221 protein-coding genes, 2 pseudogenes and 1 riboswitch (2 of these 224 only partly in view) are annotated in these 224217 nt (G+C 69.8%); of the genes and pseudogenes, 114 read left to right on the top strand and 109 right to left on the bottom strand.

Features of this window, described 5'->3' with window-relative positions; all coding sequences use genetic code 11:
• A protein-coding gene (locus tag ORI60_RS03585) for a response regulator (RefSeq protein ID WP_266034111.1) crosses the window boundary here: on the top strand, positions 1-553 show its 3' portion. Its footprint begins 53 nt before the window's first position; the window shows 553 of its 606 coding nt (coding positions 54-606); its start codon lies off the left edge, out of view; its stop codon occupies positions 551-553.
• Here the strand turns inward: ORI60_RS03585 and ORI60_RS03590 are convergent.
• Positions 550-1110 (bottom strand): ester cyclase, encoded by a 561-nt coding sequence (locus ORI60_RS03590; protein ID WP_266034114.1) that lies wholly within the window; start codon positions 1108-1110, stop codon positions 550-552. The two genes, ORI60_RS03585 and ORI60_RS03590, sit on opposite strands and share 4 nt — an antisense overlap.
• 9 nt (positions 1111-1119) lie before the next feature.
• The gene (locus tag ORI60_RS03595; protein WP_266034117.1) at positions 1120-2136 is read right to left on the bottom strand and encodes a hypothetical protein; all 1017 of its coding nucleotides are present in this window, start codon (positions 2134-2136) and stop codon (positions 1120-1122) included.
• A gap of 80 nt (positions 2137-2216) precedes the next feature.
• Between ORI60_RS03595 and ORI60_RS03600 the strand changes: the two genes are divergently transcribed.
• The 3 genes from ORI60_RS03600 to bla all read left to right on the top strand — a co-directional run bounded on the left by ORI60_RS03600 (position 2217) and on the right by bla (position 4677).
• Positions 2217-2876: a TetR/AcrR family transcriptional regulator gene (locus ORI60_RS03600; protein WP_266034120.1), complete on the top strand. Its 660-nt coding sequence runs from the start codon at positions 2217-2219 to the stop codon at positions 2874-2876.
• A gap of 25 nt (positions 2877-2901) precedes the next feature.
• Positions 2902-3732 (top strand): phosphatase PAP2 family protein, encoded by an 831-nt coding sequence (locus ORI60_RS03605; protein ID WP_266034122.1) that lies wholly within the window; start codon positions 2902-2904, stop codon positions 3730-3732.
• A gap of 63 nt (positions 3733-3795) precedes the next feature.
• Positions 3796-4677 (top strand): class A beta-lactamase, encoded by an 882-nt coding sequence (gene bla, locus ORI60_RS03610; RefSeq protein ID WP_266034124.1) that lies wholly within the window; start codon positions 3796-3798, stop codon positions 4675-4677.
• On the opposite strand, the gene ORI60_RS03615 is transcribed toward bla, so the two are convergent.
• Positions 4670-4819: a hypothetical protein gene (locus ORI60_RS03615; RefSeq protein WP_266034127.1), complete on the bottom strand. Its 150-nt coding sequence runs from the start codon at positions 4817-4819 to the stop codon at positions 4670-4672. The two genes, bla and ORI60_RS03615, sit on opposite strands and share 8 nt — an antisense overlap.
• 19 nt (positions 4820-4838) lie before the next feature.
• Between ORI60_RS03615 and ORI60_RS03620 the strand changes: the two genes are divergently transcribed.
• The 3 genes from ORI60_RS03620 to ORI60_RS03630 are packed head-to-tail and all read left to right on the top strand — an operon-like array spanning position 4839 to position 8817.
• On the top strand, positions 4839-6536 hold the full coding sequence (locus ORI60_RS03620) for a cellulase family glycosylhydrolase (RefSeq protein ID WP_266034130.1): 1698 nt from the start codon (positions 4839-4841) through the stop codon (positions 6534-6536).
• 1 nt (position 6537) lies between these two features.
• Positions 6538-7407 carry an NAD-dependent protein deacetylase gene (locus tag ORI60_RS03625; protein WP_266034132.1) on the top strand — a complete coding sequence of 290 codons (870 nt, stop codon included), beginning with the start codon at positions 6538-6540 and terminating at the stop codon, positions 7405-7407.
• A 3-nt stretch (positions 7408-7410) separates the two neighbouring features.
• The gene (locus tag ORI60_RS03630; RefSeq protein WP_266034134.1) at positions 7411-8817 is read left to right on the top strand and encodes a DUF4419 domain-containing protein; all 1407 of its coding nucleotides are present in this window, start codon (positions 7411-7413) and stop codon (positions 8815-8817) included.
• On the opposite strand, the gene ORI60_RS03635 is transcribed toward ORI60_RS03630, so the two are convergent.
• A complete protein-coding gene (locus tag ORI60_RS03635; RefSeq protein ID WP_266034136.1) occupies positions 8803-9162 on the bottom strand; it encodes an RNA-binding S4 domain-containing protein in 360 nt (119 codons plus the stop codon). The two genes, ORI60_RS03630 and ORI60_RS03635, sit on opposite strands and share 15 nt — an antisense overlap.
• 9 nt (positions 9163-9171) lie before the next feature.
• Between ORI60_RS03635 and ORI60_RS03640 the strand changes: the two genes are divergently transcribed.
• Positions 9172-9723, top strand: coding sequence for a chorismate mutase (locus tag ORI60_RS03640; protein WP_266034139.1), 552 nt, complete (start codon positions 9172-9174; stop codon positions 9721-9723).
• Here ORI60_RS03640 and ORI60_RS03645 read toward each other — a convergent pair.
• Entirely contained in the window at positions 9720-10043 is a 324-nt protein-coding gene (locus tag ORI60_RS03645; protein ID WP_266034142.1) for an STAS domain-containing protein, read from the bottom strand. The genes ORI60_RS03640 and ORI60_RS03645 overlap by 4 nt on opposite strands.
• A gap of 63 nt (positions 10044-10106) precedes the next feature.
• On the opposite strand from ORI60_RS03645, the gene ORI60_RS03650 reads away from it, so the two are divergent.
• The 5 genes from ORI60_RS03650 (at position 10107) to ORI60_RS03670 (ending at position 16243) form a co-directional block, all read left to right on the top strand.
• Complete coding sequence (locus ORI60_RS03650; protein ID WP_266034143.1) at positions 10107-11135, top strand: glycosyltransferase; 1029 nt, start codon at positions 10107-10109, stop codon at positions 11133-11135.
• 120 nt (positions 11136-11255) lie between these two features.
• Positions 11256-12926 carry a peroxidase family protein gene (locus ORI60_RS03655; protein ID WP_266034147.1) on the top strand — a complete coding sequence of 557 codons (1671 nt, stop codon included), beginning with the start codon at positions 11256-11258 and terminating at the stop codon, positions 12924-12926.
• Between the two features lie 58 nt (positions 12927-12984).
• Positions 12985-13446: a DoxX family protein gene (locus tag ORI60_RS03660; protein WP_266034149.1), complete on the top strand. Its 462-nt coding sequence runs from the start codon at positions 12985-12987 to the stop codon at positions 13444-13446.
• A 77-nt stretch (positions 13447-13523) separates the two neighbouring features.
• Positions 13524-14732 carry an MFS transporter gene (locus ORI60_RS03665; protein WP_266034152.1) on the top strand — a complete coding sequence of 403 codons (1209 nt, stop codon included), beginning with the start codon at positions 13524-13526 and terminating at the stop codon, positions 14730-14732.
• A gap of 131 nt (positions 14733-14863) precedes the next feature.
• Positions 14864-16243, top strand: coding sequence for a serine hydrolase (locus ORI60_RS03670; RefSeq protein ID WP_266034155.1), 1380 nt, complete (start codon positions 14864-14866; stop codon positions 16241-16243).
• Positions 16244-16267: 24 nt separating this feature from the next.
• Here the strand turns inward: ORI60_RS03670 and ORI60_RS03675 are convergent, their stop codons facing one another.
• From ORI60_RS03675 to ORI60_RS03685, 4 genes are read right to left on the bottom strand one after another with little or no spacing between them, the layout of a single operon-like run.
• Entirely contained in the window at positions 16268-16858 is a 591-nt protein-coding gene (locus ORI60_RS03675) for a nitrile hydratase subunit alpha (protein ID WP_266034157.1), read from the bottom strand.
• Complete coding sequence (locus ORI60_RS44570; protein WP_323055871.1) at positions 16851-17117, bottom strand: SH3-like domain-containing protein; 267 nt, start codon at positions 17115-17117, stop codon at positions 16851-16853. Before ORI60_RS44570 ends, ORI60_RS03675 begins: the two co-directional genes overlap by 8 nt.
• The gene (locus ORI60_RS44575; RefSeq protein ID WP_323055872.1) at positions 17110-17361 is read right to left on the bottom strand and encodes a hypothetical protein; all 252 of its coding nucleotides are present in this window, start codon (positions 17359-17361) and stop codon (positions 17110-17112) included. Before ORI60_RS44575 ends, ORI60_RS44570 begins: the two co-directional genes overlap by 8 nt.
• 1 nt (position 17362) lies before the next feature.
• Complete coding sequence (locus ORI60_RS03685; RefSeq protein ID WP_266034159.1) at positions 17363-18283, bottom strand: TIGR01777 family oxidoreductase; 921 nt, start codon at positions 18281-18283, stop codon at positions 17363-17365.
• A 98-nt stretch (positions 18284-18381) separates the two neighbouring features.
• Between ORI60_RS03685 and ORI60_RS03690 the strand changes: the two genes are divergently transcribed.
• From ORI60_RS03690 to ORI60_RS03720, 7 genes are read left to right on the top strand one after another with little or no spacing between them, the layout of a single operon-like run.
• Complete coding sequence (locus ORI60_RS03690) at positions 18382-19410, top strand: substrate-binding domain-containing protein (RefSeq protein ID WP_266034162.1); 1029 nt, start codon at positions 18382-18384, stop codon at positions 19408-19410.
• A 33-nt stretch (positions 19411-19443) separates the two neighbouring features.
• A complete protein-coding gene (locus ORI60_RS03695) occupies positions 19444-20742 on the top strand; it encodes an ABC transporter substrate-binding protein (protein WP_266034165.1) in 1299 nt (432 codons plus the stop codon).
• A complete protein-coding gene (locus ORI60_RS03700; protein ID WP_266034167.1) occupies positions 20739-21614 on the top strand; it encodes a carbohydrate ABC transporter permease in 876 nt (291 codons plus the stop codon). The genes ORI60_RS03695 and ORI60_RS03700 overlap by 4 nt, the downstream gene beginning before the upstream one ends.
• Positions 21614-22441, top strand: coding sequence for a carbohydrate ABC transporter permease (locus tag ORI60_RS03705; RefSeq protein ID WP_266034170.1), 828 nt, complete (start codon positions 21614-21616; stop codon positions 22439-22441). Before ORI60_RS03700 ends, ORI60_RS03705 begins: the two co-directional genes overlap by 1 nt.
• Entirely contained in the window at positions 22438-23388 is a 951-nt protein-coding gene (locus tag ORI60_RS03710; protein ID WP_266034172.1) for a hydroxyacid dehydrogenase, read from the top strand. The genes ORI60_RS03705 and ORI60_RS03710 overlap by 4 nt, the downstream gene beginning before the upstream one ends.
• Positions 23385-25097: a DUF2264 domain-containing protein gene (locus tag ORI60_RS03715; protein WP_266034174.1), complete on the top strand. Its 1713-nt coding sequence runs from the start codon at positions 23385-23387 to the stop codon at positions 25095-25097. Before ORI60_RS03710 ends, ORI60_RS03715 begins: the two co-directional genes overlap by 4 nt.
• Positions 25098-25134: 37 nt before the next feature.
• Positions 25135-25617: a hypothetical protein gene (locus ORI60_RS03720; protein WP_266034177.1), complete on the top strand. Its 483-nt coding sequence runs from the start codon at positions 25135-25137 to the stop codon at positions 25615-25617.
• On the opposite strand, the gene ORI60_RS03725 is transcribed toward ORI60_RS03720, so the two are convergent.
• From ORI60_RS03725 to ORI60_RS03735, 3 genes are all read right to left on the bottom strand, one after another.
• On the bottom strand, positions 25614-25994 hold the full coding sequence (locus ORI60_RS03725) for a class I SAM-dependent methyltransferase (RefSeq protein WP_266034180.1): 381 nt from the start codon (positions 25992-25994) through the stop codon (positions 25614-25616). The two genes, ORI60_RS03720 and ORI60_RS03725, sit on opposite strands and share 4 nt — an antisense overlap.
• Positions 25995-26052: 58 nt before the next feature.
• Entirely contained in the window at positions 26053-26460 is a 408-nt protein-coding gene (locus tag ORI60_RS03730; protein WP_266034182.1) for a VOC family protein, read from the bottom strand.
• A gap of 68 nt (positions 26461-26528) precedes the next feature.
• Positions 26529-27674: an acyl-CoA dehydrogenase family protein gene (locus ORI60_RS03735; protein WP_266034185.1), complete on the bottom strand. Its 1146-nt coding sequence runs from the start codon at positions 27672-27674 to the stop codon at positions 26529-26531.
• A gap of 94 nt (positions 27675-27768) precedes the next feature.
• Between ORI60_RS03735 and ORI60_RS03740 the strand changes: the two genes are divergently transcribed.
• Both ORI60_RS03740 and ORI60_RS03745 read left to right on the top strand, forming a co-directional pair.
• Entirely contained in the window at positions 27769-28428 is a 660-nt protein-coding gene (locus ORI60_RS03740; protein WP_266034187.1) for a winged helix-turn-helix transcriptional regulator, read from the top strand.
• Positions 28429-28535: 107 nt separating this feature from the next.
• Positions 28536-28973 carry a hypothetical protein gene (locus ORI60_RS03745; RefSeq protein ID WP_266034189.1) on the top strand — a complete coding sequence of 146 codons (438 nt, stop codon included), beginning with the start codon at positions 28536-28538 and terminating at the stop codon, positions 28971-28973.
• 312 nt (positions 28974-29285) lie between these two features.
• Here ORI60_RS03745 and ORI60_RS03750 read toward each other — a convergent pair whose 3' ends face one another.
• Positions 29286-29663 (bottom strand): PH domain-containing protein, encoded by a 378-nt coding sequence (locus ORI60_RS03750; RefSeq protein ID WP_266034192.1) that lies wholly within the window; start codon positions 29661-29663, stop codon positions 29286-29288.
• Between the two features lie 122 nt (positions 29664-29785).
• Between ORI60_RS03750 and ORI60_RS03755 the strand changes: the two genes are divergently transcribed.
• Positions 29786-30274, top strand: coding sequence for an SgcJ/EcaC family oxidoreductase (locus ORI60_RS03755; RefSeq protein ID WP_266034194.1), 489 nt, complete (start codon positions 29786-29788; stop codon positions 30272-30274).
• Here the strand turns inward: ORI60_RS03755 and ORI60_RS03760 are convergent.
• Genes ORI60_RS03760 through ORI60_RS03770 form a run of 3 tightly spaced genes read right to left on the bottom strand, consistent with a single transcriptional unit; the run spans position 30231 to position 32641 of the window.
• Positions 30231-31499, bottom strand: coding sequence for a sensor histidine kinase (locus tag ORI60_RS03760; RefSeq protein ID WP_266034197.1), 1269 nt, complete (start codon positions 31497-31499; stop codon positions 30231-30233). The genes ORI60_RS03755 and ORI60_RS03760 overlap by 44 nt on opposite strands.
• Positions 31496-32146, bottom strand: a complete 651-nt coding sequence (locus ORI60_RS03765; RefSeq protein WP_266034200.1) for a response regulator transcription factor — start codon at positions 32144-32146, stop codon at positions 31496-31498. The genes ORI60_RS03760 and ORI60_RS03765 overlap by 4 nt, the downstream gene beginning before the upstream one ends.
• A gap of 9 nt (positions 32147-32155) precedes the next feature.
• Positions 32156-32641 (bottom strand): DUF6886 family protein, encoded by a 486-nt coding sequence (locus ORI60_RS03770; RefSeq protein WP_266034203.1) that lies wholly within the window; start codon positions 32639-32641, stop codon positions 32156-32158.
• Positions 32642-32659: 18 nt separating this feature from the next.
• Between ORI60_RS03770 and ORI60_RS03775 the strand changes: the two genes are divergently transcribed.
• From ORI60_RS03775 to ORI60_RS03805, 7 genes are all read left to right on the top strand, one after another.
• Positions 32660-33682: a hypothetical protein gene (locus tag ORI60_RS03775; RefSeq protein ID WP_266034206.1), complete on the top strand. Its 1023-nt coding sequence runs from the start codon at positions 32660-32662 to the stop codon at positions 33680-33682.
• Positions 33683-34247: 565 nt separating this feature from the next.
• Entirely contained in the window at positions 34248-35225 is a 978-nt protein-coding gene (locus ORI60_RS03780) for an ABC transporter permease (RefSeq protein ID WP_090068720.1), read from the top strand.
• 16 nt (positions 35226-35241) lie between these two features.
• Positions 35242-36219, top strand: a complete 978-nt coding sequence (locus ORI60_RS03785; protein ID WP_266034214.1) for an ABC transporter permease — start codon at positions 35242-35244, stop codon at positions 36217-36219.
• Positions 36219-38342 carry an ABC transporter ATP-binding protein gene (locus tag ORI60_RS03790; protein WP_266034217.1) on the top strand — a complete coding sequence of 708 codons (2124 nt, stop codon included), beginning with the start codon at positions 36219-36221 and terminating at the stop codon, positions 38340-38342. The genes ORI60_RS03785 and ORI60_RS03790 overlap by 1 nt, the downstream gene beginning before the upstream one ends.
• 86 nt (positions 38343-38428) lie before the next feature.
• The gene (locus tag ORI60_RS03795; RefSeq protein WP_266034219.1) at positions 38429-40123 is read left to right on the top strand and encodes an ABC transporter family substrate-binding protein; all 1695 of its coding nucleotides are present in this window, start codon (positions 38429-38431) and stop codon (positions 40121-40123) included.
• Between the two features lie 70 nt (positions 40124-40193).
• Positions 40194-41069 (top strand): hypothetical protein, encoded by an 876-nt coding sequence (locus ORI60_RS03800; RefSeq protein ID WP_266034222.1) that lies wholly within the window; start codon positions 40194-40196, stop codon positions 41067-41069.
• A gap of 43 nt (positions 41070-41112) precedes the next feature.
• On the top strand, positions 41113-43410 hold the full coding sequence (locus ORI60_RS03805; protein WP_266034224.1) for a caspase family protein: 2298 nt from the start codon (positions 41113-41115) through the stop codon (positions 43408-43410).
• Here ORI60_RS03805 and ORI60_RS03810 read toward each other — a convergent pair.
• Positions 43389-44321 (bottom strand): DNA polymerase domain-containing protein, encoded by a 933-nt coding sequence (locus tag ORI60_RS03810; protein ID WP_266034225.1) that lies wholly within the window; start codon positions 44319-44321, stop codon positions 43389-43391. The genes ORI60_RS03805 and ORI60_RS03810 overlap by 22 nt on opposite strands.
• A complete protein-coding gene (gene ligD / locus ORI60_RS03815) occupies positions 44311-45255 on the bottom strand; it encodes a non-homologous end-joining DNA ligase (protein ID WP_266034227.1) in 945 nt (314 codons plus the stop codon). The genes ORI60_RS03810 and ligD overlap by 11 nt, the downstream gene beginning before the upstream one ends.
• Positions 45256-45305: 50 nt before the next feature.
• Here ligD and ORI60_RS03820 point away from each other — a divergent pair, with 50 nt between their 5' ends.
• Positions 45306-45947, top strand: coding sequence for a maleylpyruvate isomerase N-terminal domain-containing protein (locus ORI60_RS03820; protein WP_266034229.1), 642 nt, complete (start codon positions 45306-45308; stop codon positions 45945-45947).
• Positions 45948-45950: 3 nt separating this feature from the next.
• Here the strand turns inward: ORI60_RS03820 and ORI60_RS03825 are convergent, their stop codons facing one another.
• Positions 45951-46316: a DUF5997 family protein gene (locus tag ORI60_RS03825; protein ID WP_266035425.1), complete on the bottom strand. Its 366-nt coding sequence runs from the start codon at positions 46314-46316 to the stop codon at positions 45951-45953.
• Positions 46317-46372: 56 nt separating this feature from the next.
• Between ORI60_RS03825 and ORI60_RS03830 the strand changes: the two genes are divergently transcribed.
• On the top strand, positions 46373-47089 hold the full coding sequence (locus ORI60_RS03830; RefSeq protein WP_266034230.1) for a LysR family transcriptional regulator substrate-binding protein: 717 nt from the start codon (positions 46373-46375) through the stop codon (positions 47087-47089).
• A 52-nt stretch (positions 47090-47141) separates the two neighbouring features.
• Here the strand turns inward: ORI60_RS03830 and ORI60_RS03835 are convergent, their stop codons facing one another.
• Positions 47142-47564, bottom strand: coding sequence for a YciI family protein (locus tag ORI60_RS03835; protein WP_266034232.1), 423 nt, complete (start codon positions 47562-47564; stop codon positions 47142-47144).
• Positions 47565-47681: 117 nt separating this feature from the next.
• On the opposite strand from ORI60_RS03835, the gene ORI60_RS03840 reads away from it, so the two are divergent.
• The 7 genes from ORI60_RS03840 (at position 47682) to ORI60_RS03870 (ending at position 51555) form a co-directional block, all read left to right on the top strand.
• Positions 47682-48074 (top strand): CoA-binding protein, encoded by a 393-nt coding sequence (locus tag ORI60_RS03840; RefSeq protein WP_266034234.1) that lies wholly within the window; start codon positions 47682-47684, stop codon positions 48072-48074.
• A gap of 79 nt (positions 48075-48153) precedes the next feature.
• A complete protein-coding gene (locus ORI60_RS03845; RefSeq protein WP_266034237.1) occupies positions 48154-49050 on the top strand; it encodes a ParB/RepB/Spo0J family partition protein in 897 nt (298 codons plus the stop codon).
• A gap of 118 nt (positions 49051-49168) precedes the next feature.
• A complete protein-coding gene (locus ORI60_RS03850) occupies positions 49169-49732 on the top strand; it encodes a YbaB/EbfC family nucleoid-associated protein (RefSeq protein ID WP_266034240.1) in 564 nt (187 codons plus the stop codon).
• Positions 49729-50025 (top strand): hypothetical protein, encoded by a 297-nt coding sequence (locus ORI60_RS03855; RefSeq protein ID WP_266034244.1) that lies wholly within the window; start codon positions 49729-49731, stop codon positions 50023-50025. Before ORI60_RS03850 ends, ORI60_RS03855 begins: the two co-directional genes overlap by 4 nt.
• Entirely contained in the window at positions 50025-50825 is an 801-nt protein-coding gene (locus ORI60_RS03860; protein ID WP_266034247.1) for a hypothetical protein, read from the top strand. Before ORI60_RS03855 ends, ORI60_RS03860 begins: the two co-directional genes overlap by 1 nt.
• Positions 50822-51076, top strand: coding sequence for a hypothetical protein (locus ORI60_RS03865; RefSeq protein WP_266034249.1), 255 nt, complete (start codon positions 50822-50824; stop codon positions 51074-51076). The genes ORI60_RS03860 and ORI60_RS03865 overlap by 4 nt, the downstream gene beginning before the upstream one ends.
• On the top strand, positions 51073-51555 hold the full coding sequence (locus ORI60_RS03870; protein ID WP_266034252.1) for a DUF6346 domain-containing protein: 483 nt from the start codon (positions 51073-51075) through the stop codon (positions 51553-51555). Before ORI60_RS03865 ends, ORI60_RS03870 begins: the two co-directional genes overlap by 4 nt.
• Before the next feature lie 16 nt (positions 51556-51571).
• Here ORI60_RS03870 and ORI60_RS03875 read toward each other — a convergent pair whose 3' ends face one another.
• Positions 51572-52675, bottom strand: coding sequence for a helix-turn-helix domain-containing protein (locus ORI60_RS03875; protein WP_266034255.1), 1104 nt, complete (start codon positions 52673-52675; stop codon positions 51572-51574).
• 122 nt (positions 52676-52797) lie between these two features.
• On the opposite strand from ORI60_RS03875, the gene ORI60_RS03880 reads away from it, so the two are divergent.
• A complete protein-coding gene (locus tag ORI60_RS03880) occupies positions 52798-53379 on the top strand; it encodes an NUDIX domain-containing protein (RefSeq protein WP_266034258.1) in 582 nt (193 codons plus the stop codon).
• Between the two features lie 106 nt (positions 53380-53485).
• Here ORI60_RS03880 and ORI60_RS03885 read toward each other — a convergent pair whose 3' ends face one another.
• Positions 53486-53644: a hypothetical protein gene (locus tag ORI60_RS03885; RefSeq protein ID WP_266034261.1), complete on the bottom strand. Its 159-nt coding sequence runs from the start codon at positions 53642-53644 to the stop codon at positions 53486-53488.
• A 61-nt stretch (positions 53645-53705) separates the two neighbouring features.
• Entirely contained in the window at positions 53706-54665 is a 960-nt protein-coding gene (locus ORI60_RS03890) for a hypothetical protein (RefSeq protein ID WP_266034264.1), read from the bottom strand.
• Positions 54666-54905: 240 nt separating this feature from the next.
• On the opposite strand from ORI60_RS03890, the gene ORI60_RS03895 reads away from it, so the two are divergent.
• Entirely contained in the window at positions 54906-56729 is a 1824-nt protein-coding gene (locus ORI60_RS03895) for a S8 family serine peptidase (RefSeq protein WP_266034265.1), read from the top strand.
• A gap of 3 nt (positions 56730-56732) precedes the next feature.
• Here ORI60_RS03895 and ORI60_RS03900 read toward each other — a convergent pair whose 3' ends face one another.
• The gene (locus ORI60_RS03900) at positions 56733-57353 is read right to left on the bottom strand and encodes an L-threonylcarbamoyladenylate synthase (protein ID WP_266034267.1); all 621 of its coding nucleotides are present in this window, start codon (positions 57351-57353) and stop codon (positions 56733-56735) included.
• Between the two features lie 100 nt (positions 57354-57453).
• Between ORI60_RS03900 and ORI60_RS03905 the strand changes: the two genes are divergently transcribed.
• From ORI60_RS03905 to ORI60_RS03915, 3 genes are all read left to right on the top strand, one after another.
• Complete coding sequence (locus ORI60_RS03905; RefSeq protein WP_266034270.1) at positions 57454-59100, top strand: glutamate--tRNA ligase; 1647 nt, start codon at positions 57454-57456, stop codon at positions 59098-59100.
• 105 nt (positions 59101-59205) lie between these two features.
• Positions 59206-59778: a hypothetical protein gene (locus tag ORI60_RS03910; RefSeq protein ID WP_266034272.1), complete on the top strand. Its 573-nt coding sequence runs from the start codon at positions 59206-59208 to the stop codon at positions 59776-59778.
• A 107-nt stretch (positions 59779-59885) separates the two neighbouring features.
• Complete coding sequence (locus ORI60_RS03915; protein WP_266034274.1) at positions 59886-62489, top strand: glycoside hydrolase family 3 protein; 2604 nt, start codon at positions 59886-59888, stop codon at positions 62487-62489.
• Between the two features lie 63 nt (positions 62490-62552).
• On the opposite strand, the gene ORI60_RS03920 is transcribed toward ORI60_RS03915, so the two are convergent.
• The gene (locus ORI60_RS03920) at positions 62553-63107 is read right to left on the bottom strand and encodes a TetR/AcrR family transcriptional regulator (RefSeq protein ID WP_266034277.1); all 555 of its coding nucleotides are present in this window, start codon (positions 63105-63107) and stop codon (positions 62553-62555) included.
• Between the two features lie 49 nt (positions 63108-63156).
• On the opposite strand from ORI60_RS03920, the gene ORI60_RS03925 reads away from it, so the two are divergent.
• Positions 63157-63978, top strand: a complete 822-nt coding sequence (locus tag ORI60_RS03925; RefSeq protein WP_266034280.1) for an alpha/beta hydrolase — start codon at positions 63157-63159, stop codon at positions 63976-63978.
• Here the strand turns inward: ORI60_RS03925 and ORI60_RS03930 are convergent.
• Genes ORI60_RS03930 through ORI60_RS03950 form a run of 5 tightly spaced genes read right to left on the bottom strand, consistent with a single transcriptional unit; the run spans position 63975 to position 67717 of the window.
• Complete coding sequence (locus ORI60_RS03930) at positions 63975-64574, bottom strand: YigZ family protein (RefSeq protein ID WP_266034281.1); 600 nt, start codon at positions 64572-64574, stop codon at positions 63975-63977. The genes ORI60_RS03925 and ORI60_RS03930 overlap by 4 nt on opposite strands.
• Positions 64571-65638, bottom strand: coding sequence for an ATP-dependent DNA ligase (locus ORI60_RS03935; protein WP_266034283.1), 1068 nt, complete (start codon positions 65636-65638; stop codon positions 64571-64573). Before ORI60_RS03935 ends, ORI60_RS03930 begins: the two co-directional genes overlap by 4 nt.
• Before the next feature lie 15 nt (positions 65639-65653).
• Positions 65654-66763, bottom strand: coding sequence for an MAB_1171c family putative transporter (locus ORI60_RS03940; RefSeq protein WP_266034286.1), 1110 nt, complete (start codon positions 66761-66763; stop codon positions 65654-65656).
• Complete coding sequence (locus ORI60_RS03945; RefSeq protein ID WP_266034288.1) at positions 66764-67276, bottom strand: ImmA/IrrE family metallo-endopeptidase; 513 nt, start codon at positions 67274-67276, stop codon at positions 66764-66766. It lies immediately after the preceding gene.
• A 3-nt stretch (positions 67277-67279) separates the two neighbouring features.
• Positions 67280-67717, bottom strand: a complete 438-nt coding sequence (locus tag ORI60_RS03950; RefSeq protein WP_258950518.1) for a helix-turn-helix domain-containing protein — start codon at positions 67715-67717, stop codon at positions 67280-67282.
• A gap of 182 nt (positions 67718-67899) precedes the next feature.
• On the opposite strand from ORI60_RS03950, the gene ORI60_RS03955 reads away from it, so the two are divergent.
• A complete protein-coding gene (locus ORI60_RS03955; RefSeq protein WP_266034296.1) occupies positions 67900-68250 on the top strand; it encodes a hypothetical protein in 351 nt (116 codons plus the stop codon).
• A gap of 6 nt (positions 68251-68256) precedes the next feature.
• Here ORI60_RS03955 and ORI60_RS03960 read toward each other — a convergent pair whose 3' ends face one another.
• Together ORI60_RS03960 and ORI60_RS03965 are read right to left on the bottom strand one after the other, a co-directional pair.
• Entirely contained in the window at positions 68257-69498 is a 1242-nt protein-coding gene (locus tag ORI60_RS03960; RefSeq protein WP_266034299.1) for a ThuA domain-containing protein, read from the bottom strand.
• An 83-nt stretch (positions 69499-69581) separates the two neighbouring features.
• A complete protein-coding gene (locus ORI60_RS03965) occupies positions 69582-70403 on the bottom strand; it encodes a lytic polysaccharide monooxygenase (RefSeq protein ID WP_323055873.1) in 822 nt (273 codons plus the stop codon).
• A gap of 101 nt (positions 70404-70504) precedes the next feature.
• Here ORI60_RS03965 and ilvA point away from each other — a divergent pair, with 101 nt between their 5' ends.
• Positions 70505-71740, top strand: coding sequence for a threonine ammonia-lyase IlvA (gene ilvA / locus ORI60_RS03970; protein ID WP_266034302.1), 1236 nt, complete (start codon positions 70505-70507; stop codon positions 71738-71740).
• Positions 71741-71899: 159 nt separating this feature from the next.
• Here the strand turns inward: ilvA and ORI60_RS03975 are convergent, their stop codons facing one another.
• The 3 genes from ORI60_RS03975 to ORI60_RS03985 form a co-directional block, all read right to left on the bottom strand.
• Positions 71900-73123 (bottom strand): hypothetical protein, encoded by a 1224-nt coding sequence (locus tag ORI60_RS03975; RefSeq protein ID WP_266034304.1) that lies wholly within the window; start codon positions 73121-73123, stop codon positions 71900-71902.
• A 90-nt stretch (positions 73124-73213) separates the two neighbouring features.
• Positions 73214-73855, bottom strand: coding sequence for a DUF4360 domain-containing protein (locus ORI60_RS03980; RefSeq protein WP_266034307.1), 642 nt, complete (start codon positions 73853-73855; stop codon positions 73214-73216).
• A gap of 61 nt (positions 73856-73916) precedes the next feature.
• Complete coding sequence (locus tag ORI60_RS03985; protein ID WP_266034310.1) at positions 73917-74540, bottom strand: DUF4360 domain-containing protein; 624 nt, start codon at positions 74538-74540, stop codon at positions 73917-73919.
• A gap of 326 nt (positions 74541-74866) precedes the next feature.
• Here ORI60_RS03985 and ORI60_RS03990 point away from each other — a divergent pair, with 326 nt between their 5' ends.
• Positions 74867-75112 (top strand): mycoredoxin, encoded by a 246-nt coding sequence (locus ORI60_RS03990; RefSeq protein ID WP_266034313.1) that lies wholly within the window; start codon positions 74867-74869, stop codon positions 75110-75112.
• Here ORI60_RS03990 and ORI60_RS03995 read toward each other — a convergent pair.
• The 3 genes from ORI60_RS03995 to ORI60_RS04005 all read right to left on the bottom strand — a co-directional run bounded on the left by ORI60_RS03995 (position 75109) and on the right by ORI60_RS04005 (position 77380).
• Positions 75109-75612, bottom strand: coding sequence for a DinB family protein (locus tag ORI60_RS03995; RefSeq protein ID WP_266034316.1), 504 nt, complete (start codon positions 75610-75612; stop codon positions 75109-75111). The two genes, ORI60_RS03990 and ORI60_RS03995, sit on opposite strands and share 4 nt — an antisense overlap.
• Positions 75613-75665: 53 nt before the next feature.
• Positions 75666-76745: a glycoside hydrolase family 19 protein gene (locus ORI60_RS04000; RefSeq protein ID WP_266035429.1), complete on the bottom strand. Its 1080-nt coding sequence runs from the start codon at positions 76743-76745 to the stop codon at positions 75666-75668.
• 251 nt (positions 76746-76996) lie between these two features.
• On the bottom strand, positions 76997-77380 hold the full coding sequence (locus tag ORI60_RS04005; protein WP_266034318.1) for a VOC family protein: 384 nt from the start codon (positions 77378-77380) through the stop codon (positions 76997-76999).
• Between the two features lie 59 nt (positions 77381-77439).
• Between ORI60_RS04005 and ORI60_RS04010 the strand changes: the two genes are divergently transcribed.
• Positions 77440-77874: a hypothetical protein gene (locus ORI60_RS04010; RefSeq protein ID WP_266034320.1), complete on the top strand. Its 435-nt coding sequence runs from the start codon at positions 77440-77442 to the stop codon at positions 77872-77874.
• A 96-nt stretch (positions 77875-77970) separates the two neighbouring features.
• Entirely contained in the window at positions 77971-81174 is a 3204-nt protein-coding gene (locus ORI60_RS04015; RefSeq protein ID WP_266035431.1) for a GH92 family glycosyl hydrolase, read from the top strand.
• On the opposite strand, the gene ORI60_RS04020 is transcribed toward ORI60_RS04015, so the two are convergent.
• The gene (locus tag ORI60_RS04020; protein ID WP_323055874.1) at positions 81122-82141 is read right to left on the bottom strand and encodes an acyltransferase; all 1020 of its coding nucleotides are present in this window, start codon (positions 82139-82141) and stop codon (positions 81122-81124) included. The two genes, ORI60_RS04015 and ORI60_RS04020, sit on opposite strands and share 53 nt — an antisense overlap.
• 155 nt (positions 82142-82296) lie before the next feature.
• Between ORI60_RS04020 and ORI60_RS04025 the strand changes: the two genes are divergently transcribed.
• Entirely contained in the window at positions 82297-83190 is an 894-nt protein-coding gene (locus ORI60_RS04025; protein ID WP_266034324.1) for a phosphotransferase, read from the top strand.
• Here ORI60_RS04025 and ORI60_RS04030 read toward each other — a convergent pair.
• Complete coding sequence (locus tag ORI60_RS04030) at positions 83185-84093, bottom strand: RluA family pseudouridine synthase (protein ID WP_266034326.1); 909 nt, start codon at positions 84091-84093, stop codon at positions 83185-83187. The genes ORI60_RS04025 and ORI60_RS04030 overlap by 6 nt on opposite strands.
• A gap of 93 nt (positions 84094-84186) precedes the next feature.
• On the opposite strand from ORI60_RS04030, the gene ORI60_RS04035 reads away from it, so the two are divergent.
• Positions 84187-85050 carry an EamA family transporter gene (locus ORI60_RS04035; protein WP_266034328.1) on the top strand — a complete coding sequence of 288 codons (864 nt, stop codon included), beginning with the start codon at positions 84187-84189 and terminating at the stop codon, positions 85048-85050.
• Here ORI60_RS04035 and ORI60_RS04040 read toward each other — a convergent pair.
• The gene (locus ORI60_RS04040) at positions 84953-85840 is read right to left on the bottom strand and encodes a LysR family transcriptional regulator (protein WP_266034330.1); all 888 of its coding nucleotides are present in this window, start codon (positions 85838-85840) and stop codon (positions 84953-84955) included. The two genes, ORI60_RS04035 and ORI60_RS04040, sit on opposite strands and share 98 nt — an antisense overlap.
• Positions 85841-85920: 80 nt before the next feature.
• Between ORI60_RS04040 and ORI60_RS04045 the strand changes: the two genes are divergently transcribed.
• Together ORI60_RS04045 and ORI60_RS04050 are read left to right on the top strand one after the other, a co-directional pair.
• Positions 85921-86523: a hypothetical protein gene (locus ORI60_RS04045; protein ID WP_266034332.1), complete on the top strand. Its 603-nt coding sequence runs from the start codon at positions 85921-85923 to the stop codon at positions 86521-86523.
• Between the two features lie 25 nt (positions 86524-86548).
• Positions 86549-87208 (top strand): fibronectin type III domain-containing protein, encoded by a 660-nt coding sequence (locus ORI60_RS04050; RefSeq protein WP_266034334.1) that lies wholly within the window; start codon positions 86549-86551, stop codon positions 87206-87208.
• Positions 87209-87386: 178 nt separating this feature from the next.
• Here the strand turns inward: ORI60_RS04050 and ORI60_RS04055 are convergent, their stop codons facing one another.
• Complete coding sequence (locus tag ORI60_RS04055) at positions 87387-88031, bottom strand: hypothetical protein (protein ID WP_266034337.1); 645 nt, start codon at positions 88029-88031, stop codon at positions 87387-87389.
• Between the two features lie 187 nt (positions 88032-88218).
• On the opposite strand from ORI60_RS04055, the gene ORI60_RS04060 reads away from it, so the two are divergent.
• The 4 genes from ORI60_RS04060 to ORI60_RS04075 are packed head-to-tail and all read left to right on the top strand — an operon-like array spanning position 88219 to position 94455.
• A complete protein-coding gene (locus tag ORI60_RS04060; RefSeq protein WP_266034340.1) occupies positions 88219-90381 on the top strand; it encodes a hypothetical protein in 2163 nt (720 codons plus the stop codon).
• Positions 90378-91343 (top strand): AAA family ATPase, encoded by a 966-nt coding sequence (locus tag ORI60_RS04065; RefSeq protein WP_266034342.1) that lies wholly within the window; start codon positions 90378-90380, stop codon positions 91341-91343. Before ORI60_RS04060 ends, ORI60_RS04065 begins: the two co-directional genes overlap by 4 nt.
• A gap of 8 nt (positions 91344-91351) precedes the next feature.
• On the top strand, positions 91352-92446 hold the full coding sequence (locus tag ORI60_RS04070) for a DUF58 domain-containing protein (protein ID WP_266034344.1): 1095 nt from the start codon (positions 91352-91354) through the stop codon (positions 92444-92446).
• Positions 92443-94455 (top strand): transglutaminase-like domain-containing protein, encoded by a 2013-nt coding sequence (locus ORI60_RS04075; RefSeq protein WP_266034346.1) that lies wholly within the window; start codon positions 92443-92445, stop codon positions 94453-94455. Before ORI60_RS04070 ends, ORI60_RS04075 begins: the two co-directional genes overlap by 4 nt.
• 4 nt (positions 94456-94459) lie before the next feature.
• Here the strand turns inward: ORI60_RS04075 and ORI60_RS04080 are convergent, their stop codons facing one another.
• The 3 genes from ORI60_RS04080 to ORI60_RS04090 form a co-directional block, all read right to left on the bottom strand.
• Positions 94460-94915, bottom strand: coding sequence for a hypothetical protein (locus tag ORI60_RS04080; RefSeq protein WP_266034348.1), 456 nt, complete (start codon positions 94913-94915; stop codon positions 94460-94462).
• 115 nt (positions 94916-95030) lie between these two features.
• Positions 95031-96632: a serine/threonine-protein kinase gene (locus tag ORI60_RS04085; protein ID WP_266034350.1), complete on the bottom strand. Its 1602-nt coding sequence runs from the start codon at positions 96630-96632 to the stop codon at positions 95031-95033.
• 70 nt (positions 96633-96702) lie between these two features.
• Positions 96703-97296, bottom strand: coding sequence for a DUF4230 domain-containing protein (locus ORI60_RS04090; protein ID WP_266034352.1), 594 nt, complete (start codon positions 97294-97296; stop codon positions 96703-96705).
• A 128-nt stretch (positions 97297-97424) separates the two neighbouring features.
• Here ORI60_RS04090 and ORI60_RS04095 point away from each other — a divergent pair, with 128 nt between their 5' ends.
• Genes ORI60_RS04095 through ORI60_RS04110 form a run of 4 tightly spaced genes read left to right on the top strand, consistent with a single transcriptional unit; the run spans position 97425 to position 99669 of the window.
• On the top strand, positions 97425-98330 hold the full coding sequence (locus ORI60_RS04095) for a proteasome assembly chaperone family protein (protein ID WP_266034357.1): 906 nt from the start codon (positions 97425-97427) through the stop codon (positions 98328-98330).
• 9 nt (positions 98331-98339) lie between these two features.
• Entirely contained in the window at positions 98340-98699 is a 360-nt protein-coding gene (locus tag ORI60_RS04100; RefSeq protein ID WP_030475545.1) for an MmcQ/YjbR family DNA-binding protein, read from the top strand.
• The gene (locus ORI60_RS04105) at positions 98672-99100 is read left to right on the top strand and encodes a hypothetical protein (RefSeq protein ID WP_266034364.1); all 429 of its coding nucleotides are present in this window, start codon (positions 98672-98674) and stop codon (positions 99098-99100) included. The genes ORI60_RS04100 and ORI60_RS04105 overlap by 28 nt, the downstream gene beginning before the upstream one ends.
• A gap of 38 nt (positions 99101-99138) precedes the next feature.
• Positions 99139-99669: a YciI family protein gene (locus tag ORI60_RS04110; RefSeq protein ID WP_266034366.1), complete on the top strand. Its 531-nt coding sequence runs from the start codon at positions 99139-99141 to the stop codon at positions 99667-99669.
• Between the two features lie 3 nt (positions 99670-99672).
• Here ORI60_RS04110 and ORI60_RS04115 read toward each other — a convergent pair whose 3' ends face one another.
• The 6 genes from ORI60_RS04115 to ORI60_RS04140 are packed head-to-tail and all read right to left on the bottom strand — an operon-like array spanning position 99673 to position 103512.
• Positions 99673-100086, bottom strand: a complete 414-nt coding sequence (locus ORI60_RS04115; protein WP_266034368.1) for a hypothetical protein — start codon at positions 100084-100086, stop codon at positions 99673-99675.
• A 13-nt stretch (positions 100087-100099) separates the two neighbouring features.
• A complete protein-coding gene (locus ORI60_RS04120; RefSeq protein ID WP_266034370.1) occupies positions 100100-100555 on the bottom strand; it encodes a dihydrofolate reductase in 456 nt (151 codons plus the stop codon).
• Positions 100552-101349: a thymidylate synthase gene (locus tag ORI60_RS04125; RefSeq protein ID WP_266034372.1), complete on the bottom strand. Its 798-nt coding sequence runs from the start codon at positions 101347-101349 to the stop codon at positions 100552-100554. Before ORI60_RS04125 ends, ORI60_RS04120 begins: the two co-directional genes overlap by 4 nt.
• Before the next feature lie 9 nt (positions 101350-101358).
• Complete coding sequence (locus ORI60_RS04130; RefSeq protein WP_266034375.1) at positions 101359-101961, bottom strand: nitroreductase family protein; 603 nt, start codon at positions 101959-101961, stop codon at positions 101359-101361.
• Entirely contained in the window at positions 101961-103052 is a 1092-nt protein-coding gene (locus ORI60_RS04135; RefSeq protein WP_266034376.1) for an acyl-CoA dehydrogenase family protein, read from the bottom strand. The genes ORI60_RS04130 and ORI60_RS04135 overlap by 1 nt, the downstream gene beginning before the upstream one ends.
• A 22-nt stretch (positions 103053-103074) precedes the next feature.
• Positions 103075-103512, bottom strand: a complete 438-nt coding sequence (locus tag ORI60_RS04140; protein WP_266034381.1) for a MarR family winged helix-turn-helix transcriptional regulator — start codon at positions 103510-103512, stop codon at positions 103075-103077.
• An 83-nt stretch (positions 103513-103595) separates the two neighbouring features.
• Between ORI60_RS04140 and ORI60_RS04145 the strand changes: the two genes are divergently transcribed.
• Complete coding sequence (locus ORI60_RS04145) at positions 103596-104360, top strand: SDR family NAD(P)-dependent oxidoreductase (protein WP_266034384.1); 765 nt, start codon at positions 103596-103598, stop codon at positions 104358-104360.
• Positions 104361-104415: 55 nt separating this feature from the next.
• A complete protein-coding gene (locus ORI60_RS04150) occupies positions 104416-105201 on the top strand; it encodes an aldo/keto reductase (protein WP_266035433.1) in 786 nt (261 codons plus the stop codon).
• 89 nt (positions 105202-105290) lie between these two features.
• Here ORI60_RS04150 and ORI60_RS04155 read toward each other — a convergent pair whose 3' ends face one another.
• The 6 genes from ORI60_RS04155 to ORI60_RS04180 form a co-directional block, all read right to left on the bottom strand.
• Positions 105291-106619, bottom strand: a complete 1329-nt coding sequence (locus tag ORI60_RS04155; protein WP_266034387.1) for an ABC transporter permease — start codon at positions 106617-106619, stop codon at positions 105291-105293.
• Positions 106619-107329 (bottom strand): ABC transporter ATP-binding protein, encoded by a 711-nt coding sequence (locus tag ORI60_RS04160; RefSeq protein ID WP_266034390.1) that lies wholly within the window; start codon positions 107327-107329, stop codon positions 106619-106621. Before ORI60_RS04160 ends, ORI60_RS04155 begins: the two co-directional genes overlap by 1 nt.
• On the bottom strand, positions 107329-108318 hold the full coding sequence (locus ORI60_RS04165) for an efflux RND transporter periplasmic adaptor subunit (RefSeq protein WP_266034393.1): 990 nt from the start codon (positions 108316-108318) through the stop codon (positions 107329-107331). Before ORI60_RS04165 ends, ORI60_RS04160 begins: the two co-directional genes overlap by 1 nt.
• Positions 108319-108438: 120 nt before the next feature.
• Positions 108439-111315, bottom strand: coding sequence for a helix-turn-helix transcriptional regulator (locus ORI60_RS04170; protein WP_266034396.1), 2877 nt, complete (start codon positions 111313-111315; stop codon positions 108439-108441).
• 69 nt (positions 111316-111384) lie between these two features.
• Positions 111385-111573 (bottom strand): hypothetical protein, encoded by a 189-nt coding sequence (locus ORI60_RS04175; protein ID WP_189156918.1) that lies wholly within the window; start codon positions 111571-111573, stop codon positions 111385-111387.
• On the bottom strand, positions 111570-114182 hold the full coding sequence (locus tag ORI60_RS04180) for a type 2 lanthipeptide synthetase LanM family protein (protein ID WP_266034405.1): 2613 nt from the start codon (positions 114180-114182) through the stop codon (positions 111570-111572). The genes ORI60_RS04175 and ORI60_RS04180 overlap by 4 nt, the downstream gene beginning before the upstream one ends.
• Before the next feature lie 140 nt (positions 114183-114322).
• Here ORI60_RS04180 and ORI60_RS04185 point away from each other — a divergent pair, with 140 nt between their 5' ends.
• On the top strand, positions 114323-115411 hold the full coding sequence (locus ORI60_RS04185) for a helix-turn-helix domain-containing protein (protein WP_266034408.1): 1089 nt from the start codon (positions 114323-114325) through the stop codon (positions 115409-115411).
• Here the strand turns inward: ORI60_RS04185 and ORI60_RS04190 are convergent.
• Both ORI60_RS04190 and ORI60_RS04195 read right to left on the bottom strand, forming a co-directional pair.
• On the bottom strand, positions 115408-115998 hold the full coding sequence (locus ORI60_RS04190; RefSeq protein WP_266034411.1) for a superoxide dismutase family protein: 591 nt from the start codon (positions 115996-115998) through the stop codon (positions 115408-115410). The genes ORI60_RS04185 and ORI60_RS04190 overlap by 4 nt on opposite strands.
• 13 nt (positions 115999-116011) lie before the next feature.
• Complete coding sequence (locus tag ORI60_RS04195; RefSeq protein ID WP_266034414.1) at positions 116012-118402, bottom strand: hypothetical protein; 2391 nt, start codon at positions 118400-118402, stop codon at positions 116012-116014.
• A 119-nt stretch (positions 118403-118521) separates the two neighbouring features.
• Between ORI60_RS04195 and ORI60_RS04200 the strand changes: the two genes are divergently transcribed.
• On the top strand, positions 118522-120399 hold the full coding sequence (locus ORI60_RS04200) for a S41 family peptidase (protein WP_266034417.1): 1878 nt from the start codon (positions 118522-118524) through the stop codon (positions 120397-120399).
• Between the two features lie 55 nt (positions 120400-120454).
• On the opposite strand, the gene ORI60_RS04205 is transcribed toward ORI60_RS04200, so the two are convergent.
• Positions 120455-121036: a hypothetical protein gene (locus tag ORI60_RS04205; RefSeq protein ID WP_266034420.1), complete on the bottom strand. Its 582-nt coding sequence runs from the start codon at positions 121034-121036 to the stop codon at positions 120455-120457.
• A 72-nt stretch (positions 121037-121108) separates the two neighbouring features.
• Positions 121109-122035, bottom strand: a complete 927-nt coding sequence (locus tag ORI60_RS04210) for a LuxR C-terminal-related transcriptional regulator (RefSeq protein WP_266034422.1) — start codon at positions 122033-122035, stop codon at positions 121109-121111.
• A 182-nt stretch (positions 122036-122217) separates the two neighbouring features.
• Between ORI60_RS04210 and ORI60_RS04215 the strand changes: the two genes are divergently transcribed.
• Entirely contained in the window at positions 122218-124014 is a 1797-nt protein-coding gene (locus ORI60_RS04215) for a S8 family serine peptidase (protein ID WP_266034424.1), read from the top strand.
• A gap of 102 nt (positions 124015-124116) precedes the next feature.
• Complete coding sequence (locus ORI60_RS04220) at positions 124117-124866, top strand: PIG-L family deacetylase (protein ID WP_266034425.1); 750 nt, start codon at positions 124117-124119, stop codon at positions 124864-124866.
• A 55-nt stretch (positions 124867-124921) separates the two neighbouring features.
• Here the strand turns inward: ORI60_RS04220 and ORI60_RS04225 are convergent, their stop codons facing one another.
• The 4 genes from ORI60_RS04225 to ORI60_RS04240 all read right to left on the bottom strand — a co-directional run bounded on the left by ORI60_RS04225 (position 124922) and on the right by ORI60_RS04240 (position 131016).
• Entirely contained in the window at positions 124922-125542 is a 621-nt protein-coding gene (locus ORI60_RS04225; protein WP_266034426.1) for an LPXTG cell wall anchor domain-containing protein, read from the bottom strand.
• Positions 125543-125677: 135 nt separating this feature from the next.
• Positions 125678-128548, bottom strand: coding sequence for an AAA domain-containing protein (locus ORI60_RS04230; protein ID WP_266034428.1), 2871 nt, complete (start codon positions 128546-128548; stop codon positions 125678-125680).
• Between the two features lie 301 nt (positions 128549-128849).
• Positions 128850-129512, bottom strand: coding sequence for a Ku protein (locus ORI60_RS04235; protein WP_266034430.1), 663 nt, complete (start codon positions 129510-129512; stop codon positions 128850-128852).
• 118 nt (positions 129513-129630) lie between these two features.
• On the bottom strand, positions 129631-131016 hold the full coding sequence (locus ORI60_RS04240) for an SDR family oxidoreductase (protein ID WP_266034431.1): 1386 nt from the start codon (positions 131014-131016) through the stop codon (positions 129631-129633).
• A 36-nt stretch (positions 131017-131052) separates the two neighbouring features.
• Here ORI60_RS04240 and ORI60_RS04245 point away from each other — a divergent pair, with 36 nt between their 5' ends.
• Genes ORI60_RS04245 through ORI60_RS04260 form a run of 4 tightly spaced genes read left to right on the top strand, consistent with a single transcriptional unit; the run spans position 131053 to position 133586 of the window.
• Positions 131053-131772 carry an HAD family hydrolase gene (locus ORI60_RS04245; RefSeq protein WP_266034432.1) on the top strand — a complete coding sequence of 240 codons (720 nt, stop codon included), beginning with the start codon at positions 131053-131055 and terminating at the stop codon, positions 131770-131772.
• Positions 131769-131927, top strand: coding sequence for a hypothetical protein (locus tag ORI60_RS04250; RefSeq protein WP_266034435.1), 159 nt, complete (start codon positions 131769-131771; stop codon positions 131925-131927). The genes ORI60_RS04245 and ORI60_RS04250 overlap by 4 nt, the downstream gene beginning before the upstream one ends.
• A gap of 43 nt (positions 131928-131970) precedes the next feature.
• On the top strand, positions 131971-133173 hold the full coding sequence (locus ORI60_RS04255) for a DUF4231 domain-containing protein (RefSeq protein ID WP_266034438.1): 1203 nt from the start codon (positions 131971-131973) through the stop codon (positions 133171-133173).
• Positions 133170-133586, top strand: coding sequence for an SLATT domain-containing protein (locus ORI60_RS04260; protein WP_266034441.1), 417 nt, complete (start codon positions 133170-133172; stop codon positions 133584-133586). The genes ORI60_RS04255 and ORI60_RS04260 overlap by 4 nt, the downstream gene beginning before the upstream one ends.
• A 282-nt stretch (positions 133587-133868) precedes the next feature.
• On the opposite strand, the gene ORI60_RS04265 is transcribed toward ORI60_RS04260, so the two are convergent.
• Positions 133869-134552 (bottom strand): DUF2306 domain-containing protein, encoded by a 684-nt coding sequence (locus ORI60_RS04265; protein WP_266034445.1) that lies wholly within the window; start codon positions 134550-134552, stop codon positions 133869-133871.
• A gap of 90 nt (positions 134553-134642) precedes the next feature.
• Between ORI60_RS04265 and ORI60_RS04270 the strand changes: the two genes are divergently transcribed.
• The 10 genes from ORI60_RS04270 (at position 134643) to ORI60_RS04315 (ending at position 148349) form a co-directional block, all read left to right on the top strand.
• Positions 134643-134858, top strand: a complete 216-nt coding sequence (locus ORI60_RS04270) for an RNA-binding S4 domain-containing protein (RefSeq protein WP_266034447.1) — start codon at positions 134643-134645, stop codon at positions 134856-134858.
• A gap of 376 nt (positions 134859-135234) precedes the next feature.
• A complete protein-coding gene (locus tag ORI60_RS04275) occupies positions 135235-136728 on the top strand; it encodes a sugar transferase (RefSeq protein ID WP_266034449.1) in 1494 nt (497 codons plus the stop codon).
• Positions 136729-136742: 14 nt separating this feature from the next.
• Positions 136743-137765: a Gfo/Idh/MocA family protein gene (locus tag ORI60_RS04280; RefSeq protein ID WP_266034451.1), complete on the top strand. Its 1023-nt coding sequence runs from the start codon at positions 136743-136745 to the stop codon at positions 137763-137765.
• The gene (locus ORI60_RS04285; protein ID WP_266034453.1) at positions 137765-138784 is read left to right on the top strand and encodes an NAD-dependent epimerase/dehydratase family protein; all 1020 of its coding nucleotides are present in this window, start codon (positions 137765-137767) and stop codon (positions 138782-138784) included. The genes ORI60_RS04280 and ORI60_RS04285 overlap by 1 nt, the downstream gene beginning before the upstream one ends.
• 244 nt (positions 138785-139028) lie before the next feature.
• The gene (locus tag ORI60_RS04290) at positions 139029-140156 is read left to right on the top strand and encodes a DegT/DnrJ/EryC1/StrS family aminotransferase (protein ID WP_266034456.1); all 1128 of its coding nucleotides are present in this window, start codon (positions 139029-139031) and stop codon (positions 140154-140156) included.
• A 148-nt stretch (positions 140157-140304) separates the two neighbouring features.
• Positions 140305-145080: a DUF4082 domain-containing protein gene (locus ORI60_RS04295; RefSeq protein ID WP_266034458.1), complete on the top strand. Its 4776-nt coding sequence runs from the start codon at positions 140305-140307 to the stop codon at positions 145078-145080.
• A 7-nt stretch (positions 145081-145087) separates the two neighbouring features.
• On the top strand, positions 145088-145735 hold the full coding sequence (locus tag ORI60_RS04300) for an acetyltransferase (RefSeq protein ID WP_266034460.1): 648 nt from the start codon (positions 145088-145090) through the stop codon (positions 145733-145735).
• Positions 145732-146811 carry a DegT/DnrJ/EryC1/StrS family aminotransferase gene (locus ORI60_RS04305; RefSeq protein ID WP_266034463.1) on the top strand — a complete coding sequence of 360 codons (1080 nt, stop codon included), beginning with the start codon at positions 145732-145734 and terminating at the stop codon, positions 146809-146811. Before ORI60_RS04300 ends, ORI60_RS04305 begins: the two co-directional genes overlap by 4 nt.
• On the top strand, positions 146811-147371 hold the full coding sequence (locus ORI60_RS04310; RefSeq protein ID WP_266034466.1) for an acyltransferase: 561 nt from the start codon (positions 146811-146813) through the stop codon (positions 147369-147371). Before ORI60_RS04305 ends, ORI60_RS04310 begins: the two co-directional genes overlap by 1 nt.
• 90 nt (positions 147372-147461) lie before the next feature.
• Positions 147462-148349: a hypothetical protein gene (locus ORI60_RS04315; protein WP_266034469.1), complete on the top strand. Its 888-nt coding sequence runs from the start codon at positions 147462-147464 to the stop codon at positions 148347-148349.
• A 5-nt stretch (positions 148350-148354) separates the two neighbouring features.
• On the opposite strand, the gene ORI60_RS04320 is transcribed toward ORI60_RS04315, so the two are convergent.
• Positions 148355-149137 carry a maleylpyruvate isomerase family mycothiol-dependent enzyme gene (locus ORI60_RS04320; protein WP_266034471.1) on the bottom strand — a complete coding sequence of 261 codons (783 nt, stop codon included), beginning with the start codon at positions 149135-149137 and terminating at the stop codon, positions 148355-148357.
• Positions 149138-149211: 74 nt separating this feature from the next.
• Here ORI60_RS04320 and ORI60_RS04325 point away from each other — a divergent pair, with 74 nt between their 5' ends.
• Positions 149212-150063: a helix-turn-helix domain-containing protein gene (locus tag ORI60_RS04325; protein ID WP_266034472.1), complete on the top strand. Its 852-nt coding sequence runs from the start codon at positions 149212-149214 to the stop codon at positions 150061-150063.
• Entirely contained in the window at positions 150038-150214 is a 177-nt protein-coding gene (locus ORI60_RS04330) for a DUF397 domain-containing protein (protein ID WP_266034475.1), read from the top strand. The genes ORI60_RS04325 and ORI60_RS04330 overlap by 26 nt, the downstream gene beginning before the upstream one ends.
• Here the strand turns inward: ORI60_RS04330 and ORI60_RS04335 are convergent.
• Positions 150198-151526 carry an O-antigen ligase family protein gene (locus ORI60_RS04335; RefSeq protein ID WP_266034478.1) on the bottom strand — a complete coding sequence of 443 codons (1329 nt, stop codon included), beginning with the start codon at positions 151524-151526 and terminating at the stop codon, positions 150198-150200. The genes ORI60_RS04330 and ORI60_RS04335 overlap by 17 nt on opposite strands.
• Positions 151505-152356, bottom strand: a complete 852-nt coding sequence (locus tag ORI60_RS04340; protein ID WP_266034481.1) for a hypothetical protein — start codon at positions 152354-152356, stop codon at positions 151505-151507. The genes ORI60_RS04335 and ORI60_RS04340 overlap by 22 nt, the downstream gene beginning before the upstream one ends.
• Before the next feature lie 137 nt (positions 152357-152493).
• On the opposite strand from ORI60_RS04340, the gene ORI60_RS04345 reads away from it, so the two are divergent.
• The gene (locus ORI60_RS04345) at positions 152494-153459 is read left to right on the top strand and encodes a TolB family protein (RefSeq protein WP_266034484.1); all 966 of its coding nucleotides are present in this window, start codon (positions 152494-152496) and stop codon (positions 153457-153459) included.
• A 16-nt stretch (positions 153460-153475) separates the two neighbouring features.
• Here the strand turns inward: ORI60_RS04345 and ORI60_RS04350 are convergent, their stop codons facing one another.
• Genes ORI60_RS04350 through ORI60_RS04360 form a run of 3 tightly spaced genes read right to left on the bottom strand, consistent with a single transcriptional unit; the run spans position 153476 to position 157136 of the window.
• A complete protein-coding gene (locus tag ORI60_RS04350) occupies positions 153476-154669 on the bottom strand; it encodes a glycosyltransferase family 1 protein (protein WP_266034486.1) in 1194 nt (397 codons plus the stop codon).
• Positions 154666-156114 (bottom strand): lipopolysaccharide biosynthesis protein, encoded by a 1449-nt coding sequence (locus ORI60_RS04355; RefSeq protein ID WP_266034488.1) that lies wholly within the window; start codon positions 156112-156114, stop codon positions 154666-154668. Before ORI60_RS04355 ends, ORI60_RS04350 begins: the two co-directional genes overlap by 4 nt.
• Positions 156111-157136 carry a glycosyltransferase gene (locus tag ORI60_RS04360; protein WP_266034490.1) on the bottom strand — a complete coding sequence of 342 codons (1026 nt, stop codon included), beginning with the start codon at positions 157134-157136 and terminating at the stop codon, positions 156111-156113. The genes ORI60_RS04355 and ORI60_RS04360 overlap by 4 nt, the downstream gene beginning before the upstream one ends.
• A 110-nt stretch (positions 157137-157246) precedes the next feature.
• Between ORI60_RS04360 and ORI60_RS04365 the strand changes: the two genes are divergently transcribed.
• Entirely contained in the window at positions 157247-158092 is an 846-nt protein-coding gene (locus ORI60_RS04365; RefSeq protein WP_266035435.1) for a glycosyltransferase, read from the top strand.
• On the opposite strand, the gene ORI60_RS04370 is transcribed toward ORI60_RS04365, so the two are convergent.
• Genes ORI60_RS04370 through ORI60_RS04380 form a run of 3 tightly spaced genes read right to left on the bottom strand, consistent with a single transcriptional unit; the run spans position 158064 to position 163164 of the window.
• A complete protein-coding gene (locus tag ORI60_RS04370) occupies positions 158064-159290 on the bottom strand; it encodes an MFS transporter (RefSeq protein ID WP_266034493.1) in 1227 nt (408 codons plus the stop codon). The genes ORI60_RS04365 and ORI60_RS04370 overlap by 29 nt on opposite strands.
• A gap of 47 nt (positions 159291-159337) precedes the next feature.
• On the bottom strand, positions 159338-161161 hold the full coding sequence (asnB, locus tag ORI60_RS04375; RefSeq protein WP_266034496.1) for an asparagine synthase (glutamine-hydrolyzing): 1824 nt from the start codon (positions 161159-161161) through the stop codon (positions 159338-159340).
• 2 nt (positions 161162-161163) lie between these two features.
• The gene (locus ORI60_RS04380) at positions 161164-163164 is read right to left on the bottom strand and encodes a glycosyltransferase (RefSeq protein ID WP_266034499.1); all 2001 of its coding nucleotides are present in this window, start codon (positions 163162-163164) and stop codon (positions 161164-161166) included.
• A gap of 277 nt (positions 163165-163441) precedes the next feature.
• On the opposite strand from ORI60_RS04380, the gene ORI60_RS04385 reads away from it, so the two are divergent.
• Positions 163442-164773: a glycosyltransferase family 4 protein gene (locus ORI60_RS04385; protein WP_266034502.1), complete on the top strand. Its 1332-nt coding sequence runs from the start codon at positions 163442-163444 to the stop codon at positions 164771-164773.
• Complete coding sequence (locus ORI60_RS04390) at positions 164773-166068, top strand: UDP-glucose dehydrogenase family protein (protein ID WP_266034506.1); 1296 nt, start codon at positions 164773-164775, stop codon at positions 166066-166068. The genes ORI60_RS04385 and ORI60_RS04390 overlap by 1 nt, the downstream gene beginning before the upstream one ends.
• 368 nt (positions 166069-166436) lie before the next feature.
• Here the strand turns inward: ORI60_RS04390 and ORI60_RS04395 are convergent, their stop codons facing one another.
• Positions 166437-167165, bottom strand: a complete 729-nt coding sequence (locus tag ORI60_RS04395; protein ID WP_266034509.1) for a PIG-L deacetylase family protein — start codon at positions 167163-167165, stop codon at positions 166437-166439.
• A 34-nt stretch (positions 167166-167199) separates the two neighbouring features.
• Here ORI60_RS04395 and ORI60_RS04400 point away from each other — a divergent pair, with 34 nt between their 5' ends.
• On the top strand, positions 167200-167655 hold the full coding sequence (locus ORI60_RS04400; protein ID WP_266034511.1) for an SLATT domain-containing protein: 456 nt from the start codon (positions 167200-167202) through the stop codon (positions 167653-167655).
• A 76-nt stretch (positions 167656-167731) separates the two neighbouring features.
• Complete coding sequence (locus ORI60_RS04405) at positions 167732-168034, top strand: hypothetical protein (protein WP_266034513.1); 303 nt, start codon at positions 167732-167734, stop codon at positions 168032-168034.
• Positions 168035-168092: 58 nt separating this feature from the next.
• Here ORI60_RS04405 and ORI60_RS04410 read toward each other — a convergent pair whose 3' ends face one another.
• Entirely contained in the window at positions 168093-168992 is a 900-nt protein-coding gene (locus ORI60_RS04410) for a hypothetical protein (RefSeq protein ID WP_266034516.1), read from the bottom strand.
• A gap of 10 nt (positions 168993-169002) precedes the next feature.
• On the opposite strand from ORI60_RS04410, the gene ORI60_RS04415 reads away from it, so the two are divergent.
• The gene (locus ORI60_RS04415) at positions 169003-169239 is read left to right on the top strand and encodes a hypothetical protein (protein WP_266034518.1); all 237 of its coding nucleotides are present in this window, start codon (positions 169003-169005) and stop codon (positions 169237-169239) included.
• Positions 169240-169465: 226 nt separating this feature from the next.
• On the opposite strand, the gene ORI60_RS04420 is transcribed toward ORI60_RS04415, so the two are convergent.
• Together ORI60_RS04420 and ORI60_RS04425 are read right to left on the bottom strand one after the other, a co-directional pair.
• Positions 169466-170233 carry an enoyl-CoA hydratase/isomerase family protein gene (locus ORI60_RS04420; RefSeq protein ID WP_266034520.1) on the bottom strand — a complete coding sequence of 256 codons (768 nt, stop codon included), beginning with the start codon at positions 170231-170233 and terminating at the stop codon, positions 169466-169468.
• A 7-nt stretch (positions 170234-170240) separates the two neighbouring features.
• Positions 170241-171197 (bottom strand): magnesium transporter CorA family protein, encoded by a 957-nt coding sequence (locus tag ORI60_RS04425; RefSeq protein ID WP_266034523.1) that lies wholly within the window; start codon positions 171195-171197, stop codon positions 170241-170243.
• A gap of 75 nt (positions 171198-171272) precedes the next feature.
• Here ORI60_RS04425 and ORI60_RS04430 point away from each other — a divergent pair, with 75 nt between their 5' ends.
• The gene (locus ORI60_RS04430; protein WP_266035437.1) at positions 171273-172592 is read left to right on the top strand and encodes a serine/threonine-protein kinase; all 1320 of its coding nucleotides are present in this window, start codon (positions 171273-171275) and stop codon (positions 172590-172592) included.
• On the opposite strand, the gene ORI60_RS04435 is transcribed toward ORI60_RS04430, so the two are convergent.
• Both ORI60_RS04435 and ORI60_RS04440 read right to left on the bottom strand, forming a co-directional pair.
• The gene (locus ORI60_RS04435; RefSeq protein WP_266034527.1) at positions 172577-173431 is read right to left on the bottom strand and encodes a hypothetical protein; all 855 of its coding nucleotides are present in this window, start codon (positions 173429-173431) and stop codon (positions 172577-172579) included. The genes ORI60_RS04430 and ORI60_RS04435 overlap by 16 nt on opposite strands.
• Complete coding sequence (locus ORI60_RS04440) at positions 173424-173915, bottom strand: RNA polymerase sigma factor (RefSeq protein WP_266034530.1); 492 nt, start codon at positions 173913-173915, stop codon at positions 173424-173426. The genes ORI60_RS04435 and ORI60_RS04440 overlap by 8 nt, the downstream gene beginning before the upstream one ends.
• 79 nt (positions 173916-173994) lie before the next feature.
• Here ORI60_RS04440 and ORI60_RS04445 point away from each other — a divergent pair, with 79 nt between their 5' ends.
• Both ORI60_RS04445 and ORI60_RS04450 read left to right on the top strand, forming a co-directional pair.
• A complete protein-coding gene (locus ORI60_RS04445; protein WP_266034533.1) occupies positions 173995-174480 on the top strand; it encodes a GNAT family N-acetyltransferase in 486 nt (161 codons plus the stop codon).
• Between the two features lie 34 nt (positions 174481-174514).
• Positions 174515-175807: a beta-propeller fold lactonase family protein gene (locus tag ORI60_RS04450; protein WP_266034536.1), complete on the top strand. Its 1293-nt coding sequence runs from the start codon at positions 174515-174517 to the stop codon at positions 175805-175807.
• 192 nt (positions 175808-175999) lie between these two features.
• Here ORI60_RS04450 and ORI60_RS04455 read toward each other — a convergent pair whose 3' ends face one another.
• Complete coding sequence (locus ORI60_RS04455; protein ID WP_266034539.1) at positions 176000-176188, bottom strand: MbtH family protein; 189 nt, start codon at positions 176186-176188, stop codon at positions 176000-176002.
• A gap of 111 nt (positions 176189-176299) precedes the next feature.
• On the opposite strand from ORI60_RS04455, the gene idi reads away from it, so the two are divergent.
• On the top strand, positions 176300-176887 hold the full coding sequence (gene idi, locus ORI60_RS04460; protein WP_266035438.1) for an isopentenyl-diphosphate Delta-isomerase: 588 nt from the start codon (positions 176300-176302) through the stop codon (positions 176885-176887).
• Here the strand turns inward: idi and ORI60_RS04465 are convergent.
• From ORI60_RS04465 to ORI60_RS04475, 3 genes are all read right to left on the bottom strand, one after another.
• Complete coding sequence (locus tag ORI60_RS04465) at positions 176873-177859, bottom strand: ribonucleotide-diphosphate reductase subunit beta (RefSeq protein ID WP_266035439.1); 987 nt, start codon at positions 177857-177859, stop codon at positions 176873-176875. The two genes, idi and ORI60_RS04465, sit on opposite strands and share 15 nt — an antisense overlap.
• Before the next feature lie 53 nt (positions 177860-177912).
• The gene (locus tag ORI60_RS04470; protein ID WP_266034542.1) at positions 177913-180285 is read right to left on the bottom strand and encodes a ribonucleoside-diphosphate reductase subunit alpha; all 2373 of its coding nucleotides are present in this window, start codon (positions 180283-180285) and stop codon (positions 177913-177915) included.
• 106 nt (positions 180286-180391) lie between these two features.
• A riboswitch (cobalamin riboswitch) is annotated at positions 180392-180604 on the bottom strand.
• Positions 180605-180801: 197 nt separating this feature from the next.
• Positions 180802-181350 carry a LysE/ArgO family amino acid transporter gene (locus tag ORI60_RS04475; RefSeq protein WP_266035440.1) on the bottom strand — a complete coding sequence of 183 codons (549 nt, stop codon included), beginning with the start codon at positions 181348-181350 and terminating at the stop codon, positions 180802-180804.
• Positions 181351-181449: 99 nt separating this feature from the next.
• Here ORI60_RS04475 and ORI60_RS04480 point away from each other — a divergent pair, with 99 nt between their 5' ends.
• The 6 genes from ORI60_RS04480 to ORI60_RS04505 all read left to right on the top strand — a co-directional run bounded on the left by ORI60_RS04480 (position 181450) and on the right by ORI60_RS04505 (position 185272).
• Positions 181450-182307: a LysR family transcriptional regulator ArgP gene (locus ORI60_RS04480; RefSeq protein ID WP_266035441.1), complete on the top strand. Its 858-nt coding sequence runs from the start codon at positions 181450-181452 to the stop codon at positions 182305-182307.
• 197 nt (positions 182308-182504) lie between these two features.
• Positions 182505-183233 (top strand): SDR family NAD(P)-dependent oxidoreductase, encoded by a 729-nt coding sequence (locus ORI60_RS04485; protein ID WP_266035442.1) that lies wholly within the window; start codon positions 182505-182507, stop codon positions 183231-183233.
• An 80-nt stretch (positions 183234-183313) separates the two neighbouring features.
• Positions 183314-184021 (top strand): DUF998 domain-containing protein, encoded by a 708-nt coding sequence (locus ORI60_RS04490; protein ID WP_266034545.1) that lies wholly within the window; start codon positions 183314-183316, stop codon positions 184019-184021.
• Positions 183946-184356: a hypothetical protein gene (locus ORI60_RS04495; RefSeq protein ID WP_266034548.1), complete on the top strand. Its 411-nt coding sequence runs from the start codon at positions 183946-183948 to the stop codon at positions 184354-184356. The genes ORI60_RS04490 and ORI60_RS04495 overlap by 76 nt, the downstream gene beginning before the upstream one ends.
• A complete protein-coding gene (locus ORI60_RS04500) occupies positions 184356-184922 on the top strand; it encodes a TIGR03086 family metal-binding protein (protein ID WP_266034550.1) in 567 nt (188 codons plus the stop codon). The genes ORI60_RS04495 and ORI60_RS04500 overlap by 1 nt, the downstream gene beginning before the upstream one ends.
• Positions 184923-184933: 11 nt before the next feature.
• Positions 184934-185272: a hypothetical protein gene (locus ORI60_RS04505; RefSeq protein ID WP_266034553.1), complete on the top strand. Its 339-nt coding sequence runs from the start codon at positions 184934-184936 to the stop codon at positions 185270-185272.
• On the opposite strand, the gene ORI60_RS04510 is transcribed toward ORI60_RS04505, so the two are convergent.
• From ORI60_RS04510 to ORI60_RS04525, 4 genes are read right to left on the bottom strand one after another with little or no spacing between them, the layout of a single operon-like run.
• Positions 185265-185963: a class I SAM-dependent DNA methyltransferase gene (locus ORI60_RS04510; protein ID WP_266034556.1), complete on the bottom strand. Its 699-nt coding sequence runs from the start codon at positions 185961-185963 to the stop codon at positions 185265-185267. The genes ORI60_RS04505 and ORI60_RS04510 overlap by 8 nt on opposite strands.
• Positions 185956-186624 carry a DUF3800 domain-containing protein gene (locus ORI60_RS04515; protein WP_266034559.1) on the bottom strand — a complete coding sequence of 223 codons (669 nt, stop codon included), beginning with the start codon at positions 186622-186624 and terminating at the stop codon, positions 185956-185958. Before ORI60_RS04515 ends, ORI60_RS04510 begins: the two co-directional genes overlap by 8 nt.
• Positions 186624-188237 carry a DUF2201 family putative metallopeptidase gene (locus tag ORI60_RS04520; RefSeq protein WP_266034562.1) on the bottom strand — a complete coding sequence of 538 codons (1614 nt, stop codon included), beginning with the start codon at positions 188235-188237 and terminating at the stop codon, positions 186624-186626. The genes ORI60_RS04515 and ORI60_RS04520 overlap by 1 nt, the downstream gene beginning before the upstream one ends.
• On the bottom strand, positions 188234-189295 hold the full coding sequence (locus ORI60_RS04525) for an ATP-binding protein (protein ID WP_266034565.1): 1062 nt from the start codon (positions 189293-189295) through the stop codon (positions 188234-188236). Before ORI60_RS04525 ends, ORI60_RS04520 begins: the two co-directional genes overlap by 4 nt.
• 158 nt (positions 189296-189453) lie before the next feature.
• On the opposite strand from ORI60_RS04525, the gene ORI60_RS04530 reads away from it, so the two are divergent.
• Positions 189454-191139 (top strand): cellulase family glycosylhydrolase, encoded by a 1686-nt coding sequence (locus tag ORI60_RS04530; protein WP_266034568.1) that lies wholly within the window; start codon positions 189454-189456, stop codon positions 191137-191139.
• Between the two features lie 152 nt (positions 191140-191291).
• Here ORI60_RS04530 and ORI60_RS04535 read toward each other — a convergent pair whose 3' ends face one another.
• The 3 genes from ORI60_RS04535 to ORI60_RS04545 form a co-directional block, all read right to left on the bottom strand.
• Positions 191292-192770 (bottom strand): glutamate--cysteine ligase, encoded by a 1479-nt coding sequence (locus ORI60_RS04535; protein ID WP_266034571.1) that lies wholly within the window; start codon positions 192768-192770, stop codon positions 191292-191294.
• A 100-nt stretch (positions 192771-192870) separates the two neighbouring features.
• Positions 192871-193515 carry a 4'-phosphopantetheinyl transferase family protein gene (locus ORI60_RS04540; protein ID WP_266034574.1) on the bottom strand — a complete coding sequence of 215 codons (645 nt, stop codon included), beginning with the start codon at positions 193513-193515 and terminating at the stop codon, positions 192871-192873.
• Positions 193516-194334, bottom strand: coding sequence for a metallophosphoesterase family protein (locus ORI60_RS04545; protein ID WP_266034577.1), 819 nt, complete (start codon positions 194332-194334; stop codon positions 193516-193518).
• 619 nt (positions 194335-194953) lie between these two features.
• Between ORI60_RS04545 and ORI60_RS04550 the strand changes: the two are divergent.
• Positions 194954-195358: pseudogene (locus ORI60_RS04550) on the top strand (transposase); the annotation flags it as partial.
• A gap of 1445 nt (positions 195359-196803) precedes the next feature.
• On the opposite strand, the gene ORI60_RS04555 reads toward ORI60_RS04550, so the two are convergent.
• The 7 genes from ORI60_RS04555 to ORI60_RS04585 all read right to left on the bottom strand — a co-directional run bounded on the left by ORI60_RS04555 (position 196804) and on the right by ORI60_RS04585 (position 205956).
• The gene (locus ORI60_RS04555; RefSeq protein ID WP_266034580.1) at positions 196804-197979 is read right to left on the bottom strand and encodes a sensor histidine kinase; all 1176 of its coding nucleotides are present in this window, start codon (positions 197977-197979) and stop codon (positions 196804-196806) included.
• 33 nt (positions 197980-198012) lie between these two features.
• Positions 198013-199758: a cation acetate symporter gene (locus tag ORI60_RS04560; RefSeq protein WP_266034583.1), complete on the bottom strand. Its 1746-nt coding sequence runs from the start codon at positions 199756-199758 to the stop codon at positions 198013-198015.
• Positions 199755-200129 carry a hypothetical protein gene (locus ORI60_RS04565; protein WP_266034585.1) on the bottom strand — a complete coding sequence of 125 codons (375 nt, stop codon included), beginning with the start codon at positions 200127-200129 and terminating at the stop codon, positions 199755-199757. Before ORI60_RS04565 ends, ORI60_RS04560 begins: the two co-directional genes overlap by 4 nt.
• Before the next feature lie 23 nt (positions 200130-200152).
• Entirely contained in the window at positions 200153-201058 is a 906-nt protein-coding gene (locus ORI60_RS04570) for a LytR/AlgR family response regulator transcription factor (protein WP_266034588.1), read from the bottom strand.
• 360 nt (positions 201059-201418) lie between these two features.
• Positions 201419-201706, bottom strand: coding sequence for a hypothetical protein (locus tag ORI60_RS04575; RefSeq protein WP_266034591.1), 288 nt, complete (start codon positions 201704-201706; stop codon positions 201419-201421).
• 418 nt (positions 201707-202124) lie between these two features.
• Positions 202125-204611 (bottom strand): DEAD/DEAH box helicase, encoded by a 2487-nt coding sequence (locus ORI60_RS04580; protein WP_266034594.1) that lies wholly within the window; start codon positions 204609-204611, stop codon positions 202125-202127.
• A 10-nt stretch (positions 204612-204621) separates the two neighbouring features.
• Complete coding sequence (locus ORI60_RS04585; protein WP_266034597.1) at positions 204622-205956, bottom strand: glutamine synthetase family protein; 1335 nt, start codon at positions 205954-205956, stop codon at positions 204622-204624.
• A 377-nt stretch (positions 205957-206333) separates the two neighbouring features.
• On the opposite strand from ORI60_RS04585, the gene ORI60_RS04590 reads away from it, so the two are divergent.
• Positions 206334-206849, top strand: coding sequence for a MarR family winged helix-turn-helix transcriptional regulator (locus ORI60_RS04590; protein WP_237047954.1), 516 nt, complete (start codon positions 206334-206336; stop codon positions 206847-206849).
• Between the two features lie 97 nt (positions 206850-206946).
• Here the strand turns inward: ORI60_RS04590 and ORI60_RS04595 are convergent, their stop codons facing one another.
• Both ORI60_RS04595 and ORI60_RS04600 read right to left on the bottom strand, forming a co-directional pair.
• The gene (locus ORI60_RS04595) at positions 206947-208296 is read right to left on the bottom strand and encodes a pyridoxal phosphate-dependent decarboxylase family protein (RefSeq protein ID WP_266034603.1); all 1350 of its coding nucleotides are present in this window, start codon (positions 208294-208296) and stop codon (positions 206947-206949) included.
• Positions 208297-208347: 51 nt separating this feature from the next.
• Positions 208348-210474: a glycosyl hydrolase family 95 catalytic domain-containing protein gene (locus ORI60_RS04600; RefSeq protein ID WP_416234359.1), complete on the bottom strand. Its 2127-nt coding sequence runs from the start codon at positions 210472-210474 to the stop codon at positions 208348-208350.
• A 269-nt stretch (positions 210475-210743) separates the two neighbouring features.
• On the opposite strand from ORI60_RS04600, the gene ORI60_RS04605 reads away from it, so the two are divergent.
• The 4 genes and pseudogenes from ORI60_RS04605 to ORI60_RS04620 all read left to right on the top strand — a co-directional run bounded on the left by ORI60_RS04605 (position 210744) and on the right by ORI60_RS04620 (position 213123).
• Positions 210744-211430 carry an energy-coupling factor ABC transporter permease gene (locus tag ORI60_RS04605; RefSeq protein WP_266034604.1) on the top strand — a complete coding sequence of 229 codons (687 nt, stop codon included), beginning with the start codon at positions 210744-210746 and terminating at the stop codon, positions 211428-211430.
• Complete coding sequence (locus ORI60_RS04610) at positions 211427-211708, top strand: PDGLE domain-containing protein (RefSeq protein WP_266034606.1); 282 nt, start codon at positions 211427-211429, stop codon at positions 211706-211708. Before ORI60_RS04605 ends, ORI60_RS04610 begins: the two co-directional genes overlap by 4 nt.
• A 44-nt stretch (positions 211709-211752) precedes the next feature.
• Positions 211753-212346: pseudogene (gene cbiQ, locus ORI60_RS04615) on the top strand (cobalt ECF transporter T component CbiQ); the annotation flags it as partial.
• Complete coding sequence (locus ORI60_RS04620) at positions 212335-213123, top strand: energy-coupling factor ABC transporter ATP-binding protein (RefSeq protein ID WP_266035444.1); 789 nt, start codon at positions 212335-212337, stop codon at positions 213121-213123. The pseudogene cbiQ and the gene ORI60_RS04620, both read left to right, overlap by 12 nt.
• Here ORI60_RS04620 and ORI60_RS04625 read toward each other — a convergent pair.
• A complete protein-coding gene (locus ORI60_RS04625) occupies positions 213102-213614 on the bottom strand; it encodes a TetR/AcrR family transcriptional regulator (RefSeq protein ID WP_266034607.1) in 513 nt (170 codons plus the stop codon). The two genes, ORI60_RS04620 and ORI60_RS04625, sit on opposite strands and share 22 nt — an antisense overlap.
• Positions 213615-213687: 73 nt before the next feature.
• On the opposite strand from ORI60_RS04625, the gene ORI60_RS04630 reads away from it, so the two are divergent.
• Both ORI60_RS04630 and ORI60_RS04635 read left to right on the top strand, forming a co-directional pair.
• On the top strand, positions 213688-214104 hold the full coding sequence (locus tag ORI60_RS04630; protein ID WP_266034608.1) for a nuclear transport factor 2 family protein: 417 nt from the start codon (positions 213688-213690) through the stop codon (positions 214102-214104).
• Positions 214101-215006 carry a phosphotransferase gene (locus tag ORI60_RS04635; protein WP_266034609.1) on the top strand — a complete coding sequence of 302 codons (906 nt, stop codon included), beginning with the start codon at positions 214101-214103 and terminating at the stop codon, positions 215004-215006. Before ORI60_RS04630 ends, ORI60_RS04635 begins: the two co-directional genes overlap by 4 nt.
• Here ORI60_RS04635 and ORI60_RS04640 read toward each other — a convergent pair.
• Positions 215003-215734: an RDD family protein gene (locus ORI60_RS04640; RefSeq protein ID WP_266034612.1), complete on the bottom strand. Its 732-nt coding sequence runs from the start codon at positions 215732-215734 to the stop codon at positions 215003-215005. The two genes, ORI60_RS04635 and ORI60_RS04640, sit on opposite strands and share 4 nt — an antisense overlap.
• A gap of 19 nt (positions 215735-215753) precedes the next feature.
• Between ORI60_RS04640 and ORI60_RS04645 the strand changes: the two genes are divergently transcribed.
• Positions 215754-216761: a stage II sporulation protein M gene (locus ORI60_RS04645; RefSeq protein WP_266034615.1), complete on the top strand. Its 1008-nt coding sequence runs from the start codon at positions 215754-215756 to the stop codon at positions 216759-216761.
• Between the two features lie 7 nt (positions 216762-216768).
• On the opposite strand, the gene ORI60_RS04650 is transcribed toward ORI60_RS04645, so the two are convergent.
• From ORI60_RS04650 to ORI60_RS04675, 6 genes are all read right to left on the bottom strand, one after another.
• Positions 216769-218058 carry a DUF58 domain-containing protein gene (locus ORI60_RS04650; protein ID WP_266034618.1) on the bottom strand — a complete coding sequence of 430 codons (1290 nt, stop codon included), beginning with the start codon at positions 218056-218058 and terminating at the stop codon, positions 216769-216771.
• Position 218059: 1 nt separating this feature from the next.
• Complete coding sequence (locus ORI60_RS04655) at positions 218060-219022, bottom strand: AAA family ATPase (protein WP_266034619.1); 963 nt, start codon at positions 219020-219022, stop codon at positions 218060-218062.
• Positions 219019-220050 carry a DUF4350 domain-containing protein gene (locus ORI60_RS04660; RefSeq protein WP_266034622.1) on the bottom strand — a complete coding sequence of 344 codons (1032 nt, stop codon included), beginning with the start codon at positions 220048-220050 and terminating at the stop codon, positions 219019-219021. Before ORI60_RS04660 ends, ORI60_RS04655 begins: the two co-directional genes overlap by 4 nt.
• A complete protein-coding gene (locus ORI60_RS04665; RefSeq protein WP_266034625.1) occupies positions 220047-220646 on the bottom strand; it encodes a DUF4129 domain-containing protein in 600 nt (199 codons plus the stop codon). The genes ORI60_RS04660 and ORI60_RS04665 overlap by 4 nt, the downstream gene beginning before the upstream one ends.
• A complete protein-coding gene (locus ORI60_RS04670) occupies positions 220633-221673 on the bottom strand; it encodes a glycerophosphoryl diester phosphodiesterase membrane domain-containing protein (protein ID WP_266034628.1) in 1041 nt (346 codons plus the stop codon). Before ORI60_RS04670 ends, ORI60_RS04665 begins: the two co-directional genes overlap by 14 nt.
• Before the next feature lie 70 nt (positions 221674-221743).
• The gene (locus ORI60_RS04675; protein ID WP_266034630.1) at positions 221744-222322 is read right to left on the bottom strand and encodes a uridine kinase family protein; all 579 of its coding nucleotides are present in this window, start codon (positions 222320-222322) and stop codon (positions 221744-221746) included.
• 37 nt (positions 222323-222359) lie between these two features.
• Between ORI60_RS04675 and ORI60_RS04680 the strand changes: the two genes are divergently transcribed.
• The 3 genes in view from ORI60_RS04680 to ORI60_RS04690 are tightly spaced (at most 30 nt apart) and all read left to right on the top strand, a layout consistent with a single transcriptional unit that may run on beyond the window.
• Positions 222360-223709 carry a replication-associated recombination protein A gene (locus tag ORI60_RS04680; RefSeq protein WP_266034633.1) on the top strand — a complete coding sequence of 450 codons (1350 nt, stop codon included), beginning with the start codon at positions 222360-222362 and terminating at the stop codon, positions 223707-223709.
• Positions 223710-223739: 30 nt separating this feature from the next.
• Positions 223740-223877 (top strand): hypothetical protein, encoded by a 138-nt coding sequence (locus ORI60_RS04685; RefSeq protein WP_266034636.1) that lies wholly within the window; start codon positions 223740-223742, stop codon positions 223875-223877.
• 26 nt (positions 223878-223903) lie between these two features.
• Positions 223904-224217, top strand: the 5' end (the start) of a protein-coding gene (locus tag ORI60_RS04690) for a maleylpyruvate isomerase N-terminal domain-containing protein (RefSeq protein WP_266034639.1). 322 nt of this gene lie beyond the right edge of the window; only the first 314 of its 636 coding nucleotides appear in the window; it begins with the start codon at positions 223904-223906; the stop codon falls past the right edge of the window.

Consider the following 224217-nt stretch of genomic DNA (forward strand, 5'->3'; position numbering starts at 1 on the left):
CCTGCTGTCGCGCGACTTCGAGGTGATCGAGGCCGCGACCGGTGAGGAGTCGGTGACCAGGGCGTCCACTGTGGACGTCGTGCTGATGGATCTCCAGCTGGGCAAGGGCATCGACGGCGTGGAGGCCACGCGCAGGATCCGCGCGCTGGAGAACCCGCCGCAGGTCGTCGTGCTGACGACCTACGACTCCGACGCCGACATCGTGCGCGCCGTCGAGGCGGGCGCGATCGGCTACCTGCTCAAGGACTGCGCTCCGGAGGACCTGGCCGAGGCCGTGCGCACGGCCTCGACGGGCCAGACCGTGCTCTCGCCGGACATCGCGCAACGGCTGCTGCGCCAGGTCCGCGGCCCCGCGCCGAAGCTCAGCAAGCGCGAGGTGCAGATCCTGGAGCACCTCGCCCGCGGCCTGTCGAACCGGGAGATCGCGAAGGAGCTGTTCATCAGCGAGGCCACCGTGAAGACGCACCTGGTGCGGATCTTCGTGAAGCTGGGCGTGGAGACCAGGACGGCGGCCGTGACGACCGCCGTCGAACGCAAGCTGATCCGGCTCTAGTCCATCTCCGGAGGCGTTGTCCTCGTGAGCCGCTCGTCCGGCCGGCCGCCCGACATCGCGAGCATCCCGCGCAGCACCTGCAGCAGCTTGCGCAGCCCGCTCGGCTTCTTCCGGTCGATCCCGCTGATCACCTGCTTCAGCACGGTCAGCTGGTCGAAGTAGATCCGCTCGGTGACGAGGTTCTCGTTCTCGTCGAAGATGAAGTAGGCGTTCATGCGCGTGCGGTGCCCGCCGCCGGTCGCCGGGATCCTGCCCAGCGGCCCGAGGTGCGTGCCGATCAGCCAGAACTCCACGATCACGGCGTCGACGCTGTGCCGGAACGAGATCAGTTCGTGGTGCTGGTCGGGGAACGCCACGCGCGTGTCGGTGTAGTACTGCCGGACGGCGCTGTCGCCGTCGTGGACCACCATCTGGGCGATGATCTCGTAGTGCGGGTGCGGGAACGTCGAGAGCGTGGCGTCCCAGTCGTGCGCCACCTCGTCGCGGAAGTGGTCGAGCACGAGCTTTTCGCGGGCCCGCAGGACCTCCTCGGCCGGCAGGACGAAACGGGAAGGCATCGGCACTCCTCAGTGGACGATCTGGCCGTGGCTGAACGTGGGGGTGGTGCCGGGGTTCGTCCAGGCGCCGGTGAGCTCGCTGGAGGGGAAGAACTGCAGGAACCGCGGGTCGCGCTGGCTGCGGTCGGCGAGCGTCTTCTCCAGGATGATCGAGTTGTACTGGTCGGCGGTGGTCTCGACGGTGTTCGCGTTGAGCACGACCTCCTGCTGCCACCGGCGCGTCCACGACGCGAGGCCGGGCAGCTTCGAGTGCTCGGGCGTCAGCGCCTCGGCGGCGATCACGTTCTCGCTGCTCACCCAGATGCCGGTCGAGGTGTTGACCACGAGGCTCTGGTTGCCGAAGACGTGCCCCGGTGTCTTGACCACCGCGACGCCGGGTCCCAGCACGACCGAGCCGTCGATCGGCAGGAACGCCTCCGCCGGCAGGTCGCGATAGGTCGCCGGCTGGTACCAGGGCTTCTGCAACGGGTGCAGGTCGCTCAGGGCCGCCAGCTCGTCGCGTTGCACGATCACCTTGGCGTTCGGGAAGTACGGCGTGGCGCCGATCCAGCGCCGCAGGTCCTGGGTGTGCAGGTGGTCGAACATCAGGTAGTCGACGTCCTCGGGCGCGATGCCGAGCCGTTCGAGGTGGCCGGGCACGGTGCCGTGGACCTTGACCACGCGCCGTTCGACCACGTTCGGGGTCCGGGCGGACAGGTCCTCGAAGTACGGCGTGTACCGGCCGTACTCGTGGTCGCTCGGCTCGAACAGCAGGATGCGCTCGCGGCCGTCGTCGTGCCAGCGGACCACCAGCATCCGGTTGGTGATCGACAGGAACGGCGCGATCGCCCGTGAGGCCCTGAACAGGCCGAACCGCGTCGGGTACGGCAACGTCACCAGGTCACGCGTGACGATGCTGTCCGGGGTGCCGGTCGTGGCGAACTCCCGCCGGAACGCCTCGCCCCGCGCACGGGCGACGCGCAGCCGCGCGCCGGGCCCGCCCTCGACGTCCATGTTGTCCAGCGTGTCGATCCGGGTGAAGCTCATCATCCCCTCCAATACCCACGCTGTGGGTTAATTCGGAGGTTAAACCCACACCGTGGACATCCGCAAGGCACAATGGCCGCGTGACCGCACCGCGCCGAGGCCGTCCCCGCACGCCGCTGCTGTCCCGCGACTCGATCGTCGCGGCGACGCTGCGGGTCATCGACACCGAAGGCGTGGCGGGCGTGGGCATGCGGTCGGTCGCGCGGGCGCTCGGGGTCGACGCCAAGAGCCTCTACAACCACGTGGACGGCAAGGACGGCCTGCTCGACGCCGTGGCCGAGCACCTGCTGGGCGGCCTGGTACTGCCGGAGCCCACCGGTGACGCGCACCGCGACCTGCGCGCGATCGCTCAGGCGTTCCGAGCCCGCGCACTGGCCCATCCGGGCGCCGCGCCGCTCGTGCTCACCCGCCAGCTGTCCTCACTGGAGGGCCTCGCCCCGGTGGACGCGGTGCTGAAGGTCCTGCTCGCCGCGGGCGCCGGTGCCGAGGAGGCCGTGCACCTGCTGCGGATGCTGCTCGCCACGCTGATCGGCACGCTGCTGCGCGAGGTGTCCGCGGCACCGGCGTTCGGCGGCGACGACGGCGAACGCCGTGAAGCGCTCCAGGCCTCGGGATTGCCCGCGGTGGTGCGGACGGCGCCGCACCTGGCGGAGTTCGACCGCGACGCCGAGTTCGAGTACGCGGTGGACCTGGCGGTCACGGCCGTGCTGGCGCGGATCGATCTTCAGGCTGCGCGCTAGTCCGAACGGCGGCAGACTTCCTCGCGTGAACTGTCGACGGTGGCCCGTGGTCGCGGCGGCGGGGTTCGTCTTCGCGGCGGTCGTGTACGTCCTCGCGGTGCTGACGAGGACCGGCCAGACGATCGAGAACGCGGCCCTGCGCGGCGCCGACCAGGACGACGTCTCCGAGTCGGACGCCGCCTGGGCCGCGCTCGGCCAGATCACCGTCTACTCGCTGGCCGCGGCGGTGGTGGCGGTCGCCCTGATCGGTGTGCTGAGGAAGCGCTGGGACCTCACCGTCGCGGCGGTCGGTGTGATCGTCGCGGGTCAGGTCGTCGTGCAGGCGCTCAAGCGGTTCGTCCTGCCGCGTCCGGCGCTCGTCGAGGTCACCGGCGACTACGCGCACAACAGCCTCCCCAGTGGACACACGACGATCGCGATGACCGTGCTGTTCGCGGCGATCATCGTGGTGCCCTGGAAGTGGCGTGGCGTCATGCTGTTCTTCGTGCTGCCGTGGGCCACCGCGATCGGCCAGTACACGCTGACCGCGAAGTGGCACCGCCTCAGCGACACCCTCGCCGCCGACGGCATCGCGCTCGCCGTCGCGGCCCTCGCCGCGTGGTGGTTGCAGCGCAAGGGTTCTCTGCGGCCCCACACCGGACCTCGCCGGGTCGGGCGGGTGGTCCTGGTGGTGTTCTGGTCGGTCGTCGCCGCGGTGACGCTCGCCCTGGGCGGGATCCTGTGGGGACTCCCGCTGGCCCGCGAGGGCCTGAACGCCGACGAGTGGGTGATCTACCTGGGTGCCGGCTCGTTCGCGTCGGCCGGGTCGCTGATCGCCGCGCTCACCTACCTCGCGTGCTGGCGCCGGATCGAGTGACAACCAGTTGATCTCCCGCGCGTCCTGTTCGGTGGAGAGGTTTCCGGAGAAGGGGACAGGACGTTGAGTTTCAACCGACGTGCCGTGCTGGCACTGGGCGCCGGAGCGGCGCTGGCCGTGGCCGTGCCCGCCGCTGCGCAGGCCTCGACGGTCACCGGCAGGCTGCGTGAACTGGAGAAGCTGCACAACGCCCGGCTGGGCGTGTTCGCCGCGGACACCGGCACCGGTCGCACCGTGCTGCACCGCGCGGACGAGCTCTTCCCGATGTGCTCGACCTTCAAGACCATCGCGGCCGCGGCGGTCCTGCGCAAGGACCGCGACGGAACGCTGCTGGGCAAGGTGATCACGTACACGCAGTCCGATGTGGACAAGTCGGGGTACGGCCCGGTCACCGGCCGGCCCGAGAACCTCGCGAACGGGATGACCGTCTCGGCCCTGTGCGAGGCGACCATCACCTACAGCGACAACTGCGCGGCCAACCTGCTGCTCAAGGAACTCGGCGGCCCCACGGCGATCAGCCGCTTCAGCCGGTCGATCGGCGACCCGGTCACGCGCCTCGACCGCTGGGAGCCGGAGCTGAACTCGGCGGAACCCGGCCGCGTCACCGACACGACGTCGCCGCGCGCCATCGGCCAGAGCTACGCGCGCCTGACGCTGGGCCACGCCCTCAACTCGAACGACTCCGACCAGCTCACGAAGTGGCTGCTGGCCAACACGACCGGCGGCAACCGCATCCGCGCCGGACTGCCGTCGGCGTGGCGCTGGGGCGACAAGACCGGCACCGGCAGCTACGGCACGACCAACGACGTCGGCATCGCGTTCCCGCCCGGCCGCGCGCCGATCGTGATCGCCGTCCTGTCGACCAGGAAGGACGAGCCGACCGGCGCGGCCGACGAACCGCTGCTCGCCAGGACGGCGGAGCTCGTCGCGGCGACGTTCAGCTGACCTGAAGCCCGCCCCACGAGCGGCCTGGAGCGGTTCCCGTGAGCCGCCCCAGGCCGATTTCGTCGAACGACGAGGGCTGATCGTCGAAACGCTGGTCGAACGCGCGGGCACCCGCTACCGTCGCAATGCGAATCTCGTTCACGTTCCCAAAGGCGGCGGCGATGCGGCGAGCGGTTCTGCTGGTGGTCCTGTTCCTCTTCACCCTGGTGGTCACACCCGTGCGGGCGGAGTCGTTCGACGGCTCCGAGCTCCGGGTGTCCGGCGGCGTCTTCCGCGACGAGCACGGCCGCGAGGTGGTGTTGCGCGGCTTCAACGTCTCCGGCACGGCGAAACTCGCGGAGCACCGCGGGCTTCCGTTCGCGAACACGGCGGACGCGCGCAGGTCGGCGCTGGCCATGAAGCAGCTGACCGGCGCGAACGCCGTGCGGTTCCTGCTGACCTGGGCGTGGATCGAACCGCAGCGCGGCCAGATCGACCACGCCTACCTCGACGGCGTGACGGCGCAGCTCCGCGCCTTCACCGGTCTCGGCATCCGCGTCTACCTCGACTTCCACCAGGACCTCTACTCGCGCCACCTGTTCAACAAGGACAGCTGGTACACCGGCGACGGCGCACCGGCGTGGGCGGCGAGCGGGTACCCCAAGGAGTCGTGCGGCCTCTGCTTCCACTGGGGCCAGAACATGAAGAACAACAACGCCGTCACCGCGGCCACCTACGACTTCTGGCACAACCGCGACGGTGTGCGGGAGTCGTTCGTCAACGCGGCCGGCGAGGCCCTCAAGCACGTCAAGGGGGCGTTGCCCGCCACCGAGTTCAAGCTCGTCGTCGGCGTCGACCCGTTGAACGAGCCGTACGCCGGCAGGTACGACACGGGCCAGACCTCGCAGACGTGGGAGCGCGACCTCCTGATGCCGTTCTACCACCGGTTCCGCGCGGAGATGGACGAGGCGGGCTGGGCAGCGAAGCCCGCGTTCGTGGAGCCGCTGGTGTTCTGGAACCAGAACGTGGACTTCTTCGCCGAACCCGGCGGCCTCGCTCTCGTGCCGTCGCTGGGCGAGAGGTTCGTGTTCAACGCGCACTTCTACGACGGCAAGGCGCAGTCGGGCGTCCTCATGCCGGGCAAGGCGGCGGACGGCCAGTACACCTGGGCGTTCGGCACGATCCGCGACCGCGCGAGGGCGCTCGGCACCACCGCGATCGTCTCCGAGTTCGGCCACCCCGTCTCGGGCTTCACCTCCGACAAGACGCCGTCCGTGCTCAAGGCGATCTACCAGGGCCTCGACTCGGCGGCGCCGGGCGCGCGCTGGTGGTCGGCGCCGCGCGGCAGCGTGATCTCGGGCAGCCAGTGGCACTGGGACACCAACTACGGCCGCCACCGCGAGCTGATGAACGACAACCCCGGCAAGGTCAAGACCGACGGCGACGCCATGAACGACGAGCACTTCTCGGCGGTCAGGCTCGACGAGACCGGCGCCGCGGTGCTCAACGTCGATCGGGCCGTCGTCGACCGCGTCTACCCGCAGGCCGTCGCGGGCACCACGCTCGCCTTCACCTACGAGGACCGCGCCTACGAGACCTGGCAGCAGATCCCGTTGCCCGCCGTCCGCGCGCTCGTCGGCTCCGCGCCGTTCGCCGTGCTCGTCTGGGACTCGAACGGGGGCTCCGCGCCGACCGAGCTCCACCTGCCCGAGTCGCTGCGCTCGCCGTTGGTGGTCAGCTCGGCCTCCTCGGCGGTCGAGGGCGGGAAGCTCCTGCTGCGCGGCGGCCAGGGAAGGCAGTTCGCGCTGGTCACAGCCCCGTCGCCAGGCAACGTCGCGGCGGCGGAGGCCGAGGTTCGACAGTGGTACGTAAGCTGGTGAAGTGCGAACTAGGCCCACTCTGAGCTGGTCGAACCCGGGCCCCGCGCTGCCGCGCACCACCACCCTCACCGACGTCGTGCCGATCGTCGCGGAGGGCGGGGTGCTGGTGCTCAGCGGCGCGGGCCTCTCCACCGAGTCCGGCATCCCCGACTACCGAGGCGAGGGCGGGTCCCTGCGCAAGCACACCCCGATGACCTACGAGGAGTTCACCACCAGCCAGGCGGGCCGGCAGCGCTACTGGGCGCGCAGCCACGTCGGCTGGCGCACCATCGCCCGCGCGCGGCCGAACGCGGGCCACCACGCCGTCTCCAGGCTCGCGGGCAAGCTCTGCGGCGTCATCACCCAGAACGTCGACGGCCTGCACCAGGCCGCGGGCTCGCAGAACGTCGTGGAACTGCACGGCGGCCTCGACCGCGTGATCTGCCTGGGCTGCGGGCTGCTCTCCCCGCGCATCGACCTCGACCGCCGCCTGCGCGAGGCGAACCCCGACTTCCACGCGACGACCGACGAGATCAACCCGGACGGCGACGTCTTCCTGCCCGAGGAGCAGGTGAAGGACTTCGTCGTCGTCCCGTGCGAGAACTGCGGCGGCGTTTTGAAGCCCGACGTCGTGTTCTTCGGCGAGAACGTGCCGCGTCCCCGCGTCGAACAGTGCTACTCGCTCGTCGACGGTGCACGGTCCCTGCTCGTCCTCGGCTCCTCGCTGACGGTCATGTCCGGGCTGAGGTTCGTGCGGCGGGCCGCCACCGCCGGGATCCCGGTCGTGATCATCAACCGCGGCGAGACGCGGGGTGATCCGCACGCGTCGCTGAGGGTCGACCTGCCGCTCGGGAAATCACTCACGGAGCTGGCTGAAGTCGTTGTAGGGTAAGGGATGCAGACCTTCTCGGTCGACGACGTCACGCCGGTGACCGACGCGCTGCCCACCCGCCCGATCGCCGAGCTGTTCCCGGACGCGCTCGTCGTCGCCGGCGATCGGGCCGTGCTCGAACCGGACGGAGTGCACCCGCTGCTGAGCGCGGTGGCGAAGGCGTTCGCGCAGCACCGGCCGCTCGTCCTCACCCCGGACGCGGTGTGGCTGACGATCGCACGCGGAATCGCGCAGCACGTCAAGCTGCACGCCGAGGAACTGCGGCCGCTGCTGGTCAGCCACGAGGGCAAGAAGCGCCTGACGGTGCTGATCGACGGTCCGATGCCGGTGGACGCCGAATCGTGGGCGCACGTCGTGGAGCTGTTCGGCAAGCAGATCGGCGACACGACGTTCGAGTGCGACTTCAGCACCAGCACGGAGATCGAGCGAATGGCGGGCCGCGTCGCGATGATGGACGCGTACTCGCCGTACTACGCCTACTGGGCGGTGTGCGTCTGCGGAATTCCGTCGGTCACGCTCACCGGTACGGCCGACGACTGGCGCAAGATCCGCGCCCGCGTCGACGACCTGGGCGTGCTCGGTCTCGGCCAGTGGGTGCGGTCGCTCGCACCGATCATGGATGAGTTCGTGCGGGCCGCATCGGGCGACGCGCGCACTGAGTTCTGGAAGCGCATCTACAACCCGGCGGACGCCTACGGCGGCGAGGTGGTCACCGGCTGGATCTCGCGGTTCTACCCGTACCTCGCGCTGCAAGGCACGAACGGTGCGCCGAACCCCATGCTGGGCCTGCGCCTCGGCGAACCGCGCGGCGAACGAGGTCCGGGCATCAGGACGGACACCGTGCCCGCCACCCTGTGCCGCGCGACGGTCAACGTCAGCGACCTCGACACGCATCGCGTCGTGGCGCTCGAAGCGGGACTGATCGGTGTCGTGCAGGATCCGGACGGCGCGCTCCGGCCGGTCGCGGGCTGGGCGCTGGTCGACGCGCCCACGGACATCGAGACGGTGACCGACCGGCTGATCGCGGAACACGAGACGACGCCCCCCATCGAGCACCCCCACGGCCCGTCCGGCGCTGGTGAGGTGATCGCGCTGTACAAGCGCGTCGGGACCGCTTCGCTGTTCGGCGGCACCTGGCGACTCCGCCCGCACGACGCCACGACTTTTCTGGACTGCGGGCCGCACACGATCTACGGCCGGTTCGCGCTCGCGGACGGGAGGTACGTCGGCGAGGTCCAGGTGTGGAGCGACGCCGAACCGCACTGGGCGGTGCTGCGCGACGGCGACGACCCGGCGGAGGTGCCGTTGCTCGGCACCTCGCTCGCTCATCTCCTGGACGCCGCCATGGACGCGGACGGCGACATCGCGCACCTCGAAACCGGGAAGCTCGCCGATCTAGAACTGCTGTGACCGGAACTGGTCCAGCACGCGCCGCTCCCGCTTCGTCGGACGTCCCGCACCCCGGTCGCGCCGCGCGATCGGGGCCTCCACCGGTGGCGGGGGAGTGCGGTCGATGAAGCACGTGGCCGCGTCCGCCGCGCCCACCCGTTTCTGGATCACCCGCACCACCTCGACGATGCGGGTCTTGTCGCCCACACGGGCCCTGACCTGGTCGCCGGGCACCACCGTCGCCGAGGCCTTCGCGGGCTTGTCGTTGATGCGCACGTGGCCGCCCTTGCACGCCTGTGAGGCGTCAGGGCGGGTCTTCGTCAGCCTGACCGCCCACAGCCAGCGGTCGATGCGCGTGGACTCCACCCCGCCATCATGGCACTCTCGGAGATCATGAGGCTCCTGGCGGTCGCACTGACCCTCGCCGCGTCGCTCACCCCCGCCGGACCGCTCGGTGAGCTCACGGGTCTCGCCGTGCAGCGCGTCCAGGTCGCGGACCTGGTGGCGGCGGCCAAGTTCGGGACGGCACAACCGATCGACGACCCCGCGCGGGAACAGCAGGTGCTCGACGGTGTGCGGGCCAGGGCCGTGGAGCTGCGGGTCGACCCCGAGAACGCGGCACGGTTCTTCCGCGCCCAGATCGAAGCGAACAAGCTCGTGCAGCGCGGCCTCCACGCGCGCTGGACCGAGCATCCGGAGGAGGTCCCGCAGCACAGGCCCGGTCTCGCCACCGAGGTGCGGCCGGTCCTCGACCGGCTGACGACCGGCATCCTGGCCGAGCTCAAGGACACCGAGCAGCTCCGCCGCCCGACGCTGAAGTGCGAGATCCACGCCACGGTCGCCGAAAGGTCGGCGGTGGTGCTGCACCGCCTCGACCGGTTGCACGAGAACGCGCTGGCCGAGGCGATGCGCACCGTCTGCGCCTAAGCCTCCACTGTGGACTGAAGGCCGAGCATCCGCGCGAGCCCCGAGAGTTCGAGGATGCGCGTCACCTGCTCGGACGCGGCGGAGAGCTTGAGCCCGCCCGCCGCGGCCGAGGCGCGCGCGTGTCCGCGCACGAGAGCACTGACCCCGCTGGAGTCGCAGAACGTGACGGCCGTCAGGTCCAGCACGACGTAGCGGTGGCCGTTGTCGAGCAGGCGGTCCAGCCGAGCGAGCAGTCGTTCCGAGCCGGAGCCGGCGAGTTCGCCGGAGACCGTGACGAGGGTGGAGGCAGGCGACGACTCCGTCACCGTGACTTCGAGCATTTCGCAGCTGTACCCGGTGGTGCCCACCGGGAAACTGTTTTTGTGCGAGTTCTTCTGACGTCCTTGCCCCTCCACTCCCACCTGATGCCGGCGATGGTGCCGCTCGCGCGGGCGTTCCGGCAGCGGGGCCACGAGGCCGTGATCGCCACCGGGCCCGCGATGGCGCACGTCGAGCACACCGTCGTGATGCGGGACGTCCCGGCGCCGTCCGAGCTCGGGCCGCCGCCACCGTGGGTCCCGGAACGCGACGGCGTGCTGAAGGCGCCGCTCTGGTCCAGCCCGCTCGTAGTCGCGTCCGCCGCCAACGTCCTCGACTTCGCCCGCACCTGGCGTCCCGACGTCGTCGTGCGCGAGACCAGCGAGTACGGCGGCCAGATCGCCGCCGAGGTGCTCGGCATCCCGCACGCCCTGGTCGACATCGCCCCTTTCGCGCCGCTGGAGATCCCGCTGCTCGACGAACTCGTCGACAAGGTCCGCGCCAGGTTCGGGGTCGGCGCGACCGAACCGGCCCTCGTCGCCGGCCTGACCCCGGCGTCGTGGCACCCGGCCCAGCACCACTTCCGCGTCCCGATCGAGCAGGGCGGCGAGGAGGGACCGGAGATCGTCGCTTCCTTCGGCACCAACGCCGGGTGGCTGATGCAGGGCTCCAGGCTGCCGCACGTCGTGGTGGAGGCGCTGGGCGAGGTCGCCGCACCCTCCGTCGTCGCGATCGGCCACGGCGACTGGACCGGCCCGCGCCCGTCGAACGTCCGCCTCGAACCGGAGATCCCGCAACAGCGGCTCCTCGGCACCGCGAAGGTGTTCGTGACGCACGCGGGCTACAGCGGCGTGCGGGAGGCGCTGACCGCCGGTGTGCCGATGGTCGCGCTGCCGTTGTTCGCCGACCAGCCGCGCAACGCCGACCGCGTCCAGGAACTCGGCGCGGGTGTGCGGGTGGACGTGAAAGGACTGACCGCCACCGTTCTGGCCGAACGGATCCAGCACGTGCTGAACGCGAGAAAATATCACGAGGCAGCTGAGAACCTCGCTGCGCAAATGATCGATCTTGAGGATTTCACGACTATTCCTGACCACCTCGTATCCGCTGTGTGACGACATTTTGTGTGTGACCAAAAGCTTCGACGGAAATTTAGTCCGTCTGGAGACTGGCGGTGGGGCAGGTGCTTGTTGGGGAGAACAGGTCGCCTGTATGAGGGGAAAACAGGGGGAAACATGAAGAGGCATGTGCGCGACAGTTTCTTCGTCGTGGGCGAAGGCGTACTGGAATTCGACGGCAGAGGTGAGGCCACCACGCGTCAGCCCTCCACGGCGGAGGAGCTGCGCAGGTTCCGGTTCTCGCGACTGGGACCGAAGGGGCCGCGCACCGACGAGGAGACGCGGGTCGCCCTCGCGACCGCGATCACCGCGGACGTTCCGCAGCCCGACTCGGCGGATCCGGCCGTCCCGGCGGGGTTCACCTACCTCGGCCAGTTCGTCGACCACGACCTGACCATGGACCGGACCGAGTCGCAGCTCGGGCAGGACGTCAACCTCGACGAGCTGACGCAGGGCCGTTCGCCCGCGCTGGACCTCGACTCGGTCTACGGCCGCGGCCCGCGCGACAAGGACGACCAGGCCTTCTACGCCCAGGACGGCGTGAAGCTCAAGGTCGGCACCACGACGCCGGTCCCGTTCCCGGACGAGGGCACCAACGTCCCGTTCGAGGGCTTCGACCTGCCGCGCCGCGGTGGGACGGCCGGCACGGCGGCGGACCGGCGGCTGCCGCTGATCCCGGACGCCCGCAACGACGAGAACCTCGCGGTGGCGCAGACGCACCTCGCGTTCATCCGCTTCCACAACCGGGTTGTCGACGAGCTCGCGCTCACCGGCCTCACGGGGGAGCGGCTGTTCCGCGCCGCCAAGGAACTCGTGGTGCGGCACTACCAGTGGATGCTCAGGACCGACCACCTGCCGCGGATCATCGACCCGGCGATCGTGGACGACGTCTTCACCAACGGCCGCAGGTTCTTCGAGGTGCCCGGCCGCTGCCGCGACCACTCGCCGACCATGCCGATCGAGTTCTCGGTCGCCTCGTACCGCTTCGGGCACAGCCAGATCCGCGGCGCGTACCAGTGGAACCGCGTGTTCAACTCGACCGGGCCCGGTGGCATCGCGACGCTGTTCGCGCTGTTCACCTTCACCGGGGTGAGCGGCAACTTCGATCCCAGCTCGGTCACGCCGGACGATCTCGACGACGTCGACCGGGGCCCGATCTTCACGTTGCCCAGCAACTGGATCGCGGACTTCCGGCGGCTCTACGACTTCACCGAGGCCGAGCGGGACGACCTGGTGCCGCCCGCGGAGTCCGGTGGCGGCAACCTCGCCAAGCGGATCGACACGCTGCTGGTCGACCCGCTGACGCAGCTGCCGGCCGGCACGTTCGGCGGGCGCGGCACGCGGTTCCGCGAGATCGAGCGCAACCTCGCGTTCCGCAACCTCACCAGGGCCTCCATGATGGAGCTGGCCACCGGCCAGCAGATCGCCGAGCTGTTCGGCGTGGAGCCGCTCACCGCCGAGCAGATCCTGGTGGGCAACGGTGGCGCGGTCGTCGAGGGCCTGTCCGAGGAGCAGCGGGCCCAGCTGGTCGCCGCCACCCCGCTGTGGTTCTACGTCCTGCGCGAGGCCGAGGTCGGCAACGGGCTGATGGGCCCCGTCGGCGGCCGGATCACCGCGGAGGTCTTCCACCGCGCGATGGAGGGCAGCCGCATCTCGATCGTGCGCTCGCCGTACTGGCGGCCCACGCTCGGCCCGGACTCCAGCACGTTCCGCATGGTCGACCTGCTGCTGTTCGCCTTCGAGGGCAAGGCCGACCTGCTGAACCCGCTGGGGGACCCCGTCGGATGATCTTCCTCGAGCGTCCTGTCTGACCGGGTGGTGGCGGTCAGACAGGAGAGGGAGATCGATGTCGAGTCCAGAAACCACACGCAACGGAGGCACAGGGGAACGCCTGGCTCGTTTTGCGCGGGAGTCCGGAGTTCCGCTGCTGCGCATCGGCCTGGGGGTCGTGTACCTCTGGTTCGGCGTGCTGAAGCTCTTTCCCGGTGGAAGTCCTGCCCAGGACCTCGTCGAACGCACGGTCTCCGCGCTGACGTTCGGGGTCGTTCACGGGGACGTGGCGAGAATGAGTGCCGCGATCAGCGAGATCGGGATCGCGCTGGTCGTGCTGAGCTTCCGCGCACCGCGGTCGTGCGCCGTTCTGCTGATCGGTCACGTCGTGCTGGTGTCGACACCACTGGTGTTGTTCCCCGGCGAGATGTGGTCCGGTCCTCTGCAGGCGTCTTTCGAAGCCCAGTACATCCTGAAGAACCTGGTGACCGTCGCCGCCGCGGTGGTCATCGCCTCATCGCACCCGAGGGTGCGGTGAACGGGAGCCGCTCGATCCTCGTGGTCGGGCGGCTCCCGCCGTTATAGGTTTCCCTTATGGGGGATTCACTGGCGCCATTGGCGCATCCTGCTTTCCGATGGCTTCTCGCAGGTCGTTTCACGACCATCGCCGGCAACTCGCTGGCGCCGATCGCGCTGGCGTTCGCCGTTCTCGACCTCACCTCGTCGATCACGTCGCTGGGTCTCGTCGTCGCCGCGCGGTCGCTCACGAACGTGGTGTTCCTGCTGTGGGGCGGTGTCGTCGCGGACCGGCTGCCGCGCCAGCTCGTGCTCTCCGGGTCGTGTGCGGTCAGCTTCGCCAGCCAGGCGGTGATCGCGGGTCTCGTGCTGACCGGGACGGCGTCGGTGCCGTGGCTCGTGGTCCTGTCGGCGGTCAACGGGATGTCCAGCGCGTTCTCCCTCCCCGCCTCCGCCGCGCTGGTGCCGCAGACCGTGCCGGTCGAGCAGCGCCTGCAGGCGAACGCGCTGCTGCGCCTGGGGCTGAACTTCGCCCGCATCGGCGGTGCGGCGCTGGGCGGCCTGCTGATCGCGTTCACCGGTCCCGGCTGGGGTCTCGCCGTGGACGCGCTGTCGTTCGCGCTGGCCGGCGTGTTCTTCGCGTTCGTGCGCGTGCCCGCCGCCCACGTCGCGGCCGAGCGGAAGCCGTCGGTGCTGGCCGAGCTGAAGGTCGGCTGGACGGAGTTCGTGGCACGGCAATGGGTCTGGGTCGTGGTCCTGGCCTTCACGTTCCTCAACGCGGCTCTCGCCGGTGGCGTGATGGTGCTCGGGCCGGTGCTGGCGGACACGACGTTCGGGCGCGAGATGTGGGGCCTGATCCTCGCCGCGCAGACCGCGGGCATGGTCGCCGGGGCGCTCGTCGTGATGCGGGTGAAGGTGCGCCGGCAGCTGCTGCTCGGCGTGGCGTGCACGGCGGGCTTCGTGCTGCTGCCGCTGGTGATGGTCCTGCACCCGGCGCCGTGGCTGCTCCTCGTCACCTCGTTCGTGTCCGGGCTCGGCCTGGAGCAGTTCGGGGTGGCGTGGGAGACGGCGCTGCAGCACCACGTGCCGCCCGACCGGCTCGCTCGGGTCTACTCCTACGACATGCTCGGGTCGTTCGTGGCGATCCCGCTGGCCCAGATCGCCGTCGGGCCGGTGTCGCACGCCTTCGGGACCTCGGCGACGCTGCTCGGATGCGCCGCGATCTGCCTGCTCGCGACCGCGGGGATGCTCGCCTCCCGGTCCGTGCGGACGGTCGTGAACGACCCGGTGGCCGAGCCGGTTCGCTGATCGGTGCAACGTGACGGGAATCCGCCGCGTGTACGTGGACGGAGGCGGTGCTGATCTTCAGCCCTTCGGTACCGTCGACCCCGCTAGATCCACTTCAACTGGGGAAGTGAATGAAAACCAAGCGTTTTGCCGTGCTGGGCACGGTTCTCGCGCTGTCCGGCGCGACCCTCGCGCCGTCGGCGTCGGCCGGCGAGCACGACCGCCCGCTGGCCGACCGGCTGCGCGAGGCGATCGTCGCGCAGAACTTCAAGGACGTCATCGACCTGACCCCGCCGGAGCCCGCCGCGCGGTCGGCGGGCAAGCGGGAGAAGTACGACGCCTCGCCCGCGGAGCTGATGACCAAGGCCCAGGCGCGGATGGCGGCGGCAGCGGGCAAGCCGTTGCACCAGACGCCGAACATGGACGCGGCGATCATCGAGCTCGACCGGTCCGGCCGTCCGAAGTCCGTGGCGAACGTGCTGCTCAGCCCGCAGCACCCCAACGGCGTGGTCGTGCCGGTCACGCGTGACGGCCTGTCCACCGACCAGGTGCGCTACCGCTGGTGGGACGACACCGAGTGGGACGTCAACGGCGGCAAGGGCACCGTCGACGTGCTGCCCGGCCGGGAGAACGCGCCGATCGACTTCTCCTCGCCCTACCCGGCGTCGGTGCTGAAGCTGATGGTGGGCTTCGGCGTGCTGCGCCTGGCCGACCAGGGCAGGATCGATCTCGACGCCGACTACGTCTACGCCCCGAACCCGGTGCGCCCGGCGTGCGGCGGGCCGTCGGTGAAGAAGATCCGGCAGCACTTCGACGAGATGATCACGAAGTCGCAGAACGAGTCCACCTGCTCGCTGATCAAGCTGATCCACGACCACAAGGCCTGGGACGAGGTCAACCAGACGTTCGCCGACCTCGGCATGCCGACCCTCATGGTCACCGGCACCCTCCCCGAGAACGGCGGCCGGTGGATCGGCTCCAACATGAGCGGCCTCGACACCGCGAAGCTCCTGCTGCTGATCAACGGCGGCCCGAAGGTGCTGTGGACGACCGACAAGGGCAGGGCCGTCACCCGCGACGAGCTCTCGCCGTCGTCGCGGAAGTTCTTCCAGGAGACCCTGGCGGGCCAGGGTCACAACGAGATGCTGTCCACGCCGAACTGGTGCGGCCGCGACTACCCGGTGCAGGGCATCCCGCAGCTGGTGCCGTCGCGCTGGATCAAGCCGGACGGCACCGTGACCGTCGGCGACGCGGTCTACGACCGCGACGTGCGTCCGTGCAACGACGCCGCCGAGGTGACGTTCGCGCACAAGACGGGCTGGGTCGACACGACCGGTTCCGACGCGGGCATCGTGAAGTCCCTGCGCGGCAAGGACAACCGCAACTACATCGTGGTCGTGTTCTGCAACCTGGGCACCGACTACGTGGACGCCGACCGCCCGGCCGACCCGCCCGGCGTGTACCCCGTGCTGTACACGCAGAAGTACGCGCAGCTCGGCAAGGCGATCGACACCATCATGAAGAACCTGTAGTCCGCGGTGCGGCACCGCCGCCGGTCACACGGCGGCGGTGCCGATCAGCCCGTTGCGCGTCACCAGTGCCGCCAGCTCGGCCTCGGTGAGGTCGCCGGTGCCCTCGGGACGGCGCGGCAGCACCATGTACCGCGACTCGGCGTTCGCGTCCCACACCTCGATCCTGGTGGTCTCGGGCAGCGTCAAGCCGAACTGCTCCAGCACCTCGCGCGGGTGGCTGACCACCTTCGCGCGGTACGCCGGGCTCTTGTACCAGGTGGGGGACGGTCCGAGCAGCGAGAGCGGGTAGCAGCTGCAGAGGGTGCACACGAGGACGTTGTGCACGTCCTCGGTGTTCTCGACCACGTGCAGCCGTTGCACCTGCAGGCCGCCGCCCATCGACAACCCGAGCTCGGGCAGCGCCTCGTTGGCGTTCTCCAGCAGCCGCGTGCGGAAGCCCTCGTCGGTCCAGGCCCGGGCCACTACCCGGAACCCGTTGGCGGGGGAGGCCCTGTGCGTGAACGCCTCCAGGACCTGGTCCAGTTCTCGAGGGTCCAGCAGCCCCTTCTCCTCGAGGACCGCTTCCAGTTCCCGGACCCGCGCGGCGATCGGGGAGTCGTCGTGGTCGTCACTCATCGCTGAGGTAGTCCTCCCAGAGGGACAGCGTCACGCTGTGGTCGCCGTGGCCGAACAGTTCGCGTGCGGAGAACCGCACCAGGTACACCTGTTGTGGCTGCTGGACTCCCCGCGCGCTCAGGTCCGCCAGCGGATGAACGCCGTCGTGACCGACCACCGTGCCGAGCCGGCCGCGCGCGTAGTGCGGCAGCCGGGTGTGGTGGTCGGGGTCCACTGCGGACGTCCGGACGCGGTCGCCGGTCCGGTAGCGCTCAGACAACACCGCGCTCCTCCAGCAGCGCCTGGATCGCGCGGAACCAGTTCTCGTAGTAGGACGACTCGTGCGACATCGTGCGCTCGACGGCGTCCCGGAACTCGTCCAGGTTGTAGACGCCCCGCCTGATCAGCGCGCGGTTCATGGCCATGACGTGGGCTTCCCAGTCGGCGTGGAACGGCGGTTCGTCGAGCTCCTCGACCACGGGCCCGAAACCGTCCACACCGCCGACGTCGTTGATCCTCGGCATCTCACCTCCTGCGCTCAGCCAGATTCTGCGCCGCCTCCCGCCAGTTCGGGAAGTGGAACTCGAACCCGGCCTGCCGCAGCCTGCCCGGCACGACCCGGCGGCTCTTGAGGAGCAGCTCGGTGTCGCTGCGGATCGCGAACGCCCCGATCTCGGCCATCCAGCTCGTCGCGGGCAGACCCACCGGCACGTGCCAGGCTTCACGCAGTTCGCGCATGAACTCCCGCTGCGGCACCGGGTTCGGCGCCGCGAGGTTGACCGCGCCCGCGATCGGTTCCCTGATCAGCAGCGCGATCGCCCGCACGAAGTCGTCGTCGTGGATCCACGAGACGTACTGGCGCCCGCCCGCCACCGGCCCGCCCAGGCCGAGCCGCGCCAGCCACGACAGGTAGTCGAACACGCCGCCCCTGTCCGGGCTCATCACCATCGCGGACCGCAGCGCGACCTTGCGGGTGGCCGGCGTGTCGGCCTCGTCCAGCTCGGCCTCCCAGCGCTTGGCGATCTCGACGCTGTAGGTCCAGTAGCCCGGCACGTCCGGCTCACGCCCGCCGAGGACACCGGTCTCCTCGTCGTTGGCCGCGTCGAACCGGTGCGCGTAGATCGTCGCCGTGCTCATCTGCAGCCACACCGAGGGCGGATCGGCCGCCTTCGCGATGGCCTCGCCGACGACCCGCGCGGAGTCGATCCGCGAGCGCATCATCTGCCGCAGGTTCTCGGCGGTGTAGCGGCAGCTCACGCTCCGCCCGGCCAGGTTGATCACGACGTCGGCGCCGTCGATCTCGTCGGCCCAGCCGCCGAGCGTGTGGCCGTCCCAGCGCACGCCGGCGCTGCGGCCGATGATCACGACCTCGTGGCCCGCCGCCTTGAGGGCGCGGCTCAGCACGCCGCCGACCTGCCCGGTACCGCCTGGAATCACGATCTTCATGTCGTCGCATCCCCCTCGCGGACGACGCTAGCCCCCGGTCGCTGAGAACCGTTTCAGCTATGCTCCCGGAAAACGCTCAAACGAACAGGCGGTCGGTCATGCGTGAGTCCAGCGAGGCGCGGCGGCAGCGGATTCTGGCCGTCACGGCGTCGCGGGGCACGGTCAAGGTGAGCGATCTGGCCGCGGAGCTGGACGTTTCGATCGTCACGATCAGACGTGACGTCGAGGAGCTGGCGCGGCTCGGCAAGCTGCGGCGCGGGCACGGCGTCGCGCGTTCGCTCACTCCGATCGAGCAGCCGGAGCCCAGGCAGGCCACGAACGGGGCGATCGCGCTGGTCGTGCCGGAGCGGCACACGTACCTCTACGAGACGATGAACGGCGCCCGCCAGGCTCTCGAAGAGGCCGGCATGAGGGTCGTCCTGCACATCGCGCCGCAGGTCAGGGGCGCGGAACGGCCGATCGTCGAGAAGGCGCTGACCGAGCCGGTGCAGGGGCTGCTGATGGCGCCGCGGTGGCGCACGTCCGAGGAGGAGGCCGAGGACGACTGGCTCGCGGACACGGGCGTGCCGACCGTCCTCATGGAACGCCGCCCGAGCGGGGGCCTGCGGGCGATGAACTCCGTGTGCTCGGACCACTGGTACGGCATGCATCTGGCCGTGAAGCACCTGACCGACCTAGGACATCGCCGGATCGTGCTCGCCGCACGCGACGACAGTCCGACGGCGCGGGTGCTGCGCAGGGCGTTCCGCGAGATCTCGGCGGACCTGGAGGACGCGGTCACGGTGCGGAGCTCGCCGGACACCGGGCTCGTGGACGTGCTGCGCGCACACCGTGCCACGGCGGCGGTGCTGCACGGCGACGAGGACGCGTTGATGCTGGTCCAGCAGATGATGCACGCGGGGATGGACGTGCCGGGGATGTGCTCGGTCGTGTCGTACGACGACGTGGTCGCGTCGCTCGGCAGCATCCCGCTCACGGCCGTGGCGCCGCCGAAGACCGAGGTCGGCAGGGTCGCCGCCGAACTGCTGCTCCGCAAGCTGAAAGGCGAGGTCGCGGCCACCGAACGCATCGAGCTGCTGCCGACGTTGAAGATCCGCTCATCGACTGAGCGTTTGAACGTTTATTGACGCCAAACCGATCAGGCGATCAGGATGCGATCCATGCGCCTGAGTCGTCGCACACTTCTCGCGGCGGGTCTCACGGCACCGTTGGCGGCCTGCTCCACTCCGCAACGCCGCGGTGCCGGAGGTCCGGTGGAGATCACGTTCTGGTCGGCCCTGCGCGGTAGTCAGCAGGTCGTCGACGCGTTCAACTCCTCGCAGAACCGCATCAGGGTGGTCTTCCAGCAGATCCCCTCCGGTGGGCAGGGCGGCTACGCCAAGCTCAGCAACGCGGCTCGCGCGGGCAACGCACCGGACGTCGCCACGATCGAGTACCCGCAGGTCCCGGGGTTCGCGATCGACGGCGTGGCCAGGGACATCACCGACCTCGTGACCGACCGCGTGAAGCAGAAGCTCCTGCCCCAGGCGCTGAAGCTCACGACGTTCGACAACCGCGTGTTCAGCGTCCCGCTCGACGTCGAGCCGATGGTGCTGCACTACCGCGCGGACCTGTTCCAGGCGAACGGCTTCGAGGTCCCGACGACCTGGGACGAGTTCGCCGGCCTCGCGCGGACGGTGAGGTCCAGGTTCCCCGACAAGAGGCTCACGCTGTTCCCCACGGACGGCGGCACGCAGTTCGCCTGCCACGCCTGGCAGGCCGGCGCGCGGTGGTTCGACACCAGCGGCGGCAAGTGGCGCGTGTCCCTCGCCGACGAGCCGACCCGCAAGGTCGCCGCCTACTGGCAGGGGCTGATCGACGAGGACCTGGTCTTCCGCAACGCCGGTGACAGCAAGCAGCACGACGCGCAGATCGGCCAGGACCGGGTGATCACCAGGCTGAGCGGCGCGTGGGACGCGGGTGCGCAGATGCGGGCGAGGCCCGCGCAGAAGGGCAAGTGGCGCATCGCCCCCGTGCCGGTCTGGGACGAGCAGGTCGTCGGCACGCACGGCGGTTCGACGTTCGCCGTCACGAAGGACTGCCGCGAGCCCGAGGCCGCGATGGAGTTCATCGAGTGGCAGTGCACCCATCCGGACGCCCTGACGGCCCGGTTGAAGAGCGGCACCAGCAGTCAGTACCCGGTCGCGCCCGGCCTGGTCGAGGCGGGCGCCAAGGCGTTCCCCGGCGAGTACTACGGCGGCCAGGACGTCTACCGGCTCTTCCAGCAGGAGGCGGACAAGATCCGCGACGGCTGGGTGTGGGGCCCGCGGATGACCGCGACCCTGAAGGTCATGCAGGACGGCTTCGCGAAGGCCGGTGCCGGGGCCGGCACCCTGATCGACGCGGTGCGGGAGGCCCAGAGCGGCACGATGCCCGATCTGAAGGCACTCGGACTGTCCACTGAGGAGGGTGCGAGGTGAAGGGCAGGCTCGCCTGCGCCGTCCTGATGGCGCCGTTCTTCCTCCTGCTGGTCACGGTGTTCCTGGTCCCGACCGGCACGGCGATCTGGCTCAGCTTCTTCGCCGCCGACCAGCCGGGTCTGGGCTTCGGCCCGGAGAACACGGTGTTCGTCGGCCTGCGCAGCTACGGCGCGGTGCTCAGCGACCCGACGTTCCTGGGCAGCCTCCTCACCGTCGTGCTGTACTGCCTGCTCTACATCCCGCTGATGGTCGCCGGAGCGCTCACCCTTGCGCTGCTGCTCGACTCCGGCGTGGCGAAGCTGCGCGGCTGGATGCAGATGGGTCTCTACCTGCCGCACGCCGTGCCGGGCGTCATCGCCGCGCTGATCTGGCTCTACCTCTACACGCCCGGCCTGAGCCCGATCATCGACCTGTTCGCCGAGGCCGACGTCCAGATCAGCTTCCTCGGCATCAACACCGTCCTGCCGTCGATCGTGAACATCGCCCTGTGGAGCAACCTCGGCTACAACATGGTGATCTTCTACGCCGCGTTGCAGGCCGTACCGCGCGAGGTCCTGGAAGCGTCCGTCGTGGACGGTGCGGGCCCGGTCAAGCAGGCTCTGCGGATCAAGGCCCCGCTGGTGCGCGGTGCGATCGTCACGGTCGGCATCTTCACCCTGATCTGGGCGCTGCAGCTGTTCACCGAACCCGTGCTGCTCAGCCAGTCCACCCCGATGATCAGCGCCCGGTTCTCACCGAGCATGTACATCTTCGACGCCGCCTTCACCCGCAACAACTACGGCCTCGCCGCGGCCGCGTCCGTGATCCTGCTGGCCTTCACGGTCGCGCTGTCCTACGGCGTCACCCGCTGGACGAACAGGAAGGCCGCCTGATGACCCTCCTCGGCCGTACCACGGTGAACGTGGTCGTCGGCATCTCGGTGCTCTACACGCTGCTGCCGGTGATGTGGCTGGTGCTCGCCGCCACGAAGAACGTCGACGCCCTGTTCAACAGCGACCTCTTCGGCGGTTTCTCTCTGGTGGAGAACGTCAGGGACCTGTTCGCGATGGACAAGGGCCTGTACCCGCGCTGGTACCTCAACAGCCTCGTGTACGCCGTGGTCGGCGCGGCGGTCAGCGCGTTCATCTCGATCGCCGCGGGCTACGCGTTCGACAAGTACGCCTTCCGCCACAAGGAGAAGCTCTTCGGGCTCGTGCTCGCGGCGGTCATGGTGCCGCAGACCGTGCTCGCGCTGCCGCTCTACCTGATGGCGTCCGAGGCGGGCCTGGTCAACACGTTCTGGGCGGTGTTCATCCCGGCGCTGTTCAACCCGTTCGGCGTCTACCTCGGCCGGATCTTCGCGCAGGGCTACGTGCCGGACGAGGTGCTGGAGGCCGCCCGCATCGACGGCGCGGGCGACCTCGCGACCTACTTCAAGGTCGCCTTCAGGATGCTGGGACCGGGCGTGGTGACGCTGTTCCTCTTCCAGCTCACCACGATCTGGAACAACTTCTTCCTGCCCATGGTCATGCTGTCCGACCAGTTGCTCTACCCCGTCAGCCTCGGCCTCTACCAGTGGAACAGCTCGGCCACTGTCTCTCCCGAATACTACCCGGTGGTGATCATGGGATCTCTCCTCGCGGTGCTGCCGCTGATCCTCGCTTTCATGTTGCTGCAACGGTTCTGGAAGGCCGGCCTGACCGCGGGAGCCGTCAAGTGAGGGCCGCGGGCGTGATGTCGGCGGAGGCCGCCGACGCCGTTCTCACGCCCGTGCTCCACGATCTGCGGGCGGTCTGCGACTTCGCGGGCGTCCGGACCGACTTCGCCGAGGTCCCCGACGTCGACCTGCTCGTCACGGGCTGGGGCTGCCCGCCGATCACCGCCGAGGTGCTCGCACGGCTGCCCCGCCTGAAGGCGATCGTGCACACCGCGGGCTCGGTCAGAGGCTTCGTCACCGACGCCTGCTGGGAACGCGGCATCGCGGTGTCGTCGGCCGCGCAGGCCAACGCGCTGCCGGTCGCCGAGTACACCGTCGCGATGATCCTGCTCAGCGGCAAGCGGGTGCTCGAACGCGCCCGCGACTACCGCGAGACCAGGCGGATGTCGGTGTACGGGGTGCCCGCCTCGGTGGGCAACTTCGGTGCCACGGTCGGCATCCTGTCCGCGTCGATGGTCGGCCGCCGGGTGATCGAGCTGCTGGCGCCCTACGACTTCCACGTGCTGGTGCACGACCCGTTCGCGACCGAAGTGGACGGTGCCGCGTCCGTGGGCCTCACGGAGTTGTTCGGCCGCAGCGACGTCGTCAGCGTGCACACGCCGTTGCTGCCGGAGACCACGGGCCTGGTGAGCCGCGAGCTGCTGGCCCTGCTGCGCGACGACGCCGTGCTGATCAACACCGCCCGCGGCGCCGTCGTCGACCAGGACGCCCTCGCGGACGAGGCCGGCCGGATCCGGGCGGTACTCGACGTGACCGATCCCGAGGTGCTGCCCGCGGACCACCCGTTGTGGCACAAGGACAACGTGCTCATCACACCCCACCTGGCCGGGTCGCAGGGCAACGAGTGGGGCCGGCTCGGCCGCCACGCCGTGGACGAGGTCCGCAGGTGGATCGCGGGGGAGGCGTTCGCGACCCCGGTGCCCGCTGATCGAAGGGAACGCATCGCGTGAAGCTGCCCGGCCCCGACCACGTCCTCAGCCCCCGCACCGGTCTCACCCGCGAGCACTGGGTGGCCACCGCCGACGACCTGCTCGCCGCGGCCTGGCGTTACGCATCCCCCGACCAGGCCTTCCTCGACCTGCCCGGCAGGCCGTCCCGCAGCGGTGTCCGGTCGGACGGCCTGGAGGGGTACGCCCGCACGTTCCTCGCCGCCGCGTTCCGCACCGCGCACGGCGAGGACCCGCACCACTGGCTGGAGCGCTACGCCGCGGGGCTCGCGGCCGGCACGGCGGGGGAGTGGCCCGCGATCTTCGACGTCGGCCAGCCCATGGTCGAGTCGGCCTCCGTGGCGCTGGGGCTGCGCCTCACCAAGCCGTGGCTCTGGGACGTGCTTCCCGAGGCGGTGCAGGACCGCGCCGAGGCCTGGCTGCGGGAGGCGCTGCGGCGTGTTCCCGCAGCCAACAACTGGTACTTCTTCCCGTACACGGTGGCGTCGTTCCTGGAGTCGGCCGGACGCGGTGACGACGAGACCCGCCGGGCGAAGGCCCGCGCGATGGAACTGCTCCAGGGCTGGTACGTCGGCGACGGCTGGTACTCCGACGGCGACGGCCGCGCGTTCGACCACTACAACGGCTGGGCGCTGCACCTCTACCCGGCGCTGGACGCTCACCTCGACGGCCGCCCCGTCACCACGCACCTGCGCGAGCACCTGGAGAACTTCCCCCTGCTGTTCGGCGCGGACGGCGCCCCGGTCTACTTCGGACGGTCGCTCACCTACCGCTTCGCCGCCGCGGCGGCCGTGGCGCTGGGCGCGGTCACCGGCGAGACGCCGTTGAGTCCCGGCCACTCCCGGCAGCTCATCAGCCGGACCCTCCGGTACTTCCTCGACCGGGGATCGCTGTCCGGCGGTCTGCTCAGCCTCGGCTGGCACGGCCCGCACGAGGCGAGTCTGCAGGTCTACTCCGGACCGGCCTCGCCGTACTGGGCGTCCAAGGCGTTCGTCTGCCTGCTCGCCGGACCGGACCATCCACTGTGGACGGAACGGGAGGAGGACGCGGACGAGGACCGGACGCTCGCGCTGCCGGGCCCTGGCTTCCTGATCCAGCGGCACAACGGTGTGACTCGGCTGCACAACCACGGCAGCGACCACGTCCGGCCGTTCGAGGGCGAGTACGCGACCGAGGACGACCCCCTCTACAGCCGCTTCGCCTACTCCACCGCCAGCGGCCCGACCGCGCGGCACAACGTCTCCGACAACCACATCAGCCTGGTCGTCAGGGGCGACCACAGCGTGCGCAGGCGGATCCACCCGCTGGGCGCGCGGGACAACTGGGCCGCGTCCTGGCACCGGCCCGTGTTCGACGCGCACCAGCCCACCGTGCCCGGCCTGCGGATCGAGAGCGTCACGGCGGTCTGGGACGACCAGGAGCTGCGCATCCACCGCGTGATCGGCGCACCGCCCGGCACGAGGGCCGAGCTCACCGGCTGGGCCACGGACCCGCGGTCGCCGTTGGCCGGTGTGCGGGGCTGGACCGGCTCGGAGTTGAGGACCGCGCCGCAGGGCACGGCGTTCGTCGCCACCGCGAAGGTCCCCGTGCTGACCGCGGAGGTCGAGGGCACCGTGACTCTCGCGGCCGTGGCGGTTCTCCACGGCTCCGTCGCGGAAGCGGACTGGGACGCCCGCGTCGACGAGATCCTCCGGCTGACCCTGGACGCCTGACCGGGTAACGCGGCGGCGGCAGGCTCGATGAAGGGGTGTGCGCCTCACCCTTCTCGCCGCCGCCGCGTTCCTGCTCTCCGCCTGCACCTCCGAGCCGCAGGCCGCCCCGTCGCAGGCCCCCGAGACCCCGACGACGGTCGAGCAGCCCGCCGGCACCGGCCCGAACTGTGCGAACGCCAACTCCTCCGTCGTGGGCAAGGCGCTCAACCTGCGGCTGCAGGGCCAGCGGGAGAGCGTCGACAAGGCCGTGACGACCTGCACCTACGTGGGCGCGGGCATGCCGGTCGAGGTGCGGTTCACCACCAACGCGACCGCCGCGACGTTCGCCAAGGGCAGGCCGGAGAAGGCCAAGGCCGTCGAGGGCCTGTTCGACGAGGCCTACGAGTCCAGCGCGGGCGGCGCCGAGACCGCCCAGCACACAGTGGTCGCGCGCAGGGGCAAGACGCAGATCGAGGTGATGTCGCCCGCGGGCGTCGAGCCGTCCAAGAAGCTGATCACCGACCTGTTCGGCCGGATCTAGACCGGTACGTCGTAGAACGACAGCACCCGCGCGCCCGGCGCGAGCCAGGGCTCCAGCAACGCGTGCGCTCGGCCGGGATCGCGGTGGAACAGCCCGACCCGCACCGCGAACACCAGGTCGAACCGCCGGTCGCCGAGGTTCATGTCCTCCAGCGACGCGATGAGGAACTCCGCCCTGCCCGACGCCACGTACGCCGCGTTGCGGCGGGTCGCGGCCTCGATCATCTTGGTGGAGCGGTCGATCGCGGTGAGCGTGCCGGTGGAGAGCAGCTGGCACACCATCGTGGCGGCCACGCCCTGGCCGCAGCCGACCTCCAGCACCCGGTCACCGGGCCGGACGGCGAGTTGGCCGACCACACCCCGCAGACGCTCGCTCATGGTCCACATCATGCGTCAGCGCGGCGGGCGGGGCCACTCCCGCGGCCCCGCCGGAACGTCAGCCCAGGCCGCCCATGTTGACCATCCAGCTCACGCCGAACTTGTCGACGAGGTCGCCGTACTCGTCGCCCCACATCTGCTTCTCCAGCGGCGTACCGACCTCGCCCCCCTCGGCGAGGGCGTTGAAGTAGTCGCGCAGGATCTCCTCGTCGCCCGACAGCGACACCGTGATGCGGGAGCCCGGCTCGTACTCCATGCCGGGCGGCGTGTCGGAGGCCATGATCGTGTATCCGGCCGAGGTCTCCAGCTGCGCGTGCATGATCTGGTCCGCCTGCGGCGTGTCCTGCATTCCGAACTCGCCGAAGGTGCTCATCTTCAGCTCTCCGCCGAAGACCGACTGGTAGAACTCCATCGCCTGGCGGGCCTGACCGTCGAAGCTGATGTACGGGTTGAGACGAGTGGCCACCGGGATCGCTCCTTCTCCGAAGACGGACACGAATCCTCGCAAACCCTTGGCATGCCTACAACCTGAACTTACTGCGTGACTCCGGGGTCACCCTGCGCGACCTTGCCCGCGTACATGAGTGTGGCTTCCGGCGTCAGCGGGTGGAACGTCCCGGCACGCACGTCGCGGTAGGCGCGCTCCAGCGGTGAGCGCCGGAAGAACGACCGTCCACCCAGGACCTCCATCGCGAGGTCCACGACCTCGATCGCCTCCACGACGGCCTGGCGCTTGGCCAGCATCACCGCGACGGTCGACTCGGCGTTGGCGGTGTAGTCGTCGCCGAGCTCGTCGATCGAGCCCATCAGCGACCACCACGCGGTGCGCAGCTTGTAGTCCATCAGCCCGATCTGCCGGGTGGCGCTCTTCGACGTCGAACGCACGGCCACGTCCCGCGCGCCCGCCGCGATGCCGAAGTACGTCGCGCCGCACACCGGTGCGAAGTGGACGACCGCGGCGAACAGGGGTGCGCCGAACTCGCCGTACGGACGGCGGGCGGCGATCTTCTCGGCCGGGACGAACACGTCCTCCAGCACCACGTCGTGGCTGGCCGTGCCGCGCATGCCGAGCGTGTCCCACGTTTCCTCGATGCGCACGCCGTCGGCGTTCAGCGGGGCGCTGAAGTGCAGCACCTCCTCACCGAGGACGGCGGAGGTGGCCACGACGTTCGCGCGCGGCGACTGGCTGCAGAACGCCTTGCGCCCGTTGACCAGGAAGCCGCCGTCCACGGGCGTCGCGGTCGTCGTGGGCCACAGCCAGTCCGACCCGCCGCTGGTCGCGATGACCAGGCCTTCCGCGGCCACGCGCCGCAGCACGCCCTCCGCGTCCGGTGCGCCCTTGCGGCGCCGGTAGGCCTGCATCAGCGTCAGGTACAGGTGCATGGTGACGGCCAGCGCGGTGGCGCCGTCGTGCCGCGCGAGCTCGGCCTGCGCGTAGCAGACCTGGCGCATCGTGGCGCCGAGCCCGCCCAGTTCCTCGGGTACGGCCAACGCCAGGTAGCCCTCTTCGCGCATGGCCTCGTACGCCTCGCTCACGAACGTGGCGTCGCGGTCGTGCTCGGACGCGTGGGCCGCCGCGATGGCGCCGATGCGTGCGGCCATCTCCGCGAACCTGTCGTCGCCGTCTCTGGTCACGGTGGGGAACGTGCTGGTCACCCGTGGTGCGTCAAGTGTCGTCATGCGACAAACGTAGGAACGCGCAAGCCCCGCGGGTAGTTCTGAAAGTGAACCGGACGGCGGTAACGAAACCCCCGTCGCGACGGAGACTTCCCCTGTGAGGACGTATGCGCAGTACTGCCCGATCGTCCGCGCCGTCGAGGTGCTGGGCGACCGGTGGACGTTGCTGATCGTGCGGGACATGCTCGTCGGTGCCTCGCGCTTCAACGAGCTCTCCCGCGGCCTGCCAGGGCTCTCGCGCGCTCTGCTGTCGCGCAGGCTGCGGCAGCTGGCGAACGCCGGACTGGTGCAGCGCACCGGTGACGGCTACGCGCTGACGCCGGCCGGGCAGGCGTTGCGTCCCCTGGTGTTCGGCCTCGCCGACTGGGGCGCCCGCTACGCGTTCGGCGACCCTCGCGCCGACGAGCTCGACCCCGAGGTGCTGATGTGGTGGATGCACGGCCGCATCGACACGGGCACGCTGACCAAGCGCGCGACCATCGAGGTCCGCGTCCACGACCGCCGCCGCACGTTCTGGCTCGTCGTCGAACCCGGTGACGCCTCGATCTGCTACACCGACCCCGGCCTGGAGGTCGACGCGGTGCTGGCGTCCGACATCGCCACGCTCTTCCGGATGTGGGAGGGCGAGGTCGACCTGCTCGACGCGGTGCGCGCCGGCAGCATCGAGCTGACCGGCTCGCGCTGGGTGGTGCGCGGCCTGCCGGGGTGGCTCAAGCTCAGCCCCGTCGCGGAGCACGTGCGCGCGGCACGGGCCTGACCAGCGCGAACAAGTTTTTCGAAGAATTCTGGGTCGTCGTGTCGATCCGGGCCGCTGCCCGTTCGACACATCAGTGGAAGGACACCACAGCCCAGGAGGAACTCGACATGACCGCCACGATCGCCGCCCCCGCCCGTGCCACCCGCAAGTCGGCCGCCGCCCGCCACGCCACGCTCGTGACCCGTGTGCTGACGGGCCTGCTGTTCACCGTGACCGGCCTGAACGGGTTCCTGAACTTCATGCCCGCACCGGACCCGAGCACCATGGCGCCGGCCGGGGTGGCGTTCACGACGGCGCTCTACGCGACGGGCTACATGCTGCAGCTGTCGTCGGGCGTTCAGCTGGTCTCGGGCCTGCTGCTGGTCGCGGGCCGGTTCGTGCCGCTCGCCCTGGCGCTGCTGGCACCGGTGATCGTGAACATCTTCCTGATCCACCTGTTCCTGGAGCCGTCGGGCATGGGCATGGCGCTTTTCGTGGTCGCCGCCGAGATCGGCCTCGCCTGGGCCTACCGCGACAAGTTCCGCCCGATGCTGCAGGCCCGCTAGACCGCACCCGCGACATCCCCCGCAGGCCCTGGGCCTGCGGGGGATTTTTCGTTGTGGGACAACGATTCCGGTCCGGGCCGGTCGATTCCGGAGGGCGCCGTTCGACGTGTCTGTGAGAGCCGGAAACGTCGAAGGAGAACGGAAATGTCCACCACCCGCTGCGCCACCGCCGTCCTGCGAGTGCTGGTCCGCGGCCGGGTGGTGCCGCCGGCCCTGACCGCGGCGAACCTCCTGCTCGACACCGGCCACGTGGTCACCGCGCTCCTCGTGGCGATGGCGGAGATCGCCGTGGCGCTCGGCTCGCGGGTGGTGCTACCGGGAGAGGAACGCGGCCAGCAGCGCCTGCACCTCGTAGACGTCGACGCCCTTGCCGAACTGCTTGGAGATCGGCGCCCCGCCGCCGGAGACCCAGATCTTCAGCTCCGCGTCCATGTCGAAGTGACCGGCCGTCTCGACTGAGAACTGCGTGATCGCCTTGTACGGCACCGAGTGGTACTCGACCTTCTTGCCCGTCACGCCCTGCTTGTCGACCAGGATCAGCCTCCGGTCGGTGAACAGGAACGAGTCGCGCACCAGCTGGTACGCCGCGTGGATCTGCTCCCCCTGCGCCAGCAGCCGCCCGAACTCCTTCGCGGCGTCCCGCGGGTCGAGCTTCGACGCGTTCCCCATCATTCCGCTGAGAAGTCCCATGCGTCCACGTTTACCAGGCTTTCCGAAAGCTTGTCCCGGTGCTGGGCCGCTCCTGTCCGAGCGCTTCCGGTCGTAGCCCGAAAGTGGATCTCAACAGCCACTCGATCGGGGAGAACGACACAATGCGCAAGCACTACACCGGAGCCGCCGGACTGGTCGGAGCGACCGCCCTGCTCGTCGGATGTTCCAGCGCCCCAGCGCAGACCTCCACGGGATCGGACGAGCGGCCGACGACCGAACAGATCAAGGCGTTGTTCGCCGACTGGAACGCGGCCCTCGCAACGGGTGACGCCCAGAAGGTGGCCGATCGCTACGCTCCGAACGCGGTTCTGCTGCCCACGGTGTCGAACCAGGTGCGGTCCACGCGGGCCGAGATCGTCGACTACTTCGAACACTTCCTGCTCAACAAGCCGAGCGGCAGCATCCTCGACTCGCACGTCGCCGTCCTCGACGCCGACGACGCGATCGACGCGGGCACCTACCGGTTCGCGCTCACCAAGGACGGCAGGGCGACGACCGTGGACGCGCGCTACACGTTCGTCTACGAGAAGGTCGACGGGAAGTGGCTCATCGTGAACCACCACTCGTCGGCGATGCCGGAGCAAGTCTGATCCGCACGCACAACCCGCCGCTGGACGCTTCCTCCAGCGACACCGCGCCGCCGTCGTCGGTGACGAGCTGCTTCACGATCGCGAGGCCGAGGCCCGACCCGCCCTTGCCGGTCAGGCCCTGACCGCGCCAGAACCTGTCGAACGCCCGCGCCCGGTCGGCCTCCGGCAGGCCGGGGCCGGCGTCGATGACCTCGACCAGACCCGGCCGCGTGGTGCGCACGAGGATCGAGGCACCGTCCGGGGACACCTCCAGCGCGTTGGACAGCACGTTGTCCAGCACCTGCTCGAGGTGCCCCGGCGTGGCGAGCACGCGGATGTCGAAGCCCTCGGCCACCAGGGAGATCGAGCGTTCGTCGGCGGCGGCGCGCCACGCGGTGAACCGCTCCGCGACGACGTCGAGCACCTGCACCGGTTCGGGGTGGGCGACGTCCGCCTCGGCGCGCGCCAGCGCCAGCAACCCGTTGACCAGCCTCGACATGCGCACGACCTCGGCCGTCGCCATCTCGACGTCCTCGCGGACCGTCGGGTCGTCGACGCCGTCGGCGACGTTGTCGAGGCTGAGCCGCAGCGCGGTCAGCGGCGTGCGGAGCTGGTGCGAGGCGTCGCCGATGAACGCGCGCTGCGAGCCGACCAGCGTGCCGATCGTCTCGGTGGCGGTGTTGAGGGTGCGGGCGAGCGTGCGGGTCTCGGGCGGCCCCGTCTCCTCGGCCCGCGCGGTCAGGTCGCCGTCGCGCAACCTGCCCGCCATCGCGTTCAGCTCCCGCAACGGCCGGGTGACCCGGCGGGCCAGCCACAGCCCCAGGAACGCCGCCAGGATCAGCACGCCGACGGCGAGCGCGGCGCGGAAACCCCAGATCTGCCACAGCCGGTCGACGATCGGACCGTCCGGATAGGACAGCTGGATCGCACCGACGACGGTGCCGTCGGGTTTCTTCGCCGGAACCGTGAGCTTCAGCCCCTCGGAGTCCCAGACCTTCGACTCCGGCCGGGGTTCGAGGACGTCGATCTGGCCGGGCGTCTGGCGTTCGTAGGCGTCCACCAGGGCGCTCAGCGACCGCGTGTCACCGGAGGCGAGCAGCAGCGCCGCGGTCTCGGCCTCGCGGCGCGCGGTGTTCTCGGCGTCGCCGTAGATCTGGGCGTTCAGCGTGAACGCCACCGGCACCGTGAACGCCGCGATCGCCACCGCCACCAGGAGCACGTAGCTCCAGGCGAGCTGGCGGATCACGTGAGCACCAGCCGGAACCCCACGCCCCGCACGGTCTCCAGCGACGCCGTCTCACCGAGCTTGCGGCGCAGCACCCCGACGTGCACGTCGAGCGTCTTGGTGGGGCCGAACCAGTTCTCGTCCCACACCGCCTCCATGATCTGCTCGCGGGTGAACACCGCGCCCGGCTCCTCGGCCAGGAACGCGAGCAGATCGAACTCCTTCGGCGTCAGCTCGACCTCCACGCCGTCGAGGTGCACCCGCCGCGCGCGCCGGTCGATCCGCACGCGCCCGTGCGTCTCCGGTTCGGGCTGAGCGGGCTGCACGCGCCTGAGGACCGCTCGCATCCGTGCGACGACCTCACGCACCCCGAACGGTTTGGTGACGTAGTCGTCCGCGCCGATCTCCAGCCCCACCACCCGGTCGACCTCGTCGGACCGCGCGCTGATGACGATGATCGGCACGTCCCCGCGCGCCCGCAGCTCACGGCAGACGTCGAGGCCGTCCATGTCGGGCAGCCCGAGATCGACGAGCACCAGGGCGAAGTCCCCGGCCGTCAGCGCTTCGGCGCCCGTGCGCACCCAGCTGACCTCGAACCCGTAGCGGGACAGACCTCGCGTGAGCGATTCCGCGATCGGCTCGTCGTCCTCCACCAGCAGCACCCGCATGGGCGGAGATCATTCCACTGATCGGGGCAGGGCGTTGCGCAGCCGGATGCCGCTGAACTCCAGGGGGCTCGCCGTCACCGCGTCCCAGAACGGCCAGAGGTTCGCGAGCACGCGCAGCTCGATCCCCGCCTTCTCGTGCAACGCGAACAGGTCGCCGACGCGCTCGGCCGGACCCAGCGGCAGCACCGGCTCGGTCGCGACGTGGGCGTGGTCCTCGAACGGCTGGAACTGCTCGCTGTCGAACCGGTAGGCGTACAGCTCCACGGTCCGCATCCGCTCCAGCCACCCGTACTCGATCGCGTGCACCCTGGTCGTGCTCGTCCAGACCATCACCCGCGGGCACTGCCGCGGAAACCAGTAGGCGGGGCAACGCGTGGCGTCCACCGCCCACACGTACTCGCCGGCCTGCCGCGCGGTCGCCGCCAGGTGCGGGACGAACCGGGTGATCGTGGGATCTTCGGAGAAGTGCAACACCTGACCGGGTTCGGGCCGCATGTGGTCATACTGGCCCGCATGCGCAGGCTGACGCTCGCGGTTTTGCTGGTCCTCGCCGGCTGCTCTTCGGGCGGTGCGGACAACACCGTCGGTTTCACCGCCATCGACCTCACGGCCACACCCGAAGCGTTGGCGACGCACGGCGACATGCTGGTAATCGGCACCCGTCCGGCCGACCACCCCGAACTCGTCACCCGGACCAAAGACGGCACGCTGTCGAACTCCAGGCTGACCCCGGCGACGCCGTACGGCAAGGAAGCGCACTGGTACGGCCTCACCTCCGACGGCACCACGATCACCGGCGTCGGCGGCGAACGGGGCGGCGCGCACGGCAACGTCCGCTGGAGCGCCTGGACCGGCGACACCCGTGCCGTCAACGAGAAACCGCAGGCCTTCAGCACGTTCGGCGGCTACGGCGCGGGCGAGCTGATCGGCCCGGTGCGCACGGCGAAGGGTCCGCTGATCATCGGCACCTGGCAGAGCGCCAAGGCGGGCCTCGACATCGCGGCCTGGACCTACGCCGACGGCACCTGGACCCGTCAGCCGTCGGCCGGCACCGTGCTCGAGAGCTCGCAGGAGCTCCTCCGGTTCCCGCTGGCCGTCACCCCGGACGGCGACGGCGCGCTCGTGACCGGCTGGCAGATCGCGAAGGGCACCGTGAGCGCCGCGGTCTGGCGGTTCGACGGCACCACCTGGACCACCGCCACCCTCCCGGACGGCGACGCCGCGCTGGCCGCCCGCTGCTGGGACGGCACCTGCCACGTCGTGGGCCGCGCCAAGGGCAAGCTCGCCTGGTGGTCGGGCCCGGACTGGAAGAAGCTCACCACCCCGGACGTCCCCGTCGGCGACGACGCCGTCCTCGCCGCGCCCGTCCCCGTCGACGGCGTCCCGACGCTGGTCGTCGACCACGGCGGCGTGAAGCTGGTGTCGGAGAAGGGCGAGCGCCCGGCGGACGGACCGTCCGGCGCGGTGGTGGCGGTGGAGAAGACCGGCGACCAGGTGTTCGTGATCGCGGGCGGCCGGCTGTGGCGGCTCAGCTGACCGGTGGCTTCTCCAAGCCCGAGAACACGGTGTCAGGCCGGGCTGCCTCGCTCGGCGTCGCCGATGAGTCCCGCGCGGTCGATCGCCGCGTGAGCCTGCTCCGGCAGGTGTGACGTGCTTCACGACGTTCGGTGCAGCCGCCGCTGAGCCGCCCGGACGACGGCCCTGCTCCGCGTCGATGCAGTTACGGTGGACACCCGAAGCGCTTCAGAGAGTGATGTCCAGTTTATGATCACATTGCGCTGCTTGTCCCACGTCTTCCGGCGATTGCATTCACCCGGATGCGTCACATCCATCCGTGGTGAGACAGAACTTCACGGTGAATACGGCGATCCGGCCGCGCAATGGTCACGCTTCGGCACACAATTGACGAGAGTCAACTGTTGATGTGGCAGTTCGGCCGCCCTTTCCTCCACGCATGGGTGACTATGGCCCGGTCAGTGGGCCTCCGCGTATTGGTGGGGGTGGGCAGCGGTCCGCCAGATCGGCGGTTAATCTCTTGCAACTCGTCCACTGCAATCCAGTGTGCCGATGTCGCAACCACCGGGGAGAGGACTGAACACGGGTGGCCGGATTTCTGTTGCGGCGGTTGGTCAACTACGTGGTGCTCGCCCTAGTGGCGACGTTCCTCGCGTTCACGTTGGCCTCCGCCACCTTTGACCCGATCGGGGTGCTGCAACAACGCAACCCACCGCCGCCGGCGGCATCGATCGAGGCGAAGAAACGAGACCTGCACCTCGACCAGCCGATCCCGCAGCGGTTCGTCACGTGGATGGGCGGGGTGGTGCAGGGCGACTTCGGCCGCACGATCACCGATCGCCCGATCACGGACGAACTCGGCAGGCGCATCGGCGTGAGCTTGAGGCTGTTCCTGCTCGGCATCACGATCGGCATCCTGTTCGGAGTGCTGCTCGGTGTCGTGAGCGCGATCCGGCAGTACAAGTTCAGCGACTACTTCGCGACCCTGTTCAGCTTCATACTCCTGTCCACACCCGTGTTCGTGCTGGGCACGCTGCTGAAGATGGGCGCACAGGGGATCAACGACTCGATCGGCACGAACGTGCTGATCTTCGTCGGTGAGACGACACCCGGATTCCAGGGCAACTGGTTCGAGCACCTGGGCGACCGGCTGCAGCACCTGATCGTGCCGACGCTCGCGATCGCGCTCGGCCAGATCGCCTACTACAGCCGCTACCAGCGCTCGTCGATGCTCGACGTGCTCGGCAGCGACTTCCTGCGCACCGCCCAGGCCAAGGGGCTGACCCGCCGCAAGGCGCTGTTCAAGCACGGCCTGCGCACCGCGCTCATCCCGATGGCGACCCTGTTCGCGTTCGGTTTCGGCCTGCTCGTCGTCGGTGGCACGTTCACCGAGCGGATCTTCGGCTGGTTCGGCATGGGTGACTGGCTCGTCACCGGCATCTCGGCGCAGGACACGAACATCACCGCCACGGTGACGCTCTTCGTCGCGGTGTGCGTGCTGTTCTCCGGCTGGCTCGCCGACGTGCTGTACGCCGCGCTCGACCCCCGAATCCGCGTGAACTAGGCAAGGTGACGACGACGTGACCGTGATCCTCAACGAGGGGGACGCCGCCGGAACCACCGGCGCCGCCTCCGGTGGCCCAGTCGACGCGGCGCCCGAACCGGGCAAGGCGATGACGCGCGGCCGGCTGGTGCTCATCCGCTTCATGCGCAACAAGCTGGCGCTGGTCGGCCTGCTGGTCATCATCGGCATGTACCTGATGGCGTTCGTGGGCCCGCTTCTGTCGAAGTGGAGCTACGACACCCAGGACTACACCGCGTTCCTGGAGCCTCCCTACTCCGAGCACATCTTCGGCACCGACAAGATCGGTACCGACATGTTCGCGTTGACCATGCGCGGGCTGCAGAAGTCGTTGATCATCGGCCTGCTCGTGGCGCTGATCTCGACGACCGTGGCCGCGATCGTCGGTGCGGCCGCCGGCTACTTCCTCGGTGTCGCCGACAAGGCGCTCATGTGGGTCGTCGACCTGCTGCTGGTGCTGCCGTCGTTCCTGATCATCGCGATCCTGAGCCCGTGGTTCCGCGGCAAGTCGTGGTTCCTGCTGGTGCTGATGCTCGCGGCGTTCCAGTGGATGATCACCGCCCGCATCGTGCGCGGCATGACGCTGACGCTGAAGGAACGCGAGTTCGTGAAGGCGGCCAAGTTCATGGGCCAGCCCGCACGCAAGATCATCGCCAAGCACATCGTGCCGAACATGGCGTCGCTGCTCATCATCGACGCGACCATCAACGTCGGATCCGCCGTGCTCGCCGAGACCGGCCTGAGCTACTTCGGGTTCGGCGTGCAGTCGCCCGACGTCTCGCTCGGCACGCTGATCGGCGGCAACGCCGAGTCCGCGACGACCTTCCCCTGGCTGTTCCTGTTCCCGGCGGGCTTCCTCGTCGTGTTCGTGCTGGCGGTGAACTGGGTCGGCGACGGGCTCCGTGACGCGCTCGACCCCACCTCCACGCGCGTGCGCCGCAAGGAGAAGAAGGACACCAAGGAGAAGGCCGCCTGATGACCACCTCGGAGCTCCAGTTCGACACGCCGTCCGACCGTGTCGTCGAGGGACCGGTTCTGCAGGTCGAAGACCTCCACGTGTCCTTCCCGAGCGAGTCCGGCCGCGTGCAGGCCGTGCGCGGCCTGAGCTACCACGTCGCGCCCGGCGAGGTCCTCGGCATCGTCGGCGAGTCCGGCTCGGGCAAGTCCGTGTCGTCGCTCGCCGTCATGGGCCTGCTGCCGTCCTCGGCGCGCATCACCGGTTCCATCAAGTTCCAGGGCCGCGAGCTCATCGGCCAGAACGACGCGGAGCTGTCGAAGATCCGCGGCCGCCGCATCTCGATGGTGTTCCAGGACCCGCTGTCCGCGCTGACGCCGGTCTTCACCGTCGGCGACCAGATCGCCGAGGCGATCCTGGTGCACCGCAAGGTGTCCAAGCAGGCGGCCGCGAAGCGCGCGGTCGAGCTGCTCGACCTCGTCGGCATCCCGAACGCCGCCGAGCGCGCCAAGGCGTTCCCGCACGAGTTCTCCGGCGGCATGCGGCAGCGCGCGGTGATCGCGATGGCGATCGCCAACGACCCCGACCTGATCATCGCCGACGAGCCGACCACCGCGCTCGACGTGACGGTGCAGGCGCAGGTGCTGCAGCTGCTCGAGACCGCGCAGGAGGTCACCGGCGCGGGCATCGTGATCATCACCCACGACCTCGGCGTCGTCGCCGGGTTCGCGGACCGGCTGATGGTCATGTACGCGGGCCGCGCCGTCGAAAAGGGCAAGGTCGACGAGATCTACCAGCAGCCGCGCATGCCGTACACGCTCGGCCTGCTCGGCTCGATCCCGCGCCTCGACGTCAGCGAGAAGCAGGCGCTGGTGCCGATCAAGGGCCAGCCGCCGTCGCTCACGGACCTGCCCGACGGCTGCCCGTTCGCGCCGCGCTGCCCGATGGTCGTCGACGCCTGCCACACGGCGGAGCCTCCGCTGATGGACGTCGACGGCTCCGTCGAGCACGCCGCCGCGTGCATCCGCACCAACGAGATCGCGGCGACCGACGCCGAGGGCGCCGAGGCCGCGGTCGAGATCTTCGGTGCCGAGGTGGCCGGCGAGCCCGAGGTCGCGAAGATCCCGCGCGAGCAGCGCGAGGTCGTGCTGGGCCTCGACAACCTCGTCAAGGAGTACCCGGTCAACAAGGGCGTGGTGTTCAAGCGCCGCGTCGGCACGGTGCACGCGGTCGCGGGCATCTCGTTCGACATCCGCGAGGGCGAGACCCTGGGCCTCGTCGGCGAGTCGGGCTGCGGCAAGACCACGACGCTGATGGAGATCCTCAACCTCCAGAAGCCCATGGGCGGCGAGATCTCCGTGCTCGGCACGAAGTCGTCCGAAGTGGACGCCAAGCGCCGCTTCGCGATCCGCCGCGACATGTCCGTGGTCTTCCAGGACCCGATGGCGTCGCTCGACCCGCGCCTCACGATCCACGACTGCATCGCCGAGCCGATGCAGGTCCACGGCTACTCGAAGGACGAGATCAACCGGCGCGTGCCGGAGCTGATGAGGCTCGTCGGCCTGCGTCCCGAGCAGCTGTCGCGCTACCCCGGTGAGTTCTCCGGCGGTCAGCGCCAGCGCATCGGCATCGCGCGGGCGCTCGCGCTCGAACCGAAGCTCGTCGTGCTCGACGAGCCGGTGTCGGCGCTGGACGTCTCCATCCAGGCGGGTGTCATCAACCTGCTGGAGGAGCTCAAGTCCAAGCTGGGCCTGGCCTACCTGTTCGTGGCACACGACCTGTCGGTGGTGCGCCACATCGCGGACCGGGTGGCCGTCATGTACCTCGGGAAGATCATCGAGATCGGCGAGGTGAACTCGGTCTTCGAGGCGCCGCGCCACCCGTACACGCAGGCACTGCTGTCGGCGATCCCGATCCCCGACCCCGTCAAGGAGCGGCAGCGGGAGAGGATCATCCTCACCGGCGACCTGCCGAGCCCGGCGAACCCGCCGTCCGGCTGCCGCTTCCGGACCCGCTGCTTCCTGCACGCGTCGCTGCCGCCCGAGAAGCAGCGCCAGTGCATCGAGGTGGAACCACCGCGCGAGGTGCAGGCCGAGGACCACGAGGCCGCCTGCCACTTCGCCCAGATCCGTCAGGTTCTCTGATGCATCCGTCGCCTCAGCAGACCTGCGAGCACGAAGGAACAGTGTCCCCGGCAACTGGTGTCCGGGCACGAGGGAGGTTCACGACAGTGAGTCGACGTACCAAGGTGGGAGTGACCGCGCTGGCCGTCGTCGCCCTCACGCTTACCGCGTGTGGGGGGCCCAGCAACAACGCGAACTCCGGGCTCAAGGGCGCGGAGAACGCGATCGGCCAGGCGGACATCAACCCGCAGGACGCGTCCAAGGTCAAGGACGGCGGCGAGTTCCGCTGGCCGGTCGACCAGTTGCCGGACAACTGGAACTACAACCAGCTCGACGGCACCAACGCCGACGGCCGCCGCATGATCGACACGGTGATGCCGAACCTGTTCAAGCAGCAGCCCGACTCGAAGATCGTCGTCAACAAGGACGTCCTCGACGACGCGAAGCTGGCTTCCTCCGACCCGCAGGTCGTCGAGTACAAGATCAGCTCCAAGGCGAAGTGGTCGGACGGCACCGCGCTGTCCTGGCAGGACTTCGAGGCCATGTGGAAGTCCCTGAACGGGACCGACAAGGCCTTCGAGGTCGCCGGCACCACCGGTTACGAGGACATCGAGAAGGTCGAGAAGGGCGCGACCGACCAGGACGTCAAGGTGACGTTCAAGAAGAAGTTCGCCGAGTGGCAGGGTGGCCTGTTCTCGCCGCTCTACCCGAAGGCCATGTCCTCCTCGCCCGAGGAGTTCAACAAGGGCTGGGCCGACGCCCCGAAGATCACCGCCGGTCCGTTCAAGATCGGCACGATCGACCGCACCGCCAAGCTCGTGACCGTCGTGCAGGACCCGGCGTGGTGGGGCCCGAAGCCGAAGCTCGAGAAGATCACGTTCCGCCAGGTCGACCGCCCCGCCCTCGCGGACGCGCTCGCCAACGGCCAGATCGACTTCTTCGACATCGGCTCCAGCATCGACAACTTCACGCGTGCCAAGTCGATGCAGGGTGTGACGATCCGCCAGGCGATCACGCCGGACTACTCGCACATCACGTTCAACGGTGCGGACACGTCGATCCTCAAGGACGCGAAGCTCCGCGTCGCGCTGCAGCGCGGTATCGACACCAAGACCATCACCAAGGCGCTGCTCGGCCAGATGATCAAGGGCGACGCGCAGGTCACCGGTAACCACTTCTTCCTGCTGGGCTCGGCCGGCTACAAGGACAACTCGTCCGTGGCGTCGTTCGACAAGGAAGCCGCGAAGAAGCAGCTCGACGAGCTGGGCTGGAAGCTCGAGGGCGAGACGCGCAAGAAGGACGGCAAGGAGCTCGTCGTCCGCTACGTCATCCCGACGCCGAACCCCACCTCCGACCAGATCGCGAAGCTCGTGCAGTCGCAGCTGAAGGAGATCGGCGCCAAGGTCGACATCCAGGCCGTTCCGTCGACCGACTTCTTCAAGCAGTTCGTGAACGTCGGCAACTTCGACATGACGGGCTTCCGCTGGCTGGCCTCGGCCACGCCGATCTCGGACAGCAAGGGCATCTACACGCTCGACCCGGCCAGCACCAACCAGAACTACGGCCGGATCGGCTCCGAAGAGGTCAACAAGCTGCTCGAGCAGGCCAACGGTGAGCTCGACGAGACCAAGCGTCTCGAGCTCGCCAACGAGGCCGACAAGAAGATCTGGGAGCTGGGCCACCAGCTGCCGCTGTACCAGCTGCCCGGCGCGGTCGCGGTGAAGAGCAACGTCGCCAACTTCGGCGCCGTCGCGTACGCGAACCGTCCGTACGACTACATCAACATGGGCTTCACCGAGTGATGTAGCAGGCTGTCGACGGCCCGGCGGGTCTTCCCGCCGGGCCGTTTCTTCCTGTTTGGAGCTTGTCTTGTTGCGTTCCCGGGTTCGCGCGCTGCGGTACGGCCTGTTCACGACGGCGGTCGTTCTGGCCGTGTGCTTCGTTGTCGCGTTGCTCTCCTGGCTGTCCTATTCGGACGATCGCGCCGTGCTGGCGTCGCTGACGTCCCGTGACACGGGCGAGGTCGTGTCCTTCTCCGACGGCGCGGTCGAGGTGCGCTGGCCGTCCGGGAGCGCCCGCGTCGCCTACGAGAACGGTGCGCGGATCGTCGGGAGGCAGACGCAGGTGGCGTTCGACCCCGCGGACCCGTCGCGTGCCGTGATCCCCGGTTCGGACCTGTTCCTGGAGACCGACCGGGCGCTGGGTGGCGTGACGTTCTCCGTCGCGGTGGCGCTGCTGGTGGTCCTCGCCGGTGCCGTGCGCCTTCTGCTGGCCGTGCGTTCGGCACGTGCTCAGGGGACCACGGTGTCCGTGCGGCGGATCCGGCTGCAGTCCGGGCTGATGGTGCGGTCGTGGCTGGAGATCGAGGGTCCGGTCGAGCGCTGGCTGCCCGTCTACTACGACCCGGTGCTCGTGACGCTGCCGTCGCCGTCGGACGTCGAACTGCGCGGCGGCCGGGTCGCCGTCGTCGACGGCGTGACCGTCTACCCGTCCGGCCGCCCGGTGACCAAGCACCCGCGCGGCCGCCGGCTCGACAACCCCGTGCAGCCCGATCCGGACACGCGCGCGCCACGCGGTCTGGCCGCCCAGCTGCGCGTCGACGCGGTGTTCATGGTGCCCGCGCCGGTCGTCGGCCTCTTCTGGGCCTACCTGGACGGCAGCGGGTTCACCGGCTGGATCACGGCCACCGTGATCGCGGCGGTGCTGGGCCTGTGGTGGGCGGCCCTGCGGGGTTCCGACCCCTCGTAATGCTTCGTGCCCGGTGAGCGACCTCCTCCAGTAGGAGGCAGCTATGACCGACGTCACATTGCGCGTGCACGAAGACGGCGCCGACGACGAGCGCATCGAGCAGCTCACCTCGTTCCTGCGGACGGAGCTGACGGAACTGGTCGCCGTCTCCGGCGTCCCCGGCGAGGCTCCCGAGGGCGCCAAGGCCGTCGACCTGAACGAGCTCGGCACGCTGCTGACCACCGTCTCCCAGTCGACCGTGCTGGCCGCGCTGATCAACGCGGTGTCGGCGTGGCTCGGCCAGCGCCGCGACCGTTCGGTGACCGTCGAGGCGGACGGGGACCCGCTGGAGCTGACCGGCGCCCCGTCGGAAGCCGAGCTGGCCCAGCGGTCCGCGTGGCTCGGCCGCCACCTCCACCGCTACGCGTTGATCATCGCGAGCCACGAGTTCGCGGACCCCGGCCTGTCCTCCCTGCGTGCCCCGGCCCACGACGCCACCCGCCTGGGCGAGGTGCTCGCGGACCCGCGCATCGGCGGCTTCCACGTGCGGACCCTGATCAACTCCCCGGCCGCCGAGGTCAACGAGGCCGTCGAGGACTTCTTCGCCGACCGCGAACCGGACGACCTCCTGGTCCTGCACTTCTCCGGTCACGGCGTGAAGGACGAGGCCGGCGAGCTCCACTTCGCCACGTCCGGCACCAAGCTCGCCCGCCTGGCGGGCACCGCCGTGTCCGCGGACTTCGTGGCCCGCCGCATGAACCGCTCCCGCTCCCGCCGCATCGTGCTGCTGCTGGACTGCTGCTACTCCGGCGCGTTCGGCCGGGGCATGGTCGCCCGCGCGGGCGGTTCCATCGGCATCGAGGAGCAGTTCGGGGGCAGCGGCAGGGCCGTCATCACCGCCTCGTCGGCCGTGGAGTACGCCTTCGAGGGCGCCGCCGTCGCCGACTCGGCCGAGGGCGAGCCGTCGGTCTTCACCTCGGCCCTGGTGGAGGGCCTGGAGTCGGGTGACGCCGACCGCGACCAGGACGGCCACGTGGGCCTGGACGAGCTCTACGAGTACGTCTACGACCGGGTCCGCCGCGTGACCCCGCACCAGACACCCGGCAAGTGGATGCTCGACGTGCGAGGTGACCTGCGCATCGCCCGCCGCGCCCGTCCGGTCTCGGTGCCGGCCGCGTTGCCGGCGGAGCTGCAGGAGGCGATCGACCACTCGCTGCCCGGCGTGCGGGCGGGCGCGGTGCCCGAGCTGCGGCGGATGCTGTCGGTCGCGCACGAGGGACGGGTGCTGGCGGCGCGGCTCGCGTTGCGGAGGCTGACGGAGGACGACAGCCGCATGGTGGCGTCGGCCGCGCGCGAGGCGCTGGGGGAGAGGGCGCCGGCCTCTCCGGCCAAGCCGGTGCCTCCGGCGGCGAAGCACCCGGAGCAGAAGGCGGCGCGGCAGAAGCCTCCGGAGGAGAAGGTCCCGGAATTGAAAATCCCGGCACCTGACACCGCGCGACCTCGGCCTCCGGACCCGAGACCGCTGGCCGCCAAGCCCGTGACCCGGCCGGAACAGGCCGCCAGCCGCCCGACACCGGATCTGCTCGCCGCGCTGCCCCGCCTCGCCGGGGGCCTGGCCCTGGCCCTCCTGGTCATGAGCCTCATGGCGATCCCGGGCGGCATCCTCAGCCGCCTCGGCGACTCCGGCCCCCACACCTTCGTGTTCGCCTCGGTGTGGCCGTGGGCGCTGGTCGCGGCGCTGTTCGTGCTCACCTGCCGCGACCACCCCTGGGCACCGGGCGCCGCGCTGGGCCTGCTGGCCGGCACGACAGGCCTGCTCAGCGGCTACGACGCCTTCACCTGGGTGCCGTACGCGCTGGCGGCGGCGGCACTGGCCGTCGCCACCACGACGACCCCGTGGTGGCTGGCGGTCGCGGGCGGCGGCCTGGGTGCGCTGGGCGTCTACGTCGTCGCCTCCGCGGCAGATGAACTGACGTCGATCAACGGCGACGGCGAGGACGTCACGGTGATCGCCACCGCGGCCGCGCTCACCTGCCTCGCGGCGTACCGGACCTGGCGGGACGGGCGGTGGCTCAGCACGATCGCGCCCGCGCTGCTGTTGCTGGACGCGGTGATCACGCTGAACGTCGACGCCCCGCCCTACGTCGTCCACGCGAGCCTGGCCGGGCTGGTCGTCGTCCCGCTGATCGTCACCCTGACCACCGGCACCGCCAGGTTCGCCGCGTGCGTCGCCGTCGCCGCAGGGCTTCTGGTGCGCGCCAGCGACTACGTGTCCGCGAACGAACCGACGTTCACCGGCGTCGCCCACGTGGCGCTGCCGCTCGCGGCGGCGGTGATCGCCTACTTCTCGCGTTCCCGCTGAGCCTTCCGCCGCTTGCCCTCGTGCATGGCGGCCACGCGGGCGACCGGGATGGTGTGCCCCTCGGCGATCAGGTCGGCGGGCAGGCGTTGCGGCTTCGGCATCAGCTCGGCCCACGGGTCGCCGTCGAACCGGCTCTTGATCGTGAAGTCGGCCGGCGTGACGTCCTCCAGCGACTCCCACGGCACGGGGAACGAGATCGGCAGGCCCTCGCGCAAGCGGGGGCTGTAGGCGGCGACGACCGTGGCACCCCAGGCGCGCGTGGAGTCCAGGAACACCTTCCCGCCCCGTTCGGCCCGGATGTAGGCGGTGGTCGCGAGCGAGGGGTCGAGCTTCTCCGCCCGCACGGCCACCGCGCGCGTCGCCGCGGCCACGTCGTCGGGGGAGTGCTCCTCCAGCGGCACGAAGATGTGCACGCCCTTGGCACCGCTGGTCTTGACCGCGCCTTCGAGACCGGCCTGGGCGAGCGCCTCGCGCACCAGCAGCGCCGACCCGACCACGACGTCGAACCCGGCGCCCTCCGGCGGGTCGATGTCGAGCACGAGGTGGGTCTGGTGGTGGTCGTCGCCGAAGTGATCGCCGAGGTACAGCGGCACGTGGTACTCGACCGCGCGCTGGTTCGCGAACCACATCAGCGTCTGCTCGTCGTCGCAGATCGCGTACTTGATCTTGCGGTGCGACGCCTCCGCCCAGACCTCGACGGTCCTGACGTAGTCCGGCGTGTACTTGGGCACGTTCTTCTGCATGAACGGGTCCTGGCCGCGCAGGATCCGCCACACCGACAGCTGCCGCCCGGCGAGCACCGGAACGAACCGGTCGGCCACGAAGTCCAGGTACTCCACCAGGTCGCCCTTGAGCAGGCCGCCGAACAACGGCTGGTCGAGCGAGGAGAACTTCAGCGGGCTACTGCTCATCGGGAACCTCGAGTTCGTCTCGGGCGGCCCACTCCAGCAGCGGTTCGATCGACCAGGCCGCGTCGTCGATCCCGGCGTGCAGGTCGCCCAGTTCGGCGAAGCGCTTCGGCACGGTGGCGATGGTGAACTCGTGCGGGTCGACGTCCGGGATCTCGTCCCACCGGATCGGCGTGGACACCGTCGCCTCGGGATAGCCGCGCACGGAGTAGGCGCTGGCGATCGTGCGGTCGCGCGTGTTCTGGTTGTAGTCCACGAAGACCAGCGACGGGTCGCGGTCCTTGCGCCACCACGTGGTCTCGACGTCGTCCGGCGCGCGTCGTTCGACCTCGTGCGCGAACGCCAGCGCCGCCTTGCGCACGTCCTGGAACCCGTGGTCGGGCCTGATCCGCACGTAGATGTGCAGGCCCTTCGAGCCCGAGGTCTTCGGGAACCCCGTCGCGCCCAGCTCGGCCAGCACCTCCTGCACCACCAGCGCCACTCGTCGCACGCGGTCGAACGAGCAGGTGGGGCCGGGGTCGAGGTCGATGCGCCACTCGTCGGGCTTCTCGGTGTCGGCGGCGCGCGAGTTCCACGGGTGGAACTCCACAGTGGACATCTGCACGGCCCAGATCACGTCCGCGACGTGCGAGACGCACAGCTCGTCCGCGTGGCGGTTGTAGCGCGGGAAGTGCACGCGGACCGTCCGGATCCACGGCGGCGCGCCGTTCGGAAGCCTCTTCTGGTGCACCTTCTCGCCGGTGACGCCCTCGGGGAAGCGGTGCAGCATGCACGGCCGTTCCCGCAGCGCGCGGACGATTCCGTCACCGACGGACAGGTAGTAGTTCGCGAGATCCAGCTTCGTCTCGCCACGCGCGGGGAAGTAGACGCGGTCGGGGTTGGAGATCCGCACGACGCGGTCCTCCACCTCGAGCTCCACAGCCGGGGACTTGCCCATGCCCACCAACCTAACCGTTCGTCCGCCCTCGATCGTTGTAGTTTGCGGCGGTGGACCTGTTTTCGCCCGCGCTGGGGGCGCTGCTCGAAGCGGTCGGCGAGCTCACCGACGACGACTTCACCCGGCCGTCCGGGTGCGAGGGCTGGCTGGTGCGGGACCTGGTGTGCCACTTCGTGATCGACGCGCAGGACGTGCTGATCACGCTGGTGACGCCCACCGAGGACCCCGTGACGCACGACGAGGTGACCTACTGGAAGGTCTCGCACGCGCCCTCTGACGACCCGCTGGCCGCGCTGACGCGCAGGCTCGCGGCGGCGTACGGAGAACCGTGGATGCTCCAGCACCACGTCGACGACGTGGGCCGGGCGGCGTTGCGCGCGGCCGGGCTGGCCGACCCGGCGGTCAGGGTGAGCACCCAGGACATGGTGCTGTCCACGTCCGGCTACCTGGGCGCCTACGTCTGGGAGTGGACGCTGCACCACCTGGACCTGGTCCGGCACCTGCCGCACCTGGCCGGGCCGTCCGCGCAGGCGCTGGCGCGGTGCCGCGAGATGTTCGAACAGATCGCCGGACGGTTTCCCGCGCAGTGGTCCGACGAGGACGTGCTGCTCGTGGGAACGGGACGGCGCGCCCCGACGGGTGCGGAGCGCGCCGAACTCGGTGAGCTGGAGATCCCGTTCGTGCTGGGCTGAGCGCTACTCCGCTTCCGCCGCTTCGAGGCGTGCCTTCTCCGCCAGCCGCGCCTCTTCGGCCTTGAACTCCTTGTAGGTGGCGCGCTCGCGCACCAGCCAGTCGGGGTTCTCCTCCTTGAGCGCGTTGATCTGCTCGGTGGTCAGCGCCTCGGTGATGCCGGCACGGACCAGGCCACTGGTCGAGATGCCGAGCTTCTGCGCGATGAGCTGCTTGGGGTGCGGGCCGTTGCTGCGCAGGTCCGCCAGCCACTGCGGCGGGTTGGCCTGCAGCTCGTTCAGCTCGTCGCGCGACACCACGCCCGCCTGGAACTCCTCGGGCGTCGCCTCGAGGTACACGCCGAGCTTCTTGGCGGCGGTGGCGGGCTTCATGGTCTGCTGCGACTTCATGCGCAAAGAGTAACCGCTGCGTCCGGTAGCCTCAGCGCGTGACCGGATCGTTCACGCTCGCGTACGTCCCAGGCGTGACGCCGGGCAAGTGGGCAAGGGTCTGGCAGGAACGCCTGCCGGAGACCGAGCTGACCCTCGTGCAGGTACCCGTCGCCGAAGCGGCCGCGAAGGTGCGCGCCGGCGAGGCCGACGCCGCGCTGCTCAGGCTGCCGGGCGACCGCGAGGACCTGCACGCGATCCCGCTCTACACCGAGACCACCGTCGTCGTGTTCCCGAAGGACCACGAGTTCGCCGCGGCCGACGAACTGTCCCTTGAGGACTTGGCGGAGCACGTCCTGTGGCAGCCGCTCGACGACGCGCTGGACTGGGACGAGCTGCCCGGTCAGGCGCCCGTCGAACGCCCCGAGACCACCGCGGACGCCATCGAGGTCGTGGCGGCGGGTGTGGGCCTGCTGGTCGTGCCGCAGTCGCTGGCCCGCCTGCACCACCGCAAGGACCTGAAGTACGTGCCGCTGTCCGACGCGCCGCAGTCCCGCGTCGCGCTGTCGTTCCCGATCCGCGACGAGAACCCCGAGCTGATCGAGCACATGATCGGCATCGTGCGCGGCCGCACGGTCAACAGCACCCGCGGCCCCGCGGCCGAGCCCGCCCCGAAGCAGGCTCCCAAGCAGGCGCCGAAGCAGCGGCGCGGCCCGGCTCCTCAGCAGAAGAAGCAGCAGCCCGCGAAGCGCGCGAAACCCCGCCGCGGCCGCTGATCCGGACCGCGGTCGCGGGGCCGGCCGCTCGCCGCCCGGCCCCGGCCCGCGCTCACCGGCCCTGCGCGGCGATCTGCTCGCGCAGGCGGTCCTCCTGCGCCTGGATCTCGGGCGTGACGACGCTCTCGAACGCCTCGGGGCCGTGGATCTGCCGGATCTCGACCTCACCGGTCTGGAACGGCGCCTTCTTCAGCCACTCCACGGCGTCCTGCAGCGACGGCAGCTCCCAGATCCAGAAGCCGGCGATCAGTTCCTTGGTCTCGGCGAACGGACCGTCGATGACCGTCGTGCCGCCCTTGCCGTCGAACGCGACCCGCGCGCCCTTCGCGCTCGGGTAGAGACCGTCGCCCGCGAGCATCACCCCGGCCTTGACGAGCTCCTCGTTGTAGTCGCCCATCGCGGCCAGTTCCTCGGTGGTGGGCATGACGGAGTTCTCGGTGTCCTCGTTCGCCTTGACGATGACCATGAACCGCATCTCGATCTCCTCTGGCTGGTGTCAGGTGCGTTTGTACCCAGGCGTCGATCGGGGACTCCGGCGTTTCGACCGGCTTGCAGCGATTGTGACCGGGGTCACAGGATTAGGGTGGTCAGCATGAGGGAAGACGTCGACTGGATCCTCGAGAACTGCCAGGTCTGGGCCATCGTCGGGCTCTCGGACAACCCGTCCCGCGCGGCGCACGGCGTGGCACGCTTCCTGCAGCAGCGCGGGAAGAAGATCGTCCCGGTGCACCCGTCCGCCGAGACCGTGCACGGTGAGCAGGGCTACCCGACCCTGGCGGACATCCCGTTCCCGGTCGACGTCGTGGACGTGTTCCGCCGCTCGGAGGACGCGGGCCAGTTCGCGGACGAGGCCGTCGCCGTCGGCGCGAAGGCCGTCTGGTTCCAGCTCGGCGTGGTCGACGACGAGGCGTACGCGCGCACGCGCGAGGCCGGCCTGCGCATGGTGATGGACGTCTGTCCCGCGATTGAGTGGCGCTCCCGTTGAACGAGTAGCTAACCTGCTCTGGTCGTCTCCGGACACCTGGGGGTTCCGGGGAGACTCAGCCTGGGGGGCTCGATTCAGCATGCTCGTAGACATCACCGCGCTGCGGTCCGCGGACTCGCCACGGCTTCGTGGCCTCAGCGATGACTTCGTCCGTTCACTGGCGTCTTCCGGCGCCCACCTGCCACCGATCGTGGTGCACCGCCCGACGATGAAGGTCGTCGACGGCACCCACCGCCTGAAGGCCGCCGTGCTGCGCGGCTGCCGCTCCGTCGAGGTCGAGTACGTCGACGGCCCCGCGGAGGACCTCTTCGGCCTGGCGGTGTCGCTCAACCTGTCGACGCTGTCGACCGCCGACCGCGAGGCGGCGGCCAGGAGGCTGCTGCGCTCGCACCCGCAGTGGTCGGACCGCGCGATCGCCGCGTCCACGGGACTGGCCGCCAAGTCCGTGGGCGTGCTGCGGCGCGCGGTAGGAGGTCAGGCCCCGGTGCGAGTCGGCAGGGACGGCAAGCTCCGCCCGGTCAACTCCGCCGCGGGACGCCGCCTGGCCGGCCGGATGATCCAGGAACGCCCGGACGCCTCGCTGCGCGACATCGCCCGCGCGGCCGGCGTGTCACCGGGAACGGTCCGGGACGTCCGCCGCCGCCTGAGCGCGGGCCTCGACCCGGTGCCGGAACGGATGCGCGCCGCCGAACGGGCCGACGCCGTGCTGCCCGCCGGGCGGTCCGAGGTCCGCGACCCCGACACCACCCTGCCGATCCTGCGGCGCGATCCCTCGTTGCGGTTCAACGAGCACGGGCGCCTGGTGCTGCGCTGGCTGGAGGCGCACGCGGTGTCCTCCGGCGAGTGGGCCACCGTCGTGTCCGGGGTGCCGTCGCACTGCCGGGAGCTGGTGGCGGACATGGCTCGCGGGTGCGCGGAGGCCTGGGTGGAGATGGCCGAGGCGTTGGAGAGGGAAGGGCAGCGGACCGCCGTCTAGGCGGTTCCGCACGCGGTCGTATCGCCTTGATCCCCGGATCAAGGCGATTAGCCCGTACGGCGCAACTCGTTCCGCTAGCCTCTGATCGCGTGATGTCCAAGGCGATCCTGGGGGACGCATGATCGATCCGGAGCAACTGCTCAGCCAGTACGAGGGCAAGCTCGCCGAGGCTCAGGCCAAGAGCGACGCCATCCGCGAGAACCTCGCGACCCTGCAGGTCACCGAACGCAGTCAGGACGGGCAGATCACGGTGACCGTGAACGACTCGGGCAACCTGGTCGGCCTGCAGCTCGGGCAGGCGCTGCAGCGCAAGGACGGTGCTGCGGTGGCGCAGGACATCCTGCGCACGCTGCAGGCCGCGCAGAGCAAGATCGCGAACACGGTTCAGGAGGCCATGGCGCCGTTGATGGGCGCCGACTCCGAAGCCATGCGCATGATGATGGACAAGCTGCGCAGCGCTCAGCCGCCGCCTCCGGCCGAGCAGTACGTGCCCGGCGGCGGTGGATGGGGCCCCGCCGAGTCGCGCCTGGGCGCCATCGAGGACGACGGCGTGCCGCCGCCGCCTCAGGCTCGCCCGTGGCAACCTCCCCAGACCCGGTCGCAACAGCCTCCGCAGCCGCCCCGGCGCCGTCCGGCCGAGGACGATGACGACGACTTCGGCAACGGAGGATTCCTCCGATGAACTACCGCATCGACCTCGGCGAGATGGAAAGCCACGCAGGCCGGATCAACGAGATCGGCGGGCGCATCAACACCGCCGTCGGCGCGGGCAGCTCGGCCGAGAACTCCGAGGCGTTCGGGCTGCTCGGCATTCCGCTCGCGGCCATCTGCTTCGGCGCTCAGCACATGGCGATGAACGTGCTGAAGGAGGCCGCTCAGGCCGCCACCGACCACCACAAGCGGGTGCTCGCGTGGCGCGACGACGTGAAGAACAACGAAGAGACGCAGCGTGACCGCTTCAAGGTCGAGGACTGATGACCACTCCGAGCGTGGGGCCCGCACCAGCCCCGAACCCGTTGATCCGCAAGGGTTCCGAGACTCCGGCCACCGAGGGCGCGGGGATGTTCCACGACGCCACCGAAGCGGTCAAGGGTTTCGCCGACGGCAACTGGGCCGAGGGTCTGCTGAACCTGGCCAGCGCGGCCGGTGACTTCGCCAAGCTCGCCACCGATCCGCTCGCGTACCTGTTCAGCGCAGGCATCGGCTGGTTGTTCGAGCACGTCAGCTTCCTCAAGGAACCGCTCGACTGGCTGACCGGCGACCAGCAGACGCTGGACGGCATGGCACAGACGTGGCAGTCCGTCGGCAGCTACATGGACGAGATCTCCACCGACCTCAAGAGCGCTGTCAGCAAGGACGCCGGCCAGTGGCTGGGCGACGACTCGGTCGCCTACCGCGCGTTCGGCGAGGACCGCGCGGACACCTATGGCGCTGTCGGCACCGCGGCCAGCGGCATGGGCATCCTGGTCACGATCTGCCGGACGATCCTCAAGGTCGTCCGCGACATCGTGCGTGATCTGATCTCCGAGGCGATCGGCAAGCTGATCAGCATCTGCCTGCGCTGGGCTCCGGCGATGGCGGCGTTCGGCGCGGGTGTCGCCGGAGCCGTCGCCGAATGCGTGCCCACCGCGGTGCGGTACGCGAACAAGTGCATCGAGTGGTGCCGCAAGCTGACCAGCGCGTTCGGCAAGGCGGGCGGCCTGTTCAAGAAGCTCGACGACATCCTCGCCAACGCGCCAGCAAGAACCTCGCGAAGAGCGGCGACGACTTCGTGACGGTGCTGCGCGCGGGCCAGGCCGCGGACGTCGCCCGCCAGACGAGGGCGTTCAACTTCCGCGAGATGGCGTCGGAGGCGGGCCAGGCAGCCAAGAAGGTCGTCGTCGACGGCGTCACCGGTCTGCCGAAGGACATCGGCCCCGCCATGGGCGAGGAGTTCCGCAAGGAGGTCGCGAAGGTCTGGGACAACGGTGGCTGGCTGAACTGGCGTGAGCTGCAGCAAAAAGAGGACGAGGAGAAGAAGGCATGACAGCACTGCATCGCGTCTTCGCCTTCCTGCTCGTCCCGTTCCTCGGCTACCTGCTCGGAGCCACGATCTTCAACTTCTTCTGGGACAAGGCCGAACCCGGCGATCTGAAGAACGCCGACATGATCGCGGTGGCGCAGTCCTGCGAGCGCAAGGGCCCCGTAGCCCTGCGAGGGTTCGGCTACTACTACGACTGCAGGATCGAGCGCCGGTTCAAGAGCGGCACCGTCAACACGTCGATCGTGACCGGTTGGCTCGACCCGTCGGACATCGGCAAGCAGTACGCCGCTCACACCATGCGGCGTGCGCAGTCCGCGCCGGACGAACGGCCTCACATCTTCGTCGGCTGGTTGTGCACGTTCGTGTTCGCGGTACTGTTCTTGATCCTGTGGGCGAAGATCGCCGTTCCGGCCTTCCCGGAGAGGTTCCGGAAGATGCCGGAGGACCTCGAGCAGCCCGAGCAGTCGAAGCCGCCGAGCTAGTGGCGCGACTACACCACTAGGCGAAGAGGATCTCGCCGATCTCGCCCGCCACCTCACGACCGGCCGCCGGCCTCAAGCGGGACAACAACTTGCTGAACGCGGTCAGGTCGATGTGGACGGTCGCGGACTGCACCTGGCGGATGTCGTCGAGCAGTCCCTCGACCAGTTCGCAGGCGTGGTCGACCTCGCCCGCCGCGCCGTGGGCCAGTGCTCTGCGCAGGCCGAAGCGGGTGCGGGCGCGCAGGGCCGTGGGGGCGATCAGCGGCATCTGGTCGTCGAGGATGGCGGCGGCCTCCGCGTGGCGGCCGAGGTCGTGGAACGACCAGGCCCGCGCGATGGCCACCTGGTCGATCAGACTCGTTGTGCCGTAACGGGAATCGCTCACGGCGCGCTGGAGTTCGTCGGCGCGGTCCAGGGCGGCCTGGCAGCGGTCGGAGGCTCCGGCCAGGGCGTAGCCCTGGGCCTCGCGCTGGGCGGCCACGGCCTGCACGGCGGTCGAGCGGGACTTGCCCGCCTTGCGGGCGAAGGTGACGGTGGCGTGGGCGTCGCCGCGGTAGAGCGCGAACTCCGATGCGCGGACGTACGCGTAGGCCTCCAGGTCCGGGTCGCCGCCCTTCGCGGCGTACTGGACCGCGCGGCGGGTGAGCTCGGCCGCCGAGGCGTCGTCGCCGCGTTCCTGTTCCATCCAGCCCGCGTACTCGGCGTAGCGGGCGGCCAGCAGCCACAGGCCGCGGCCCAGGCCGGGGTCGTCGGCGGAGCGGGCCATGGAACTCAGGGCGTCGACCTGCGGACGCAGGCTCGACAGCACCACCTCCGGGCTCAGGCGGTGGCCGAGGGCGCGGTGGTGGTCGAACATCGAGTCGAAGGTGAGCAGCGTGGCGTGGTCGCTCGGGATGGGGCGCGCCGGGGCGTTCGCCAGCTCGATCAGGTGACCGTCGGCCTGCAGGACGTTGTCGAAGAGCCTGGCCATTTCGGGGTTCGGGTGAACCTGACCGTTCTCGATCTTGCTGAGGTGTCCCTTGCTGTACGGTACGAGGCCGGTCATCTGGCTGAGTGAGAGGCCGCGCTCGTTGCGCAGGCGGCGAACCTCCTGGGCGAACGTGGGCGACAACGGCTTCACCACCCCTCCCCCAGAAGTGTGTAGGTCGTCAAACACCCGAATGCGGAATGTCCATTAATTGGCCTGTGATTGACGATCAACTGGGCCTATCTGGAGCCGTCGGCGGTGGTTCCATGTGAGTCATGGTGATGACGCGGTTCGACGAGGCGGCTGGTGTGGTGATGGTCTGGCAGCGCTTGGCGACCAACGTGGTCCACCGGTCGCAGTGGTTCGAGGTGCGCGCCGACAGCGTCGTCAGACCTGATGGCGGTCATGGCACCTACACGCACGTCGTGGCACCGGCGTCGGTCACCGTCCTCGCGATCCAGGACGACGACGAGGTCGTGCTGACCCGTCAGTGGATCTACACGCACGGCGGCACCGAGTGGCGACTACCCGGCGGCGCCGTCGACGAGGCGGACCCCGATCCGCTGGCCGCGGCACGTCGTGAGCTCGCCGAGGAAACCGGGCTGCGGGCGGCGAAGTGGGAGCGGCTCGGCCAGATCCACGGCGCCGACAGCCTGAGCAACCACGTCGACCACATCTTCCTGGCCACCGAGCTCACCCAGGGCGAGCCGGCGCTCGAACCCGGTGAGGCGGACCTGCGCGTGCGGACCATGCCGTTCTGCCACGCGCTCGACCTCGTCCGGCAGGGCATGCTCCCGCACGCCGGCAGTTCGCACGCCCTGCTCGTCATGGCGTTGCGCCGCACGAACCAGAAATAATGCCCCGAGGGTTTCCTCATTCAGCGTGAAACAGGAAACCCGTTCTCATTCGACTGGCGAAAAGCCACTCTTGGTGCATCGGCGAGAACATCAGCCCGAAAGCCAGTCAGAATGAGAAGGTGAATTCTTCGATGAGAATGATCTGCTCACTCGCCACCGTTGTGAAGGTTGCCGCGATCTGCCTTTTCGTGGGATTCATGGCCGGCAGCGTCTTCATCGCGACGGTGATCTGACTCCGCTTCGGACTGCGGTTCTCCCTGGCCATCAAAGGGAGGTGTCAGCCGTGGAACCGCACTTCTGCATCGAGATGATCTGAGTGTCTCCGGCTATCCGCGTGGCGTCCACTGCACGCCGTAGCCGCGGCCCTGACGAGGGTGTGGGAACTGCACGTCTATCTCACCGATCTCGTCCAGCGGCAACGACTGCGGCCAGGGCGTCAGGTCATCGGTGTCGCGCGCCAGGGCTTCCTCGACGCGCCACACCGACTCCGGCAGGTCGTCCCGGTCGAACCGCACCCGCAACCGGAACGACTCGCACATCCGCTCCGGCCAGAACACGTAGGTCGGACGCATCGATTGTCCGCGCGGTACCCGCACCTCGAGTGCGAACTGGTGTGTTTGCCCTGCGTTGAGGGGTCGGGGCAACCGCAGCTTCATCAAGAAGCGCCGCGGGGACGGACGTTCGTGGCCGATGAGCTCGACCCCGTGCAACACCTCCACGTCCAGGTCGCCCGGAGCGCCGTCGGGCGTGGGGGAGGGGATCGTGATCGACCACGCGATCTCGTTGACACCGTCGGTGTCGGCCACCACGGTCCGGCGTTCCGTGCACGCGGGCGTCGGACCGTCCAGCTTCAGCAGCGCGTCGAACTCCTTGACGTGCCACAGTTCCGACGGCGCCACGTGCGTCGTCGAAGGAGCCGGCTGCAGCGCCACCTCCACCAGGCGCTGCAGTCCGGCGTCCATCCTCCTGCGCACCGTTCGCGCACCGCGGTCCTGTTGTCTCGCGAGCCACTCGATGCGTTCGTTGAGGAACCGGAACTGCGCCTCGTCGTGCAGTCCGAGCGGCGCCAGAACGGCGTTGCGAACCTCCACCGGGAAAGCGCGCGCGGCGTTCGCGACCCAGTCGCGCAGTTTCGTCCGCACCGCTTCCGCGCCATCCGTCTCGACGACGCCGCAGACCTGGCGCAGCGCCGGACCGACGTGCAAGTCGATACCGGGAGTCTGCACACCGCGCCCTCGGCACAGGGTGCGCAGTTCTTCCATCAGCTGCTCAGGTGAGACAGGCATCCGTCCTCCGCGCGGAAATGCTTTGCCGGGCATGTCGGGCTTACCTGATCGGACGTTACTCCGGATGCACCATCCGGGTGAACGTGAATGTCGGCAGAGGAAGGGATTGTTCTACACCGTCTCACGAGATGATCACCGCCGAACGACTGATGTCCCGACCCGCTCCGCACCGGTAACGTGCTGGTCACGGGCGGTTACTTCCTCCGGTGGCCGCCGACCCTGCCGATGGAGGTTGTATTCGTGCTGCGCACATTGTTGAGCTTCGCCACGGTGTTCTCGCTGATCAGCGGCGTTCCTGCCGTCGCTGCCCCGGCCGAGGGCGCCTACCTGCTGCAGTTCCGCACCACCCTGTCCGACGGCCAGCGCCACCAGCTCGAGGGCCTCGGCGTGCGGCTCGGCGCGTTCGTCCAGGACGGCACCTACCTCGCCCGCATGACGAACACCGCGCGCGTCGCGCGGCTGAGCTACGTGCGGGAGGTGAAGCCGTTCCAGGCCCAGCCGCGGATCATGGCGCTGGGCGGCTCGTCCGACTACCTGATCACGCTGGTCGAGCAGGACGAGGCCGACCAGAAGGCCGTCGCCGCCAAGGTGAAGTCCTTGGGCGGCAGGGTGAACGTCATCTCCGAGAGCCGTGAGCACATCATGGCCACCTTGGACGCCGGGCAAGCCGCACAGCTCGCGAAGCTGCCCGCCGTGATCGCGATCGACCCGGTGTCCTCGCCGGAGGCCGACATGGCGATCTCGCGCGAGTCGTCCGGGGCCAACCACGTCGAGAGCGCCGGCGGCTACAAGGGCCAGGGCGTGCGGGGCGAGGTGATGGACGGCGGGCTGCGCACCACGCACCAGGAGTTCCGCGCCCGTCCGCCGCTGATGCACACCGGGAACTCGACGAGCACCTCGCACGGCACGTCGACGTACGGGCAGATCTTCGCGTCCGGCGTCTCGTCCGCGCACCGCGGCCTGCTGCCCGAGGGGCAGGGCATCTTCGCGATCTACGGCTCCGGCGACCGCTACGCCCACACCAAGCAGCTCGTGGACCCGGCCGGGCAGTACCGGGCGGTGTTCCAGTCCAACAGCTGGGGTGACGCGCTCACCACGTCCTACAACTCGATCTCGCAGCAGATGGACCGGATCGTGTTCGACCACGACCTGCTGATCTGCCAGTCGCAGAGCAACGCGGGCACCAGGAGCTCGCGCCCGCAGGCATGGGCGAAGAACGTGCTGTCGGTCGGCGGGCACTACCACTACAACACCGCCTCGCGCACCGACGACAAGTGGAACGGCGGAGCGTCCATCGGCCCCGCCGCCGACGGCCGCATCAAGCCGGAGCTCTCGAACTTCTACGACCGCATCGACACCACGACGTCCACCAGCGACACCGCCTACACGACGTCGTTCGGCGGCACGTCCGGCGCCACGCCGATCACCTGCGGCAACGCCGGTCTGCTGTTCCAGATGTGGTCCGACGGCGTGTTCGACGGCGCCCCCGGCAAGAAGCGCGACGTGTTCGCGTCCCGCCCCCACGCCGCGACCGCCAAGGCGCTGCTGATCAACACCGCGGACCAGCACGCGTTCTCCGGCACCACGCACGACCAGACCCGCACGCACCAGGGCTGGGGCACGGCGTCGGTCCGCAACCTCTACGACCGCGCGAAGGCGGGCGGCTGGAAGCTGCCGGTCCTGGTGAACGAGACCGACCTGCTGACCACCGGTCAGTCGCGCAAGTACACCGTGGCGTCCAACGGCCAGACGCCGCTGCGCGCGACGCTGGCCTACACCGACCCGGCCGGTTCGCCGACCGCGGCCAAGGCGACCGTCAACGACCTGACGCTGAAGGTCACCGCCCCCAACGGCACCGTCTACTGGGGCAACAACGGCCTGCTGGCCGGCAACTGGTCCACGTCCGGCGGTGTCGCGAACACCGTCGACACCGTGGAGAACGTCCTCGTCCAGACGCCCGCCGCGGGCAACTGGACGGTCGAGGTGATCGCGACCTCGGTCAACGTGGACGGTCACGTCGAGACCACCGCGACCGACGCCGACTACGCGCTGGTCGTGTCCTAGAGATCATTCGAACCGGGCCGGGTCACCCGCGCCGTAGCGGATGATCTCGGCCTCGCCGCTCGAGAAGTCCACCACCGTGGTGGGCGTGGTGCCGCACTCCCCGGAGTCGATCACCGCGTCCACCACGTGGTCGAGGCGTTCCTTGATCTCCCAGCCCTGCACGAGCGGCTCGGCCTCGTCGGGCAGCAGCAGCGTGCTGGTGAGCAGCGGCTCACCCATCGCGTCGAGCAGCGCCTGCGTGACGACGTGGTCGGGGATGCGCGCGCCCACCGTCTTCTTCTTCGGGTGCATCATGCGGCGCGGCACCTCCTTCGTCGCGGGCAGGATGAACGTGTAGCCGCCCGGCGTCGAGGCCTTGACCGCGCGGAACACGGCGTTGTCGACGACCACGAACTGGCCGAGCTGGGCGAAGTTCTCGCACATCAGCGTGAAGTGGTGCTTGTCGTCGAGCTTGCGGATCTCCCGGATGCGGTCGATGCCGTCCTTGTTGCCGAGGCGGCAGCCGAGCGCGTAGCAGGAGTCGGTCGGGTACGCGATCAGGCCGTCCTCCTGCAGGATCCGCACAGCCTGGTCGATGGCGCGCTTCTGCGGGTTGACCGGGTGGACGTCGAGGTACTTGGCCATGGCCGGTGAGCTTAGGCGGATGATCCGGGGGGCGGCATTTCGGCTCGCGCACGTTGATAACCTGGGCGTACTTCTTTCCCTGGTTTGGAGACCCCTAGCGATGCTCGACCGTGCCGTCGTCGACGCCCTGTTCCCCTCGGACCTGCCCGAGCCGTCCCACTGGGAGGAGCAGTACCCGCCCCGCGGGCTGGGCGAAGGCGCGAAGGTCACCCGCCTGGGGCCGTCGCCGACCGGGTTCCTGCACATCGGCGGCCTGTACGTCGGCATGATCGACCGCGACCTGGCGTCCCACTCCGGTGGCTCGTACATCGTGCGCGTCGAGGACACCGACCAGGCGCGTGAGGTGCCCGGTGCCGTCGAGCAGTTCACCAAGGCGTTCAAGTACTTCGGCATCGAGCCCGACGAGGCCGACGAGGTGGGCTCCTACGGGCCGTACCACCAGTCGCAGCGCGAGCAGATCTACCTGACGTACGTGCGCGAGCTGCTGCGCTCCGGCCACGCGTACCTGTGCTTCGCGACGAAGGAAGAGCTCGCGGACATCACCGCGCGCCAGCAGGCCACGAAGCTGCCGACCGGCTACTACGGCCGCTGGGCGATCTGGCGCGACAAGACCGCCGAGGACGTCCAGGCCGCTCTGGACGAGGGCCGTCCGTACGTCGTGCGCTTCCGCTCGCCGGGCAAGGCGGGGGAGCGGACGAAGTTCGTGGACGCCATCCGCGGCGAGCTCGAGCACGACGCCAACCGCAACGACGTGGTGATCCTCAAGGCGTCCGACCAGTCGCCGCGCCTGCCCACCTACCACTTCGCGCACGCCGTCGACGACCACCTGATGCGCGTGAACCTGGTGATCCGCGGCGAGGAGTGGATCTCGTCCGTCCCGACGCACCTGCAGCTGTTCGACGCCCTGGGCTTCGAGCGCGTCGAGTACGCCCACATCGCGCCGCTGATGAAGCAGCAGGGCGGCTCCCGGCGCAAGCTCTCGAAGCGCAAGGACCCCGAGGCGTCCGTCGAGTTCTTCATCGAGGCGGGCTTCCCCGCGCCGGCCGTCCAGTACTACATGCGCGGCCTGGTCAACGCCCGCCTGGCGGAGCTGCCGCTGGCCGAGGCCCTGGAGGCGCCGATCTCGCTCGCCGAGTGCGGTGTCGCCGGCCCGCTGGTCGACCTCGTGAAGCTCGACGACATCTGCGCCGACCACGTCGCCACCCTGTCCGGCGAGGAGATCATCTCGCTGGTGTCGGAGTGGGCGGAGACCTACGACCCCGAGCTGGTCACCGTGCTGGCCACGGAGCGCGACGCGGCACTGGCGGCGCTGCGCGTCGAGCGCGGCCCGGAGGTCGCGAACCCGCGCAAGGACCTCCGCAAGTGGGCGGACTTCCGCACCGCCTACGGCTTCTTCTTCCCGTCGCTGTTCCCGCTCGTCTCCGACCGCACCGACGAGCGCCTCGGCGGACTTCCGCCGGAGCTGATCGCCGCGTTCGCCGCGGACTTCGCCGACGGTTACGCGGACCTCGAGGACGGCCAGGAGTGGTTCGGCCAGATCCGCGAGCTCGCCGCGAAGCACGGCTTCGCGCCGAACCCCAAGGAGCTCAAGAAGAACCCGGACGCGTACCCCGGCTCGATCCGTGAGGCCGCGCAGCTGATCCGCGTGGCGCTGACGGGGTCGAAGGCGAGCCCGGACCTGCACGCCGTCGCCCGGACGCTGGGCACCGACGAGGTGCTGCGCCGGGTGCGCGCGCTCGCCGGCTGACGCACGTGCTCGAACGGCCCTCGGTTCCTGCGGGAATCGGGGGCCGTTCGCTGTCCGGTGAGAATTCGGGCGAGATCCGCCGGGGCCGCCGCACATACTGCTGAAGTGACGGGGGAGAGCCGGCTGGCCGACTGGGCGCGGGAGTTCGCGGACCTGCGCGGCCGGCACGTGACGTCGTGGGTCGGCGTGGAATGGGCGCTGCGCGAGGACGTGCCCGAGAGCGGCCCGCACGTGTTCCACGACCCGGAGGTGCCCTGCCTGCAGCTGTGGGGGTTGCAGGCGGTGTTCGACGACGGCGGAGTGTTCAGCGTGTGCACCTTCGACCACGACACCCTCAGCGGGCTGTGGCGGAACCGGGACCCCGAGTTCGAGGCGAAGCTGCGGAACGCGCGGATGTGGGGCGAGCCCGGCCACGGCACCCGCTGGAGGACGCTGAGCGAGCTTCCGGCCGGTGAGGTCGAGCAGGTGACCTGTTACGCCGACGAGGATGTGCTGGCCGAGGTGCTCCTGGAGATCGGCGGACGCCCGCTGTTGCTCATGGCGGGCGAGCTGTACGAGACGTGGACGGACGAGCTGGACTTCCATCGGCTTGACGAATCGGTGCTGGCCTTCACCGACCCGGAGGCCGCCGGACGGATCTCCTGGAACCCGGCCAGACGGGCCCTCCGGGAGGTCTGACGGACGCATCCGCCCGGTATGGGGAATTCGTCCTGGAAGTTTCCGGAACAAAGTCGTGAGAGCGTTCCCATTGACGTGGACGTAACACGCCGTTGAGGATCGGCGGCATGCATTGGAGAAGCACTCTCGCCGCAGTGCTGGGGCTGACGCTCGCCGCCGGCACGACATCGGCGGCGGTCGCGCAGGACGCGCAGCACTGGCCGCCGAAGCAGCCGGTCATCGGCCAGCCCCGGACTGAGCACGGCTGTGCCCGCATCGAGAGGTCCCTGCCCACGCTCAAGGACTGGCCGAAGGTCGAGAGCCAGTTCAAGGGCGACCGCAAGGACGAGGCGCGCATCAAGGCGATCCTCAAGGACATGACGCTGGCCGAGAAGGTCGGCCAGATGACGCAGCCCGAGATCGCCGCGATCACGGCCGCGGACGTCACGAACTACGGGTTCGGCTCGGTCCTCAACGGTGGCGGTAGCTGGCCCGGCGCCAAGAAGAACGCGACGCCGCAGGAGTGGCTCGCGCTCGCCGACGCCTACTTCGACGCCTCGAAGCAGTCGCGCACCAAGATCCCCCTCATCTGGGGCATCGACGCGGTGCACGGCAACAACAACGTCTACGGCGCGACCGTCTTCCCGCACAACATCGGTCTCGGCGCGGCGCAGGACCCGTGCCTCGTCCGCGACATCAGCGCGGCCACGGCCGAGCAGATCCGCGCGACCGGCCAGGACTGGGCGTTCGCGCCCACGCTCGCGGTCGTCGAGGACGACCGGTGGGGCCGCACCTACGAGGGCTTCTCGGAGGACCCGCGCATCACGCGCGCCTACGGGTACGAGGCCGTCAAGGGCTTGCAGGACAACGCGAAGAAGCGCATCAGCGAGGACGGCGTGATCGCCACCGCGAAGCACTTCATCGGTGACGGCGGCACGACCGGTGGCAAGGACCAGGGCATCAACCCCTCCACCGAGCAGAAGATGATCAACGTGCACGGCCAGGGCTACTACGGCGCGCTCGCCGCGGGTGCCCAGACGGTGATGATCTCGTTCAACAGCTGGACGAACGACGTCATCAACGAGGGCAAGGTGCACGGCAGCAAGTACGTGCAGACCGGCATCCTCAAGGAGAAGATGGGCTTCGACGGCCTGCTCGTCTCCGACTGGAACGGCATCGGCCAGGTCACCGGCTGCACCAACGCCAGCTGCCCGCAGGCGATCAACGCCGGCATGGACATCATCATGGTGCCGAACGACTGGAAGGCGTTCATCACCAACACGATCGCCCAGGTCGAGTCCGGTGAGATCCCGATGGCGCGCATCGACGACGCCGTCACCCGCATCCTGCGCGTCAAGCTGCGCGCCGGCACGTTCGACGCCCCCAAGCCCTCGCAGCGCGAGCACGCGGGTGAGCAGAAGGCGCTGCAGCACAAGGAACTCGCCCGCGAGGCCGTGCGCGAGTCCGCCGTGCTGCTGAAGAACGAGAAGCGCGTGCTGCCGTTGTCCAAGCGCAGCAAGGTCCTCGTGGTCGGCAAGAGCGCCGACAACATCGGCAACCAGACCGGTGGCTGGACGCTGTCCTGGCAGGGCACCGGCAACACCAACGCCGACTTCCCGAACGCCACCAGCATCCTCAAGGGCATCCAGGACACGCTGGGTGCCGCGAACGTCACGTTCGCCGAGACCGCGGACGGCGTGGACCCGGCGCAGTTCGACGCCGTCATCGCCGTCATCGGTGAGACCCCGTACGCGGAGGGCGTCGGCGACCTCGGCAAGCGGTCGTTCGAGGCCGCGCGACTGCACCCGCAGGACATCGCCGTGCTGGACAAGGTCTCCGGCAAGGGCAAGCCGGTCGTCACCGTCTACGTCGGTGGCCGCGCGCTGTACATGAACAAGGAGATCAACCGCTCCGACGCGTTCGTGGCCGCCTGGCTGCCGGGCACCGAGGGCGGCGGCATCGCCGACCTGCTGATCAGGGGCCGTCACAACGGGTTCAGCGGCAAGCTGTCCTACTCGTGGCCGGCCGAGGCCTGCCCGGCGCTGCCCGGTGAGCCCGCCAAGAAGCCGCTGTTCAACCTCGGCTACGGCCTGCGCGACTGGGAGACCGGCCGCGTCGGCAAGCTCGACGAGACCAGCCCCGGCGCCCTGTGCTCCGGTGGTGGCGGCGGCACCGCGACCGAGGACCTGGAGATCTTCAACCGCACCGACATCGCGCCGTACCAGTCGATGATCGGTTCGGCGGAGAACTGGGGCGGCACCGTGGTCGGGCCCGACGGCCAGGCCTCGCACGCCGAGATCAACGTCGTGCAGTCCGACGTCAACGTCCAGCAGGACGCGCTCAAGACGACGTGGACCGGCACCGGCCCCGGCCAGGTGTACCTGCAGAGTCCCGCGGGCAGCGACCTGCGCGGCTACGGCAACGCCAACGCGGCACTGCAGTTCGACGTGATCGTGCACCAGGCCCCGGCCAACCGCACGGTCATCAGCTCGCACTGCGTGTACCCGTGCCTGGCCGAGATCGACGCCACGCAGGCGTTCCGCAACCTCCCCGTCGGGCAGAAGTCGACCGTCAAGATCCCGGTCTCCTGCTTCTCCGACAAGGGACTGGACCTGGAGAACATCAACACGCCGTTCCTCGTCTACACCGACGGCGCGTTCCAGGCCTCGTTCGCGAACATCAGGTGGGTGCCCAAGGCGGGCGCCGATCCGGACGCCCTGCCCTGCACGTAACCACCCGCACGTGAAGAGGTAGACCCGCGCGCCCCCGCCGACACCCCAGGCGGGGGCGCGTTCCTATGTGGACTCCAGCAGGAAACGCGCCGCCTTCTGGGCCTGCCGTGCCGGTTCGGACGACACGGTGATCGCCGTGTTCGTCATCGCCCCCTCGAACAGCAGGAAGATCGAGTCCGCCACCCACTCCGGCCGGCCCGTCGCCGCGACCATCGCCGCGATCGCCCCGCGCACGCCGGACTTCTGGTGGCGCACCACCGCCGTGACGCGGTCGGAGGACGGCCCCAGCTCCGCGTACGAGTTGATGAACGCGCAGCCGCGGAAGTCGGTCGTGCCCGACGAGTCCGCCATCCAGTCGAAGACCGCGAGGACCTGCTCCTCCGGCGTCGACGCGCGCAGCACGTACTTCATGGTCTCGGCGGTGATGGCCTCCTCCCGCCGGCGCAGCACCTCCTCGACGAGCGCTTCCTTGCCGTCGAAGAGCTGGTAGAGCTTCTTCAGCGAGACGCCCGCCTCCGCGCGCAGCTCGTCCATGCCGACCGCGTGCGCGCTCTTCGCGTAGAACAGCCGGTCAGCGGCCTCCAGGACCCGCTCCCGAGCCTCTGTGTCCGTCGTCACCACCATCACCCCTTGCCGTGGAGAACGCTCGTTCTCTACCTTAGCACCCATGCTGGAGAACGAGCGTTCTCCAGAGCTGAGGGAGACGGACATGTCGAAGATCGTGCTGATCCACGGGCTGTGGCTCACCGCCGCCAGCTGGAAGAACGTCGCCGAGCGGTTCGAGGAGGCCGGCCACGAGGTCCTCACCCCGACCTGGCCCGGCTACGGCGAGGTCGCGCAGATGCGGGCGCACCCCGAGATCGCGAACGGCCTGGGCGTCGTCGAGATCACCGACCACGTCGAGAAGTTCATCCGCGACCACCACGCGGAGGACGCGATCATCATGGGTCACTCGTTCGGCGGCCTGATCACGCAGAAGCTCCTCGACAGGGGCCTGGGCAAGGCCGGCGTCGCGATCCACTCCGCGCCCGTCAAGGGCACGCTCGGCCTGCCGTTCTCGTCCATCAAGGCGGCGTTCCCGGTGCTGAAGAACCCGGCGAACGTGAAGCGCAACGTCGAGCTGTCGCCCGAGCAGTGGCACTACGCCTTCACGAACACCCTGCCCGCCGGCGAAGCCGAGGCCCTGCGGCAGCGGTTCGCGATCACCGCGCCCGGACGGCCGCTCTGGCAGGCCGCGACCGCGAACTTCACCACGCACAACGCGACGAAGGTCGACTTCCGGAACCCGGACCGCGCGCCGCTGCTGTTCATCGCGAGCGAGGGCGACAACGTGGTGCCGGCGTCGATGAACCGCGAGAACGCCCGCCGCTACAAGGGCCCCGCGATCACCGAGATCAAGGAGTTCCCGAACCGGCCGCACTTCGTCATGGGCACGGCGGGCTGGGAAGAGGTCGCCGACCACGCCCTGAACTGGGCTGACAAGTTCTAGGTGTCGAGGTCCACCGGCTCGCCCCTGATCGCGGTGACCGCGCCGCCGGTCTGAGCGGCGAGCCAGACCTCGAAGTCGTCCGGGTCCTTCGTCAGAACGGTGAAGGTGACGTCATGACCGTATTCGGTGTCCGCGACGTGGTACCCGGCCGCGCGCAACGCGTTCTCCAGCTTCCCCGCCTGATCGTGGTCCACGGCCAGAAGCACGCTCTCGTGCCGTTCGCGGGTGAGCGTGCCCAACGCGTCGATGGCCTCGGAGACGGCGCGTCCGTACGCACGGACCAGGCCACCGGCGCCGAGCTTGATGCCGCCGTAGTAGCGGGTGACGACGACGGCGGTGTCCACGAGGTCCCGGCGCGTCAGCACCTCCAGCATCGGCACACCCGCGGTACCGGCGGGCTCACCGTCGTCGGACGAGCGTTGCGTGTCCGCGGTGCGGAAGGCCGTGCAGTTGTGCGTGGCCTGCCAGTGCTCCTTGCGGACTCGCGCGAAGAACTCGGCAGCCTCCTGGTCGGAGCTGACGCGGGCGACGTGGCACAGGAACCGCGACCGCTGGATCTCGATCTCGTGCGTGCCGTCCCGCTTGATCACCCTCACTGCTCGATTGTGCGCCTGCGCTGCTCGGCTTCCCCGAACAGGGCGTCCAGCTCGGCGGGCGGCACCTCTTCCAGCTGCTCGTACGTGCACTCCGCGGGCGTCTTGTCCTCGCGGAACCGCACCAGCCGGGCTGTGTGCCGGAACCGTCCGCCCTGCACGTGCTCGTACCGCACCTCGGCCACGCGCGTCGGTTCGAGCAGCACGACCTGAAGCTGCTTCTCGGGGTTCCACCTGCTGTTCATGCCAGGACCCTGGTACGTCGCCCACGCGCTCCACGGGTGCTCGGCGGGGTTCAGCAACGGCTTCAGCTCCTCGACCAGCTCCCGCCGCCGCGCCGCGGTGAAGCTGCTGGCCACGCCGACGTTGTGCAGCTCGCCGTCCTGGTAGAGCCCCAGCACCAGCGACCCGACCGTCTCGCCGTCCTTGTGCCACCGGTAGCCCGCGACCACGCAGTCGGCCGTGCGCTCGTGCTTGACCTTGAACATCACGCGCTTGTCCGGCTCGTAGACGCCGTCCAGGGCCTTCACGACGACGCCGTCGAAGCCCGCGCCCTCGAACCGGGTGAACCAGTCCTGCGCGACCTCGGGGTCCGCTGTGGACGGTGTCAGGTAGACACCGGGGACCTCGGTGACGACCTCCTCCAGCACCCTGCGCCGCTCTGCCAGCGAGAGCCCGGTGACGTCGTCGTCGCCGCAGGCCAGCAGGTCGAACGCGACGAAGCTCGCCGGCGTCTCGACCGAGAGCTTGCGCACCCGCGAGGCCGCCGGGTGCAGTCGCAACTGGAGGGTGTCGAAGCTCAGCCCGTCGGGCGTGACCAGCACGATCTCGCCGTCCACCACGCACCGCGGCGGCAGCGCCTCCTTCAGCAGCTCGACGACCTCGGGGAAGTACCTGGTCAGCGGCTTGTCGTTGCGCGAACCCAGCTCGACCTCGTCGCCGTCGCGGAACACGATGCAGCGGAAGCCGTCCCACTTGGGCTCGTACGCGAGTCCGTCCCCCCGCGGCAGCTCGGGCACGGACTTCGCGAGCATCGGCTTCACCGGCGGCATCACGGGCAGGTCCACACCGGGACCATAAGGTCAGCGCAACGCCACCGCGAGCTTTTCGAGTTCGCGCACGTCGGCGTCCATGCCGTCGTCCTCGGGGATCGCGAGCGCGATCGGCCGCCGGAGCGTGACCGCCCCCGACCGGCGCGTCTCCAGCCCCGCCCGCAGCCGGTCGGACAACGGCAGCTCGGCGGGCGTCTCGGCGACGTACGGGCTGATCCGCACCAGCCCGTCCCTGCACTCGATCACGCGCCGGTAGTAGCGCCGGTGCACACCCCTCAGCGACAACGCGTCGCGCCTCGACGGCACGCGGTGCAGGGCGTCCTCGGGGAACGACTGGTGCAGCAGCGTCCAGAGTGGAGCGAGCCGGTGGTACGCGCGCAGGTGCCGCAGCCACAACCTCGTCGCCGCGAACCGCATCGCGGCGATCGGGTAGATCACGCCGACGACGCACAGGAGCACGCCCGGCAGCAGGAACCACACGGCGGTGGTCAGCAGCCAGCGGGGGAGCGGCTCGCCGAAGTAGCGCGAGACGTTGGAGGACACGAAGATCGCGTCGGCGGGCACCAGCAGCGCGAGGCCGGTCGAGGTGATCAGCAGGCCGCGGCGCAGGCGGGGCTCGGCGCCGCGGGCGTAGCGCCGCGCCCACACGAACATCGTCGCGAAGCCGTAGAGCAGGTAGCCGTTGCCCAGCGCGTAGAACACCGTGATCGCGAGGACGCCGGTCGGGCCGCCGCCCAGCGAGTTCGGCACGCGTGCCGCCGCGACCCGCAGGTCGTCCGGGATCGCGAGCACCGCCCACGTCATGGCGCTGACGCACAGCACGAGCGGCGCGAGCTGGAGCAGCGCCTGCCGGCGCGCACCGGCGTCGTCGAGGGCGGAGAAGATGAAGAAGCAGATCAGGCCGTACACGCCGACCTGCAGCATCGAGTGCTGGACCAGCTGGCAGACCATCGGGTCGAGCCCGAGGAACCAGCGTCCGGCGGCCGCCGAACGTCCGAACGGGTAGCCGATCGCCCAGCCCGCCACCAGGACGGTGACGCTGCGCAGGCGCGGGTCGGACGGCCTGCGCGCCAGCAGGTAGAGCACGACGGCCAACGCGGAGAAGGCGACGATGCCCTGCGTTTCCTTGAGGTACTCCACCTACAACCACCCCAGACGGTCCGCGAGCGACTTGGACATGCGGCGTGCCGGACCCTCCGACGCCCGCGGCGCCACCTTGTCCAGCACCGAGGCCCACTCCAGGATGATCGTCGCGACCGTCTCGGCCTCGCGCTCGTGGTCGGAGTCGTAGGAGGTCCGCCGCAACGCCCGCCGCACGGCGTCCGGTTCGAGGTCGGGGTAGAGGCCCGCGAGCAGGTCGTCGTCCTGCTCGTCGCTCGTGTGACCGGCCAGCAGGTGGCCGAGCTCGTGCAGGATGATGTGGTTCTGGTGCGCTCTCGACGTCTCCTGCTGGTACAGGATGTAGTCGGCCTTCGAGGTGGCGATCCACACCCCGTACGGGCCGGGCACCGGGATCGGGTGCGCGATCAGCCGGATCGGCTTTCCGCGCTGGTCACCTACGCGGCGGCAGAGCTCCTCGACGTCGAGCGGCGGCTGGATGTCCAGCTCGTTCAGCAGGCGGCGGCACCGCTTGCGCAAATCTCGTTCGGCCACGAGTCATCCTTCACCGCGCTCGGCCTGTTCCTGTCGGTAGACCACGTCGAGCAGCTCCATGACCAGGCGGCGGCGGTCCGGCGACAGTTCGCCCGCGCGCATCGCCATGAGCTGCGCGTCGCTGCCCGAAGCGATCTCGTTGAGCCTGCTCTGCTCGTCCTGCAACGACTTCAGCTGCTCGTCGACGCGGTCGGTGACCTCGTCGTCGAAGAAGTAGCTCACGGGCACACCGAAGAAGCCTGCCAGTGCCTGCAGATGCTTGAACGTCGGGTTGTCCTTCTTGGCCTTGCGCAGCTGCCAGATGTAGCTCTGCGAGATGGTCACGCCGGTCTCGGCGATGGCCGCCGCGACCTGCTCGTTGCTGTACTCCTGGCCGGACCGGGCGGTGTGCCGGGCGAAGAGGTGGTTGAGCTTGTCAGCCAGGGACCGTTCCCCCGCCATTGCCGCCTCCCCGTTGCGCGCAGTGAGCGTCTCCACTCATGGAAAGGGCTATCTGGGTGAGTGGATTTTCACCAGTTGAAAGCCCTCCAATGGCCAACATAGACTCCGGCCAGTGCCTGCCTCAACTTCGGAGGATCTGGGAGATGGCGCTTGCTGAACGACAGGGGTCGTTTCACCGGTCGGTGATCGACGTCGTCTACAAGACCATGGACCAGCTCGCACGGACCGACTCGCCTCACGAGGTCTTCGAACTGCGCGAGCAGCTTCGCGACGCCCTCCCGTGGTGGCGCGGGCTGCTGAGGATGCACGAGCCGAACGAGCGGCATCGGTGCAAGTCGTGCCGCGCCTGGTACGGGCGGCATCGCGCGTGGCCCTGCCCGGTGTGGCGGGACGCGATGCAGGCGTTGCACCAGCTCAACGACATGTACGGGTTCCTCGGGGCGGCGCACCCGGCCGACCCGGTGCCGGGGAAGCGGGTGGTCGTGAGCGGTCCCGGCCGCCTCGACGGCCAGGACCGCTCACGGTCCTCCTGAGCCTGGTCAGCCGATCTTGAAGCTCTGCGCCGCCGACCCGGTGCAGGTCGCCTGGACCAGCTGGACGCCGTCGGCGGAACTGGCCGGCGCCGACAGGCACTTGCCCGAGTGCCGGGCCGTGATCGTCGAGTAGCCGTCCGCGCCCGTGGTCACCCGCCACTGCTGGTTGGTGCCGCCACCGTAGGTCCAGAGGTGGATGCCGGCGTTGTCGGCGGTGGACACGTTGCTCACGTCCAGCACCTTGGCCGGGTCGTTGCGGTACTCGACGCGGGAGTGGCCGTCGGTGGTCGCCACCGCGCGGAAGTTCTGCGCCGTGGTGCCGTTGCAGGTGTACTGCTGGATGACGGTGCCGTTGTTCACGCCCGCGGCGGCGGCGTCGACGCACTTGCCGTTGCCGCGGTTGACGACCGTCTTCCACTCGCCCTGCGGCGGCGGGGTGCCGCCACCGCCCAGCCACAGCAGGCTGTCGACGAGGAAGTCGTTCTGGGTGGCGCTCGCGAACGTGGACGACAGCGGCCGGTTCGCCGCGTAGTCCATGGCGTTGTGGCCGAAGTTCGCGTAGATCATCTTGTAGTTCTTGTTGGTCCACATGATCGGGTAGTAACCGCTGCGCCACTGCTGGTTCGGGTCGGTGCCGAGCGGGAAGCTCGACGGGTCGACGCTCGCCAGCACCTGAATGCTCGGGTTCTGCCGCAGGTCGCGGTCCCAGCTGTACCACTCGCTGACCGCCGACGTGAACCTCTCGGGCAGGCGCAGGGTCGAGGGGTGGGTGCGGGTCTCGACCTTCAGCACCGCGGTGGTCGGGCCCCACGTGTTGCTGACGAAGTTGCCCTTGGCCAGGAACGTGTTGTGGTACCACGGCCACTCGGCGGCGTTCTGGGTGAACGCGCTGACGTGGAAGCCGAAGAACCCGCCGCCCGCCTCGACGTAGCGCTGGAAGCCCGTCCGCGCCGCGGCCCCGGTGGGCGCGTCGTCGAGGAAGATCACGACCTGCGCCTGGGCAGGGGTGAGGGTGTTCAGCCGGTTCCAGTCGCGGGTGGACTCGTAGGTGAAGCCGTTCTCCTGGCCCGCACGCGTGAGCCAGGGGTTCGCCTCGTTGACGAACGCGATGTGCGCCGCGTCCCAGGTGCCGTTGTAGAACGCGAGGACCTTGAACGGTGCCGCCTGTGCCGTGCTCGTGGCCGAGACGGAGACCGGGACGAGCGTGGCGGCGAGCAATGCCAGCAACGCCAACAGTTTTCTGGCCATTCGGGTACACACCTCCGGTAGCAGGGGTTGCGCGCCCGAAGATCATCGTAGGGAAGGTCTAGACCTGTTGGGGACCGGGACGTTCACAGAATTCTTCTGCGCCACAACAGGAACCCGCCCAGCACGGCCAGGCCGCCCAGCGCCGCCACCACCGCCGACATGCCGAACCTCGTCGCGCTGGAAGGAGGCTGTTCGGCACTCGACGCAACGGGAACGGGCCGCGGGACGCTCGACGCCGGCGTGGACGGCTTCGCCGACGGTGCCGCGGAACTGGTCCGGGCCGGCGGCGCCTGCACCGGGGGCGCCGCGACGGGTGCGGGCTGGGCCGCCGGCGTCACGGGCTTCACGGGTGCCGCGATCTCCACGTCCGTGCACGAGTAGTAGGTGTCGGGCGTGTCCGTGTTCTGCCAGACCGTGTAGATCAGGTGGCGTCCGGTGCGGTCCTTCGGCAGCTGCACCTTGAACTCGTACGAGCCGTTGACGAGCGGGGGAGAGGGCACGTTCAGGAACAGGTCGAGGTCCGCCCACCGCAGCGGCCGGCTCGGCGCGTAGCCGTCGCGCGTCACGTAGAACCGGAACGAGCCCTGGTGCGGGATCGTCGCCTTGTACGTGAAATCCGTGCTCTTCAGCTTCGTCGCCGGCCAGGCGGCGGACGGCAGGTCGAGCCCGCCGTACCTCGCGAGCCCCGCGCTGCACAGCTTGCCGTCCGGAACCTTCTGCGCGTCCTGGCCGCGCACGTCCGGGAGCCGGATGTTGTCCCACTCCGTGGACGGCAACCCCGCCGCGATGGCGCTGCGGCAGGGCGGGGATGATGCTGTGGGCTGACCTGGCGAACACAGGAAAGCCCTGCTCGCGGGGTCGGTGGGCGCGCCATGGGCGTGCGCCGGAACCACAGAGAGCATCATGAGCAGCGATAGCACGCCCAAAAGGCGAAACACAGGTACCTCCCCTGTCCTTCTAGGGGTACGCGTGCCAGACCCAAGTCGTTCACGGAAGATGTATTGACATGTCCTTCGCTGATGAGGTGTCCGCGGCCGCAGCCCGGCTCGGTGGTGTCGCACGCACGACGCCGCTGGAGGTCAACCAGCGGTTGTCCGAGAGGACCGGCGCGCGCGTGTGGTTCAAACGCGAGGACCTGCAGGTGGGCCGCTCGTACAAGCTGCGCGGCGCGTTCAACCTGCTGTGCCAGACCGAGTTCGCGTTCGGCGGCGCGGTCTGCGCGTCGGCCGGCAACCACGGCCAGGGCATGGCCTACGCCTGCCGCCGCCTGGGCATCGAGGGCCGCGTGCACGTCCCGCGGACCACCCCGCGCCAGAAGCGCGACCGCATCCACGCCCTCGGCCAGGGCATGGTCCAGCTGGTCGTGGACGGCGACACCTACGACGACGCGGCCGCGCTGGCCAAGGAGTACGCGCAGAACACGGGCGCGACCCTGGTGCCGGCCTTCGACGACCCCCGCACGGTCGCGGGCCAGGGCACCGTCGGCCTGGAGATCGTCCAGCAGCTCGGCGGCGCCCCCGACGTGGTCGTGGTGCCCATCGGTGGCGGCGGACTGCTCTCCGGCGTCGGCACGTGGTTCAAGGAGCGCTTCCCGCGCACCCGCATCATCGGCGTCGAGCCGGCCGGTGCCGCGAGCATGATCGCCGCCATCCAGGCGGGCGGCCCGGTGACGCTGCCCGAGGTCGACTCGTTCGTCGACGGCGCCGCGGTCCGCCGCGCCGGCGACGTGACGTTCCCGATGGTGCGCGACAGCGGCGCGGAGCTGCTCACCGTGTCCGAGGGCGCGGTCTGCACGGAGATGCTGGAGCTGTACCAGATCGACGGCATCATCGCGGAGCCCGCGGGCGCCCTGGCCTCGGCCGCGCTGCTGGAGGAGATCTCCGTCGCGCCGGACTCGACGGTCGTGTGCCTGCTCTCAGGCGGCAACAACGACGTGTCGCGCTACGCCGAGATCGTCGAGCGTTCGATGATCCACCGCGGCCTGAAGCACTGGTTCCTGGTCGAGTTCCCGCAGGAACCCGGCGCGCTGCGCCGGTTCCTCGACGACGTGCTCGGCAAGGACGACGACATCGTGCAGTTCGAGTACATGAAGCGCGACAACCGGGAGACCGGGGCCGCGCTGGTGTGCATCGAGCTGGGGCGCCGCGAGGACTACGACCTGCTGTGGGGGCGGATGAAGGAGTCCCCGCTCAAGATCCAGCACGTGGAGCCCGGCTCCACCGCGTACAGGTTCCTCATCTAGTGGCGCGACTCGGAACGTTGGCGAGGTAATCCACGCTCAGCAGGGCGCCTCGCGGCACCGCCCCCACGCCCCCATACATCCAGTATGAAGACGTGGGGGCGGCACCACGATGCACCCGTCTGACCGCGAATTCCCCCGGCAACCTTCCGAGCCACACCACTAGTCGGTGTTCACGCGGTGCAGCACGGCGCCGGTCGCGACGTCGATGATCTCGACCAGGTGAGCTGAGCGCTGCACCGCCACCCACGGCAGGTAGTCGTGCATCGACACGGGTCCGGCGAACTCGATGACCGTTCGCACGTTGTCCGCCGTGCGTGCCCGCACCGAATCACCCTCGCGGGTCAGCAGCGCGGGGACGTCCGCGAGCTTGGTCAGACCCACGACGTCCTCGCCGGCCGGTACCGGGATCACCATGTCGTCGAAGCCGGGGCCCCATGCGGTCCAGCCGGCTTCGCGGACCGCCGCCGACGAAAACCCAGGTCCACGCAGCACCGGGTTCTTGACGGGCCCGGGGTCCTGCTCGTGAGCTTTGGCGCACGACTGCTCGATCGAGATGGTTCCGCAGTGGTCGCGCACCCTCCACGCGTGCCCGCTTCGACGGAAGCGGAAGCCGCGACCCACGTGCTTCTCGGGCCGGTCCAGGTGCAACGGTGACAGGTCGTTCCCGGCCTCCTCGGCGACGTCGAAGTCGATCGGGACGCGCAGGTCGACGAGGTTGAAGTTCTGGTCGCCCTCGGCGTGCACCACCAGCTCGTCGCCGATCTGGACCACCGCGATCAGTGCCTCGAAGTACAGGTTCGACTCGTGGACCGCGGCGAGCACGGGACCGGGCATCCGATGCCGGGACGCGGGCAGTCCGCACCGCCAGAGCAGCAGTTCGTCCGGTGCTTCTCCACGCGCGATCATCGCCGCGGCCGAACTCGAGAAGATCGGGAAGCGCAGCGGAGTGCCGCGCACTCCAGATCCCAGCAGTCGTGCGCACTCCTGCTCGGCCGGTGGGCTGACCTCGATCAGCGTGTCGTGCAGCGAGACGCGGACACCGCGGCCTATGTCGGACAAGGTCACCGTGCGCTCAGGCGGCTGTGGCTCGTCGTCGACGAAGGTGAACGGCGTGGCCGGCCCGATTCGGGAGATCAACCACTCGTGGCCGACCCGGTTCCAGTAACAGCCGGCCAGCGGGAGGACCTGGAAGTGCTCCGCCTGTCGTTCCAGCGCCACGACCACGGCCAGCCGCACCACGTCCAGCCGCGCGGAGGTGTCCGGCAGGTCGTCGAGCAGCACGCAGGCCGAGCGGCCCACCGGGTGCACGTGTTCGGCGATGGCGTCCACCATCGCGTGGAACTCCGGCCCCAGGTCCACTCCGGACAGTGCGTGCAGCTTCATCGTCCCCCCAGACGCCGTGAGGAGCCGATCATTCCAGGAAAGGGGCGTGCCGGGCACCCCGGTCGCGGGATGCCCGGCACCTGGTGGGTACTACGGCTTGGGCGGACAGGTCTTCCACGCGAAGTGGTAGGTCGTCTCGATGGATCCGTCGGTCGAGTCCATCGCGATGAAGCTGGTGAGCTTCTTGTCGGACGTGCCCGCCATGACGCGCAGCTCCGTGTTGATGTTGAAGTTCCGCTTCTCACCGCACGGGTGGTAGACGATGGCGGCCACGTCGGTCGTGTCCGTCGCCTGCCAGTCGTCGCTGAACGGGCCCTTGTAGTTGTGCTGCTTGTACTCGGTCTGCGACATGCCCTGGAAGTAGTAGTTGGCCTTCTCCAGGGCCGTGGCGCCGCGTTCGAGGTGCGCGAAGCCGCGGTAGTCGGTCGACGCGATGCCGTAGGTGAAGCCGGACGGCACGTTGACGCGCAGGTTCAGCTGGCAGTTCTTGCGGAAGTCGGTGGGCAGGGCCTGGGGCCCGACCTGCGCCATGAACTCGCTGTAGGTGACGGTGAACGCCTTGTTGTCCGGGCTGACGGCCACGGCCGCGGTTCCCGCCCGGCAGCCAGAGCCGTTGATGGTCACGACGTCGATGGTGATGTGGTCCGGAGGCGGGGTGTCACCGGGGGCCCCGCCGGGCGGGACGATGATGGTCGACATCGCGAACACGGCCGCGGCCAGTGTGTTGAGCATGGGGCACCTTTCCGTCTGGGGTCCAAAGGAAATGAACGGGCGGCGGCAATCGGTGCCTGGATCAGCAGCGCTTCCAGGAGAACTGGTACTTCGTGCTCACGCTGCTGTCCGTGGAATCCATCGTCATGAAGCTGTTCGCCTTCGACGCGGTTCCCGCGTTCACGCGCAGTTCGGTGTTGATGTTCAGGTGCCGGACTTCTCCACACGGCGCGTAGACGATTTCCGAGACCGTCGCGCGGTCGGTGGCCTGCCAGTTGTCGCTCTTCGGGCCGGTGAACGTGTGGGTGCGGCTCGCACCCTGCGACATGCCCTGGAAGTAGTAGTTTCCTCTTTCCGTACCTGTGGCGCCCTGCTGCAGGTTGGCGAATCCGCGGTAGTCCGCCTGGGCGATGCCGAACGTGAAGCCCTGCGGGTAGCTCACTCTGATGTTGAGCTGGCAGTTCTTGCGGAAGTCCGTGGGGCCTGAGCCCTGTCCTGCCTGGGCGAGGTACTGGCTGTACGTCACCGTGAACGCCGTGCGGTCGTCCGCGGCCGCGACGGCCGCGGTGCCGGCGGGACAGCCGGAACCGTTCACGGTGACGACGTCGATCGTCACGAAATCGGGAACATCGGATGCTGCGTGGGCGGCCGGCGCGGTCAGGACCGCGGACAGCGCGAGGGCAGCAGCCGCCACCGTTTTCAGCATGGCCAGCCTTTCTAAACATGACTGCGGGTAGCGGCGGCGGAATTCAGACGATATCGGAAACTCTGCGTGGTGGCGGGCCGCCGAATGGGTGACTGAATTCGGCGGGAGCGCATTGTCAAATGCACGGCCAATTGCACGGACGAAATCTTCGGCCGTGCGCGAACCATGCTCACCCGCGGTGTGCCGAATTGACCTGACGATTGTCTGACGATCGCCGCGGGCTGCTCCGGACGAGTGAGGGGCGCCTCTCCCCGGCCCGGGAAGAAGCGCCCCTCGTCCAGCGTTGATACTGACGACTTCGTCCGAACCGATGAGGAGTGCGCCTGATGGCTCCCGACCAGCTGACCGTCTACTCGACCTCGTGGTGCGGCTACTGCCGGATCCTGAAGAGCTCACTCGATCGCGAGGGCATCGAGTACGTCGAGATCAACATCGAGGAGACGCCCGGCGCGGCCGACTTCGTGATGAGCGTGAACGGCGGCAACCGCACGGTGCCCACCGTCCACTTCCCGAACGGCACCGCGCTCACCAACCCGTCGCTGGCGCAGGTGAAGGAACAGCTGGCCGGCTAGGACATGGCCTGGGCCTCGTACAGGGACGCCGTGGTGGACTGACCGTCCAGCGTCTCGCGGAGGATGTCCGCGTGGCCCGCGTGCTGCGCGGTCTCCCGGATCAGGTGCAGCACGATCCGCCGGATCGACATGGGCTGCGGGTCCGTGTCCCAGGGCGCGGAAGGCAGCGGGACGAGCTTGTCGAGCGAGGTGGTGCGCACGGCCTCATCGGTCGCGCGCACCGCCTCGTCGTACGACGCGAGCAGTTCGCCGAAGTCCTCGCCCGTCCAGGTGTACTGGTCGAAGTCCAGCATTCCCGGTGGGGGCAGGGGCTGCTCGGTCAGGATGTGGGTCCAGCCGCGCTCACACCAGGTGAGGTGCTTGAGCAACCCACCCAGCGTGAGCTCGCTGACCGTGGTGCGCTTCACCGCTTCGGCGGCGGTGAGACCCCGCACGGTGACGCGGAAGGTCCTGCGCTGGTCGTTCAGTTCGTGCAGCAGATCGTCGAGTTCCATGGTCATGCAGTGAAGCTATGACCGAACTAGGACCGCTCGAGTCCTAGTGAGGCCAACCACTAGCAGTAGAGGTTCGCACCCGTCGGCACGCCGAGGATGCCGGTGAACCGCTGGTAGTTGGAGACGCGGCTCTGGACCTGCGCCGGGTTGCGGCCGTCGCACTCCAGCGAGCCGTTGATGCTGCGAATCGAGTAGCCGAACCCGGAGCCGTTGGTCATGGCCGCGTGCCCGGTCATCGGGCCGGGCCCGTTCTGGGTCATCCAGTACCAGATGCCCGTCTTCCACGCGATCTCGGCGCGCTGTGCCACCAGGTGCGGGTACAGCAGCAGGTTCTCGCCGATGTAGTCGCCGGCCGCCTTGTAGTTGAAGTTCCACGACAGCTGGATCGGACCGCGGCCGAAGTACTTGTCGGCACCGGCGGGGCAGCCGTAGGGCCTGGTCTCGTCGCAGTAGTCCCCGGTCTGGTTGATCTCCTCGACGTACCGGAGACCGCCCGTCTCGTGCGAGATGTTCGCTAGGAACGCCGCCGCTTCCTGCTTCGACACCGTGTCGCCACCGGTCTTCGCGAAGGCCGGGAACGCGCTCAGGGCCGCGACGAGTCCGCTGTAGGTGTAGAAGCTGTTGCGGGACGACGGCGGGAACATCTGGTCGAACTGGGCCTGGCTGACGACGAAGCTGCCGCCGCCACCCCCGCCGCCGCCTCCGTCGCAGCTGTGCGGTTCCCAGAACCAGGTGGAGATCGTCGGGTCGTAACCGGGGTTGTCGTGCTCGGCGATGTAGTAGGAACCGTTGTACCGCACGATGTTGCCCGTGTAGTACTGCCGGCCCGCTACCCAGTCCGTGGCGCTGGTGCAGGTGCCGCCGCCACCACCTCCACCGCCGTCACAGCTCGTCGGCTCCCAGTACCAGGTGGAGATGATCGGGTCGTAGCCCGGGTTCTCGTTCTTGGCGCGGTAGTACTGGCCGTTGGTGTACTTCACGATCGAACCGACGGGGTACCACGTGCCCGCTGTCCAGTTGGTGAACGAACAGGCCTGTGCGGACACTTCGGCCTGGGATGACGCGGTCGGTGCGATGACGGCCATGGTCGCCGCCATCGCCACCGCCGCGAGAGACGCCAGAATTCGTTTTCTCAGCAAGGTCACTCACTCCTGGAGTCTTTGCGCCCGGAGGATCAGGTGTGTGAACAACGCTGAGGTTGGCATCAATGGTCCAGACCAGTCAAGGGTCTAGACCTGTTTCGTCACCGGCAGTACGAGGTCCATCCCGCTGCGACATCGAACGGTGCGGGAGATTCGCGCACCCATGGCGTGGTACCGCTCTCACGGTCGCAGGCGGGAAGTCCGAGCACTAGGGTGGTCCATACCCTGCGGACAGGTGAACCGGTTCGTCAGGAGCCGGAGCCGTACGGGCGCGTGATGATCTCCAGCGCGTGGCCGTCCGGGTCGTTCCAGTAGACGCCGCGTCCGCCGTCGTTGCGGTTGATCTGCCGGGGCTGGGAGTGGAACGGGTCGGCCCAGTAGTCGAGCCCGCGCTCCTGGATGCGGCCGAAGATCTCGTCGAACTCCTCCTCGGTCACGAGGAAGGCGTAGTGCTGCCCGGTGATCGGGCCCTGCGCGGTCATGTAGTCGAGCGAGACGCCGTTCGCGACCTCCACGACGAGGAACGGGCCGTAGCGCACGGGCTCGGGCAGGCCGAGCAGTTCGGTGAGGAAGCGGGCGGAGTGGTTCTGGTCGCTGGCGTGGACGATGGTGTGGTTGAGCTGTACGGGCATGGGTCCCTGCTTACCCGCGTGTCAGCGAGTTGTCAGCGGAAAAATCGATGATCACCCTCATGAAGAGGGCAATCATCGGCATCGCGTTCGTGCTGCTCGGTTTCGTGTTCCCCGGTGTGGCCGGCGCGGAGACGCCGCCGGGATGCGCGAGCGCCGTGCAGATCGGCTCGACCGGGCACGTCAAGTGGCGTGGCGACACCATCGCGTCCGTGAAGCAGTTCGCCGGGTGCGGCGCGAACTACTCCTACGTCTACGTCTGGGAGAGCTTCCGCGCCACCGGCCGCCACTGGGGCACGCAGACCGCGATCGCCGTCTACAGCAGTTCCGGCGACAGCACGCCGGACTCCTACAAGGGCGGGAACAGCAGCCAGTTCGATCCCGTCGAGCTGTGGGGCAAGCCGGCCGCCACCCTGTCCAAGTGCACCGCCGCCTACGGCATGATCAGCGTCCAGCAGGACGACAACTTCACCGCGTTCTCCAGCAAGCGCTGCTAGTTCCAGGACAAAACGAGACAGGAATCGGCGCCACCACGGCTGACACGCGCATCGGCGACCTCCGACGGGTGTCGGGGCGGCGGTGATCGGACAATACTGCCTTCCATGCGGACACTGGTTGTAGCGGGGCTGTTACTGGGTCTAGCAGTCCCCGCGCACGCGGCACAGGTCGACGAGGACCCTTCGTCGTTGGTGAACCCCTTCGTGGGCACGCAGAACTTCGGCAACACCTTCCCCGGCGCCTCGGTGCCGTTCGGAATGGTGCAGGTCAGCCCTGACACGGGAGGTCAGGGCGGGTACGACTACAAGGCCACCTCCATCTACGGCTTCTCGCAGACGCACCTGTCGGGCGTGGGCTGCGGCGTCATGGGCGAGCTGCCGGTGATGCCGACTGTCGGGTCCGTTGACAACGTTGACATCAACGCCTACAAGTCGGACTTCAGCCATGCGGACGAAGCCGCCCAGCCCGGCTACTACCGCGTCGGCCTGCCGCGCTACGGCGTGAACGCCGAGCTCACGGCCACGCAGCGGACCGGCTGGCAGCGCTACACGTTCCCGTCCTCGGGCGCGGCGAACGTCCTGTTCAACACCGGGCGGTCGAACCAGACGGTGCTGGACTCGGAGATCCACGTCGTCGGTGACAGGACCATCGAGGGCCGGGTGCGCAACGGCCGGTTCTGCGCGGGCAAGGACGAGCACACCGTGTACTTCACGGCCACGTTCGACCGCCCGTTCGCCTCCTTCGGCGCGTGGCGCGGGAGCGTTCCCACGCCGGGTGTCCGGGACGCCGCCGGCACGGGTGGGAACGGCGCCTGGGTCACGTTCGACGCGACCGCCGACCGCGACGTGGTGCTGAAGCTCGGCCTGTCGTACACCGGCATCGAGGGCGCGCGGAAGAACCTCGCGGCGGAGGCTCCCTCCCACGACTTCGACGCGACGGTGGCGGCAGCCAAGGACGTGTGGAAGAAGCAGCTGGACGCCGTGCGGGTGTCCGGCGGTCCGCGCGACCGGCAGGTCGCGTTCTACACCGCGCTCTACCACTCGGTGCTGCACCCGAACCTCGCCGGTGACGTCGACGGCAGGTACATGGGCTTCGACGGGAAGGTGCGCACGGCGTCGGGTTACACGCCGTACCAGAACTTCTCGCTGTGGGACACGTACCGGCCGCAGAACCAGCTGCTGCAGATCCTGGAACCGAAGGTCGCCCGTGACGTCGCACTGTCCGTCGTGGCCAGTGGGCGCGACGGCGGGTGGCTGCCGCGCTGGGCCCTCGCGTCGTCCGAGACCAACATCATGACCGGCGACCCGGTGACGCCGTTCCTCGTCGAGGCCTGGTCGAAGGGCCTGCTGAAGGGGTACGAGGAGGAGACGTACAACCTGTTGCGCGCCAACGCCACGTCGCTGCCTCCCGCGGACTCGCCCTACAACGGACGCTCCGGTGTCACCTACTACTCCGAGCGCGGGTACATCCCGTCCGGCCTGGAGCTCGGCAAGGACTGCGCGCACAAGGGCGGCGACAACGACTGCGTGCACCCGGCGTCCGCGACCCTGGAGTACTCCGCGGCGGACGCGTCGCTGGCGCTGATGGCCAAGGGACTGGGCAAGAAGGCCGACGCGCGCATGTTCGCGGACCGGGGCCAGTGGTACCGCAACCTGTGGGACTCGTCGATCGGCCAGTTCCGGCCGCGCACCACCGCCGGCACGTGGCTGGCGCCGTACAACCCGGTCGACGCGTCGCACCAGTTCCACGAGGGCGGTGCCTACCAGTACCAGTGGCTCGTGCCGCAGGACCCCGCCGGGCTCGTGTCGCTGATGGGCGGCCGCCGCGAGACGGAGAAGCGGCTCGACTCGTTCTTCGCCTACGACAAGCTGCTGGTGGACCCCGCCGGCACCGCGCGGCACGACTGGATCACCGAGCCGTACGACTACTACGGCAAGCCGACCTACAACCCGAACAACGAACCGGACCTGCTCGCGCCCTACATGTACCTGTGGTCGGGCACGCCGTCGAAGACCGCGACGGTCGTGCGGGCGGCGATGACGTTGTTCACGACCGGTCCGGACGGCATGACCGGCAACGACGACCTGGGCACGATGTCTGCCTGGTACGTCTTCTCGTCGCTGGGTCTCTACCCGACGTTCAACGGCGCGGACTTCCTGGCGCTGTCGTCACCGCAGTTCGAGTCCGCGACCGTCCGGATCGGACAGCACGGCTCGCAGGGCGGGACCCTGAACGTCTCGGCACGAGGGGTGTCCGACACCAACCGGTACATCAAGAGCGTGTCGTTCGGCGGTCGTGACGTCCGCAAGACGTGGCTCTCCTGGACCTCGTTGCAGCGCGGCGGGAAGCTGACCCACGAGGTGGCGGCGAAGCCCTCGTCGTGGGGCACCGGCCGAGGGGACGAGCCGCCGTCGTTGAACGACGGCAACGCGGACTCGCGTCGTGCGTTGTCGGCGTCGCTGCGGAACTCCGAGATCGTGGTGCCGACGTCGGAGTCCGAGCAGTCGCTGACGCTGCAGCTCGACGTGCTGGCCCAGTCGCCCGGCGCGACGTCCGTGCGGCCCGTCGTCACGGCTCCGGCCGGCTGGAAGGTGAGCGGTGCCAAGCCGTTCGTCATCGTGTCGCGGCACCTGCCCACGCAGAAGACAGTGCCGTTGACGTTGTCCGTGCCCGCCGGTGTGGCCGCAGGCTCGTACGAGGTCTCGGTGCAGGTCGAGTCGGTGACGGTGAAGGCCGTCGTCGAGGTGAAACCGGCGGCGCTGTGCGCGTTCTCGTCGTGCTCGGTGGACGTGACGCCCGAGCTGAACCACGACGGCACCGCCACGGTCGCCGACTCCGCCTCGGGCAACTTCGACGGTGGCGGCTGGAGCTACGACGCCGCGCTGCTGCCGCCGGCCGGACCCGTGACGTGGGGCGGCATCACCTACCAGGCACCCGACCCCACCGGGACGGCGCCGAACTTCGTGGAGGCGCGCGGGCAGGGGCTCCTGCTGCCCACCGGCCAGTTCTCGTGGCTGCACGTCGTGGGCGCGTCGCACAACGGACCGGTGTCCGCCGCCTTCACCGTCTGGTACACCGACGGCACCTCGGCCGAGGTCGCGGCGTCGGTGGCGGACTGGGCGGGCGGCGGCCCGGCGGTGCTGGAGATGCCGCACCGGATCAAGGCGGGCCAGGGCGTCGACGGGCCGCCGGTCCGGTTGTTCGGCCAGTCGCTGCGGCTCGACGCCGCGAAGACCGTCCGTTCGGTCACGCTGCCCGACGATCCGCGGGTGGAGCTGTACGCGCTGACGCTGGCCTGATCCGAGCCGGTCGGGGTGTCCCGCGGACGAACCGTTCCGCGGGCACCTCGACCAGCCGGTACAGCAGCCACGAGGCGACCATTGACACCGCGAGCATCCCGAGCGCCGAGAGCAGTGGATGCGCGTGGACGTCGAGGAGCTTCTCGCTCACCCGGATGACGATCTGGTGGACCATGTAGAACGCGAACGACACGGTCCCCAGCCACACCATCCACTTCGAGCGCCACGGCGACCACGCGCCGGTGAGGTCGGCGACCGCCGCGGCCGGGATCAGCAGCGCCAGCGGGATGACCGTGCCCGCGACGTACGGGAACGACGCCGGCAGGTACCACGAGCCGACGTACGCGACGACGAACAACGCCGTCGCGGGCCAGAGCCCGAGTCCGATCCACTTGCCCTGCTGGACCACCCGCGCCATCGCCATTCCCAGCACGAACTCGAGTGCACGCACCGGCGGGAAGACGAAGACGAACCAGTATTCGATTGCGCCTGGCATTGACAGTGCAATCGCGGGAACTGTCAAAATCGCGATCACCATCGCCGAGGCGACCAGCCACGGGCGGCGCATCCGCCACTTGATCAACAATGGGAACGCGAGGTAGAACGCCATTTCGCACGACAATGACCAGGCAGGCGTGTTGAGGCCGAAGTAGACGCTTTCCGCGGGGAACCACGCCTGCGCCAGCGACAGGTTCGCGAGGGCGGCGGCCGGCGTGACCGCGGCACCGGCGACCAGCACGACCAGCCAGGTCACGACGTGGTTGGGGAAGATCTTCGCCGCCCGGCGCCGCCAGACCGTGCTCGCGGGCGTGCCCTGCCTGGCGGACCACGTGAGCACGAATCCGGAGAGGATGAAGAAGAAGCTCACGCCGGTCGCGCCCTGCCGGAAGGGCACGTCGAGGTACGGCCAGAGCCCGGCGGCGTTGATGTGGAATCCGAACACGATGAACGCGGCGATGAATCGCATGCCGGTCAGCGAAGGTAATCGCCCCGGCTTCACTTCCGTCCCGTGGTTCTGCACGACGGTGGGTTCGCGCGGTTTCGGGCCATTGTTACACCATTGCGCCGAATGGAAGAGTCTTTTCGTGACATATTCTTTTCGTGTGTGGAATAGTGGTTTCCGTGGAGCGACTCGAGAGCGGACAGCGGTCCCGCGTCTGGGCTGACGGCGACCGGATCGTCAAGCAGGTGGTCGGCGACCAGGTGGCATTCGAGCGCGAGATCACCGCGCTCCGGCTCGCCGAGCACACCGGCGTGGTGCCGCGTGTCCTCGACGTCGACCACGAGAAGCGGACCGTGGTGCTCGAACGGCTGCGCTCCGACCCGTTCGGGGAGGACTGGGTGATCGCCTACGCCCGCGGCCTCGCCCGTCTGCACATGGCCACCGGCCCGGAGCACGCCGGGCTGTTGCCGCGCCAGGCGGTCCCGGACCTCGTCCCGTTCCTGCGGTTCGTGCGGGCGCTGGAGGTGGAGGTCGGGGGCGCCGAGGACGAGCTGGTGTTCGAGGACTCCGGGAAGTTCGACCTGGTGCACGGCGACCCGTGCCCCGGCAACGACATGTACTCACCGCAGGGCGCGAGGTTCGTCGACCTCGAAGGAGCGGCGCTGGGCGACGGGCTGACCGAGGTCGTCTACCTCCGCATCGGCTTTCCGACCTGTGCGACCGTCACCGAGACGCCCCGGGAGCTGCGGGAGGCCGCCGAGCAGGCCTACTTCGAGGAACGCGGGTTCACCGCAGGGCTCGAGGACGCGTGCGTGCGGTGGTTCGTGAACGGCGACGCGCTGGTGCAGCGCTCCGAGCGCGACGGCACCGACCACCTCGCCAGGGCCGTCGACGAGGACTGGTTCTGGTACAGCACGACGGCGCGCGGCCGGCTGATGTTCCGGGCGGGGGTCGTGGCGACGTTCACCGAGACCCATCCGGAGATGAGCGCGCTGGCCCGGCGGCTGCTCGACCGGATGAGGCGGATCTGGGCGCCGCAGCCGATCGGGACCGTGCGCACGCACGTCTCATGACCAGGCGGACAGCTTCAACCGCGAGGTGAACGTCCGGTCGGCGCCCGAGATCGGGTCCACGAAGGACAGCGTGTGGGCGAGCAGCTGCAACGGCGAGGAGAAGTCGTCCAGCGGACGGTCGCGCAGCACCGGGTAGAAGTCGTCGTTCACGATCGGCACGCCGAGCCCGGACATGTGCAGCCGCAGCTGGTGCGTGCGGCCGGTCAGCGGCTTCAGGTGGTAGCGGCCCAGCGCGCCGCGACGCTCCACAAGGGACACGTGCGTCTCGGCGTTGGGCTCGCCGTCGACCTCGAACGCGGTGATGACGCCGCGTTCCTTGATGATCCGGGAGCGCACCACGCGGGGGAGCTCCAGCGCGGGGTCGTACGGGGCGATCGCCTCGTACTCCTTGCGCACCAAGCGGTCGCGGAACATCGTCTGGTACTTGCCGCGCAGCTCGCGGCGCACCACGAACAGCACCAGCCCGGCCGTGACGCGGTCGAGCCGGTGCGCGGGCGAGAGGTCCGGCAGGCCCAGCGAGTCGCGGAGCTTCACGAGCGCGGTCTGCATGATGTGCGCGCCTCGCGGGATCGTCGCGAGGAAGTGCGGCTTGTCGGCGACCACGATGTCGTCGTCCTGGTGCACCACGCCCACCTCGAAGGGGACCGGCACCTCCACGGGCAGGTCGCGGTGGAACCAGATGTAGGAGTCCGGCACGAACGGCGCGTCGAGGCCCAGCGGGCCCGCGACACCCCAGATTTGTTCCTCGGCCAGCATCTCGTCGATGCGCTCGGCGGCCACCCGCGGCAGACGGTCCACGAGGTGGTCGCGCAACGACGGCCAGGTGCCCTCGGAGGGCAGCTTCAGCCGGGCCGCGTCCAGGCCGTGGCGCTGGGGAAGAGGGGAGGAGGGTTTGCGTCTCATCGCACCAGCCAGTCTAAATGTTCGGAAAAAGCGAACGATATCGCTCACAAACGTTCGCTGTACTGAATGGACTGGGGAACCGAGACTGGGCGCATGGCGGTCTTCATGGTCCTCGGCTCGGTCATCTCACTGCAGTTCGGCGCGGCTTTCGCGAGCCAGCTCTTCGGGCAGATCGGCGCGCCGGGTGCCACGGCGCTGCGGCTCGGCATCTCCGCGCTGATGCTGGCCGTCATCGCCCGGCCGAAGATCCGCCAGGAGACGATCGTGCTCGGGCTCACGCTGGCCGGCATGAACGGCACGTTCTACCTCGCGCTCGACCGGATCCCGCTCGGCGTGGCGGTGACGATCGAGTTCCTCGGGCCGCTCGGGCTCGCGGCGATCCTCGGCAGGCGGGCCAGGGACTTCGTGTGGGTCGGGCTGGCGCTCGTCGGCATCGTCGTGCTGGGCGTGCGCGAGTACACCGGCGCGAAGCTCGACCTCGTCGGCGTGGCGCTCGCGTTGATCGCGGCCGCGTTCTGGGCCTGTTACGTGCTGGCGGGACGCAAGGTCGCGACCGCGGGACTCGGCGTCGGCGGGGTCGCGGGAGCCAGCCTGGTCGCGGCCGCGCTCACCCTGCCGTACGGGCTGGCGGCGGCCGGCACCACGTTGTTCGACCCGAGGATCCTGCTGCTCGGCACGCTGGTGGCGCTGCTGGCGTCCGCGATCCCGTACGCGCTGGAGATCAAGGCGCTCAGGACGCTGGAGGCCGGCACGTTCGGCGTCGTGCTCGCGCTCGAACCCGCCGCGGCGGCGCTCGCCGGGGCGCTGCTGCTCGGCCAGCACCTGAGCATCATCTCGTTGTGCGGCATGGCCCTGGTGATCACGGCCGGGGTCGGAGCGGCGCTACGGACAGCGCCAGCGCCTCGCGGAACGCCCGCACCGCGGGATGCTGACCTCGTCCTGCCCGTGCCGCGGTGAACAGCAGCCGGGACATCGGCACCGGCAGCTCGTGCAGGTCGACGGTGATCTCCCGGTCGTACCAGACGAGGTCGGGCAGCAGCGCGACCGCGAGGCCCCGCTCCACGAACCGCAGCTTCACCAGCACGTCGGTCGAGGAGGAGCGCACGTCGGGTTCGTAGCCCTGGTGGCGGCACCAGTTCACGTTGAACGTCCGCTGCGGGAAACCGGTGGGCTCCATGATCCACGGATGCGCGCCCACCTCGGAGACCGGCAGTCCACGGGGGACGGCCAGCCGGATCGGGTCCCGGACCAGTTCCCGGTACTCCAGCCCGGGGAGCCTCGCCTCAGGCTGGTCCGGCCACTCCTCCACGAACACGAGGTCGAAGTCCCTGGCGTGCAGCGCGGAAAGCGCTTCCGCCGGGTCGAGCACCTGGAACTCGATGCGCAGTGACGGGTGCTCGTCCCTCATGCGGGCCAGCGTCGCCGGGATCAACGCCAGCGCCGCTGTCTGGAACGTCGCGACCCGCAGCGTGCCGGTGATCTCGTGCAGCGACGCGGCGACCTCCGACTCGGCCTGGTCCAGACGGGCGAGCACCTCCTCGGTGTGCCGCACCAGGATCTCGGCCTGCGGGGTGAGCTTCACCCGCCGCCCGACCGGTTCGAGCAGGGGCACGCCGACCTCGGTCTCCAGCAGCGAGAGCTGCTGCGACACCGACGACGGGCTGTAGTTCAGCGCCTGCGCGACGGCGGCGAGCGTCCCCCGCTGGGAGAGCTCCCGCAGCAGTCGCAGGCGGTGGAGGTCGAACATCCGATCATTATCGGCTACGCTCCCGCTACCGCCCCCTGAGAAAACGTGCTGTCTTCAGCACGCTTTGAGGAGGTATCGGTATGTCCGAACGACTCCGCAGTGTCGCGGGGATCGCGCTGGCGACCGGTCTGCTCGTGTCGGTCTCACCGGCACAGGCCCAGGTCGAGACGGGTCCGTGGACCAGCTACTCGCCGTCGTTCACCGTTCAGGAACGCGGCTGTGGCAACGTCGACAACCTGACGTTCCACCTCACCTGCTCCACCGCGAGCGGTGACCAGCGTGCCGAGCGGCGTTACGCCACTTACACCGGCGGCACGCGCCAGTTCGAGGGCAGCTTCCGGATCACGAGTCTCGGTGGCACCCGCATCAGTCTCAAGCAGACGTTCCGGGAGGCCCCCACCGCGGGACCGTTCTGGATGCTCGCCGTGGAACGCGGCGGCCGGCTCTACGCCGTGCACGGGGGCGACACCATCGCCACCGGCGCGACCGTGGGGGCGACCGTGCGCGTGAACACCGTGCACAACACGGCCACGGAGCACCGCACGTACATCAACGGCTCGCGTGCGCACACCTACGCGAGCTCCGGTACGAGTTTCTACGACAAGTTCGGCGCGTACAGGACCTCCAGCGGCCAAGGACCTGCCACGGTCACCTGGAGCAACATCCGGTTCTGGCGCAAGTGAGCCGTCTTCCTCGATGAGAAGCGGCTTGGTTTCGGTACTCCTGCTGCTCCTGGCTGCCTGTGGCCAGGAACAGCGGGACCCCGTGCTGACGTCCGAGCTGACCTCGCCGATCGACGTGACGCTGCACTGGCGTCCGGAGGCGGGGTCGGCCGGGCAGGTCGTCGAGTACGCGAACACCCGGGACGGCGACTACACGATCCTGGAGTTCGCCACGGCGGCGAAGAACACCTACGAGCATCCGGACCTGATCCCGGAAACCGAGTTCTACTACCGGGTCCGGCCGTACACCGGACCTGCCTCGGCCACGGTGGACGTCGCGTTGCCCCCTGGCGACGACGTGCCGGAGATCGAGGGGCCGGACTGGACCGCGCCGGTCAAGGCCGGCGGGGGCAAGGCGCCGGTGGCCTCGCCCGAGGCGGCGGCGTCGGAGGTGAAGGCGGAGGTGAAGCACGCCAACGGGATCCTGTTCACCTGGCAGGACCGGGCATCCGACGAGGACGGGTACCTGATCGAGGTGAGGCCCGCGGGCGCGGCGGACTACCGCGTCGCCGTGCAGCTCGACCCGGACACCACCTCGTACGGGGTGATCACACTTCCAGACGAGAAAACCGCGACCTATCGGGTGCGGGCGTTCCGGTTCGGGCCATCGTCGAACCTGACGCACCAGACGACGGGAAAGGCCTGAGCGCCTGTCTGGCACTCCACGCGCTCGCGGCGAGCAACACCGCCGCGAGCGCGTAGGGCCAGGTCGTTCTCTCCGTGACGGCGAGGCCGGCGTTGATCATGGCCAGCAGGCCGAACACGCTGCTGAGCAGCCACCAGGTCAGCCGGTCTTCAGGCGAGTGAGCAGTCATTCGGGTGGGCTACCCGTTCTCGACCTCCTTCACACCTTCTTCCTCTTCTTTTTTCTCACCGCGCCGGCGCATGAACGAGAAGCCGGGGATGCCGAGGATCGCCTGGCGCATGTCGCTGGTGACTTCGAGCAGCTGGTGCACCTCCGGGCCGACCTTGTCCAGGGTCGCGAGGATCGGCAGGATGTCGCTGATCAGGTGCTCCGTCAGCACCGGCAGCTCGTCGACCAGCTTGATCGCGGCCTCGACCTCGTGCGGGGAGAGCTCGTCCACGAACCGCTTCGCGAGCGGCTGGGCCTGCTTGGCGAGCGGCTCGTACATGCCGATCAGCTCGTTGGCCGTGTGCGCGGTGTGGCCGGCGGTCGTGACGACCAGCCCGGCCCGCTCGGCGACGTCGCTCGCGCTCGCCGTGATCGCGCGGACCTCGTCGACGGCCTTCTCCGCGTCCGCCACGACGTTGGCCGTGCGGTCCACCAGGGAGCCGGCTCTCGCGACGATGCCGTCGACGGAGTCGATCGTGCCGTTGACCTTGCGGACGAGCTGTTCCACCTCGCCGAGCAGGCTCAGCACGCGGGCCGGAACGGCCGCGACGGCCACTGTCGTGTCGAGGGCGGTGTTGAGCGCCTGCTTGGCAAGTCCCATGCCGGGGATTTCCATGCGTCCACTCTGCCTTACGCGTTGGTCGGTTCGGGGTAACGCCATTCGGTTTTCGGAACTGCCGCGCGTCGTGATCGGTTTTCCTGATGTCTGCCGGCTGGCTGATCGGGCGAACCGGGAACCATGCGCCGCCCGAAGTTGTCAGAGCCGGGGGTTAGCATGCCCGGCGGGCGAGGGAGGGCGCGTTATGTCTTGGTGGCACCGGATCAGACGCATTATCTCCGGTGGAGGGCGGGAATCGGCGAGTTTCGTCGCGGCGCTGCTGGGTGTTCTGGTGCTCGCGGGCGCCGCGCTGGGGCAGGGCATCTCCCGGACGTCGGTCGCGGTGTCGGACGGGCTCACCTGGCTCGGCGACGACCAGCGCGGTGAGGTCGTGCAGATCAACCCCGGTTCGGGCAAGCCCCAGACGCGGTTGCAGATCAGCGGCCCCGACTCGCAGCTGGAGATCGCGCAGGAGGACGGCCGGCTGATCGTCCTGAACCGGCGCACCGGCGAGATCACCGTCATCGACCTGGCCACACTGCTCGCCTCCGGCCGCCGGCAGGCGCCGCCCGGTGCGACGAGCAAGGTGCTGGTGTCGAACGGGATGGTGTTCGTCGTCGACCGCGCGACCGGCACCGTGCACACCGCCGACCCGCTGACGCTGGCCGACGTCGGGCAGACCTGGCAGGCCGGTCAGCCCCTCGCGGACGCCGTCGTGGACGAGCGCGGGGTGCTGTGGCTGGTCGACCACGGCGGCACGTTGCGCTCGCTCGACTGGTCCGACGACGAGGAGCGGTTCGAGGAGCGCTCGCAGCGCCAGGTCACCGGCGCCGGGCCACGCACCGTCCTGGTGCCGCACGACCAGGGCGTCACGCTCATCGGTCTCGACGGCGGTGTCGTCGTGCGCGACGGCACGGGGGAGGACGTGAACTCGTCCACCGACCGCTCGGACGCCGAGGTGATCGCCGCGCAGTCCTCGCCGATCGACCTGGTGCCCGCGTCGGTGCCGTCGTCCTCGGTCGTCGTGCTGGTCGTCGGCCGTGACGTCCTGCGCGTCGACGTCGGCGCGATGGGGTGCCCGAAGCCGGGGCGTCCCGCGGTGTTCCGCGACAAGGTCTACGTGCCCTGCAAGGGGTCCGGCAAGGTCATCATCCTCGACCGCGGTGGCAGCCGCGGTGGCGACGACGTCCGCACGTCCGGTGGAGCCGACCCCGAGCTCGTGTTCGACGACGGCCGGCTCTTCGTGAACGTGCCCGGCTCGTCCACGGGCGTGCTGGTCGACGCGGACGGCGGGACGCGCTCGCTGACGATCCGCAGCCCCGAGCTCCCGGTGAAGAACCCGGACCGCTCGCCGCCACCGTCCGTGCCGCCGCCCCCGCCGCCGAACCCCAACGAGCCGCAGAAGCCGCCGCGCAACAACGGCAACAACGGCAACGGCACCGGTGTGACGAGCGAGGTCCCGCCGCCGCCGTCGGTTCCTTCCACGCCGCCTTCCGCCGGAAGCGCGGCTCCGGCCGCGCCCGCCGGGGTGACGGTGCGGGAGAAGTCGCGCTCCGCCTCCGCGCTCGTCGTGACGGTGAGCTGGACCGCGGCCGTGTCGGCCGATCCGGTCGTGGGCTACACCGTCGCGGGCTCCGGTTCGTTCAGCGGTGGCTCGGTGTCGGCGCAGTCGGCCGGCACCTCCGCCGACCTCTCGGTGCCGTGCGCGGGTTCCACGTTCTGCACGAGCGGCAGGCTCGACGTGACGGTGCGCGCCTCCACGGCGTCGACGGCCGGTGCCGCGGGCATGGCCGCGTTCACCGTGACGCCGCCCGCGAACACCCCGCCGCCCAACACCCCGCCCCCGAACACCCCGCCGCCCAACACGCCTCCGCCCCCGCCCCCGCCGCCGGTCACGACGACGACCACGCCTCCGCCGCCTCCCCCTCCGCCGCCGCCCTCGCTGCCGAGCGCGGGTGCCGTGGTGATCACGGGGATCTCGGGTGTGCGCACGAACCCGTCCCGTCGGGTCACCCTGGCGCCACCGGCCGACTGGGCGAGCCACAACGGCCGCTGCGAGGTCGTGAACAAGACGTACGGGTTCTCCGTCGGGATCCCGTGCAACGCGACGTCGGCGACCATCGACGTGGACGAGGGCAGCAACGCGATCGTGGTGCGCGCCTTCGCGGCCTCCGGGGCCGGCCAGGTCGACTCGGCGCAGAAGAACGCGCTCTTCACCTACGACGAATGCGCGGGCAAGCCGAACTGCATCCCGCGGATGGCACCGGCCGGAGCCGGTACCGCGCCGATGAGCGCGGGCGGGCTCGGTCTGCTGGCGTGCGCGTTCCTGCTGCGCATCGGTGTTCGTCGTGGAGAAGAGGAAAAGTGATCGACACCGGTGAGGTCTCCGCCTTCCGAGACCTGCACACCCGCCTCGCGGACGCGGTCGAGAGCGCCGTGCGCGGCAAGCGCGACGTGATCGACCTCGTGCTGGTGGCGATGTTCGCGGGTGGTCACGTGCTGCTCGAGGACGTGCCCGGCACGGGCAAGACGACGCTGGCGCGTGCCGTCGCGGGCGCGCTGGGCGGGGTGTCGCGGCGGGTGCAGTTCACCCCCGACCTCCTGCCGTCCGATGTCACGGGCACCTCGGTCTACGACCCGCAGACGGGGCAGATCCGGTTCCGGCCCGGCCCCGTGTTCGCGAACATCGTGCTGGCCGACGAGATCAACCGCGCGGCGGCCAAGACGCAGTCCGCGCTGCTGGAGGTCATGGAGGAGCGGACCGTCACGATCGACGGCGTCGGGCACGCCGTGCCCGACCCGTTCCTCGTGGTGGCCACGCAGAACCCGATCGACCTCGACGGCACGTACCGGCTGCCCGAGGCGCAGCTCGACCGCTTCATGCTGCGCACCTCGATCGGCTACCCGTCGGTGGAGGACGAGCTCGAGGTGCTGCGTCCCGGCAGCGGGGCGGGCCGGATCGCCGACGTGCGCACGGTGTCGTCGCCGCGGGAGATCAGCGCGTTCAGCGGCCGGTTGCAGCTGTTGCACGTCGCCGACCCGATCCTGCAGTACATCTCCGCGCTGGGCACGGCCACCCGCACCGACGAACGGCTGCGGCTCGGCACCTCCACGCGTGGCCTGCGGACGCTCGTGCGCTGCGCACAGGTGTACGCGGCGTCGAAGGGGCGGCATTTCGTGGTGCCGCAGGACGTTCAGGACATCGCGGACCCGGTGCTCGCACACCGGCTGGTGCTGACGCGCGAGAGCGTTCTGTCGGGCGTCACGACGTCCGAGGTGCTGGCCGACGTGCTCTCGCGCGTGGCCGCGCCCAAGCCCGCGGCGCAATGAGACTGACCGTGCGCGGCACCGGAACCGCGGTGCTGGGCCTGCTGATGCTCGGGGTCGGCCTGTGGTGGCGGTACGCGGGCATGGCGGCGTTCGGCCTGGCGCTGACCGCGCTGGTCGTCGCCTCGATCGTCTCCGTGCTCGTCGCCTCGCCGTTGTCGGTCTCGCGCACGGTCCGCCCGCGCACGGTGCCCCGCCTGGCGCGGTGCAGCGGCAGGCTCGAACTGTCCTCCACCGGTCGCTGGCCGGTGGCGCTCGACGCCGTCGACGTCGTGGCGGGCTCGCCGATGGACGTCGACGTGCCGCTGCTGGCACCCGGCGCGGTCGAGGCCGTCGACTACGCGATCCCGACCGAACGGCGCGGCGTGTTCGACGTCGGGCCGCTCACGTTGCGGCGCAGGGGCCTGGCCGGCCTGGCGCAGGCGCGCACCGTGCTGGGCGAGGTCGTCCAGGTGCGGGTGGTGCCGCGCGTGCTGCCGGTCAGGGGCCTGCCCTCCGGTGCCCGCCGGGGTCAGGTCGGCGCCGACGAACGCGTCGAGCGCGGTGGCACCGACCTGGTGGGGCTGCGGGAGTACGTGCCCGGTGACGACCTGAGGCGCCTGCACTGGGCGACGTCCGCGCGCACCGGCACGCTCATGATCCGCGAGGACGCCGACCCGGCCCGTCCGCACCTGGCCGTGCTGCTGGACGACAACGCGTCGTCGTACGCGGAGGAACAACGCTTCGAGGAGGCCGTCGAGGTGGCGGCGTCGCTCGTCACGTCGGCCCTGGAACAGGGACATCCGGTGCGGCTGCTGACCTCGTCGGGCGGCACCGACATCGAGGAGCAGCAGGACTCGGCGCCGATCCTGTCCGCGCTGGCCGACCTCGCGCTGCGCGACGTCGACGGCCGGCCGACCGTGCCGGTGCGCGACCTCGACGTGGTGGCCGTGATCAGCGGGAGCCCGGTGCCCGCCCTGGTGCTGGAGGCGGGACGGGCCGCGTTCGGCGTGGTGCTCGTGGTGGACGAGAAGCGGCCGGTGAGCGCCGCCGGGTCGGTGCTGCTGATCAGCGGGGCGCGGGCGGAGGACCTGGTCGACTCGTGGAACGCGGTGGTGGCGCGGTGAACGGCTCCCTGCTGAGGTACGGCTGGGTCGCGGCCGTCCTGCTCGTCGGCGCGCTGCAGCTCTCCCAGGCCTGGGACGGCGCCACCGTCTACTTCGGACTCGCCGCGGCCGCCGGGTTCCTCGCCGTGGCGCTGAAGCGGATCGTCCCGGCGGGACTCGCCGCGCTCGCGGTCACGGTGCTCGCGCTGACGGGCGGGTTCTTCCTGGCCCGCGGCGCGTCCCCGGACCGCGATCCCACGTGGGTGCTGCTCGACACCGTGCCGAGGCTGCTCACGGCGGCCCGTCCCGCGCCCGCCACACCCGAACTGCTCGTGCCCGGCCTGCTGCTGATCATCGGTGTCTCCACCGGCATGGTGCTCTCGGTGACCAAGCGCGGTACGGCGTTGTTCGTGCCCGCACTCGGCGCGGCCACCCTCTACGTGTCGGCGGCGCTGCTCACCACCGGCCGTGCGGACCGGTACGGCCTCGTCGCACTGACGCTGGTCGTGCTGCTGGCGCTGGGCTGGCTGATCATCGACCGGCGCGGGCCCGTGCTGCCTCCCGCGGTGCTCGCCACGGCCCTGGCAGCACTCACGCTGCTCGCTTTCGTGTTGCCCACCAACGGTTTCGAACCGCGCAAGCTCGTCACCCCGCCTGTCACCAACATCGCGATCTCGAACCCGCTGCCGCAGCTCGCCTCGTGGGCGGCGCAGGGGGACGCGGAGCTGTTCCGGATGCGCGGGCCCGAGGTGCCGGTGCGGCTGGTGACGCTGAGCCGGTACTCGGGGGCGTCCTGGGAGGCGGCCTCGACGTACGGGCCGCTCGGCGTGGTCGACGCGCCGGACCTGCCCATCGGCCGGAAGTTCCAGGACGCCAGCGTGGAACTGCGGATCACCGGACTGCAGGGGGAGTGGCTGCCGGGTGTCGGGAAGCCGCAGGCGGTGTCCCTGAGCAACGCCATGGTCGACCCCGACACCGGATCGCTCGTCGTGGCCGAAGGGCTGAAGACCGGGCTGAACTACACGGTGCGCGGGGTCGTCGAGACGCCGGCCGACACGGACCTCGCCGAGGCCCAGGTCCCCGCCACCGCGACGAAGTACACGGCGTTGCCGCGGCTGCCGTTCACGCTGGCCGAGTACGCGCGGCAGGCGACGCAGAACGCGCGCACACCGTACGAGAAGGCCGTGGCGCTGGAACAGGTCGTGCGCCTCAACCGCAGGCCGGACGCGGAGGCACCGGTCGGGTCGTCCTACGCGCGGCTGGAGACGTTCCTGTTCGGCGCGGCGGGCGAGTCCGGTGCGGGCGCGGGCACTGCGGAGCAGTTCGCGTCGGCCTACGCGGTGCTCGCGCGCTCGGTCGGGTTGCCGACACGGGTCGTGGTCGGGTTCCAGCCGGTGCCCGAGCAGAACGGCGAGCGGATCGTGCGGGCCGCGGACGCCACCGCGTGGCCGGAGGTCTACTTCAGCGGGTGGGGCTGGGTCGCGTTCGATCCCGTGTCCGGCAACGGAAGCGGGCCGAGCGCCGCCTCGAAGCGCGAGGTGCTGAACCGGCTCGCGTCGACCACCGCGAAGCCGTCGCCGACCTCGCTCGCGTCGGTGCCGCCGCTCGTGCAGCCGACCGCCGTGCGCGACGACCAGGCCGCCGCGCCGCAGGCCGCGAAGGGCTTCCCGTTCTGGGTGCTCACACCGGTGCTGGTGCTCGCCGGACTGTTCGCGGCACGGACCTCGCGCCGCCTCAGGCTGCGGGCGGCCGGCCCGGTCGGAGCGTGGAACGAGGTGCTCGACTCGTTGCAGCTCGCCGGGCTGCGGCCGAAGCCGAGCCGCACCGTGCCGGACGTCGCGCGCGAGTGGGGCGAGGCGGGCGCACGGTTGGCCGTTCTGGTCGACCAGGCCGCGTTCGCGCCGCGGCCGGTCGAGCACGAGAACAGCTGGCGGCTGGCCCGGCAGGTGAAGAAAGCGTTGCGGCGCAAGGCTTCCTGGTGGCGCAGGGTCGTCTGGGCGGTCGACCCGCGGCCGTTGTTCCGGCGCTGACGGATCAGCGGACGACCTGTGCGGGGATGCAGTTCTTGCCGGTGACCTTGAACAGCGCCTCGCACAGCGCGGGCGCGGTGTCCGACGGGAACGGTCCGAGCCAGATGAACTGCGTGAACCGGGTGTCCTCCGGAACGATGACCGGGCAGACGTCGTCGCGTCTGCTCAGCAGCGCGGTTTGGCCTCGCAGCGCCGGGTTCGCGCTCTCACGGTGCCGCACCCACATCGTCTCGTAGTCCAGCAGCACCCTGACCTCGCTCTGCGGCATCGCGCCTTCCAGCGAGTGCAGGACGAGGACGGACGAACCGGGATCGCACGGCATGTCCGTGTATTCGAGCTGATCGGGCACAGCGGGCGAGGGGGTGGTGACACCGGAGTTCTGACGGGACTGGGACTGGAGGTTGCCGCCGATCAGCATCCCGATCCCGATGCCGACGACGAGCGGAACGACCGCCAGCACGAGTGTTCGGCGCTTTCGTCCACGAGCGAACATCGGTGGGCCGGCATAACGAGCGCTCTGCACCGGGGGACCGTACGCCAGTTCGTGCGGCCGCAACAACATCGGCCCGGAACATTCAGTTCCTGTTGGCACAGACCTTTGCGGAGCTGCCGCGTTCGCCGTTGTAGCCGAGCGCCGCGATCTGGAAGCACCGCCGGTCGCCGCCGCCGTCCTCGACGACGTACTTCGTGCCGCCGCCCGTCACCGTCGTGAGCGCGTTCGGCTTGGTGCCGGTCACGTCGACCACCACGAACTGGGCCTGACCACCGCTCGGATCGGTCCACTCCAGCTCGATCGACCTGCCCTTGTACTCGGCGCGCTTGAGCACCGGGACGAACTTCGGGTCGGTGTTCGGCGAAGGGCCCGCGTCGGCGGAGTCCGACGTCGGCACAGGCGGTGTCGTCGTCGTCACGGGTGGCTGGGCCTGCTGGCCGTCGCCCCTGTTGAGGACGATCCCCGCGGCGAGCCCGCCCGTCACGGCGATCACGGCCAGCAACGCGAGCACGGCGCCGCGCTTGCTCTTGCGGACCGGCGCCGTCATCGGTTCGACGGGAGGGAGGTCCACGCTCGGGAGCACCGCGACCGGAACAGGCCTCGGAGGTGGCGGCGGGACGAGGTCGTGTTGCCGGTACGTCAGGTCTTCGAGCCTGCCCCGCCACGAGTCGTCGCGCTCCGGCTCGGGTTCCGGTTCCGGTTCCGGTTCGGGCTGGAAGCCGCGCGGGCCGAAACCGGGTGCCTCGGTCGGGCCCTCCGGGTAGAAGTCGGGGCGCTCGCCCAGCATCGCCGTCGCATCCGGGTCCACAGTGGACAGCGCGGTGCCGGAGGTCGCCGCCATCAGCGCGTCGCGCAGCTCCAGTGCCGAACCGAAGCGCTCGGCCCTGTCCTTGCGCAGGCAGCGGTCGATCACGGCGACCAGCCACGCCGGCACGTCGAACCGGGTGAGCGGCCGGGGTTCGCCGCTGCTGACGCGCCCGACGTAGGACAGCAGCGTGTCCTCGTCGGGGTTGTCCGAGGCGAACGGCGGCTTGCCCTCCAGCAGCGTGAACAGCGTCGAGCCGAGCGACCAGACGTCGTCGGCGAACGACGGGGTGGCGCCCTCCAGCATCTGCGGCGCGGCGTGCCGGTAGCTGACCATCTGCAGTGACGCGGAATGCCCCGCGTCGGCGCCGCGCGCGATGCCGAAATCGGCCAGCACGTACGAAGTCGGGAGCACCAGGACGTTCTGCGGCTTCACGTCCCGGTGCAGGATGCCCTGGCCGTGCGCGAACGCCAGCGCGTCCGCCACCGCGATGCCCGCCGCCACCACGTCCTGCACGGGCAGCGGACCCATGGCGCGCAGGCGGTCGTGCAGCGAGCCCCGCTCGTAGAACTCCATGACGATGCACGGGCGGCCGTCCGGCAGCGTGCCCGTGTCGAGCACCGTGACGATGTGCGGGTGCTGGCGGCCCAGCTCGACGGTGATCGCCAGCTCGCGGCGGAACCGCGCGACCGTGGCCGGGTCCGTCACCTGCAGCACCTTGACCGCGACGTCGCGGCCCAGACCGTCCTGCCGGGCCCGGTAGATCGTGCCCTCGCCGCCCTGCGCGATCACGCGGAAGGCGCTGAAGCCGGGCAACGCGATCTCGGGCGCCTGCGCGGCGCTCTGCGCGGGCGCCCAGGCCATCAGATCGTCTTCCACCAACGAATCCTATCCCGGAGCGAGGGGGACACCGGTGGACGTTCGTCGAGAAGGACGTGGTGGGTTCGGCTCAGTCGGTGATCACTTTCACCTGGAATCCCAAGGACTGCAGCATTCCGGTGAGCATGACCCTCGTGTTGTCCTCGGCACGGGTGAGCAGCTCCGACCGCTTGGCCGCCTCCGCCAGCTTGCCCTCGGCGGCGACGTAGAAACGCTGCTGGTCAGGAGGTCCCGCGAGCGCCTGCAGGTCGTTGATCAGGCCGCGTTCCTGGCTGAAGACGTACGAACGGTCGTGGTGCAGGTTCGGTTTGTCGAGCTGCGCCTTCGGGATGCGCAGCTCCACGGTCTTGCCGTCCGCGGACACGACCAGGCCGTCGTCCTTCAGCGTCCCCAGGTCCACGAACGCGTTGACCGACCCGGCCGCGACGAAGAGCGTGCGTTCGCCCGCCAGCGCCGCGGGAACCCACTTGACGTCGTTCTCGATGTCCAGCACGACCTGGAACTCGCCGGCCGCGGCGTGGTACTGGCTCAGGTCCCGCACCGACTCGAGCATGGCGGGCTGGCTGCGATCGATGGATTCGTCGCCGAAAGGCCTGAACTGGCCGAAGACGAACACCGCCGCGCCGAGGAGAATGACGACGGCCGCGACCACAGTTCCACGCATCACCCAGCGCCTGTCCACCGCGTTGGAGTACCCGTGAGGTGATGCGCGCACACGGTCCGTATGGGCTAATCGACCCGTGCGGAATCAGTTCCGTGTCCACGTGGTTGGCTTGGACGAGACGAGAGCGATTGATCAGGAGGCGTGCGGTGGACCCGGAGAACCTGTACGAGGTGGACTCGGAGGTGCCGGACCTGACAGGTGCGGTGCTGCTGCACCACTTCGAGGGCTTCATGGACGCCGGCGCCGCGGGCCGCCTGCTCTCCGAGCACCTGCTGGAGACGCTGGAGAGCCGCGTCGTCGCGCGTTTCGACATCGACGGCCTGATCGACTACCGCTCGCGCCGCCCGCTGATGACCTACGCGACCGACCACTGGGAGGACTACGCCGCCCCGGAACTGGTCGTGCACCTGCTCTGGGACAGCGCGGGTCACCCGTTCCTGCTGCTCAAGGGCCCGGAGCCGGACCGCGGTTGGGAGGCGTTCATCCAGGCCGTGCGTTCGCTCATCGACCGCTGGGGCGTGCGTCTGACCGTGGGCTTCCACGGCATCCCGATGGGCGTGCCGCACACCCGGCCGTTGAACGTCATCGGCCACGCCACGCGCCCTGAGCTGGTGTCGGAGTACCAGCCGTTCTTCAACCGCGTGCAGGTGCCGGGCAACGTCTCCGGCCTGCTGGAGTTCCGCCTCGGCCAGGCGGGCCACGACGCGATGGGCTTCGCCGCCCAGGTGCCGCACTACCTGGCGCAGTCGCAGTACCCGACCGCCGCCGTGACCCTGCTCGACGCACTGGCCCGCGCCACCGGCCTCGCCCTACCGATCGGCTCGCTGGTCGACGCGGCCCAGGCCGCCGACGCCGAGATCCACCGCCAGGTCGCGGAGTCGGAGGAGGTCGCGCAGGTCGTGGAAGCGCTCGAGCGGCAGTACGACGCGTTCATCCAGACTGTCGGCAACACCGACCTCCCCAGCGCGGACGAACTGGGCGCCGAGTTCGAACGGTTCCTGGCCGAGCAGCAGCGTCCGCCGGACCACCTGTAGGAGCTTGTGATGGCCACCTGGGACGACGTGCACAGGATCGCCACCTCCATGCCCGACGTCACGGAGCGGGTGCGCGAGGGTGTCGTCGACTGGAGGGTCAAGGACAAGCTGTTCGTCTGGGAACGGCCGCTGCGCAAGACCGATCTGTCGGCACTGGGCGCCGCGGCACCCTCCGGGCCCATCCTGGCGGCCCGCGTGCCCGACCTGGGGGCCAAGGAGGCCCTGCTGGCCTCCGACCACTCGGTCTACTTCACGACGCCGCACTTCCACGGGTACCCCGCGATCCTGGTGCGGCTGGAGCACATCGAGGTGGGGGAGCTGGAGGAGTTGATCGTGGAAGCGTGGCACGCGAGGGCACGACGCCGATGACGCTGACGAAGTGGATCCGCGAGGTCGCGGACGAGCCGTTGCTGCTGACAGGCGACCTCCTGGCCCAGGCGGAGGAGAACACCTGGTCGCTGGGCAGGGCCAAGGGGGAGACACCCGCGGCGGCGGAGGTGGTAGCCGCGTTCGAGGAGACCGCGCGACGGCTCGGTGAGCGCGTGACCGCGATGGAGCGGACCGCGACCTTCTACGTCTGGTACGACGCGCAGGCAGGGCACTTGAAGTGCTCGACGACCTCCGCGAAGAAGGACGCGCTGCCGTTCGACGCGAAGGTCGACCCGGACGCGACGCTCGCGGCCGTCGTCGGCGCCTACCTCGCCGGCGCCTGGCCGGGAACGGACGAGGACTTCGTCCTTCCCGTGTGGACCACCGAGGTCGGGCTCTAGTGGAGTTCCTCTGCTACCACCGGGACAGGCCCGGTTCGATGCCCCTGCGCTCGAGCCTGCTCGAGGAGCACTGGTCCTACATGGACGGGTTCTCGCTCATCGCCCGCGGCCCGACGTTCGCCGACGGCGTGCTCACGGGCAGCGTGCACGTCGTCGACGTGCCGGACGCGGCGGCGGCCCGCGCGTTCGCGTTCGAGGAGCCCGTCTACCAGGCCGGCGGCTATCGCGACGTCCTGGTGCGCCGGTGGCGCAACGTGCTCGGGCGCACCATGTGGGACTTCGCCGGAGGCCGTGAGGGCGGAGGGCACCTCGTGCTCGGCTTCGGGGCGGGGGAGGCCGTGGACCTCGTGCCGGCGCGGCCCGAGGAGCTGGTCGCGTACGGGCCGCTGCTGTCCGACGACGGCACCGCGTGGCTGGGGACGGCACCGCGTGGCTGGGGACGGCGGCGCTGGTCAGGTCGGCGGACCCGGCGTCGGTGCTCACGCCCGGTCGGTACGACGCCGTCGAGGTCCACGAGTGGGAGTTCGGCGGCCGGCGCTAGGAGTGGTCCCGCGACTCCACGAGGCTGAGGGTCACGCTGCGTCGGGGTCCGTGCCGATGGCGCCAACTGAGTGAAGCGAACGCCCGAGGTCTCCGGTGAGGATGCGGGGGTGTCTTCGCCACCACCACAGATCGGGGCCGGGCAGCCGGTGGAACTGGCCGAGTGCTTGGCCGTCGTCGTCGACGGTCGCGGTCCTGTACCGGTCGTCCAGAGCCTTGATCTGCGGCGTCCAGAGCTGGACGACGTGTTCGTCCAGCAGAAGCCATGCCTCATGCAGCCAGTTTCGGCAGTAGAGGTCATTGGTGTACTCGTAGATGTTGTCGCCGTAGCCGCGCTCGACGACGCTCACCAGGGCGGCCCAGGCTTGCACCCTTTCGGCGAGTGTGAACGCCGTCCGCCAGCCGCGCTGGCGCAACAGCTCTCCCACCTCGGTTTCAGTCGCCACGGGCGTGAGGCTCTCAGTAGCTGACGAACCGGTAGTGCAGCCCGCTGCTCGACTCCAGCCACTCGCCGACGCGAACCGGCGAGCGGTCCACGGCGGGGGCGAACGTGTCGCCCTCGAACGACTCGCGGATCTCCGTCACCTCGACGCGGTCGGCGAACGGCAGCGTCGCCGCGTACACCGCCGAGCCGCCCATCACCCACAGGTCGCCGGTCACGTCCGCCAGAGCCTTCTCCAGCGAGGAGAACGTCTCCGCACCCTCCTGCGGCGTGCGCGACAGCACCAGGTTGCGACGGCCCGGGAGCGGGCGGAAGCGCGGCGGCAGCGACTCCCAGGTGCGGCGTCCCATGAGGACGGCCGCGCCCGCGGTGAGCTCCCGGAAGCGCTTCATGTCCTCGGGGACGTGCCACGGGATGGCGTTGTCGCGGCCGATCACGCCGTTCGCGGCCTGCGCCCAGATCAGCCCGATCACACCGCCACCGGGGCCTTGATGCCGGGATGCGGGTCGTAGCCCTCGATCGTGAAGTCCTCGTAGGCGTAGTCGAACAGCGAGGCGGCGGGGGCCATCTTCAGCGTGGGGAAGTCGCGCGCCTCGCGGCTGAGCTGCAGCTCTACCTGCTCGACGTGGTTGTCGTAGATGTGGCAGTCGCCGCCGGTCCAGATGAAGTCGCCGACGCCGAGGCCCGTCTGCGCGGCGATCATGTGGGTCAGCAGCGCGTAGGAGGCGATGTTGAACGGCACGCCCAGGAACAGGTCCGCGCTGCGCTGGTAGAGCTGGCAGGAGAGCTTGCCGTCCGCCACGTAGAACTGGAAGAACGCGTGGCACGGCGGCAGCGCCATCTGCGCGATCTCGCCGACGTTCCAGGCCGAGACGATGATCCGGCGCGAGTCCGGGTTCGTCCGCAACGTCTTCAGCACCTCGGCGATCTGGTCGACGTGCCCGCCGTCGGGGGTGGGCCAAGAGCGCCACTGCACGCCGTAGACCGGGCCCAGCTCGCCCTCGGGCGACGCCCACTCGTCCCAGATGGACACGCCGTGCTCCTGCAGCCACTTCACGTTGCTGTCGCCGCGCAGGAACCACAGCAGTTCGTAGGCGATCGACTTGAAGTGCACGCGCTTGGTCGTGATCAGCGGGAAGCCCGCGGCGAGCGGGTAGCGCAGCTGGTGGCCGAAGATGGACCGCGTGCCGGTGCCGGTGCGGTCCTCCTTGCGCACGCCTTCCTTCAACACGTGGCGGAGCAGGTCTTCGTACTGCGTGTCGGGCATGCCCGCACCCTAACTCCAGCGGTTGAACGCCGTCAGCTCCGACACGTCCCGCCGCACGGCCACGGAGAACCTCTCGGCGGGGTGCCCGAGCGGCACCATCGCGGCGATCTCCCACCGGTCGGGCACGCCGAGCAGCTCCAGCGCCTCGGCGTGGTGGACCCTGATGACCGTGGTCAGCGTGGTGCCGAGCCCCAGCGCGCGGGCGGCCAGGCAGAAGTTCTGGACGGCGGGGTAGACCGACGCGTGCACCGGCCCGATGTCGATGCCGTCCACCAGCGACCGCAGGCGTGGCATGAGGAAGAACACGATCACCGGCACGGAGGCCAGGGTGTCGGCGAGGTGGTTCGCGGACCGGCCGATCCGCAGGCCGACGGCGTCGGTGCGTTCCGGGGCCGTCTCGGTGTAGCGGGTGAACGCGCTGCGGTACAGCCTGCCGACCTCGGCGCGCACGTCCGGATCGGTGACGACCAGGTACCGGGTGGGCTGGACGTTGCCGCCGGACGGCGCCTGCTGGGCCGCGCGCAGGCACGTCCACACGTCGTCCTCGGCGACGGGCTCGCCGGTGAAGCGGCGGATGGCCCGCGTGGTCATGATCGCTTCGAGGGCGTCCATCAGAACCTCGTCATGTCCGGGCCGAGCCCGAGCTTGAGCATCGAGTACGTCTCCAGCATCCGGCGCGACACCACCGTGTGCTGGGCGGCCACGTGCGCGTCGCGCAGGCAGCGTTGCAGGGCGGACGACTCGAACACGGAACTGCCGCCGCCCGCCGCGAACGCCTTCTGCGCCACGTCGGTGGCCTCGGCCGCGGCGAACGAGCAGGCCAGCCGCAGCCGTGCCTTCACGGGATCCGGCGCGGTCTCGCCGTTCACCGCGTGCTCCCAGGCCGTGCTCAGCGTGTCGTGCAGGAACGCCACCGCGGACGACAGCCGGGCCTCCATCAGCGCGAGCTCGATCTGCACGCCGGTCTGCTCGGCGAGGCGGGTCGTCGCGTACTGCGGGGTCTTCTCGGCGGCCAGCGCCTCGATCTCGTCGATCGCGCGGCGGGCCACGCCCAGGCACACGGACGCGACGCCCGCCGCCAGGAAGCTGAAGTACGGGAACACGGTGATCGGGCCCTCGATGCCGGGCGTGATGCCGATCGGCCACACCGCGCGCCTGAACGGCAGGAAGGCGTCCGTGAGGGAGAACTCGTGCGAACTGGTCGCACGCAGGCCGGCGGAGTGCCACGTGTCGTGGATCGTCACGTCCGAACGCGGGTACACGGCGAGACGCGGCCCGACGGGCGTGAAGGTGCCGCCGATGACCCACGACGCATGGGTGACGGCGCTGCCCCAGCCCCAGCGGCCGGTCACGCGGTAACCGCCGTCGGTCTCCACGGCTTTGCCCAGTGGCGCCGCGGTGCCCGCGATCAACGCGCGCGGATCGCCGAAGACCTCGTCGGCGGCCTCCACCGGCAGGTACCAGGCCAGCGACGACGAGATCGTGGTCGTCATCGCCGTCCAGCCGGTCGAGGCGTCCGATCGCGACAGCTCCTGGACCTCCCGGCTCCACTCGGGCAGGCCGAGCTCGGCGCCGCCGTAGCGCTTCGGGGCGATCAGGCGGTGCACGCCGCGGTCGACGAGTGCGGTCAGCACCGGTTCGGTGAGGGAGCGCTGCTGCTCGGCCAACGGCGCCTCGGCGCGGATCAGGGCGTGGAGATCCATGCGCGCGATCTTGCTCCAGCGGCTACAGCTTGGCGAGCGCCTCAACGAGTGGCTTCAGCTCGGGAGCGCCGGAGGCTTCCTCGAGGGAGGCGGCGAGCACCTGGTCGTGCGTGGGGCGGGCGAGCGCGAGCAGCTCGTGGCCCTTCTCGGTGACCTCGGTGTAGATGCCGCGCCGGTCGGTGGGGCAGAGGTAGCGCGCGAGCAGGCCGCGGTCCTCGAGTCGCGTGACCAGGCGCGTCGTGGCCGACTGGCTGAGCACCACGGCGTTGGAGAGCTGGTTCATCCGGAGGTGGAACCCGTCCTGGCGGTTGAGGACGTCCAGAACGGTGTACTCGCTGACCGAGAGGGCGTGTGCCTTCTGCAGCGCTCTCTCGAGGCGGTCCTCGATGCGCGCGTGCAACGCCGCGAGCGTGCGCCAGCCCTGCGCGCGCGCCTGGACGGCGTCGTCGTCCAGTGACATAGCTCAACCCTTCTCGAATAGACAGCGTGTGCAACTATTGCGTACGCTTGTAATCGTCTTCAACAAGTCTACCGGGGAGAGACATGGATCTGTCGGGACGCACGGCACTTGTGACGGGCTCCACCGCGGGCATCGGCTTCGCCGCGGCGGAGGGCCTGCTCAAGGCGGGTGCCACCGTCGTCATCACCGGCCGCACCGAGGAGCGGGTGGCCGAGGCCGTCGGCAAGCTCAGCGCCAGCGGTGACGTGCGCGGTGTCGCGGCGGACCTCGCGACCGCCGAGGGCGCGGCCGACCTGGTCGGCCAGGTGCCGGACGTGGACGTGCTCGTCAACAACCTGGGGATCTACGGCGCGAAGCCGGTCTTCGAGATCGACGACGCCGAGTGGCAGCGCTACTTCGACACCAACATCATGTCCGGCGTCCGGCTGGCCCGGCACTACACGCCGCGCATGGTCGAGCGCGGCTGGGGCCGGGTGATCTTCGTGAGCAGCGAGTCCGGCGTCTTCACGCCGACCGAGATGGTCCACTACGGCATGACGAAGACCGCGCAGATCGCGATCTCGCGCGGCATGGCCCAGGAGGTCAAGGGCACCGGCGTCACCGTGAACTCGGTGCTGCCCGGCCCGACGCTGACGCCCGGTGTCGAGGAGTTCATCCGCGACCGCGTAGGCGAGGGCGGCGAGGCCGAGTTCGTCCGCACCGAACGCCCCACGTTGCTGCTGGGCCGCCTGATCCGCCCCCACGAGGTCGCGAACCTCATCACCTACGTCGCGTCGGACCTGTCGTCCGCGACGACCGGAGCCGCCCTGCGCGTCGACGGCGGCACCGCCCCGACGCTCATTCCGTAAGCACTACCGTGAGGATCTCGTTTTGAACACCGTGAAGCTCAACAACGGCGTCACCATGCCCCAGCTCGGCTTCGGCGTCTGGCAGGTGCCCGACGCGGAGGCCACCCCGGCCGTCGCGGAGGCGCTGAAGGCCGGCTACCGCAGCATCGACACCGCCGCCGCCTACGGCAACGAGGCCGGCACCGGTGCGGCCATCGCGCAGTCGGGCCTGGACCGCGACGACGTCTTCGTCACCACCAAGCTCTGGAACGACGACCACGGCTACGACGCGACGAAGCGCGCGTTCGACGAGTCGCTGCGCAAGCTCGGCCTCGACGTCCTCGACCTCTACCTGATCCACTGGCCGACCCCGGCGCGCGACGACTACGTCGACACCTGGAAGGCGTTCGTCGAGCTGCAGAAGGAGGGCCGCGTCCGCGCGATCGGCGTCTCCAACTTCCAGCCCGAGCACCTGCGGCGGCTGATCGACGAGACCGGTGTCACGCCCGCGGTCAACCAGATCGAGCTGCACCCGTACTTCCAGCAGGCCGAACTGCGCGCGTTCCACGCCGAGCACGGCATCCAGACCGAGGCCTGGTCCCCGCTCGGCCAGGGCGGCGAGCTGCTGAGCGACCCCGTCGTGCAGAAGATCGCGCTCGCGCACGGCAAGTCGGCCGCACAGGTCGTGCTGCGCTGGCACCTGCAGATCGGCAACGTCGTGATCCCGAAGTCCGTGACGCCGTCCCGGATCCAGGAGAACATCGACGTGTTCGACTTCGAGCTGCCGCAGGCCGAGATCGAGCTGCTGTCCACTCTGGACCGCGACGGCCGCATCGGCCCGCACCCGGACGAGCTCAACTAGTTCACGGAAGTACGAACAGTTCAGGGAAATACGAAGCCCCGGCCCGCATCATGCGGACCGGGGCTTCGCCGGCAACGGGCCGGAAAGTGCTAGGCCCGCATGACTGTGGCGATCGGGATCCGCGCCGCCCGGATGGCCGGGATCAGCCCGCCGAGCACACCGGCGACGAGACCCGCGATCACGCCGGCGACACCCGCCTCCCAGGGGAAGGCGGTGCCCTGCAACGACGGGAACCTGCTGCCGAACATCATCAGCGCCACCTGCAACCCGGCGGCGCCCGCGCCGATGGCCAGCGCGGCGGTCAGCAGGCCCGTCAGCAACGTCTCCGCGAGCACGATGCCCGCGAGCAGCATCCGGGACATGCCGACCGCGCGGCGCAGGGCGAACTCCTCGACGCGCTCGCCGACCGTGGCCAGGCCGACGTTCAGGATGCCCGCGACACCGATCAGCAGCACCAGGAACGCCATGCCGAGGAAGATCAGTCGCATGATCTTCAGCTCGGACTGCATGCGCTCCTTGGAGTTCACGGTCTGGAAGTGCATCTGGTTCTGCTGCAGGCCCGCGCCGGCGAGCTTGGCCTTGATCAGCTGCTGCAGGTCGTCGGTACCCGGCTGCAGGTAGAGCTCCAGCTGGGTGCCGCCGCCGCGGAACTTGTCGGCCTCGGTGGTCGCGGCGGCCGACGGCATCCACGTGCGCAGCTCGTCGAGGCGCATGTACACGCGCGGCTGCATGTTGCCGTCCTGCACGACGCCGATGATCTGCGGTGACACGTGGTGGGTGGCGCCGTCGATCATCATCTCGCCGGGGACGCGGTACTGCCTGAGGCCCTTGGCGGCTTCCTCGTTCAGCACGATGCGCGGTGCCAGCGACGGCGCGGTGCCGAACTCCAGCCACGTGCCGGAGACGGGGCGGAACGGCTTGAACGGGCGGATGTCACCGGTCAGCGCGACCATGCTGACCTCGATCGCCTGGCCGTCCGGCTTCTTCTCCTGCTGCTTCTGCTCGGTGCAGGTGCCGTTGGCGTCGCAGTAGACCATCGGGCCGGAGTAGTCGCCGCCCCTGCCGGCGTACTCGAACGGCATGCCGCCCTCGTTGATCGGCCGCACGCCCGGCTCGCCGATGATCGCGCGGGAGCTGATCATCGCGACCGCGTCGGAGCGCCCCTTCAGCGTGGACTCGACGATGCCCGGCGCGCCCTTCTCGCCGGGGACGTAACCCATGATCGTGCCGTCCTTGCCGGCCTGGAGCTCGACGTCGGTGAGCATCGCCCGTTCGGCGATCTCGGACCCCGCCTGCACGGCCACGACGGCGAGAACGCCGAGGAACAGCGAGACCATCGAGAGGAACGTGCGCAGTTTTCGGGCGCGGATGCCCTGTCCGCCGATGACCAGGGCGGACCGGAACTTGCCGGAAAGCATCAGTTGAACCGCCCGTCGCGCAGCTCCATCACGCGGCCCATCTTGGCCGCGTGGTCGTGGTCGTGCGTGACCAGCACGAGGCCGCAGCCCTGCCTGGTCGTGTTGAGCAGCACCTCGACGACGAGGTTGCCGGTCTCGGTGTCGAGCGCGCCCGTGGGTTCGTCGGCGAGGATGATGCGCGGCTGCCGCACGAGTGCGCGGGCGATCGCCACGCGCTGCTGCTCACCACCGGAAAGCCTGGTGGGCTTGGACTTCGCGAGGTGCGCGATGCCGACCTGCTCCAGCGCCTCCATCACCTGCTGCCTGCGCTTGCGCCGCGCGGACCAGCCCTGGCCGTTCACCAGTGCCATCGCCACGTTCTGCGCCGCGGTGAGGTGCTTGAGCAGGAAGAAGCGCTGGAACACGAACCCGAACTCCGCGCTGCGCAACGCCGCGGCCCTGCGTTCGGGGAGCTTCGTGATGTCGTTGCCGTGCAGGAAGTACTGGCCCTCGTCGGCGCGGTCGAAGAGACCGATCAGCGACAGCAGGGTCGACTTGCCGGAACCCGAACGGCCCAGGATCGCGACGCTCTGTCCGGGGTGGACGGTGAAGTCGACACCGGACAGGATGGTGCGCGGTTCTCCTTGCCCCTTCAGGACCTTCGTGATGCCGTTGAGCTGGAGCAGCGGTGCCTGGACCTGCACCGTGGGTTGGTCGAAGGACTGCGTCATCACGGTCCCGTCGGCTTGGTCTGGTCGCCGCCCTGTTGCTGGCCCTCTGGCAGGTTCGGGCCCGGCACCGCGAGCTCCTCGTCACCGGTGAGACCGGACTTGACCTCGATGACCTTGCCGTCGGTCAGGCCCAGCACCACGTCGATCGTGCGGCGCGAGCCGTCGGGCTGGACGACGTCGACCTTGCCCTTGCCCTGCTGGCCCGCCACGGCCTCGACCGGGACGACCAGCGCCTGCGCCGACTTGCCCGTGGTGACCTCGATCGACGCGGCGGCGCCGTTGATCATCTGCACGTCCGCGGGCGCGGTGCACACGATGCGCAGGCCGGTGGAGGCACTCGGCTGCTGCGGCTGCTGCTGGGGCTGTTGCGGCTGCTGCGGCTGGTCCTTCTTCTCGTCCTTGGTGTCCGGCGTGACCGGTGGCTTCTCCGGGACGGTGCCCTGCGGCAGCGCGGCGATCGTGCCGAGCACGGCGCACGGGAACGGGCCGGGCCCGTTCTTGATCTGCACCACGACGTCGGTGAGCGCGCCGTTGATCTTGTAGGCCTGCTGGCCGTCGATGTCGCCGACGATCGCGTAGCCGACGTGCTTGGCCGACGCGATCGGCATGCCCGCCGTCACCGTCGCCTTGTCGTCGACAAGCCGCCCGCTGAACGTGGAACCCGCAGGGACCTCCACGTAGTTCGGCTGCTGGTCCTTCCACACCGTCGCGACCCGGATCGGCTTCGTCGGCGTGCCGTTCGGAGCGGGGACGTCGAAGTACCGCACCTGTCCCGCGACCGGCGCGACGAGCCCGAACGTCGGGTTCATCTCGACCTTGCCGGAGATGCTGAGCTTGGTGGTCATGTCCTGCCGGGTGGGCTTGGCCTTGGTCATCGGCGTGCCCCGCGGCGCCAGCTCCGGATTGGTCTGTTCCGGACCTGACGGACTGCACGCCGCCACGGCCACCGTGACCAGCGCGCACAGCGGCGCGAGAACAATTTTGCGCACGAACGTCCCCCATGTCGTTTCGACCAACCTACCGATAAGGACACCTGATACGTGCCGGAGGTTGCATCGGTCTTTCGGCCGATGCCCATCGACGTTTCGGCCCTGATCGAAAGATCGGCGTCAGCGGCCCAGCGAGGCCGCGTAGGTGGAAAGCGCTTCACGGTCGGGCTGGCCGGTCTTCGCGATGAGCGAGGCCACGTGCTTCTCCACCGTGCGCGGCGAGATGTGCAGCCGCGTGCCGATCGCCTTGTTGCCCATTCGATCAGCCAGCAGCACGAACACCTCGAACTCGCGGACGGTCACGCCGTGCCCGCGCAGCTGCCGCGGCACCTGGTCCGTGCCGCTGCGCCGTTGCTGCACCGGCGCTCCCGCCTGCCGCAGCAGCCCCCGGCACGCCGAGGCCACCGCCGGGATCGCGGCCTGGTGGAAGTACTCCTCGGCGGAACGCAGCCAGGACACCGGATCGCCCCACGCCGCCGCCTCCTGGGCGACGAGCCGCCGCCCGAGGTGACGCGCCAGCGGATACAGCTCCGCGGCCTCCTGGGCGCGCTGGAAGGCTTCCAGGGCCTCGTCGCAGCGGTCGTCGCGGCCGAGGAGAACGGCGTGCGCCAGTTCGGTGAACTGGCGGTTCCACCGCATCTCCGAGGCGGACGCCGCCGTCAGCGCTTGGTAGTCCGGCCAGCCGAACCGGCCGTCGAGCACACCGAGCAGCACCCGCATGCCGTGCGTGCCGGACAGGTGGAACGTCGTGGGGTTCTGCGACTCCAGCGCGAGCGCGTGGTCGAGCTCCGTCATCGCCAGCGCGTGGTTCTCCTCCAGCAGCGCGCAGAACGCGCGGGCGAGCCCGAAGCACAGCGGGTACTCCTGCGCCCCGTTCTTCGCGACCGCCTCGAACTCACTGACGGCGTCCTCGGTCTCGGCGCGGTTGCCCCTGTGCCCGGCCAGCACCGCCTTCGTCATCAGCAGGTAGCGGGTGAGCGCGTGGAACCGCAGGCGCGTGGTGGTGCGCAGGCACCGCTCGATCTCCACGGCGGCCGCGGCGTGGTCGCCGGTCAGCACCGACTGCAGCGCCAGGATCGCGTCCACGTTGTGCGCCACCGTGATCGCGCCCGCCCGGCACGCCTCGGCGTGCGTCCGGCCGAGGGACGCGGTGCTGCCGTTCTGCAGCCACTCGTTGCCCGCCAGCCGGACCAGCGCGTAGACGTGCTGGATCGGCATCTGGTGCGTGCCGGCGAGGGCGAGGGCCTTGCCGAAGCAGGCGTTCGCCTCGTCGATGTCGTGCTCGCGCGCGATGATCCCGAGCAGCTGCCACGCCTCGCACGCCACCGCCGGCAGCTGCGCCCGGTCCGCCGCCAGCGCCGCCTGCCGGGCGAGGCGCGCGGCGGACGAGATCCGGTCGGCGCTCGGGATGTTCAGCGTGAGGTACGCGGAGTTCACGTCCAGCTGCGCGGCCAGTTCGTCCGGTGCGTCCTGGCCGAGCAACGTCCGCGCGATGCGCACCTGTTCCACGCCTTCGGTGAACCAGCCGGCGAGGTAGGCGACGCGGGACAGTCGCGTGTGGAGCTTCGCCCGCAGCGAGGCCTCCAGGCCGTGCAGGTCGTTGATCTCCAGGGCGAAGGCGCGTTCGAACTCGCCCGTCTCGGCCAGTGCGGGCAGCAGCGTGTCGAGGACCTCGGCGCGGACCACGACGTCTTCGGTGAGCAGGCTCTGCGCGCGGTCGAGCAGCGTGACCGCCGACTCGGCCGCCCCGCCCGACAGCGCCCGCCTGCCCGCCTCGGCGAACAGGATTCCCGCCTGCGTCCGGGATCCGGCGTCGAAGCGCAGCTTCGCGACGAGCGGGCACCAGTCGCCGGGCAGGCCGGGGTGCAGGTCCTCGACCGCGTCGGCCGTGCGCGACGACAGGGCGACGCGGTCGGCCGGGGGCAGCTGGGCCAGCAACGCGTCCGCGGTGAGCGGATGCCGGAACGCGTACCAGTCGGGGGCGGGCTCGTCCGGGGTCACGAGTTGCGCGGCGACTCCCGCGTGCAGGTGGCTGAGCAGCTCCCGGTCGTCGATGCCGGTGACCTTCTGCACAAGGGAGAGCGGGAACCGGTGGCCCAGCACCGCCGCGATGGACAGCACCTCGCGGCCCTGCGGACCCAGCCTGTCCGTGCGGTGCGCGACGCTGCGCACGAACGCGGCCGGCACGGGCAGCTTGAGCTCGCCCAGCACCTGCCAGCCTTCCGCCCCGGCCACGAGCAGGCCGCCGCTCACCATGCCGTGCAACAGTTCCTCGATGACGAACGGGTTCCCGGCGCTGTCCGTCCACAGGCGATCGACGAGCTCCGCCGGGACCGGCGCGCTGTCCAGGCAGGCGGCCGTCATCTGGCCGACCTCGGCCTGCGAGAGCCGGTGCAGCTCCATCAGCCTGCCGGAGCCGCGTTGCACCATCCGGTGCACGAGCTCCAGCGCGTGACCGGGTTCGGTGCGGATCGTGGCCAGCAGCAGAACCGGCTGGTCCTCCAGGTTGTCCGCCAGGTACTCCACGACCGCGAGCGTCTCGGCGTCCGCCTCGTGCAGGTCTTCGAGCACGAGCAGGCAGGGCGTCTTGCGCGCGACGGAGGCGAGCAGCCGCAGCACCGCCTCGGCCAGCACGACGACCGACTCCTTCGTGGACCGGTGGTCGTGCCACTCGGGGATCAGCGTGCCCAGCACCGGTTTGTACGGCCCGAGCGCGGAGTCGTCCGGTGGTTCGCCCCGGAACAGGCCCAGGAGCGCTTCCGCGATTGGACGAAACGGCACCATCGGGCCGATGGTCGTGCCGCGTCCTTTGAGCACCCGCATGCCCTCGTCGTACGCCTGGCCGGCCGCGTACCGGGCGAGCCTGGACTTGCCGATCCCCGCCTCGCCGGTGAGGAAGACGGCGCCGCCGCGGGCCTCGCGGGTGTGTGCGAGAGCCCCCGTGATGGCCGTGACCTCACGGTCACGGCCGACCACGTGGGGCGCTCGGGTCTGCATGTCTGGACCCTAACGGTCCCGGTCGGGTCTCCGTATCGGCTGCCCAGGCGTATTCGGGGCGAAAGTTTCCTACTTGTCGCTCACCGTGGTGTCCGAGATGGCTGGGGTGATCGCCACGAACGCGCTCATCGCCATCGTCAGGCCCATCAACGCACGGGCGCGCGCACCCGCGAAGGTCTTCGGCGCGAGCTCCATCTCCCCGATCGCGTGCTCGGCCGGTTCGGGCTGGTCGGCCGTGCGGTGCAGGGACTCGTTCATCGGGTGGACTCCTCTGTGTCGGGTGACGCTTGCAACAGCAGGACTGACGGGATCGCGAACCCGTGCCGCAGCAGGCCGTGGCCGATGCCGGCCAGGCCCGTGAGCAGCCCGGGGGAGGGAACACCGCCCGGCGTGGCGCACCGCGCGCCGTGTTCCTCCAGTGCGCCCAGCAACAACGCCACGCGGCGGGTCGCGGCGCTGGGGTGGTGGACGGCCAGTGCCTCGACGACGCCCAGTTCACCGTGGCAGAGACTCATGTCCCGCAACGGTTCCCCGGACACCAGCAGACCGGCCAGCCGCTCGTCGTCCCGGGCGAGCGCGGCACCCGCCAGACCCGAGCACCAGCCGGTGTCGGTCGGGTCGAGGGTGTCGCTCTCCAGGAACGTCCGTGCGGCCACATCAGATACCTCGTCACGAACCGTTGCCGCGTAACGCCTCAGCGCCCATCCGATTCCGGCACGCCCGCGGGCGAAACCGTCCGAGGGGCAGACGGCACCGCGCAGAGCAGCGGCGTAGCGGTCCGCGAGCGCGAGCGCTTCGGGCGTGCCCACGGAGAGCATCGCGGCCAGGGAACCGGCCACCCCGTCCACGACGGTGAACGACGAATCTTCCTCGGGCATCAGCCGCACGGCCTGCGTGAGCAGCTCGGGATCGAGGTCGAGCAGCCGCGTGAGGCGCGCCAGCCCGTGACAAATCCCGCCGAGACCGTGGATCCCGCCGCCGACGGCCGTCACCAGTTCCGGTTCCGACGCGAACATCTCCAGCAGCGCCGGCAACGGCCGCAGCGCGTCGCGCGCGAAGTCGACGTACCGCGCGGCGCCGGTCAGCGCGCCCAGCTCGGCGAGGAACAGCGCCACACCCGTGTACCCGTTGGAGAGACCGGCGCCGAGGGGCTGCACCGACCAGTGCCGGTCGTCGATCAGCTCGAGCCCGAGCCAGTTGACGCGGTCCTCGCCGGTGACGGCGTGCGCGAGGATCTGGTCCGCGATCCCGCACGCGGCGACCAGCAGCCGGGCCGGGTCCGGGTCGACCGGCGCGACGTGACCGGGCGCCGCGACGCCGCTGTGGTGCGACACGGGCCGAGGCCGCGACGCCAGCAGCGCCGTGATCACCCACTGCTGGTCGTGCCGGTCGACCTCGCTCATCCCCAGGACCTTGCGCGTCACGGCGTGCAGTCCGGGCTCCGGCAGCATCCCCGGCAGCCGGAGCCCGGACGCGGTCCACAGGTCGGTCGACCCCGGCCGGCACGTGAACAGCGGCACGTCACCGCGCCACAGGTCGGACACCTCGAACGGCACCAGCCGGTCGAGCAGCGGATCGTCGGCCACGAGCACACCGAACGCCAGGTCGCGGTCCAGCGCGTCGGCCAGCACGGACGGATGCGTCGACTCGTCCAGCAACCGCGCGTACTGCCGCGTCGCGCGCGCCACGAACCGCACTTCCTCGTTGACGCACTTCCGGACGAGCTGCAGCAGCTCGTTCCGGTGCGCCACTATCGCGTCGTAGCCCGCGCGGAACCCGGTCAGCAGCGAGTCCTGGTAGTCGGCGGGTTCGGCGGGAACACCGCCGAGCAGCGGCCTGTTCGACGCCCCCGACGACGTCTTGGGGCGCCTGACCAGGCGCATCCGGTCGGTGCCCGCGTCGGCCCAGTCGACCGCGTTCAACGGCGAGAGCACACCGTGGTCGCCGCCGACCCCGGACACGTCCGCGACCCCGTTGTCGCCCATCAGCACGTGGGGGAGCAGGGCGGTGCGGTGCACCGAACGCACCAGCGCGAGTGTGGCGGGGTCCGCGTCGGGCGGCGTCAGCGTGGGGTGGAACAGCGTCTCGACGTCCACGAGGACCGGGTGGGCACCGCACGCGATGAGGTTCTCGTAGTGCATGTCGGTGCCGTCGACCGCGTAGAGCAGCGCGAGCAGCGCGCCGAGCCGCTGGTAGAAGTCGGCGACCCCCGCCACGTCCGCGCACGGCTCGTGGGCGATGTGCTCGATCCACCCGTAGCCGTCGCGGGGAAGGAGCCTCGGTGCCCGCAGCTCGATTCCAGTTCGAGTGGAAAGCCACGTGAGCTGCTCGGTGAACCGCGCGTGCAACCCGAGCGGTCGCGGCCGGTAGACGAGCCGCCGGCCGGACTCGAACGTCAGGACGGCGACGGTCCTGCCCTGCTGGTGCGCGTCCCCCTGCCCCATCTCGATGGAGATCAGCGCGCCGGGGTCCTCGCCCGCGAAGATCGTCCGCACGATCTTCGCCCGGTCGCGGGTGAACCGCGACGACAGCTCGTGGTGCGTGGACACCGCCTGCTCGCAGGCCTGCGCGAGCAGCCTGGCCAGCACCGGGTAGCGGTTGAAGACGGACGAGAGGTTCAGCGTGCGCGTGAACTCGGTGAACCTCTCGGCGCTCGTGGGGCTGGTCAGCGTGTCGCGCGCCTCGTGCAGCTCCAGCACGAGCGTGCGCGCCGCGATCGCCACGAGCCGGCGTCCCAGCTGCTCGGCGAAGGCCGCGTCGAACGGCGGCGCGACCTCCGTGCGGGACGCGTCTATCAGCGGGCGCAGGGCGTGGGCGAAAGCCGCTGTCCAGCTCTCACCGGTGCTGGTCTCGGCCGCGGAGGTCACCGGGCCAACCTCGCACGCGCGGGCGGGCGGCACATGGGGAGCAATCCCCCAGATTTGCGCGCGGACGTGAATATGGGGGTTCGCCACCCATGTTCCGCCGCCCGATCACCCCGAGACTCGGAGTCCGAGGAGGGACGGGCATGAGGGAGTTCGGAGAACTGCTGCGCACGCACCGCATCGGCGCGGGCCTCACCCAGCAACAGCTGGCTGACTTCGCGATGGTGAGCGTGCGGGCCATCCGCGACCTGGAGTGCGGCCGCACCCGCTCACCGCGGGCGGAGACGGTGCGCCTGCTCGCGGACGGGCTGCGGCTCGACGAGGAGAGCCGCGCGGACCTGCAGCAGGCGGGCGGGCGTGCCGCCGGCCGGTCCACGGTGGCACCGCCCGCACCGGCCGGGCCCGGCGGGCTGATCGTGGGACGGGAGGCGGAGGCGGCGGCGCTGGCGGCGCTGCTGACCGAGGGACGGCCGGGCGCCGGTCACGCGGCCCAGCGGCTGGTCACCGTCACCGGGGTCAGCGGCGTCGGCAAGACCCGGCTGGCCCTGGAGGTCGCCGGCGAGCTGCACTTCCGGCACGGCTGGTCGGTCCTGTGGCACCCGACCCAGGCGGTCCCGTCGATCAACGACGAGCAGGACACCGTCCTCGTCACCGACCGCCGCCCCGACCCGTCCCTGCTGGAGGCGCATCCGCGGCTGCGGATCGTCGTCACGGCGCTGGCGCCGGCCGGGCTGCCCGACGAGCTGGTGTTCCCGCTGGGCGCGCTGGCCGACGACGCCGCGGTGCGGTTGCTGCTCACCAACGTGCACCGGGTGCGGCCCGCGTTCCGGCCGGAGCCGGCGAACCAGGCGGCGCTCATGGGCCTCGTCCACGAACTGGACGGGCTGCCGTCCGCGCTGGAGTTCGCGGCCGGGTGGTTCATGGTCTACTCGCCGCAGCACCTGCTCGAACGGCTGCGGTCCAACCCGCTCGACCCCACGTCGGCGCACCTGCGCGACTCGCTGCGCCGCTCGCTGTCCACTTTGGACGTCGAAGGGCGCGAGCTGCTGGTGCGGATGGCCGAGGGCGAGGACCCGGGGCACAGCCCGTACGTCGGGGAGCTGTGCGTGCGCGGGCTCGTCCGCCGTGCCGGAACCCGGTACGAGGTGCTGAACCTCGTGCGCGCGGCGGTGCTGGAACCGACGTCGGGGCCACACCTCGCCGGCGGCGTGGCCCTGACCTGGCCGGTCTAGAACGTCGCGGTCAGGCACGCGAGGCGGTCACCGGCGGTGCCCGCCTTGCCGTGCTCGGTGCTGGTGTGCGCGGCGTGCACGACGACCGCGTTCGCCTCGCCCTTGCGGAACTCCCACTTCACCGTCGCCCTGGCGGTCGCGGCACCCTGCGCGTCGGTGGTGAAGTCCAGCCAGATCTCGTTCTCGGCGTTGGCGAACCGCGGGTCGACGCTCGGCGACACCGGGTCCTTCGTGTTCTGGTAGTGCGGGCCCGAGTCGGCGGGCTTGGCTCCGCACGGCTTGGTGTGCACGTGCGAGCCGTACTTGGTGTTCGGCAGCAGGCCCGACACCTCCAGCTCCACCGTCGTCTGTCCACTCGCCACGGACGAGCCGGTGGAGAGCTTGGCGCCCAACGGGATCCGCGCGACGTCGTAGGTGATGCCCTTCGGCTGGTCGCCGGACGCCGCAGGCGCGGCCACGTCGGTCTCGGCCACCGGTGTGACGGCCGGTGCGGAGGGCGGTGCGGAGGGCGGAGCCTCGCTCGAACAGGCGGCCAGCCCTCCGGCGAGCAGTACGGCACCCGCGAGGGTCGCCACAGTCGTGCGCATGTTTCTCCTTGAGTCAGCTGCGTTCCAGGTTCCCATCCCCTCCACGTCCACGATCGGGTGACCGGTTCAGGTCGAGCGAGACGAGCTCCGTGAACGCGTCTCGGTAGGCCGCGCACAAGTGGTAGTCGCCGTGGGTCTCCACTTCGTCCGGTGAGCCGTTCGTCTCGCTCGCGCGGCGGTCCAGGGCGTTGTCCTCCCAGCCGTGCACCGGGAAACCCAGGTAGTCGGTGCGGCGCCACAGGTTGATCCAGCTCGGGCCCAGCAACGACGCCAGCCCGCGATCCGGTGCCTCACCGGGGTCCCGGCGCCACGGATCGCACGAGAACATCGCGCCCGCCCGCACCGCGGGCGTGCCCAGCACGGCGGGCCCCAGCAGTTCCGGGAAGATCCGCCCGAAGTAGGGCCGCAACTGCACGCCGTACGTCAGCAGCTGAACCCGTCGCAGATACCCGGCGGGCAACGCGTACAGCGCCGCCACGGCCAGCACGGCGCCCAGGCTGTGCGCGGACAGCACCACGCGGTGGCCGGGTGACTCGTCCAGGAACTCACGCGCACGATCGGCGATCTCCGGCACCGCGCGCTCGGCGTAGCAGGGCGGCGCGAACGGGTGGGCGGTGCGCGGCAGGAAGCACATCAGGTCCCACAGCAGCCCGAGCGGGCGCCGGTTCGTCAGCATCCCGGCGCCGACGAACGACCCGATCACCGCGACCCCGGCGAGCCCGGTAACCCAGTCGCCCTTGCCCACGACCCACGTGACGGCGGGCCACCGCCCCCAGTCCGGCGAGGCGAACGTCAGGTAGCAGGTCAGCAGCAACGCGAGCACGCCCAGCACCGACAGCAGCCCGGCCACGTTCTCGGCCCGGTGCGTCACCGCGACCACGTGCCGCGTCCGCACGACGAGCGCCTCGCCCTCGCCGTCCAGCACCGCGGGCGTGATCAACCGGGACAGCAGGACGAAGGCCTGCGCGAGGACCAGCAGCACCAGCGGGACCAGCGCGACGGCGAACGCCGCGCTGAACCACGAGTAGAACACCGGGACCCGCAGGCCCGTGCCGACCCAGCCGCGGAACGTCAGCACCAGCACGGTCGCCAGCATCACCGACGACACGAGCGACAACCCCAGCAGCACACCGGGTCCGGCGCCGCGCCAGGCCTGCCACTCGTCACCGGCGCGCGGCCGTGCCCGCCACGCCAGCACCCCGCCGAACGCGGCGGCGCCGATCCAGGCGAGCGGAACCCAGTGCGTGGCGACCATGCACGCCGCGAACAGCACGAGCAGGACCAGCGGTCCCTTGGCGTCGTTGCGCCGCCAGGACCACGCCGCCAGCACCGACCCGAGCAGCGCGACGGTCACCGCCGGTGGTCCCCACGTCGTCAGCCACAGCGGCCCGTCGAACACCGGCGCGATCGCGTAGAGCCCGAACCCGTGCGCCACCAGCACGACCACGGACGAGATCATCAGCAGCCACGACCACAGGCCGCCCTGCTCGGTCGACGGCACGTCCGGGCAGTCGGTGGCCGTCACCACGACCCGTGCCATCACGACGGCCAGGATCCCGGCAGCGAGCACGGTCAGCACGAGGAAGTACACGTGCCGCCACACCTGTGTGCTCGTCGCCAGCACCACCACGCAGCACCCGGCGGAGAGGTGCAGCCGCGTGAGCCGGCGGATCCGCGGGCTGCCCTCCCACATCGACGCCCGGCTCAGCATCACGCCCGCCCGCCGCTGCGGCGTGCGCACGGTCGTCATCTCGTACCTGCTGCGCGACAACGAGGTCAGCGCCAGCAGTCCGAGCAGCAGCAAGACCGGCACGGCGGACGCGGCCAGCACCCGGACGTGGCGGGCGGGGTCACCGAGCACGTCCAGGAAGTCCGGCAGCCGCCTGCACGCGGTGCCCGGCAGCGAACACTGGACCGCGTAGACGTCGATCGCCACCTCGCACACCGCGAGCACCAGCAGCACCGTCAGCCCCAGCCCGAACAGCCGCGTCGAGGCCGCCCCGCGCCCGGCGTTCCACCACACCATCCGCCGCGTCGAGGGAACCGAGTCGTCGGGCAGCTTCCGGGACCAGTACGCGACGTTCGCCAGCCCGAACGGCAGCAGCAGCGCCCACCCGATGCGCCCCAGCGCGTTCGCGAGCACCGACGGCACCCCGCTGCCCGGCACACCGGGGCTGCTGCGCGCCATGCCGCCCCACGAGTACGCCTCGCGCCGCACGCCGGCGGGCACCTGTCCGGGGTGATCCGGTGGCAGATCGGCGAGTCTGCCCGGGACCGGGCGCCAGAAGCTGCCGAACCGGTCGCCGCGGAACTGTTCGACGGCGTGGCCGGGGAGGGCCAGCATCGCGTCCGGGGGCGTGTTGTTGACCCCGTGGATGCGCAGTTCCAGAACGGGTGGACTCATCGCGGCCTCCCCTTTACTCCAGTTGTCGTCAGTGAAACTGCTCCAGTTAGCGGCCGAACGGGTGAAAAAGGTGTATCCAGGCGCCCTGGAAAGCCTCTACTGAGCAAGGAGGCCCCACCATGACCACAACCGCTCACCCGAACGTCGCAAACTCCGTCGGACTCGCCGAGTTCCTCGCCACCTCGGGCACGCTCACCCTGGCGCAGCGCAAGCTCATCGTCGACCAGGCGCTGATCGTGCTGGAGCAGAACTACGCGCACCTGCCTCTCAAAGTCGCGATGCACGCCGTGAACCCCGTGCAGAGACTCAGAGTCCTGAGAGCGAGACTCGAACGGCAGACCGACGCCACCGCCGAGCCCGAGTGGCAGTTCCACCGCGAGCTGTCGAGCACCTTCCACTCGGTGCGCGACCTGCACACGAACTACCTGCTGCCCGCGCCGTTCGCGGGCAAGATCGCCTTCCTGCCGTTCCAGCTGGAGCGCTGCTTCACCGAGGACGGCACGGAGCAGTACCTCGTCGCCCGCACGGTCGCCGGTTTCGACGGCCTCGCGGCCGGCACCGAGGTGACGCACTGGAACGGCACGCCGATCGCCCGCGCGGTCGCGTTGAACGGCGCGATCTTCGCCGGCAGCAACACCGCCGCGAACCTCGCCCGCGGCCTGGAGTCGCTCACGTTGCGCCCCTTGGTGATCCAGCTCCCGCCCGACGAGGACTGGGTGGTCGTGAGCTACCGCGACGAGACCGGTGCCGCGGGCGAGATCCGCGTCGACTGGCAGGTCACCGAGAACCTGCCGCCCATGACGGACGTCGACGAGCTGTCGCCGGCGGCGGCCGCCCAGGGCGTCGACCTGGACTCCGATGAGAAGGCACGCGCCAAGAAGTTGTTGCACGCGCCCAAAGTCGTGCAGGCCGAGGCCTCCGGTGGCGCGGTCGCGATGTCCGCGCAGGACGTGCCGACGACGATGCCGGGCGTGTTCCGGGCCCGTCCCGTCGCCACGCCGTCCGGCACGTTCGGGCACCTGCGGATCTTCACGTTCAGCGTCGACGACCCGGACGCGTTCCTCGCCGAGTTCGTGCGGCTCGCGGCCCTGCTGCCGCAGAACGGGCTCATCGTCGACGTGCGCGACAACGGCGGCGGCCACATCTTCGCCTCGGAGTTCCTGCTGCAGACGATGACGCCGCGCCCGATCGCGCCGGAGCCCGTGCAGTTCCTGAGCACGCCGCTGAACCTGCGGATCTGCCGCCGCCACGCCGACGACCCGACCGGCCAGATCAACCTCGGACCGTGGTTCCCGTCGCTCGACAGCTCGACCGAGACGGGGCAGGCGTTCTCCTGCTCGCACACGATCACACCGGTCGACGGCGCGAACGCCGTGGGCCAGACCTACCACGGCCCCGTCGTGCTGATCACCGACGCGCGCTGCTACTCGGCCACCGACATCTTCGCCGCGGGCTGGGCCGACCACGACCTGGGCCCGATCCTCGGCGTGGACGACAACACCGGCGCGGGCGGCGCGAACGTGTGGACGCACGGCCTGCTGTCGACGCTGCTGAAGATCCCGGCGCCGCTCGACGCCGAGTCGCCGTACAAGTCGTTGCCCAACAAGGCGAACATGCGCGTGTCGATCCGCCGCACGTTGCGCGTCGGCAAGCTCGCCGGCACCCCGGTCGAGGACCTGGGGGTGCGCCCGACGCACCAGCACAAGTTCACGCGCGCGGACCTGTTGCAGGGCAACGTGGATCTCCTCGCAAGAGCGGGAGAGCTGTTGAAGGAGCAGCCGGTGCGGCGGCTCGGGGTGGCGGTCGCGGGCACGACCGTCTCACTGGACACCGTGAACCTCGACCGGGTGGACGTCTACGTGGACGGCCGCCCGGCGACCTCGCTGGACGTGACCGACGGCGCGCACACCGCGACGCTGGCCGCGACCGGCCGCGAGGTGCGCGTCGAGGGTTTCGCGGACGGGCAGCTGGTGGCCGCGCGCAAGGTCGCCAGCTGATCGAGCGGGCGCTTCCGGTGACTCCATGACCGGAAGCGCCCGCTCACTCTGCCCGCTAGCGGGTGAACGTGTACGCGCGGTCGGAGGCCACGGCCGCCAGCTGCGCCTCGGTGCCCGCCGTCCAGCTCTGCGCCCAGACCACCTCACCGTTGCGGCGGAAGTTCCAGGCGACCGTGATGCCGTGCTGGTCGTTCTTGGTGAAGACCGTCACGCCACCGCGGTGGTCGCTCACCTTGGCCGTGCACTTGTCGCGCTCGCAGAGCTGCTGGGGCGACTCCTGGAAGAAGCCCGGCGCGTTGACCTGCATGAACACCGTGTTGCTCTGGCCGTTGACGGTGAACCCGGTCCAGTTCGTCATGTACTGCATGTCGTCGAACAGACCCTCGGCCTCGCCACCCCAGTTGCCGGGCGAGACGTCCTGCGCGCCGCGGAAGACCTTCGGGAAGGTCTGCTGCTGGCGAGCGGTGAACCCGGCCGCCTGCTTCTCCAGCTCCGCCTTGGTCTTGTGGACCGGCGTGACGTCCTTCGGCGGCCACGTGAGGTCCGCGGAGCCCGATGCCGACGCCGACGCCGTGCCCGCGAGACCGATCAGTGCGAGGCCCGTCAGGGCAGCCGCCATCACCTTGCGCATGCGCATTCTTTGAATCCCCCTGTGAGTACCTGCTTGCACAGAGGAAGACGCCGAATGATCATCCGAGGTTGCGTCGGACTACAACCAGCCGCGCCGCATCGCCTGCACGCCCGCCTGGAACCGGGTCTGCGCGCCGCACCGGTCCATCAGCTGCCGCACCCGCCGCTGCACGGTCCGCGGCGCGAGCCCCAGCTGCCGTGCGATCGACTCGTCGGTCAGGCCGGCGGCGAGCAGCCCGAGCAGGTTCGGGTCCACGTCGGCCGCCGCCGCGTAGATCCCGCCGGGGCTGAAGGGGATCCCCTTGTCCCAGTACAGCTCGAACGTCGAGCGCAGCACGTCCAGCAGCGCCGACGGCCGGATCAGCAGCACCTTGTCGACGATGTCGCCGTTCACGACGGGGAGGACGGCCGCGTGCGTGTCGATCACCGCGAGCTTGAACGGCAGCGTCGGCGTGACGCGGGCCCGTTCACCGGCCGCGACCAGGTCGATGATCTCGGTGACCCGGCCGGGGATGTCGACGGCCGAGCGGTCGTAGACGACCCGCCACTGCACGTCGCGTTCGCGCGTCTCGTCCTCCAGCGCGACGTGCTGGCCCAGCGGTGTCACGTACGGCGGCTGGTCGAGCACGCAGACCTCTCCGCGGGCGCCGCGCAGCAGGGCGTGCCACAGCTCCCGTACAGCGTCCACACCGGACACGACCTCGACGAACGCGTTGTCCGCCAGTTCCTCGTCGCGGTTGCGCAGGTACAGCTCCATCAGCGGGCCGATGTCCGCGCGGGCCCGGCGGTTGGCCTCCTCGCGCGCCGCGATCAGCGCCTCGACGGCCAGGTCCGGTGCCACGGCCTGCCACACGTCGCCGGGCAGGTGCCTGACCAGCCCGAGCTCCCGCATCTCCTCCAGCACCTCGGCCGCGACGCCGATCTCGTCCGTCGTGCGGCTGCCTCCCGTTACCAGGAGCTCGTAAACGGCCGTTAGCTCCGGTGCGACGCCCAAGTGTCCGAACACGGCCACATTGTGCGCCATTCGGCGCAACACCCCTGTCGTGAACACGCCAGTGTCGTCAAACGGACTCCGCTAGACCTGTTTTCGCAGGTGTGGCCCGGCTTACCGTCCTCCCACCTCCGCAGCCGGTTCAGAACACTGACGCCCTCAACGGCACGCGAAGGCCCTGCGTGGAAGGACCTCACGTGAACGGATTGCGACGCACGAGTGTGTGCGCCGCGGCAGTTTCCGCCGCCGTGCTCAGCGTTGTCGCCCCATCGGCGACCGCAGCCCCCGCCCAGATCCAGTCCCAGCCGGACTCGACCCAGGTGAACCGCCCCTTCGAGCGGCTGATCGTCGGCTACAAGCCCGGCACCGCCGAAGCCTCGTCCGACTCCGCTGCCTCGGACGACGCCCGCAGCAAGGGCAAGTCCGTGCACCGCCGCATGGCGAGTGGCGCGGTCGTCGTCGACCTCGGCGCGAAGACCACGAACGCCGACAACACGATCCAGGCGTTCAAGAACGACCCGAAGGTCGCCTACGTCGAGCCGGACCTGCTGATGCAGCCGTTCGCCGACCCGAACGACACCGACTACTCCCGGCAGTGGGACCTCTTCGAGGCCACCGCGGGCATGAACGTGCCCGGCGCGTGGTCCAGCACCACCGGCTCCGGTGTGACCGTCGCGGTCATCGACACCGGCTACGTCGCGCACAGCGACCTGGCGGACCGGGTCGTCGCGGGGTACGACTTCGTCTCCGACGCGGCGCGTGCCCGTGACAACAACGGCCGCGACTCGAACCCGGCCGACCAGGGTGACTGGGCGGCGCGCGGCGAGTGCGGCACCGACGCCAACGGCAACCCGGTGCCCGCCCAGGACAGCAGCTCCTCCTGGCACGGCACGCACGTGGCCGGCACGATCTCCGCGTCCACGAACAACAGCAAGGGCATCGCGGGCATCGCCTACGACGCCAAGATCCAGCCGCTGCGCGTGCTCGCCAAGTGCGGTGGCGCCACCTCGGACATCGCCGACGCGATCACCTGGGCGTCCGGCGGCACCGTGACCGGCGTGCCCGCGAACCAGACGCCCGCCAAGGTCATCAACATGTCGCTGGGCGGCAAGTCCTCCTGCTCCACGACGTACCAGAACGCGATCAACGGCGCCATCAACCGCGGCTCCACGATCGTCGTCGCGGCCGGCAACTCGAACGACAACGCGTCGCTCTACACCCCGGCCAACTGCTCCGGCGTGATCACCGTCGCCGCGTCGTCCCGTGAGGGCAACCGGACGTTCTACTCGAACTACGGCACCCGCATCGACATCGCGGCGCCCGGCGGCGAGACCCGTCGCGGCACCGACACCCCCGGCACCATCACCACGCCGGAGAACGGCATCTGGTCGACGCTGAACGCGGGAACCACCGTCCCCGGCGCCGAGAACTACAAGCCCTACCAGGGCACGTCGATGGCCGCCCCGCACGTCGCGGGCCTCGCGGCGCTGCTGGTCGCCAAGAAGCCGGCGCTCACGCCGGCCCAGGTCAAGGACCTGATCAAGACCAACGCCCGTCCGCTCCCCGGCACCTGCTCGGGTGGCTGTGGCGCGGGTCTCGCCGACGCCGCGAAGACCGTGGCCGCCCTCGACACGACTCCGCCGCCCTCCGGTGGCCTGGAGAACACGACCGACGTCGCCATCCCGGACCGCGGCACCGCCGTGACGTCGTCCATCACCTCCACGGTGACGGGCAACGCCTCCTCGACCACCAAGGTCGGCGTGGACATCGTCCACTCCTACCGCGGTGACCTGGTGATCGACCTGGTCGCGCCGGACGGCACCGCCTACCGGCTGAAGAACTCGTCCTCTTCGGACAGTGCCGACAACGTGGTGGCGACCTACACGGTCAACGCCTCGTCCGAGGTCGCGGCGGGCACGTGGAAGCTGCGGGTCCAGGACGTGTACTCCGGTGACACCGGGTACATCAACGCCTGGAACCTGACCCTGCGATAGCTCCACGAGTTCGCCGAGGGGCGGCGCCTCCCAGCCTGTTCCTGGGGGAGCGCCGCCCTTTCACGTGCCGGGCACGTCCCGGTCGCGGGTAACGTCGCGGGCATGGCCACACTGGTGACTTTTCACGCCCATCCCGACGACGAGTGCATCGTGACCGGTGGCGTGATGCGCAAAGCGTTCGAGGAGGGACATCGGGTCGTGCTCGTCGTCGCGACGCGGGGCGAGGCGGGGGAGGTGCCCGACTTCCTGGAGGAGGGCGAGGAACTCTGGCAGCGCCGCGTCGTGGAGACGCACGCGGCGGCGGACCTGCTGGGCGTCGCGCGCGTGGAGTTCCTGGGGTACCGCGACTCCGGGATGATGGGCGACGAGCTCAACGACCAGCCCGGTTCGTTCTGGACCGCGGACGTCGAGGAGGCGGCCCAGAAGCTCGCGGCGATCCTCGTCGAGGAGGACGCGAAGGTGCTCACCACGTACGACAGCTTCGGCGGCTACGGCCACCCCGACCACATCCAGACGCACCGCGTGGGCATGCGCGCCGCGGAGATCGCGGGCACACCGGCCGTCTACCAGGCGATGGTGCGCGAGTCGGAGTTCCGCGAGGCGTTCCGGAAGGCCGGCATCGACGAGCCGCAGCCGCTCGGCGAGGGCGCGGTGCCGGAGTCGGAGATCAACGTCGGTGTCGACGTCTCGAAGTACCTGGAGGTGAAGCGGCAGGCGATGCGCGCCCACGCCTCGCAGATCACCGAGGAGTCGTTCTTCCTGTCGCTCGACGAGCCGACGTTCGCGCACGCGTTCGGCACCGAGTGGTTCATCCGCGAGGGCCACGAACCCGCGACCGCGCTGGACCTGTAGGAACGGCGACGGGGGCGGTCCGAAGTGGACCGCCCCCGTCGATGCTCCGGCTAGTTCACGCGCTGCGGCGGCGACGCAGGAACAGCAGGGTGCCGGCACCGGCGCCCACGAGACCCAGACCCGAGAGCAGCAGCCACGCCGGGGACGCACCGGTGGCCGCGAGGGGCGGTTCCGGAGCGCTGCCGCCGGGAGCGGCCGGGGTGGTCGACGGCGGAGCCTCGGAGGACGAGGGCACCTCCGGGGACGTGGCGACCGGCGTCGTGGTCGTCGTCGCCGGCTTGGTCGTCGTGGTCGGAGGCGTCTCCACGCACTTGGGCGTCTTGAGCGTCTCTTCGAAGCTGTACTTCGAGTCGTCCGAGGCAGTCACCTTCACGAAGAACTTGTGCTCGACGGTGCCGTCGGCCACGAACTTCTTCGACTCGAGCTTGTTGTCGACCTTCTCGCCCCAGTTCTTGTCGAACTTCTCGTCGACCAGAACCTTCTCGCCGTCCTTGATCAGCAGCTTGTTCTTGTTGCCGCCCGCGTACTGGGTCAGCTTGACCGACAGCACAGCCTTGTCCTTGACGCACTCAGCCGACAGGAACTTGTCGTGAGCGCTTGCAGGGGTGGCCAGCGCGACCATGGTCAGCGCGGCGGTGGCGGTCACCGCGAACGCGCCGAGAACTCTCCTTGCCAACGAATCTCTCCTGCTCTGTTTGATGCGTGGCGGGGCCGAGCACACATTCATGATCTGAATCACCCGACCGGGTGAACCGCGTCACGCTAGCAACAGAGAGCGGTCGAAAGGTCACCGTATGACAACGCTACGGTGTCACCACGGAAAGATCCTCATGTTTTCTGTTAGGCCGATCGCGCCCGCGACCAGCCGCATCTGCTCGACACCGCGCACGTCGGCGTCCAGCAGGCGTGGCGAGCAGATCATCACGGCGAGCGTCTGGGCGCGCGAGAGTGCCACGTTCAACCGGTTGCGCGACAGGAGGAAGTCCAGGCCACGGGGCAGGTCCACGGTGGACGACGACGTCATGGACATGATGACGGCGGGTGCTTCCTGGCCCTGGAAGCGGTCCACGGTGCCCACCCGAGTTTCGGTGAACCCCGCATCGGCGAGCCTGCGCCGGATCACCCGCACCTGCAGGTTGTACGGCGCCACGACGAGAATGTCCGCATCAGTCAGTTCGCGCGTTTTGCCGTTGTCCGTCCAGGTGCGACCGACGATCGCGCGCACCGTGTCCACCACGGCCTCGGCCTCCTCGACCGACGACGTGATGTTGTGCCGGTGGTCGACCTCGCGCAGGTAGATCCCGGGCTCGATGCCGGAGATCGACCGGTGTGCCGCGGTTTCGTGCGAATGGAGCAGTCCGGCGTAGGAGAGCTCGGACACGGGACGGCAGACCGCCGGGTGCATGCGCCGCGTCTCGGCCAGGAAGTAGCCCAGGTGCGGAGGGATCACGTCAGCGTCGCCGAGCAGGTGGCCGAGTGCCGACGCGTCCGAACCGGGCGGGTGCACGCCCTGCACGACCTGCGGCAGTTGCTGGGGGTCGCCCAGCAGCACGAGGTTGCGCGCGGCCGTCGCCACCGCCACCGCGTCGGCCAGCGCGAACTGGCCGGCCTCGTCGATGATCATCACGTCGAACGGCTGCGCCTTGATCACGGCGTTGGAGAACGTCCACGCCGTGCCGCCGACCAAGTGGCCCTGCGGGTGCTCCTCACGCCACTGCGCCAGCGCTCCGTTGCTCTTCGGCTGGTCCCACGGGAGGCCCTCCTCGGGCTTCTTCTCCTTGGGGCGCTTGGCCATCGGGATGTCGGGGTCGACCGAGGACAGCACGTTCTCCACGGCCTTGTGCGACGTCGAGGTCACCGCGACGGTCTTGCCCTGGTCGATCAGGTGCCGCACGAGCTTGGTCGCGAGGTAGGTCTTGCCCGCGCCGGGCGGTCCCTGCACGGCGAGCGTCCCGCCGTCGAGCTGGTCGACGGCCTTGATCACGGCCTGCACCACGTCGTCGTGCTGCGGCAACGGTTGCACGGGCGGCGTGCGCAGCAACAGGTCGATGCCGGGGTTGCGGGGGAGCAGCGGCAGCAGGCCGACGGCCTGCTCCGCCAGTTCCGCGACGGCCTCGTCCTTGGGCGACGCGGGCACCGGGCTGCCCGGCAGCACGGCGATCGGCAGTTCGGAGTGCTCCTGCGAGTTGCTCTCGGTCAGCACCAGCTCGTACGGGTTGTCGTCCGCCACCACGGCGTTGCGCGTGACGTTGCCGGGGTAGAGCAACCGGACCTGCTCGCCCGAACCGAACGGGTGCGGGCGTTCCGGGTCGATCCGCGCGTGCACCTGCCGCTTGTGCGTGCGGACCCGCCCGGCGGGAGGCACCCAGTCCTCGGCCTTGAGCGTGATCGGCACCGCGCAGTTCGAGTCCGTCTCCAGGTCGGAGATCGGCGCGAGGGCCTGCCGGAAGAAGTCGCCCCACGCCGGACTCGCCTCACGCCGGTGATAGCCCACGGTCGCCGCGAACAGGTCGTGCCCCTCGGCCATCAACGGCTCGGTCAGCGCCGCCATCCGGCGCGCCCGCTCGGCCGCCTTCTCCAGCGCCGCCTCGTCGCGCTCCTGCGGCGGCGTCGTCTCGATCTCGCGCTCGGTCTTGATCCGCACGAGGAGGTCCCGGAGTCCGCGGGTGGGAACCTCGTCGTCCAGCAACGGCTTCAGCGCGGGCAGCGTGTACTCCCGAGTGGACACCCGCAGCACTCGCCGCGTCAGCGCGCCGAGATCGACGCAACGCCGCACCAGTTCGTCCACTTCGGACTCACGCGTCGCCGTCCGCGCGGCCCGCCCGGCGAGGTCGTGCGGCGCGAAGTGGTAGACCGTGCCGGTCGGCGTGCGGTCGACGAACTCCTCGAACGTCCCCTCCCAGCCCGGCGTCCGGAACGTGTCGCCGTCGACCTCCAGGAACACGTCGTCCTCGGCGGGCTCCGGCAGGTTCGCCAACGCCTCCGGCGCCACGACCTCGTACGTGATGACGCCGGTGCGTTCCTGCTGCACCTGGAGCCGGGCCTGCGCGGTCAGCGCAGTGAAGCTCGCAGGCGACAGCGTCGCGGGCCGTTCCTCGGTCGCCGCAAGCGCGTCGATCGTGTCAATGCCGGCTGAAACGAGCTTTCGCCGCTGGTCGGCGCGCAGCCCGGCCACCAGCGACAGGTCCCGCGCCTGCTCCCGGCCGGAAGCGCAGTGACGAGCGAACCGGCACCCGGTGCAGGCCGCCCGCACATCCCCCCAGGACCGCTTCGGTGCGGGCGAGGGCTTCGCGAGCCGGGTCCGCAGGCGCCCCAGCAGGGGAGTGAAGTCGGCGATCCGGAACGACCTGCGCCGCCCGTCGACCACCAGGTGCGCCCGAGTGGCGCCCAGGGCCTGCGCCGCCGCTACCAGCGACAACACGGCGAGAGGAGTGAAGTCCGAGGCCTCGTCGCACGGCTCGTAGCCGTCGGCTGTGCGCACGAGGGTCTGAGCCGAGCAGTGGAACACGCCGTCGAAGAACACGGCGTTCTCGACCAGGTCGGCGCCGGAACGCATCTCCGCAGCCGTCCGGGCAGCGGCGAGGTGCAGTTCGGACGGGTCGCCACGCCGTTCGTCACGAGCGAGGAAGCTGCGGTGCTCGCACTCGAGCAGGTCGACGAGATCGGACGGGCTGGCGAGCATGGCTGCCGATGCTAGTGGAGTGGCTCAGAACGTGGGCGGCGTATCCGCGCTCAGCAGGGCGCCTCGCGGCACCGCCCCCACGCCCCCGCCCCCACGCCCCCGTACAACCAGTACGAAGACGTGGGGGCGGCACCACGATGCACCCGTCTGACCACGAATACACCGGCCACGTCCTGAGCCACACCCCTAGCGCCGCCCCCTGACAGAACGGGCGTGGGGGCCCCCCGCGCCCCCCCCCCCCCCCGCGCCCGCCCCCCCCCCCCCCCCCCCCCCCCCCCACCCCCGCACCATCAGGTGCCGCCTAGACGTTCGCCTCCACCAGGTGCAGCAAGGCCTCGTGGTGCGTGTTCGGGTAGTCGTGCGGCCGGAACGGACGGGTCTGCGCCCGCACCAGCGCCGCCGCCGCGGCCAGCTCGCCGGTGCGCACCTCGGTGTCCCGGTGCAGGAACGGGAAGTGCGGCTCCCGCACCTCGTCGGGCCACAGCAGCGTGTGCAGCACCAGAACGCCGTGCTGCGGCCGGATGGCCGCCAGCGTCTCCTTGCCCCGCAACCCGAACTTCACGATCGCGGCGGTCTTGGTCCGCTCCAGCGTCTCCCGCAGCAGCACGTAGGACCGCACGGCCAGGTCGTCCGGCTCCAGGTAGTAGCTGCGGTGCAGCGCGACCGGGTCCAGGTCGACCTGCGGCGCGAACTGCTGCACGTCGATCACGCCGTCCTCCGGTGCCGGCAGATCGCCGGGATCGATCTGCACGATCCTGCCGTCGTCGAGCTCGTAACCCCGTCCGATGTCCTCCGGCGCCAGCCGCAACGAGCACTCGCCGCACACCTGCTGGTGACGCACGCGGCCGCTGTCCTCGCGGTGCACCAGGTGCACCTTGCTGCGGTGTTCGGTGGCCGCGGACACCAGCCGCACCGTCATCGTCGTCATCCCGAACCGAAGTGCTCCCCGCCACACAGTCCTCATGACAAATGAGTACTCGAACAGGTGTTCAACTACGCATAAGACCTGATGGAAGGGCTCGTTCGGACGCGTCCGACGGATACCTCGGACGCGTGTTTCCGACGAAAGTCATCCAGAAGGCTCACCAGGGCGACGGCGCGTAGTCCTTCAGGAAGCAGCCGTACAGGTCCTCGCCGGCCTCGCCGCGCACGATCGGGTCGTACACCCGCGCCGCGCCGTCGACCAGGTCCAGCGGGGCGTGGAAGCCCTCCTCGGCGAGCCGCATCTTCATCGGGTGCGGACGCTCGTCGGTGATCCAGCCCGTGTCGACGGCGGTCATCAGGATGCCGTCGGCCTGCAGCATCTCCTCGGCGCTGGTGCGCGTCAACATGTTCAGCGCGGCCTTCGCCATGTTCGTGTGCGGGTGCCCGGATCCCTTGTAGGCGCGGGAGAACTGGCCCTCCATCGCCGACACGTTCACCACGTACTTGCGGCGGTACGAGGACTTCGCCATCGACGCCCGCAGCCGCGAGATCAGCAGGAACGGCGCCGTCGAGTTGCACAGCTGCACTTCCAGCAGTTCCACCGGGTCGACCTCGTCGACGTTCTGGATCCACGAGTTGACCGGCGCGGTGTCCGGCACGAGGCCGCCCGCGTCGATGTCCTTCGAGCCCGCCATCAACGCCAGCGTCGTCACCGAGTGCGCCTCGGGAACGGCGGTGCCGGGCAACGCGAGCTGCCCGTGCCCGCCGAACGAGATCAGCTCGGGACGCTTCGCATCCCCCGTCAACGCCTCGTGCTCGGCCTGAGCCAGCGGCGCGTACGCGTTCGAGGAACGGCGCACGGTCTGGGCCGCGTTGTTGATCAGGACGTCGAGCGGCCCGCGCGAGGCCACCTCGTCGGCCAGCGCCAGCACCTGGGCCGGGTCGCGCAGGTCGATGCCGACGATCTTGAGCCGGTCGATCCAGTCGGCGGCGTCGGGCATCGAGGCGAACCGCCGCGCCGCGTCCTTGGGGAACCGGGTGGTGATCGTGGTGTGCGCACCGTCACGCAGCAGCCGCAGTGCGATGTACATGCCGATCTTCGCCCGCCCGCCGGTCAGCAGCGCGTTGCGGCCAGACAGGTCCGTGCGGGCGTCGCGCTTGCTGTGGTTGAAGGCGGCGCAGGCGGGGCAGAGGTTGTGGTAGAAGGCGTCCACCTCGACGAACCTCGTGCGGCACGTGTAGCAGGACCGGGCGCGCAGCAACGTGCCCGCCGTGGCGCCCTGAGCGGTCGACACGAGGGGAAGCCCCTGCGTCTCGTCGTCGATGCGGTCCGGCGACCCGGTGGCCGTCAGCGCGGTGACGGCGCGGTCGTTGGCCACGATGGCGGCCTTGCGCTCGGTTTTGCGGAACTTCTTCGCGGCCTTGAAGATCTTCGCGGTGGCCCGGCGGACGCGCACGGCGTCGTCGTGTTCGGCCGGCAGGTCCTCGACCTGGGCAAGCACGCGCAGGCAGACTTCCAGCTCTGCGGGGTCGATCGAGGTCATGAGCAGGGATTTTACGCGTTGAGGGGTGGTGGTCCGGTGACCGGGCCTGAACTGCTGGTGCTGTGGGACATCGACAACACGCTGATCTCGGCGCGCGGCTTCGGCGGACTGATGTACCGCGAGGCGTTCCGGAGCGCCTTCGGCAGGGAGCTGAGCGGGCCCGTGGACCTCGGCGGCCGCACCGAGGCCGACATCATCGAGGAGACGCTGCGCCTGCACGACATCGAGCACACCGAGGAGGCGGCCCAGCTCCTCGCCGACGCGCTCGCGACCTCCTTCGAGGCCAGGCGCGCGGAGCTGCCCGGCCACGGCGAGGTGCTGCCGGGAGCGCTGGAGGCCCTCCAGCACTTCGCGGACGATCCGCGCGTGCACCAGGGCGTGCTGACGGCGAACCTCAGGAGCGTGGCGCTGATCAAGCTGGAGGAGTTCGGCCTGGCGCACCTGGTCGACTGGGAGGTCAGCGCGTTCGGCGACGAGCACGCCGACCGGGCCGAGCTGGTGACGTTCGCCCGCGAACGCGCCCAGCGCATCCGGCCGTTCACCCACGACGAGGTCGTGCTCATCGGCGACACCCCGCACGACGTCTACGCGGCGACGAAGGCGGGTGTCCGGCTGGTCGCCGTGGCCACCGGCCGCAGCGACGCGGACGACCTGCGGCGGGCCGGGGCCGGGACCGTGCTCGACGACCTGGCGGACCTCGGTGAGCTGACCAGGCAGGTGTGGAGGAGCGCGCCGCAGGGAAACCGCACGGCATGAATCCCGAAGCACCCGAGGCAGACGTGCAGGAGCAGCTGCGAGAGGTCGTCCCGCACGAGCCGGTCGAGACGTCGGACACGCCGCTGGAGGCGAACGAGGCCGACGCGCACGAGCAGCGCCAGGAAGTCCCCGTCGACGACGAGGATGAGGTCTAACGGGCTCTGGCCCTCGATCGATCACGGCGTTATGGTGCGCGGCATGCCCACAGCAGGCGGCCCGACAGTCAAACGGCTGTCCCAGCCGGACGCCGACATCAAACCCAAGGCCCTCGGCTTGCCCCGGGGGCGCACGGTGATCTCGGTCTTCGGCTCCACGGAAGACATCGAGACGGATCTCGCCGCGAAGTTGTTGCCGGTGCTCAGATCCGTCGTCGTGACCGCGGCGCGCAACGGCGCCGTGTTCGTCACCGAAGGCACCGACAGAGGCGTTGTCCACTTGCTGGGCATGGCTTTGCAGGCGTGCGAGCAGCGCTGGCCCGTCGTGGTCGGGGTCGCGCCGAGCAGCAAGGTGCACGACCTGACCGAGAGCTCCACCAACGGCCAGGTCCCGCTGGAACCCAACCACAGCGTCGCCGTCATCGTCCCCGGTTCGGAGTGGACGGACGCGACCCCGGTGCTGTTCCGCACGATCGACGCCGTGCGCCACAAGAAGCCCGTCGTCGCCCTCGTCGTCGGAGGCGAGAGCGAGCAGGAGGTCGTCGACCACCTCAGCGGTGACAACCCGTTGCTGGTGCTCGCCGGCACGGGCGGCCTCGCGGACCGCATCGCGACCGGCGACCTCACCGGTGACCTCGCGGTGCTGGTGCGCAGCGGCAAGATCTTCATCGTCCACGTGGACGAGGGTGCCGGCAAGGCCGTCACCGCGCTGGAACGGTTGCTGGGCAAGGAGAAGCCCGTCAAGCCACCGAGGATCCTGCCCAAGCTCCGGTACCGGGCTCCCGAGGCGCGGCCGCTGGTCGACCCCGGCTTCGTCGTCGCGTACCCGATGCTCGCGGACGCCATCCACGAAGCGAACCAGGTCGTCGCGCCGGCGTTCCAGGAGCTCGACGCGGAAGCCGACGTCGAGCAGAACCGCTACCGGCTCACGGCCGTGCTCGCGATCGTGGGCGGCCTGACGACGACGGTGTTCGCCGGGCTGCAGACGTGGCTGAAGGACACGCCGTGGCCCGGAGTGCTCGTCGTGGCGGGTGGCGCGTTCGCCGCGGCCATCACGATCGTGGCGCGCAAGCGCGAGTCGCTCGACAAGTACCTGACGGCCCGGTCGCGCGCGGAACGCCTGCGGGCGTTGTACTTCGCGCACCTCGCCGCCGTGGCGCCCGCCACCGAGGAGGAGCGCCAGGACAAGGTGGCGGACCTGGAAGCCGCGGTCAGCAACCGCAAGCACGAGGTGGTCAGGACATGAGCGACAAACTCAGGCAGGCGCAGTTCGTCGAGGCCTACCTCCGCCACCGCTTCCAGGACCGGCTCGACCACTTCGAACGCAGCCGCAAGCGCTACGCCCGTGCCCGCACGTGGACGGTCGCGCTCGCGGCGGCGATGTTCATCGCCGCCGCCGCGGCCGCCGCGATCGGCATGGCGGACGGGCCGCGCAGGGCCATGTGGGCTTTCGTGGCAACCACTTTCGCCGCTCTGGGCACCGCCATGTCGCTGTACGAGGCGACTTTCGGGTTCCGCCGCCTGGCGCGGGAGAGTGCGACCACTTCCGTTGCGCTGCAACGGCTCGCGGTGGACGGCCCCACGCCGGACGACGTGGACGACGAGCGGCTGGTCGCATTTGTGACCGAAGTGGAGTCGGTGCTGAGGTACGGCCGGTAAAAAGCCGAATCCCGGCTTGAATCGTTCGGGTTGTCTTCGGAAAAATCGCTTCCGCGGTTTGGCACGCAGCGTGGGTGATCGATTACGGTAAGCACAGGTTCTGGTGTTTCGGTCACCTAGTTGTCATGATGACCACATCCCCCGATGCGGAAGCAGGCACGACATGACTTGGGCGCGTCCCGCGATCGCCGAGCCCGAAACCGGCACCTTCGCCGAGGCCAAGGCTCTGGAAAAGGAGCACAGCACGATTCAGAACAGCAAGGCGGCACGCACCGTGGCCTGTCACGCCACGGACGCGCTCGACTGCGCCGACTTGCTGGAGATGCTCGGCCTGAGCGCCACGGAGGGCAAGGTCCGGGTGTAACCCCGCGACTGGATCCACCACTCGGCCACCAGCAGGTTCACCACGAACGACAGCCAGTTCGCGGTGGCGAACAGGAGCAGCCCGTCCCCGTCGGGCACCAGTGCGCCGAGAGCAAGGCCCCAAAGGCGACCCGTCACGGCGGCGCCGGTGAGTGCGAAACCGCGGATCATCCAGATGCGGTGTTCGCCGAACTGGCGCCGCCGTGCCGTCTTCAGGCCGAACACCGCGCTGACGAACCACAGCACGGACAGGACCGTCAGCGGCCCGGACGACGCCAGCCCGTACAGCGACAGCTGGGCGCACGCGATGCCGAGCAACGACGACGGCAGGACCGCCGCGAAGTAGACGCGTCCCATCACCCGGTGCACCCGCGGGTGCCGGGCGCGCAGGCCCGGCCAGAACTGCGATACACCCGCCAGGACCGCGACCGTTCCGGTGAAGATGTGCGCGACCAGGACGCCGTAATGGGCGGGCCCGTGCAGCGCCGGCCTCGCCTGGTCCATGTCCAGCGTGACGTACGCGCTCGCCGCGAAGATCGTTATCGCCACGCAGACCAGTCCCGACACCGCCAACCAGACGGCGTACCCCCACGAAGTCTTCATGCCCCAAGCCTGTCAACGGCTTCACTCGAACGCGCTGGTGCGCGCCCCCGAGCGAGCAGTGGGGCGCGCCCTACTGGGATGATGTGACTCATGCGTACGGTCGAGATCTCCGAAGAGCCGATCAGGCTAGGGCAGTTCCTCAAGCTGGCTCAGCTGGCCGAGGACGGCGGGCACGCCAAGGTGCTCATCGAGGACGGAGAAGTCCACGTCAACGGCTCTGTGGAGCTGCGGCGCGGTGCCCAGCTGCGCCACGGCGACATCGTGGTCGTCAATGGTGACGAGGTGCGCATTTCCGTTCGGCCGTAGGAGGTTGCTCCGTTCGGCGGTAAGTGCATGCACAAGCGCAGTCGATCAGACTAGGGCCTGAAGACCCGATCTGAACGAATACCCGGGGACATACGTATCCTTTATGTCCCTTGTGGACATCCGGGAATCGTCTTGTGGCGCCACGTTTTTGTTACTGTGAGACGCGCGTCACGTCCGGTGTTCGGACGCCGGGAAAATTTTTTCCAGGGTCTGTAACGCGGACGCCGGAACATACGAATCACCGGTTGCGAGCTTCGGCGGCCGAGCCCGGATGACGGCTCTGCCGAAGATCGCGAAGTCCGAAGTTCCAAGGTCCTCGGGGTGACCTGCGTTCGTGCACGTCCGGAATCGCCGCTGAGCCGGGGAGATCAAAACGATGAGTGAGCAGGTCCGCGCTGCCCGTGACGTCGACGGGTTGCGCTCCACGCTCAACACTCTGTCGGAACACAGACAGACCCATCCACCCGTAGCGCGCTGGGAAAGCCGCTACCGATACGCCGTGATCACGGCCGATGTGCTGACCGTCGTCCTGGTCGTCATCGCCGTCGGTGCCGTCATGAGCATGCGTCACACGGCCTTCGGCCCGCTTTCCCTTGCATTGCTGGACATACTCACAGTAGTTGTCGTGGTCGGTTCCCTCGCCATCAACCGCGTGTGGACACCGGCCGTCCTCGGCCAGGGAGCCGAGGAGTTCCGAAGACTCGGCCGGGGTTTGTTCGGTGCCGTCGTGGCGCTCGGCCTCGGAGCGCTCGCCGTCGACATCCCCGGCGCCCGCCTGTGGATCTTCGTCGTAGTTCCCGCGATCGCACTGGTCGCGTTTCCCATGCGCTACCTCCTGCGCCGCCCGCTGCACCGCGGCCGCAGTGAAGGACGATTCCTGCTCTCGGTCCTCGCCGCCGGCAACCTGGACACCGTCGAGGACCTCATCCACCGCACCAAGCGCGTCGCCCACCTGGGCTGGCGCGTGGACGCGATCTGCACGATCGACGGCCGCGGCCGCTCCGGCACCGAGGTCGACGGCGTGCCCGTCGTCGGCCAGCTGCGCGAGCTCGCCGAGCACGTCCGCCGCGGTGGGTACCGCATCGTCGCCGTCACACCCGACGCCTACTGGACACCTCGCCGTCTCCAGCAGCTCGCGTGGGCGCTCGAAGGCTCCGGTGCCGAAATGGTCGTTTCTCCCGGTCTCATGGAGGTCGCCGGCCCGCGGCTGCACATGAGCGCCGTGCTCGGCATGCCGCTGCTGCGCGTGAGCGAACCGGCCCTGAGCGGATTCCGCCGTCTGGTCAAGGAAGTCGTCGATCGCGTCGGAGCGTTCGTCCTCCTGGTCCTGCTGGCACCGCTCATGTTCGCCGTCGCGGCGTTCGTGATGATCGACAGCCGCGGTCCCGTCTTCTACCGCCAGAAGCGCGTCGGCAAGACCGGTGTGCCGTTCACGATCATCAAGTTCCGCACGATGGTGACCAACGCCGACGCGTTGCGCGCCAGGCTCGCCAGTGTCGACGAGGGCAACGGCGTGCTGTTCAAGATGAAGAAGGACCCGCGCATCACCAAGGTCGGCACGTTCCTGCGCCGCTACTCCATCGACGAGCTGCCACAGCTGTTCAACGTCCTCGCGGGCAGCATGTCGCTCGTCGGCCCGCGCCCACCGCTGCCGGAGGAGACCGCGAAGTACTCCTCGGACGTGCGGCGCCGCCTGCTGGTGAAGCCCGGCCTGACCGGTCTGTGGCAGGTGAGCGGACGGAGCGACCTCTCGTGGGAGGAGTCGATCCGCCTCGACCTGCGCTACGTCGAGGACTGGTCGCTCGCACTCGACCTCGTGATCATGTGGAAGACCTTCCGCGCCGTCTTCGGCGGCCAGGGGGCCTACTGATGGGGAACCAAGACGTGATTGGCCTTGCTGTCATCGGTGCCGGGTACTGGGGGCCGAACCTCGTTCGCAACGCCCAGGCCACGCCGGCGCTGCACCTGCGCTACCTGTGCGACCTCGACGTCGAGAAGGCCCAGCGCGTGCTGGGCCAGTACTCGACGGTGCGCGCCACCGCGTCGCTGGACGAGGTCCTCGCCGACCCCGACGTCCACGCGGTCGCCATCGCCACCCCCGCGGCCACGCACCTGCCCGTCGCCCTCGCGGCGCTGGAGGCCGGCAAGCACGTCCTTGTGGAGAAGCCGCTCGCGGCCAACTTCGAGGACGGCCTCAAGCTCGTCGAGACCGCCGAGCAGCGCGGCCTCACGCTGATGCTGGACCACACCTTCGCCTACACGTCGTCGGTGCAGCACCTGCGCAAGATCATCCGTGGCGGCGACCTCGGTGACATCCAGTACATCGACTCGGTGCGCATCAACCTCGGTCTGGTGCAGCCGGACGTCGACGTGCTGTGGGACCTCGCCCCGCACGACCTGTCGATCTTCGAGGCGATCCTGCCCGACGACGTGCGCCCGGTCGAGGTCTCGGCGCACGGCTCCGACCCCATCGGCGCGGGCGTCGCGTGCGTCGGCCACCTCACGGTGCGGCTGTCCAACGGGGCGATCACGCACGTGCACGTGAACTGGCTGTCGCCGACGAAGATTCGCACGATGGTCATCGGCGGTTCGCAGCGCACGGTCGTGTGGGACGACAACAATCCCGCACAGCGACTGTCCATTTACGACCGGGGAGTCGACCTCTCCCCGGAGCAGCAGAAGATCTCCTACCGCACCGGCGACATGGTCGCGCCGGCGTTGGTGGAACGCGAGGCGTTGCGGTCGATGATGGCGGAGTTCGCCGCGTCCATCACCGAGAAGCGCGCCCCGCTGACCGACGGCCGCGCGGGTCTGCGCGTGCTGGCGGTGCTGGAGGCGGCGTCGGAGTCGCTGCGCTCCGGCGGGGTCTTCGTTCCCGTTCAACAAGTCGAAGGCAGGGTTTCTTGATGTCGGCCCCCAAGGATCTGGCCCAGGAGGGTCTGGCCCAGCCGATCACCGGTCAGCGCGCGCTCGTCACGGGCGGCGCCGGAACCATCGGTTCGTCGGTCGTGGACCAGCTCGTCGAGGCCGGCGCGGCCGAGGTCGTCGTGCTGGACAACTTCGTGCGCGGCCGCCGGGAGAACCTGGCCTCCGCGCTCGAGTCCGGTGTCGTCCGCGTCGTCGAGGGCGACATCAACGACAAGGCGCTGGTGCGCGAGCTGACCGAGGGCATGGACCTCGTCTTCCACCTCGCCGCCATCCGCATCACGCAGTGCGCGGAGGAACCGCGGCTGGCGCTGGAATGCCTGGTCGACGGCACGTTCACGATCCTGGAGGCCGCCGCGGCCGCCGGGGTGAAGAAGGTCATCGCGTCGTCGTCGGCGTCGATCTACGGCCTCGCGGAGTCGTTCCCCACCGGCGAACGGCACCACCCGTACAACAACGACACCTTCTACGGCGCCGCGAAGGCGTTCAACGAGGGCATGCTGCGCAGCTTCAAGGCCATGTACGACCTCGACTACGTGGCGCTGCGCTACTTCAACGTGTACGGCCCGCGGATGGACGTCCACGGTCTGTACACCGAGGTGCTCATCCGCTGGATGGAGCGCATCGTCGACGGCAAGTCGCCGCTCATCTTCGGCGACGGCGCCCAGACGATGGACTTCGTGCACGTGCACGACATCGCACGCGCCAACATCCTCGCGGCCAAGGCGCCGGTCACGGACACGGTGTACAACATCGCGTCCTCCCAGGAGACCTCGCTCAAGGAGCTCGCCCTCGCGTTGCTTGCCGCGATGGACTCCGACCTGCCGCTGGAGCACGGCCCCGAGCGCAAGGTGAACGGCGTGACGCGCCGGCTCGCCGACATCAGCCTCGCGGCCACCGAGCTCGGGTGGAAGCCCGAGATCGAGATGGACGGCGGACTGCGCGACCTCGTCGCGTGGTGGCGTGCCGAGAAGGCCGCCGCCGAGCAGAACGCCCGGTAACACCCCCGAAAGCCGCGGCCGCGGCGCCCCCCGCACCCCCACGCCGCCGCGCCGCGCCGCCCCACCCGCCCCGCACCCTCCAGCACGAACGTTCGCTGGACCGGCCGGAACCCGCCGCCGTCGGGCTCCGGTCACCTCCCCGCCGTCAGCGGACGCCGTTCTGCTCCTCTCCGCCGTCGAGCAGGACGGCGTCCGCCGGCACCAGGTCCACCACCGATGAAGGGCAGTACCAGTGATTCCGGTTATGCGGCCGTTGCTCGGTGAGGAAGAGGCGCTCGCCGCCGCCGAGGCCGTCCGGTCCGGCTGGGTGGCGCAGGGCCCGCGCGTCCGCGAGTTCGAGGAGGCGTTCGCCGCGTCGGTCGGCGCGAGCCACGGCGTGGCCGTGTCGTCGTGCACCACCGGCCTGCACCTCGCCGTGCACCTGCTCGGCATCGGCCCCGGCGACGAGGTCGTCGTGCCGTCGTTGTCGTTCATCGCCACCGCGAACGCCGTGCGCTACACCGGCGCGACCCCCGTCTTCGCCGACGTCGAAGCCGGGACGGGCAACATCAGCGCGTCCACAGTGGAGCCGGTGCTCACCGAGCGCACACGCGCGGTCATGGTCGTGCACCAGGCCGGCGTGCCCGCCGACGTCGACGCCCTCAAGGCGTTCTGCGAACCGCGTGGCATCGCGGTGATCGAGGACGCGGCCTGCGCCGCGGGTTCCACCTACAAGGGCAAGCCGGTCGGCACGAACGCGCTGCTGGCCGCTTGGTCGTTCCACCCGCGCAAGCTCCTCACCACGGGTGAGGGCGGCATGGTCACCACCGACGACCCCGACTGGGCCGTCCGGCTCAAGCGCCTGCGGGAACACGGCATGAGCGTGTCCGCCGCGGACCGCCACAACGGCGGGTCGGCCGTGATCGAGCAGTACCTGGAGACGGCGTTCAACTACCGGATGACCGACATCCAGGCCGCCGTCGGCCTGGTCCAGCTGTCCAAACTGGACGCGATCATCGCCCGTCGCCGTGAGCTGGCCGCCCGCTACCACGAGCTGCTGGCGGACACCGGCCTCACCGCGGTGGCCGACCCCGAGTACGGCACCACGAACTACCAGTCGTTCTGGGTCTGGCTCCCCGAGGGCGCGGACCGCCAGGAAGTCCTTGCGGGCCTTGCCGAACGCGGCGTGAGCGCACGGCGCGGAATCATGGCGTCACACCTCGAGCCCGCTTACGAGGGTCACGAGTGCGCGGAACTGCCGGTGACGGAGGCCTTCACGGCCCGGACGCTGATCCTTCCGCTCTTCCACGACATGACCGAGTCCGAACAGGACACCGTCGTGTCAGCGTTGTCGGAAACTCTCCACACATCCCATCTGACCCTGCGTGGTTGAAAAGTAAAGATTCAACCCCCACCGGAACATTTTTGTGTTGACACGTAACAGTTCTAACCAGATCGCCGACGTTCGGAGTAGCAGCCCTGTGCTGTCCAGCGTAGTGCGCGGCTCACACACGGTAACTCCGTCCGAGAGGTGAAACCCAATGGTGGCTCAGCAGTCGCGTCTCGTGCGGGTGCTTGTGATCACGGCATTAATCGCATCGACGATGTTCGTGCTCGGCGTCTTCAACCCTCCGAAGGCCAACGCCGCTCCGTGCGACTTCCCCGTCACCAACAAGGTCGCGTGTGAGAACACGCAGACCGGTGCGGACAACTGGCAGGCCCAGTACCGGGACGACACGATCCTCGGGTACACGACGGACATCAGCTACAACATCGGCCAGACCGTCAGCTTCAAGATGCTGACGTCGGCCTCCTCGTACAAGCTCGACATCTACCGGATGGGCTGGTACGGCGGCAAGGGCGCCCGGTACATGGGCACGGTCAACCGCAACACACCGCAGAACCAGCCACCGTGTCTGCGGGACACGCCGTCCGCGCTCGTCGACTGCGGCAACTGGGCGGTGTCGGTCACCTGGAACATCCCGTCCACCGCGGTCTCGGGCATCTACTACGTGCGCATGACGCGCAACGACACCGGCGCCGAGAACGAGATGGCGTTCGTCGTCCGCGACGACAGCTCGACCTCGAAGATCTTCTTCCAGACCTCCGACGCCACCTGGGTCGCCTACAACCGCTACGGCGGCAACAGCCTCTACTTCGGTGACGGCCCCGGCCAGGGCGGCAGCTCGTACAAGGTCAGCTACAACCGCCCCTACACCGGCGGCGACGGCGACGAGAACTTCATCTTCAACGCCGAGTACCCGATGCTGAGGTTCCTGGAGCGCAACGGGTACGACATGAGCTACACGACCGACGTGGACTCCGCCCGCCGCGGCAACCTGATCAAGAACCACAAGGTCTTCATGGCGGTCGGCCACGACGAGTACTGGTCGAACGAGCAGTGGAACAACGTGATGGCCGCCCGTGACGCGGGTGTGCACATGGCGTTCCTGACCGGCAACGAGATCTTCTGGAAGACCAAGTGGGAGAAGAGCATCGACTCCTCCCAGACCGACTGGCGCACCATCGTCTGCTACAAGGAGACGAAGGGGGCCCAGAACGACGGCGAGAACACCTGGACCGGCACGTGGCGAGATCCGCGCTACAGCCCGCCGCAGGACGGCGGCAGACCCGAGAACGCGTTGCTCGGCAACATGTTCACGGTCAACGGCCGGCGTGACGACTCCCTGCAGGTCCCGGCCGCGTACGGCAAGATGCGGCTCTGGCGCAACACCGACCTGGTGAACCTCGCCGCGGGCACCACGTACACGTTCCAGCCCGGCACGCTGGGCTACGAGTGGAACACCGTGTACGACAACGGCTTCCAGCCCGCCGGCGTCGCGCAGATGTCACGCACCACGGTGAACCTCGACGGCTACTACGCCCTGAAGAACTACGGCGACGAGTACGGCTCCAGCACCGAAACGCACGCGATCACGTACTACCGCGCGCCTTCCGGCGCCCTCGTGTTCGGTGCCGGCACGGTCCAGTGGGCGTGGGGCGTCGACGACGAGCACGCGTTCCCGACCAACACGCCGACGTCGGACAAGCGGATCAAGCAGGCGACGGTCAACTTCCTCGCCGACATGGGCGTCCAGCCCTACCAGCTGTGGGGTGCCGACCAGCTCGTCATCTCCGGCGCGATCAACGACAACGCGGCGCCCGGCGTGCAGATCACGACCCTGCCGGCGCAGTCGACGGTCGGCCAGCCCTACACCTTCAGCGGCACCGCGATCGACGCCGCCGGCAAGGTCGCGGGCGTCGAGGTCTCGACCGACGGCGGCACGCGCTGGCACTACGCCAACTGGCAGGCCGGGCAGACGTCGTGGAGCTACACCTACACGCCGTCGCAGTCCGGCACGGCACAGCTCAGGGTCCGCGCGGTCGACGACTCGCTGAACCTGTCCGCGCCCGTGTCCGCCACGCCGAACGTGACCTCGAAGACCTGCCCCTGCGGCATGTTCTCCGGCACGGAGGTCCCGAAGGTCGCCTCGGCCAACGACAACTCGCAGCTGGAGCTCGGCGTCAAGTGGCGGGCCGCGAGCAACGGCTACGTCCGCGGCGTGAAGTTCTACAAGGGCACCGGCAACACCGGCACGCACACCGGCAGCCTGTGGAGCTCCAACGGTGATCTGCTCGCCACCGGCACGTTCACGAACGAGAGCCCGACGGGCTGGCAGACGCTGCTCTTCCCGCAGCCGGTCGCGGTGAACGGCAACACGACCTACATCGTGTCGTACTACACGCCGACAGGGCACTTCGCCTACGACACCGGCGGGTTCTACCAGCAACAGGCCTACATGGAACCCATCACCGGCCTCAAGTCCGGTGTGGACGGACCGAACGGCGTCTTCCGCTTCGGCGCCGGCTTCCCGAACCAGACGTTCGACCACACCAACTACTGGGTCGACGTGGTGTGGGCGACGGACCCCGGTCCCGACACCCGCGCGCCGATCCAGAGCGCGATGTCCCCGGTGTCCAACGCCGGATCCGTCGCGCTGAACATCACGGTGTCCGGCACGTTCGACGAGAACGTCACGCTGGCCTCGGCCCAGGTCACGGTGACCGGCCCGTCCGGCGCGGTCACGGGCACCAAGTCGATCTCGAACGACGCCCGCACGATCACGTTCACGCCGTCGGCACCTCTGGCGGCGGCCACGGCCTACACCGTCACGATGAGGGCGGCGGACGCGGCGGGGAACCTGTCCTCGCAGGCGAACTGGACGTTCACGACAGGCTCGCCGCGCCCGGCGACCTGCCCGTGCACGGTCTGGGACGACTTCGCGGCACCCGCGGTGATCGACGCCGGTGACACGAGCCAGGTCGAGGTCGGCACGAAGGTCCGCTTCGACGGCAAGGGCGAGGTGCTGGGCGTCCGCTTCTACAAGGGCACCGGCAACACCGGCACGCACACCGGCTCGCTGTGGACCTCCACGGGTCTGCTGCTCGCGACCGGCACGTTCACCGGTGAGACCACGTCCGGCTGGCAGAAGCTGATGTTCAACTCACCGGTCCAGGTGCAGGCGAACACGACCTACGTCGTCTCGTACAACGCCCCGAACGGCCGGTATTCGGTCACCTCCGGCTACTTCAACGGCCAGGAGGCGAGCTACCAGTCGCTGCACGCGTTGCAGAACGGCGCGGACGGTGGCAACGGCGTCTACAAGTACGGCAGCGGGTTCCCGAACTCGTCGTACAACGCCACGAACTACTGGGTCGACGTCATCTACCGCAACGGTCTCAACGGTGACACCACGCCGCCGACGATCACGAACCGCACGCCGGCCGTGAACGCGACGAACGTGGGCCTCCAGACCGCGCTGACGGCCACCTTCAGCGAGCCGGTCGACCCCGCGTCGGCGCAGATCTGGCTGAAGGACCCGAAGGGCGGCAAGCTGTCCGGCTCGGTGTCGCTGTCCGGCGACCAGAAGACGGTCACCTGGACGCCGTCCGGCAAGCTCGTGCCCGGCACGCAGTACCAGGCGCGCGTGGGCATCGCGGACGTCAACGGCATCGCGATGACGGCCCCCGCGGAGTGGACCTTCACGACCACGACGACCGCGACCTGCCCGTGCTCGCTCTTCAGCACGGCGACGGTGCCGGACGAGACGTCGGCCGACGACTCGGGCGCGTACGAGCTGGGCGTCCGGATCACCCCGACCCAGTCGGGCCAGATCACCGGTGTCCGCTTCTACAAGGGTTCCGGCAACACCGGCACGCACACCGGCAGCCTCTGGAACGCGAGCGGTCAGCGCCTCGCCACGGGCACCTTCACGGGTGAGACCGCGACGGGCTGGCAGACGCTCACGTTCTCGCAGCCGGTGATCGTCAGCTCCGGCCAGACCTACACCGCCTCGTACACGACGACCACCGGGCACTACGCGGTGAACGCCGGGTACTTCGGGACGGGGCCGGTCAACTCCGGTCCGCTGACGGCGCCGCAGGAGACGAACGGCGTGTTCACTCCGGGCAGCGGGTTCCCGACCATGACGTACGGCTCCGGCAACTACTGGGTCGACGTGGTCTACCAGCCCAACGCGGACAACGTCGCTCCGGTGGCGCAGTCGCACACGCCGCTGAGCGGTGCGTCCGAGGTGGCCCTGAACTCGACGGTCACCGTGTCGTTCGACGAGCCCGTGGACCTCAACTCGGCGCAGTTCGACGTCACCGACCCCGGTGGCGCGAAGATCGCCGGCACGCGGGCGCTCTCGCCGGACAGCAGGATGATCACGTTCACCCCCGCGGCGCGGTTCGCGGCGTCCACCACGTACTCGGTGAGCGTCAAGGCCGCGGACACGTTCGGCAACATGATGGCCAACCCGGTCACGTGGTCGTTCACGTCGGCGACGACGCAGACCTGCCCGTGCTCGCTGTTCAGCGCGGCCACCGTTCCGACGGTGACCTCGGCTGACGACAACGGCGCGTACGAGCTGGGCGTCAAGTTCACGTCGAGCACGAACGGGCAGATCACCGGCGTGAAGTTCTACAAGGGCGCGGGCAACACCGGCACCCACACCGGATCGCTGTGGTCCGCGGACGGCCAGCGCCTGGCCACCGGCACGTTCTCGAACGAGACCGAGTCCGGCTGGCAGACGCTGACGTTCACGCAGCCGGTGGCGATCACCGCCGGCACCACGTACACGGCGTCGTACACGACCACCACGGGTCACTACGCGGTGAACGCCGGCTACTTCGGCTCGGTGACCTCACCGCCGCTGGGTGCCGCACCGTCCGCCGGTGTGTTCACGGCCGGGTCGGGCTTCCCGACCACGACCTACAACGGTGGCAACTACTGGGTGGACGTGGTGTTCCAGTGATGCACCTGTGACCGCAAGGCCACTGCTGTTCATCGGGGCAGGTGGACTCGCTCGCGAGACTCTCGCGGCGGTCCGCCTCCTCCCGGAGACGTGGAACCCCCTCGGGGCGCTCGACGACTCCACCGCCCTGCACGGCACCCTGATCGACGGGGTGCCCGTGCTGGGCGGGCTCGACCTGCTGGCCGATCATCCGGACGCGGCCGTCGTGCTCTGCATCGCGAGTGCGCGGCGGTCGCTGGTCCGGCTGGGCGTGGCCAGGAAGCTCGACCTGCCGGACGAGCGATGGGCGACCATCGTGCACCCGGCGGCCGTGACCTCCGGTGCTTCTGTCGGCGCCGGGTCGATTCTGCTCGCGGGTGTCGTCATCACGACCCCGCTGGAGATCGGGCGGCACGTGGTGGCCATGCCCCAGGTGCTGATCACCCACGACGACGAGGTCTCGGACGGCGTCACGTTCGCCGGCCGCGCCTCGCTCGCGGGGTCGGTGCACGTCGGGGAGGCCGCGTACCTGGGACAGGGAGCCATGGTGCGCGAGGGCGTGAAGATCGGCGCCGGTGCCGTCATCGGCATGGGAGCCGTTGTCCTGCGGGACGTTCCCGCAGGAGAGACGTGGGCCGGCGTGCCGGCCCGCCCGTTGCGTGGGGAGAGCGCGTGATCGAGATTCCACTGGTGGACCTGCGTGCCCAGCACGAGCAGGTGGCCGACGAGGTGGCGGACGGCTGGGCCGAGGTGCTCAAGACGACGGCCTTCATCAACGGCCCCCAGGTCGCCCGGTTCGAGTCGGAATTCGCTGCCTACCAGGAAGTTCCGCACGCCATCGGTGTCGGCAACGGCACCGACGCCATCGAGCTGGCGTTGCGCGCGCTGGGCGTCGGCCACGGTGACGAGGTCGTGCTGCCCGCCAACACCTTCATCGCCACGGCCGAGGCCGTCGCCCGCTGCGGCGCGACGCCCGTGCTCGTGGACTGCGTGGACGACACGCTGCTGATCGACACCTCCCAGGTGTCCTCTGTGGTCACCTCGCGCACCAAGGCCGTGGTGCCCGTGCACCTCTACGGCCAGGCCGCCCCGGTCGAGCTGCTGCCGCTGGGCCTGCCGGTCATCGAGGACGCCGCCCAGGCCCAGGGCGCGCGCCGCAACGGCGTCGCCGTCGGCGGCCTCGGCGTCGCCGCCGCGACCTCGTTCTACCCCGGCAAGAACCTCGGCGCGTACGGTGACGGCGGCGCGGTGCTGACGACGTCGGACGCGATCGCCGAGTCGGTGAAGCTGCTGCGCGAGCACGGTTCGCCGCGCAAGTACGAGCACCCGGTGCTCGGCTTCAACAGCCGCCTCGACACGCTGCAGGCCGTGGTGCTGTCCGCCAAGCTGCGCCGCCTGGAGGGCTGGAACCAGGCCCGCCGCGCCGCCGCCCAGCGCTACACCGAGATGCTCGCTGACGTTCCCGGCGTGCGCACTCCGGTGGTCCTGGACGGCAACCTGCCCGTCTGGCACCTCTACGTCGTGCGCGTGGCCGAGCGCGACCGCGTGCTCTCCGCCCTGCACGCCGCGGGGATCGGCGCCGGCATCCACTACCCGACGCCCCTGCACAAGACGGGTGCGTTCGCGCACCTCGACGGCTCGTTCCCGATCGCCGAGACCTCGGCCGCGGAGATCCTGTCGCTGCCGCTGTTCCCCGAGATCACCGAGGCGCAGCAGGCCCGTGTGGTCGAGGCGCTGAAGGCGGCGCTCTGATGACCGGCGTTCGCGTGCACCCGCACGGCCTGTGCGAGTCGGACGACGTCGGCGACGGCACGCGCGTGTGGGCGTTCGCGCACGTGCTGCCGGGCGCGCGCATTGGCCGTGACTGCAACATCTGCGACGGCGCGTTCGTCGAGTCGCGCGCGGTGCTGGGCAACAACGTGACGGTCAAGAACGGGACGTTGGTCTTCGACGGAGTCACGTGCGAGGACGACGTCTTCCTCGGCCCGAACGTGCTCTTCACCAACGACCTGCGCCCGCGCGCCCACGTCAAGAAGACCGGCGACGCGCTGGAGACCACTCTGGTGCGCCGCGGGGCCACACTGGGCGCCGGTGCGATCGTGGTGTGCGGCACCGAGATCGGCGAGCACGCGTTCGCCGCGGCCGGTGCGGTCGTCACGAAGTCGGTGCCCGCGCACGCTTTCGTGGCGGGCAATCCGGCCGTGGTGAAGGGCTGGGTCTGCGCGTGCGGGGTGCGGCTCTCAGAGGACCTGTCGTGCCCCGAGTGCGGCATCCGGCACGAAGAGACCGCGGACGGCCTGAAAGCCGTCTGAGCAAGCGTTCAGGGCCGCCGGAGCGAGGGCTTCGGCGGCCTTTCGCGCAAAACCCGGACGCGTGGCCGCGGGACTTGTAACGTCCCGGCGGTGCATTTGCTCACCACCGCGCAACAGGACCGGTTGCGGCACCTTGCCCGCCGCAGCCCGGCGTTCATCGGCATGCGGATCGTCGTCCACGAGGACCACGTCGAGGTCAGTCATCCGGAGCAGCTCGAACTCGGCTTCGAGTCGCTGTCGGCGGCCCTGGCCGGCGTTCCGGGTGATCAGTGGGCGGATCTGGTCGACGAGCACTTCCGGCGGGCCATCGCTCTCGGGACGGCGGACGGTTCCGACCTCGACGGCCCGGCCGACGCCGTGCTCCAGCGCACCTACCTGCGCCTGGCCACCTCGGACAGCGGGGTGTCGGAGGTCGCGTCCTACGCCGCCGAGATCACGCCCGGCCTGCTCCAGGTGTTCGCCTTCGACCGGCCCGACTCCATCGTGGTCATGAAGGACGAGCACGTGCTCCGGCACGGTTACGACCAGCTCTACGACGCCGGCGCGGAGAACCTGGCGGGGGAGCTGCCGGACGGGTACTTCGAGGCCGACGGCGTCTACTACCTGCAAGGCTCGGACTACGTCGGCTCCCTGGTGCTGATCGTCCCGTGGGTGATCGAGGCCGTGACCGGGGTGGCCGACGCGCCGCACGGCGCACTGGTCGCGATGCCCGCCCGCGACCAGTTCATCTTCCACGTCATCCGGGACCGCGACACCGCGGGCGTGCTGGCGGCGCTGGACGAGGTCGGGCGGCTCGCCGCCGAGTGCCACGCGACCAGCGCCTACCAGCTCAGCTCACGGGTGTACTGGTGGCGTCCCCTGCCCGTGGGCGGGCTCGAAACCGTCGGGCACCACGACGGCGCGGGCATGGCCACCTACTACTCCGACGACTTCGAGGACATGCTCTTCACCGTGGGCCTGGAGTACGGAACCGGCTGAGCCGGTCACGCGGGTTCCCAGGCCACGAGCCGGTCGAAGACGCGCAGGTGGTCGCCCTCGCCCTTCAGGTCCTCCGCGGTCTTGCGGCCGTAGAAGGACAGCACGAGGTCGCTCGCCGTGCCCGTGAACGACGCGTCGGCGGTGCCCGGGACGTCACCGACTCGGGCGCCCTCCGCGTCGAGCGTCACGCGCCAGGAGCGGCCCTCGGTGGCGTGGTAGTCGACGATCGTGGGCTCGTGCGGCCACGGTGACGTCGTCGCGACGCAGGTCGTCTGGAACTCCTCCACGCCGTCGAGCGCCACCTCGGCCGGCAGCGGCTGCGGGGCGCCGGTGGTGAGTTGCGCGTCGTAGGTGTGGACCGCGATCTCCTGGAGCTGGTGCCGGGCGGCGGTACCGGTGGTCCTCGGCGACTGGAAGTCGCTCCACCACGCCCAGCAGCCGCGATCCGGGCCGGACTCCTCCAGCGCTTCCACCAGCAGCCGCGACGACTCGGTCATCCACGCCACCAGGTCCTCGCGCGGTGCCACGGCCGGGGTGCGGGCCGGGGGAGCGTCGGCCGGGCCCGCGGCGACGATTTCCGCCCACTTGCGGCGGCCGTCGCCCAGGTGCTGGACGAGGTCGTACAGCGTCCAGCCCGGGCAGGACGGCACCGGTGCGTCGAGGTCGGGAGCGGCGGCGATGGCCGCGCAGAAGGCGGCGGTCCGCTCCTCGATCAGTCGCAGCAGGTCGGGGAACGGCAGAGTCGTGTGCACGCCGCTGTCTACCACCGAGCCGCGGTGGCGGGACACCGATTTAAAGCTGGTCCGTTTTCACCCGAACGAGCCGTTCTATGGAGCTACTTCAACGCTTACGGTCCAAGAGCATGACTGCGATCATCTCCACCGCGTACAGCCGGGATCTGGGCGACGAACTGCGCAGACTGCGCGAGAACTGCACCAGCTTCGGAGGCCGTGCGATGGCCGCCCAACTGGGGTGGGACCCGAGCAAGGTCTCGAACATCGAGACCGGCAAGGCCCGCGCCACCGAGGTCGACCTCGCCCAGTACTTCGCGACGTGCGGTAAGGATCTCGACTACCTGCTGGACTTCACCAGCCGGTACAGGCACGCGTTCGACCTGTACTTCGCCCAGGTGCCGGAGAACCTGCGCACGCTCACCATGGTCGAGAACATGGCAACGAAGATCTTCGCGTACGAGATTTTGTCGATCCCAGGGCTTTTGCAGACGGAGGCCTACACGCGTGCACTGTTCACGGCTGCCGACTGCGAGTCACTGGAAGCCATTGAGAAGGGCGTCGCGGCCCGCATGGACCGGCAAAGCATCTGGCGGCGGCCCTACCGCCCTGATTGCGTCTTCTACGTGCACGAACTCGCGCTGCGGATGCGGGTCGGCGACGCGAAGGTCATGGAAGACCAGTACCTGCGCCTTCTCTTCAACGCGCACATCGTGCGAATCGTGCCGGCGAACGCCGTCATCCTCGCGCTGAAGACACCGCTCACGTTGTTCGAGTTCGGCAAGGCGTCGCCTCTGGCTTACACGGAGACCGATCTGGCCAAGGTGTTCGCGCAGGAGACCTCGGCCATCACGGCGAGCAGGAAGCTCTTCGAGAGGTTGGATGCCGTAGCGCTGGATGAGGAACAATCTCGGAGCATGCTGGCGACGTACGTCAGCGGACTGCGAGAGGACCCTCATGACTGGCGAACGGACCTGGCGTAAGAGCTCCTACAGCGGCGCCACGACTGACAGCAACTGCGTCGAGGTTTCCCTGGCCCAGGACGCGTTGGTGCGGGACTCGAAGAACGCGAGCGGTGACGTCCTCGCGTTCTCCGCCCCTGCCTGGCAGAGCCTGCTCAACTGGCTGGACTGACCTCGGCCGCCCTGCGTGCGGCGGCCTCCTGTCTGGCTATGCGCAGCAACGCGCCGGACACGCCGATCAGCATGAACGTCATGCCGGTCGCGACGCTGAACGCGAGCTCGTCGAACGTGGCGGCGCCCAGCGCGGACGTCAGCATCGCGGCCACCAGGCACATCGCGATGCCGCGCACGCCCTCGTCGCGGGACAGCGCGCGGGCCCGCAGCGCCGCGAATATGGCGCCGAGGAACAGCAGCACGAAGGCGATCAGCCCCAGGTAGCCGTTCTCGATCATCGTCAGCAGGTACTGGTTGTCGAGGATCGTGTACTTCGAGGGCAGGAAGGTGCCGAAGCCCCTGCCCAGCCACGGGTGTTTGGCGATCTCCAGCCAGGCGCCGTCGTAGTCCTTCGTGCGGCCCTGGAACGACGGGTCGTCCTCGATGTTGGAGAACATCGAGGTCACGGTGCCGAACAGGCCCGGCACGACGATGGACGCGCCGCCCAGGAACACCGCGCCGACGCCGAGCAGCGGCAGGCCCCGTTCGCGGGGCAGCAGGATCGCCATCACGATGCCCGTCACCACCAGGCCGATGATCGCCGTGCGGGACAGCGACAGGATCGCCATCAGCGCGAGCAGCGACAGGGCGGTCCACCAGCGGCCCACGGGCTCGCCGCGGTCCTTCGCCTGGAACACGAAGTGCGCGGCGAACGGCACGCCCAGCACGCACACCAGACCGAACTCGATCGGGTGGTTCACGGTGCCGGCCGGGCGGAAGAAGATCGACCGCGACTCCAGCGCCGAGTAGCCGTTGTCCTGCACGCGCAGGCCCGGCAGCGTGATGTAGGACGCTAGGTCGAGGCCCAGGCCGAACTGGAACAGGCCGACGAACGCGCTGACCGTCAGGCAGCCCACCATCACCCGCAGCGCGCGGCTCAGCCTCTCGCCGCTGCGCACGGCGTCGCACACGAAGACCGCGAGCGCCGCCATCGACACGATCCGGATGAGCGCCGAGTCCGACACCGACAGCTCGTCGATCGGCAGGTAGCGCCGCGTCGCGAGGGCGTACGTCGTCAGGTGCAGGATCACGTAGATCGCGAGGATCGTGCGGACGGCGTTGCGGCCCTTGGCCATGCCCAGGTGGTCGACGAGGTGGGCGGCGAACCACACCACCGCGAGGCACATCGCCACGAACAACGCCGGGGGCAGCGTGATCGGGACGAACGCGATCGTGAACCTGGCCGGGACGACGAGCAGCGCCACCATGTAGAAGATGAGCAGAGTGGCGCCGTCGGCTCGCTGGGCGGTCAGTCGTCTTTCGTCGGCCATGCCGGGTTCGGGGGCTTGGGGGCGGCGATGATGACGGTCTTCTGATGCGCGTTCGGCACACCGGGGGGCGCGGGCCGCTGCGGCACGCCCCCGTTGCCGTTGGCCGGCGGGTTCGGCCGGACCGGGGGAACGGGGGCCGGCGTGGTGTCCTTCTCGGACGGTGCCGGGTCCTTCGCGTCCTTGTCCTTGCCGTCCTTGCGGCGCTTGGCCTTCAGCATGATCGAGTCGGCGGCGAACGTGGAGGCGAGGGTCAGCAGCAGCAACACGACGGTCGCCGCGCCGACGTACCGGACCTTGCCGCCGATCTTGGCCGAGGCCGTCGTCGGCTTCACCAGGACCTGCGCGGTGATGAACGTCTGCTCGGGCGCGCTCAACGCCTTCTGCTGCGCCGCGAGCTCCGCCACGGTCTTCTCGAGCACCTTGCCGACGAGGCCTTCGGCCGCCTCGGCCGAGTCGGCCTCGGTCGTGATGAACAGCAGCGGGCCGCCGACGGGACCGGTGTTGGCGGTGTAGACGGCCGTGGAGTTCTCACCCGCCAGCTCCTCCGCCGTCTTCGGGTCGCCGAGGATCTGGGTGAGGATCTGCGCGGTGGTGGTGAGGCTGCCGTCGAACTGCAACAGCGGGTTGACCCTGACGACGTCCTCGGGCTTGGTCTTCTCCGAGTACCGGCCGCCGGCCGCGGGGGAGGTGAGGACCAGCACGCCGCTCGACTCGTACCGCGTGGGGACGGTGATGTAGACGGAGAGCGCGAGGACACCGGTGAGCAGCACTGCGGGAAGGGCGATGTACCACCGCCGCCGCAGCACTCGTACGGTTCCCCAGAAGTCCATCAAAATCCCCGATCCGCGGCTCGGTCTTGCGAACGCAATGTTCGTAGGGTATCGCCTGCTTTGAAAATCGGGGTGAGCTGCCAACTGTTACAGGCCGTAGCTGACGAGCGATGAAGGAGAGGAAACCAGGAGGCAGCATGCGTGCAGGACGACTGACCGTGACCATCGCGGCCATTCTCGTGGTCATCGGTGGGACAACGGCTTACGTCGTCACGGCGGCCACCGACGCGAACCGGCCGGCGGGCGCCGAACAGGTGTCCCAGGCCAAGACCGGCGATCTTCTCTTCGTCGATCTCGCGGGTGGTCAGCACCGGGTCGAGAAGCTCGCCGGTGGCGGCTCCCGCACCCCGACGGAGCAGGTCTGCCAGCGGTTCTACGTCGCCGGTGGCACGAGCGTGTGCCTGAAGCTGTCCGGTCCCGGCCCGACCTACTCGGCCGAGGTGAGCCGCGGCGGCAAGCCGGTCAGGACCATTCCGCTGCCCGGCATCCCGAGCCGCGCGAAGGTCTCGCAGTCCGGGAACGTGGTGTCCTGGACGAGTTTCGTCACCGGCGACTCGTACTCGGTGCCCGGCGGCTTCTCCACCCGCACCGGTTTCCACGACCTGCGCACGGGCGAGACGGTCGAGTCGCTCGAACACTTCGCCGCCACTGTGGAGGGTGCCGCGCACACGGCCAGTGACGTCAACTACTGGGGCCTGACCGTCGCCTCCGACGACAGGACCTTCTACGCGACGCTCGCCAGCGGCGGTTTCACCTGGCTGGTCAAGGGCGACCTGGTGACCAAGTCCGTGACGACGTTGCGACGCGACGCGGAATGCCCGTCGCTCTCGCCGGACGGCACGAAGGTCGCGTACAAGAAGCGCATCGGCCGCCTCGGGCCGTGGGACCTCGCGGTGCTGGACCTCGCGACCGGAACGGAGACGCGGCTGCCCGGCACGGCGGGCGTCGACGACCAGGCGACCTGGCTCACCACCGGCGAGCTCGCGTTCGCCGCGGTGCCCAAGGACGCCAAGCTCCCGGCCGTTCACGTGGTGCCCGCCGACGGCGCGCAGCCCGCGCGGGTGCTGATCCCGGACGCCACCTCGCCGTCCCCCGTGATGTGAGGAACGCTCGCGCGGCTCATGCGGCGAGTTCGCGGCGGAGCACCTTTTCCAGCTCATGTCCTGCCGCATCCCAAGAACGTCCCTCCACACTGGACGCGGCCGCACGGGCGACCGCGTCGAAGTCCGGCGTTGTGACCACTTCGGACAGTGCACGCGCCAGTGAGTGCGGGGTGGGCGTCGCGTACCGGACGTGGTCGTTGTCCAGGACTACGCGGTTGAAGTGCGCATCGTTCACCACGGGGATGCATCCGGCCGCGAGCATCTCGTGCGGCACGAGCGACACGTTGGTCATCGACAGCGACAACCCGGCGAAGCAGCGGTTGTAGATGGCGTTCAGGTCGTCCGGCGTGACCAGGCCGTGGTCGAGGAACTGCGGGCCGAGGTCGCCGATCTTCTCGCCGTAGACGTGGATCTTGACGTCGGGGTGCTCCTCGGCGAAGACCTCGAGCGCGAGCACACCCAGCTCGAACGCGCGCCGCGGTGCCTTGCGCCGCGCGTAGAAGACGATGCCGTCGCGCTTCTCGTCGCCGAGCCGGTACCTGTCGGCGTCGCAGCCGAAGTCGAAGTGGTCGGCCGGCATGCCGTGCTCGTCGCGGACCTTGTCGGCGAGGAACCGGCCGGCGGTGAAGCCGTGCATGCCCATCCGGTAGGTGTTCTCCGCCAGCGCGTAGAGGCCTCCGGACGGGTAGAACCACGGTTCGTAGTCCTGCACGAGGTAGAACCTCTTTCCCGCGCACGGGTCGTTGAACGCCGGGTACGCGGTGATCCAGGCGGTCGCGAACACCGCGTGGGCGTCCGCCATCCCGTCCGTCACGTCGTGGATCGAGCCCTTGAAGAACGGGAATGCCGCGCGGATGCCGGGTTCGAGGTCGGTGACCGCGTTGCCGAACGTGTCGTACAGGTAGAGCCTGCACTCGTGCCCGAGCGACTCGAGGTGCCGGATGAGCCGGAACATCGTGGTGTGGCCGCCGGATCCCTTCGACGGGGGAGTGGTGACCCAGTTGACGACGAGCTTGCCGTCCTGGGGGATCGGCGGGATCACCACGGGCCTGCGGGTCTCGACGTCGGCCCTGCGGACGTCGTCGAGCCGCACGGGCAGTTCCTCGCCCTCGGCGCCGAGCCTGCGGGTCGCGGCGGTCAGCAGCCGGACGCCGAGCTGCTTGGCGCCCTGCTCGCGGACGATCTTCGTGACCTGCCTCAGTCGTCTCACGCGCTCGCCCTCTTCTTCAGCACCGCAAGGATTTCGTGTCGCATCGGGAACACCACGAGCGCGTAGGCGAGGCAGGACAGCGTGCCGCCGGCGAGGATCTGCAGCACCTGGCTGTCGACCGCGTTCCGGACCGCGAGCACGACGGCGACCATCAGCACACCGCCGAGGAACGGCCGGAGCAGGCGCGTGCCGAGTGCCCCGGCGCGGATGCCGTAGGGCTTGAAGGTGATCAGGTACGCGGGCGTGATGACCAGCACCGCGACGACCACGTGCGCCGCCGCGACGCCCCGGATCCCGTCGAGGTGCGCGCCCAGCGCCAGCAGCGGCACCAGCGCGCCCAGCCAGACCAGGTGGATCACGAGGATCGCTCGCGACCGGCCCGCCGAGGCGAGGAAGTCGTAGCCCAGTTCGAGGGCGACCCGGACCGCGCCGAGCAGCACCAGCAACGCCAGCGCGGCCGCCGCGGGAGCCCAGCGCTCGCCGTAGACGACGCGGATGAGCGGCTCGGCCAGGGCGGCCAGGAGCACGCACGCGGGGACCGTGACGAGCGCCAGGAGTCCGAGCGCACGTCCGAACGACTTCTGGAACAGCTCGGGATCCTCGCGCACCTTGGAGAACGCGGCCAGCGACACGCTCCTCACCGGGGCGCTGAACGCCGCCACCGGCCAGCTCGCGAGGTTGAACGCCAGCAGGTAGAAACCCAGCGGGACGGTGCCGAGCATCGCGCCGACGACGATGTAGTCGACGTTCATCACACCGAAGATCAGCAGGCTCGACCCCGCGAGCGGCAGCCCGAACGCGAGCAGCTCCCTCGCCTGGGCGGGATTCCAGCCCGGCCGGAACCTGTCCTTGGTGAGCCAGAACATGATGACCGCGGCGGAGAGGTTCTGCGCGATCCGCTGCCACGCGAGGCTCCACGCGCCGAAACCCATGAACGCCAGCACGACCGCGACGGCCGTGCCGCACACGAAGGCGGCGGTGTCGGCGTAGAACTTGTGGTCCTGCCGGAAGTTCCGCTGCATCATGGCGCCCGGCACGGCGGTCGCGCCCGCGATGATCAGGGCGATCGACATGAGCTGGATGACGCCGGTGGCCTCGGGCGCGTCCATGGCATTGGAGAACCAGGGCGCGCCGACCGCGCAGATCAACGCCAGCAGCGTGCCGGACGCGAGCGACAGCGTCGTGACGGTCGGCGCCATCTCGTCGATCGAGCCGTTGTGGCGGACCAGCGCGGCGCTGACGCCGAGCTCGGAGACGCTCAGCACGATGTTGAGCACGACCAGGGCGACCGCGAACACACCGAACTGCTCGGGTGCGATCAGGCGGGCCAGCAGGATGCTGATGCCGACCGCGGAGAGGCGTTGCAGCAGCGAGTTGATCGCGCTCCACCGGATCGCGGAGGAGACCTTGCCCTCCAGCTGACCCGTGTCCTCCTGCGTCGTCACCACTCGCCCCGCCACTTCCACCGCTGAGTTCCCACGAACAACTTCGCCCTCTTGTAGGCGTGTGGAGCGAGGAAGAGTTGCGTCCGGTTGAGGAAAGACGGGCTGAACTTCTGGCGTCGCAACAGAGCGCGATGCTCCGGTAGCTCTTCGAGGTCCGGGTAGGTCTCGCGGGCGAAGTCGAGCAGCTCCTTCTCGGTGCCGTCGAGCTGGTCGCGGTCGTGCAGCCGGACCGCCCGCCACAGCGCGTCGGCCGCGATCGCCCTGTGCGCCAGCGTCCCGAGCCGCGCGGGCAGGCCGGGGTTCTGCTCCAGCACGAGGTCGAACACGTCACGGCGCTGCTCGAGGTCGGCGAACACCGACTTGAACGTCGTGCGCATCATCGAGTTCTCGTGCACCCGGTAATACGCGCCGGGCTTGCCGCTGACGTAGCCGATGTCGGACACCGCGGCGATGCGCAGCCACATCTCCAGGTCGCCGGCGTGCGGCAGGTCGGAGCGGTAGCCGCCGACCTTCTGCTGGACCTTGGTGCGCACCACGACCTCCGGTGAGGAGATCACGTTGCGGCTGCTGCGGAAGCGGTTCTCGATCCACTCCTCGCCGCGCCAGACCTTCGACGTGGTCGGAAGCTGAGTGACCCTCGGCAACGCGTTGTGGTCGCTGTAGTACACGACGCGGCCGTAGACCATGCCCACTTCGGGGTTCTGCTCGAAGACCTCGGCCGCGCGTTGCAACGCTCCCGGCGCCAGCAGGTCGTCCGCGGACAGCAGCACCGTGTAGTCGGCGGTCGCCCAGTCCAGCAGGCCCTCGTTGTAGGTGGCGATGTGCCCTTTGTTCACCTCGTGCCGGTAGCCCTCGACGCGCTTGTCGGCGGCCATCAGTTCGGCCATCACCTCGGGTGTGTTGTCCGAGGACGTGTCGTCGATCACAAGCACCCGCACGTCCACACCGGGCTGGTCGAGGACGCTGCGGACGCAGGCCGGCAGGAAGTGGGCGTAGTTGTAACAGGGGATCACGACGTCCACTGTGGGAAGCGTTGGCACAACCTGAGTATCGGTACCGCCCGGCATTCGTTAGCGCCGCAACGTTTTGGTCCCATCAGGCGATGTACGCCGTGACCGGAGTAAGGGGAGTCATGGCCGACCACGTCATCCTGACGCGCTTCAACCTGCCTTCGAAGGGCGCCGAAAGTTACGTCCGGGCAAAGGAAGGATGGCTGACCGAACGCGTTGCGCTGTTCGAGCGCTACTGCCTGCCATCGGTCGTGGCCCAAACGGACAAACGGACGCGTTGGCTCATCTATTTCGACCCCGAATCACCGCAATGGCTCAAGGACAAAATCGCCTCACACGGTGACGCGTACACGCCCGTATACCGTCCGGAAGTGTCGCGGGAAGAACTGAGGTCGGACATCCGGTCGCTTTTCTCCCAGACCGGTTCCGAGCTCATCACGACGAACCTGGACAACGACGACGGCCTGGCGGTCGACTTCGTGGAACGCCTCTGCGCGGCTCCCCGTCCCACGACCACGGCGGCGTACTACCTGGTCAACGGCCTGATCAAGTCGCCGGGCGGGCTGTACCACCGGGTGGACCGGCACAACGCGTTCGTCTCGGTCCGGGAGAGCTGGGACTCGCCGGTGACGTGCTGGGCGCACTGGCACAACCACATGCACCTGCACTTCCCCGTGGTGGAGCTGGGCGGGGCACCGGGCTGGCTGCAGGTCGTGCACGGCGGCAACGTGTCGAACCGCACACGCGGCCGGCTCGTCTCGCCCGAGCCCTACAAGGCGGCGTTCGGGAACTCGCTGGACGACGTGCCCGAGCCGGGCTCGCTGGCCGTCGCGCAGGACCGCCTGGTCGATCAACCGATCCGCTTCATGCGCGACTCGGGGCGGGTGGCCGCGAAGAACGCGGCCATGAAGGTCCTCGGCAAGGGTGGCTTCGAGAAGATCAAGCAGAAGCTGGCTGCTCGCGGTTGATCCCGTAAGCGAGGATAAGCGTCACGGTGAGTGCTGCGAGCGCCACCGTGACGCTCGTCCCGAAGCTCGAGAACTGCAGTAGCAGTCCAAAGGCGACGGACGAGACCAGACGGCCCAACGCCTGCCCGGTCTGCACCACCGAGAGCCCCGACGCCCGCAGCGACTCCGGTGCCGTCTCGCTCACCTTGGCCGACAGCACGCCGTCGGTCGCCGCGTAGAACAGCCCGTGCAGCAGCAGCGCCGCGATCGCGACCCCCGTCCCGCCCTCGGGGATGAACAGCAGCGCGTACACGCCGAGCAGCAGCGCGTGGCCGGCGAGGAACATCCGCCAGCGCCCGACCCGGTCCGACAGCTTCCCGAGCGGCGCGGCGGCGGCGAGGAAGACGACCGCGGTGCCGAGCGGCAGCAGCGGCAGCCAGCCGAGCGGGATGTTCGTGGCCTTCTGCACCAGCACGTAGACGAACGCGTCCGACACCGTTGCGAGGCCCAGCATCCCGGCGGAGATGGTCGTCCGGCGGAAGTGCCTGTCGGTGAGCAGGTTCAGCCCGGCCCGGAACGACGGCCGCGGCCCCTTCGGCTTCTTGTCTGCAGGCGTGTCCCGCACGAACGCGATGAGCACGATCAGCCCGATGACCGCGAACGCCGCCGACACCGCGAAGATCGGCCCCGGCACTGTCCCGATCTGGACGAGCAGCAGGAACGTGATGAGCGGGCCCAGCAGCGCGCCGAACGTGTCCATGCTCCGGTGCACGCCGAACGCGGCTCCGAGCCGGTCCTCGGGCGTGGCCAGGGAGATCATCGCGTCCCGCGGCGCCGTCCGGATGCCCTTGCCCGCGCGGTCGGCCGCCATCAGCGCGCCGATGCCGAACGGCGAGGCGCCGACCAGCGGGAAGAACACCTTGGTCGCGGCCGACAGCCCGTAGCCGGCCGCGGCGACGGCCTTGGGCTTGCGGAACTTGTCGGAGACGGTGCCGCCGACCAGGCGCAGCACCGCCGTGGCACCTGTGTAGATGCCGTCCAGCAGGCCGAACTGCGCGTAGCCCAGGTTCAGCGTGAAGAGCAGGTACACCGGCAGGAACGCGGTGATCATCTCCGCGGAGATGTCGGTCAGCAGGCTGACCGTGCCGAGCGCGAAGACCGTGCCCGGCAACCGCTTGCGGAAGTCGGTCTTGGACGGGCGGGAGGAGGCGACATACACGGGTCACCCACCCGCCCCGGCAACGAAATCCCTGTTCATGGACCGTCCTACCAGCTGAGCGTTTGGTGCCACACCTCTAGAGACAGCAGCGTCCAGATGCGCGGCTGCTCGTTGCGGTCACCCGAGTCGTGGTCGTCGAGCAACGAGCGCACTGCCGCCCGGTCGAAGGTCTTGCCCACGAACGACGTGGGCCCGGTCAGCAGGTCGTAGGCCATGTCCCGCAGGCCGTCGCGGAACCAGGCGTCGAGCGGCACCTTGAAGCCGGACTTCGGCCGGTCGACGATGTCGGCCGGCAGGTGCTGGCGCGCCACCTCCTTCACGACCCACTTCGTCGTGCCGCCGCGCACCTTCACGTTGCTGGGCAGCGAGAACGCCAGCTCCGCCACGCGGTGGTCGAGGAACGGCGGGCGGAGCTCCAGCGAGGCGGCCATCGACATGCGGTCGCCGCGTTCGAGGAGGTTGTCGGCGAGCCAGGTGTGCGAGTCGGCGTAGAGCATGCGCCGCAACGCGTCCCCGCGCCCGTTCTCGTACGGCGCCAGCACCGACCTGGTCGCCGGTCCGCCGAGCAGCTCCGCCCGTTCGGACACGGTGAACGGGGCGAACCAGCCGCGCATCCGTTCGGCGTACGACGGTTCGGCGATGGCGCGCAGGGCGATGCCCAGCCGTGCCTTCGAGGCGGGCAGTGCCTTCTCCAGGCGGCGCAGTGCGAACGAGGGCGCGATGCCGGCGAGGCGGGTGGCCTGCGCGAAGCGGTACTTCGGGTAGCCGCCGAACAGCTCGTCGCTGCCCTCACCCGACAGCACGACCTTCACGTCCCGGCGGGCGAGCTCGGCCAGCCGGAACACGGCCACGTCGGCGGGTTCGGACAGCGGCGCGTCGCGGTGCCAGGAGAGCTTCGCCCAGCTGTCGCGGAAGTCGTCGGCCGTGACGATGACGTTGTGGTGGCGGCTGCCGACGAGCCCGGCGACCTTCTCGGCGTGGTGGATCTCGTCCACGCGCGGGTCGCCGAAGCCCGCGGAGAACGTGTGCAGCTCGGCGTCACCCCGTTCCCGCGCGACGAGGGCCGTGATGAGCGACGAGTCGACGCCGCCGGACAGGTAGGCGCCGACGGGCACGTCCGCGACCAGTGCGTCGCGCACGGACGCCGTGAGCGCCTCGTCCACGAGCCGCACGGCCTCCTCCGGCGTGACGGAACGGATCTCCGACTCGCGCGGCAGCTCCCAGTACGGCTCGGTCCGCACCTGACCCTGGGCCGTCACGACCAGGTGGTGGCCCTGCGGCACCTTCCGGACGCCCCGGACCAGCGTGTGCGGCGCGGGCACCGAACGGTGCGCGAGGTAGTCGTGCAGCGACTCGTGGTCGACCTCGGCCGCGCCGATCGCGGGCAGCAGCGCCTTGATCTCCGACGCGAACGCGAACATCGCCGAGTCCGCGTAGTAGTAGAGCGGCAGGATGCCGAGCCGGTCGCGGAACAGGTGCGTTTCGCCGGTGTGGGCGTCGTGGATCGCGTACGCGAACTGGCCGCGCAGCTTGGTGACCGCGGACGGCCCGTGCTGCTCGTACAGCGCGAGCAGGACCTCGGTGTCGCCGTTCGTGCGGAACGGGTAGGGCAGCGCCGTGCGCAGCTGCCGGTAGTTCAGGATCTCGCCGTTGAAGGCGATGGTCGTCGTGCCGGACGCCCCCGCCATCGGCTGCGGCGACCCGGCCAGGTCGATGATCGACAGCCGGGTGTGCGCGAAGCCGATCGAGCCGTCCGACCAGAACCCGCTGTCGTCCGGGCCGCGGTGGTGCAGCCGTTTCGCCATCTCGGCGAGGACCTCGCGCGAGACGGGCGCGCCGTCGAACCGCCTGATGCCTGCGATACCGCACATGATCAGCGATCCTCCGCGATCTGCATGAGCTCACGGGCCCGCGAGTCCCAGGACGAGGTCAGCACGGCCGCACGGCGCTCGGCCGGGGTCTTCAGCCCGCCGTCCTTGAGCGTGAGCCGGATCTGGTCGATGAAGTCGGCCTCGCCCTTGGCGATCCGGATGACGTCGCCGTAGCGCTCGACCTCGGGGAAGTCCGTCGATACGACGGCCAGGCCCAGGGCCAGGTACTCCTTCATCTTGATCGGGTTCGCGTGCTTGATCCAGTCGTTGTCCAGCCACGGCATCAGCGCCACGTCGAAGCCCGAGCCGTAGCCGGGGATCTGGTCGTAGGACCGGAAGTCGAGCCAGTGCACGTTGGGGTACTTCTCGTAGCGCTCCATCGAGCAGGTCGCGTCACCGATCAGCACGACCGACGCCTCGGGGAACTCCTGCGCGACCTTCTCGATCAGGTCGAAGTCGACGAGGTAGTCGTCGAGGCTGCCGAAGAACCCGATGCGCGGACCCGGCACCCTCGCGATGTCCGCGGGAAGCTCGGTGCGGCGGGTGAAGTGGTCGACGTCCACGCCGTGGTCGAGGAAGTGCGCGCGGTCGCCCGTCAGCGCCGACTCCTCCTCCTGCAGCGCCCGGCTCACGTACAGCACGGTGTCCGAATTGGACAGCAGCTGGTTCTCCAGCGCGGCGATCGTGCCCTGGTCGGCCTCGGGGAACGCCGAGTGCCGGTCGGAGCGGTTGAAGATCAGCCCCTTGGTCTTCATGGGCTCCACGACGTCCCACGCGGTGGGAATCGTGGCGACGACGACCGGCGTACCCATCCGCAGGAAGAAGCAGACCGCTTTCACCTGGGTGCGGACCAGCACGGAGTTCAGCTTGCGCAGCCACGGCTTGCCGTAGAACGGCAGGGGAGCGGGCGTCATCACGTAGAAGTTCGGCGTGTCCTCGATCGGCTGCCGCACGAGCTTCGCGACGCTCATGGCCTTGCGGAAGATCCGGCGCAGGAACTGCGTGCTCTTGCCGGGCGACGGCATCCGCAGGCCGATGCTGTTGACCAGCAACACCTTGCGGTGCTTGGCGACGCGGCGCAGCAGCTGGAAGTCCGAGTGGGCGCGGTTGTGGTACCACCAGTCCTGCGCGGAGAAGCACAGGTAGCTCGGGCCCTCGGAGGCCACTTCCTCCGGCCAGCGGCGCATGCGGAAAAGCCCCTTCAACGCGGTGCGGTGCTTCGGCGACCGCGCGCGAAGCCCCTCGTTCACGACCATGGCGAACCACATGGAGAACGCGGCGAGACGCCCGTGCAGCTCGCGGTGCAGGCGGACCTTGTTCGAGGTGAGCATCGACCACAGCCGGGCGTTCGTGGAGACCTCGCCGCCGATGTGCGTGACCACCGCGCGGGGCTCGAACCAGACGCCACCGGCCCGCAGCATGTACTCGGTTTCCTCCGAATAGAGGAAATAGCGTTCGTCCAGAAGGCCGTGCTTCTCGATGACCTCCCGCTTGACCAGCCAGGCGCAGCCCGTGGCCCAGTCGGCCGCGTGCGCGCCCTGGTAGGCCTTCGCGTCGGTGACGGTCTCGCCCAGGCCGATCCGCCCGGCTCTGGTGCCGCCGATGAGGGCTTCCGCGAGGGCGCCGGCGGAGGTGGGCCGGCGGCGCAGCGAGAAGGAAAGCGCGCCGTCCTCGTCGACCAGGCGGGGCGCGACGATCGGCTTGTCCGCCGCGCGGAGCGATTCCAAGGCTCCTGGGTGCAACCGGATGTCGGCGTTCAGGATCAGGACGTCGTGACCTTCGGCGGCTTTGATGCCCAGATTCACGCCGGCGGCGTATCCGCCGTTGACCGGGCTGCGCACAATTTCCACGCCGGGTCGAGTGGCGGCCGCCACAGTGCCATCGGTCGAGGCGTTGTCGACGACGATGACCCGCACGCCGTCCGGCAAAGAGTCCAGGCATCCCGCGATGACCTGTTCGCTCTGGTAAGTGACGATGACCACCGCGACAGGTGACCGCTCCACAACCGCTCCTCGCATTCGAGTCTCTGCGCGCTACATCGGGTGCTTCGCAACCTCCGTTACGTGGCGGCGTGTCCGCCGACCTTCACCGCGCCTTTCATCGCTCAGCAGGGCGCCTCGCGGAACCGGCCCCGCGCCCCCATATGCCCGATATGAGGACGCGGGGCCGGCACCACGATGCACCCGTCTGAACGACGAAATGCGGGGCGAACGCCGGCGGACACGCCGCCGCAATCGGCGAAGGTGTAACCGTTTTGCCCTCCAAAACGAGAACCAGAGCGTGACGTCATCGCCTCACGTGTTGATCATCGTGCAGAACCTCCCCGTACCGCTGGACCGCCGGGTGTGGCTGGAATGCCGTGCCCTGACCAACGCCGGGTACGAGGTTTCGGTGATCTGCCCCAAGGGTCCGGGTGATCCCGCTTACCAACTGCTCGACGGTGTGCACATCTACAAGTACGCTCCGCCGCCCCAGGCCGAGGGCGCGCTGGGCTATGCGTGGGAGTTCCTGTACTGCTGGGTGCGCACGGCGTTGCTGAGCGTGAAGGTGCGCGCCCGCAGGCGGTTCGACGTCATGCAGGCGTGCAACCCGCCGGACACGTACTGGGCCCTCGCCCTGCTGTGGCGGCTCGGTGGCGTGAAGTTCGTCTTCGACCACCACGACCTCAACCCCGAGGTCTTCCTGTCGCGCTTCGGCGAGCCCAAGGGCCTCGCGGGCAAGGCGCAGTACCGGATCTTGAAGTGGCTGGAGCGCCGCACGTTCCGCACGGCCCACCGGGTGACGTCGACCAACACCTCGTACCAGAAGATCGCGTGGACGCGCGGCGACGTGCCGCCCGAGCACACCACCGTCGTGCGCTCCGGCCCGGACACCACCGTGATGCGGCCTGTCGAGGGCGTGGACGAACTCCGACGCGGCGGCAAACATCTGGTGGCCTATCTCGGAATCATGGGACCGCAGGACGGCGTCGACGGCGTCCTGGAAGTCGCACGGAGAGTGGTCTTCGACCACGGCCGCACCGATGTCAGGTTCGCGCTGCTGGGCTTCGGCGACTGCCTCGAAGACCTGAAGAAGCAGGCCACGGCCTGGAAGCTCGATCCGTACGTCGAGTTCACGGGACGGGTTGGGCCCGAACAGATCACCCGTTACCTGTCCACCTCGTCGGTCGGCCTCGGCCCGGATCCGTTGTCGCCTTTGAACGACGTGTCCACTATGAACAAGACCATGGAGTACATGGCCTACGCGCTGCCGGTCGTCACGTACCGGTTGCAGGAGACCGTGGTGTCCGCGGGCGAGTGCGCCGTCTTCGTCGAGCCGGGTGACGTCGAGGCGTTCACCACGTCGCTGCTCGACCTGCTCGACGACGCCGAACGCCGCGCGCGCCTCGGCTTCGAGGGCCGGCGCCGCTGCGAGGCGGAGCTGGACTGGCGGCCGCAGGCCGAGAACTACGTGGCGGTGTTCGACGGGCTCACCGGCTTCGCCTCGCGCGGCCCGTTCCCCGACGGCAGGCCCGAGCTCGGCGCGGGCACCGACCAGTGGGGCAACAAGTTGATCGACGTGAGCGACGACGCCGTGCTCCGCGCGTTCGCCGTGACCCGAACGGGAGAATGATGTTCGTCAGAAGGATCGCTGTCGTCGGCACCGGCTACGTCGGTCTGACCACCGGTGCGTGCCTCGCCTCGCTGGGCCACCGCGTGGTGTGCGCGGACGTCGACGCGGCCAAGGTCGAGCGCCTCTCGCGCGGCGAGGTCGACATCCTCGAACCGCGCCTCGCCGAACTGGTCGCCGAGGGTTTGGCCTCCGGTCGCCTGTCGTTCGTCCTCGGCGCGTCGGCCGCGGTGGCCGACGCCGAGGTCGTCTTCCTCTGCGTGCCCACGCCCATGGGTGTCGGCGGCATCGCGGACCTGGCGGCCGTCGAGTCCGTTGTGGACGAGACGCGCGACCTGCTGCCGTCCGGCACCGTGATCGTCAACAAGTCCACCGTGCCGGTGGGCACCTCGATCCGCACCGCCGAGCTGCTGCGCCGCGACGACGTCGCCGTCGTCTCGAACCCGGAGTTCCTGCGCGAGGGCTCGGCCGTGCACGACTTCCTGAACCCGGACCGCATCGTCGTCGGCTGCGACCAGCAGGACGCCGCCGAGCGCGTCGCCGCCCTGTACGCACGCCTCGGCGCGCCCACGGTGCTGACCGACGCCGCGTCCGCCGAGATGGTCAAGTACGCGGCGAACTGCTTCCTGGCGATGAAGCTCTCGTACGTCAACGCGGTCGCGGAGCTGTGCGAGCGCCTCGGCGCGAACATCACCGACGTCACCGAGGGCATGGGCTACGACAAGCGCATCGGCCAGGCGTTCCTGAACCCCGGCCCCGGCTGGGGCGGCTCGTGCCTGCCCAAGGACACGCACGCGATGCTCCAGGTCGCGGACGCCGCCGACTTCGAGTTCCGCCTGCTGCGCGCCACGATCGACACCAACGAGCGCCAGCGCCAGCGGATGGTCGAGAAGGTCCGCCTCGCCGTCACCGGCAAGCGCGGCGGCTCGCTGTCGCACGTGCGCCTGGGCCTGCTGGGCCTGACGTTCAAGGCCGGCACGGACGACCTGCGCGACTCCCCGGCCCTCGCCGTGGCCGCGCTGCTGAAGCAGGCGGGCGCGGAGCTCGTCGGTTACGACCCGGCACTCGCCGGCGGCACCGACCTCGGTTCGGTGTCCGTTGTAGACGATCCGTACCAGGCGGCCAAGGACGTCGACGCCCTCGTCGTGCTGACCGAGTGGCCGGAGTTCCGCTCGCTCGACTGGGCGCGCCTGGCCGAGACCGTGCGGCAGCCCGTGGTCGTCGACACCCGGAACCTCCTGGACCCGGACGTCCTGCGCCGCGCGGGCCTGACCTGCACGTCGCTGGGCCGTCGCTAGTCCACTTGAGACTGTCCTCTCAGCTCAACGGTGTGTGACGGGGAGCGCGCGTTCGCCGGGGTTCGGTGCGCGCTCCCGCTTCACAGGCCTGAGAACAGGTCCGTCTCCGGCAGCGGGACGTTCGTCCTGTCCAGGTCCCGGAAGTAGTGCTCCTGCTTCCGGCAGGCGGACGTCTCCTCGCTGACGTCGACGACCGTGGCACCCCCGGTGGCGGTCAGGTAGAACTTGTCCGGGATCCCAGGACCGGTCGTGTCCGCCCGCCAGGGCGCCGAGCCCTTCGGTTTGCTACCTGATTTCTTCGTTCTGGCTGAGGGTCACCGTCCCGGCCGTGCGCGCGAGGTCGTCCGCGAGCACGACCAGCAGGGTCCTCACCACCGCGGCAGATCCGGCCCGTGGTGGGTGATGCCGGCGAACAGATCGGTCTCCGGCAACGGCGCGCCGGTCGTGTCGATCGCGCGGATGTAGGACTCCGCGGCGAACCGCTGCTGCGCCGTCAGCTTCCCGATCAGCGACTGGCTCTCGTAGCAGTACAACGCCTTGCGCTTCACGTCGGCGACCGCCGAGGTGTCGACCGTGGTGGTGGCAAGGCTGTCGTGGGCTTCCAGGTACAGCTTCGCCGGGATGCCGGTCTCCTTGACCGCGTGCTGCGCGACCCGTGCGGCGTGGACGTGGTCGCGGTGCTGGTGCGGGTTGTGGTGGTCGTGCGTGACGACGACCTGCGGCCGGAAGTGCTCGATCAGAGCGGCGACCCGTCCCGCGGCCGTCTCGACGGGGATGGAGCAGAAGGCGCCGGGCGGCACCTCTCCCGTCTCGCCGGAGTCGTGATATCCCAACAGTTCCAGGTCTGTGATGCCGAGCACATCGCACGCGGCGTAGAGCTGTGCCCTGCGTCGCGCCGCCACCGCCTGCGGGTGGTGGTTCAGCTCGCCGGGCTTGATGCCACCGGGCATGTCGCCCAGTTCGCCACTGGTACAGGTGACGAGGACGATCCGGACGCCCTGACGGGCGTAGTGGGCCAGGACCCCTCCGGTCGACCGCGACTCGTCGTCGGGGTGAGCGTGGACGGCCAGCAAGGTTCTCGGTCCATCGAACTGCACGCGGGGAAGTTACCTCGAAACTATTGTCTTTCCGGTGACCGACTTGCCGTCTGGCCTGAAGCCGCACGAACTCGCACAACACCTGCGCGGACAGATCGAACGCGGGCACGCGTACGCCCGCGCGCGCAAGCAGCGGTTCAGGTGGAAGTCCGTAACTGTCCGACTGACCACTTTGGTGCTTTCGGCGGTGTCGACGATCATCCTCGGCCTGCAGAACCTCGACCCCTGGACGGGAACGGCGTTCTCGCTGATCGCGGTGGTGACCGTGGTGTCCGCTTTGGAGCCGTTCTTCGCGTGGCGCTCGCTGTGGGTGCTGATGGAGGAGGCCAGCTACAAGTTCCACCGGCTGGAGGACGATCTCTCGTACTACGTGGCGTCCACTCCGGCCGACGAGGTCGATCCGGAGCGCGTGCGGGAGATGTTCGAGCGGTACCAGGAGATCTGGGACTCGCTCAGCGGACGGTGGTTGAAGTTCCGCGACAACGGCTGAGCGGGTGCCGCCGGCCGGTAGGGTCGATCTCCGCTGTCCCAGGATCAGGGGGTTTCTCGTGTCGGACGCTTGGGGTTTGCTGATACCCGTCATCGTCATCGCGGTGATCGTGCTCGTCGGGATCGTCATGAAGAAGCTGCAGAAGGGCTTGTTCGAACAGCTGGGCGCTTCCACGCCGGGGACGGCACCCGGTGCCGGACCTTTTTCCGGGTTCCAGCAGTCGCCGCAGGAGAGCCGGGAGGACTTCGTGCGGAGGCACTGGCAGCGCCCCGGCGTGGTGGCCGACGGCGTGACCCTGGTCGATCTCTACGACCGCATCCGGGCCCTCGAGGAACGCGTCGCCCAGGCCGAGCGCCGTTCCGCCGCATCGCCTGACTGAGCCCGCGCACCGCCTGCGCCGCCGGCGGGGGCTCGGCGGCGCAGGCGGTCACAGGCGACTACGGAGTGGGCGCGGGCTTGCCCTTGGCGTCCGGCGCGCCGGCGTCGTGCAGGAAGTTGTCCTGCCAAACCGCCCACTTGTGCGAGGCGCCCTTCTGGCTCACGTAGGCCGCGCCCCACCCGGTGCCGCTGAAGCGGTTGTTGATGGACTTCATGTTGCGGCCGTAGAGGTTGTCGAAGCCCGACTCCAGGCCGAGCTGGTAGCCGCCGCCCTCCAGCAGGTTGCCCTCCACGGTGACGTTGTCGATGTCGCCGCCGTAGGTCTGGATGAACAGGGCGCCGGTGTCGTTGCCGGTGGAGCAGTCGATGCGGTTGTTGCGGAACGTCAGGGTGCGGCCCGGGTTCCTGTCCAGCGGGAAGTCGCGGACGGTGGCGCCGTCGTTGTGCGACTCGCCGTCCGAGCGCAGGCCGCGGACGTAGTTGCCCTCGGCCAGGCCGCTCAGGGTGGCGCCGGTGTTGTAGAAGCAGATGCCGGAGCCCATGCCGCTGATGTAGTTGCGCTGCAGGGTGCCGACGCCGAGGAACGCGCAGGAGCCCGCGATGGTCTTGGCCGGCAGGGCCGAGCCGTCGATGTTCGAGTCGCGGATGGTGACGGGGGCACCGGTGACCTGGCAGGAGTTGCTGCCGCACGGCCCGTTCGTCGTGATCAGCGGAGCCGTCTCACCGAGGTTCTTCGGGCGGATGCACGACTTCTCGATGGTGATGTTGCCCGCGAACAGCGTCAGGGCCTGCTCGACGCGCTTGCCGGAGATCACGGTGCCCGCGGCGGGGGCGCCGGGGCCGGTGTAGAGCGGCAGGGAGTCGCAGTGCAGGCCGTGCGCGGCGAGGCCGGTGTTGCCCTGGGTGAGCTTCCAGCCGGGGGAGCCGGACGGGGCGGGGCTGTTCGCCGGGGGCTTCACGGGGCCGTTCGTGGCGGACTTCGCGGTGGAGCTGGGGGCCGCCGAGCTGCTGCTCGGGGCGGCGGAGGAACTGCTGGTGGCGCTGGTCGAGCTGGCGCTGGTGCTGCTGTCCGCCACGGGTGTCGGTTGGGCCGCCTCGGTCGGGGAGCAGGCGGCCAGCACGATGACACCACCGGTCAGCAGTGCGGCCAATCTCAGTCTCACGGCTGTTTCTACCTCCACGCGAGTTCACGACGGGGGACCGTGAACTCGCTGATTGTGTCGTCGGCCGGTGCGGAATGTGCACGAACTCGCGCGACGGAGTTCGTACGGGGCCGTTGAACGGTCAGCACACTGCACGGCACAACGGGAGGAGTCAAGCGGATCTCCTTGTGGCGCAACATCATCTTCCGCCTCGAAGGGAATGCCCCGTCCGTGTGAGCTGGTAGATCACGTTTCAATCACCGAGTCATCTGAATTCCTGATGTGTGAGTTCAGCGACCCGTGAAAGACGCGCGGCCCGGACCGTCCGTGAGGAAGCTGTGCACAGCGCGTGGCAGGTCCTCGGTCTCGTACAACGCCGACGCGATCGTCGTGACATGAGCGTCGGCCTCCGGGACGCCACCGTTCTCGAAATGCGCGAGCACCTGTTTGGTCGCAAAATGTGCCTGCGTCGGCCCGGCCGCGAGCGACAAAGCGAACTGTTCGGCCGCGAGCGCGAAGCCCTCGTCCGGAAACACCCGGTTGACCACATTCCAGCGTTCGAGCGTCTCGGCGTCGTAAAGGTCGCCGGTCATCACGAACTCCTTCGCGCGGCCCACGCCGGCCCGCGCCGCCAGCCGCTGCGTGCCGCCCATCGTCGGCGTCAGGCCCACCACCTTCTCGACCAGCCCGAAGCGCGCCGACTCCGAGGCCAGGATCAGGTCGCACGCCACCGCCAGCTCGAAAGCCCAGGTCAGGCACAACGCGTGCGCGGCGAAGACGGTCGGGATCGGCAGCGCGGCGAGGCGCTGCGGCAGCAGGATCATGCGGTCGAACAGCTGCTGCGCCTCCTCCCGGTACTCCTGCTGGGCGAACAGCGACACGTCCACGCCGCCCGACACGACCCGGCCCGAGGCGTTGACCAGCAACGCCCGCGCGTCACCCAGCTCGTCCAGGGCCTCGTGGAACTCCGCGTCGAGGTCGAGGGAGTAGAGGTTGAGCGGCGGCGCGTCGATCGTGATGATCGCGAGCTCGTCGCGGCGGGTCAGGTGGATCTTCACAGCTGGCTCACAACCAATCGCGGCGCTTGAACATCAGGTACAGGAGGAAGGAGAGGCCGAAGATACCCACCGTGGCGACTCCGAAGCCCCATCTCTGCTCGAAGCCGGGGTAGGGGACGTTCATGCCGTAGTACCCCGAGATCGCCGTCGGCACCGCGATGATCGCGGCCCAGCTGGTGACCTTCTTCATGATCGAGTTGAGCCGGTTGCCCTGCACGGCGACCTCGGCCTCGCGCAGGTTCGTGATCAGCTCCCGCATCGACTCGGTCAGCTCGGCCGTGGACAGCGTGTGGTCCTTCACGTCCAGGTAGTACGGCATCATCACGTCGTCCACGAGGTCGTGCTCGCGGTGCAACAGCGACCCCAGCACCTCCCGCATCGGCAGCGCGACACGCCTGAGCTGCACCAAGGCGCGCCGGAGCTGCAACGCCCTGCGCCCGACGTGCGGCCTCTCCTCGTAGATGTGGTCTTCCAGGGCCTCGATGTCGTCGTCGAGGGCCTGCGCGGCGGCGTAGTGGCTGTCCGCGACGTCGTCCAGCAGCCCGTGCAGCAGGAACCCGACGCCCGACTTGGCGAGCTGCGGCGCGCTGTCCCACCGCCGCTCGACGCCCTCCAGGGAGTAGTCCTCGCTCTCGCGCACCGTCACCAGCGCGTTCGGCGTCACGAACACGTCGACCTCGCACGCCTTGATCTCGTGCTCGTCGTACCGGACCGCGTACACGGAGAGGAACAGGTGGGTGGGGTAGCGGTCGACCTTGGGACGCTGCCGCTCGGCGAAAGCGTCCTCGATCGCGAGTTCGTGCAACCCCAGTTCGTCGCGCAACAGGCCTGTTTCGTCCTCGGACGGCGCACAGAGGTCGAACCACACCACGGCGGAGTGATCTTCGAGACGCCCGCCGATTTCCGCGACGGGGAAGTCCCTGTCCACGAGTTCGCCGTTGCGGTACAAGCGGGTCCGACCCATGGGTGACAACGATACGTAGATCTACTCAGATGTGAGGTTTCGGCCCGAGTTCCCGCTACCCTCGATCCGGTGAAGGTGGACCAACCACAGCGCATTGGGGACTACCTGCTCTTGGGCAGGCTTGGTCGTGGTGCCATGGGAACGGTCTACCTGGGACAAGGCAGCGACGGACGCCAGGTCGCGGTCAAGGTCGCCCGCGCCGAACTGGCCGACGACCCGCGTTTCCGCGAGCGGTTCCGCCGCGAGGTGCAGATGGCCCGCGCGGTCGGCAGCGCCGGCACGGCGGCGGTCGTGGACGCCGACACGCGCGCGCCCCGCCCCTGGATGGCCACGGAGTACGTGCCCGGGCCGACGCTCCAGGAGGCCATCGAACGGCACGGTCCCTTGCCGGAGCACCATTTGAGACGCCTCGCCGAAGGTCTGGCCGAGGCGCTCACCGCCATCCACCGGGCAGGCCTCGTCCACCGCGACCTCAAGCCGTCCAACGTGCTCCTCGGAGCCGACGGGCCCCGCGTCATCGACTTCGGCATCTCGCGCGCGATGGAGCACACGGCGCTGACGGAGACCGGAATGGTCTTCGGCACGCCCGGCTTCCTCTCGCCCGAGCAGATCACCGGCCAGGACGTCGCCGCCCCGAGCGACGTCTTCGCCCTCGGCGCCGTGCTGGTCTACGCGGCGACGGGCCGGGGCCCGTTCGGCGAGGGCCCGACCGCGACGCTGCTCTACAAGGCCGCCCACGGCGAACCGGACATCGACGGCGTGCCCAAGCCGCTGCGGCCGCTGGTGCAGAAGTGCATGCACCGCGACCCGGCCAAGCGCCCAGAACCGGCCGAGGTGACGCGCCTGCTCTCGCAGGTCGTCACGCCGAAGCCGCCGACCAGCAAGCTGCCCGCCCCGATGACGCCGGCCGCCGCGACGTTCTCGACGTCGCGGTTCGTGCCGATGGCGTGGGGTGGCCTGAACCTCGCCGTGGCGCTGCTCGCCGCCGCGATCGCCGACCCGGCCGCGCAGGCGAACGGTGCCACGCAGCTGCTGGCGCTGGCCGCGTTCTGCGTGCTCATCGTGCGCGCGGTGCGGTACTTCAGCGCCGCCGCGCGCCGCAAGGTCGTGATCGAGGTCAGCCGCGAGGGCATCGCCACGACGCGCAACGGCAAGTTCCACCAGTACTGGTGGTACGAGCTCGCACGGGTGCGCGTCGTGCCGCACAAGAAGCGGCCGTGGGTCGTCGTCTGGCTGAAGGACCCGGCGCCACGCCGCTTCTTCGGCGCGCACCACGGCGGTGTGCGGGTCTTCCCGGTCGCCCACGAACGCACCAGGAGGCGGCGCGAGCGCGACGTCGCCGAGCTGCGCGCCGCCCTGGCCTGGTACCTGCCGCGGAGCTACGACGGCCGCTGATCGGTCCACTCGGTCGTGACGGTGACCGAGGTCGTCATCGTGTCCGACGGCATCCGCGGGTCGGTCGCCTTGTGCTGCTCCATGCCGGTGACCTGGCCGGTCGCCGGGTCGACGGTGAACATCGTCGTCCCGCCGTCGGCCGAGACCTTGCCGTCGTCCCAACGGACCTGGGGCGACTCGGCGAGCCTGCGGTACAGCGCGGCCTTCTCCTCGTTCGTGGTGAACGGCGAGAGCATCGCGGCCGCGGCGTCGTCCAGCCTCCGCGCGGGCTCGGTGCTCAGCGGCTGCCCGGCGGTCTCCTCCTTGCACGGGGTGCTCGCGCAGAACGACTCCCACAGCGAAGGGTTGCGGGAGTAGTTGGTGAAGTCCTCGACGGGGCGCCGCGCACCCGCGACCGGCCGCTGGCCGCCCGTCGCCCTGCGGTAGATGACGACCATCTCGTCAGCGGCGGTGGGCAGCCACACGACGTACTCGAACTCGATCGCCGAGGACGCGTACGGGTCGCCCACTCCCATCACCTGCCAGATGCGGTAGGTGATGCGCTGGTACTTCGCCGTCGGCTGCCGCGCCACCTCCAGCAGCGTGGCGGCCTCCTGCAACGAGGCCGCGGGCTTCACCGGCAGCGTCGCGGGAGCGTCCCGCGAGACCGGCCGCAGCAGCACCACGAGCCCGGTGATCATCACCACCGCGACGGCCGCCGCCGCGATGCCCACCCAGCGCCGCGAGCGGGACCGCGGCTTCTCGGCGAACAGCTGCTCGCGCAACCGCGCCAGCCGCACGTCGTCCGTCGCCCGCACCGGGTACAGCTCGGCGAGGTCGTCGTCCAGCACGTCACGCATGTTCCACTTCCTTCAGCTTCGCGCGCAGGCGGTGCAGACGGGACCGGGCGGTACCGGGGTTGAGGTCGAGGGCTTCTGCTGTCTCCTGCACGCTCAGACCGGCCAGCGACACGAGCAGCACCAGGTCGCGGTCGGTCTGGGACATCCTGGCCAGTTCGCGGGCGATCCGCCGCAGGTGCGCCCGCGAGTCGATGCGGGTCACCACCGTGTGCTCCAGCGACTCGGCGACGCCGAGGTCGACGCCGTACCGCTCGGCGGTGCGCAGCAGGCGGGTCTCGCGCTTGGCGTGCCCGCGCAACAGGTTCGTGGCTATGCCGTAGAGCCAGCCGACCACACTGCCCTTCTCCGGGTCGTAGCCCTCCTCGCCGCGCATGGCGGCCAGGAAGGTCTCGCTGACGAGGTCGTCGGCCACGTCGGCGCCCACCCGCCGCGCCAGATATCTGTGCAGCGGATGGGCGTGCTCGTCGAACAGCTCCGCGAACATCACGCCCCCAGTTGGCTTCCCGCGGCACCGGTGTTGCAGTGACCTGAATCACAGTGGACGGGCTTTCGATGATGGTCCCATGACCAACTGGACCGTGACGGCCGCCGAAGCCGCGCAGTCGCCTCTCAACCGCGAGTACAACGCGGAGATGATCAGCCGCTACTGGGGCCGGCCGGCGAGCGACGCCGAGATCGACGCCTACGAACGCGACGAGCAGGACCACGACGTGCCGGTGTTCCTCGTGGCGTCGCGCGATGGCAACGATGTCGGATGCCTGGGCATGCGGTTCCTGGACAACGGTGTCGGCGAGCTGACGCGCATGTTCGTGCGCGTGCCGTTCCGCGGTCAGGGCGTCGCGTCGGCATTGCTCGGCGCCGTGGAGGCCGAGGCGGAAGCACGCGGCATCACGACGTTGCGGCTGGACACCCGCGAGGATCTCGTGGAGGCGAGGAACCTGTACGCCAAGCACGGGTTCGTGGAGATTGCTCCGTACAACGCAGCCGAGTACGCCGATCACTGGTTCGAGAAAAGGCTAACGTCCGCTCATCCGGTCGCGATGTCCTGAAGGGTCGGGATGACTCGCGCAGGAGGCAGTGAAAATGCGGTTGCGTCCACTGGTGATGGCGGTTGCCGTCACCTCGGCACTGGTGGTGACCCCGGCCCAGGCGGCACCCGCCGGCCGGGTGCTCGGTTACGTCGCCAACAACGGCGGCGGGGTGTCGGTGATCGACACGGCCACGAACGCGGTGTCCACGACGATCGCTGACGGCGGTGGCAGTTCGCCGTACATGGCGGCGGTCGCGTTCGACGGAACTCGCGGCTACGTGACGAACTCCGTGCAGAACACCCTGACGGTCATCGACACGCCGACCAACACGGTCGACAAGTCGGTTCCCGTCGGCACCCACCCGGCGGGCGTCGCGGTCGCCCCAGGCGGTGGCTTCGTCTACGTCACCAACTACCTGGACGGCACGGTGTCCGTGGTCGACACGGCCACGCTGACGGTCACCGCGACCGTCGCGGTCGGCTCGAACGCCGACGGCGTCGTCGTCACCAAGGACGGTTCCGCCGTCTACGTGACGCACGACGTTCCAGGACCGAGCAAGGTCTCGGTCATCGACACGACGTCCAACGCCGTCGTCGCCACGATCGGGGTCGGCAACGCGGCGACCGCCATCGCGGCCTCGGCGGACGGCAAGCGGATGTACGTGGTCAACAAGGGATCGGACAGCGTCTCCGCCATCGACGTCGCCTCGCGCACCGTCGTCGGCACCGCGTCCGTCGGCTTCACGCCGCACGGCATCGCGCTGACGCCGAACGGAACCCGCGCGTACGTGACGAACAGCGAGTTCGACTCGGTGTCCGTCGTGGACCTCACGACGATGACCGAACTGCAGAAGATCTTCGTCGGCGACCGCCCGATCAGCGTGGCCCTCACGCCGGACGGTGCGAGCGCCTACGTGACCAACTTCAACAGCAACTCGGTGTCGATCATCGACACGGCGTCGAACACCGTCACCGGCACCATCGCCGTGGGCGAGCGCCCGGTGGGCATCGCGATCAACTTCGTGCCGCCCGCCACGTCGAAGCTCGTGGCGGGGTCCGCCCAGCTGCAGTTGCGGCTCCTCGGTTTCACGGTCCGCTCGATCGACGCGACGCTGACCGACAAGCACACCGGGGTGCCGGTCGCCGGCCAGCAGGTCGTCTTCCGCACGGTGAAGGGCAACCCGCTCTGCACCGCGACGACCAACGCCTACGGCAAGGCCACCTGTGACGCGCAGGTGTCGCTGCTGGTCGGTCTGTCCACGCTGCTGCAAGGCTTCACGGCCTCGTACGCGGGCAACAACGAGCACGGCGGTGCCTCCGCACACGGGCACATCGCACTGCTCTAGTGGAGTGACGGTGGTGGTGGAACTTCGCTAGGCCGTGTCCCGGAAGTCCCGTCGGGCGGCAGTAGCGGCCGAGGGCCCCGGAGACGACACCGCCGCGACGCCCGAATACAACCCGGTATGAGGGCATCGCGGCGGCGCCGTCGCCGGGTCTCGCGGCCGCGCCTGCCACCGGACGAACTTCCGGGACACGGCCTAAGCCGCCATCGGCACGTCGGCCCGGAGCGCGTCCACGCAGTCCGCACAGGACTGCCTGGACGCGACTCCGTGGACGACCTGCCAGCCGGCGGGCACCTGCAGCACCGCGGGCCAGATCGAGTACTGGCCCGCCGGGCTGACCAGCACCAGGAACATGGTGTGAGCCTGTGCGAACGGGGAAGTCATGCCCCCAGAGTGACCTGCGACACCTATGGTTCGGCTATCTCCTCGCTCAAGCTCACCCGACCGCGCAGTTCCCGATCTTGGCCCGCGTGTGATTACGTGGTGTCCGTGACTGTGGAACAGGTGGTCCTCCTGGCCGAGGACGGTTCGGCCATCGGCGTCGAGGACAAGGCAGTGGTGCACCACGCGGACACCCCGCTGCACCTGGCGTTCTCCAGCTACGTCTTCGACTCGGCGGGCAACACCGTGCTCACCCGCCGCGCGCTGCACAAGAAGACCTTCCCCGGTCTGTGGACGAACACCTGCTGCGGCCACCCCCTCCCGGAGGAGGACATGGCCCAGGCCGTGCTCCGGCGCCTGCGCGACGAGCTCGGCATGAAGGTCTCCGAGCCCGAGCTGCTGCTGCCGGCCTTCCGCTACCGCGCGGAGATGGACGGCGTCGTCGAGAACGAGATGTGCCCTGTGTTCCGCGTGCTCTCCGACGACGAGCCGGTCCCCAACCCGGACGAGGTCGACTCGACCGAGCGGGTTCCGTGGAGCGAGTTCGCCGCGAGCGTGCTGGACGGCACGCGCGAGATCTCCCCGTGGTCCCGCCTGCAGGTCGCCGCGCTGGTGGAACTGGGACCCGATCCGCTGGCGTGGCCGGTGGCGGACCGGGCCGGGCTCCCCGAAGCCGTGAGGCTCAGCTCACCACTCCAGTGATCCGCCGTTCTGGTACTCGATGACCCTGGTCTCGAAGAAGTTCTTCTCCTTCTTCAGGTCCATCATCTCCGACATCCACGGGAACGGGTTCTCGGCCGGCTCCCACACCGGCTCCAGGCCGAGCTGTGCGCACCGGCGGTTCGTGATGAACCGCATGTACTGCTCGCACAGCTCGGCGTTGAGACCCAGGATGCCGTTCGGCATGGTGTCGCGGCCGTAGGCGATCTCCAGCTCGCAGCCCTCCGCGAGCATGGTCCGCACCTCCTTCTGGAACACGTCGTTCCACAGGTGCGGATTCTCGATCTTGATCTGGTTGATCGCGTCGATGCCGAAGTTCAGGTGGATCGACTCGTCGCGCAGGATGTACTGGTACTGCTCGGCGACGCCGACCATCTTGTTGCGGCGGCCGAGCGACAGGATCTGCGCGAAGCCGGTGTAGAACCACATGCCCTCGAAGACCACGTAGAACGCGACGAGGTCCTTGAGGAACGCCTGGTCCGTCTCGGGCGTGCCGGTCCTGAACTCCGGGTCCTCCAGGTGCTGCGTGAACTGCAGCGCCCACGCCGCCTTGTCCGTGATGGACGGGATCTCGCGGTACATGTTGAACAGCTCGCCGTCGTCGAGGCCGAGCGACTCGCAGATGTACTGGAACGTGTGGGTGTGCACCGCCTCCTCGAAGGCCTGCCGCAGCAGGTACTGACGGCACTCGGGGTTCGTGAGATGGCGGTACACCGCGAGCACGATGTTGTTGGCCACCAACGACTCGCTGGTCGCGAAGAAGCCGAGGTTGCGCTTGATCATCAGCCGTTCGTCGTCGGTCAGGCCGTCGTTCGACTTCCACAGGCTGATGTCGGCCTGCATGGAGACCTCGGTCGGCATCCACGCGTTGTTGCAGCCGGCCAGGTACTTCTCCCACGCCCAGTGGTACTTCAGCGGCAGCAGCTGGTTGACGTCGGCGCGACAGTTGATCATCGCCTTGTCGTCGACGGAGACGCGCGCGGCGCCCGCGTCGATGAGGTTCTCGGTCACTGGCAGGCCTCGCAGTCGGGGTCGGTGATGGAGCAGGTCGGGTCCACGGCGACGGGGGAGACGGCGTTGAGCTTGCCGTCGGTGCCCTGCAACGTGGACTTCTCCACGTGCGTCGCGCTCTGCGTGCGCAGGTAGTACGTGGTCTTGAGGCCGCGCAGCCACGCCAGCTGGTAGAGCTCGTCGAGTTTGCGGCCGCTCGGCTGGGCGAGGTACAGGTTCAGCGACTGCGCCTGGTCGATCCACTTCTGGCGCCTGCTGCCGGCCTCGACGAGCCACGAGCTGTCGACCTCGAACGCCGTGGCGTACAGGGCCTTCAGGTACGGCGGCACCCGGTCGATCGCGCCGAGGCTGCCGTCGTGCAGCTTGAGGTCGGCGACCATCCGCTCGTCCCACAGCCCGCGCTGCTTGAGCGCGCGCACCAGGTCGGGGTTGACCACGGTGAAGTCGCCGGACATGTTCGACTTCACGTACAGGTTGCGGTACAGCGGCTCGATCGACTGGTTCACGCCGGTGATGTTCGCGATGGTCGCGGTCGGCGCGATCGCCATGACGTTCGAGTTCCGCATGCCCCCGCGGGCCATCTCCCTGACCGGCGCCCAGTCCAGCGTGGACTCGCGGTTCTGCTCCAGCTCACCGCCGGCGCGCGTGGCGGCCAGGAGCTCGACCGAGTCGATCGGCAGGATCCCCCGGCTCCACAGCGATCCCTCGAACGACTGGTACGCCCCACGTTCCCGTGCCAGCTCGGCACTCGCGGAGATCGCGTAGTAGCTGATCTCCTCCATGCTGCGGTCGGCGAACTCGACGGCCTCCTGCGACGCCATCGGCGTGCCGAGCGTGAACAGCGCGTCCTGGAAACCCATCAGTCCCAGGCCGACCGGCCGGTGCTTGAGGTTGGAGTTCCTGGCTTCCGGGATCGTGTAGTAGTTCACGTCGATCACGTTGTCGAGCATGCGCACCGCGGTGCGCACGGTCTTCTCGAGCCGGGCGTGGTCGATGCCGTCCTCTGTCACGTGCTGGGCGAGGTTGACACTGCCGAGGTTGCAGACCGCGACCTCGTCGGCCGAGGTGTTCAGGGTGATCTCGGTGCACAGGTTGGACGAGTGCACGACACCGCTGTGCCGCTGCGGCGAGCGCAGGTTGCACGGGTCCTTGAACGTGATCCACGGATGGCCGGTCTCGAACAGCATGGTCAGCATGCGCCGCCACAGGTCGACGGCCTGGACCCGGCGGAAGACCCTGATCTCGCCCTTGTCGGCCCTCTCCTCGTACGCGCGGTACATCTCGGCGAACTCGCTGCCGAACGCGTCGTGCAGGTCCGGCACCTCGTCGGGGGAGAACAGCGTCCACTGGCCGTTCGCGCGCACGCGGCGCAGGAACTCGTCCGGCACCCAGTTCGCGGTGTTCATGTCGTGCGTGCGGCGGCGTTCGTCGCCGGTGTTCTTGCGCAGGTCGAGGAACTCCTCGACGTCGATGTGCCAGGTCTCCAGGTAGGCGCAGACAGCGCCCTTGCGTCGCCCGCCCTGATTCACCGCGACCGCGGTGTCGTTGGCCACCTTGAGGAACGGCACGACGCCCTGCGACTTGCCGTTGGTGCCTTTGATGTGCGCGCCGATGCCGCGCACCGGGGTCCAGTCGTTGCCGAGACCGCCGGCGAACTTCGACAGCAGCGCGTTGTTGCTGATGCCGTGGAAGATGGCGGCCAGGTCGTCGTCCACGGTGGTGAGGAAGCACGACGAGAGCTGCGGGCGTGTTGTGCCCGAGTTGAACAGCGTCGGTGTCGAGCACATGAAGTCGAAGCTCGACAGCAGCTCGTAGAACTCGATTGCGCGCGCGTTCCTGTCGTCCTCCTCGAGGGCGAGGCCCATCGCGACGCGCATGAAGAACGCCTGCGGCAGCTCGTAGCGGCGTTCGTCGTGGTGCAGGAAGTAGCGGTCGTAGAGCGTCTGCATGCCCAGGAACTGGAAGTTCAGGTCGCGGGAGGCGTCGAGCGCGGCGCCGAGCCCGGCCAGGTCGAAGTCCGCCAGACGCGGGTCGAGCTGGCCGAACTCGATGCCCTGGCGCACGAACTGCGCGAAGTACGCCGGGTAGCGCTCGGTCATCTCGGCGTGCGACAGGGGGATTCCGCAGGCCTCGGTGCGGAGCTTGTCCAGCAGCAGCCGGGCGCTGACGTAGGAGTAGTCCGGGTCGAGCTCGACCATCGTGCGGGCGGCCATGATCGGCGCGAGCGCGAGCTCGGCGTCGGTGATGCCGTCGTAGAGGGTGCGCTTGGTCTCGGCCAGAACCGCCTCGGCCGATGCATTGGGCAGGTCGGCGCAAGCTTCGTTGACGACCCCGGACAGGCGATCCAATGGGGTTGGGCGGTCGGGCACGCTCTCTCCTCCGAGATCTGCCCGAGGAAACGCGTGCGCGCGCCAGCGGCCGACACCACTGGTGCACACAGCCGCCCTCCCTCGGGGCACCGTGTCGTGCGCGCAGGCTTGCGCGCACACCAATGGCAGGTCTTCGGACTCGTGGGCGTACCTCTCGCGCCTACCGGCCGTCGCTTCCCAGGTCTCGCGACCCAGTGCTTCGTTGACGGCTTTCGTTCCCACTCACCGCTGCGGGGCAGTCCCGGACTTCCACCGGGTTCCCTCTTGCCTCACCGCCCCGGTTGAGTCGGGTCGGTGAACCACTGGCGCGGCAGATACTACATGTGGTGGTGGGGTCTGGATCACCACCCAACATGCGCGTGTCGTGGGCTAGGGTCGAGAACGTGGGTGATCTTCGGCCTCGGGTCGTCATCGGTGCTCTGGTCAGTGCGGGCCTCGCTTCGGCGTCCCTTTTCGCCGGAACGGCGGCGCCCGTGACGAGCGGTGTCCTGGCCGTCGCGGCCGTGCTGGCGATGATCACGACCCGGCGATCAGGGTCACTCCGAGAGTGATCATCACGGCGGCGATCAGGCCGTCCAGCACCCGCCACGCGCGGGGCTTCGCGAACAACGGGCTGAGCAGCCGCGCGCCGAAACCGAGCGCGACGAACCAGGTGATGCTCGCCGTCACCGCGCCGACCCCGAACAGCCACCGGCCGGCCGCGATCGAGCCGAGGAGCAGCAGGGTGTCGAGGTAGACGTGCGGGTTGAGCCACGTCAGTGCGAGCGCCGTCAGCACGGGCCGGCTGTTCGTCTCCGTGCCCGCGTTCAGCGCCGACGGCTTGAACGCCCTGCGCGCCGCCAGAAACCCGTACCCCAGCAGGAAGATCCCGCCCACGACCGCCGCGACCGTGAGGGCCTGGGGGAACTTCTTCACGATCACGCCGAACCCGGCGACGCCCACCGCCACCAGGACGGCGTCCGAGAGGGCGCACACGGCGACGACCTTCGCGACCGCGTGCCGCCGAAGTCCTTGGCGCAGCACGAAAGCGTTCTGCGCGCCGATCGCGACGATCAGGGTCATCATGGTGCCGAAGCCGAGCAGCAGGTCAGTCACGCGGTCCACGGTATTTACGCCGTCTTGATGAGACCAGCTAAAGATTCTTAAGTACCATTAGCCAGCGTGATGGACCTCGACCTGGTGCGGACGCTGCTCGCGGTCGTCGACGCGGGCACGTTCGACGCGGCCGCCACCGCCCTGCACGTCACTCCTTCCGCTGTCTCACAACGCATCAAGGCCCTGGAACAACGAACGGGCCGCGTGCTGCTGGTGCGGGCGCGCCCGGTGCGGCTGACGCCGTCGGGCGAGGTGATCGTTCGCTACGGTCGGCAACTGCTCGCCCTGGACCAGGACCTCGACGCGGCGCTCGGCGAGGACGCGGTCGTGCGGGTGCCGATCGCGGTGAACGCCGACTCGCTCGCCACGTGGTTCCTGCCCGCCCTGCAGCGGGTGCCGCCCGAGCTGCGGATCTCGTTCGACCTGCACCGCGAGGACCAGGACCACACGACGGCGTTGCTGCGGCAGGGTCTGGTGATGGCGGCGGTGACGTCCTCGCGCGAGCCGGTGGCGGGCTGCTCGGTGACCAAGCTGGGCGAGATCCGGTACGCGGCAATGGCTTCGCAGTCCTTTGTGGAGCGCCACGGGGACGGCCCGCCGAAGACGTGGCTGCCGGACGCGCCGGTCGTGGTGTTCGACCGCAACGACGATCTTCAGGACCGCTTCGTGCGCACGCTGACCCGCGGCCGCGGCGCCTCGGACCACCGCCACTACGTGCCGTCGTCCGAGGTGTACGTGCGGGCGATCGTGGCGGGGCTCGGCTGGGGAATGGTGCCGCCGCAACAGCTCCAGGACGGCCTCGTCGACCTCGTGCCGGGCCGCACCATCTCCGTGCCGCTGTACTGGCAGCAGTGGAAGCTCGACTCGCCGGCGCTGACGGCGGTGTCCGACGCGGTGGCGGCTGAGGCGGGCGTCGCGCTGCGCTAGGCCGTTTCCCGGAAGTCCCGTCGGGCGGCAGTGGCGGCCGAGGGCCCCGGAGACGACACCGCCGCGACGCCCGAATACGGCCCGGTATGAGGGCATCGCGGCGGCGCCGTCTCCGGGTCTCTCGCCCGCGCCTGCCACCGGACGAACTTCCGGGACACGACCTAGGCACTAGCCTCGACACCATGACCGGCGATCCGATGAACCTCAACGGGAAGACCGCAGTCATCTACGGCGGTGCGGGCAACGTGGGCGGCGCGATCGCCGCCGCGTTCACCGAGGCGGGCGCGAGCGTGCACCTGGCCGGCCGCACGGAGGCGACGCTCAAGGCCAGGGCCGCCGAGCTGGGCGCCGAGTACGCCGTGGTCGACGCGCTCGACGAGCAGGCGGTGGACCGGCACGCCGCCGCGTTCGAGCGGATCGACATCTCCGTCAACGTCACCACCGACAACGACGTGCAGGGCACGCCGATGGTCGAGATGAGCGTCGAGGACTACCTCAGTCCCGTCGTGTCGGCGGTCCGGTCGAAGTTCCTCACGTCGAGGGCGGCGGCCCGGCACATGATCAGGCAGCGCTCCGGCGTCATCCTGTTCTTCGGCGGCACCGGTGAGCCGTCGGCGCACCGCAAGTGGCAGCTCGGTGGTCTGCTCGCCGCGTTCGACGCGGTGGAGTCGATGCGGCGCCAGCTCGCGGCCGAGCTCGGCCCACACGGCGTGCGGGTGGTGACCCTGCAGACAGGCGGCATCCCCGAGTCGGTTCCGCCGGAGCACCGGGCGCCGATCGAGCAGGACATCGTCGGCGACACGCTGCTCGGGCGGGCGGCGACGCTCGGCGACGTCGGGCGGGCGGCGGTGTTCGCGGCCTCGGACTGGGGGCGCACCATCACGGGAGCGCAGGTCAACATCACGTGCGGGAGCGTCCTCGGCTGATCCTGTCGAGATCCTGAGTGCGACCTGTCGGGTTCCTGAACCCAGGAACCCGGCGCGTTCACCTCGACGTTGTCCGTTATGTGCTCATACCTCGCCTGGCCGCCATCGGCGGCTCGCTCGCCGTCGTCGCGACGATCACCATGGTCGGTCTGCTGGACCTGACGGTCGGCCCGCTGCGCCGCACGATCAGCGAGTACGCGCTGGGCGACTACCGCCCGGTCTTCGACGTCTCCGTGGTGCTGCTGGCCGCCGGGTCGCTCGCGATCCTCGGCGTGCTGGTGCACAAGGGGCTGGCGAGGTGGCGGTCCGGCGGCTCGATCGCGCTCGCGCTCTGGTCGGTCGGGCTGTTCCTCGTGGTGGTGTTCCCGAAGACGAACTGGGCAATGGGCACCAACGAGCTCAGCGGCAGCATCCACCGGTTCGGCAGCATGCTCGCGTTCGTGAGCCTGCCGATCGCCGTCATCCTGCTCGCGCGGCCGTGGCTCAGGGACCACGTGTGGGGCAAGCACGCGAAGTGGACGATGTTGTCCGGTTTGTTGAGCGTTGTCGCATTCATGCCGATCTTGTACGCCATTGTGATGGGCATGGTCTCCGACGTTCGGTGGTGGCGCGTGTTCCCGTTGGGCTACATAGAGAGGATCTTGCTCATCGCCGAGGTGGGCGCCGTGCTCGTCGTGGGGCTGTGGGCCATCGCGGCCAGTAGGGTTGCGCCATGGCGAGTTGGGGAGACCTCGCGGATTACGTCCGCGCCGAGTACGACGTCATCCACGACGAGGACGAGGAGCTGAGGATCCTCTTCACCTTCGGGGACGTGGAGGAGGACGAGGACGACCGCACGCAGGTCGTGATCATCGTCCGGGAAGTGCTCGACAAGATGCACGAGTGGGTGCAGATCGCCTCCCCGTGCGGGTTGGCCAAGGACGTCGACCTCCGGGCGGTGCTGGCGGAGGTGGGCAACTCCACCGTCGCGTGCGGCCTCGCGATCATGGGGGAGCACGTCGTGGTGCGGCACTCGCTGCCGCTCAAGGACCTCGACATCCACGAGTTCACCGACCCGCTCCAGTTGCTCGCCGGTACCGCGGACACGCTGGAAGAACAGTTCTGGGGAGGCGACGGCTACTGATGTTCGACCTGACCCCGGCGACGGACCGGCTCGCCGGTCTGGTGCGGAACGTGGCGGACGGTGACCTGTTGGCGCCGACCCCGTGCCCGGACTACACGGTCGGCGACCTGCTCGACCACGTCAACGGCCTGTCGGTCGCGTTCACGATGGCGGCGCTGAAGACCCCGCTGGAGGGTGCGGGCACCGGCGACGCGTCCCGGCTGCCGCTCGACTTCCGGGAGTCGATCCCGCGCCGGCTGGCCGAGCTCGCGACGGCCTGGCGTGCGCCGGAGGCCTGGGAGGGCATGACCCGCGCGGGCGGCGTCGACCTGCCCGGTGAGGTCGCCGGTGCCGTGGCGCTGGACGAGGTCGTGCTGCACGGCTGGGATCTCGCGAAGGCGACCGGGCAGCCGTTCGAGGTCGAGGAGGACCTGCTCCAGATCGTCCACGGATTCGTGTCGCAGATCGGCCCGGACGACCGGGACGGCTCTCTTTTCGGAGCCGCGGTGGAGGTCGGCTCGAACGCGACTCTGTTCGACCGTGTCCTGGGACTCAGTGGGCGTGATCCGGGATGGAACCTAGGTTAGGCTCTCCTAACGTGAGAACCATTACGGTGCAGGTTCGGGCAGGGCTGGGCGTGGGACGTCTGGCCGCCGCCATGGAGTCCCTGGTGGAACTGCATCCTGAGCTGTGTCGTTCCGGCTTCGCGCACCACGAGGTCGCGGATCCCGCCGCCGCCACCCCCGCGGCCCTCGCGGAGGCGGAGGCGGGGCTCGATCTGCAGACCGGCGTCCTCATGCACGTCGTGTGGCTCGACGCCGGTCCCGTGCGCACCGGCCGGATAGTGCTGGTGCTGCACGACATCGTGGCCGACCGGCTGCCCAGGATCCTGCCGTGGCTGGTGCAGGCCTGGAAGCAGCCGGCGCTGGTCAGCTGACCTTGCGCGCCAGGAACACGTGCTCGCGGCCCGGCCGGTCCGGCGCGTCCCGCACGTCGACGACCTCGAAGCCGCAGCGCACCAGGCTGTGAGTGACCTCGGCGCGTGAGCGGAACCGCAGCGTCGAGTCCGAGGTGATCACCGAGCCGTCCGGGAAACCGTAGGTGTGGCGGAACGACACGAACGGCATGCTCACGTCGAGCAGGTCGAACTGCTCGCGCACCCCGACCAGCACCCGCGGCTTCACACGCGCCCAGTCCTCCCAGGCCCGTTCCTCCGGCCGGCGCGTCTCGAACGCGAAGTGCCCGCCGGGACGCAGGGCGCCGTGCACACCCCGCAGCGCGGCCTCCCAGTCGTCACCGAGGAACACCTGCGCGACGTTCCCGGTCATCGTCGCGAGGTCGACCGACATCGGGGGCAGCGTGGTGGCGTCACCGTGGATCCAGGTGACCCGGGACTCCTTGGCGCGCGCGATCTCCAGCGAGGCCAGCGCCGGATCCACCCCGACGACCGCCCGGCCGGACGAGGCGAGCAGCACCGCCAGGGACCCCGTTCCGCACCCGATGTCGAGCACGCTCCTCGCCTCGACCTCGGCCGCGATCCCGAGATACAACTCCAGGTCGAGGCGAGGCCCGTCGAAGGCGTCGTAGATTTTTGCCAACCTGGGGTCGGCGAATATGGCGTCAGGCATTCCACATCGTAGGCCCGACGACGAACGGCATCAGCAACTCGATCACCTCTCGGTCCGGCTTTCCGTTCAGTTCCTCCTCCGCGACCCGCCGCGCGATGCCCGCCAGGAAGTCGGCCACCTGCACGCGGGCGTCGTCCTGCGAGTCGACCAGCGTCAGGCTTTCCAGCCGTGGAGCCAGTTCCCTGAGCCGCTGGATCCGTCCGGCGGTCAGCGACAGCTGCTGGTCGTGCACGATCGACACCGGCCCGTCCCACTGCGCGACGGTCCGCAGGATCGCCGGGAACAACGGGTCGAGCGCCCCGCGCGGGCCGCGGGCGCGCAGCAGGTCGTTGTACACCTCCAGGGGCCCTGTCACCGCGCCGAACTCGGCCCGCACCCGCGAGGCCAGGTACCGCCGCTTGTCGACCAGCTGCACGCGGGCACGGCCGGCCAGCGGGCCGTCCCGGCCGAGGAACCACAGCAGCACCCAGCGGTTCTTCGTCCGCAGCAGGTGGTTCGCCTTGTACTCCAGGGCAGGTGACTTGATCATCTGGCGCAGTGACTCGACGCACTGCGCGGCCTCGGCCTCGGACAAGGAGACCCCGGCGTGGGCGAAGACCGCCGTGACGCCGCCGACGAGCTTCTCGCCCTCGGACCCCGACTCGTCACAGGCGATCTCCATCAGGACATCCGGAACACGGGGCCACGCGCGCGGAACGGCAGATGGGCGCCCGCCGGTATGAGGAACGCGTGCTCGCGCCGGATCCGCAGCACGTCGCACAACCCGTCGGTGATCACGAGGACCGGGCCGCTCGACGGGAAGTCGTCGGCGCGTTCGAGGAGGTCGATGCCGGGCTGCAGCCGCGTGCCGCCGCGCCCGCGCACCTTCACCCGCTCCGCGATGTCCTCCACGGGCACATATCCGGCGTCGTAGGCCACCGCATCGCAGAAGACCACGCGTGCGGCGGGAACGTCACGTGCCGCGGCGTAGGACGCGATCGCGCCCAGCGCCTTGCCCAGCAGCTTGGAATCCATCGAGCCGGAGGTGTCGAGCACGACGCCGAACGTCGGCCGCGACTCCAGCGACTCCGGCCGCGCCCACGCGGGCCGCGGAATGTCCGGAGTGGACGCTTGCCGCCGCGACGCACGCGCGTAGGTGCGCCGTTTCTCCACCGCCGGAACGAACTCCTCGAACCACCGCGCCAGCTGGGCGTCCCACGACAACGGCGGCTGCTCCAGCGCCCGGATCTCCTCGACCAGCCCGGCGGGCAGCAGCCCGCGGGACGAGCTGTGGTAGCTCAGGCCGGTGAGCAGGGCGCGCCGGTAGAACTCGTCCAGATCCGTGACATCGGCGGGCCCGCGCAGCGGTTCGCCGAGCAGGTCGCCCTGGTGGTTGCCCCGCAGCGTCAGCAACTTCCGGTACCGCCGCAGGTCCACCGCGATCCGGTCGTACACCGACTCCGCCGACAGGCCGCGCAGCTCCGGATCGTGCAGCACGCCTTCCGGCGCCGAGCCGAGGCCCATCTCGACGAGCCAGCCGTTGACCACGAAGTCGGCGGCGATGTTCCACAGGTACGGATCACGCCCGCCGACGCGGTCGCAGTGGCGCAGGGCGGCGTGCAGCATCTCGTGCGCGAGCACGAACCGCCACTCCTGCTTCGTCAGGCCGGCCAAGGGGTTCACGTAGATCTCGGCCGAGGCCGTGGACACCGCCGCGATGGAGATGTCCCAGCCGCGCGCCAGTTCCGCGTCCGCGACCACCTTCATCGTCGACGCCAGCGCGCCCAGCAGCGGGTAGTTCGACACGAACCAGCTCAGCGCGAGGTCCCACTCGCTGCGCACCGGCCGCGAGTCGGACAACGACGACCGCGCTCCGCCCGCCACGTCGATCGCGGCCACGGCGGCGTTGGACAGGCCGGAGGCGAACCGCGCGGCCCACCTCTCCGGGTCCGCGGCCGGTCCGCCCCGCACGCACCGGCCCGGCTCCCACGAGACGGGCCGGGTGCCGAGCCGGATCGCGGGCTGGAAGTCCAGCACGTCGTCGCAGGACGCCGTGCCGAACCCCAGGTGCAGCAAGCAGTGCGCGAACACCCACACCCATTCGGCCTCGCTCGCCTTGCGCGTCGGGTGCGCACGCATCGACCCGTCCAGCGAGATGTCCGCCCACGGGTGGTCGGAGTTCCGGCTCTCGTAACTGCTCAACGGTGCGAACAGCGGATGCAGGCGGATCGCCGCGCGTGCGGCCTCGAAGCCCAGCGCGGCCTGGTCGGTGACGGCCTTCCCGCGCTTGCTCATGCGCGTGCCGCGACCAGCCGGGGCAGGTCGCGGGTGACCTCGACGAGGAACCACGCGGGCAGCACCGGGTTGCCGTCGTCGTCGGCCGCGATCACCATCTGCGCGATCTCCAGCGACAGCTCAGCCAGTTCCAGCAGCAGCGCCTTGCCGCGGTGCGCCAGCTGCTTGCCCGCCGCGGACGCGTGCGTCTTGTCGTGCGGCAGCTCCTTCACCAGCCGCGCGCGGAACGCCTCGCCCAGGAAGTAGAGCAGGTCGCGGTCCTGGGGCGCCGACGGCCAGCGGACGTCACCGCGCAGCACGGCCTCCAGACCGAACGCGTTGCGCACGGTCTTGACGTACGCCTTGAACATCGACGCGTGGTTCGCGGTGACCGTGCCGAACGCCAGCACCCCGAGCAGGTCCTCGGAGATGTCGTCGCCGAACGAGTGCAGCGCGTCGGAGAGCATGTGCCACCCGCGCGGCGTGGAGAACGACTCCTCGACCTTCGGCGCCTTGCTCCACAGGTGGTCCGGGCGCTGCGTGAGGTACTCCAGCACCCACGGGTGGATGTTGTTCTCCCGCGCCCACGCCAGCCAGTCGCGCGCGGACGCCGTGAGGTGCACGTGGATCATGCGGTTCACGAGCGCGGACGCCATCGGACGAGCCAGGGCGTTGTCGACGGCCCGGTTGCCCGCGCCGATCACGATCGAGCCCTTCGGCAGCTCGTAGGAGCCGATCCGGCGGTCCAGGATCAGCGAGTAGAACGCCTTCTGCACCTCGGGGGAGCTGGCGTTCAGCTCGTCGAGGAACAGGCAGTAGGGGTCCTGCCGCGCGATGGCCTCCGGCGGGGCGAACCGCGATCGGCCACCGACCAGTTCCGGAACTCCGATGAGGTCCTCCGGCGCGAGCTGCGTGCCGAGCAGCGTGACGCACTCGAGGCCCAGCTCGGTGGCGAACTCGCGGACGAGCGAGGACTTGCCGATACCCGGTGCTCCCCAGAGGAAGACCGGTCGGACGACGGCGACGTGCAGCAGCACCTCCGGAAGCTGTGCTGGTGTCACGGTGACTGTGGATCGCATCAGGTGATCGAGGATGCCTCATCCCGCTTGTTCCGGTCGCCCGAATTTGTTGACACGAGCAGTGGTCTGGTGCTGTGATTCAAGCCACCACTGATAGGAAACCTTCTTAACTAAATCGCCGCCGCGCCCTGCTGTCCCCCTTACACAGGAGGCACCCTGTGGCCAGATCCCTGTTGTTGGTCGTCCCGGCAGCGTTGACACTCGCTGTCGTCCCGGCCGTCGCGGTCGCCGCTCCGGTCCAGTACCAGGCGGAGAGCGCGACCATCTCCAACGGCCTCGTCGAGTCGAACCACGCCGGCTTCACCGGCTCCGGCTTCGTCAACTACGACAACGAGGTCGGCAGCTCAGTCGAGTTCACCGTCAACGCGGGCACCGCCGGTCCGGCGACGCTCACGTTCCGGTTCGCCAACGGCCAGACGGCGAACCGCCCGATGGACATCTCGGTGAACGGCTCGGTGGTGGCGAGCCAGTTCTCGTTCCCGAGCACGGGCGCGTGGACGTCGTGGACCACCAGGTCCACGACCGTCACCCTGAACGCGGGCTCCAACAAGATCAAGACCGTCGCGACGACGGTCAACGGCGGTCCGAACCTGGACCGCGTCGACGTCGACGCCCAGTCGGGCACGCCGGACACCACGGCTCCCTCGGTTCCCGGCAGCCTGCGCTCGACGGGCACCACGGCGACCTCGGTGTCGCTGGCGTGGAACGCGTCCACCGACAACGTGGGCGTGACCGGGTACGTGCTGTCCAACGGTCAGACCGCGTCCGGCACCACGCACACGGTCACCGGGCTCACGCCGGACACCTCGTACACCTTCACCGTGCAGGCGCGTGACGCGGCGGGCAACCTGTCCGGAGCGTCGAACTCCGTCTCGGTGCGCACCCAGCCGGGCACGCCCGGTGGCACCAGGCCGCACGACGTCAACGGCCTGCTGCGGGTGTGCGGTGTGCAGCTCTGCAACCAGTACGGCAACCCGATCCAGCTGCGCGGCATGAGCACGCACGGCATCCAGTGGTACCACCAGTGCTCCAAGTCCCAGTGGTGGGACGCGCTGGTGAACGACTGGAACGCGGACTTCATCCGCGTCGCCATGTACATCCAGGAGGACGGTTACGAGACCGACCCCCGCAGGTTCACCGACATGATGCACGGCTACATCGAGGAGGCCACGCGCCGCGGCATCTACGTCCTCGTGGACTGGCACCAGCTCTCGCCCGGTGACCCGAACTACAACCTGTCCCGCGCCAAGACGTTCTTCACGGAGATCGCCAACCGGCACAAGGACAAGACCAACATCATCTACGACATCGCCAACGAGCCGAACGGCACGTCGTGGGCGAGCGTCAAGTCCTACGCCGAGCAGATGATCCCGGTCATCCGCAACATCGACCCGGACAGCCTCATCGTCTCGGGCACGAACGGCTGGTCGACCTTCGGCCACTCCGACGGCCAGAGCCCGTCGCAGGTGCTGAACAACAGGGTCAACGCGACCAACTTCATGTACTCGTTCCACTTCTACGCCCAGGCCCACCGGGACGACTACCTGAGCGTGCTGGACCAGGTGTCGAGCCAGGTCCCGGTGTTCGTGACCGAGTTCGGCACGCAGGCCGCGTCCGGTGGCGGGACGAACGACTTCACCATGTCGCAGAAGTACATCGACCTGATGGCGCGCAAGAAGATCTCGTGGGCCAACTGGAACTTCTCCGACGACGGCCTGACGGGTGCGGTGTTCAAGACCGGCACCTGCTCGGGCACCACGTTCGCGGGCACCGGCGTCCTGAAGCCGGCCGGTGTCTGGGTGCGGGAGCGCATCAGGACGCCAGACAACTTCCCGACGTCATGATGTGAGAGGGGTGGGGGGGGGGCGGGGCCCCCCCCCGGGGCGCCGCCGCGGCCCCGGGGGGGCCGGGGGGGGGGGGGGGCAACAGGACCCCAGACACCGCCCCGCGGACTTTTTGTGAGTGGGGGGGCCGCCCCGGCGGCCACCCCTCGTTCTCACGTCAGCGGCCAGGTGTGCACGGGTTCGTTGGCGTGCATCAGGTCCACATAGGTCCGCAGCATCGTGCGCAGAGCGTCCGCCCTGTCCATGTGCGTGTGGTCGTAGTGCCGGTGGAACTCACGCGCCTGCCAGGTGGCGCCGTTCACGCCGCTCAGGCACCGCTGCTCGATGACGCCCAGCAAACGGTCGCGCTCCGCCGAGTCGACGCCCCACCGGATCAGGCCCTCGTGGGCGAGCGGCAGCAGGCGCCGCAGCACCAGTTCGACGACCGGCACCGTGCCGACGCCGGGCCAGTACATCTGCGCGTCCATGCCGTTGCGCGAGGCGGCGTTGAAGTTCTCCTCGGCCGCCTGGAAGCTCATCTGCGACCACAGTGGACGTTCGTCCTCGGCCAGTGCGCGCACCAGGCCGAAGTACAGCGCCGCGTTGGCCAGGGTGTCCACGATGGTCGGCCCGGCGGGCAGCACGCGGTTCTCGACGCGCAGGTGCGGCCGGTCGCGCACCACGTCGTACACGGGCCGGTTCCAGCGGTAGATGGTGCCGTTGTGCAGCTTCAGCTCGCTCAGCGCGGGCGTGTCGCCCTTGTCGAGCACCGCCAGCGGGTCCTCGTCGTCGCAGATCGGCAGCAGCGCCGGGAAGTAGCGGACGTTCTCCTCGAACAGGTCGAAGATCGAGTTGATCCACCGCTCGCCGAACCACACGCGCGGCCGCACGCCCTGGGCCTTGAGCTCGTCGCCGCGGGTGTCGGTGGCCTGCTGGAACAACGCGATGCGCGTCTCGCGCCACAGCTCCTTGCCGAGGAAGAACGGCGAGTTCGCGCCGACCGCGACCTGCACGCCCGCGATGGCCTGGGCGGCGTTCCAGTAGGCGGGGAACTGCTCCGGGCTGACCTGCAGGTGCAGCTGCGTGCTCGTGCAGGCGGCCTCGGGGACGATCGAGTTCGCCGTGAGGTGCAGGCGCTCGACGCCGTCGATGGCGATCTGCAGGTCCTCGCCCCGCGCGGCCAGCACCTGCTCGTTGAGCAACGCGTAGCGCGGGTTGCCGGAGAGCAGGTCGGGGGAGATGTCCTTGGGGCGCAGGGTCGGCAGGATGCCGTTGATGACCATGTGCGCGCCGACCTCGCGGGCCTTCTCCTCGGCGGAGTTGAGGCTGCGGCGGACGGTCTCCTCGAAGGCCGTGATGCCCCCGCCCGCGAGCCGGCGCGGGGCCACGTTGATCTCGATGTTCCACTGGCCGAGCTCGGTCACGAAGTCCGGGTCGTCGATGACGTTCAACGCCTCGTGGTTCTTCATGGCGGGATCGCCGTGCTCGTCGATGAGGTTGATCTCGATCTCCAGGCCGGTCATCGGCCTTTCGAAGTCGAAGCGGGCCTCACGCAGCATCCGCGCGAACACGTCGAGGCATCGCCGCACCTTGGTGCGGTACCGCGTGCGGTCCTCGCGCGTGAACTCGTGCTTCGCGACGTCCTCGCCCATGGTTGCCTCCCGGCGGTCGAGGGTTCACCCCACCACTGTGCACCATGGTTGATCAATCCGACACTCGTGTGTCCTGTTCCGGAACAACAGGACACGCCCCTCACCCCCGCGCGGGCACGGCTATGGCGGTGACGAGGAGGTCGCCCTGCACGAGCCAGCGGCCGTCGAACCCGGCGATCGGGGAGTCGGGCAGCAGGATGCGCGAGTGGAACGTGCCGTCGGGGTCGAGCGTGATGTCCGCGTCCTCGAAGCCGAGCCAGCGCCGGGTGACCGGGAACCAGGCCTTGTAGGTGGTCTCCTTGGCGCTGAACAGCAACCGGTCCCAGCAGATCTTCGGGTCGTCGGCGTTCAGGCCGGCCATCCTGCCGAGCTCGGCCGGGATCGCGATCGCGCCCAGCACGCCGTCCGGCGCGGGCAGGTGCGGTTCGGCGTCGATGCCGATCGTCTCGAAGTCGCTCGTCCTCGCGAGCGCCGCGGCCCGGTAGCCCGCGCAGTGCGTGAGGCTGCCGACGACGCCGTCCGGCCACAGCGGCTCGCGCTTCGGGCCCGGCAGGATGGCGGCGGGGGCGACGTCCAGCGCCCGCATGGCCTCGCGGGCGCAGGCCCGGACCGTGCCGAACTCGAACCGGCGTTTGGGCACGGCGTTGCCGAGCTGAGCCTCCTCCTCGGGGAAGAGCTCGACCGGCTCGTCGTCGTTGTACCGCTCCACCACCGCGATGGGCGCGGGAAACAGCTGTTCCAGCACTTATGACTCCCGCAGCACGTCGTGCAGCTTCACCTGGGTGGTGCCGCGTGGTTTCCACTCGCGCGGGTAGCCGAGCGAGACCTCGTCGAACCGCACGCCGTCGTAGACCGTCGTGCGGGGGATGTGCAGGTGGCCGTAGACCATCTCGACCGCGTTGAACCTGCGGTGCCAGTCCGCGGTCAGCGTCGTGCCGCACCAGAGCGCGAACTCCGGGTAGCGCAGCACGAACGTGGGGTCGCGGACGAGCGGGTAGTGGTTGATCAGCACGGTCGGCCCGCTGATCTGGGCGAGCCGCTCCTCGGTCTCCCGCACGCGCGCCTCGCACCACGCCTCGCGCGACGGGTACGGGTCGGGGTGCAGGAAGTACTCGTCCGTGCACACCACCCCCGCCTCGTGCGCGATGGCGAGGGCCGACTGCACGTCCGTGGCACCCTGCGGCCGGAAGGAGTAGTCGTAGCCCAGGAAGAGCGGACAGACCGTGACCGGTCCCTTCGGGCCGTCGAACGTGACGTACGGGTCCTCCGGCGTGATCACGTCGAGGCTGCGGCACAGCTCCACGAGCTGCTTGTAGCGCATCTCGCCGCGGGACTGGTTGGAGTCGTCCTTGGTGGTCCAGAGCTCGTGGTTGCCCGGCGACCAGATCACCCTGGCGAACTTCGGGCGCAGCGTCCGCAGCGTCCATTCGATCGAGTCGAACTTCTCCGCGACGTCCCCGGCGATGATCAGCCAGTCAGCCGGGTCCGGCGGGGCGATCGCCGCCACGACGTCGCGGTTGTCCTGGTAGGAGACGTGCAGGTCGCTGGTGGCCAAGAGCTTCACGTCCTCGACGGTAACCGGGGCGTCAACGGTGGATCACCACGACCGCGACACCACCCGATCGTGAGAGCGGTACCACGACCGGTTATCCGTTCGTCGCAGACAGTGCGCCACTCGTCTCAACAGGGCGGGCCGCGCATCGCCACGGCGCAGCCGCTCATCGCCTTTTATGGCCTACCTACTTACCCGTTTTCGGGCCGCTTTCTTACTGTGAGCGCTGTCACCTGACGGAAAAGTCCTGGCGGAGGACCACACCATGACCGACTCGCAGTTCGCTCGCACCCCGGACCCGCGCCTCGCGCGCCAGGTCCCGCCCCGTCAGGTGCCAGGGCGCCCCGTCGTTCCACCACGCCAGGTCCCGCCGCGCCAGGCGGCCGTGGGCCAGGCCCCGGTCCGCTACGGCCAGCCCGTGGACCCGCGCCTGGCGGCCAACCCGTCGTTCCGCCGCACCGTGGGCGCCGAGATCACGCGCCACGCCCAGCAGCACCAGGCCTACGCCGTCCCCCAGCGCCGCACCACGGCCGAGGACACGGCCCTGGCCACCCTGCTCCGCTCCCGCCAGCGCGCAGAGTCCACCCGCCAGGACCCGCGCCCGGCCGACATGACGCCCCGGGACTCCTGGATGCGCACGTCCGCGTGGCAGCCGGAGCAGGAACCCGGCCGCGGTGACGTCATCGAACAGCTCTCGTCCCGCCTGGTGTCCGCGAACCTGTGGGCCGTCGTCGAACCGCTGATCCCACCGGCCAAGGTGCGCCGCCAGGGCGGCGGGCGCGGCCGCGTCTGCAACCGGTCGGTGTTCACCGCGATCGTGTTCGTGCTGACCTCCGGGTGCGCCTGGCGGCACCTGCCGGCTTCGTTCGGGGTGACCGTGCCGACCGTGCACCGCCGGTTCCAGGAGTGGACCGACCTGGGACTTTGGGTCCGGCTTCGTCGCGCCGCTGTTGAGGGGGCTTGCGGGGCGGACGAGCTGGACTGGGTTCGGGCCGTGCTGGACGCCGCGGATCGTCGGGCTGCCAAGGCTGCCAGCTGAGGGTCGTGTTCGGCTTCGCCGGAGTCACCCTGCGGAAGGGTGGCTCCGGCGTTTGTTGGTCGGGTGGGGGCTGGGGGGACCGCTTGTCGCGGGGATGTGCGATGAGTGGTCGCTGAGGGCGGCCGGCGGGGTGGCCTCGGGTGGTTGGCGCCGGTTTGGGCGGGGTGGCCGCCTGCTGGGCAGTCGCCTTGGGTGGGTTGGCATCTCGTGCGGGTCGGCTTGCGTTGGCTTGTCGCCGGTTCCAGCGGGGTGGTCGCCTGTGCGGTCACGTCACCTTGCGAGGGCTTGCGGGTTGGCACTGGTGCGGGTCGGTTTGCGTTGGTTGGTGGGCGGTTCCGGCGGGGTGGTCACCTGCCGTGCGCTCTGGTCACCTTGCGAGGGCTTGCGGGTTGGCACCGGTGCGGGTCGGTTTGCGTTGGTTGGTGGCGGTTCCAGCGGGGTGGTCACCTGCCGGGCGGGCGGTCACCTTGCGAGGGTTTGCGGGTTGGCACCGGTGCGGGTCGGTTTGCGTTAGCTGGCGCCGGTTCCAGCGGGGTGGTCACCTGTGCGGTCACGTCACCTTGCGTGGGTGGTTGGTCGGGCAGTACCGGGCCGGTGCCGGTCATCGCCGCTGCGCGTCGATAGCGATTGGGGCTTGACCTTGAGCCTCTGGCGGGATGCTTGACGGCCGGAAAAGGCCGGGCTGAAAAGCGCCCGGCCGTGCCCATGAGGGGAGCATCCCGCCCCCTCAAGGTCAAGCCCCAATCGCCGTCGGGGTTGCGCCACCACCGCTTGACCAGCAGGCCTTAGTTCACACGCCTCGGCTTCGCCATTGGTGTGGGTGGCAGGGCGGCTCGGCTCCGCCATTGCCCTGCACGTCTGGAGGGACGCCTCGGCTTCGCCGTTGCGTTGGGCGGCAGGGCGGCTCGGCTCCGCCGTCGCCCTGCGCGCATGGTGGGACGCCTCGGCTCCGCCGTAGCCGTGGGTGGCACGGTGGCTCGGCTTCGCCGTTGCGTTTCGCGCGGAAGGACGCCCCGGCTTCGCCTTTGCCGTGGCGGCAGGGCAGCCCGGTCCCACTGTCGCTCTTCGCGTGTGGAGGGACGGCCCGGCCTCCGCGGCATCGCCGTGGGTGGCTGGGGTGTTTCGGCGTGGTCGTTGCCCTGGCGCGTGGCGGGGCGCCTTGGGTTCGTCTTTGCCGTGAGCGGCAGGGCGGCCCCGCCATGCCGTTGCCCTCCTTGTGAGGGAGGCTTCGGCTCCGCCATTGCCGCGGCACAGGTGGCGCGGTGTCGCCGGTGCCGATTGTGGCGGAGGGACGCCTCGGCCGCGCCGTTGCGTAGGGCGGCAGGGGTGTTGGTCGGGCGGAGGGGTGCGGGACGGTTTGCTTCGCGGAAGTGTCGGACCTCGTCGGTACCTTGGGTCGCGGGGGAGCCGGAATCCGAGGGGACCCCTGCGGGAGCGTGCGGTCACATGCCGTTGATGCCCGCGTGGTACTTCGGCACCCGCACGGTGATCTTCGTGCCCAGCCCGCAGGCGGTCTCCACGACCAGGCCGTACTCGTCGCCGTAGACGCGGCGGAGTCGTTCGTCGATGTTGCCGAGGCCTATTCCGGCGGACTCGTCCACCTGGCCGGCGAGGGTGCGGCGGAGTTTCTCCGGGTCCATGCCGATGCCGTCGTCCTCGATCGTGATGTGGGCCTCGGCGCCGCCGTCGTTCGCGTAGATCTGGATGTGGCCCGGTTCCACCTTGCCCTCCATGCCGTGGCGGACCGCGTTCTCCACTAGAGGTTGCAGGCAGAGGAACGGGACGGTCACCGGGAGGACCTCGGGTGCCACCTGCAGGGTGACCTTCAGGCGTTCGCCGAAGCGGGCTCGTTCCAGGGCCAGGTACTGGTCGATGGAGCGCAGCTCCTCGGCGAGGGTGGTGAAGTCGCCGTGGCGGCGGAAGGAGTAGCGGGTGAAGTCCGCGAAGTCCAGGAGCAGGGTTCTGGCCCGTTCCGGGTTGGTGCGGACGTAGGAGGCGATGGCCGAGAGCGAGTTGTAGATGAAGTGCGGGGAGATCTGGGCTCGCAGGGCGCGCACTTCTGCTTCGACCAGGCGGGTTCGGGAGCGGTCCAGCTCGGCCAGCTCCAGCTGGCCCGCCGCCCAGCGGGCGACCTGGTTCGTCGCGCGGACGAGGCCCGCTGAGGCTTCGCGGGAGTAGGCGGCCAGGGTGCCGACCACGCGGCCCTCGACGGTCAGGGGTGCGACCACGGCGCAGTTGATCGGGCAGTTCGGTTCGGCGCAGCGTATGTCGAACGCCTGGGTGCGGCCGGTCAGGAAGACGTCCTCGGCCTGGGTCATGGCGTCGGCCGCGTGGTGGTCGGAGACGCCTTCCCAGGCGACGACCTCCGTCTCGTCGGTCAGCGCCAGCGCCGGGGTGTCCAGCAACGTCCGGAGGTGCCGCGCCGACTTCTTCGCCGCGTCCGGGACGAGGCCCGCGCGCAGCGGGGGTGCGGCGGACCAGGCCGTGTGGAGGGTCTCGTAGGTGACGCGCTGGGCTTCGGTCGAGAGCGACTGCTTGTTGCGCGTGCCCCGCCACAGGACGAGGACGGCCGCTCCGCCGACGACCAGGATCGCGGCGGCGGTGAGGAAGTCTTGCATGGGCGCGTCACCTTCTAGTGGTGTGGCTCGACACTAGCTTCGCTCGTCGGCCGAGGAGGAGGAGCCGGAGCCGTCCAGCCCGAGGTTCTCGGGGGCGTGGAGCTTGACCATCGTGCGCTGCACTCCCGACGGCAGGTGCCGGGGGGTGAGCAGCGAGACGACGTACATCACCGTGAAACCGAGCGGGACCGTCCACGCGGCCGGGCGCGACAGCAGGATCTCGTACCAGGCGTCGCCGGTGTCGGTGAACATCGTGACGAGACCCGCGGTCAGCGCCGGGACGCCGCCCGCGAGCATGCCGGCGATGGCACCGGCCTTCGTGATGCGACTCGACCAGATGCCCAGCATCAGCAACGGGCACAACGACGACGCCGCCACCGCGAACGCCAGGCCGACCATGTCCGCGACGGGCATGCCGGTGGAGATGAACGTCATCGCCAGCGGCACGAGGCCCGCGAGCACCGTGGAGATCCGGAAACCGCGCACGCCGCCCAGGCGCAGCACGTCCTGCGACAGCACGCCCGCCAGCGACACCACGAGGCCCGACGACGTGGAGAGGAACGCCGCGAAGGCCCCACCCGCCACCAGCGCGCCCAGCAACTGGCCGCCAACGCCCTCGATCATCCGAGTCGGCAGCACTAGCACCACGGCGTCGGTCTGGCCGGTCATCAACAGCTCCGGTGTGTACAGGCGGCCCAGAGCGCCGTACATCGGCGGCATCAGGTAGAAGACGGACAGCAGGCCCAGCACGATCAACGTGGTGCGGCGCGCGGCCGTGCCGTTCGGGTTCGTGTAGAAGCGCACGATCACGTGCGGCAGGCCCATGGTGCCCAGGAACGTCGCGATGATGAGCGAATACGCGCCGTACAACGGGAAGTCCTGGCCGCTCGACATCGGCAGCGACCACATCTCGTTGGTGTTGTGCGCCATTGTGGACAGATGCGGGACCGGTGCGTCCTTCGGGAACGTGAACTCCGAGCCCTGCCCGATGCGGTGGTAGCCCTCGGTCAGCACCACACCGGTGTTCTCGACGCGTGCGCCGTCGATCTCGCCGGTGCCCCTGACGAAGACGGACCTCTCGGCGTGGATCGTGGTCGGGCGCTGGAACGAGACCTCGGTGTCCTGCCGGAAGACCGGGTACTCGGGCCTGGTCAGCGAGTCGGAACCGCGCACCTGCCACGCGACGACCAGGAACACGATCGGCACGGCGATCGCGGTGAGCTTGAGCCAGTACTGGAACGCCTGCACGAACGTGATCGACCGCATCCCGCCCGACATCACGTTCACGGTCACGACCGCCGTGACGATCAGCGCGCCCACCCAGTCCGGCGCGCCCGTCACCGTGTTCAGCGTCAGGCCCGCGCCCTCCAGCTGGGGCAGCAGGTACAGCCAGCCGATCGCCAGCGCCAGGATCGACGCGACCGCGCGCACGCCGCGGGACCGGAAGCGGGCCTCGGCGAAGTCCGGCAGCGTGTAGGCACCGGAACGCCGCAGCGGCGCCGCGACCATCGTCAGCAGCACGAGGTACCCGGCGGTGTAGCCGACCGGGAACCACAGCATGTCCGGCCCGTAGGCGAAGATCAGCCCGGCGATGCCGACGAACGACGCGGCCGAGAGGTACTCGCCGCCGATCGCCGAGGCGTTCCACCACGGCGAGACGGTGCGCGAGGCGACGTAGAAGTCGGACGTGGTGCGGGAGACGCGCAGTCCGTAGGTGCCGACCAGGATCGTGCCCAGTGCGACGACCAGCACCGCCACGACGGCGTAACCACTCGTCATGGACGTTCGACCAGCTCCGCGAACTCGCGTTCACTGCGCTCGGCCTGCCGCACGTAGAACCAGCCGGCCAGCAGCAGCATCGGGCACGTCGCCACGCACAGCAGGAACCACGGCAGCCCGAGCCCGAGGATCCGGAACTTGCCGAGCTCCGGATCGATCGCGAACAGCAACGGCAGCAGGGCCAGGGCCCCGGTCGCCACCAGGCACACCGACAGGCCCAGCCGCCGTTGCGCCCGGATCAGCGTGCGCATGTAGACGGCGCCGAGCTCGCTCTGCTCGTTGATCTCGCGCGTGCCCGAGTACGGGCGGCGCGCACGGGGCGCCCGCGTGCGCGGGCTCGTCACCACCACGCGCTGGGTCGGCTTCTCCACCGGCCTCCGGGGTGGCGGCGTCGTCACGACCCGAGCCCGTTCCTCGGTTGCAGGGCGCCGGCGGGCTGACCCGCCACGGGGGTGGGACGGGCGCGGCGGACCAGCAGCTGCCGCAGGTGCCGGGCGTGCCGGCGGCTGACCGGCAGCACCGCGCCGCCGATCGTGACGCTCAGGTGCCCGTCCTCCAGCCGCAGCTCGTCGATGTGGCCGAGCGACACCAGGTGGCTGCGGTGGATGCGGACGAACCCCGCGCTGCGCCAGCGCTCCTCCAGGCCGTTCAACGCCGCGCGCACCAGGCCGCTGCCGGTCGCGGTGTGCAGGCGGGCGTAGTCGCCGTGCGCCTCCACGTACCGGATGTCGGCGAGGCGGATGAACCGGGTGACGCCACCGAGCTCGACGGGGATGACCTCGTCACCCATCTCCGGCGGCGTGGAGTTCGCGGGCTGCGCGGGAGCCGGGGCGGCCTGCTCGGTGGCGGTCTTCGAGTCCCAGACCTCGTGCACGATGCGGTGCACGGACTCCGCGAGCCGCTCCGGGCGCACGGGCTTGAGCAGGTAGTCGAGCGCCTTGAGCTCGAACGCCTCCACGGCGGGCTGCTGGTGCGCCGTCACGAACACGACGGGCGGCGGCTGCGCGAACCGAGAGAGCACGCGGGCGAGGTCGAGACCGTCCAGCCCCGGCATGCGGATGTCGAGGAACACCGCGTCCAGCGGCTGCCCGGCGTCCATCGCGCGGTGCAGCACGCGCAACGCCTTGGTCGCGTCGGTGACCGCTTCCACGTGAGCGATGCGCGGATCGGAGCGCAACAGGTAGACGAGGTCTTCCAGCGCGGGTGCCTCGTCGTCGACGGCGAGCACCCTCAGGGAGCGCTCGAGGCTGCCACGTCGATCCGGCCCCTCGCAGATGGGGCAGGGCAGACCTGAGGTCATTCGAGATCGAGTCCAAACTGTGTACGGCCGATCCTCACGTGGCGGCGATTAGACCACGCTCGGTCATCGCGCGCCTGGTGAGCCGAGGGCGTCGGATACGCGATCATGCCCGCTCACGGAGGGTGACCCGTCGCGGGGGTCCGGTTGCACAGCGTGTGTACGACGAGTGCCCCCTCCCGCCCCTGAAACCCCGAACGGGCGAATCATCCGCCAGGCGGAGAACGCGCGGGAACCCTCCGATCGGGTGTGTCTCGGGTGGGAGACCGGCAGAGCTATCACACAGAGTGCAGTTGCCTGGTCAGGCCCGTCACGCCGTTTCGTCGGCGTTCGGGCCGCCCGGCGGCGTGGAGGAGGGCCGTCTCACGGCTGGCGGATCGCGCGGGGCTGGGCCGCCAGCGCGTCACCGAGGGTGATCTCCAGCTCGATGAACGACTCCTCGGCGCGGCGGGCGGCGACGCTCACGGAAGCGGCGGCGGCCGGGCCGATCAGTCTGCGGGTGGGCGCGCGCAGCGCCTGGATCGCCTCCGACCACTGGTTCGAGAGCTTGGCGAGACCGCTCAGCGTGTCCACGAGCTCGTCGGTGTTGTCCGGCGGTGACGCGACGATCTCCGCCAGCCGGTCGCGCAAGGCGTCCAGTGCCGGGTCCACGGATTCCTCCAGACGTGCTGCGCCAGAAATTTCCCCCACTGGGCACCACCATATCCCGACCGTTGCGGTTCGGCGCAATACATGGTGCCCGGAGGGGATCAGTCGGTCAATCGTTTGCGCATTCCGTCTCAACTGGCACTCGTCTCAACTGGCGCGCACTTGTGGTGACCGGCTGAAATGAACGCGTTTTCGGCGTTTAGCGGGCCAACTCGGCACTGCGTCGGTCTTCGTGCCTGGTAGAACGGGTCGCTTTAGGGCCGAACGACGGGTTCCCGCGTCGCGGGAATCGCGGCTTTCAGTTGCGCCGCCGACGGACTTCCCGGCAGGCGCATTAACTCTTCTGCTGCAATGCGCCGCGGTCCGCGCGTGCCGAGTTCCGTCGTTCGGTTCGAGTGGAAATAGCGGCTGGTTGCGCGGACTACAGCCTGCCGACGTCCGTGATCGTGACGACCGCCTCGCCGAGTTCGTCGGACGCGGCCAGGTCGACCTCGGCGTTGAAGCCCCAGTCCTTGTCCCCGGCCGGGTCCTCGAAGATCTGCCGGCACACCCAGCGCTCGCGCTCGACGTTGATGATCAGGAACGCCGGGCCGCGCGCGTTCGGGCCCGCGCCGATGTCCGAGTGCTCCTCGAAGTACGGTTCGAGCGCGTCCATCCACTCCTTGGCCGTCCAGCCCGACTCGTGGTCGAGCTCGCCCAGCGAGTACCAGTCGCGCTTGGCGGCCAGTTCGACGCGGCGGAACAGCGCGTTGCGGACGAGGACGCGGAACGCCCGGACGTTGCGGGTGACCGCGGGCGGCAGGTCGACGCGGACCTCCTGCTCGGGGGCGTCCGGGTTCGTGAGCTTCTCCCACTCGTCGATCAGCGACGAGTCGACCTGGCGGACGAGCTCGCCCAGCCACGAGATCAGGTCGTTGAGCTCCTCGGTCTTCGCCTCGTCCGGCACCGTCTGCGACAGCGTCTTGTAGGCGTCGGCCAGGTACCGCAGCACGAGACCCTCGGAGCGCGCGAGGCCGTAGAACGACACGTACTCCGTGAACGTCATCGCGCGCTCGTACATGTCGCGCACGACGCTCTTGGGGGACAGGTTGTAGTCGCCGACCCACGGGTGCCCGCGGCGGTAGGTGAGGAACGCGGCTTCGAGCAGCTCGCTCAACGGCTTCGGGTACGTGACCTCGTCCAGCAGTTCCATCCGCTGGTCGTACTCGATGCCGTCGGCCTTCATCGCGCCGATCGCCTCGCCGCGCGCCTTGTGCTCCTGCGCGCCCAGGATCTGCCGCGGGTCGTCCAGAATGGACTCGATCACCGACAGCACGTCCAGCTCGTAGCCCGGTGCCTCGCGGTCGAGCAGCTCGATCGCGGCCAGCGCGAACGGGGACAGCGGCTGGTTCAGCGCGAAGTTGAACTGCAGGTCGACGGTGAGCCGGAAGTCGTCGCCGTCGCGTTCCACGACGCCCGCCGCGACCAGCGCCCGGTACATCGCGAGCGCGCGGCGGATGTGCTTGAGCTGCTTCGGGCGGTCCTCGTGGTTGTCCTCCAGCAGGTGCCGCATCGCCTGGAACGCGCCACCGGCCGGACGGCCGATCACGTTCAGCAGCATGGCGTGCGAGACCTGGAACGACGACGTCAGCGGCTCCGGTTCGGCGCCGACGAGCCGTTCGAACGTCGACTCGCTCCACGACACGAACCCGTCGGGAGCCTTCTTGCGCACGACCTTGCGGCGCTTCTTCGGGTCGTCGCCGGCCTTCGCCAGCGCCTTGATGTTCTCGACCTCGTGCTCGGGTGCCTGCACGACGACCGTGCCGACGGTGTCGTAGCCCGCGCGGCCCGCCCGGCCGGCGATCTGGTGGAACTCGCGGGCCTTCAGGATGCGCGTGCGCGTGCCGTCGTACTTCGACAGCGCCGTGAACACGACCGTGCGGATCGGCACGTTGATGCCGACGCCGAGGGTGTCCGTGCCGCAGATGACCTTGAGCAGACCGGCCTGCGCGAGCTGCTCGACCAGGCGGCGGTACTTCGGCAGCATGCCGGCGTGGTGCACGCCGATGCCGTGCCGCACGAGCCGTGAGAGCGTCTTGCCGAACCCGGACGAGAACCGGAAGTTGCCGATCGTGGCGGCGATCTGCTCCTTCTCCGGCTTCGTGGCGACGTTCACGCTCATCAGCGACTGCGCGCGCTCCAGCGCGGCGGCCTGGGTGAAGTGCACGACGTAGATCGGTGCCTCACGCCCGTGCAGCAGGTCCTCGATCGTCTCGTGCAGCGGGGTGGAGACGTACTGGAAGTTCAGCGGCACCGGACGCTGTGCCGAGCGGACCACCGCCGTCGGCCTGCCGGTGCGGCGGGTCAGGTCCTTCTCGAAGAACGAGACGTCACCCAGCGTCGCCGACATCAGCAGGAACTGCGCCTGCGGCAGCTCGACGATCGGCACCTGCCAGGCCCAGCCGCGGTCGGGCTCGCTGTAGAAGTGGAACTCGTCCATGACGACCTGGCCGACGTCGGCGGTGTGGCCGTCGCGCAGGGCGATGTTCGCGAGGATCTCGGCGGTGCAGCAGATGATGGGCGCCTGGTCGTTGACGCTGGCGTCGCCGGTCATCATGCCGACGTTCTCGGGCCCGAACACCTCGCACAGCGCGAAGAACTTCTCCGAGACCAGCGCCTTGATCGGCGCGGTGTAGAAGCTGCGCTGGTTCGCGGCCATCGCGACCAGGTGGGCGCCGATGGCGACCAGGCTCTTGCCCGAGCCCGTGGGCGTGCTCAGGATGACGTTGGCCCCCGAGACGAGCTCGATGACCGCTTCCTCCTGCGCCGGGTACAGCGCGAGGCCGCGCTCGGTCGCCCAGTGGGAGAAGGCGTCGAACAGTTCGTCTTCGTCGGCGATCGAGGTGAGCCGGTCCGTGAGTGCAGTCATCGCAGGTGAACTATAGGTGGTACGCGTATTCGGTGAACTCCCAGTCGGTCACGAACCGCTGGAACCGGGCCACCTCCTCCCACTTGAAGTCCACATAGGACCGCACGAAGTCCTTGCCCAGCACGTCGACCATCGCCGTGTCCTCCTCCAGGTAGGCGAGGGCGTCGGGCAGCGTGGCGGGCAGCGTCGGGGCCTTCGACGGGTCGTAGCCGTAGCCCGCGGACGGCCGCGGCGGTTCGATCTGGTCGCGAATGCCCAGGTAGGTGGCCGCGATCAGCCCCGCGATGCCGAGGTACGGGTTCGCGCTCGCGTCGCCGAGCCGCAGTTCGAGCCGTGTCGTGTCGCCGCGCTCGGCCGGCACCCGGAGCATCGCGCTGCGGTTGTCGAGGCCCCAGTCGATCAGCCACGGCGCGAGCGAGTCCGGCCCGAACCGCTTGTAGGAGTTGACCGTCGGGTTGAGCAGCGCGGCCAGCGCCGGGGCGTGCTTGAGGATGCCGCCGATGGCCCAGCGCGCCTCGTCCGACAGGCCGCTGGTGGTGCCGGGCGCCTGGAACGCGTTGCGGCCGTCCTTCTCGTGGCACGACAGGTGCAGGTGGAAGCCGCTGCCACCGCCGTCGTTGAACGGCTTGGCCATGAAGGTCGCCATGCGGCCCTCCCGCCGGGCCAGTTCCTTCACGCTCGTCTTGAAGCGGAACGCGCGATCGGCCGCGTCCATGGCGGGCGAATGGACGAGGTTGATTTCGAACTGCCCGCCGGCGTACTCGTGGTTGCCGCCGGTCGTTTGGAGGCCCGCCGAACTGAGGGTGCGAAGAGTTCTCAACAGATGACCGTCAGAATCGCCGCGGCGGCCGGTCGCGTAGACGTTGCCTGGTTCGTCACAGTACGGCCGCCACCCGTTCGGGCGATCTTCGTCCGGTTCGCAGAGAAAATATTCCAGCTCGGGTCCCACGACCGGGGTGAGCCCCGTGGTCTCGAATATTTCCAGCGCCCTGCGCAGCACCTGCCGGGGCGATTCGTCCACGGGTCTTTCGTCGGCCGGGCTCACCGCGTCGCCGATGCACCACGCCACGCCCGGCTCCCAGGGGATGGGCAGCAGCGTGTCGAGGTCGGGGACCACGATCACGTCGGGCAGCCCGGCGTCGAGCACACCCCCGTTCTCGGTGGTCTTGCCGCCGGGGGTGGTGCTGTACACGGCCCGGCAGAACGACAGTCCGCGCTGGGTAACCGCAGGTAGGTGCTCCACGAGGACGTCACGGCCCCGGTCGGTGCCGAGCAGGTCCGGGAAGACGACGCGCACCACGTCGATCCCGTCCTCGCCCAGTCTTGCCGCGAGTTCCCGTGTCACCTGTTCACCGACCACGTCGAACTACCTTTCCGGCACAGTGTGTCGCTGGCGCGGAGGGGATAACGTTGAGGGGCAAACGCTATCGACCCGTCCGTGGAGCAAAGACCGTCATTGGTCCCCGTCGGGTGCTCCACACTCATCGTCCACCACCGGGCAACAGTCCGTAACTGGACGGGTGACGACCGTCACGAGATCATGCACGATGTGGGATCGTGATCAAAGTGGTTGCGGACCGACTCGCACCACATCACAGACATAGTTCGGAACCGCAAGTATTGTGCCGGGAACACCTGAGCTCGAGCACGGGAGACTTTGAGTTGTCTGGTCACCACACGATTGCCGAGACCGAGAAAGCCGTCCAGGCCAAACTCGGTGCGGTGCCGCTGCATCGCGAGCAGATGGCGGCGGTGTCGAACATCCACCGCGCCGCTACCGCGATCCGCCAGCACCTCGAGAACTCGGTGCTGCGCACCAGCGATCTGACCTGGACCGGCTTCGTCGTGCTCTGGGTCGTGTGGATCTGGGGCGAGATGGAGACGCGCTACGTCGCCGAGGAGGCCGGGATCTCCAAGGGAACCCTGACGGGCGTCGCCAAGACGCTGCAGTCACGGGGCCTCCTGGAGCGCATGGGCCACCCCACCGACGGGCGCCTCGCGGTCCTGCGTCTCACCCCTGAGGGTGAAGAACTGATGGCCGACCTCTTCCCCAAGTTCAACGAGGAAGAGGTCTTCGTCAGCGACCCGCTGGAGTCGTCGGAAGCCCAGTCGCTGGCCGAGATGCTGCGCCGCATGGTGACGCACCTCGAGGCCAACGGCGAGCAGCGCCGCCTCGACCTGCGCGGAGACACGCCACTGCCGCCGCGCCGGTCCGGCCGGCGCGCCAAGCACGGCTGATCTTCGCGGAACGTGGGCGACTCACCGGGGGTGAGTCGCCCATTTCGGCGTTCGTCCGCTGTCTGGCCGGTCAGAGGGAAGGCCCCTGACCAGGCCTTCAGAGCAGGCTGAGCACCCGAGCGTGCATGGTGTCGAGGTAGTCCTCGGACTCCGGCTTCATCAGCACGCTGCGCAGCACCCGAGCACCGTCCGCGTCGGCCCCGACCTCGGGGTGGCGGGCGGCGAACGCACTCCTCGACGCCCGTGCCACGCTCAGGAAGACCGGGTCGTAGGGGGCGTTCATGCCCGTCTCCATCACGCGGTGCGAAGCCGCGTCCACTGCCGACAGGGTCAGCGGGTCGGTCCGCGGGAAGTACGTGACGATGTCGAGCTCGGGCTCCTGGTAGAGCTCCAGCGCCTCCGACTCCCGGATCATCGACGCCCACCGCACGGCTGCCCGCCGTCCGGCCGCCAGCACCTCGCCCAGGCCGTCCCGGGTCAGGGGGAGCAGGCGGAGGGTCAGCCAGAGGCCGGCCGCCGCGGCACCGGCACGCGAGCATTCCAGGCTGATTTCGCCGAGGTGCATCTCGTCGGACGTGAAATACGTGTACGGGGAGTCGTGCAGGTAAAAGCGGCCCACGGACGGGTCGCGGAAAAGGACCGCTCCACAGCCGTAGGGCTGCAGTCCGTGCTTGTGCGGGTCGACCACCACGGAGTCGCACGAGCCGATGGCCGCCCACGGCTCGGGTGCGAGGTCGGTGCCCGCGAGCAGGGTGAAGAAGCCGCCGTACGCGCCGTCAACGTGCACCCGTGCGTCGTAGCGGCGTGCTACGTCCAGCACAAGATGCACCGGTTCGATGGCACCCAAAGCGGTAGTTCCCGGAGTGACCACGACCGTTCCGACCTTGCCGGTCTTCAGGAGGTCTTCGAGCGCGTCCAGATCCATGCGGCCCACCCCGTCCACCGCGACGGGGAATCCCTCGATCCCGAGCACGCCGCACATGCGCGAGTGCGTGTAGTGGGCCTCGGAGGAGTACGCGACGCCACGGCCCGGATGCAGCGAACGGGCGACGAACAACGCCTCCAGGTTCGCGATCGTGCCGCTCGATGTCAGGTGGCCGAGGTGCGGCTCGCCGTAACCGAACATCGCCGCCAGGTCCGAGACGACCTCGCGTTCCATGGCGGCGGTCGCGGGGCCGCCGTCGAGGGCGTGGTTGTTCGGGTTGATCAGCATCGCGGACAGGTAGCCCACGACGGCCGCGGGGTGCGGCGGCTTGAGCATCTGACCGGCGTAGCGCGGGTGGAAGAACGGGTAGTTGTCGCGCAGCCGGTCCTGGAGCTCGGCGAGCGCCGAGCCGAAGAGCGCGGGGTCGACCTGTGACGACGAGTGGGGTGTGAACGAGCCGTATTCCGCCGTCCACTTCTCGTGGTTGGCCAGCGCCTCGTTGAGCCAGTGTTGAAGATCCACCGCACACACCCCACTCGTCCCACGCACATTCCGAATGATCGAATTCGGACGTTACGGCAGACCCCAGCGCGAAGACGAGCCGTTGGCTTTCACATCACGTGCTGAGACGTCGGGGCGTGTGCTGCGGCGGGAGACCACGGCGCTCTGACCTCGGCGAAGCGGGATCTCGACGGCGGAGCCGCGGGTCTTGTAGTCCAGGCGTCGTCCCCTCGTGTCGCGGACGTCGATGTCACCCGTGATTCCGTGCTCCAGCAACAAAGGTGAGCCCGCTTCCGAATGGATCTTCACCCAGTCGGTCCGGCCCGAGGAGCGCGAAGCGTCCACAAGGAACGCTCCTTGCGTGCGCAACGACGAGATGGACGCATCGGCCCAAGTGGACGAAACAGACGGGAAGACGCGCACGACGTCGTTGTGCGACTGAACCATCATCTCCAGCACCGCCTGGCCGGACATCAGCGGCGACTCGATCGCGAGGTTGCCTCCCTCGCGGTAGAAGGTGTTCTCGGTCAGCACGGCGTTCGAGCCGACCTGCTTGCGGTCGAGGAAGTGGCGCAGGAACGACAGCGCCTCCTCCGGCCGGCCCATCGCCGACGCCATCGCGGACGCGGCGCCGTAGCTGTACCCGGCCCACGCCTGCCGCCGCGACACCCAGTGGTCGAACGTCCTGTCGATGAGCGCGCGGTGCTCCGGCATGTCGTAGGTCAGCTCGCGCAGCGGGTAGAACCACAGCATGTGCGAGAAGTGGCGGTGCGAGTCGTTGAGCGAGACGTCCTTGCCGATGAGCACGCCGTCCGGACCCTGGGCGTAGGGCACGAGCCGGTTGGCGATGTCGCGCCAGCGCGCGTTCTCCTCGATGGACAGCAGCGTGCGCACACCCCAGCGGATCAGCGAGAGGTCGTACGTCGTGTCCGTGGCGTTCGCGTACTCCGGTGAGCGCGTCTCCGGCAGGTGCAGCTTCCCGTCCGCGCCCTCGACGAGGAACCGGGCGTAGTAGTTGACCGCCTTCGTCAGGATGGGGAAGAGGACGTCCTTGAGGATCTTCCGGTCCATCGTGTGCCGGTAGCCCAGCCAGACGTTGTGGCAGGCCCACAGAAGATTGCCCGTATGGTCGTTCGGCGCGACGCCGGGAACGCCGCAGTAGCGCGGCCCGGAGCGCAGCGTGCGGTCGCCGGGGTGGCAGATCGCGTACGAGTCGCCGTCGCGGTACGCGGGGTTCACGTTGAGTTCGAGGTTGTGCTCGAACCGCTTCAACGTCGTCGTCACGGCGTCGAGCTCGTGGTGGTTCGAGCCGTTGACCAGCGGATACGAGATCTGGACGTTGAGGTTCCACCACACGGCCGTCCAGCTGTTGCCCTGCTCGGGGAACCACGGGCCCCACTCGGAGATGACCGGCGCGTCCGCGCGGGTGGCCGCCGCCATCTTGTAGAGCTGCAACCAGTAGAAGCGCTGCACGAGCTTGTCCGGCACCGAGACCAGCGACTTCGCGAAGTAGGCGTTCCACCAGCGGCGGTGCTGCAGCGTCAGCACCTCGAACGGGATCGCCAGCGCCTGACGCACCTCGCGGATCGCGTCGGACGTGTGGGTGTTCGCGGGGTGCGTGTACGCCACGTGGGCCGCGAAACGGCCGTTGCGGGTCTGCCAGGCCGTTGTGTAGCCACCACCCGCGAGCAGCGGCTGGGCGGCGTAGGAGACGCCGTTGGCGCTGCCCAGCGTCGGCGCGGGGTTGGCCGTGTAGTCCGCCGGCCTGCGGATCTGGCGGGTCGTCGACGACTCCAGCGGCTGGAAACCCCAGGTCACGTCACCCTTCACGGAGGCGAGGAAGGTGCTGCGCGAGTTGTGCACGAGCATCGTGAACGTGGCGCTGCCCTGCGTGGTCGTCACGGAGCCGGTGAGCTCGGCGTTCCACAGGTCGAGCGTCCAGTCGACGGCGGTGACGGCGCCGGCGAACCGCAGGGTCAGGTAGCCGATCGGCAGCCGGGACAGGCCGACCGCCGCCTCCCAGTGTTCGCGCTGGTCCTGCACCTCGGAGTGGCTGAGCATGACCTTCAGCTCGTCCGGGGTGCGGCCCGCGTAGACCTGGACGCCGAGGAACCCGTTGGCGAGGAACGGACTGTCGCCCCAGTTCTGCGGCAGTCTCCTCCATTCCATGCGGGCGTCGCGGACGACGTCCCGGTGCACGTTGTGACCCGATGTTTCGAGCTCTGCTACCGCGGTGCCCACCCCGAGCGCAGAGGCTCCGACGGCCGCACCCGTCCCGTACAAAAAGGTTCTACGCGACAGCTCTGTCACTGTTCGTCCCTCCGTGCCGTGGCGGCGGCGGAACGGATCTAACCGCAGAAGTCATCCGATGACTAGCGGGCGGTGTGACCATCACCGCGTTCTTGCCCGCAAATCGTTGTTGCAACGTTCTAGCCGTAGCCGAGGTTCGGCAATTAGCGTGACGACTCATGTCACCTGTTGCCATGCACATGAGCGACGGTCTGCTGAACGCGCCGGTGTCGGTCGTCCTGCTCGCCATCGCGGCGGCCGGCGTCGGGTTCGCGTTGGTCAAGGCCCGTGTGGACCTCGACGACCGCACGGCGCCGATGGCCGGCCTGGTGGCCACGTTCATCTTCGCCGTCCAGATGATCAACTTCCCGATCCTGCCCGGCGCCTCCGGGCACCTGCTGGGCGGTGCGCTCGCGGCGATCCTGGTCGGCCCGTACGTCGGCGCGCTGTGCGTGACGATCGTGCTCGTCGTGCAGGCGCTGCTGTTCGCGGACGGGGGCCTCACCGCGCTGGGCGCCAACATCACCAACATGGCGCTGATCGGCACCGCGAGCGGGTTCCTCGTCGCCGTCGCGCTGCGCAAGGTCGCCGAGCGGGGCAAGGGCGGTCTCGCGGCCGTCGCGTTCGTCTCCGCGTTCGTCAACACCCTGCTGGCCGCCACCGGCTTCGTCGTCGAGTACGCGATCGGCGGCGCGGGCGGCGTGGAGATCGGCAAGGTCGCGCTGCTGATGTGGGGCCTGCACGCGTTGATCGGCATCGGCGAGGGCCTGATCACCGCCGTCACGGTCACCTCGGTCGCGTCGATCCGGCCTGACCTCGTCCACCTGCTCAAGGGCAGCCGGAAGCCGCTGGAGGTCCGGTCGTGAAGAAGTTCTTCATCGGGTTCGCGTTCGTGTCATTGCTGATCGCGGGAGTGCTGTCGTACTTCGCGTCCGGCGACCCGGACGGCCTGGACAAGACCGTCGAGGACACCGGCATCGCCGAGCACGCGCAGGAGCACCCGTTCTCCGGCAGCACGTTCGCCGACTACGCGCTCGGCGGTGACGACAAGTTCACCGGCCTCGCGGGCGTGCTGGGCGTGGTCGTGGTGCTGGCCGTGTCGTTCGGCCTGTTCTGGGTGCTGCGCAAGAAGTCCGACGCGTAGTGGGCGGCGCCCACGACGTCTTGCACCACGCCGGCGACTCGCCGGTGCACCGCCTCGCGCCGCACGTGAAGATCCTCGTGGCGTTCGGGGCGGTGCTGGGCGTCGTCGCGACCCCGCGCACGATGTTCCCGCTGTTCGGCCTGTACCTGCTCTTGATCGTCGCGGTGTGGTTCGTCGCGCGGGTTCCCGTGCTGTGGTTCGTGAAGCGCGCGGTGATCGAGGTGCCGTTCGTGGTGCTCGCGTTCCTGCTGCCGATCTTCGGCACGGACCCGCGCACCGACTTCCTCGGCTTCTCGGTGTCGGTCGAGGGTTCGCTGGCGGGCTGGAACATCCTCGCCAAGGGCACGCTGGGCGTCCTGGTCAGCCTGACCCTGGCCGCCACGACGGCGCCGGGAGACCTGCTGCGCGGTCTGCAGGCGTTGCGCGTGCCGGCGCCGCTGGTCATGATCGCCACGCTGATGCTGCGGTACGGCGAGGTCGTCGTGGGCGAGGCGAGGCGCATGAGCGTCGCCCGCGTCTCCCGCGGCGACGACCCGCGATTCCTGTGGCAGGCGGGCGCGGTCGCCCGGTCGGTCGGCACGTTGTTCATCCGGTCCTACGAACGCGGAGAGAGGGTGCACCTCGCGATGGTGTCGCGCGGCTGGACGGGCAGGCCGGGAGGCTCGGCGACGATCGTCCCCGAGACCCCTGCCGCCGCTGCCCTGGAGGTCTCGAAGCTCGCCTTCGCCTACCCGGACGGGCATCAGGCGCTGTTCGGCGTCGACCTGCGCGTCGAACACGGCGAACGCGTCGCGGTGCTCGGGCCGAACGGTGCCGGCAAGACCACCTTCGCGTTGCACCTCAACGGAGTTCTCGGCGGCGGCTCGGGGTCGATCTCGGTCGCCGGGCTGGAGGTGCGCAAGGAGAACCTGCGCGAGATCCGCCGCCGCGTCGGACTCGTCTTCCAGGACCCCGACGACCAGCTCTTCTGCCCGACGGTGGGGGAGGACGTCGCGTTCGGGCCGCGCAACTTCGGGATGTCCGATGTGGACGCCCGCGTGCTGGAGGCGTTGCGGTCGGTGGGGATGGAGGCGGTCGCGGACCGCTCGCCGCTGCACCTGTCCGGCGGTCAGCGGCGCCGCGTCGCGCTGGCCTCGGTGCTGGCCTGCTCGCCGGAGATCCTCGTGCTGGACGAGCCGTCGGCGAACCTCGAACCGGTGGCACGCCGTGAGCTCGCCGAGCTGCTGCTCTCGTTGGCGCCCACCATGCTGATGGTCACGCACGACCTGCCGTTCGCGCTGCAGATCTGCCCCCGCAGCGTGCTGGTCGACGACGGCGTGGTGGTGGCGGACGGACCGACCCGCGAGATCCTCGCGGACTCCGCGCTGCTGGCCCGCCACCGCCTCGAACTGCCCTACGGCTTCCGGCTCGACTGAAGCCCGCTCAGCACGATCTGAAGCAGCACGGCGGGATTCGCGCCCTCGTGCATGCTCTGCAGCATCCCCTTCATCAGCGCGACGAGGTCCCTCGTCGTGATGTCGCCGCGGACGGCCCCCGCCTCCTGCGCGCGGGCCAGCAGCCCGCCGAGGGTGGCGTGCAGGCTGTCGCGCAGCTCTGACGGCACCGCGATCGCGTCGGACATGTCCCGCTTCGCCGTCGCCTCGTCCGCCATCTTGCCCAGGAACGCGAACAGGTCCGCGCCGGCGTCGGCCGACGGTTCCGCCGACGCGATCATGGCCGACACGCGCGCTTCCGTGACGGCCTGGAACAGCGCCTGTTTCGTCGGGAAGTGCCGGTAGACGGTGCCGGGACCGACTCCAGCCTTCGCCGCGATCTCGTCCAGCGGCACGTCGAAGCCCTGTTCCGCGAACAGCTCCCGTGCCGCGACCAGCACCTTCTCGCGATTGCGAGCGGCATCGGCCCTCATCGTTGCCAACCGGGGCGTGCGTTCCGTATCTTGCTAACCGGGGTCACCGTTCCGATTCTACGAGGGGCACACCATGACACGCACACCAGCACAGATCGTGGAACACGTCCGGCGGCAGGTGGCGGGGGAGCAGGGCCACGACTCGTTCGCCGACCTGTTCACCGAGGACGGGGTGATGGCCTACCGCTTCCCGGCGCCGTTCCAGGAGCCGGAGATCAGGGGCCGGGACGCGATCCGGGCCTACTTCGACAGGATGAGGGGCGCCCGCGTCCGCGAGAAGATCGAGATCCAGCACGTGGAGGCGATCACCAGGCTCACCGACGACCCGGACGTCGTCGTCGCCGAGTTCACCCACCGCGGCTGGTCGAAGGTGAAGCAGGACTACTACACGTTCACCGCCGTCGGGATCATCCACTTGCGCGACGGCGAGATCGTCCGCTACGACGACTACATGAACCCGTTGCTGCTGCAGGAACTCCTCGGCGCATGACCTTCGACCTGTCCGCCTGGTGCGCGTCGGAGCTGGGGAGTCCCGTGGCCGAGGTCCTCTACGAGAGGGTGTCGATCTCCACGGTCTCCGGCGTGCGCCTGGCCGACGGTCGCGAGGTCTACGTGAAGGCCCGCCCGGACGACGGCCGCGCCGCGTCCTGCGTGGCCGCGCAGGCGTCGCTGGCGTCGCGGGGGTTCCCGTGCCCCCGCCCGCTGACGCCGGTCGTCGTCGCGGGCGGGCTCGCCGTGCACGCCGAGGAACCGTTGCCCGGCGGGGAGATGCTGCTCGGCTCCACCCCGGACGTCGCCCGGCGCTACGCGGCCGTCTTCGCCCGGCTGATGGCCCTGCTGGCCGGCGTCTCCGTCCCGCCGCCGCTCCCGTCGCCGCGCTGGGCCCGCTGGGACCACACCGATCAGGGTCTGTGGCCGGCGATCGGCTTCCTCGACGCGCGGGACCAGAGCGCGGTGCCGTCCCTCGTCACGGAGATGGCCTCGCGCGTGCGCAAGCGGTTGCTGGCCACCTCGCTGCCGTGCGTGCTGGGCCACGCCGACTTCGAGGCGCAGAACCTCCGCTGGCAGGACGGCGAGGTGCTGGCCGTGCACGACTGGGACAGCCTGGCGTGGCAACCGGAAGCGGCCCTGGCCGGTGCCGCCTCCGGAGCGTTCGCCAACGTGCCGCCGCCGGGCCTGGTGCCGGTCGAGAGCTCGGCGGCGTTCCTCGAGACCTACCAGCTCCTGCGCGGGCGGGCGTTCTCCGCGGAGGAGCTGGAGGTCGCGTGGGCCGGGAGCATGTGGACCGCCCTGCACAACGCGCGGTGGGAGGTCCTGCACGGCGATCCGACGCCGTCGGGTGACGCCGTGCGGGAGCAAGGGGCCGAACGCCTGCGTCTGGCGAACGCCTAGGCGGCTGCGCGGCGCCGGCGCTCCGCCAGCACCGCCGACAGGTACGGGTGCGGATGCGTCTGCTCGACCCGCGGCGACCGGATCGCCGCGCCGACGTCGTCCGACAGCCGCGACCCCAGATCCCACCGCGCCTGCTCGTTCAGCTCGTGGTAGCGGCTCAGGTACTGCCGCACCGCCAGCACCAGCTCCTCCGGCAGCTGCGACAGGTCGAGCCCCGACGCCCACTGCGCGAGCTGCGGCGGCATCGTGGCGAGCTCGACCTCCTGGCTCGGCACGCGGGTGTGGATCACCACGGTGCCGGCGAGGTAGTCGCCGACCCGCTTGCCCTGCGGTGAGAACAGGGAGACGAACAGCGCGATCGCGCCGGCCAGTCCGAGGACCCAGAAGTCCACGATGAAGCCTGTGAGCGAGCGCACCAGGGCGTGGCGGAAGCGGATCGCGCCGCCGTCGTCGCGCACCACGCGCAGGCCCATGGCGAGCTTGCCCAGCGAACGGCCCCGCGTCGCGGTCTCCATCGCGGTCGGGAAGCCGATCATCACGGCGATCAGCAGCGTGAGCGCCACCGCGTCCTGCAGCGCGTTGTCGAGGTCGATCGGCGCGACCAGGAACAGGAGGACGAGCAGGCCGAACTGCACGGCCACGTCGATCGCGAACGCGACCGCCCTGCTGGCCAGCTGTGCGACGCGCAGGTCCAGAACTACGGCTTCACCGGTGACGAGGTCCCCCACGCGGATAGTGTGACTCATCGTGGATCTGGACGTCTTCATCGAGCGCCACCGCGAGTCGTGGCAGCGGCTCGACCACCTGGTCAGGCAGTCCGGGAAGCTCAGCGGGGCCGAGGCCGACGAGCTGATCGAGCTGTACCAGCAGGTGACGACGCACCTGTCGGTCGTGCGCAGCCAGATGCCGGACCCGGCCACGGTCGAACGGCTCTCGGCGCTGGTCGCGCGGGCGCGGTCGGTGCTGACGGGCACGCACACGCCGGCCTGGCGGACGTTCACGCGCTTCTTCACGCACCGGTTCCCCGCCGCGGTCTACCTCGGCTGGCGGTGGTGGGTGCCGGCTGGAATCGCGTTCTACCTGGTCACCGGCATCATCGCGGCGTGGATCGCGTCCAACCCGGACGTGCAGGCGAGCATCGCCGCGCCGGAGGAGATCCGGGAGATGACGAGGGTCGGCGGCGGGTACGAGTCCTACTACTCCAGCGATCCCGCCGGGTCGTTCGCGGCGAAGGTGTGGACGAACAACGCCTGGGTCGCCGCGGCCTGCCTGCTGCTCGGCGTGCTGTTCGCGATCCCGCCGGTCTACCTGCTCTTCACCAACGCCCTCAACGTCGGCGTCGGCATCGGTCTGATGTTCGGCGCGGGCCGCGGAGGGTTGTTCCTCGGACTGCTGGCGCCGCACGGGCTGTTGGAGCTCACGGCGGTGTTCGTCGCTGCGGGCATCGGCATGAGGCTGGGCTGGCAGGTGATCGACCCCGGCAAGCGCACCCGCGCCCAGGCCCTCGCCACGGAAGGGCGGTCGGTCGTCGCGGTGGCGCTCGGGCTCGTCGTGGTGCTGCTCGTGTCCGGTGTGCTGGAAGGGTTCGTGACGCCTTCCGGGCTCCCGACGTGGGCGCGCGTCGGCATCGGCGCGGTGGCCGAGGTGCTGTTCCTGCTGTACGTCTTCGTGATCGGACGCCGAGCCGCGCGGCAGGGCGAGACCGGCGACATGGACGCGAGCGAACGCGAGGACGTCGCGCCCGTCGCCGTCTGAACAGGACCTAGAGCTTGCCCGCGGCCTTCAACGCGAGATAGCGGTCCGCGAGAGCGCGAGGCAGGTCGTCGGGCAGTGCGTCCACGACGTCGACACCGTGCCGTGCGAGCAACGCGGTGAGACGCCGGCGTTCGGCCAGAGTGCGTTCCGCGGCGGCGGCCGCGTAGACGGCCTCCAGGTCTCCGCGTCCGGCGGCCATCGCGTGCACGGCAGGGTCGGACACCGACGCGATCAGCAGGTGGTGCCGCGTGGCCAACGCCGGCAGCAGCGGCAGCAGGCCGTGCTCGATCGACGGCTCCAGCGCCGTCAGCAGCACGACCAGCGAGCGGCGACCGGCGCGCCGGAGCACCTCGGCGACGGCGCCGCGGGCGTCGAACTCGACCAGTTCGGCCTCCAGCGGTGCCATGGCCCGCACCAGGACGGGCAGCGTCGCCCGCGGCACCGAGGCGCGCACCTGGTGGCTGAACGCGAGGAAGTCGACCTGGTCGCGGGCCTGCGATGCCAAGGCGGACAACAACAACGCGGCGTCCATCGCCGTGTCCAGGCGCGGCAGGCCGCCGAGAGCGCCCTCCACGCGGCCCGCCGAGGTGCGGGCCGTGTCGAGCACGATCGTCACCTGCCGGTCGCGTTCGGGACGCCACGTGCGCACCACGACATCCGACGAACGGGCCGACGCACGCCAGTCGATCGAGCGCACGTCGTCACCGATGACGTACGTGCGCAGCGAGTCGAACTCCGTGCCGGCGCCCCGGATCAACGAGGCGCGGCGGCCGTCGAGTTCGCGCAGGCGTTCCAGCAGCGGAGGAAGGTGACGACGGCTGTGGAACGGAGGCAGCGCGCGCACGGTCCACGGCACGACGTGTGAGCCCTGCCGTGCCGCGATGCCCAACGGGCCGTGGGAACGCACGGTCACGCGGTCCGCAACGCGATCGCCACGACGCACAGGACGTAGCTCGAAGGACAGCACACGCGAACCACCAGCGGGCACGTCGACCGCGACCCGATCGGCGACCACACCGGCAGAAGGCGCCCATGCGTCACGAAGAACGCCACGCAGCCGACGGCCGGGGTTGTGCACCGTCAGCTGCACCACACACGGCTCACCTGTGCGCACCGCGGTCGCGCCCGCGCGCGAGAACGTCAGCCGCCGCACGCCGGCCGCCAGCACCAGGTCGACGGCCACGCACAGCACCAGAAGGCCGAACAGGACGAGAATCCCCTGCCACGAGGGCAGAACAAGCCCGACGACGAGAACCCCGATGAGCGCGAGCAGCCCCGCGCGGCCCGTGAGCGCCACGTCAGCGCGGCACCTGAACGGCGCCGAGCACGCCGTCCAGCACGCCGTCCGCCGTCACGCCCTCCAGTTCGGCCTCCGGGCGCAGCTCCAGCCGATGCCGCAACGCGGGCCGTGCGAGAGCCTTCACATCGTCCGGCGTCACGTAGTCACGGCCCGAGAGCCACGCCCACGCCCGTGCGGCGGCCAGCAGAGCCGTTGCGCCACGGGGAGAAACGCCCAAACGCACGGCCGGGGACTGACGGGTCGCACGGCACACGTCCACGACGTACGCGATCACCTCGGGAGCCACGGTCAGTGCGCGCACGGCCGCCGTTCCCGCCTCCAGGTGAGCGGCGTTCGCGACCGGGCTCAACGAGGACAGGTCGCGCGGGTCGAAGCCGGAGGCGTGCCGCGTCAGCACGTCGATCTCGTGCTCCCGCGCCGGGATCGGCATCGTCACCTTGAGCAGGAACCGGTCGAGCTGCGCCTCGGGCAACGGGTAGGTGCCCTCGTACTCCACCGGGTTCTGCGTCGCCACGACGATGAACGGCGCCGGCAGCGGCCGGGTCCTGCCGTCGGCGGACACCTGCCGTTCCTCCATCGCCTCCAGCAGCGCGGACTGCGTCTTCGGCGGAGTCCGGTTGATCTCGTCGGCGAGCAGCAGGTTCGTGAACACCGGTCCCTCGCGGAACGAGAACGCCGCGTTGTGCGAGTCGTAGACCAGCGACCCCGTCAGGTCGCCGGGCATCAGGTCCGGCGTGAACTGCACACGCGTCGTGGACAGGTCCAACGCGCGCGCGAGAGCGCGCACGAGCAACGTCTTCGCGACGCCCGGAACACCCTCCAGCAGCACGTGCCCCTTGCACAGCAACGCGAGGATCAACGACGTCACGGCGGCGTCGTTGCCCACCACGGCCTTGCCGATCTCCGCGCGCAACGCCACCAGCGCCGTACGGGCTTCCTCGGTGGTGACCACTGCCGTCATGCCTTGCGCACCTCGTTCTCCAGAGCATCGAGCGAGTGAGCCAGCGCGACCAACCCCCGGTCGTCCACCGGCTCCTTGTCGTAGAGCAGCGCCCGCACCGAGGTGACGGGACGCGAAGTCCTGCGGGCGATCTCCTCGGACGGATCGTCGCCCTGCGGCACCCCCAGCAGCGGTGCCAGCCGGTCACGCGTGGCCTGCCGCAGCACCGAGGCGGCGTGGGAGGCGGCGTGCGAGCGGCGGTACAGCCGTGCCCTGCCCTTCACGGTCTCGGCGGCGCGCACCACGACCGGAAGCGGTTCGGGCACCACGCGGCCGAGCCTGCGCGCCCGCCACAACGCGATCAGCACGGCCGCGACGCCGAGTTGCAGGGCGCCGTACTTCCAGCCGTCCGGGATCAGGCCGGTCAGCGACTTCTGCTGCGACCTGTCCGCCTCCGACGGCACGTACCAGACCAGCCGTTCGTGCTGGCCCAGCAACGACAACGCGAGTGCCGCGTTGCCCTCCTCGTCGACGTCGCGGTTGGTGAAGATCCCGCCGTACCCGATCGTCGTGACCGTGCCGGTGCGGACCAGCGTCGAGTCGTAGCAGCTCTGCTCGCCCTCGTAGGTGAACCCGCCCATGGTCGCCGGCCCGGCCCTGTCCGCCAGCGGGCAGCCGGGCTGACGGGTCTCGGGCTCCAGCCGGCTCCTCCCCCCGGCGGGCGCGAGGAGCACGGTCGCGGAGGCCCGCCGGGTCAGGTCCTCGAGCCGTTGCGGGTCGATCAGGTTCGGCTGCGTCACGAACAGCGTCGCACCGTCCACGGCGGACGCGCTGTCGGTGAGCTCGACGCGCACGCCGTTCTGCTCCAGCAGCCGGGCGACCGCGTGGCTGCCCTCCGGCCGGAACGACCGGGGGTCGAGCGCGCCGCCCTCGCCGCTGCCGCGCAGCAGCGTGATCACGATCGCCGCGAAGAGGATGATCACACCGATCAGCACGGGTCCGCGCGCCGCGCTCCAGATCCTCGGGGCGTCCGGGGAGACCGCCGTCATCCGCGCACCTTGCCGTCCACGGAGACCACCCTCTGGTACCCCTCCACCGTGGCGGGCCTGCCGCCGTACCAGACGTCGTCGAACTGCACCGCCGCGCCGCGCAGGTCCTCGGCGAGCACCGGAAGTGCCTGGCCCGCCTCGAAAGCGACCTCGTCCACGGTACGACCGGCGCGTGCGTCGAGCACGCCGCGTTGCTCCAGCTCGCGCACGACCGCGCGGAAGCGTTCGCGGACGGCCTCCGCCAGGTCACCGGCCGCGGCGGCCTTCTCGGAGGCGGCCCGGTGCTCCGCCGCCGTCATGGCGGTCGAGCCGAACACGGAGTCGTCCGACCGCAGCGCGCGGGCGGTGGCCCCGACCCGGAGCCGGACGATGATCACGACCAGCACCACCACGGCCACGACGACCGCGACCGCGGTGACGCCGCTCATGCCACCCGCCCCGGCGAACAGCTCGCCGAGGCGGGTCAGCACCCAGTCGATGGCGCGTTCCAGCGGGTTCGGGTCGTCGGAGACGTACGCCGGGTCGCGGAGCTCCCGGACGGCCGCGTCCCTCGCCTCGTCGCGGCCGAGATCTACCGGTACGTCAGCTGCCGCCATGCCCCGCGGCCCGCTGGAGTTCGATGTCCATGCCCTCGGACCGCATCCGGCGGTCGACGTAGACCAGCACGCTGACCGCGGAGCTGAACGGGAGCGCGATCGTCGAGGCGATGATCGCGCCCAGCGTGACCAGGATCAGGTAGCCCGCGCTCAGCACGGCGGCGTTGGTGTCGAAGCCGGTGGTCGCGAGGCCCAGCGCCTCGAACGGCAGGCTGATGATCCAGGTGATCACCGCGCCGATCAGGCCGGCGACCAGCAGGATGCCGAACGTGCGCCACCACGCGCCCGTCACGAGCTTCCTGGACCGGCTGAACGCGGTGCCGACGCCGCAGCGCTCCAGCACCAGCGCGGGCGTGACCAGGGAGAACAGCACCCACAGCCAGACCGCCACCAGGAAGGCGACGAGCAGGCCGAGAGCGAGCACCCAGCCGGAGTCCGCCAGCACGCCCAGCAGGCCCATCACGACCGGGGCGGCCATGATCAGCAGGCCGTAGAGCAGCGTCGCGCCGAGCAGCGGGAGCAGCCGGGGCTTGAACTCCTCCCACGCCTGCGCGAACGTCACCTGCCTGCCGAGCACGGCGTGGCCCGCGACGACCGTGATGAAGCCCGAGAGGAACACGGTGCCGATCAGCTGCAGCAGGACGCCGATCAGCGTGCCGCCGAGGGCACCGGCGAACGTGCTGAGCAGCTGGTCGCGCGTCGGCGTCGTGTTCGGGTCGAGCGCGGTGGAGAGGTCGGCCAGGAACGGCAGCTGCACGAGCAGGCCGACGATCTGCGTGATCGCGGCGACGACGGCGGCCGCGCCGATGATCAGCTTCGGGTAGCGCCGCATCGTCGTGATGGCACCGTCGATGATCTCGCCGAGCGCCAGCGGGCGCAGCGGGATCACACCGGGCTTGATCGTCGGCTGCGCCGGAGGCGGAGGGGCGTTGTAGCCGTACTGCTGCTGCCCGTACTGGGGCGGAGGCTGCTGCTGCGGCTGGTTCTGCGGCTGGTCGGGTGACGACCAGCCCGGCGTCTCGGACATCTCGGCTACCCCCGGTCGTGGTGTGAGCGGCATCCTGCCAGATCAGGGCCACCGGCACCCGGCAACCCGATCACGAAACGAGCTCGGTCCGCGCCCTGGCGGGAGTCGTGCGCCGCATGCCCGCGCTGACGCACCTCTTCACCACCTGCGGCTGCTCGCGCATGAGCCGCAGGCCGCGCCTGACCAGCGTCGGCACCGGCTTGCGGGCCTCGGCCACGTCACGGGCGAACCGGCGCACGAACGTGACGGGAGGGCTCGGCGCGAGCACGATCGCGTCCCGCAGCACCCCGGCCTCCCTCGCGCCCCGGACCAGCAGGTCCGCGAACAGGCCCTCCGCGATGAACGCGGGCGCGCCGCCCAGCTCGATCGTCTGGGTGCCGACCGCGCGGTCCTCGCTGATGGAGTAGACCGGCGCCTCGACCCTGCCCGTGTCCGACAGCTCGATGACCGCCCGCAGCGCCTTGTCGGCGTTCCACGAGCCGACGTCGTCCCAGTCGGCCCTGCCGTGGTCGTCGCGGGGGAGCAGCGGGTCGTCGCCGTCGCGGTAGAAGTCGTCGAGGCGCAGCACCGGCCAGCCGAGGTGGGCGGCGAGTGTCGACTTGCCTGAGCCGGAGGGTCCGGCGAGCAGCACGGCACGAGGGATGGGCACGGAACGCGATCCTCGCACATGTCCTAGGCTCGAACGCATGAGCGAAGGTCTGTTCGACGAGGGCCTCTTCGGCGCGACCGACGAGGAGAAGGCCCAGCGCATCGCGGCCAACGCCCCGCTGGCCGTGCGGATGCGCCCGGCCGCGCTGGACGAGGTCGTCGGCCAGGACCACCTGCTCGGGCCGGGTGCCCCGCTGCGCCGCCTGGTCGAGGGCGCCACGCCGGCGTCCGTGATGCTCTACGGCCCTCCCGGCACCGGCAAGACGACGCTCGCGACCCTGGTGTCGAAGGCGACCGGCCGCCGTTTCGTCGCGCTGTCGGCGTTGTCGGCCGGGGTCAAGGAGGTGCGGGCGGTCATCGACGAGGCCCGGCGCCGCCTGGTCCGGTCCGGCGAGGCGACGGTGCTGTTCATCGACGAGGTCCACCGGTTCTCCAAGACCCAGCAGGACGCACTGCTGGGCGCGGTCGAGGACCGCATCGTGCTGCTGGTCGCGGCCACCACCGAGAACCCGTTCTTCTCGGTCGTGTCGCCGCTGCTGTCGCGCTCGCTCGTGCTGCAGCTCAAGTCGCTGACCGACGACGGAGTGCGCGCGGTGATCCAGCGCGCGGTGTCCGACGAACGCGGCCTCGGCGGGTCCGTGGTGCTGGAGCCCGAAGCGGAGGACCACCTGATCCGCCTGGCCGGTGGTGACGCCCGCCGGTCGCTCACGGCGCTGGAGGCCGCCGCGGACTCGGCGCTGGCGTCCAACGACGGCGTGATCACGCTGGAGCTGCTGGAGTCCACCGTGGACAAGGCGGCGGTGCGCTACGACCGCGACGGCGACCAGCACTACGACGTGACGTCGGCCTTCATCAAGTCGATCCGCGGCTCGGACGTCGACGCGGCGCTGCACTACCTCGCGCGGATGATCGAGGCGGGGGAGGACCCGCGCTTCATCGCGCGGCGGCTCGTGATCCACGCCAGCGAGGACGTCGGCATGGCCGACCCGACGGCGTTGCAGACGTGCGTGGCGGCGGCTCAGGCCGTGCAGCTCATCGGCCTGCCCGAGTGCGCCCTGAACCTCGCGCAGGCCACGATCCACCTCGCCACCGCGCCGAAGTCGAACGCCGTCACCACCGCGATCTACGCCGCCATCGAGGACGTCCGCAAGGGCGCCATCGGTTCCGTGCCCGCGCATCTGCGCGACGGGCACTACGCGGGCGCGGCGAAGCTGGGCAACGCACAGGGTTACCGGTACCCGCACGACGTGCCCGAGGGCGTGCTGACGCAGCAGTACGCGCCGGACGACCTGGTGGGGCGCGACTACTACGAGCCGACCGGGCGCGGCGGCGAACGCGCCCTGGCGGAGCGGCTGCCGAAGCTGCGCCGGGTGATCAGGGGCGAATGAACCGCTCGGCGGTCCGCGCATGATCGACGCGTGGAACTCGTACCGCACCGGTTCTTGTTCGTCTCGGGCACCATGGGTCTCGACCCGTCGGGCAACCCCGGCGCCATCCTCGCCACGACGCTGGTCAGCGACTGGCTGGTGGAGATCGAGGTGATCGCGGCCGCGTGACGCCGCGCCCGAGTAACTTCGCTCAGGTGACCATCAGAGAAGACTTCCTGACCACCGCCCGCATCGCCCTGGAACTCCTGCGCCACCAGCAGGTCGCGCGGCACTGGGACCAGCCGAGCGCCCTGCCGGAGTTCGGCGTGAGCGGCCTGGCCGGGCACGTGGCCTACCAGGCGCTGCCGCTGCCGGACATGATCGGGACCCCGCCCGGCGACGAGCCGGTGGTCTCCCTGATGGAGCACTACGCGCGGGCCCAGTGGACCGACCTCGACATCGACTCCGAGTTCCACACCCGCATCCGCGCGGGCGGCGAGAAGCTCGCGGCGGAGGGGCACGGCGCGCT

The organism is Lentzea sp. NEAU-D7, assembly GCF_026242055.1.
Lineage (GTDB): Bacteria > Actinomycetota > Actinomycetes > Mycobacteriales > Pseudonocardiaceae > Lentzea.

Excerpts from the sequence above, each read along its gene's own strand:
- ORI60_RS03590 (WP_266034114.1), bottom strand. The coding sequence starts at position 1,110 with ATGCCTTCCCGTTTCGTCCTGCCGGCCGAGGAGGTCCTGCGGGCCCGC.
- ORI60_RS03595 (WP_266034117.1), bottom strand. The coding sequence starts at position 2,136 with ATGAGCTTCACCCGGATCGACACGCTGGACAACATGGACGTCGAGGGC.
- ORI60_RS03620 (WP_266034130.1), top strand. The coding sequence starts at position 4,839 with ATGCGGCGAGCGGTTCTGCTGGTGGTCCTGTTCCTCTTCACCCTGGTG.
- ORI60_RS03630 (WP_266034134.1), top strand. The coding sequence starts at position 7,411 with ATGCAGACCTTCTCGGTCGACGACGTCACGCCGGTGACCGACGCGCTG.
- ORI60_RS03640 (WP_266034139.1), top strand. The coding sequence starts at position 9,172 with ATGGCACTCTCGGAGATCATGAGGCTCCTGGCGGTCGCACTGACCCTC.
- ORI60_RS03645 (WP_266034142.1), bottom strand. The coding sequence starts at position 10,043 with ATGCTCGAAGTCACGGTGACGGAGTCGTCGCCTGCCTCCACCCTCGTC.
- ORI60_RS03655 (WP_266034147.1), top strand. The coding sequence starts at position 11,256 with ATGAAGAGGCATGTGCGCGACAGTTTCTTCGTCGTGGGCGAAGGCGTA.
- ORI60_RS03660 (WP_266034149.1), top strand. The coding sequence starts at position 12,985 with ATGTCGAGTCCAGAAACCACACGCAACGGAGGCACAGGGGAACGCCTG.
- ORI60_RS03675 (WP_266034157.1), bottom strand. The coding sequence starts at position 16,858 with ATGAGTGACGACCACGACGACTCCCCGATCGCCGCGCGGGTCCGGGAA.
- ORI60_RS44575 (WP_323055872.1), bottom strand. The coding sequence starts at position 17,361 with ATGCCGAGGATCAACGACGTCGGCGGTGTGGACGGTTTCGGGCCCGTG.
- ORI60_RS03685 (WP_266034159.1), bottom strand. The coding sequence starts at position 18,283 with ATGAAGATCGTGATTCCAGGCGGTACCGGGCAGGTCGGCGGCGTGCTG.
- ORI60_RS03690 (WP_266034162.1), top strand. The coding sequence starts at position 18,382 with ATGCGTGAGTCCAGCGAGGCGCGGCGGCAGCGGATTCTGGCCGTCACG.
- ORI60_RS03695 (WP_266034165.1), top strand. The coding sequence starts at position 19,444 with ATGCGCCTGAGTCGTCGCACACTTCTCGCGGCGGGTCTCACGGCACCG.
- ORI60_RS03705 (WP_266034170.1), top strand. The coding sequence starts at position 21,614 with ATGACCCTCCTCGGCCGTACCACGGTGAACGTGGTCGTCGGCATCTCG.
- ORI60_RS03725 (WP_266034180.1), bottom strand. The coding sequence starts at position 25,994 with ATGAGCGAGCGTCTGCGGGGTGTGGTCGGCCAACTCGCCGTCCGGCCC.
- ORI60_RS03735 (WP_266034185.1), bottom strand. The coding sequence starts at position 27,674 with ATGACGACACTTGACGCACCACGGGTGACCAGCACGTTCCCCACCGTG.
- ORI60_RS03745 (WP_266034189.1), top strand. The coding sequence starts at position 28,536 with ATGACCGCCACGATCGCCGCCCCCGCCCGTGCCACCCGCAAGTCGGCC.
- ORI60_RS03750 (WP_266034192.1), bottom strand. The coding sequence starts at position 29,663 with ATGGGACTTCTCAGCGGAATGATGGGGAACGCGTCGAAGCTCGACCCG.
- ORI60_RS03755 (WP_266034194.1), top strand. The coding sequence starts at position 29,786 with ATGCGCAAGCACTACACCGGAGCCGCCGGACTGGTCGGAGCGACCGCC.
- ORI60_RS03765 (WP_266034200.1), bottom strand. The coding sequence starts at position 32,146 with ATGCGGGTGCTGCTGGTGGAGGACGACGAGCCGATCGCGGAATCGCTC.
- ORI60_RS03770 (WP_266034203.1), bottom strand. The coding sequence starts at position 32,641 with ATGCGGCCCGAACCCGGTCAGGTGTTGCACTTCTCCGAAGATCCCACG.
- ORI60_RS03775 (WP_266034206.1), top strand. The coding sequence starts at position 32,660 with ATGCGCAGGCTGACGCTCGCGGTTTTGCTGGTCCTCGCCGGCTGCTCT.
- ORI60_RS03790 (WP_266034217.1), top strand. The coding sequence starts at position 36,219 with ATGACCACCTCGGAGCTCCAGTTCGACACGCCGTCCGACCGTGTCGTC.
- ORI60_RS03805 (WP_266034224.1), top strand. The coding sequence starts at position 41,113 with ATGACCGACGTCACATTGCGCGTGCACGAAGACGGCGCCGACGACGAG.
- ORI60_RS03810 (WP_266034225.1), bottom strand. The coding sequence starts at position 44,321 with ATGAGCAGTAGCCCGCTGAAGTTCTCCTCGCTCGACCAGCCGTTGTTC.
- ligD (WP_266034227.1), bottom strand. The coding sequence starts at position 45,255 with ATGGGCAAGTCCCCGGCTGTGGAGCTCGAGGTGGAGGACCGCGTCGTG.
- ORI60_RS03825 (WP_266035425.1), bottom strand. The coding sequence starts at position 46,316 with ATGAAGCCCGCCACCGCCGCCAAGAAGCTCGGCGTGTACCTCGAGGCG.
- ORI60_RS03835 (WP_266034232.1), bottom strand. The coding sequence starts at position 47,564 with ATGCGGTTCATGGTCATCGTCAAGGCGAACGAGGACACCGAGAACTCC.
- ORI60_RS03840 (WP_266034234.1), top strand. The coding sequence starts at position 47,682 with ATGAGGGAAGACGTCGACTGGATCCTCGAGAACTGCCAGGTCTGGGCC.
- ORI60_RS03845 (WP_266034237.1), top strand. The coding sequence starts at position 48,154 with ATGCTCGTAGACATCACCGCGCTGCGGTCCGCGGACTCGCCACGGCTT.
- ORI60_RS03850 (WP_266034240.1), top strand. The coding sequence starts at position 49,169 with ATGATCGATCCGGAGCAACTGCTCAGCCAGTACGAGGGCAAGCTCGCC.
- ORI60_RS03855 (WP_266034244.1), top strand. The coding sequence starts at position 49,729 with ATGAACTACCGCATCGACCTCGGCGAGATGGAAAGCCACGCAGGCCGG.
- ORI60_RS03860 (WP_266034247.1), top strand. The coding sequence starts at position 50,025 with ATGACCACTCCGAGCGTGGGGCCCGCACCAGCCCCGAACCCGTTGATC.
- ORI60_RS03870 (WP_266034252.1), top strand. The coding sequence starts at position 51,073 with ATGACAGCACTGCATCGCGTCTTCGCCTTCCTGCTCGTCCCGTTCCTC.
- ORI60_RS03880 (WP_266034258.1), top strand. The coding sequence starts at position 52,798 with ATGGTGATGACGCGGTTCGACGAGGCGGCTGGTGTGGTGATGGTCTGG.
- ORI60_RS03885 (WP_266034261.1), bottom strand. The coding sequence starts at position 53,644 with ATGGCCAGGGAGAACCGCAGTCCGAAGCGGAGTCAGATCACCGTCGCG.
- ORI60_RS03890 (WP_266034264.1), bottom strand. The coding sequence starts at position 54,665 with ATGCCTGTCTCACCTGAGCAGCTGATGGAAGAACTGCGCACCCTGTGC.
- ORI60_RS03900 (WP_266034267.1), bottom strand. The coding sequence starts at position 57,353 with ATGGCCAAGTACCTCGACGTCCACCCGGTCAACCCGCAGAAGCGCGCC.
- ORI60_RS03905 (WP_266034270.1), top strand. The coding sequence starts at position 57,454 with ATGCTCGACCGTGCCGTCGTCGACGCCCTGTTCCCCTCGGACCTGCCC.
- ORI60_RS03915 (WP_266034274.1), top strand. The coding sequence starts at position 59,886 with ATGCATTGGAGAAGCACTCTCGCCGCAGTGCTGGGGCTGACGCTCGCC.
- ORI60_RS03925 (WP_266034280.1), top strand. The coding sequence starts at position 63,157 with ATGCTGGAGAACGAGCGTTCTCCAGAGCTGAGGGAGACGGACATGTCG.
- ORI60_RS03950 (WP_258950518.1), bottom strand. The coding sequence starts at position 67,717 with ATGGCGGGGGAACGGTCCCTGGCTGACAAGCTCAACCACCTCTTCGCC.
- ORI60_RS03960 (WP_266034299.1), bottom strand. The coding sequence starts at position 69,498 with ATGGCCAGAAAACTGTTGGCGTTGCTGGCATTGCTCGCCGCCACGCTC.
- ORI60_RS03965 (WP_323055873.1), bottom strand. The coding sequence starts at position 70,403 with ATGATGCTCTCTGTGGTTCCGGCGCACGCCCATGGCGCGCCCACCGAC.
- ilvA (WP_266034302.1), top strand. The coding sequence starts at position 70,505 with ATGTCCTTCGCTGATGAGGTGTCCGCGGCCGCAGCCCGGCTCGGTGGT.
- ORI60_RS03975 (WP_266034304.1), bottom strand. The coding sequence starts at position 73,123 with ATGAAGCTGCACGCACTGTCCGGAGTGGACCTGGGGCCGGAGTTCCAC.
- ORI60_RS03980 (WP_266034307.1), bottom strand. The coding sequence starts at position 73,855 with ATGCTCAACACACTGGCCGCGGCCGTGTTCGCGATGTCGACCATCATC.
- ORI60_RS03985 (WP_266034310.1), bottom strand. The coding sequence starts at position 74,540 with ATGCTGAAAACGGTGGCGGCTGCTGCCCTCGCGCTGTCCGCGGTCCTG.
- ORI60_RS03990 (WP_266034313.1), top strand. The coding sequence starts at position 74,867 with ATGGCTCCCGACCAGCTGACCGTCTACTCGACCTCGTGGTGCGGCTAC.
- ORI60_RS03995 (WP_266034316.1), bottom strand. The coding sequence starts at position 75,612 with ATGACCATGGAACTCGACGATCTGCTGCACGAACTGAACGACCAGCGC.
- ORI60_RS04005 (WP_266034318.1), bottom strand. The coding sequence starts at position 77,380 with ATGCCCGTACAGCTCAACCACACCATCGTCCACGCCAGCGACCAGAAC.
- ORI60_RS04010 (WP_266034320.1), top strand. The coding sequence starts at position 77,440 with ATGAAGAGGGCAATCATCGGCATCGCGTTCGTGCTGCTCGGTTTCGTG.
- ORI60_RS04020 (WP_323055874.1), bottom strand. The coding sequence starts at position 82,141 with ATGCGATTCATCGCCGCGTTCATCGTGTTCGGATTCCACATCAACGCC.
- ORI60_RS04030 (WP_266034326.1), bottom strand. The coding sequence starts at position 84,093 with ATGAGACGCAAACCCTCCTCCCCTCTTCCCCAGCGCCACGGCCTGGAC.
- ORI60_RS04035 (WP_266034328.1), top strand. The coding sequence starts at position 84,187 with ATGGCGGTCTTCATGGTCCTCGGCTCGGTCATCTCACTGCAGTTCGGC.
- ORI60_RS04040 (WP_266034330.1), bottom strand. The coding sequence starts at position 85,840 with ATGTTCGACCTCCACCGCCTGCGACTGCTGCGGGAGCTCTCCCAGCGG.
- ORI60_RS04045 (WP_266034332.1), top strand. The coding sequence starts at position 85,921 with ATGTCCGAACGACTCCGCAGTGTCGCGGGGATCGCGCTGGCGACCGGT.
- ORI60_RS04055 (WP_266034337.1), bottom strand. The coding sequence starts at position 88,031 with ATGGAAATCCCCGGCATGGGACTTGCCAAGCAGGCGCTCAACACCGCC.
- ORI60_RS04060 (WP_266034340.1), top strand. The coding sequence starts at position 88,219 with ATGTCTTGGTGGCACCGGATCAGACGCATTATCTCCGGTGGAGGGCGG.
- ORI60_RS04090 (WP_266034352.1), bottom strand. The coding sequence starts at position 97,296 with ATGCGTGGAACTGTGGTCGCGGCCGTCGTCATTCTCCTCGGCGCGGCG.
- ORI60_RS04100 (WP_030475545.1), top strand. The coding sequence starts at position 98,340 with ATGGCCACCTGGGACGACGTGCACAGGATCGCCACCTCCATGCCCGAC.
- ORI60_RS04110 (WP_266034366.1), top strand. The coding sequence starts at position 99,139 with ATGCCCCTGCGCTCGAGCCTGCTCGAGGAGCACTGGTCCTACATGGAC.
- ORI60_RS04125 (WP_266034372.1), bottom strand. The coding sequence starts at position 101,349 with ATGCCCGACACGCAGTACGAAGACCTGCTCCGCCACGTGTTGAAGGAA.
- ORI60_RS04130 (WP_266034375.1), bottom strand. The coding sequence starts at position 101,961 with ATGGACGCCCTCGAAGCGATCATGACCACGCGGGCCATCCGCCGCTTC.
- ORI60_RS04135 (WP_266034376.1), bottom strand. The coding sequence starts at position 103,052 with ATGGATCTCCACGCCCTGATCCGCGCCGAGGCGCCGTTGGCCGAGCAG.
- ORI60_RS04140 (WP_266034381.1), bottom strand. The coding sequence starts at position 103,512 with ATGTCACTGGACGACGACGCCGTCCAGGCGCGCGCGCAGGGCTGGCGC.
- ORI60_RS04145 (WP_266034384.1), top strand. The coding sequence starts at position 103,596 with ATGGATCTGTCGGGACGCACGGCACTTGTGACGGGCTCCACCGCGGGC.
- ORI60_RS04150 (WP_266035433.1), top strand. The coding sequence starts at position 104,416 with ATGCCCCAGCTCGGCTTCGGCGTCTGGCAGGTGCCCGACGCGGAGGCC.
- ORI60_RS04155 (WP_266034387.1), bottom strand. The coding sequence starts at position 106,619 with ATGCTTTCCGGCAAGTTCCGGTCCGCCCTGGTCATCGGCGGACAGGGC.
- ORI60_RS04160 (WP_266034390.1), bottom strand. The coding sequence starts at position 107,329 with ATGACGCAGTCCTTCGACCAACCCACGGTGCAGGTCCAGGCACCGCTG.
- ORI60_RS04170 (WP_266034396.1), bottom strand. The coding sequence starts at position 111,315 with ATGCAGACCCGAGCGCCCCACGTGGTCGGCCGTGACCGTGAGGTCACG.
- ORI60_RS04175 (WP_189156918.1), bottom strand. The coding sequence starts at position 111,573 with ATGAACGAGTCCCTGCACCGCACGGCCGACCAGCCCGAACCGGCCGAG.
- ORI60_RS04185 (WP_266034408.1), top strand. The coding sequence starts at position 114,323 with ATGAGGGAGTTCGGAGAACTGCTGCGCACGCACCGCATCGGCGCGGGC.
- ORI60_RS04190 (WP_266034411.1), bottom strand. The coding sequence starts at position 115,998 with ATGCGCACGACTGTGGCGACCCTCGCGGGTGCCGTACTGCTCGCCGGA.
- ORI60_RS04195 (WP_266034414.1), bottom strand. The coding sequence starts at position 118,402 with ATGAGTCCACCCGTTCTGGAACTGCGCATCCACGGGGTCAACAACACG.
- ORI60_RS04200 (WP_266034417.1), top strand. The coding sequence starts at position 118,522 with ATGACCACAACCGCTCACCCGAACGTCGCAAACTCCGTCGGACTCGCC.
- ORI60_RS04205 (WP_266034420.1), bottom strand. The coding sequence starts at position 121,036 with ATGCGCATGCGCAAGGTGATGGCGGCTGCCCTGACGGGCCTCGCACTG.
- ORI60_RS04220 (WP_266034425.1), top strand. The coding sequence starts at position 124,117 with ATGGCCACACTGGTGACTTTTCACGCCCATCCCGACGACGAGTGCATC.
- ORI60_RS04230 (WP_266034428.1), bottom strand. The coding sequence starts at position 128,548 with ATGCTCGCCAGCCCGTCCGATCTCGTCGACCTGCTCGAGTGCGAGCAC.
- ORI60_RS04235 (WP_266034430.1), bottom strand. The coding sequence starts at position 129,512 with ATGAGGACTGTGTGGCGGGGAGCACTTCGGTTCGGGATGACGACGATG.
- ORI60_RS04240 (WP_266034431.1), bottom strand. The coding sequence starts at position 131,016 with ATGACCTCGATCGACCCCGCAGAGCTGGAAGTCTGCCTGCGCGTGCTT.
- ORI60_RS04250 (WP_266034435.1), top strand. The coding sequence starts at position 131,769 with ATGAATCCCGAAGCACCCGAGGCAGACGTGCAGGAGCAGCTGCGAGAG.
- ORI60_RS04255 (WP_266034438.1), top strand. The coding sequence starts at position 131,971 with ATGCCCACAGCAGGCGGCCCGACAGTCAAACGGCTGTCCCAGCCGGAC.
- ORI60_RS04260 (WP_266034441.1), top strand. The coding sequence starts at position 133,170 with ATGAGCGACAAACTCAGGCAGGCGCAGTTCGTCGAGGCCTACCTCCGC.
- ORI60_RS04265 (WP_266034445.1), bottom strand. The coding sequence starts at position 134,552 with ATGAAGACTTCGTGGGGGTACGCCGTCTGGTTGGCGGTGTCGGGACTG.
- ORI60_RS04270 (WP_266034447.1), top strand. The coding sequence starts at position 134,643 with ATGCGTACGGTCGAGATCTCCGAAGAGCCGATCAGGCTAGGGCAGTTC.
- ORI60_RS04275 (WP_266034449.1), top strand. The coding sequence starts at position 135,235 with ATGAGTGAGCAGGTCCGCGCTGCCCGTGACGTCGACGGGTTGCGCTCC.
- ORI60_RS04285 (WP_266034453.1), top strand. The coding sequence starts at position 137,765 with ATGTCGGCCCCCAAGGATCTGGCCCAGGAGGGTCTGGCCCAGCCGATC.
- ORI60_RS04290 (WP_266034456.1), top strand. The coding sequence starts at position 139,029 with ATGCGGCCGTTGCTCGGTGAGGAAGAGGCGCTCGCCGCCGCCGAGGCC.
- ORI60_RS04295 (WP_266034458.1), top strand. The coding sequence starts at position 140,305 with ATGGTGGCTCAGCAGTCGCGTCTCGTGCGGGTGCTTGTGATCACGGCA.
- ORI60_RS04310 (WP_266034466.1), top strand. The coding sequence starts at position 146,811 with ATGACCGGCGTTCGCGTGCACCCGCACGGCCTGTGCGAGTCGGACGAC.
- ORI60_RS04325 (WP_266034472.1), top strand. The coding sequence starts at position 149,212 with ATGACTGCGATCATCTCCACCGCGTACAGCCGGGATCTGGGCGACGAA.
- ORI60_RS04330 (WP_266034475.1), top strand. The coding sequence starts at position 150,038 with ATGACTGGCGAACGGACCTGGCGTAAGAGCTCCTACAGCGGCGCCACG.
- ORI60_RS04335 (WP_266034478.1), bottom strand. The coding sequence starts at position 151,526 with ATGGCCGACGAAAGACGACTGACCGCCCAGCGAGCCGACGGCGCCACT.
- ORI60_RS04340 (WP_266034481.1), bottom strand. The coding sequence starts at position 152,356 with ATGGACTTCTGGGGAACCGTACGAGTGCTGCGGCGGCGGTGGTACATC.
- ORI60_RS04345 (WP_266034484.1), top strand. The coding sequence starts at position 152,494 with ATGCGTGCAGGACGACTGACCGTGACCATCGCGGCCATTCTCGTGGTC.
- ORI60_RS04365 (WP_266035435.1), top strand. The coding sequence starts at position 157,247 with ATGGCCGACCACGTCATCCTGACGCGCTTCAACCTGCCTTCGAAGGGC.
- asnB (WP_266034496.1), bottom strand. The coding sequence starts at position 161,161 with ATGTGCGGTATCGCAGGCATCAGGCGGTTCGACGGCGCGCCCGTCTCG.
- ORI60_RS04390 (WP_266034506.1), top strand. The coding sequence starts at position 164,773 with ATGTTCGTCAGAAGGATCGCTGTCGTCGGCACCGGCTACGTCGGTCTG.
- ORI60_RS04425 (WP_266034523.1), bottom strand. The coding sequence starts at position 171,197 with ATGGGTCGGACCCGCTTGTACCGCAACGGCGAACTCGTGGACAGGGAC.
- ORI60_RS04435 (WP_266034527.1), bottom strand. The coding sequence starts at position 173,431 with ATGCGTGACGTGCTGGACGACGACCTCGCCGAGCTGTACCCGGTGCGG.
- ORI60_RS04440 (WP_266034530.1), bottom strand. The coding sequence starts at position 173,915 with ATGTTCGCGGAGCTGTTCGACGAGCACGCCCATCCGCTGCACAGATAT.
- ORI60_RS04445 (WP_266034533.1), top strand. The coding sequence starts at position 173,995 with ATGACCAACTGGACCGTGACGGCCGCCGAAGCCGCGCAGTCGCCTCTC.
- ORI60_RS04450 (WP_266034536.1), top strand. The coding sequence starts at position 174,515 with ATGCGGTTGCGTCCACTGGTGATGGCGGTTGCCGTCACCTCGGCACTG.
- ORI60_RS04455 (WP_266034539.1), bottom strand. The coding sequence starts at position 176,188 with ATGACTTCCCCGTTCGCACAGGCTCACACCATGTTCCTGGTGCTGGTC.
- ORI60_RS04465 (WP_266035439.1), bottom strand. The coding sequence starts at position 177,859 with ATGATCAACTGTCGCGCCGACGTCAACCAGCTGCTGCCGCTGAAGTAC.
- ORI60_RS04475 (WP_266035440.1), bottom strand. The coding sequence starts at position 181,350 with ATGATGACCCTGATCGTCGCGATCGGCGCGCAGAACGCTTTCGTGCTG.
- ORI60_RS04480 (WP_266035441.1), top strand. The coding sequence starts at position 181,450 with ATGGACCTCGACCTGGTGCGGACGCTGCTCGCGGTCGTCGACGCGGGC.
- ORI60_RS04485 (WP_266035442.1), top strand. The coding sequence starts at position 182,505 with ATGAACCTCAACGGGAAGACCGCAGTCATCTACGGCGGTGCGGGCAAC.
- ORI60_RS04495 (WP_266034548.1), top strand. The coding sequence starts at position 183,946 with ATGGCGAGTTGGGGAGACCTCGCGGATTACGTCCGCGCCGAGTACGAC.
- ORI60_RS04500 (WP_266034550.1), top strand. The coding sequence starts at position 184,356 with ATGTTCGACCTGACCCCGGCGACGGACCGGCTCGCCGGTCTGGTGCGG.
- ORI60_RS04510 (WP_266034556.1), bottom strand. The coding sequence starts at position 185,963 with ATGCCTGACGCCATATTCGCCGACCCCAGGTTGGCAAAAATCTACGAC.
- ORI60_RS04515 (WP_266034559.1), bottom strand. The coding sequence starts at position 186,624 with ATGGAGATCGCCTGTGACGAGTCGGGGTCCGAGGGCGAGAAGCTCGTC.
- ORI60_RS04520 (WP_266034562.1), bottom strand. The coding sequence starts at position 188,237 with ATGAGCAAGCGCGGGAAGGCCGTCACCGACCAGGCCGCGCTGGGCTTC.
- ORI60_RS04525 (WP_266034565.1), bottom strand. The coding sequence starts at position 189,295 with ATGCGATCCACAGTCACCGTGACACCAGCACAGCTTCCGGAGGTGCTG.
- ORI60_RS04535 (WP_266034571.1), bottom strand. The coding sequence starts at position 192,770 with ATGGGCGAGGACGTCGCGAAGCACGAGTTCACGCGCGAGGACCGCACG.
- ORI60_RS04555 (WP_266034580.1), bottom strand. The coding sequence starts at position 197,979 with ATGCAAGACTTCCTCACCGCCGCCGCGATCCTGGTCGTCGGCGGAGCG.
- ORI60_RS04560 (WP_266034583.1), bottom strand. The coding sequence starts at position 199,758 with ATGACGAGTGGTTACGCCGTCGTGGCGGTGCTGGTCGTCGCACTGGGC.
- ORI60_RS04570 (WP_266034588.1), bottom strand. The coding sequence starts at position 201,058 with ATGACCTCAGGTCTGCCCTGCCCCATCTGCGAGGGGCCGGATCGACGT.
- ORI60_RS04580 (WP_266034594.1), bottom strand. The coding sequence starts at position 204,611 with ATGACTGCACTCACGGACCGGCTCACCTCGATCGCCGACGAAGACGAA.
- ORI60_RS04605 (WP_266034604.1), top strand. The coding sequence starts at position 210,744 with ATGTCACCTGTTGCCATGCACATGAGCGACGGTCTGCTGAACGCGCCG.
- ORI60_RS04620 (WP_266035444.1), top strand. The coding sequence starts at position 212,335 with ATGGTGTCGCGCGGCTGGACGGGCAGGCCGGGAGGCTCGGCGACGATC.
- ORI60_RS04625 (WP_266034607.1), bottom strand. The coding sequence starts at position 213,614 with ATGAGGGCCGATGCCGCTCGCAATCGCGAGAAGGTGCTGGTCGCGGCA.
- ORI60_RS04630 (WP_266034608.1), top strand. The coding sequence starts at position 213,688 with ATGACACGCACACCAGCACAGATCGTGGAACACGTCCGGCGGCAGGTG.
- ORI60_RS04635 (WP_266034609.1), top strand. The coding sequence starts at position 214,101 with ATGACCTTCGACCTGTCCGCCTGGTGCGCGTCGGAGCTGGGGAGTCCC.
- ORI60_RS04655 (WP_266034619.1), bottom strand. The coding sequence starts at position 219,022 with ATGACGGCAGTGGTCACCACCGAGGAAGCCCGTACGGCGCTGGTGGCG.
- ORI60_RS04660 (WP_266034622.1), bottom strand. The coding sequence starts at position 220,050 with ATGACGGCGGTCTCCCCGGACGCCCCGAGGATCTGGAGCGCGGCGCGC.
- ORI60_RS04665 (WP_266034625.1), bottom strand. The coding sequence starts at position 220,646 with ATGGCGGCAGCTGACGTACCGGTAGATCTCGGCCGCGACGAGGCGAGG.
- ORI60_RS04670 (WP_266034628.1), bottom strand. The coding sequence starts at position 221,673 with ATGTCCGAGACGCCGGGCTGGTCGTCACCCGACCAGCCGCAGAACCAG.
- ORI60_RS04680 (WP_266034633.1), top strand. The coding sequence starts at position 222,360 with ATGAGCGAAGGTCTGTTCGACGAGGGCCTCTTCGGCGCGACCGACGAG.